This is a genomic window from Paenibacillus phytohabitans (assembly GCF_013141775.1).
In the GTDB taxonomy this organism is placed as follows: Bacteria; Bacillota; Bacilli; order Paenibacillales; family Paenibacillaceae; genus Paenibacillus_AQ; species Paenibacillus_AQ phytohabitans.
In genome coordinates this window covers 1-230686 of sequence record NZ_WHOB01000018.1, presented here as the reverse complement: position 1 = coordinate 230686, position 230686 = coordinate 1, and the positions used below count along the sequence as shown (strand labels likewise).

Here is a 230686-nt window from a genome sequence, read left to right as displayed (position 1 = left end):
ATTTCTATGATGCCCGGCAGGAGAGTGTGGAGGGCGGAACTGCGCACCGGCGCGGAGTAACCTGGCTGAAGAGTCTGCCCCGTACAGCTGTGAATTCTGCAGTACAAGCACTGCTTGCTTCGGATCAGGAAGTAACCCGCTATTCAGGGGTGCTGCCTGCAGCAAGAATGGATTTGTGGCTTGCAGATTCTTCGGATGTGGATGTGGAGACTGCTCACTCCCCGGCCCGTGTGGATGAAGCCACAATAGCTGAGGCGCTGGCTGTTCTGAAGGCTGCCCTGCACAGTCCCGATGCGGAGCGGCGGGAACGCGCGGCAGCGGCTATATTGCATTATGCCAAATGAACGAACATCAGACTGAAGCTTTATCTTATAAAATCACAGCAAAAAGGTCTTCCAGTTAAGCTAGCTGCCGGAAGACCTTTTTGCTGTCAACTATTAAATAGGGACTTCTCTGGACCCGGTGTAGTCTCAGATAAATTCTACGAACTCATTAACCGGCTTGCGGTAGCCGCGCGGTCTAATTTTGTGCTTGTTGTCTTTGCCGATCGTAATCAGCATTACCGGAACGAAGTTGTCGCTGAGCCCGAGAGTAGCTTTCACCGCTTCCGGATCAAAACCGATCATCGGGCAGGTATCCCAGCCCTTATCCTTGGCAATCAGCATGAACTGCATAGCTGACAAGGACGCATTGCGGATTGCTTCATCCCGCTGGAAAGCGTCTTTTCCGGTATAAGAATCATTAATAGACTGAATGGTGCGGTCGTAATCCTCTTCGCTCATGGCTCCCAGCATTTTAAGTCCGCTATAGATTTCTGGAGCCTGCTGGTAGGCATTTTTGTCACCCAGTACAACGATGACAGCCGAGGCGGTGTGGATTTTGTATTGGCCGTACGCACCTTTACGGATTTCTTCCTTCACAGTGTCATCGCTGATGACTTTGTAGTGGGCGTGCTGCAGGTTGAAGGCCGATGGAGCCAGGCGGGCCAGTGAGAACATCTCCTCCAGCTCATTCTGTGGGATTTTTACCCCTTCAACGAAATTCATAGCCGATCTGCGGGACTGAACCAATTCTGAAAAAGTACTCATAAATAATGACCTCCATTGTGATATGTATGTTGGTTAGTAATAATCAATAGCTGATATTAATTAATAAACTTACAATAAGTTACTTGCATAAAATATCACGACCACAAGCATACGTCAATGATTAAACAACATTAAATTGTGAATTTTAGTTCAAATAGTCGATAAATTTTGAAAAAGCGAGAAAAGAAGTGATTATAATCACAAAATAAGGCTATAAAGCCAAAAACATTGTGACATTTATTACAACCGGAATGTTATAATAGTCACATAGTTTCAGTGGATGAATACTTTTAAGCAGCAATGCCATTGTAAAGGAGACTTCGATATGTCAGAAACCATTACCCAAACCCCTTTGGAACAAGAAATACCCGCAGCAGGCCTTCCCCAAGAGGATTTGCTGAATCAGCTTCTGAAGCCGGAAGTTCAGGAATCCCTGATTCTTCTGGTGGAGCAGCTGCCGCAGATTACCCAACTGGTGAATGTATTAACCAAATCGGTCGATTTTGTACAATCGGTTGCAACGGATGAAGTTTTGAAAAATGATACGGTAGGCGCAATCAAGGAGATGGCGGGTCCTGTGGTAGGCTCTGTCAAGAATCTGGCGGCTACGGTTATTGAAGCGAAAGACCGCGCGGATGCAAGCAGTGAAACCATCAGCCTGTTTGGCATGATGAAAATGATCAAGGACCCGCAGGTACAGAACGTGCTCCGTTTCATGAATGCATACCTGCAGGTCAGCGGCGAACGCCAATCCGGTAAATAATTATTGTTCAATTCTTAATCGTAAGGACGGAGGAAATATGATGTCAAAACACATAGTTATTCTAGGTGCAGGTTACGGCGGCTTATTGAGTGCGCTAACCGTGCGCAAATATATGAGCAAAGCTGAAGCCAGAGTTACAGTGGTTAATCAGTATCCAACACACCAGATCATTACCGAACTACACCGCCTTGCAGCAGGAAGTGCTTCGGAACAGGCGGTTGCCATGCCGCTAGCGAAGCTGTTCGCCGGTAAGGATATCGATCTCAAGATTGCCAAGGTTAATTCGTTCTCGGTGGAGAATAAGCAGATCATCCTCTCGGATGGAGTAATGCTGACTTATGATGCTCTCGTTGTCGGTCTGGGCAGCACGACGGCTTATTTCGGCATTCCGGGACTTGAACAGTACAGCATGGTGCTGAAATCAGCGGCGGATGCACTGCGGATTCACGGACACATTGAAGACCGGATTCGTGAATATGCCAAAAGCGGCAACGCGGCCGATGCAACCATCCTGATCGGCGGGGGCGGCTTGACAGGTGTTGAGCTTATAGGTGAAATTGCCGATGTACTACCCAAGCTGACTAAGAAATATGGAGTGAATCCGGCTGAGATTCAGCTGCTGCTCGTAGAAGCCGGACCGAAGATTCTTCCGGTTCTGCCGGATCATCTGATTGAGCGCGCTACAACCAGCCTCGAGAAACGGGGAGTTCAGTTCCTGACAGGTCTTCCTGTTACTAATGTAGCAGGCAATACCATTGATCTGAAGGACGGCCGCCAGATTGTGGCGAATACCTTCGTCTGGACCGGCGGCGTACAGGGTAACCCGCTGATAGGCGAGTCCGGGCTTGAAGTGAACCGCGGCCGCGCAACCGTGAATGAGTTCCTGCAATCCACTTCACACCAGAATGTATTTGTAGCCGGTGACAGTGCGGTTGTGTTCGCACCGGACGGCCGTCCGTATCCGCCAACGGCACAAATTGCCTGGCAGATGGGTGAACTGATCGGCTATAACCTTTACGCTTACCTGAATGATAAAGCCTCCGAGACCTTCAGTCCGGTGAATTCCGGGACACTTGCCAGTCTTGGACGCAGAGACGGAGTAGCGATTGTCGGCGGCAATTCCACACCGCTGAAGGGTCTGCCGGCAACGCTGATGAAGGAAGCAAGCAATGTCCGGTATTTGACCCATATTCACGGGTTGTTCAGTCTGGCCTATTAATTCTCTCCTAACCATCTATACCTAATGCAGGCCGCTTCCATGCGGCAGATCATCCCCTTAAACCGCCAGCAGGCAGTTGAAGGGGATTTTTCATGAATACAGACTGTGAAAGGAGAGCTGTGTGAAATTACATAGTAAATTACTGGAAGGCCCTTTATCCTGAATGAGGCATACATCCTTTATATGAACTTTTTGCGCAGCACTAGGAGGAGAAGATGATTCAGAACGGGTTTATCTGCAATTGGATGGAGGTTCAAACGGACGGGCAGGGCCGCGGATTGTATTATAAATATTCTGCATACCGTGCGCCTGCTGTCATCTTTATTTCCGGATTAGGGGATGGTTGCGATTCCTGGAGCGGTGTCCAGGAGAATATTGCGCAGCATGCCTCAACCCTCGCTTATGACAGAGCCGGTACCGGGAACAGCCCGCGAGTGCCGGGACCGCGCTCCTGCCAGGATCTGGTGGAGGAGCTGTACCGGCTGCTGGCACTGCTGGATATTAAAGCCCCTTATATTCTGGTCGGTCATTCCTTTGGCGGTCTGGTAGCCAGACTGTTCGCCTGCTGTTATCCTGAGCGGACTGCGGGAATTGTACTGATAGATGCTGCAGGCGAATATAAGGAGCTTACTTATGAGCGGGTGCTGCCCCGTCAGTATATCGCTGCGAACCGGGCGTACCTGCTGAACCCTTCGCTCAATAGGGAGCAGATCGATAAGATGCACAGCTATAAACAGATCTCTGCTGCCCGGGGTTCCATGCCAAGCCAGGTTCCGCTGTCGGTGATAACCAGAGGGCTTGCGGATGAGGATGGATCAGACTGGCCGGCACACGCGATACTGGAGGTTGAGCAGAAGAGCCAGGCGGAGTTCCTGGAATTATCCGCGGCCAGCAGGCAGGTGATCGCCGGAAGCAGCGGTCATTATGTCCATCATGACCAGCCCGGACTCGTCATTAATGAAATTATAGGGATGATACAAGCTCAATCCAACGAGCTTAATCACTGATATCAGCGTCTTCACAAGAACCTTCACAGTACTGGTGATTTAGATTGATTACACAGCGGCACAAGGAGCAGCAGAAGGCAACCTGAATACTGCCCTGCATGAAGCGCTTAGAGCCGTGAACAGATTTACTCCGTAAATATGTAATGAAAACGTATTCGCAGGAAAATCTATTTGTTATAATGTTGATGTTTATACCATTACAGATGTTTTCATAGGAGGATTTCAGGCATGCCATTTCAAAAGAACGATATCATCCTGTTCCAGGGTGATAGTATCACGGATTGCGGCCGCAATTACGCAGACGCTTCATCGCTGGGTGTAGGTTACGCGCTGATGGCGGGCGCTCGTCTTGGGCTGCAGTATCCGGAGAAGAACCTTACCTTCATCAACCGCGGCATCAGCGGCAACCGCGCCGTGGATTTGCAGGAGCGCTGGGACCGGGATTGTCTGGAGCTGAAGCCGACCTGGGTGTCGATTTATATCGGTGTTAATGATACCTGGCGCTGGTTCGATTCCGGGCAGGAGACGACAGCGGCTGAGTTCGAGGCTTCCTACCGTGATCTGATTGAACGCACCAAGCAGAGCCTGGATGCCAAGCTGGTACTGGTTGAGCCGTTCGTACTGCCGGTGCCGGAAGACCGCAAGGGCTGGCGTAAGGATCTGGACCCGAAAATTCATGTGGTCCGTGAGCTGGCCCGTGAATATGGCGCTGCATTGGTCCCGCTGGATGGACTGTTCGCCGCCGCATCGGTTAAGGCCGAGCCTGCCTTCTGGGCCGGGGATGGCGTACATCCTTCACCTGCCGGCCATGCGCTGATTGCAGAGGCCTGGATGAAGGCTGTAGGGGCTATAAGCTAAAACAGAGTATAGCGGGAAATTCCCTACATATTGAATTTGCTGCACAGACCGGTTCCTGCGTATGCAGCGGACCGGTTTTTGGCATATACCTGAGCAGACCGTTGCCTTCAGGGTGACACGCGGCAGATACGTGAATTTCACTCTGCTTAAGAAGGCTGTTATACTTGTATCATACATAAGGATGTGGAGGTGGAACCCATAAGGCGGTTACTGCTGATTCTGCCTGTTCTTCTGGTTGTTCTATTAAGCGGATGCCAGAATGCTTTCGGCTACATTAATTCAAGATGGATTTCTGAAATTGATTTGACCTATAACTCTATAGAGAGCCAAGCGGAGACGGCTCCCTTTGAGTCCAGGATTTTCAAAGACGGCGAGTTCATTAAGACGATGGCTTCTGCCATGAATACAAGCAAGCGTATTGCGGGAGAGCTGGATTACGATGCGGATTTCAGCATGAAGCTGGTCTACGGAGATGGTTATACAGAAGACTTTATTCTGGGCTTGGGCCAGGAAGAAGGGAGTAGCGGACTGCTGCTATCTGCTGAGCGGAACGGGACGGGCTATAAAGTCTCTGCCAAGAATGCCGATAAGCTGCGCAAGCTGATCTTCAGCGGCGGAAGTCCAGCAGCGGCGAAGTCCGAAGCGGAGGAGGCATCGGTGGTAACTCAAGGTCCGGTAACGGTCTCACGCAATGATTTATACCCGGTCACAGGAAACAAGGAATTCCTGAATCTCCAGCTGCTGAAGGGCAGCTACAGCGAGGATTGGTCCATCGCTTCCCCGCTGGCTGGACGGAGCTGGAGCGGTCAATTCCGGCTGGCCATTACGGATGAACAGGGCGCAGCACTGGGCACGTTCGCGCTGAGCCGGCATTTCACCGAAGAATTGAGCTTCGGCGATTTGTTCCAGATTCAGTTCGCTGATTATAACGGGGACGGTAATCCCGATTTTACGGTTGGCCAATATGGTTCTTCGAACGGATCATTGTTCAAGCTGTTTACAGTGAAGCCGGATCATTCGATCCAGGAACTGCAGATTAAAGGAGCGGCTTCCGGGCTGTTCATCAGCAGTCCTGACCGGTATTCGGTTAAGCTGGACGTGATCGAAGGCGGTTTCCGGGCGGATCATTATGACAACGCTCTTGGCAGGCAGGTTGAGACTTCATACCGCTGGGACGGAGCCGCTTTTCAGGAGGTAGCCGGAGAATCAACAGATAAGAGAGGAATGTGAACAGGATGACGAGCGAGACACTGCAGGATTTGCAAGGACTGAAGGCAGCCGGTAAAGTGGTGGGCCACACCATCGCCGAGATGAAGAAAAGTGTAGTTCCCGGAATGACGACTGCAGAGCTGGATGAAGTGGGCGCGAGGATTCTGAACCATTTTGGCGCGAAATCTGCCCCTAAGGTAACCTATAACTTTCCCGGAACCACCTGCATCAGCGTCAATGAAGAGGTGGCACACGGAATCCCGGGTCAACGGGTAATCCAGGCCGGTGATTTAATCAATATTGATGTTTCGGCCGAGTTGAACGGGTACTACGGGGACGCCGGGGTATCTTTTCAACTGCCTCCTTATAATGAGAAGCTGGTCCATCTCTGCCGGAGTACGGAGGAAACCATGATGAGCGTGATTAATCACCTCAGAGCGGGAATGAAGGTGAATGAGATTGGCCGGGTCATGGAGTCGGAGGCACACAAGCGCGGCTACAAGGTTGTGCGCAATCTGTGCAGCCACGGCATCGGCAAATCGTTGCATGAGAAGCCCTACGAGATCCTGCCGTTCTATAATCCGCGGGTAACGACTGTGCTGAAGGAAGGTCAGGTCATCACGATAGAGCCATTCCTGTCTACGGGTGCGGATTTTGTAGAGCAGCAGTCGGATGGATGGACGCTCAGTGTGGCGGACAACAGCCGTGTTGCCCAGTATGAACATACGATTGTGGTCACCAAAGGCAAACCGATTATTCTGACAAGCGCCTAAGAGCTTAGCACCTAAGAACGAACAGATACGGTCTGCCCTCATAAGGGTGGACTTTCTTTGTTATTCCGAACCTAGAAATAGAGGGACAATGAAAATGGATAATGTATCGCAAGTCAGCAACGCTTTTATGACATTTATGAAGGAAGCACCAGAGCAGCATCGAGCCTGGGTGGAAGCGGTGCAGAAGCTGGATGCAGCAAGTGCGCTTGATGCCCTAACAGAAGAAATTGCCTATATCTCTGTACTCGCGGCGGTCAGGCTGGAAAGCGGGCTGGCCTTTCATGTCAAGCATGCCAAATCACTCGGCGCTACCCGTGAGGAGATTATCAGCGCAGTCCTGCTGCCTCTTCCGGCTGTAGGCAATGTGGTCATTCAGGCCTTGCCCGTTGCTTTGCAGGCTTACGACAGCGAGTAATACTTGCAGAACGACGGATATTGAAGGAGCGGGTAGCGTGAAAATTGCTTTTATTCTGTTTGACGGCATTACGTTTCTGGATTTCGCGGGTTTTTATGATGTAATCTACAGGCTGCGCCAGTTCCCTGCAGGGGAAGGGCTGGAATGGGATATCTGCGGTCCGGCCGGGGAAATCACAGATGAAATGGGGCTTACGGTCAAAACCGGTAAAGTGCTGCCGGATTTATCAGTATATGATCTGGTATTTGTACCCGGCGGGTTCGGGACGAGGGCATTACGTCATGACGGGAGCTTTATCTCCTGGCTTCAGGGAGCAAGCGGGGTTCCATATCTGGTTTCGGTATGCACCGGTGCCCTGCTGCTGGGTGCTGCCGGATTGCTGGAGGGACGCAGGGCCACAACACATGCATCGGCTTATGAGCTGCTTGAGCCGTATTGCCGGGAAGTGGTTCATGCCCGGATTGTGCAGGACGGGAATGTTATTACCGGAGGCGGGGTCTCAACCTCAATTGATCTGGGATTATATCTGGTATCCTTGTTTGCCGGCCGGGAGGCTATGGCTGCCGTGAAGCAGCAGATTGACTATCCGTATGATGCACAAGGCATTGTAATGTATTCCAATGAGTAAAACATCGAAACCGGAGGGATGAAGGTGAATAGTTAGCCGGGAGCGGCGATAAGCAGATGATCCGGATTGTGAAGAGTAATCTGGGGAAGAAACGGCTGAGTCAGAAGTACCCCAAGGAGGTGAGGAAACTCCTTGCAGGATTGACAATTGTCTAGAATGTAACTATTATTGTTACATCTGCCGGGAGACATTCTGGTCAGTATGAAGGAGAGATTCCCATGAACATCAGCACCCGGTTTGCGGTCGCTATTCATATTCTAACTTTAATAGACAGCAACAAAGACGGTAAAAGCACCTCGGAGTGGATCGCCGGCAGCGTCAATACGAATCCGGTTGTCATCCGCCGCCTTACAGGCATGCTGAACAAGGCCGGTCTGGTGGAGGTCCGCCCCGGGGTAGCCGGTGCGAAGCTTACCCGAAGTAGCGCGGATATCACGCTTCTGCAGATTTACAAGGCGGTCAATGCAGTGGAAGAGGATTCACTCTTCTCTGTCCACGAGCATCCGAACCCGGAGTGCCCGGTCGGCAAGAACATTGCCGGGGCAATTATTCCCGTGTTCTCACTTGCGCAGAAAGCGATGGAGAATGTGCTGCAGGAGGTTACACTGGATCAGATCGTACATCAAATTCCTGTTACGTGAGGCAGAGGAGGAAGGTGCTATGCGAAACTCTATGCCAAAGCGAAAAGGCGCTGCTTTATATATAACGGTGTTGCTCGGGCTTGGATTATTGTATCTGCTCATTTTTCCTTCTCCTACCCCTGAGCTCGCTGTACGCAAGAGCCTGCTGATCCGTGATCCGGTGGCTGCATTGGCGGGCAGGGTTACAGAAGGACGGATTAAGGATGATCCAAGGTACGGTAATCTGTACTACGCTGAACAAACAGAGCGAAGCTACATCTATGTGAAGAAAAGCAGGCTGGGCTGGCATGTAACCTCAAGCGGCACCGGCCCGTGATGTAAGATTTTGTAGACTGCCACAGAAACTTAAGGAAACTTTCAGCAGAGATTTATGTACTTTTAAGGTTCGGGGAGTATATTAAAGATCTCCACCCCCCAGTGGATACATTTATGCTAGACCCCGCCGTGCCTCGGCAGGGTCTATCTCTTTGTTTAGGACTTATAAATTCATCAAACCTTTATGTGATTTTCATCAGGCGTTAAGCTTCAGCCTGTATATTAATCACATGACCCCCTTATAATAGACTTTGGCCCTGCCGGTTCCCGGCAGGGCCCCTTTTTTGCGGCTACACAAATCGCTGCTGCTGTCTTTACACATTATTCCAGATGGTTTAGACTGACACCATGTGTGGCTTACTGGAATAAGGGGGAAGAGCATTGATATGATGGTATTTTTGGCACTGATTATATGGTTCCTGTCGTTGCTGGTCTTTATGCTGATTATCCGCAAGGCCATTGATGGATCTAGGGCTACCTACAAACTGGACGAATTGATTCAGGAAATCCGGCTGCTCCGCAAGGAGATCAAGGAGAACAAGCATATTATAGACAAGCGGCTGTAGCGGACGGTGCTGCCGGCAACTCATCTCTAAGGAGTGATTACCTAATGATTCTGTTCTACAGCGGGGACCTGAGCGTCCGTAGGCTTGAAAGGGAAGATGCGCCCCTGCTGGTACGGTGGCTCTCCGATCCCGCAGTGCTGGAGTATTACGAAGGCCGGGACCGTCCGCATGATCAGACGCTGGTGCAGGCGCATTTCTATGAGGATGAAGAGGATGGGGTAAACCGCGGGATTGTGCAGTTCAAAGACCGGCCCATAGGTTATATCCAGTACTATCCTGTCGGCAGGGAAGAGAAAGAAGAGTATGGTTACGCGGATTATACAGGCAGGATCTACGGGATGGATCAGTTCATCGGCGAGCCGCAGATGTGGAATCGGGGCATCGGATCGACGTTGGTAGGAGGAATGGTGAAGTATCTGCTTGAAGCGGAGCAGGCCGACCTCATTGTTATGGACCCGCAATGCCGGAACCACAGAGCGCTTAGAGTGTACGAGAAGAATGGTTTTGTACGCGGCAAGCTTTTGCCGGAGCACGAGTGGCATGAAGGTGAATGGAGGGACTGCTGGCTCATATCCTATAATTCTAAATCTTAATTGTACATATAAATAAGGGGATGTTGTATATGAAGAACCGATTCACAATTCTGGGAGCCGCACTGATTCTGGGCCTTTCGTTTGTGGCGGGTTGCCTGCTTATCAGCAAAGAACGGACAACCGGCTTGGAGCAGGCAGCTGTGAGCCAGACCACAGTCCACCCGCTTCTGACGCTTGCCGAGACGGCGGAGCTTCTGCGGATCAGTGAAGATCAGGTGATCAATATAATCAAGGCGGAGAATGCGATTTTGAGCAATAACGGGCCTTTCGAGGGAATGATGCTGCCTTATATCAAGGTGGATGATAAGTTCCTGTTCAACGTTTTGGAAATACAGAACTGGGTTCAGCAGGCGACACTTGAAAAAAGGGTATATATGGGCACGAAGATTACCAATAGATGAGACTTGGGGAGTAAAGGAGCCAAATGAAATTTTATACATATTCATGGTATGAAGAAATGCAGGTGCGCGGCTTCATGGTGTTCCCTGAGACGGAGCAGGATTGGCTGGAGGATGTTGCGTGGCATGCTGCGGAGGGGCTCAGCTATAAGGAGAGGACGAGGGATTTCCTGGAATACCTCAAAACGGATTTGCTAAAGTACCTTCCGGAGTACTTCCATCCCTCCATTCATGACGGAACGATTAATTCTACTTATCCTGAACCTGAGTTCAAAGAACAGGCGCAGCAGTGGCGTAGTGAATACGAAGCCAGGATGAAGGTGCTGGATGATGAATACTATAGAAGGTATCTGTCTATTAAGGACAGCTTACCTGTACATGCTGTTCAGCTAGTTGAGAAGTCCCTTCATGATTCAAGGGTGATTTCATATGCTGTGCCGGCGGAGGAGGTTGTGGAGATCATTCTGGACTGCAGCGGAGCCATGCATTATCAGTGTGATATCAGACTAACCTTTACCGGGGTGACCGGGTTGGAGCTGCCTGAACGCCTGAACAGAATGGTCTGGTTGTATACCGAGATCTATGCGGTGGAACAAGGGTTTGAGTTACGGGTTCTGCTGGATTCGCCGCTGAGTGAGCTTAGAATTACTGCACAGGATGTATCATTTGAAATGCTTAGTGAACCCAAATACAACGAATGACTGCTTCGGAGCCTGGCCAATTGGCCGGGCTTTTTTATAGGAAGTTATGATATTCGTCAGTTGTAGATATGAAGTCCTCTGATTACGCCGGAAGTCGGCTGCATGGGGAATTTAAGGGATATATCCCTTTGATCTCACCGTATAGTAATTTAACTATTGGATTACCGCCTGATTCGCCACTCCGGACGATTTTGAAAAGTAATTGACAAACATATAGAGTGCTACTATACTAAAGTTAGTTAATGTGTAACGGAAACAGTTACAAGCTTGAATGATGCTTCTATAAACAGTCAAGACTAAGCAGCACTGAGCACTAACGTACCGGAGGGGTTAGCTTTTTATATGATCCATATGCTTTTATTCAGGAGGGGTTTATATGACGACAACAGCAGCACTGCCGCAAGAACTGGAAATTGGACTTGTACAGATTAGAGTAAGCAATTTGGAACGTTCGCTCACCTTTTATCAGAATGTAATCGGACTGAAGATCCTGCGCCAGCAGGGGCGTGAGGTTGAACTGACGGCGGACGGCGTGCATGTGCTGCTGGTGCTGCGGGAGATTGAACAGGCTCAGATTCTGCGCCGTAATTCGGCAGCCGGGCTGTATCACTTCGCGATTCTGCTGCCAGACCGTCCGAGTCTCGGGCTGGTGCTGCGTAATCTGATTGATGCGGGCATTGAGATCGGCCAGGGCGATCATCTGGTCAGTGAAGCACTGTATCTTCAGGACCCGGACAATAACGGCATTGAGATATACCGCGACCGGCCGCGCGACACCTGGAAGTATGAGCCTACTGGCAATGTGGTGATGACTACAGACCCGGTTGATGTGGACGGCTTGCTGGCGGCTTCCGAAGGGCTGAACTGGACCGGACTGCCTGCGGGTACGGTGATCGGGCATGTGCACTTTCATGTAGGCGATTTGGCGGAGGCCAAGAAATTTTATGTGGATGCGCTTGGTTTTGCAATCACGGCTCATTACGGGGACGCTGCACTATTCATCTCGGCGGGCGGATATCATCACCATATGGGGCTTAATGTCTGGGGGGGACAAGGAGCTAAAGCGGCTCCGGCCAATGCGGCGGGCATCGATTATTTCACTCTGCTGCTTCCGGGCAGCGGGGATGTATCTGAAGTGGCGGAACGTGTGAAGCAAGCGGGGTACCGTGTAGAAGTAGAAGGCGGCATCACTACCTTGAGAGACCCGTGGAATATTGGAATCCGGCTGCTTGTCAAAGGCTGAGAGGAATGAAAACTTGTCCATCTTCGCTCATTCCCCTATAATATGTGGAAATAAATGAGCGAAAGGATGAATCTTTTGCACAATTTCAAAATGGCTTATGTTGTCCTCTGTCACAAGAGCCCTCAGCAGATTAATTTGCTGATCGATCGTTTAACGGATGAGCATGTGGAGTTTTTCCTGCATGTGGATAAGAAAAGCGGCATCGAAGAGCAAATTATCCATCGCGAAGATATTCATTTCGTAGAGCAGCCGGTAGACGTACAGTGGGGCCATTACGGCCAGATTGAATGCATCCTGAAGTGCTTCGAACTGATCCGGGCAAGCGGGAATTATAACTATGTTCATATCATCAGCGGACAGGATTTGCCTCTTGCCTCCAATAAGGTGATTGCTGATTTCTTCAAAGAGCATGAGGGGCAGGAGTTCGTCAAGCATCTGCAGCTTCCGAATGAGGCGGAAATGTGGGGCTGCCTGTACCGGGTGTCTGTGTATTATCCGCGGTTCCTGGTCTCCCGGGCCAAAGCTGTCTCAGAGATCCGCAACCGTTATATCAATCTGGTGATGTCGGTACCCTGGCTTAAGCGCAGCCTGAAGGATCTGCCGGAGGCGCTGTATAAGGGCTCGAACTGGATGTCACTTACCGGGGGATGCATGCAGTATATCCTCGAATTCATCGCGGAGCATCCCGGATACGTCCGGTTGTTCCGGAATTCGTTCTGCGGCGATGAGATCTTCTTCCATTCAATTATTTTGAACAGTAAATATAAGGATAATGTAATCAATGAGATCAAACGCTATACCGATTGGGACACCGGACCGGAATTCCCCAGAACGCTGCGGGCCGGGGATTACGAACGGATTCGCGAGCAAGGTGCAGGCTGCTTCTGGGGCCGGAAGTTCGATCTGGATGTCGACAAGGAGATCATCAGCGATATTCTGCGGCTGGCTTGAGGCTCTAACTATCTTAGGAGGCATATATCATGAAAATAGCAGTCATTGGAGCAGGCGGCAAAGCAGGCAGTGAGATTGTGAAGGAAGCGCTGGACAGGGGACATGAGGTTACCGCTATAGTGCGGAACCCTGCGAAGGTAACGGACAGCAGAGCATCGGTGCTGGAAAAGGATATCCTATCCTTGACGGCTGAAGATTTGCGGAGTTATGATGCCGTCATAAATGCGTTCGGAGCGCCGTTTGGACAGGAGCATCTGCATGTGGAGGCCGGAAATGTTCTGATTGAGGCTCTTAAGAATGTGCGGGATACCCGGTTGATTGTCGTCGGCGGTGCAGGAAGCTTGTACGTGGATGAAGCCCGCACGGTGAAGGTTGTGGATACACCGGGGTTCCCGGATTTTGTGAAGCCGACAGCCCTGAACCAGGGTAAGAATCTGGAGATTCTTCAAACCACGGAGGGACTCCGCTGGACGTTCGTCAGTCCGTCAGCTAATTTTGCCGTCGGGGAGAGAACAGGTGCATATGTGAAGGGCAAGGATCATCTGCTCGTTAATTCCAAAGGCGAGAGCTACGTAAGTTATGCCGACTATGCGATTGCGATTGTAGATGAGCTTGAACAGCCGCAGCATATCGGCGAACGGTTCACGGTGGTGTCAGAATCCTGATCCCGGAGCAGCTGCTTTTGCAGTGAGGAAGCCGGATGGATGCTGGAAAGAGAATATAGCGGGAGGCACAAGCGGAAATTCCGGTGTGTCTTCCGTTTATTGGCGTTTATGCAGTTGCTGCAAATATAGGATATAATATTTTGAAAAAAGATATTCGGGAGATGATGGGGCTTGGAGACTTTTCTTGCTGTGCTGCTGATGCTCGGGCTAATCGCGGTATCGAATATCGTGAACCGTTTCATTCCGTTTGTGCCGGTTCCTCTGATTCAGATCGGACTCGGGATCATTGCCGCACTTGTGCCGACTGGAATACATATGTCTTTTGAGCCAGAACTGTTTTTTGTGTTGTTCATTGCCCCTCTGCTGTTCAATGACGGGAGACGGACACCGCGTGATGAGCTGTGGAACCTTAGAGCACCGATCTTGCTGCTGGCGCTGGGGCTTGTATTTGTAACGGTTTTTGTCGCAGGGTATGCCATTAACTGGATGATTCCTTCAATTCCGCTGGCGGCTTCCTTCGCGCTGGCGGCGATTCTGTCCCCTACGGATGCTGTAGCGGTCGGTGCGCTGGCCGGTAGAGTACATCTGCCGAAGAGTATACACCGTATCCTTGAAGGTGAATCGCTGATGAATGATGCCTCCGGTCTGGTTGCCTTCAAATTTGCGATCGCGGCCATGGTTACGGGAGTCTTCTCGCTTCCTAAGGCATCGCTCAGCTTTGTAATGATTGCCGCAGGCGGTTTGCTGCTGGGTGCGGCGCTCTCCTTTCTGCTGATCCGCCTAAGTGTATTCATCCGCAGATTCGGTATGGAGGATGTGACGATCCATGTGCTGCTGCAGATTCTTACGCCGTTTATCATTTATCTGATCAGTGAAGAGATTGGCGTATCCGGCATCCTCGCTGTTGTGGCCGGTGGTGTAATGTACGCCATTGAGAAGGACCGGGCCGTATCGCCGCAGTATAAGCTGCAGCTTGTATCAGCCAGTACCTGGTCGGTGCTGCTGCTGGTGTTGAACGGACTGGTATTCCTGATCCTCGGAGTGTCCGTACCGGATGTAGTGGAGGTCATCTACCGTGATCAGACGCTGAACAACTTCATGGTTGCAGGTTATGTGATGGCGATTACCGCGCTGCTCATTGTGCTGCGGTTCCTATGGGTCTATGCCTATTCCCTATGGGAGAGCCGGTTCCGCCGGGTAGAGAAGGCGCCGCTTAAGTCACAGGTCATTACTTCAATCTCCGGCGTGCGCGGAGCGGTTACGCTTGCCGGTGCCTTCTCCATTCCACTCGTGCTCGGGGACGGTATCACGCCGTTCCCTGAACGGGATCTGATTATTGCGCTGGCCGCAGGTGTCATTCTGATGTCGCTGGTTATTGCCAGTATCTTCCTGCCGCTGCTGGCCGACAAAGAGGAGACCGTGGTGCAGACGATTGGCTACGGAAATACGGAACTGGCAGCCAGGAATGTAGTGATCGACGCCGGGATGTCGATGCTGCGCAGCCTGGTTACGGAGAGCCCGGAGCGGGCGACGCAGCCTGTCTTACTGGAGTTCACAGACAAGATCGACCGGCTGTGCACGGCCAAGCCGGACAGTGACCCGGCCACGGAGCAGTTCCGGCGTCTGGGCGTTGAAGCCAGGCTGAGCGGCCTGGAGGCAGAGCGCACAGCACTGCGGCGGATGCTGGAGAACGGGGCGGTGCCCGCCCCTGTCGCCGTGAAGATGGAGGAGCTGCTGGATCATACGGAATCACTGCTCTGCAGACGGCTGGATACGCAAATTAAGTTCACGGTAACTGAAATTCAGCGCCTGTTCTCCGGCCTGTTCTCGGGCCGCTTCAACGGGGAAGAGGGCCGGCGGGCGGTGCAGAATGCCGAAAGTGCCCGGACAGCGAAAATTGCGATGTGCCAGGCGGCCGTGTCGGCCGTTAGCGCCGGCATAAGCGACGAGAACCGGCTTGCCTCGCAGAAGGTCATCGACAAGTATGAGCGGCTGGAATCCCGGCTGGTGCAGGGCGAAGGCTGGAGCAAAGACGGTGTCGTCGATGACGAGAAGCTGGAGCTGAAGCTGCAGGCCATTCAGGAGCAGCGGAATACCGTGCAGGAGATGTATCAGAACGGGGCTATTAATCTCAAGATCGCGGGTAAGCTGCGGCGGTTCGTAGATCAGCTGGAAACATCCATTTGGGAGGATTAATGATTATGGGGGAATTGCTTGCTAGCGGGTTGCACTTTGCAGAAATTACTGAGGAACATCTGGCCGGTGTGCTGGATATCTATAACTATTATGTACTTAACACTACCGTATCGTTTCATACCGAGCCGCAGACCTTGACGCAAATGCGCCAGTCTGTGCTGAACGGGGACCCGCGGTTTAAGTCATACGTCCTTCTGCAGGACGGCGATCTGCAGGGCTACGTACTGATTACCCGGCACAAGAACAAAGAAGCCTACGATACCTCCGGTGAAGTCAGCATTTACCTGAAGCCCGGCAGCGGAGGACAAGGGCTGGGCGGGCAATCGCTGCGGTTCATTGAAGAGCGGGCTAATGAGCTTGGGTTCCATGTACTGGTAGCTACCGTATGTGCAGACAATGAGCCCAGCCGCCGCCTGTTCGCGAAGCACGGCTACGAGCAGAGCGCCTTATTCAAGGAGATCGGCCGCAAGTTCGGCCGGTGGCTGGATATTGTCAGCTATCAGAAAATTATCGGCTAATCGTTGGCCGTTGCTTGAAGCCGCTAACTAAATTCCTGCACGAAAACCAACAATCTCTTCGTGATATCGGGAGTAATCAAGAATTGTTGCAGGAAATGCAGCATTTCCCCCTTATCCGGGCGGTTACGCGGGGCAATTATTGTATTTCATACAACAATCCTTAAGAATCATCCAGTTTCTATCGACCTAAGTTGGCAATACGTACAACAATTAGGCTTGTGTATGTAACCTAATTGGGAAGCAGACATCGGTGTGCCCCCCGTACAACGCAATAAGCCCGCTTGCCTTGCAGAGGACCAGGTCCCTGCAGGCAAGCGGGCTTTATGTACGTTAGGGCGCTTAGGGCGCACCGGTGGGCGGAGCCCCGGGGGAACAACTATCCGGATACGTGCTTCCTCCGGAACATCTGTCCCAGTACCTCGCTCAGCACAAGGCCGGCGGCGATGGCCCCGGACAGCAGCAGCGCCTGTACCGCAAACTGAATCCCCTGGTTGTTGTCATTCTCCACGAACTGGCGCATGGCATCATAAGCCAGACCGCCCGGAACCAGCGGGATAATTCCGCCGACGCTGAATATAATCACCGGCATTTTGAAGGAACGCGCAAAAAATTGGCTGATCACTCCGACAACCACGGTGGCTCCAAAGGTGGCAACAACGGTATCCCATCTGTCATCCAGCTGCAGATACAGCATCCAGCCGATCATTCCGGCAAATCCGCACTGAAGCAGTGCGCGCACCGGCGCATTAAACAGAACGCAGAAGGCTGAGGCAGCGATGAAACTGGTTATGAGTTGCAAAATCATGTAGGACTACCTCTTTCAAGTGGTAATTAGAAAAGGGACAACACGAGTCCGATGCCGGTTCCAATGGCAAAGGCGGTCAGGAAGGCGTCGGCTCCCTTAGACAGGCCGGAGACCAGATGGCCGGCCATAAGGTCACGGACGGCATTCGTGATGAGCAGCCCCGGTACAAGCGGCATTACGCAGCCGATGATGATCTTGTCCATCTCTTGTCCGATGCCAAGCCTGACGGAGAAGAAAGCCAACAGGCCGATGATAAAGGAGGCGATGAACTCCGCGAAGAAACGGATCTGGACCAGGCGGTGCAGATAGGTGACGGCGGCGAAGCCGACCCCGGAGATCAGCAGGGACGGCAGGGCATCCCACAGGCTGCCCTTGAACATTACGGTGAAGCAGGCACCGGTCAGGGCGGCAGCTACAGTCTGCAGCCAGACCGGATAAGCATGCGCCGCGTCATCGACAATACCCAGGCGCTCACGGGCTTCGGCGGCGGTAAGCTGGCGTTCGCTCAGCCGCCGCGAGATGTCATTGACCTCTGACACTTTTTGCAGATCGGTCGTCCGTTCAGCTATCCGGAACAGCTTCACCGGTTCGGTTCGGCTGGTGGTGAACATAATGACTGTCGGCGTAACGTAGCTATGCGCTCCAGGGAAGCCGAGCGATGCGGCCATCCGGCTCATGGTATCCTCCACGCGGTAGGTTTCGGCGCCGCTTTGCAGCATGATTTTGCCGGCCAGCAGGCACAGGTCTATAATATCATGCGCGGTAGTATTGCTATTGTTGCTTGTGCTATCCAACTTCGTCGATCCTCCCCGGGAATGTTATCTATTCGATTGTCGCCGCAATGTGTGAAAATTTCAACCTTTATTCCATATATTCTGACGAATAATAAAATTTTATCAAGAAGATAAAAGGAATATACATTTTTTAACACAGAAGCATAGAAGCACTGGCAACCGGACAGCCTAAGGACGCGTTCTTTGCAGGCCAGTCTAGTCTTCCAGCGTACATAGACCGGTGGCAACACCGCCGGAGACAATAGTCAGTATGGAATGAAAAAAAGTCTCTTTGGAGATCAGTACACCGCCGGCGCCAATAATTACGAAATCCGTCAGGAAAATAATCACTCCGACATTGAGCGGAATGTAACGTTTCATGAACTTGGCCAGCAAATCTGTTCCGCCCGTACTGGCTTTGAACCGCAGCATCAGGCCGAGCCCGCTGCCCATCAGGAAGCCGCCGATAATAGCGCTGGAGATGGAACCGAGTTCGATATAATACAGAAAGTAATATTGCAGCGGCCCGAGCAGTTCGATCAGGAAGGATGAGGTCAGCAGCCCCAGAATACTGTTATAGAAGATATCCCGCTCCCGGAACCAGGCCAGCAGGAAGATCGGAAGACTGCAGACAATGATGGCCAGTCCGATTTTGATGCCGGAGATGTAATTAATGATGAGGGCAATGCCGATAATTCCCCCATCGAGTATTTTATAGGGCACCAGAAAAAAGTTGGTTCCCGCTGCAATCAGCAGGCTGGCCAGCAGAATAATGACATACTTGGGATATGAACGCATCTTCAGCATCTCCAGACTTAAGGCATGTCTTAATAAATATGCACCGGTCTGGAAAAAAATAGCTATAAAGCAAAAAATCCTGCTTGCGCAGGATTAGAGGTGAATTGCTCAGGCGTGAACCGGCTCTGGTTTCTTTAGCTGCAGCGGTGGCGGGATCAGCCAGCCTTTCTGCTTGTTCATTTTGAGCAGTGCCATGCCGAAGACGGCCATTTGCGCGTGAATCTTCATGAACATTGCGCCGATATCCTCGCGGATCGACATGCCCATGACCTGGCTGCAGACCACTAGACTTAGCGATACTGCCCCGGAGAGGGCCGCAGCAATCTCCTGGTCGGAGAACCTTGCGCCTGCCGGGATATCCTCGAGCTTGACGGAGGGACGGTCCGGCAGTGCAGGCGGAGGCACGAAGCCGTTCACTTTGAGGATTTTGTCACAGTCCTTAATTTCCTGCTGTGCCTGATCCATAAGATCATCGATAATCTTCTTCAGATCCTGGTCCCCTGCATGAAAGTGAAATGCCTGATAGGTAGACAAGGACAATTTGGCTGTTGCCGAGACCTGCCACAGGTTGAAGATCTCACCATAGTGAAGCGGTTCATCTTTGGGGTTGCCGTTTAGAACTCCCATAATTTACAGAACTCCTCTACAAATAGGTTATGAACGTAATTTAGGTTGTCCAGTGCAATCGGTGTTATTCAAGATTCAAGTGTACTAATTAAAGTTACAGTAAAGCAGGTGTAGTACGGTGGAATATATCTATAAGGTGCTGGAAAGTGATATGGAGCTGCTGGCTGCGGCACTATCGGAGGTTCAGGTGTCGGTGGTGCTGAAGGATGGTACAGAGGAACTGCTGGAACCGGGTGGACAGATCAGAGCTTACACAGCGAAATCTGTCCGGATCCGGGGATTGTCCTATTGCCGGGATCTACATGAATTCCGGATTCTTACGTCAGAGCCTATCTAAACTCCCTGATTCCTGCGACGGAAGCGCTTCTGCTGCAGGTTCAGCGGGAGTACCGTTTGCGGAAGCGCAGCGGAGAGATGCCAACCTTCCGGCTGAAGCGCCGGGAGAAGTAGGCGGTGCTCTCGAAGCCAGTGCGTTCTGCAATCCCGGAAATAGGGATTTCTGTCTTGAGCAGCAGCAGCTTGGCCTGCTCCAGGCGGTAATCCGTCAGATACTCCATGGGGGTTAGCCCATAGACACGCTTCATACAGCGGGCCAGATAATTGTAGTGAAAATGCAGCGCATCCGCCAGGGATGCATTCGTGAGATCCTCTGTGAAGTGATTACGCAGGTAAGCTTCCGTCTGCTCGGCGATCTCTGCCGCCTGGCTGCCGGCAGTATCCTGCTGGGCCAGATCCATCATCCGCAGCATCTCCTCAAAGATGCGCTGCTGCTGCCATACGGAGCTGGAGCGCCGTCCCTGACTAAGCTGCAGCAATTGCTCTGCCTGCCCGCTCCGTGCGAAGGGGTCCGGGAGAGGTCCGAACTGGGGTATGCGGATCGTATAAGGATGAATCAGGAATTGCCGGAAATGCTTCTCCCGCTCTGCATATACAGGATCACCTTCCGCTTCGATCCACTCACCGACCGTGTGAAAATGAACCCACGTGAAGGAGGTGATCTCCTCGCAGGGTTTAACTGAATAATGATAACGGTCCGGCAGCAGAAGGAGGGTGTGCCCGGAGGTTACCGCCCACTCCTTATCATCCTCACCGATGAACAGGCAGCCTTGTTCTACAATAATAAGATCGAATTTCCCCATGCGGCTGCGGTTTGGATGCTGCTCGCCGGGCAAATATACGGTATGGCCGCATTCCAGGAAATAGGGGAACGGCGGCGCTGACAGATGAATATAGGCAGGACTGGGTGGCATATCTGCTCCTTTCGCAAGCTCTTTTCTATTAGCTGGACCTCCATGGAAGGTTAATAATCCAAGTGTGAAATAGTACAAAAACAGGGTTGCTTATGATTCTGTTTTTTATTCATTTTACCGTCTATAATTGCAAATAGCGAGGATGAAATGAAAAGGGGAGAAAACACATTGAGTAAATTTGCAGATATTCAGCAAGCCGCTGAGACAAGCCGGCAGGTAGATATTCAGGATGAATTCTGGGGGCGTTATATCCGGCTGGTTCAGGATACCGTTATTCCGTACCAGTATGAGGCGCTGCATGACCGGGTGGCCGGAGCAGAACCCAGCCATGCCATTGCCAATTTTGAAATTGCTGCCGGCAGGAGGGAAGGCGAGTTCAATGGCTGGGTCTTTCAGGACAGTGATGTAGCTAAATGGCTGGAGGCAGTAGGGTATTCGCTTAGCATCAAGCGTGATCCTGAGCTGGAGCGTCAGGCGGATGAGATGATAGAGCTGGTCGGCGAAGCGCAGCATGAAGACGGATACCTGAATACCTATTTTACACTCAAAGAGCCGGGCAAACGGTGGACGAATCTGCTGGACTGCCATGAGCTGTATTGTGCGGGACATTTCATTGAAGCGGCAGTGGCCTATTATGAAGCGACCGGCAAAGACAAGCTGCTGGTCATTGTGCGGCGGTTCGTTGACCACATTGAAACCGTCTTCGGACCGGAAGAGGGGAAGCTGAAGGGCTACGACGGTCACCAGGAAATTGAGCTGGCCCTTGTGAAGCTGTACCGGCTGACCGGTGAAGAGAAATATCTGAAGCTCAGCAGCTTTTTCATCGATCAGCGTGGACAGGAACCGAATTTCCTGCATCAGGAGTGGGAACAAAGAGGACGGGTTACGCACTGGACAGGTACGGCTACAAGCAGTGTGGATGTCAGTTATAATCAGGCCCATATCCCGGTCCGTGAGCAGAGCGTGGCCCTGGGACATTCCGTCCGTGCAGTCTATATGTATACAGCCATGGCCGATCTGGCCCGGCTTACCGGAGATGAAGCGCTGCGCGAAGCCTGCGTGCGCCTGTGGAACAATATGACGGAGAAACAGATGTATATCACTGGCGGAATCGGGTCAACACATCATGGTGAAGCGTTCACCTTTGATTATGATCTGCCGAATGATACGGTCTATGCGGAGACCTGCGCTTCGATCGGGCTGATCTTTTTTGCCAAGCGGATGCTGGAATTGACCCCGGACGCCCGGTATGCCGACGTGATGGAGCGGGCGCTCTATAATAATGTGCTCGGCTCCATGGCACAGGACGGCAAACACTATTTCTACGTAAATCCGCTTGAAGTATGGCCGCAAGCCTGCAGCTGCAACCCCGGCAAACATCATGTCAAAGCAGAGCGCCAGGGCTGGTTCGGCTGCGCCTGCTGTCCGCCGAACGTGGCACGCCTGCTGACCTCACTGAATCAGTATATCTACACTGAGCATGGCGACACACTTTACACTAACCTGTATATCGGCAGTGAGCTGAAGACCACACTGGGCGGCACAGAGGTAGCAATCCGCCAGCAGAGCCGTTTCCCTTGGGATGGAACCGTGACCCTGAAGGTTGATCCTGCGGAAGCCGGAGAGTTCGGTATGGCGCTGCGTATTCCTTCCTGGAGCGAGAACGTGGAGATCAGAGTGAACGGAGAGGCGTTAGGCGATGCTGCTGCAAGCCTGCAGCAGGGCTATGCTGTGATCCGCAGGGAATGGAAGGCTGGCGACGTGATTGAGCTGAAGCTTCCAATGGAAGCGCACCGCGTATACGCCCACCCGAATCTGCGTGCCGATGCCGGGAAGACTGCCATTCAGCGCGGACCGCTGGTCTATTGCCTGGAAGCAGTCGATAACAGTGAGCCGCTAAGCTCGATTTCCTTGAGTGAAGCAGCGGCATTCACCGAGTCGTATGATGAATTGCTGCTTGGCGGTGCTGTAGTGGTAGAAAGCGACGGCTTCCGCGTAGCACAGGCGGCCTGGACCGGAGGGCTGTACAGCAGAGAGAAGGCAACGCTGGAAGCGGTGAAGGTAACTGCAGTCCCTTACTATCTGTGGGGCAACCGCGGCAGCGGCGAGATGAAGGTGTGGATTCCGTAGTAAACTCTTAAGGATCGGTGGCTACTGTATATAATGCTGAAGCCAACCCCCTCTCTGGGGCAGTAAGTGGACAAATGTATCTTAATTTCGCTATTTTAATTTCTCTGCGGCATTTAGTTGGATAAACGTCATTTAATTCCAGGCATTTTCCGCATTTTGAGCTGTGTTCCTGATATTAAGTGCTCTTTTTCCAATTGCTGTTTGACACGCCCTCTTTCGTTCTTTAGCAAGTGGAGAAAATCCATCTATTTACGGCTGCCGCGGCAGCCCGGCTCTCGCGAGTATTACATCAAGCCGCTTTAGCCATCGCTTTAGCCGCTTCTTCACCGTTATCGACTCTTTCCCGGTTTATAATTTCCTAAACAATAAGAAAGCCCCCGGCTGCACCGCTTAGGCGGAACAACCGGGGGCTATTTTCAGTAATGCTAACTAACCCAATACAACTACAACCTGGTGAACCGCACCGTCGCCCACTGGAGCGATGATGTTGCCTTCAACAGCAGCGCCGTCGAGAGTCAGGCTGGCCACGCCTTTGGAGACATGGTTCGGGTTCTGGATCGAGATGACATAAGTGTCGCCGCGGAAGACGCGGGTAATCTCGAAGCTGTCCCACTCCGTAGGAATACAAGGATCAACCTTCAGACCGGCAAAGTCAGCCTGGATACCGAGGATGGACTGTGTAATCGCTACATAGTTCCATGCCGCTGTACCTGTCAGCCAGGAGTTTTTCGCTTCACCGTGACGTACAGCATCTTTACCGGCGATCATCTGCGAGTACACGTAAGGTTCCATACGGTGAACTTCGCTGATGTCCTCCAGGTAAGCCGGAGCGATTTTTTTGTAGATATCAAAGGCTCTGTCGCCGTGTCCAAGCACCGTTTCAGCGATCATGATCCATGGGTTGTTGTGGCAGAAAATACCGGCATTTTCTTTGTAGCCCGGAGGATACGTAGAAATTTCACCCAGGTTCACATAGTACTTGGAGTAAGGAGGCTGCTGCAATACGATACCATAGTCCGTATCCAGACGTTCCTGAACGGAAGTCAGCGCACGGGCTGCTTCGCCGTTCTCCACACCGATACCCGCCATTACACACATCCCCTGCGGCTCGATGAAGATCTGGCCTTCTTCGTTCTCCTTGCTGCCGATCTTGTCGCCGTAGTGGTCATAAGCGCGCAGGAACCAGTCGCCGTCGAAGCCGTGGGACAGGGTAATGGCACTCATGTTCTCGATCTTCGCAACCGCATCAGCAGCTACATCATCCAGTCCGCGCATGCGGCAGATTTCAGCATAGTCCGGTCCAACGAAGACGAACAGACCTGCGATGAACACGGATTCTGCTACGCCGCCTGCGATATTCTCAGTTGTCTGGAACGATTCGCCCGGCTCGGTGGAGAAGCAGTTCAGGTTCAGACAGTCATTCCAGTCCGCGCGTCCGATCAGCGGCAGGCCGTGAGGTCCGAGGTTGTTCGTTACATGCTCGAAGCTCAGCTTCAAGTGCTCGAACAGGGTAGCCGTGTGATCCGGATTGCTGTCAAAAGGAACCTGCTCATCAAGGATCGAGTAGTCGCCGGTTTCCTTAATATAAGCAGCCGTACCGGAGATCAGCCAAAGCGGATCATCGTTGAAGCCCGAGCCGACTTCGTTGTTGCCCTTCTTGGTAAGCGGCTGGTACTGGTGATATGCGCTTCCGTCAGGGAACTGGGTAGCCGCGATATCGAGAATACGCTCTCTGGCGCGTTCTGGAATCTGGTGGACGAAGCCGAGCAAGTCCTGGTTGGAGTCGCGGAAGCCCATACCGCGGCCGATTCCGGATTCGAAGTACGAAGCGGAACGGGACATGTTGAAAGTAACCATACACTGGTACGGATTCCAGATGTTAACCATCCGGTTCAGCTTGTCGTCACCGCTCTGGATCTGATATTTGGACAGCAGGTTATCCCAGTGTGCAGCCAGGGTAGCCAATGCAGCATCTACCTGGGCATCTGTAGCGAATTGATCGATTACAGCCTGTGCAGGTTTTTTGTTGATAACGTTCAGGGATTCCCATTTCTCATCTTCAGGGTTCTCGATATAGCCGAGTACGAAGATGAAGCTTTGCTCTTCACCTGGTTCCAGTGTGATTTCCAGTGCGTGGGAGCCGATTGGCGACCAGCCGCTGGCCACCGAGTTGGTAGCTTCACCGGCAGCAACTGCCTGCGGAGCGTCCAGACCATTGTACATACCCACGAAGGATTCGCGGTCGGTATCGAAGCCGGCGATTTCCTTGTTTACTGAATAGAAAGCGTAGTGGTTTCTGCGCTCACGGTATTCGGTTTTGTGATAGATGACGGAATCCTTCACTTCAACTTCACCGGTGCTGAGGTTACGCTGGAAGTTTGTCATATCATCGTTGGCATTCCACAGACAGAATTCGGCAAAAGAGAACAGCTTAACAGTTTTCTTCGCGTCGCCTGTGTTCTTAACGACAAGGCGGTGTACTTCAGCATTGTGGCCCATCGGTACAAAAGCGAGCTGATTAACGGAAATACCGTTACGTTCACCGGTGATGGAAGTGTAGCCAAGACCATGGCGGCATTCGTAGAAGTCCAGATCGCGTTTTACCGGCATCCAGCCCGGGGTCCAGAAATCACCGTCATCATACAGATAGTAGTAGCGGCCGCCTGTATCCAGCGGAATATTGTTATACCGGTAACGGGTAAGTCTTCTCATGCGCGCATCGCGGTAGAAGGTGTAACCACCGGCAGTATTAGAGATGAGGCCGAAAAATTGCTCGTTGCCGAGGTAGTTGATCCATGGATAAGGTGTTTTTGGGGTGTTGATTACATACTCTTTGCGAGTGTCGTCAAAAGTTCCGAATTTCATTAGAGACAAGTCTCCTTTCAATTGTGAACGCGCGTTTACAAAGCTGAGAAAAAATTCCCTCGGGGTAAGGGATTTTTCTGTACTAGAACATTACTGCTTCGGCGGCTGGCAGGAATCTCTTGCCACCAGACGCGCCGGGAAACTGATCGTGCTGAAGGTCGGCTGCTGTGAATCGCACAGCTCGATGACCTTCTCGACAGCAGCCTTGGACATTTCGTAAATCGGCAGACGGACGGAGGTCAGCTTGGGATGAATCCGGGAAGCGAGCTGCACATCATCAAACCCCGCGATTGACATATCCTCCGGCACGGAAATGCCATGCTCGGAGAACGCTTCCATGGCCGAAATAGCCATATCATCATTGGAAGAGAAGAATGCAGTCGGCAGCGGGCCGCCGGAATTCAGCAGCTTCTTCACCTCTTCATAGGCGGTTTCCTTGAGGAAATCACCCTGTAGGATGAAATTCTCATTCAGCGCAAGCCCATGACGCTTCAGCGTATCCTCGTATGCCATATAGCGTTCCCGTCCGGAGTACGTGTTCATCCGTCCGCAGATCATGCCAATTTCTTCATGGCCGAGACCGATCAGGTACTCGATGGCTTCAACCGTACCCTCATAGTCCTTGGAATTCACTATAGCCAGATGATTGCGGTCCAGATGCTCCGACATAATCTCCGAAATGTCATAATCAATCAGCACAAGCGGTGAGTCGAGACCGACCATTTCCCGGACAATCTCGATATCCTTCTGGGTGCCGACTATAATGCCGCCGTCAATCCGTTTCTGCAGGAAAGCCTGCTTCACCTTCAGGAAGTCGTCGGGAGAATATACGGTATGAATCAGAACATAACAGCCGCGGGCATTCGCTGTGTCGACAACGGCATCAACGAACGGTGCGAAGTAGTTATTCTGATAGATCCGTGTCGCGTTCTCTTTCTCGTTCATGCTGATTGCAAAAAGCCCGATCGTATCGGTCTTCTTGCCGGCCAGAGCCCGGGCGAAGCTGTTAGGCTCGTACTGATGCTGTTCAATGATCTTCAGCACCTTGGCCCGGGTCTCCTCAGGGACATTGGAATAATTGTTGATCACACGGGATACTGTGCTTCGCGAAACCCCGGCTAGCTTGGCAATATCTTCGCTTCGCATGGTGTACCCCCTCTATTGTAAACGCGCGTTTATGAACTCATTGTAAAATAAACCGGCGCGAAAATCAATCGTCCGCCCAAATAATTTTGCCTTGAAATATAAGAAAGGTTAGTTATACGCCAAACTTTATCCTTCAATTGCTCGCTGAAAGTAATCCCATCCCTTATGGACGGAATAACCGTTTCCACTTGCCGGATTCTCCGATCTGCGTTACAAATAAATGCATCAGGAAAAAAGAGATGCTGGAGAGGACGAAACAGATGATTATGCAGGAAATAGATTCGCAGACACGCAGGGAGAAGGAGGGATTACTATCTTTTACTCGTTAAAAAACCGCCTGATCGCGTTCTTCGTTGTGCTGCTGGTACTATCCTTCGGCACGATGTCGCTGCTGCTGTTCAACCAGTCACGCTCCATCATCCGCTCATATATCGAATCCTCTGCACTGGAGAAAATGGACGAGTACGGCTCATTTATTAACATGGCCCTGCAGCAGAGCTATGACTTGTCCTCTCTGGTCTACAACAGCGATATCACCCAGAGGTGGGATGCGCAGCTGTCCAATCCGGCTTCAACCGAAGGGCAGAAGATGCTCTCCAATATCACCATGAGCAAGTTCCTGACCCAGACTACCAACAATTACTCGATTGTCTCCTCAGTGACTATCTACCGTCAGGAAGGGATGCGGATCGGTGCCGATAACCAAGTGGTTACGGATGCTTCGTTCAAGCAGGAGACGTGGTACCGCAATTTCATTGAGCACAGCAATCACTGGGTTCCGGCTCATACGGATCAGGTGGAGATTAAAGGAGCCAAGCCGTATGAGGTGGTGAGCCTGCTGCTGCCGATCGGGATTTTTGAACCGTCACTGGCCAAAAATGTGATGAAGGTCAACATCAAGGCGGACTTCCTGCTGGAGCCGCTGAATCGTATACATCTTGGTGAAAGCGGTACCATATTTTTGCTCAACCAGCAGGGCAATCCGATTTTGTCACAGCAGGAGTACAGCACTTATCCTGAAGCAGCGGCGGAGGTCCGGCGGGTCCGCGCAGGCAAAGCCGCGCAAGGCGTTGTCTACCTGAAGGATCAGAAGGGAGCCTCACATATTCTGGTCTACAAAAAGCTGGCAATCACCAACTGGCTGCTGGTCGGCTTTGTCTCTGAACAGGATCTGTATGCCAAGCTGTTCAAGCTCCGCAACAGCATTATTGTATTCGCTTCCCTGATGCTGATTGCCGCCTTTGTGCTGGCGTACTGGATTTCTTATGGTATTACCAAGCCCCTGTCCCGTCTGGTGTCGGCCATGCGGCATGTCCAGAAAGGGGATTTCGCCCAGGCCGAGAGGCTCACTCCGCCGGAACGCAGGATACGGAACGAGGTTGACTACGCTACCGACACCTTCCGGAGTATGGTCAAGCAGCTGAGGTATCTGATACGAACCGAGTTTGAACAGAAGCTGCTGCGACAGCAGGCAGAATATAAAGCGCTGCTGATGCAGATCAATCCCCACTTCCTGTTCAATACCCTGGAGCTGATGAGCAGTCTGGCTATCCAGCAGCGGACGAAGGAGACGGTTACGGTCATTGAGTCACTCGGAAAAATGCTCAGGTTCTCGCTGCGCATTAGCGAGGATCTAATCCCGCTGCGCGAGGAGCTGAAGTATGTCCGCTATTATATGTCCATTCTGGACATCCGCTTCGGCCCGGGTCTCGATCTGCGGATCGAAGAGGCGGGGGAGCTTGACGATCTGGAAATCGTCAAGTTCCTGCTCCAGCCGCTGATCGAGAATGCGGTGAAATACAGCTTCATTCACCAGGCGAATGCCAGGGTACGGATCACGGTAAGACAAGATAAGGAGCGGCTGTATCTTGCTGTTGCCGATAACGGCATCGGAATGGCTCCGGAGCTGCTCCGCGAGCTGAATGATCAGGCCATGCGCCAGCAGCTGGAGCAGCTTCTGCAGAGCAAGACCCATCAGATTGGACTGCGCAATGTGCTGGCCAGATGCTGGCTGTATTATGGCGATTTATTCAGCTTCAGGATAGATTCAAGCGAACAGCAGGGCACCAGCATCGAGCTGAGTCTGCCCATTCAGAGGAGGAATGAAGATGTATCGCGTATTGATCGTGGATGATGAGCCGGAAATCCGCCAAGGCTTACGGCTGAAGGCAGATTGGGCAGACCTGAATCTGTCAGTGATCGGTGAGGCAGGGAATGGAATGGAGGCAATGGAGCGGCTGGCCTGTGAGGCGGTAGACATTGTAATTACAGATATGAACATGCCTGTGATGAACGGTGTGTCTTTTCTTGAGGATTGCCGCAGACTCTATCCGGAGCTGAGGCTGATCGTAATTACCGGCTATGAGGATTTTCATTACGCCAGAGCGGCTGTCCGTAATCAGGCGCGTGATTATCTGCTGAAGCCGGTAGCTGCCGATGAGCTGATGGCCGTATTGCAGAAGGTGAAGGAAGAGCTTGACCGGGAGCGTAATGACCGTGATCAGCAGGCCGTAATCCAGTGGCGGCTATCCCAGTATTACATGGAGATGAAAGAGCATTTCCTTGTTCAGCTTGTCAAGGAGGACGTAGAGCAGGTGGATGCGCTGAAAGAGCGTGCCGCACTCTTTGAGCTGGGTGAGTGGGATTTGACGGGAATTCATGTTGCGACAGCCGGACTCAGAGAACGGACGGGGGAGGCTCCGCAGCTGCCTGAGCGTACGCCCGGCAAGCTGCGCCTGCCATTTGAACTGCTGGGCAGGGAATTCGCGGGCAGGTACGGCAGCGGCTGTCTGGTGTTCCGCGATCCGAATTACCCCGGACTGGTTCACTATATTCTGCAGGAGGGTCTGACGGATATGCCACAGTTCCGCGCGGATCTGGCTGCTTGTATCTCTGCACATCTGGGCTTTGAGCCGGTCATCGGCTACGGCGGCGTCAAGCACGGATTCCGGCAGTGGAAGGAAGGTTATATGGAGTCTCTGCTGGCCTGGAATCTCTCAGAGAATGCAGCTTACCCGCCGGCTGAAGGAAAGTCTGAGCCGGGAGCAGTGCTTACAGAGGAGCTGACTCGGACTCTGCGCCGCCTGCTGATTCAGGGGGAGTGGAGCTGCTTCGGCCAGACGGTCCGGCAGGAGCTTCAGCAGGCCTTCTCCCAGTCACGTTCCCGTTTCGTGAAGCTGATCTTCCAGCTCTATCTGCTTGTGGACGGAGCGGATGGGGCGCCTGCACATGGGAACGGTCATGCCCAGCAGCTGTGGCTCCATCCGGAGATGGTCCATAAGCTTGACTCAGTAGACAAGGCGGAGCATTTCCTGCTGGAGCTGGCCGGACGCGCACACCGTCAACTGCAGGAAGCAGGCGACCCCGATGATTCGGTGATCCGCACAGCGACGCAGTATATCGATGGCAATTACATGTATGATCTGAATTTGACCCAGCTGGCCAAACGGTTCAATTACAATTCGTCCTATTTCTCGGAGCTGTTCAAAGCCAAGGTAGGCCGAAGCTTCATAGCCTATCTGACCGACATCCGGATGGCCCAGGCCACCCATCTGCTGGTGAGCACAACCCTTGGTCTATGGGATATTGCCGAGCTTACCGGATTCTCGAATGCCAGCTATTTCAGCTCCAAATTCAAAAAAATGTACGGGATCGCCCCTTCAGACTTCCGCCTGAACCCACCTGAAAAATTCAATAGTGAGCAGCCGAAGAAATAGCATTCAAGCGGGCTGCGCTACTTTCTATAATGAGCCTATATCCATTAAGAAGGAGAAGGCGCATATGAAGACAGCACACAAATCGGCTTTATGGAGAAGGAGCGGCACCGCTTACCTGTTCCTGCTTCCCTGGCTGATCGGCTTTTTCGGACTGACACTTGGCCCCATGCTGGGATCCTTTTATCTGTCCCTGACCAAGTACAACCTGCTCAATGCCCCGGTATGGCTGGGCTTTGACAATTACAGGCACATCTTCACGGCAGACGAATACTTCTACAAATCTCTTACGGTGACTTTCAAATACGTGCTTTTTTCAGTTCCGCTCAAAATGGCCTTTGCCCTTCTGGTCGCCGTCGTCTTGAACAAAGGCATCCGGGCGCTGGGCATCTACAGAACGGTATACTACATTCCTTCCCTGCTGGGAGGAAGTGTGGCGATCGCCATCGTATGGCGGCAGATTTTTGACGGGGAAGGCCTGATCAACCACTTCTTAAGCTGGTTCGGGATTGAAGGTCCGGCCTGGATCGCCCATCCGAGCTACATTCTCTCCACCATCGTTACCTTGTCCGTCTGGCAATTTGGTTCCGCGATGGTCATATTCCTGGCCGGAATCAAGCAGATTCCTGCGGACCTGTACGAAGCGGCACAGGTGGACGGGGCCGGTAAGCTGCGGCAGTTCGGCAAGATAACGCTGCCCATGCTGTCACCGGTAATCTTTTTCAACCTGGTCATGGGGATTATCAACTCCTTCCAGGTGTTTACCCCGGGGTATGTCATTGGGGACGGACGCGGCGGTCCGGTAAATTCAACGCTGTTCTATACGCTCTATCTGTATCTAAAAGGCTTCTCATTCTTCGATATGGGCTATGCCGCCGCTCTGGCGTGGATCATGCTGATCATCATCGGCCTGTTTACCTCGATTGTGTTCGTGACCTCCAGGTTCTGGGTGTTCTACGGCGACGGAAAGGACGGGCGATAAATCATGGCTGATCAAAAGACGATTTTTAAGCTCGGCAAGCATGGTCTCATCATTCTGTTTGGGCTGCTGATGCTCTATCCGGTGCTGTGGCTGCTGTCGAGTTCCTTTAAACCGAATGAGCTGATCTTCTCTGATCCCGGTCTGTGGCCGGCGAGGTTTACACTGGAGAACTATGTGAATGGCTGGAAGGGGCTTCAGGGCATCTCGTTCAGCCGCTTTTTCCTCAACTCTGCTACCATCTCCGTGCTGTCGGTGATCGGCAATATTCTCACCTGCTCTTTGGCGGCATACGCGTTCGCCCGGCTGGAGTTCCGTCTCAAGAGTGTGCTGTTTGCCTGCATGCTGGTGACGATTATGCTTCCTTACCATGTGCTGCTGATTCCGCAATATATTATTTTCAGCAAGCTGGACTGGGTGAATACCTACTTACCTCTGATTGTACCGAAATGGCTGGCGCATGACTCGTTCTTCGTGCTGCTGATGATCCAGTTTATCCGCGGCATTCCGAAGGAGCTGGATGAAAGTGCAACGATTGACGGCTGCGGACAAGGCCAGCTGTACTTCCGGATCATTATCCCGCTGCTGGTTCCGGCGCTGATCACAACGGCAATCTTTACTTTTATCTGGACGTGGGATGATTTCTTCAGCCAGATGATCTATTTGAGCCGCATCAATCTGTTCACCGTTCAACTGGGCATACGTTCACTCTATGATCCCTCCGGATCATCCGACTGGGGCGCGCTCCTGGCGATGTCAGTGCTCTCGCTTGTGCCGATCATGACCATCTTCCTTCTCTTTCAAAAGCATTTCCTGGAGGGTATCGCTACGACCGGTTTGAAATAACAGGGCTCTACTGAAATGCAGACCCGAAAAAACCACTAGCGGAGACCCGAAGAAATGAAATTCAACTCCGGTCAAGAAATGATTAGGATGGGAATGCAAGCGATTACAACTATTCTTGGGGGGACATTTCGATGAGAAAAATCTTAGGTCTTACACTGGCCGCAATGCTGCTGGCCGCAACGACCGCCTGTTCGGGCGGCAATAACGGCAAACCTGCAACCGGCAGTTCAGACACTGCAGAGCCGTCTGTGGATCAGGTTGAGCTGCGGATTATGTGGTGGGGCGATCAGAAGCGGGCAGACAAGACGAACGAGGCGCTGCGCAAATTCGAGGAGAAATATCCGAATATCAAAGTGGTCGGGGAGTTCGCTCCAAACTCCGGGTACTTTGACAAGCTGAACACCCAGCTGGCTTCGGGGACAGCACCGGATGTATTTTTCCTTGGAGGCAACGTAACGGATTACGCGGATAAAGGGGTACTGCTGGATCTTCAGCCTTATGTCGGCAAAGAGCTCGATCTGACGGATATGGATCAGACGATGGTGGAATACGGAACGCTGGGAGGCAAGCTGGTTCATATCTCTGCCGGAGCAAATGCCAGAGGGATGGTCATCAACACCGAGCTGTTCAAAAAAGCGGGAATGGACATTCCGGCGGATGGCTGGAGCTGGGAAGATTACGCCAGGATCAGCAAAGAGATCTCTGAGAAGCTGGGCAAGGGCTATTACGGCACCTACAACTTTACAGTTGAGGGCATGGACATCTATATGAAGCAGCGCGGCAAGCAGGTCTATGATATGGAGAAAGACGCACTTGGCTTCGAACAGCAGGATGCCGAGGATTGGTTCAACTACTGGAACGACATGTCTAAAAACGGCGGGATGGTTACACCGTCCCTCCAGGTGTCTAATCCTCCGGGAGATACGAGTAAATCACTGGTGGTCACCGGTAAAGTGGCGATGAGCCTGATTCCGTCCAACCAGTTCGCGGCCCATCAGAATCTGATTCAGGATACACTGACGATGGTTCAGGTCCCGCGGGGTCCTAAGGGAACAGGTGTCGTATTTGAATCCAGCCAAGGCTTGTCCGGATATGCGAAGACGGAGCATCCGAAGGAAGTGGCCACACTGATGAACTACTGGATCAATGACCCCGATGCCGCGCAGATTCTCGGCAGTGACCGCGGAGTCCCTGTTACCTCCAAGATGCGTGACCTGCTGATGAAGGATGCCACTCCGCTGGAGCAGACCGTATACGACTTCACGAGCCGGGTATCTGAGGCGACGAAGAAAGAGCCTTTTTCCATCAGCTACAATCCGCCAAGCTTCACCGAGTTCACCAAGCTGGCTGAAACCGCGGTGCAGGAGATCGGTTTCGAGCAGAAGGATGTGAAACAGGGAGTGGAGGATTTCTATAAAGGCGCAACGCAAATTTTTGGCAGCAAATAAGGTGTTTACCGGAAGCAGACTGCCCGGGCAGTCTGCTTCGCTGTCTGGGAAGAGAAGCGAAGATACAGGAGAGGATCATATGACAAGGGATATATTACAGCAGCTCCGGGAAGTAACGGCTGATGACCGGATTGGAGTGCTCAAGAAGGCGGCGGACCGTGGCGCTATGGAGCAATGGAGGCAGTCGGGAGTTGCTTTTGCCGCCTCATCGGAAGCGATGGAGAATGTCTATTACTCCGGATTGCATAAGCTTATGGATTGTATCGTGCCGATGGACGGCAACGGCCATGTTCTGCATGAAGGAGGTGTCTACCTCGGCAGCTGGCTGGAGAGCACGGGAACCATCAGCGCTGAGCTGCTGTCACGATTCATGCCGGAGGTGGCGGAAGCGACCTTTCGCCTGTTCGCCGATTATCAACGTGAAGATGGGCTGATTCCTTACAAAGTAACCCCTGCGGGGCCGGCCTACCGGCAGATCCAAATGGTGACCCCGCTGGCCCGGAGTGTCTGGAATCATTACGTGCAGAACGGACGCAACAGGATGTTCCTCAGCTCGATGTACCAGGCGATGAGCCGGTTCGACGAGTGGCTGGCCAGCCGGCGCGATACACGAGGAACAGGCTGCGTGGAGGCCTTCTGCACCTTTGATACCGGGCATGATCTGTCCCCGCGATTCTGGCATATTCCCGATACACCACATCTGGACGATGCGGCGCAATGTAACCCGGATTCACCGCTGCTGCCGTTTCTGGCCCCTGATTTAACGGCCAATGTCTACTGCCAGCGGCTGTATCTGTCCCGAATAGCAGAGGAACTTGGAGAGGATGGAGCTGAGTGGGAGGCCAAAGCTGCGGCCAGCAGACAGAGCCTCTTCGGCCATTGCTATGACGAGGAGGATGAGTTCTTCTATGACCGTGACCGCGGAGGCCGGTTTGTGCGTGTACAGTCGGATGTGCTGCTGCGTGTGCTGGCCTGCGAAGTGGGAGACCGCGATTTCTTTGATGCTGCACTCCGGCGTTATTTGCTGAATACCAGCAAGTTCTTCGCCAAATATCCGTTCACCTCCATAGCGATGGACGACCCCCGGTTTGATCCGTTCTCCAGCTACAACACCTGGGGCGGCTCATCCAACTTCCTCAGTATCATCCGCGCGCCGCATTCCTTTGAACATCACGGGCGTTATGTTGAACTGACCTGGGTGATGCTGCCTATTCTCGCTGCGTTGTCGCGGATGACACGATTTGCCCAGACATTAAGCCCTTGGACAGGAGAAGAGGGCTATACGGAAACGTATTCTCCGGCCATTCTGTGCCTGCTGGATTATGTGGAGCGGCTATGCGGGATTATGCCGGTTGCCGGGGAAGAGCTGTGGTTCACCGGACTGCTTCCTTATGATATGGATCATGGCCAGGAGGTGGCCCATGAGACAGGATACCGCCGGGCGGTAGATGGAGCAGTCTATGAGCTGATCACTACCCGCCAGGGGGCAGTGATCTACCGGGACATGGAGGAGTACATGGCTTTTCCGTTTGGAGTCCGCGTAATCACGGACCGGAACGGGCAGCTGCTGAAGCTGATCGGGATGAGTATCCGCGAAGTCGGGGGCAGCATCTGTTATCAGGGCCAGAGCCTCCCGTTCACGATTAAGGGTAATGAACAGCTGGAGTATGCGGACGGCGGCTTCAGCAGCATCAGCGATATTGGAGTGGTGCTGCCGGAATACCGGTAATTAAGTTGAACTTTACGCATTCGCTCCTCCAGTTCCAATATTCACCTTTGTTCCTTATGACCTAGAGTACTTTCTTAAGTAAACCTTATTTAAATATTGGCTTGCAGCGTGTGTGGTAGAAAGGGGAGTTAGAAATGATAGATAATAACAGTTTGCAGATCAGAGATCCGTTTGTGCTGCCGCTTGCCGGACAAGTACAAGTACAAGGACAAGGACAAGGACAATACTATTTGTACGGCAGTACCGACAGTAATATCTGGGGCAAGGGCACCGGGTTCGACGCTTACACAAGCAAGGATCTGGAGCATTGGGAAGGACCGTTTTCGGTATTCCGTCCAGAGGCGGATTTCTACGCCGAGCGTAATTTCTGGGCTCCGGAAGTCTATGCTTACGGCCAGAGCTACATCATGTTCGCCACCTTCCGGCGCAAAGACAATGATCTGCTGGGGACGGCAGTGCTTGCTTCGACACATCCGCTTGGCCCGTTTACTCCGCATAGCGAAGGGCCGGTGACCCCGAAGGACTGGAGCTCCCTGGACGGAACGCTCTATATAGATAAGCAGGACCAGCCATGGATGGTCTTCTGTCATGAGTGGCAGCAGACTGGAGACGGGGAGGTCTGCGCCATGCGGTTAACGGAGGACCTGCGGAGTGCGGAAGGAGAGCCGGTTATTCTATTCCGGGCATCGGAGGCGCCATGGACAACCCCGTTTGTATCCAAGCGGTATGCGGATCAGCTTAATTACGTAACAGATGGGCCATTTCTGTTCAGGTCAAGTGACGGCGATACGTTGTATCTGCTATGGGCCAGCTTCATTAATAACACCTATGCGCTGGGTATTGCCCGTTCCGGGAGCGGCGAGATAACCGGACCGTGGATTCATCAGGAGGAGGCACTCTATCAGAAGGACGGCGGACACGCGATGGTATTCCGGACCTTCGGCGATAAGCTGATGCTGGCGATCCATACACCGAATCAGACTCCCGACGAGCGGCCGGTTTTTCTGGAGCTGGAAGAGAGCGGCGGGGTGATGAGAATGAAGGGATAGGTGTTGGAACGCTTTTAAGCAATCTGATTGCACCGGCTCTACGCCGGACACCGTGCACGAATGGCAGGTTTTTCTGCTAAGAGACGCTCGCTTCATGTTTAACTGTATTTTGTACAACTAAAACGGGCAATTTTTGCCCCGTGGGAGTTTTAGCTGCACTTCATACAACTAAAATTAACAGCTACGCCCCAAACGAACACTTTTCTCAATCTTAGTTGTACAGAATACACTTATCCTAGCTCATCTGGCTTTTCGCCGTCTTTTAACTGCACGAAATGCAACTATTCCTTATGTAGTAAGTATAAAACCTCGTTGCGAAGGGAACGTACGTTTTGCTATAGTGGCCTCATGATTAATGATTTTACTATAGAGGAGATGTATTCCAATGCAGCTGGGTTGTACGTATCTAATCGTCCGTGATATGAAGGGTTCCATTGCATTTTATGAAGCGTTGCTGAATATGAAAGCAGATTCCCGCAAGCTGGAGCGTTGGGCACAATTCCACTGCGGGAACACATTCGCGTTATGGAATCCGGAATTCGATAAGGAATTGATCCGCACGAACAGCGATGTGTCGGAGCATTTTAATGAGGCGTATTTGAATTATAAGCAAGATAGTGAGGTTCGATACGGGAATAATGTGATCCTTAACTTCAATGTTACTGATTTGAATGCAGAGTATGAGCGGGTGAAGTCACTGGATATCGGAGCAGTATCTGAGATTTTCTATATCAATGTTGTGCGGCCTTATCATTGCTTCATGATTGAAGACCCGGATGGGAATCTAATCGAAATCACAGGAGATTATAATGCAGAATCTATTAAATTCTAAATATTTACAAGGGAAAATATACCTGATATATTAAAAATGCTCATATAGACCGTTTTGAGAGGGAAGGAGACTTGCTTATAGACTCCAATCTGCCGGGTAGTGTGAAGTGCAAATAGTCTGCTGCTCTGTTGAGCCGGACTTCGCCAAGCGAGTGCTGTGCGTTTCGTTCAGACCGATTCCCCTATACCCAAAGAATTAAGGAGGATATTAATAAATGCGAAAATTAAAAACGTTGATCGTGTTTCTCTTCGCAGCAAGTTTCTTGTGGGTCTCCGCTCCTTCTGCGCATGCCCTTTCTCTGGCGCCGGGATTTAATTCGCCAGTAACTCTTACTCTGCAGCCGGGACAAACCACATATTTGCTCTGTACAGCCTCCGCCAAAACGATTAAAGCCGTTGTAGAGAAGCAATCGGATACGGGTAAAGTGACGGGTCCCTATTACTTTAATATTACCAACCGCGGCCAAATCCAAATGGGTACAATGAGCGGTGCCAGTGCTGTACAGGATCTGTATTTCAGCTATTGGGACGGCAGTGCCGGAAATGCGCTGCTCTATCTGAATGCGACGGATACTACGGTTCCTATTCAGGTGAAAGTGACCTTTTATAATTTAAGTAACTAATATAAGAACAGGCGATAAGCCGTCAAAAGAAAAAAGATTGCTATTCCATTGCGGAGTAGCAATCTTTTTAGGTTATAAGAGATTATTCAATGTTAATGCTCCATTGTCCGTCTGCTTCAACGGCAAAGACATAAATCCCGTCTGATTCAATGCTTTCGGCCGTAGAGCCCGAATAGTTGCCAACTTCATTGACCAGCAGGAGACTGTCATTCACCTTGACAACAAAATTGGATTCTCCTACATGCTTGGATGTGAACCGGGTCAGCTTGCTTTGCAGCCTCGCAAAAACAACATCATTCCCCTTGCCGGTTAATTTGACCGGAGCGCTCTTAATGTTATCAGGTATGCTCTGAGTAATATCAGCCTTCCATGAGCCATCTGATTCTACATTCAGCATGTATTTCCCGTCTTCCGGAATCACCACTAAGGATTTTCCCTTGTAAGGTCCAATTTCATTCACCAGCATCTCCTTGGAATTTCCTGTTTCATCGTATAGATAAATAACGAAATTCGAATCGCCAGCATCTGTTGCTTCCACAATTGCAATACCGCTCATTAAATTGAAGAAGTCAGTAGCCTGATCGCTTTTTCCTTTGAGATGAATGATATCGTCAGGTGCTGCCACAGGCTCAGGTGCAGCTGATGCAGCCGCAGCTGATGCAGGTATACCTTGGTATAAAGGCAACAACTCAGTATATAGTTTCTCAACAGTTGCCTTGTCATCCTTTTGTATGGCAATGGCCATTTCCTTAAATTTGCTTTGATTTTCTTTAGTTAGAAACTCAAGGCTTTTGAGAATAACTTCTTGAGCTTCGTCTCTAATTTCTTGGGACAGGTCTTTTTCCAGAAAATTCTTGGCCAAATTTAGTGCTCTAGCTCCAAATTCCTGATCTAAATCGGAATACGTTACAATTTCCCCGCCTTCTGCCGGTTCTACGGTCGGGACTGGTGTTGGCGTGGGATCTGGGTATCTGCTGGTCACTGACGCCGGGATAACTCCCCCTATTTTCGTGAAAAGCTTCTTCACATTTTGTATATCATCTTTCTCGATAGAGTCAGCGATTTCCAGGTAAGTATATTTATCCTCTTCACTTTCTCTGGCCTTCACCCGGATCTTCTCGGCGATATCCTTGGATGCTTCAGTATTCCAGGAACTGGTGCCAAAGCTCTCTAGGTATTCCAGCGTCTTATCCTCCACTGAATAATTTGCAAGCGGCGGCGTAGGAGTAGTAGTAGCAGTTGCAGTTGCAGATTGGGTAACCTCGGCAGGAGAACCGCCACATCCAGTTATTGCAACCGGTAAGCACAGCAGAGCAAAAGCCATAGTGATCTTAACTAAATTTGTTTTCATAAGTAATTTCCCCCAGATTCGTAATAAAGCAAAATCATTATAGCGAAAATGGATTATTATTACTATTAATTTTAATAGAACTCTAAATAGAACTCTCAATAGAACTTTAAATCACCCCATCTCCCCCGGCAGCATTGTCACAGGACTCATTTACAAATAGTTCCACAAGAAATATGCTATTCTTATTTAATACTGAGTAATCACAAGGAGGGCAACTGATGAAAGGGGCTTATCTGAAGTATTTTGGCGTGGCGATCATCGTGCTGGGGGTATTTGCTTGTATTCCAGTGGGATTCCATTTTGGTGGTGTGCTTGGTGTTGCTATCTTCCTCGCCGCTTCTTGCATAGCCGGTATGTTTTTTATTGGCTTTGGTGAACTTGTCTATTCCCTGCAGCGCATTGAGCTGGAGATTGCCGGGGAACGTCCGCAGTATGATCCTTTGACCGGACAATATCAGGTACCGCCCAAAGATAACGGCCGCTGATCAGCCGCTGATCATGCATGCACAGTTTGAAATTTAATCTGATTTGTCCAACCTCATAAACTCCTCTAGCATATTCTATGAGTAGAAGATTAGAGAGGAGGAATCACCATGGCAACGATTATCGACACAGGGGCCAGTACTGCAACAACGGGCAGTCAGACTGTATCTATTCCAATTCTTTCACCTGCGGGCAATTTGATCTTGGCTGAGTTTGGCCTTGCTACTGTAACTTCGGGGGTTGTATTACTGAGTGCCTCCATCGGATTTCAAACTACGCTCGGCGTACCCAATGTGGTCTTCACATTGTACCGGGACGGGCAGCCCATCTTCAATATGGGCTCCAGCGGCCTTGCGCTTTTAGCCATTCAGCCTATTACTATTGCTTATATGGATAGAAGTGTACCCGCTGGTTATCATGCATACAGTTTGGGTGTCGCCAATAACAGCTTGAATATTCTGCTCAATGCAGCCAGTGTTACGGGACCCGTGACATTCTCAGGCACATCGATCGGATAAAAGAAATGCATAGAACAAACCCGCTGAACTCCGGTCCGGCGGTTTTTTTGAGTGTATATACAAAATGTTCCACAGCTATTATGATTTACTTAAAGATTCAGAACTCTATACGAGGAGAGGGGCTGTGAGAAATGATGGCAACAGGTTTTGGGTCATTGCTTGCCGGCAGTTTTAGTATATTTTTCTTTTTAGTCTGGCTGGCATGTCTGGGGCTCGGTATTTATTTATTTGTTCTGGTAGTGAAGCTTGCGCGCAGAGGAATTGTTGCATTGGATCTGTACAATCATGCCAAGAATCTGGAAATCCGCAACCATTACGAATCCGTTCACAAAAAAGATGAGTTCTAAATGATACATAGCCAATTGGAATTGGCATTGGAATTGGAAGTATGGATGCCCTGCCGGAAGGCGGGGTGTTTTTTTGTATTTCGGCGGATTCTCAGCCATTTGCATATTATGGTAAGATTTATTATACTCCCAGTATGTAAGTTTTAAATTTGAAATACATGGAGAGGAGTTTGATCGGGTGAAAAAGAAATTAACCGCTGCGCTGACTGTTTTTGCTGTACTTGGAGGAATGGGAACGGGGGTATACGCAGGAGCCAATCTGCAGGAGATCAAAGCTTTTCTGAACCCGGGAATTAAATTCAAGGTAGATGGCCAGCCTGTGCAGCTGAAGAATAGCAGCGGTGCAGTGATCGCTCCGATTTCTTATAAGGATACTACGTATCTGCCAGTCCGTTCTGTGTCGGATCTGCTCGGAGTTACCGTTAAATTCGATGCCGCCTCCAATACCATTTCATTAGGGGAGCAGACGGAAGGAGTCTCCATTGCAGCCGGTTTTGACTCCTCATACCATACCAAAGATCCTGACAAAACCGTCTATAAAGATAAGGACTATAAAGATGTCCATTTCGATAATGGCAGCGGCACTCGCGGCAGCTCGTTCATGCTCTACCCGAACAAGAAATATCAGAAGCTGTACATTCAGGTAGCGGCGATCGGCACTGATATTAAAGACTTTACCGTGCAAGACAGCGATACGGATACGGTGCTTAAGAAGCTGAACATTACCCCTGAAGAAGGGCTCGTAACCGTAGAGGTGGACATTGCCGGAGTAAGCTCTATCTATGTAACCGGAGACGTACAAGACGGCTCATCCATGTTCGTTCCATTGACTACTTCCTATTATAAATAACTATAGAACAACCCGGGAGACTTTTGTCTCTCGGGTCTATTTTTTGTTGGCGTGGGTAGCTGCGACAGAAGTGTCGTATCCCCGGTCGGTCACATAATTCTCTATGCTCCAAATCCCCAGCTTCGCAGACTTAGCCTTTTTCTCAGTGGCTCTGAGCTGATCCACATATTTCACATCCGGTGGATACACGGCAACCCTGGCCAGACCCTCAGCGACCAGCATTTCATTCACCATCTCATCACCGAGATAGACATAAGCCAGAACCCGGCCGTATTGATCACGTTCAGACACATCCATTTCGACCCTAACCGTTTGCCCGTTCAGAAGCTCCGTTAAGTACTCGCTGGCCTCAGGGCCAAAGGGCTGAACCGGTGTATTGGCGCGCTTAGTTTCAGGAGTATCAATGAGCAGGAGCCGGATTTTGTCTACCGAACCATCTTCGAACTTAACTTTGAAAGTATCTCCGTCGGTTACCGATAGAACTTCTGCCTGAGAAGGATATGTAAGAACAATTGTGTCCAGTGTTTCAAAGGTATTGTCCGGTTCATCTTTCGACAGGACAGCTGTCACCAACGAAATCGTAAGAGCTAATACAATCAAGCCGTACCTGGTAAGCTTCTTACCGTTATTAGATTGGAACATGTGTTAATGACTCCTTTGCCGTGAATATATCATTCCGGTTCACTCAGCCGGAGGATCTTTTGGATCATTCTTAGATTTGCCGGGTCTAGAGAAAACAACTCCAAAGGCAATACCCAAGGCTATGCCCAAAGGCAAATTATCAAAAGCCATCCAAAACACTATACCAAAGCATAAGCCCAGGGCGATGCCTTGGGAGGAGTCTTTTTTCTTATCCATATCCATGTCTCCTTGAATAGATGTAATTAAATCAATCAGCTGATTGGCGGAATAGCATAAAGGGTATTATCCGGTAAGCCTGCATATCTTACTGGCAATGTTAGGCCTAGAACGCTTAAGGAGTGAAGCTGTGTATACCAAAAAACTAATTTTGACCTTATCGATGATGTTATCCATGTTGGCAGTGAATGCCTGCAGTAATCAGCCGGATGTGCCTGCAACTGATTCTATGCAGACCTCTGCACCGTCCGCCGGGAACAATGGAGTTACGGCTCAGCCGGATGCTTCTGCCGCTTCCCAAGAGCTGCCGGAGAATCTGCCGGAGGATTTCCCGCTGCCGGAGGATGTTCAAATCAAGCTTTCCCATTCTGAAGAGAACGAAGGCAAAAAGACAGCTCTTCTGATCTTCACCACAACGCAAAGCATGGATACAGTATCGAAGCTCTATCAGGATTATTTCTCTTCAAGACTCGGAAGCGATTCTGCGCAGACCCTTGATGACAAGAACCTGATTATCCAGGGTACCACCAAAGACAATAAGCAGAGCTGGTCGATCATCGGCGGTTCTTTGGCTTCCCAGGAAGGTACTGTAGAGCTAAATGTAACATGGGCGGAATTATAAATTAACAATCCTGTTTAGCGATGAACATCCGTTGGTGTATGGTCAGGAGAGACCGGCGGATGTTCTGTTTGTATTAGTGTATTTTACCATACAATCCCCCGATATTAATCCCGCGTGGACCAGAGAATGGCAGCAATAAGCCTGAATTCCCTTCACTTGTTACGCTTGTCCCCTAAGAGAAGCTGCAAAACAAAAGAGCCTGGCAATTAGCCAGACCCCTGAAATCCTATCAATTACGCTGGAGTAACAAATATCCGCTGATGCTTGAGGTTTTTTTGCGGAATACGATTCTGAAACCGATGTCGTTGTCCTGCAGACAGGCTAAGGCCGTGCTAAGCAATCCATTGGTTCTTAAGCTGGGCAAGCAGGGTTCGGCATTTCCGATAACCCGGCTGGCGGTAATTCTGCGTGCAGATCCGGGCACTAACGGGTTCCGGCTCCAATTGATCAACACCAAATCCGGCTGACGAGTCGCCATGCTAATCTACCCCTTTCTATTAAGGTTCTTTATATAGAATGCAGGGGAGAGAGTTTTGTGCTGGACAAAGGCGGAGAGAAACAGGGGAGAGCCATAGAGTACGAACGCAATTTTGTGCAATGGACTTGGTTAACAGCTAATTGTTGAAAAAAATACGCAGAATGGGGGAGAAAGTGTCGAATAATGTAAATAAGTAGTATACGCTGTGGCATGAGCAGTTATATAATTAATTCAATGAACGAAAATCAGTCAGGCGGTGTTATGGTTTGTCATGGGAACCTGTTGGCTTTATGTTTTTCTCAACAATAGAAACTCTTGCTCTATATTATCTCATTATGTCGCTCTTTAGATTTAAATGGAAATGGTACTTATGGCAAGTATTATTCGTTATCCTACTAAATAATCTTCAAAGCTATTTGTTAAGAAATGAGCTCGGGATGGCGAATATCTCGCCGCTCATTCTAATATTGATTTTCATCCTGTTCTTCTCCGCTGTGGTCAGGATGCCGCTAATACTATCAATCATTGCTACAATATCAGGTTATGTTATTTTTGCTGTGATTCAAACCATCATAGTCCTTCTAGTATTTGGATCTATATCCGATATTTATGCTAGCGTAGGGAATGGATATTTTCTGCAACTTCTGACTTCTGCCGTGGTGTTCTTTATCTTCAGTTATGCTTACCGCAAAGGGAAAGGATTCACTTTTGATTTGGATAAACTAAGACTGAAATTAGAAGATATTCTTCTGTCTGTATTGATACTAGGTTTTGTGATAGGTATATCAGTACTGCTCTACTACAATGATATCCTGTTAAATGCTGTGATCTTTGTGATCATGTCTGTATTCCTTCTATATTATTCAACCAGAAAGGAGAAGGAAGATGCTTGATATCATGTCCGCGAAGCTCGCTACCGGGATAAAAAATATTGTTCCGGAGCACCCGGCATCCTATGCCGTTTTGAAGTTTGCTATTGAGGTAGTCCTTAATGTGGTATTTATTATGGGTCTCACGTTGGCTGTATCCCTTCTGACCGGTAGGACAGGTGAAGCCATCCAGATACTGATCTCCTTTGCATTATTACGTCAAGTATCTGGAGGAGCACATCTCAAATCCGGAACAGCATGCGTCTTGTTTACGACAACGTTGTTTACACTTTTGTCCTTTATTGAAGTTAGCCCCTTATTTATTCTGCTTATGAACGGTATCAGTCTTATAGTGGTTCTATGGCTGGCCCCGATTGGAATCGAACGTCAGACCCGGATTCCTAGAACGCATTGGCCCAAGTTGAGAATTATAGCTGCACTACTTGTGACCGCTAATATATTTATAGCTTCACCAGCCATTGCTGCCAGTTTTATGGCACAATCCATTAGTCTGATAGTCGCTAGAAAGGAGGTGAAAACCTTACGATGAAATCACTGCAACGTAAAGCTGTTTACAAACTTGCTTCTGGTTTGTCCGCAATGGCCGCTCTTCTAGTTTTGGTTACCGCTAGCGTATTATATGTAAATCAACCGGAAGTCCCTGAAGAGTTACTCAATTAATATTGGAGCTGATCCCTTTGAGTAGTATATCTGTCACAAGAGACACAGAGGGAAACACTGGTGTATTCTCACTCGATATTGCAAAAATAACTTATATGGAATTTGAACGAACTATCTACAGGATAATCGTCCATACGTACGATCAAACCTTTTATACAGTAGGTACGTTGAAATATTGGCTTAACACCCTAGCCAGTTCAGGATATAATTTCGTTCTTGCGGATAGAAACACGTTAATACAAGTCACTAATATTATCCAGATGGATAAAACATTTCATATCGCTTATTTCGGGGAAGACCACAAAGGGGTCGAACAAAAGTGTTTTCTTTCAGAAAAGGGTTACAAAGAAGTTCTCAAAAATGTTAAAACGTCCGAAACGAATATTAAATTTGTCGAGCTACCGGAGTGGTAGCTCATTTTTTTATTATTGGGTGAAGGTAAAGGGGGCCCCTAATCACTCAATCCCTTACCGTTCAAAATATGCGGCGTATACTTCTCAACCCGTGCTGTACGGGTTTTGGATTGTTTGGGGTCTGTGAAATAAGTGATATATTGTCTTTTTCTTCCGGGGGTTAGGGCTTCAAAGGCTGCTTGCAAATCCAGATTCTCATCAAGCTTTGTTTGAAACTCTTCAGGAATCTCATACTCCGTATCCTTCTTATAATCCACTTCCAGACCAGCGGTTTCAACCTCTATGGCATTATAGATATAGTCTTTAATAGTAGCTTCCCTATCGGCTATTTCTTGAACCGTATTGAACCGGATCTGGCGCCCGGCCTGCACATTCTTGGTTTGCTGAATCAGAATGCCCTGGGGATCAGGCAGCAAGGAGCCTTTGACGAACATAATCGCACAATATTCTTTGAATCCGTGGATTAGAGCGATATTCCCGCCTTGAAACGTATAACAAGGAACCCCCCACTTCAATTCCTCTGTGAGCTGACATCCAAGCAGGATCGTCCGGAGTTTCCCGTATTCTTCCTTCCATTGACTTGCTTTATTAAAGAAAAAATCCACTTTAGGATTCAATTCACTACCTGTCATTCAGGAACACCTCTCCTTATGATTTATATATTGTGATGGCTATCCTCACTGGCAACCTTACGCTCGAAGTCTGTGATGAAGTAACGGCCGGATTGAGTTAGCCTGCTGCCGGTAACAACGGCCAACTTTATGCGATTTAGTAAACCGCCTCGTTTAAAAGTAATATTAGTAGCCCAGTCTGCTTTATGTATCTCTTCCAGGGCAGCGTAGAAAGCTTTCTTACTAGTGCCTATTTCCCGGAATTCAGGCTCTTCTTCCTGCTCGATGTATTTTAAAATGAGATAGATGATGGCTTCATTTCTTTTGATGTTCATTAGATAGGTCCTCTCGGAGTAACTGCTGTATTTTGCTGAATATTGAGTTTGTAGCATGGCGGCTGGTATAATATAACAAATATGAAAAAATGCTATTCATACTAATGGCGGCGATTGGTATAACAATATCATTTTCGACTAGGAGGGTACAAGGATGGCAATTATTTTCAATGACAAGAACGTTTCGTTTGAGCAAAGACAATCCCCGGTTCCTGAGTTTGCCTGGCATACAAGCAGGAAGCTGGCGGAGATGGCAGGGGCGAAGCAATTGCTTTTTGAGATCAGGTCGCTTGATCCAGGGAAGTATTCGTATCCATATCATTTCCATAGAAGTGTTGAAGAGGTATTTGTAATTATTTCAGGCCGGGCTACGCTCAGAACGCCAGCAGGTTTTCAGGAAGTGCAGGAAGGTGATACGGTGTTTTTTGAAACGGGGCCGGAAGGGGCGCATCAATTATTTAATCATACCGCCGAGCCTTGCAGGTACTTGGATTTACGTACGAACCTGGGGATCGATATTTGCGAATATCCGGATTCCGGAAAGATTAACATTCTGCCGTACGAGGAAATCTATATGGCGGAAGAGCGGGTGGACTACTATGAAGGTGAGGACAATGTTGCGGAGAAATGGAAGTGAGCTGGCGTGCGGTCCGGGAGCATTGTTAAAAGCCCTGCCGCCAGTAATGGTCCGCAGGGCTTTTTTCAATTTTTTAAATTACGCCTTCTCCTCCAATAGCTGTTGCTGTGAATGCTATAGGCCCAAATAGATTTATAGGCGAGATGCTATCATTTTGAATGATTAATTCATAGTTATGGATTCCAAGATATGGACCATCCACCCACAGAACATTTAATTGGATATCAGTAATTGTAGTGAAACGATAAAAGGATCTATAAATATCTACTCCGGCACGCCGGATGATAACAAAAAATGGGCTATTAGCAAGTGCAGTAAGACTAAAACTGCCATTTAACTCGACTCTACTGGAGAAAGAGGCAGGATTAGCAGGACTAATATTTACTTGCGCTGTGGCTAGAGCCGCGCCTGCTCCAGGAATCCCCGCAACCGTTACAGCAGAATTGAACGGGTCTAACGGGATTTTTGCCTCTGAACCATAACTAATAATTGTCGCCATTTATCATCACTCCATTTCATCGGTATACGTTAATATATTGTAAATCCGCAAGTATATATTGGACGTAGTTCCTGATGATTATATACATTTAACTTAAAAAGAGAGAAATGAAATAACAGCAAGTAAAATCAAGTAAGGATCTTCCATTATCTTTAAAATAAATGTAGGGTGATTGAAACGGGGTGAAATGACGAATGTACGAGTGGCAGAAACAAATTCAAATCATCGTTGATGAAATTGACATATGTATTAAAAATTATAATGATGAAGCCTTGACACTACGCAATCTTTCCCGCAGGCTGGGTTATTCCGAATTTCATACTACGAGAAAATTCAAGGAAATATCGGGTATGCAATTTAGGGATTATCTGCGGCATAGAAAACTAGCCTTTGCGCTTAAAGAAGTTCGGGATAGTGAAAAAAGCCTTTTAGATATTGCCTTTAATTATGGCTTTTCATCACATGAAGCGTTTACCAGAGCCTTTAAGGGAACCTATGCTGTAACCCCAAGTGATTTCCGGAAAAATCCTAAGCCAGTCGTTCTTCGTACAAAATTAAACCCGTTTGACCGCTACTTTTTTGGATTGGGAGAGATTGGGATGATGAAATCTACAGATGATGTAAAAATTTATTTTGTGACCATTCCCGCTCACAAATTTTTGCACATTAAAAACTATGAGAGTAATGGGTATTGGGATTTTTGGCAAAAGCAAAATCTTATCCAGGGACAGGATTACGAAACCATCTGCGGCTTACTCGATAGTATCAAGGGCAAATTGGATGACGAAGGCGGGAGTGAACCTAATGGGGGCAGCGGTCAGATTATGGCGTATATGAATGACCCGGACGGCAGACTGTGCGATTGGGGGATTCCGCGTACAGAGTGTTATGGTGCACGGCTTCCTTTGGATTATAAAGGCGAAGTACCACCACAAATGCTTATGGCTGATGTTCCGGAAGATAAATATATTGTATTTGAACATGGGCCATTCGATTATGAGCAGGAGAATCGTAGTGTGGAGGAAAAGATTGAACGGGTAATGGCAACTTTTGATTTTGCAGGCACGGGTTACTCATTTGATACTTCCCCCGGTAGAATGATTTACTTTTATTTTAATCCGGAACGGCATTTTAAGTACATCAGACCTGTGCGGAGCCACCTTTAAAGAACACGCTCCCGCGGCTGGCAATATGCGCGTTTTGAATTATATGAAATAAAATAATTTCAGAAATCTAAAGGTCACTGCTTTTAAAAGGGTGGCCTTTTTCTATGTCCTGGGAGGTGGTTACGATAGGCGATCAGAGCGATTTACCCTCAGTGTGGATGGAACTTAAAGGGCATGAAGAATGACCGTTTCTGCACTTTGAACGGTGTTATCAACGTCTGCTGTTACGTAACAACCTCCAATAGTTTTGAGATAAGTTATGCAATTGCTCAAATCAATTCATCCGCGTGGTAGCATTCATTATATAGATCAATAGGGGCTGTTATAGCCCCTATTGATTACTTCCGTTTCTTACGGCCAATTAAGCCGCCAACTATCCCAAAGATCAAAATACCAACAAAGGCAAATACAATCCAAAAGGCTATACGCACAACAATCACTCCTTTAAATAAACAATACGATAATAGGTGGATTTTCGCAATGAAAGGAGGCAGGAGCTATTGCCTTTTCTAGTCCATTTAAATCTACAGCATCGGAAAAAAGAATATGAAAAAGAGAAGAAGCATAATAATACTGCTTACTCTACTGATTACGAGATAAGCCTTACTTGGTTCGGAGTCGCCCTTTACCATCCAACCATAACGCGTGTACCAGCCCAATGACGGAAAGAAAATATTGATCAGTGAAAGGGCTATGAAAAGAATAGCGAAGCCCACCATGTTCACCAACTCCTTTATCAAATTTACGCAAAAATAATTCCTAATCCCCCACCAATGGCGATGTTGTCAAAAACAATGGAGAATGCAATACCAAAACTGATGCCTATAAAAAGCGCAGAGAGCAATCTTCTATTATATTTCAAAACGCAGCATCCTTTTCAATTATTTAACATTTGTACGCCGATCAGAGATTTTAGTTTCGAGGGGGCATAGCCCCAGGGAGGGAACAGACATGTTGCGCATAGTCTGCTACAGCGGAGTGGAGATATTAATCATGATATGAACCCTTGGGTCGGGCATTGGGATATCAAGCGATTCATGGCCGAGGTTGCAGATTATCCGGGCATCCCAATCACATATGCCAACATGCAGGGATGGAAAGAGAAAGACCAATTCGATGATTGTATGGAGGCTTTTGGGATGCAGCAAGAAAGCTTCTCGGGGTTCAGGTGTAAAAGGCATAAAAAAAGAGCTGCTTTCGCAACTCTCTCATGAACTGCCATTTACTCTGGCATGATCCAAACGATCTCACAGATGCGTACAAAGAATTTTCTGCCTCTGGTATCCAATACAACGTGGTCTGGCTTTACATCCATCAAACAGCCGCTAATCCCGCCGCGAGTGGTTTCAAGTACCACCTGCTTACCTTTTACAGACATTAAGGTTTCAACGACATAGGGATCAATTGGATAGACCATGATGGCTTGCGGCATCTGTTGATGCATTGGATACATTTGATTATTCAGCACTTTGTTACCTCCCAAATGGTTATACCTCATGCTATGCAAACGCCTAATTAAAGAACTAGGCGAGAGCCCATTTAAGATAGGTACTAAGCTTTATGACACAAATACGTTAAAATAATAATTCAACGGAGGGAATGGTTTCGGACAATGTAGATTCTAATTGTATCGTAATCAGATGTCCCGATGAACTTGCTGAAATGGCAAGAGAGTTTACCAATGGAATTATTAGTTTATAGTGAAAAGTGAACTGAACTGGGTGAAGGAGTTTATTTCAGGAGAAGTTGTTGGTCAGGCCGAAGGCCATCGACACGCGACCAAATAATCTCAGCGCAGGGGGGCCGGTTAGTGTTAGCTATTAATTACTAATGATATACCATAATAATATATAAGTTATTCCGAAGAAAAGGATTACACCCAGTATTGAGATGGCAAGAAGAATAAGGATGACTTTATTTCCGTTCATAAATGCACCTCTTAAATAAAATACCTCTCGCAATTTTTAGTGTAGGGGAGAGGTCGAAGAGAAAGATTGGGCAAGCCCTCACAACTCGATTGTAAAGGATTGGCAGAGAACTATCAAATACCCATGTGAATGGAAGCTTCCTAATGCAGACAAAACCCATACCAAACTATCCAGGATACAGCGTAAGCCGGGGTATGGTGTCCACCGCCTCCCAATCCACAAGCAAACGGCGGGCAGAAGACACCTGAGCAACTGCAGGAAGCAGCTAGAGAAGCAGCGCTTGTTTCATTAAAAAGAGTTGGTAGCGGTGATCATCAAGGAGGTGAACTAAACATGGACTGATATCCCTATGGCGGTTTCCCAGGTCCTGGGCCGGAATTCACACAGATGTTTACGGAAGTTTTGTTGTCCACTTACAATCAAGCGAAACTTCCCGGTGGCATCCTTTTGAAAAAAGGTCAGGGAGTTGTGAAGAATGGGACAGTCATTGGCAAAATTACGGCTGGAGCTGATAAAGGCAAGAGGATAGCCGTTTTTGATGGAAAAAAAACCGTCCCCAATCTCAAAAAGTTGAAGAGATGCTATAACCAAAAAAAAGACAAAACCCTTATAAAATAAAGGTTTTGTCAGGTGATGCAGAATAGGACGGATGGGGTTCGAACCCATGACCCCTACCCTGTCAATGGAGTACCGTGGTTTCCTTTACTGTCCAGTAAAATCCTAAAAGCTGATACTACTTGAAATTAGGAGGTAATACTGAAAGGATCGTTCCTTCTATATCCGCATGTTATTTTGGGTATGCTACCACCTTGCTACCAGTAATTTAACGATAGCTTGTGAAAAACATTGACTCATCAACAATTATTTTAGGGGGAAGGAATTGTGATGGTAACCCCTTAATCTCTTTCCATTTATTAATATGATCATTTAATATATCTGATTCATACCCATCTAAGGTAACTGGCGTTTTAAGTAATTCTAATATTTTATTATAAGCATTGGTTATTAAGAAATCAGAGCGTTCTTCTAAAGCAGAGTTAACTTTAATTAACCATTTTACAAGAATATTATTTAAGTTTAGAACTAATACTTCTCTGTTTTTACTACTACTTCTGGAATCAAATAGTCTCAAACCAATAATGTTTTTGTTATCATATTTAGCTAAAGAATAAGTAAATCTATGATAGTCATAGTCGTTCGAATTGATAAATTTTCTGAGGTATGTTGCTTTAGCAGTTGTCCACAAAGTTAAGTAAAAATAATTTTCGTTTATTGGTGTAATTTTTGAGATAGCTCTTTCATAGTAAGGAATAATATTATCAGCAATACGGAAAAGGTCCATATCAAGAAGTACTGGCTCTTTTATTGAATTTAGTATTTCTTGAATCTCATGGATAGAGTATTTTTTATGATAGCTATTAATAGAAAAAGTGTAAAATTTATTAATTTTAGAAATCTCATTTGGAGATAGCAATTTTGGAATCCCTGAAATAAACACTCTAATAATCGGAGTGTCTTGAAAGCTTTTTATGATTCTTGGCTCGGAATTAATTATCTTATTGATGTATATCCATTTATTATTCATAGTATCTATATGAGGTAAGGATAGATGCTCATTAAGGATTTCTATAAACCTATTATAAATTACTGGATTATCTAGGTGATTTTCTCTATCCATGTGTTGGCGAGATAAGTTAGGCTTCAAGTATTCACCTCGATAATCTATTCGAAAACTAAAGGGCCTAGAGGATTCAAACTCACTATAAGCAATACCATTTATACATGTCAGATTTTGAGGAGATTTGGGTTTTATAGCTATTGGATGAGAATTTTCATATTGGTAATTTATCCAATTCCACTGGCTCCAATCATCTTTATTGTTATCATTGACATGGGTTACATATATTTCTCCAAATACATCTTTCTCATCTATAGAATAAACAGACGTAACAAATTTTTTATTCTCTTCAAGGCTCTCTATTTCATATGTGAATTGATGAACTTCTTCACTATTGATGACACTTTGAGTACCTAATTCATTCAAGAAAATTGGAAACTCTATTTTTTTACACCACTTATTCAATAAACTGTATAGTTCATTCTTACTAAACTCTTTTTTTAGTATAAGCGAGATTTTAGTTCCACTTTTTTTTCGCGATCCTTTGTCGGTTAATAAATAACTTCTTGGACTTGTTAGACACAAGGATATTGGACCTTCTCCACGGAATGAGGAGGGTTTATAAGTCTCCACAGTTATATGTTCACTGACTGCGAATACCGATAAAAAACCCACTCCGAATTGACTGTTTGGCTTAAAATTGAACTTCCTTTGAAATTCTTCAGATGTATAGTAGGAACGCCCAACCTGCAAAAAATACTTCTTTATTATCTCTGTATCCATGCCGAGTCCATTATCTTCAATAACTAAAAGTTGTTTGAGATGTTCTTCTTGAGAAAGGGGGCTTTGAATAGCTATTTCTTCTAATGTAATATTAATCGGATATTTCTCTCTAATATGCTCACTTATTTGATTAGTGAAGGTTGGAACATCCTCTCCTTTATTTTTCAAGTCTTCAATTACTTTACATCTGGTTGCATCAAGTGCATTCTGCAATAATTCTCTGAGGAAATCTTTTTCGGACTGATAAACGTCTGAGATCAATCTTTGAAATACCATGTCTTGATCAAGTTCAAGCTTCCACTCAGAGGGGATATATGTGGCCGATATGCTTGGTTCTATTTTAATAGAAGAATTTAAAGTACCCATACTTACACTTGGGACAATCCAATTGGAATGTCTTGTGGCTTTTGACATAATTATAGACGCATTTTTCATTTCATCAACTAACCATTGACACCAATCTTGTAGAAACCTATGTTCATCTTGAGTATTACATTTTGCAGTAATTTCAATAGAATCAGTTGCTGTTAGTCGATGGGTAATTCTTTGATATTGAGTCCAATGTGCCAAGCTATCTGCTGGTAAAGGACAAGCAGCGTTCATTAACAAGGGACAGGCTCTGTCATAAGACATGTCTAGCAAATCACCAATTCTAAGCAACAGAGCAAGAAACTTTACATTTACTTCTTCTCCTCTGATGTCGCGACGTTCAGGATACTTTTCACTGTCATCAAGTTCATAGCTACTTAAGCCATGGGCCACGCAAATATCTGTTATTGTTCGAAAAAGTGAAGGATCATCAAATGAAAATTTCCCTAAAAAAGTATGGTTTTGAGTCATAACATCGACTGCCTTAAGATGATGTGTCTTCCTTATGTATTCCGCTATTAAATATCTTGTTTGTAGATCAGCTATAAAATTACGAGTACTGATTTCAATACTGTTATCCTCCCTAATTCCCATTATTTCATTCCAGCGCTTTGCCCCGCTTCTTGAAACCCATAAGTTCCATTCCTCAGATTGTAATATCTTTATTTTTTCTTGATCTGAAACGACCATGCCAGTATCGTGTAGTAAAGCTGACGCCATTATAATAAATGCTTCTGCACTCGACAAACGTAGAATAGCCTGTTCCTGATCGTTATCCTTAAAGAGCATCTTCGATATCTGCAAAATGATTTCTTCGCTGTGTTCAACTGTGTGTCTTGTATAATGGGGAAAGGTGTGGGGGATATATGAGAGCCAATTGGCTACGGATTCTCTTAATTCCAGAATTTTCCCATGATATAATGAATTTTTCCTATTTAAATATTTCATAAGAGCCATGTCCGATAAATACATTCTCCGACCTCCAAAAATCAATATCAATATCAATAAACTTAAAAGTGTATACAATGCAGGAGTTTGCATTCCGTTATCTTTTACACAATGTTCTAATGTTTTAAAGAAGCAAGGACTAGTGCTGTCAAATTTCAACTCATCATAACAGATATTGGATGTCGCTGTAATTTATCTAGCCTCTTGAGTTGACTCTCATCCACTTCACCAGCATCTTTAATAAAATGGTATACGTTATCTACTATTTCTCTATTGTTATCACGATGAGTATCAACATTTATCGGATTTGCAAAAGTTGCCACAAAGAGGAAATCTCGTTCAAGCTCTCTAATGCGAATTTCAGCCCTATTGCTTAATTTTTCAATTCCGCCATTTATTTCTGCATAACCATCATCATACTCCTGTCTAGTTATATAGTTCTCCATAAACCAAGCTGCTTCTTCAGTCTTCTGACCATAATTTTCATAAATTCCAAAAGGAGGCATTGCCGCGCATTGTAGAAGAATGTATTGGTGATCATAAGAGTGATCCCTTTTTACCCAAATCGCTTCGATCAGACATTCGCTACTGTCAAACAACCAAATATTTTCATCTATTAGACGAATATTATCAATAGGACAATCTGATGAACCTTGGGTCCACCATAACTTTAGTTTATTATATTGGTCAGCCAATCTACTCATTATTAAGTCGATTTTTTGTTTCTCTGTAATTTTAATAAGCCCTTTTTTTCCAGGACATGTTGATCTTAATATCTCGTCAAATCCTCTCAAAGCGTTTAAAACCCTATCTTCTTCACTTTCTCGGACTTCAGTGGGCTTAAGGGCCGAATCAAGAAGGTGGCTTACCTCAGTTGCATTTTGAGGTCTGTTTATAGGATCATACTGTAAAAGTAAATCAACTAAAGGATCTAAGGGTGCAAACGATTCATGTACACTTTTTAATTTTGTACGACCTACACCTCTTACAGTATCATCCGTAATTAACCATTGTATCAACTGCCCTAAAGCAAATAAATCCATTGTAGGTTTTGTTTCTGGTTTTACTTGAAACTGCTCAGGAGCTGAAAACGCAAAGTTAGCTAATCTATCTTTTTTTTCTGTCTTCACAAGACGTTCATAATGCTCAGGATCGAACCATGAAATTCCGAAATCAGCAAGTACTAAATCGTTGTCGTCATCTACTAGAAGGTTTTGCGGTTTTAAATCGCGATGGACTATATTCATGCTATGAATCTTATCTAGACAGTATAGGAGGTTCTTCACTATTGGTAATACGTCATCAATCTGGTTAATCTCATTCTTCCTTTTCCACGCATTTAGAGTGTATGGGTACTTTTTCATAATCATATAAGGGAATATGCTACTTTCAACGTTCAAGAGATCATAAAAGTAGATTGGGACAACAGCTTGAGAATCGGATAACTTAATTACTTCACGAACTTCAGTTACAAATCTCTTGTGCCTGGATGTAGCTTCAATAGCACAATCTTCTGCAAGGAACTTGATTGCGACTTGCGTTCGACCCCATATTGCGGAAAAAACAAGCGCATTACCGCCTTGACCAATTTCTTCTTCAATTTCTACTTTCCCTAGAACGGTATCAATAAACTTCCTTTCCTTAAAAAATAACCTTAATTTATTTTTATCCTCATCCACTTTGCTTACCATGTAAATTCAACAACCTTTCAATCATAAAAATTTGATGGTTTCTAGAAAAATATTTAGGTAAGGCGCTCATACCAAATCTGCTATACGTTTTTGGATTTTCATTAAAAATTTTTGAACCGTAAGATAAAGTCATATCATTTTATATCTAGTTTCATGAAGGATTTAAACAAAGCATCCGTATCATTTTTTAGAAAGTAATCTTTTGCTCCTAGATTCCAAGTATCAACAAAAGTGTTAACAAATTGTTTATAGTATTCCTCAGTAGATACTGTTTCAAAGAGTGGCACCAGATCAGAATTACTTAAAACATGAGTCATATGTTCACTATATCCAATAATTTTTTTCAAGCAATTTCCAGGGAGCCATTCTTCTTTTATAAAGGTTGATTGTTCTTTTATTAGAAACTTTATTTTATAAGTTTTATAACCATATTTACTAGTAAAGGTATCTGTAACAACAGCCAAATCGGAGTAAGATGTCAAGATAATATCATTTATTTGAAATCTATCCACAGTTAATAGGTTTATAAGTTCTTGTTCATTTGTAGGCAGATTGAGAATGGTATTGATTTCATCATTGAAGCCCTTTGGACAGTCCCCAAGAATTATTTGGACTCTGCCAATCAGGCATACTATGGTTAACCAGATTTTCATCATTGTTTTCTCAATAGTAATAGTTGACGGCAGATCAATTTTTTTATCTGGAATAAAATGAATTGATTCGCTTGTATCGGAATATCTTTTATAGGATAAGCCCAGAACTAACTTTTCTCTTGCATTCGTGGTGAGTAAAGCCTCTTTAAGCTTTTGTCTAAAGCCCTTAAAGGGACTATATGGGTACTTAGGAGAATTTATAGATTTTTTCTCTTGGAGGTACCAGCACTTATTGAAATCAATTTCAGGTTCTAAGAGTTGAATTGTCTTTTTTGTCTCCGCAAGTTGCAACAGGTGATTTTCAAAAGGGTGACCGTAAAATTCCTTCCAGTCATTGATCTCCATTTGAATATCATTGTATTCTCTCATAAGCAAATAATGTTTAAAGTAATTTTCGTCATTTGTTTTATCAAATAAAATAAGATCAACAAGAGCTTCTAGCAACTTACGATTCCACATAGACTGTTCATCACTTACTGCTTGAATAATAACTCGCGTAGGGAATGTTTTAAGATCAACTGGATCGTCTCCAGATAAAAAGTCAATCCAGCGGAACATAGAAGAGCCTACCATCGCAATTTCCTCTAATACAGTATATAAATAGTAACCTTTAGAATTATTTCTAATATGAAAATGATTTGGATATGCTATGTATTGCTGGTCATCTAAATTTATATAAGGTGTATATTCTTGGAGGATTTTAATTGAGCATTGTGCCCAATACTGCATTTGTTGTAATTTCTCGTTTTGCATATATCCTCCTTGGACTATTCTTCATGGCAATTCGCCAATGTACACTCAATAGTTCGAATGAAATATCCATACATCACCTGCTTTGGTAGTTTAGAGATATTTCTATTGTATATCAAGTCTGGATGCACCGTATAGACAAAATGCAACTACAAATTACAAACTACAAACTAAAACAAAAAGCACCTTTTTATAGGTGCTTGTTATGTGCGTTTGATCAGTTGAGGTCAAGTTATTCAATATTTCTTTAATGTGAGCTGATACCCATCAGTAGTAGTGAGTTTAATCGTTTTAGAATCCACTAGCTTTAAAGTTGTTTTCTGGTCGCTATCTTCATACTTAAAAGTGAGCTTATCACCGTTGTGAACGAAAGTGATATTATTAGGGAATTCCTCACCTTCGCTGAAGAAGGTAATTACGCCCTTAGTGTCACTCTTAATGGTCAGCTTAAAGGCTAACTCATCTGAACCTGGAGTGCTCCATTGTCCTTCAAAGGCTTTTACATCCACGTTCGAACCGCTGTTAGATTTATATAATGTGACGCTGAATGATCCGAGATTCCACATTGCGCTGCTGTCTGATTTGGTCTCTTTGAAGCCGAACAAAAGATTGTCCCCTTTGATTTCTACAGTTCCTTTTCCACTGTTTCCCCAACCATCATCTGTGTAGGAGAAAATCCCTTTACCATTTTTAATTTCTGTTCTGATCTCAACATCAGCTATCCGATTGGATGGAGGGGAACTAATAGAGAAAAAATGTCCAGTCAGCACATTATTTTTGAAGCTTTTCAGTTCGAAATAAATAGCACCATCAGTTAACAGTTGTTCTTCTGAATTTTTAATGTCCTTCTTTTCCACCCACAGCCCTGTACTGAGACTTACTGTACTAGAAGCTACATTGATTACTACATATGTGCTTTTGCCGCCTGAGCTTGTATATATGATTGCTTTTCCTGGATTGACAGCCGTTACTAAACCACTCACATTTACCGTTGCTACCTTAGTATTGGTTGAAGAGTATGTAATCTTTACATTTGTGCCTTTGGGTGAGGTAACTACGTTTGGCTTTAATTGAAATGTCTGTTTTGGTTTTAATGCATTTGACGGACTTGCGACCGATATTGAAATCACTTTTGCTGCTTGATCTGCATAAACTACGAGAGTTGGAATAGTAACCAAGGTCACAGAAGACAGGGTTAGAACAGAGACTAATAGAATATTTTTAATTAGTTTCATTGTGAAGCTCCTCTCAATTTCTTCTATAATTGAACTAATTATTTTAACAGAGACTCCTTTCAGAGAGTGTTCTTCCAGAATCTTATAACCATCTCTATACCCAACCCTACTTGGAAAAGTGGAACACCTTCTCAGAGAATAATTATTTAGAACTTGAGTTAACAGCGGTAACTGAGGATATATAGAAATGAACTCAATTACAATGATGACGCTACCATTTTGTCGAAGATGAGGTTATGTGAGAAGGTTTTAGTCCGTAAAAAGCAAAAAAAGCCTTATAGAATAAGGCTTTCTCTGTATAGGACGGATGGGGTTCGAACCCATGACCCCTACCCTGTCAAGATAGTGCTCTCCCGCTGAGCTACCGTCCTGCAACGAAATTTATAATACCATATGATGTGAGGGAATGGCAAGAATTTTTTATAACGAAGAAATAGGTTGGCTGATATATGGAATTTATTAGAGAATAAATAGGAGGCAGTACTATGCTACTCTGAGGAAGCGGATCACGGCGGAAGAGAAGAAGGTGGGCTGTGATTTGACAGGTTAGATTAACCCCTTTACTGGTGGTAGATGATAAGATAAGGTGCAGGTCCCTCTGAATGTGAGCGGGGCTTTTTTGCAGCGAAAAAGTTGAGCGACACAGAAAAGATTTTATAATATAATGATGGCGGTTGTCTGGAAAAATCTCTCAACCATTCCATTATACATAATGAAGCCGAAGGAGTTCTTCTAATGATCGTAACTTTGCATGAATCTGAAATGCCTGAGGTTAGTCTTAAGTATGTTGTGATTGTCATGAAGCAGGGTGAAGACTGGGTTCTGGTGCGGCACCGCGAGCGGTCCACATGGGAATTTGCCGGCGGACATATTGAAGCAGGAGAGAGTCCTGATGAAGCTGCCGCCAGGGAGCTGTATGAGGAAACAGGCGCTAAGGCGTACAAGTTATACCCTATATGTGTATATTCGGTGAGAAGTGAAGAAGTACCCGCGAGCTACGGGATGCTGTACTTTGCAGCTGTTGATAAGTTTGGCCCCCTGCCCCCATATGAAATGGAGGAGATTCGCAGATTCAGAGAAATTCCGGAAACGGTTACGTATCCGGGGATTTATCCAACGTTAATCGCGAGAGTAACAGAATATATCAAGCAACTGAGCGGAAATGCCAATGAAAGCAGATCTATTGAACAAGTGGAATTTGGTGCACAATAATTCTACCATTGAGCGGAGTGATTGCCATGTCTATGCCTACTCATATTGTCGCGGTCGGCGGGATTGTAGAGAATGAACTGGGAGATATTTTACTGGTAAAAACGTTTAAGGGCGGCTGGGTGTTCCCCGGAGGTCAAGTGGAGTCAGGAGAGAATCTGATGGATGCGCTAACCCGTGAAATACAGGAGGAAAGTGGCATCCTCACTGTGGTTGACCAGCTGATCGGCGTGTATTCCAATACGGGGATGTACAAAGGGCATGACGGTGTAACCGATATCCCGACCAAAGTGATGCTGGACTATGTGTGCCGGCCAATCGGCGGGACATTAGCGACATCGGATGAAACATCGGAGAGCTGTTGGGTCAACCGGGATAAAGTGCTTGAGATGATTACCAGCCCCGCTATCCGCACCCGTTATGAAGCTTATCTGGCATTTGACGGTACTGTCGCTTATATGGCCTACCAGACCAAGCCCGAATTTACAGTAAGTCTGAGCAGGAAGATATGATGCAGTACCATATAAGGAGATTATAGATGAACGTAGAATATGGGAAATTAACTTTTCTGGAGATTAAGCAAAAAGCAGCCGAAGGCTATATGGCTATTATTCCAACTGGCTGCACGGAGCAGCAGGGGCCACATGCGACGGTGGATTTTGATATCTGGCTGGCTACCGAGCTGTCCATTGAGGCGGCAACAATGGCTAATCTGAATTACGGTGTGAAGGTACTGGTAATTCCGACGATTCCATTTGGTCCTACTCCCGAGCACCGTAATTACGGCTATGGCTACATCGACATCCCGCAGAAGGTGTATGAGAATGTGATCTATGCGGTTCTGGTTTCACTGGCTGACCAGGGCTTCAAGCAGCTGGTGATTATGCGCGGCTGCGGCGGACATATGCTGAACCAGGTGGCTGTGAAATTTAATCAGGATTATGCAGGAAAAGCCAGGGTTCATCTTCCGCATCATCCGTTCCATGAGGTCTGGTGTACACATGCCGATCCGCATATTCCGGGTGGTCATGCCGACAGCTTCACCACATCACTGGGACTCTACAAACATCCAGAGTGCATCCGTGAGGAGCTGATTGAGAATCCCGGCAGTACTGAACCGGATTGGGACGATCCCGGACTCGACTTCACCAGGTACTCGGCAACGGGTGTCATTGGCGATCCGACTCATGCCAGCGAAGAATTAGGACGCAAGCTGTGGAAGGGCTCTGTGGAGGCTATCGCAGCCGAGCTGCAGAAGATTGCTGCACAGGCTGTTGAGATTAGTCAGGCTGAAGCTTCCAGGCAGTAATGGAAACATAGGCAAGCAGCAGAAAGAAAGACACATGCAAGTTAGTTAAGCCCCATAGGCTTCGTCCAATTAACCGCGACAGCGGCTTGGAGAAGCAAGTGGGGTTATTTCTATTGATCGCGGTGCGACGCGAAGGGTGTTCTGCAGCTTTTTTTGCGAGAGATTATGTTATAGCTTCTCAAGTCCGAGTTCCGTGTAAGTTTGTGAACGGCAGAGAATAAGGTAGAATAGGGACACCAATTGCTGTGAGAAGAGGTTAGTTTATGAGCGATGAGAATTTGAAGTTCAAGCGGCTTGGAGAGTATCTGAAATCGCGCCGGGACCGGCTGCAGCCTGAAGCTGCCGGGCTTAAGGAAACGAACAGCCAGCGCAGAACACCCGGACTACGGCGGGAGGAAGTGGCGATTCTGGCGGGTGTCAGCAGCACCTATTATACGTGGCTGGAGCAAGGCAGAGAAGTTACCGCTTCCAGAGAGATTATGGAGAGTCTCAGTCTGGCCCTGCGCTTGACCCCTGATGAGCGGACGCATCTGTTCGAGCTGTGGAATCCAGGGAATCCGGATCCAGTTCCTTCTATTAATACGGTGAGCCCCGGGCTGAATCCGCAATGGCGGGATATTATCAGCCAGCTGTCTTATCCGTCTTTTATTACGAATGAGCGGTCCGAGGTTCTGGCCTGGAATGATAAGGCGGGTGAAGTTCTTAGCAATTTCGGGAAGCTGCCTGCTTCCGAGCGCATTATGCTCCGTCTATTGTTTCTCGATCAGGGGCTGCGCCGCCGGATGTTGAATTGGGAGGAGTTCGCGCTCTATTCAGTAGCTGTGTTCAGAACCTATTATGACATGCATCTGCACGATCCCTGGTACAAAGACATGGTAGTGAAGCTCTGTGAGGACAGTATGGATTTCGCTGAGATGTGGAAGCTGCACAACATTCAAGGCAAAAAAGTAAATCGCGTAGTCATACAAAGTCTAAGCACGAATCAGTCTGTGACCTATGACATCAACTCCGTTGCAAGTCTGGCCGATCATCCGGGTCTGCATATCTGTATTTATACACCTGTGGTGGCAGAGAGCTGAGAATCGAATGGAGTCACTTGGACGGCCGGTCTGTTTCTATTTCTATTTCTATTTCTGTTCTGTGCTGTTCTGTTCCCTGGTAATGATCTTACTAGCATAAACGTACTGTGGCTGCTCCATGGCAGGAAGGTTAGAATAGGGACATATCCGAAGAATCTTTCACCGGGAAAAGAGGGAGACAACCAAATGCAGACAAGAACACTCGGAAACGAAGGGCTGACAGTATCGGCTCTGGGACTAGGGACGATGATGATGCCGGAGAACGAAGAGTCGGTAAAAGTGATCCATGGGGCACTCGACCTGGGAGTAACCCTGCTGGATACAGCAGATATCTATGGAGATTTCGCGCAGCAGCGTTTTGGCAGCAATGAGAGGCTCGTGGGCCGCGCGCTTAAGGGCAGACGGGATAAAGCGGTTATTGCGACCAAATTTGGCATTACGCATACTCAGGGCCCCAAGGGTGATCCGGCTTATATCAAAAAATCCGTAGATTCCAGCCTATACCATCTCGGTATGGATTATATTGATCTGTATTATCAGCACCGTCCTGATCCGAACACACCAATCGAGGAGACTATAGGCACGCTGGCTGAACTGGTCAAGGAAGGGAAAATCCGCTACATTGGCTTATCGGAAGCTTCGCCTGAGCTGATACGCCGTGCACATACGGTACATCCCCTTACGGCACTGCAGACAGAATATTCGCTCTGGAGCCGGGAGGTAGAGGATGAAATACTGCCGCTGGTCAAAGAACTGGGCATCGGATTCGTTCCTTATAGTCCGCTGGGCCGCGGATTTCTGACCGGTCAGATTAAAAGCTTCAACGACCTGCCGCCGGACGATTACCGCCGTAGCTACCCGCGGTTCCAGGGAGCGAATTTCGCCAGGAATCTCGAAGTGGTCTCGCTGATCGGGCAGATGGCAGCCGAGAAGGACTGTGCTCCTTCGCAGCTTGCGCTGGCCTGGCTGCTTGCGCAGGGTGAGCAAATTGTGCCGATCCCGGGAACAAAGCGGCTGGATCGGGTGCAAGAGAATCTCGGTGCGTTGCAGGTAGTATTGTCAGCGGATGATCTGGCCCGGATCGAGCGGATCTCCCCGCAGGGTGTTGCAGCAGGAGGGCGCTTTCCCGGCCATTAAGGGCGGAATAGTTGAGAGTTGCAGCAGCATCAGCTACGCATTGAAATGCAAAAACGTTCTTATCTGCACCGCTTGTTTTGTAAGCGGTCTGCGGATAAGGACGCTTTTTTGAGTTGCACCGACATACGGCGGGGCCGAATTCTTGCGAAAACGGAAACAAGTAACAGGTAGCAGGTGTACTGGAGCAAGTGTTCATCGCAAAAGTGAAGCGGACTGAGAGGACCCTATTTCCCGAAAAAGCCGCTTTTTGAGACTGAATCGGACTGAGATTCCGTTATTTTGTTCATCCGGCCCCAAAATGAGGGGCGGCGGGGCATATAAGAGATTCTCAGTCCGCTTGACCGGCGAATTTGCCTGATTTGCAGGAATAGAGGAATCTCAGTCCGCCTCATCAGCCAGCTGACGAGGAGATGATGAAGTTTTCCGCCTCAGCGCTGCAAGCTCTTGAGGCGCTCGGTCTCCTCCTCAATCCGCGCCACATCAATCCGTTCGAACAATAATTCCAGCCCCTGTACCCGCTGATGTGCCGGAACGGCTACCGGCTGCCAGACAGGCTGTTCAAGGGCCAGAAACTCCCTGATCTTGCCACAGGAGAATGGAATGAACGGGTTCAGCAGGTTGGACAGATTAGCAATGATCTGTACACAGGTATACAGCGTACTGGCACAGGCGGCGGGGTCATTCTTAATCTGCAGCCACGGCTGCTGCTGATCGAAATATTTGTTAGCCTGGCGGATATGGGTGAAGACATGCTCGAGCGCTTCTTTGAAGCTGCCCCCCTCAATAAGTCTCCCGGTCTCGCTGTACAGAGTATTAATGCTGCTGGCCCATTCGGCATCCAGTGTACCCTCAGGCACCTCGCCATTCCAGAACTTATTCACGAATACCAGACTGCGGTTGACGAAATTACCGAAGGCACCCAGCAGCTCGCTGTTATGGCTGTAGATGAATTCTCTCCAGGAGAAGTCGGCATCCCGTTTCTCGGGGCCGTTCGCTGTCAGGAAATACCGGATGGAATCCGGATTGTAGCGGCTGAGAATATCCGGCACCCAGACGGCCCAGTTACGGCTTGTGGAGAATTTCTCCCCTTCGAGAGTCATGTATTCACAGGAGAAGATGCGGTCCGGCAGATGAAGGTCTCCAGCACCCAGCAGCAGAGCCGGCCAGATCAGGCTGTGAAAAGGTACATTATCCTTGCCGTGCACATAATAGGCGGTAATGGGAGGGCTCCCGGCGTCCTTGTCCTCAGTGGATTCCAGCCAGAAATCCTCCCAGCGGTTGCCGGTCTCCGCTGCCCATTGCTTGCTGGCGGACAGATAGCCGCTCACGGCTTCAATCCACACATAGATTTTTTTGTCCGTGAAGCCATCTACGGGAACATCCACCCCCCAGTCCAGATCCCGCGTTGCAGCGCGGTCCTGCAGTCCTTCCTGCAGATATCTGCGGGTTAAACGCACAGCATTGTCTCTCCAGCCTTGCGCAGAATCTACGTATTCCGAGAGTGCGCTTTGGAAGCTGGATAGTGACAAATAATAATGCAGGGTGGAACGCAGCACCGGCGGGGTTCCGCAGATTTTGCAGGTACGCTCCAGCAGGTCAACCGGGTCGAGTATCGTAGAACAGTAATCACATTGGTCACCCCGGGCCTGCTGTCCGCAGACCGGGCAGATTCCCTCTACATAGCGGTCCGGCAAGTAGCGCTGATCCTGCTCACAGTAGCATTGGAGCGTTGACTTCTGGTACAGATGCCCGTTATCCAGAAGCTTAACGAATAGCTCCTGCACCACGCTGTGATGATGCTCCTGATCGGTCCGGGTGTATAAGTCGTAGGTGAATCCCAGCGTGCGGAAGCAATCTGCGAACTCCTGATGATATCTGCTGGCGAATTCACCAGGGGATACACCTTCCTGCGCCGCCTGCACAGCGACGGGAGTGCCATGGCAGTCACTGCCGGAGACATACAGCACAGCGTCGCCTTTGGCACGGTGATAGCGGGCCAGGATATCTCCCGGCAGAAGACTTGCAAGCCTGCCCAGATGCAGGGAGCCATTGGCATACGGCCAAGCCCCTCCGATAAAAATGTTTGTCATGTCATTGTCCTCCTATAAGTTTTGTTGACAGATGTTTCCTTGAAACGGCTTCGGACAAAACCCGTTTCTGAGAACATGTTTAGGATTCTAAGCGCACAAAAAAGACCCTCATCCCCAAAGGGACGAGAGCCTGTGCTCACGTGTTACCACCCAAATTCATCAATGCCTTGCGGCATCCACCTCTTCAGGTACGTCCGCATAAGCTTGCGGGTATACCCTAGCATGGTAACGGATGCGGGTTCCGGCGCAGCCTACTTCCCGTTATGCGGGCTTCGATGCGCAGCTCTGAGACCATATTCCCGTGGGTTTTCTTTGCTCCTTTTCAGCGGCCGGAGCTCTCTGTGAAAGAATTGCCAAGGTACTCTTTCTCTTCATAGCTATTGTGGTTATGCTAATTACTGGATATCATATATGCAGGTGATGGCTTATGTCAACACCGGATATAGAGATAAAGGAGAATGAGAATTTTGCCGGAAAAAAAGCAGGAAAAGAAAAGCTCAGGCATAATGGGATGGCTTGGTAGCGTAGGGGTCCTGCTGCTGCTGAAGGGCAAAACTATTCTGTCTCTGCTTAAGCTGGGAAAGATAGCGGGTCCGCTGATATCTATGGCGGTATCCATCTGGGCGTATGCATTGATTTATCCATGGGGATTTGCAGCAGGCTTTGTTGCTTTATTATTCGTTCATGAAATCGGCCATGTTATAGCAGCCAAACGGATCGGACTGCCGGTGAGCGCACCGCTGTTTATTCCTTTTATGGGAGCACTCATTACGATGAAAAAACAACCGCTGGATGCCAGAGAGGAAGCCTACGTTGCTTTTGGAGGCCCCATTCTGGGGAGCATTGGCGCTGCCGCCGTCTTCGGAGCAGCTTATTATTATCACAGCCCGCTGCTGTATTCACTGGCTTATGTCGGATTTTTTATTAACCTGATCAACCTGCTGCCGATTCATCCGCTGGATGGGGGAAGAATTGCCACTGCGGTTACCCGGTGGTTATGGCTGGTGGGTCTGGTTGGAGGTCTGGCAGTGATCATCTATCTGAAATCTATTCTGTTCGGTATTATCTGGCTGTTATTTGCCTATGACATGTACAAGAAATATATCAGCCGGCGCACGAAGAATCAGATGCATGCCGTATTGAAGAGCTTCCTGATACCGATTGAAGATTTGCAGGATCAAGGGTATCTGATTCCCGGACCTGAGCACAAAAGGGAACTGCCTTTTACCACCTACAGTGATTTGAACCGCCAGCAATATCTTGGTGTCCGCTGGGACAATCTGGACTACTACGGTACAACGACTATGCCAGTACAGTCGATTGTCAGCAAAGTCCGGATCGTGCAGCTCGACCAGCTGTATGTAGATACTAAGCTGCAGCTGAAGATGCAGTGTGAGGTCAGTTTTACAGTGTTTGATAATGATAAATATTATGATGTGCCGGCCGCGTCACGCTGGAGATATGGTATTGCTTATTTTGTACTCGCAGGCTTTCTCGGCGTCATGATGTACCTTGTGCATATCGTTGGCAATGTAAATCTGTAAGGATTCGTTTATGAAGCCCCTGATTCGTCAAAGCTGTATAGAATCAAGAAGAACAGGGGGACAACTATGCGCAAGTCATTGGTGTGGAGCGGGGTCATTGGAGTGTGTGTGATGCTGGGGACGGCCGGATGTGCGGCTGGCGGTGAGGCTCCCGGATATACGGGGGTTCATAAGATGAGCGGGCTGGATGGCAGACTGGATACACCCGATGGTCTAATATCACCGGTTATGCAGGATGTGTACGACCGTTCGATTCCGGAAGAGGTGTATTCCATTCAATAGTCCGGCGGACGCGGCTTATCCGTCTTCCCTATCCCTGAAGACCTGAGGCTCTATACAGGATATTAAAAATTCTGTATAATGGCTCAATGTTGATTGGACCTACAGAGAGGGGCTAGAGGAGAATGGCAGTGGAAATCGTACATGTCAATACAGAGGAGCAGCTCCAGATGGCGCTTGCGATCCGCAATAAGGTATTTGTGGAGGAACAGAAGGTACCGGCCGAAGAGGAGATTGATGAATATGATGTGATCGGTGACAATGCGCATCATTTCCTGCTTAAGGAGAACGGGGAGCCGGCAGCTACCGGAAGACTGATTTATTACAAGGCACAGACCGCTAAAATGCAGCGGATTGCTGTTCACGAGCATTACCGGTCCAAGGGTTTCGGACGGATTTTGCTGCTCGCTATGGAGGGGCATGCCCGTGAACTCGGCCTGGTAGCCTCCATTCTCGACGCCCAGTGTCATGCAGAAGCCTTTTACAGCAAACTGGGCTATGAAGTAATTTCCCCGGAGCCCTTCTATGATGCCGGTATTCTTCACGTGAGAATGCAGAAAACGCTGTAATCAGCCCGGGTATATACTCTTTCGATTCTATGGACAAGCTATCTGTGAGCCAGATTGATGGCTAATCCCAGGCGCGAAGGAGAAGATCCTAAGTGATGAACAACGAACGTGAACGCTTTATTGCAGCCCAAAGAAACGGTGATGGTGATCTGACCAAGTTCCAGACCTCTTCCGGCCGTGTGCTGGATTATCAGCAGGCACTTCAGGAGGTTCAGTCCGGGAGTATTGCCGGAGTCAACGCATTCAAAGGGAAAGACGGCGAAATGTATATTCGCGGCGATGCAGATGGGGATCCTACCAACAATCTGGATCAGCTTCCGCAATTTTAACCAGGCATAGATAACAGGATGAAACGATGAAACGGCCGGACAAGCGTCTATTTTGATGCTAATGTCCGGCTTTTTTGTGTTGCGGAGTGGGCATATCTCCCCGGTATTTCTTAGATTGCACGCCGAAACCGGTTGCATAATGGTGTGTTTTTCTTTTCTACTGCAAAAAGAAATAATTCCCTGAATTCTGCGCAACTTGTAGAAGGGTTGGTAGTATACATTAACAGCATGAATTATTTGGAGGGGCTCTACAATGAGATGGAGAAAAATTGCTCTATGCGTGGTTGTGTTTTCCATGATGGGAAGCTCATATTTGTTCGCTGACGCTGTAAACCAGAAAATCAAAGTGTGGAGCAATGGAAAGGAAATAGCCGATGGAGGCTATTTGATTGACGGCAAGGCCTATATCCCTGCGAGAGAAGCGGGAGGTGTCGTCAGCTGGGACGGTTCAGGCAAAGTGACGATCCTCAAGCCTAATGTGCATATTGTGCTGTTCAAGGGCGATACGGTATTCGGCAATGTAAACACAGGCAAGCTGAAGATGAAGATCCTTACCCAGGTTGACAGCCTGAAGGACAGCGTCTCAGCTGTGAAGGTGGCAATCACCGATCCGTCAGGGAATGTGAAGGATATTCTGGAGGATGCCGGCGGCTCGAAGAATGAGGACTTCTGGTTCTCCACCCCGGAATTCACCTATGATTTCAAAGAATCCGGCAAATACAGTGTTGGGTTCTTCATCAAGTCATCCAAGAGCGGAGATTACGTTCTTGTGTCAGAAAAGGTAGTTACGGCTTCGGCCAAGAATTAACCGGGGTCTGCAAATTGACCTGAACTTATCTTACGTGTTACGATACCAAATGTAGGATAATTCAATTTAAAGTGAGGTATTTCAATGAGCGATCACAAACATGAGCATGGCCATGAACATGGTGAAGCATGCGGTTGCGGACATGATCACGACCATGAGCACGAGGAGTTTGTGCTGACCTTGACGAACGAGCAGGGCGAAGATGTAGAGATGGTGCTGGTAGAAACGTTTGACGTAGGCGAGAAGTTATACGCACTGCTGCTCGAGCGCGAAAACCCTGAAGCAGACGGCATCATTCTGCGTATGGAAGAAGAAGACGAAGAAATGGTACTCTACAACATTGAAGATGAAGCTGAATGGAAAGCTGTTGAAGAAGCTTACAACGAGCTGCTGGCCCAGCAAGAATAGATTTCAGTGAATCAAGTACTTAGGCTTGCTGTCTTGGACAAGACAGCATCGCCTAATACAAAACCCCGATACTGTAACAGTATCGGGGTTTTGTATTGCTGCAGGGCCTGAGCCGATTAAGAAATCGGCTCAGCCTCTACAATTACTTTGATGTTGGTGATGCTGCGGTCCTCAGGGCCTTTGACCGGCAGGCCGATTTCCACATGGTCGATGATATAGTCAATGTTATCTTGGGTAATAACTTCACCAGGGAGAAGAATCGGGATGCCCGGCGGATAAACATAGATGAATTCTGCAATAATGTAGCCTGCAGACTCCCGGAAGGGAACCAGCTGTGTATCGGCGTAGAAGGCATCTCTCGGAATCAGGGCCAGCTGCGGAATATTCGGCACCTGCACCTTCATCTCATAGATCTCACCTTTGCTGTAATGGATCGCTGAGAGCACGCGCAGAGCGGCTAACAACTTATCTACCGATTCCTGGGTATCTCCAGGGGTAATCAGGCAAAGAATATTATACATGTCGCTGAGTTCTACTTCGATGTTATACTTCTGACGCAGCCAGTTCTCGGTTTCGTATCCGGTAATGCCCAGATGGCGGACGTGAATGTTAAGCTTAGTCGGGTCGAGATTAAAGGTTGCCTCTGTACCGAGAATTTCTTTACCGAAGCTGTACAAGCCTTCAATGCTGTTAATAGTGTCCCGGGCATAGTTGGATAAGGCGATGGTTCTTGAGGCCATCTCATGCCCGTTTAGCGCCAGATTGCGTCTGGAGGTATCCAGAGAAGCAAGCAGAATATATGAAGTTGAAGTTGTGGTCAGCATGCTGAGAATGGTTTGTACCCGCTGAGGGTTAACAAGACCTGTCTTGGCATTGAGATTCAGTACCGAGCTCTGCGTCATGGAGCCGCCCAGTTTATGCACGCTGGTTGCTGCCATATCCGCACCGGCCTGCATGGCCGATACCGGTAACTCCTCATGAAAATGAATCAATACTCCATGTGCCTCGTCCACAAGTACGGGAACCCCGTAACTGTGGGCCAGGTCGACAATCGAACGCAGGTCGGCGCACACGCCAAAATACGTCGGATTGATAACGAGGACACCTTTGGCATCCGGATGGCGCCTCAAAGCCCGTTCGAGCGAGCTTGTGGTTATGCCGTGGTCTATCCCAAGATTCTCATCCTGTACAGGAGAGACAAAAATAGGCTTGGCTCCGGAGAAAATAATGGCCGACATCACGGATTTGTGAATATTGCGCGGCACAATAATTTTATCTCCTTCTGAGCAGACAGAGAGGATCATAGTCATGATGGCATTGCTCGTGCCTTGTACACTGAAATACGTGTAATCGGCGCCGAAGGCCTCTGCAGCCAGCTTTTGAGCTTCAAGAATAACCCCGGTGGGCTGATGAAGATCATCAAGCGGTGCAATATTGATCAAATCTATGGATAGAGCGTTATCGCCGATAAACTCACGGAATTCGGCATCGGTCCCTAGCCCCTTCTTATGTCCCGGAATATGAAATTGAACTGGGTTTCCGGCGGCATGCTTTTTGAGAGCTGTGAAGAGGGGAGTTACATGTTGATCCATTTAATGCTGTCACAACCTTTCGCGAAGATTAGTTTTTTTCAAGCAAGCATCAGTATAACAAATCAATCAACATAATACTAGGATGTGATGAAATGTCTGGCAAAGTAGCGCAGCGTATGCATATCAATTTGGCCTCACCGTTCATTGTGGAGATGTGGGTCATTATTTTTCTGGTCGAATTCGTAAAAGGATCGCTGCTGGTAGCCCTGCTGCCAGTCTATATGGAGAATATTCTGGGCCTGTCGGTGACGGTGGTCGGCTTCGCCTTTGCCCTGCAGTATCTGGGAGATAATCTGTTCCGCAGCCCGTTCGGCTGGGTGATGGAGCGGATAGGCTACCGCTGGACGATGACAGGTGCACTGCTGCTGATTCTGGTGGCTGTCGGGCTGATCATCTATGCCAAAGATGCAACCACATTGTCTATTGCCTGTCTAGTCCTGGGCATAGGGACTTCGCCGCTATGGCCTTGTACAATGACAGGGATTACTGAACTTGCCGGTTCTACGGAAAGCGGCAGCAGCGGGGCGGCGATGGGCGCTGTGGAGATGGCGTCGCTAGCCGGCACCGGGATCGGCCCGATCATCGTCAATTTCATGATGGACCATGGCGGACAGAGCTACCGTACAGTCTTTCTGGTGCTGATGGGCTTCGCCGCTGCTGTTGTGGCTGTAGCGCTGCTGCTGCCGTCCCGGATTGGCGGTCATGCGCCTCATGTAGTCCGTGAGATGAATGCTGATGGAGCGGGTGCGCCACGTACGCCGCTGCGGCCGCTGCAGAGCCTGAAGCGGACCTGGCATCAGGTCAGAACTTCCCTGAAGGTAAGCCGGCTGCTCTTCCCGGCGCTGTTCCTGCAGGCTTTTGCCATCGGGCTCATGACCCCTGTGGTCACTTTGTTCGCCCGCTCCGAGCTGCATGTGACGCCTAACCAGTTCAGCCTGCTGCTGATTGCCGGTGGAGGCATCACCGTGCTGGCGCTGATTCCGGCGGGCAAGCTGGTTGATAAGATCGGGACATCGGTCTTCCTCAACATTGGCTTCCTGCTGGCAGCCTGTTCCCTGGCATTCTTCTCGCAGGTCCGCTGGCTGCCGCTGGCCTTCGTTGCCGTGGCGATGGTCGGAATAAGCTATGCGCTTATTCTGCCGGCATGGAATGCCTTCCTGGCCAAGCAGGTTCCCAAGGGTGAGCGTGGGACGGTCTGGGGCCTGTTCCTGACGCTGCAGGGCTCAGGAATGGTCGCAGGTCCCGTGTTGTCCGGCAAGCTATGGGATTCCGTCAGCCATAGTGCGCCTTTTCTGGCCAGTGCAGGTGTAATGGTCCTGCTCTTCGGCCTGCATCTGCTGATTGTCCACCGGACGAAGCTGAAGCAAGGCAGAGCGCATTAAGTGCTGTTTTTATTAAAGTATTAGGAAACACTAAAGCCGCAGACAGACCGGTAAACCCGGCTGCCTGCGGCTTTTATAGAGTTTGTTTTGCCAATTGATCAGGGAATGACGTCAAAAGTAGGGTCTGGCGTTTGGAAAAGGCGCAAAGCGGGTAAAAATAGTCAATAAACCAAGTTACCGCTACATAAAATGAAGTATAAAATAAGTGTAAGACGAATGCAAAATGATGGTGCGTATGTGGAGGTCCGGCAGTCAGTTCTACTTCTTAAGTTAGGCCATGAAACTGGCTATGCTGTAACCAAGCAGTTAGGGGGGAGTGCCGTGAACAAAAATGACGAAGTGGAGTACTGCAATCTGGAGCTCCGGTTTGACAGACAACATATCCAGGACTTGATTAAGGATCTGATAAAGGAAGGCTATTCCCTTTACTGGAGTGAGAATGAGAATGTTTTTCTTATTTCGGTGCGCACCGGACGCAAGCTTGTGAAGCTGCGCTTCCAGCGGATTAAGGATGGCTTCAAGCTGGTGGGAGATTATATGATCCGTGATGCGCGCCTGGCTGAATGGATGGAGAAGCTGATTGGTGATATGCGCGGCCATGCCGTAGTCAAACGTTTCCGCGACCGCCAGATTATTATTGAGAATATTCTATTCGGCGAAGTGATCCGCCTGGTGGAGATTTCCGGATATCAGCAACGAGTCCTGTACCAGAAGGGTCCGCTGCTATCCGACCAGGAACTGACGAAGCTGTTCTACTCTATTGAAGGCGAGGAGCGGATCCGTGACCGCCGGCTGGAGGTTGATGAGCAGCTGGACCGGCTGAGTGAAGCCATGCGCAATAAGGATTCTGCCGGAGTGGAGGCTTGCACCGCCAGGCTGAACATTCTGACCAGGGAGCTTGCCGCGCTTGAATGGTGAAATTGAATTGATTATCTTCTGTTCAAGGCATCCCGCTATGGGGTGCCTTGAACTTTGTAATGCAAGTTGCGTGCAGGGGTTCACTTCTGCGCTCAAAACCGTTAAAATAGTCATTGTGAGCAATTTCCCTGATTCTTAGGACTTTGTCAATGAAATTGATCTCTCTTTCGCAGGCGGAACTTTGCTGTCTCTGACAAAGGGTGGTATTCTTATACTGCGAGAAATGGATTTCACAAAAAATACAGGGTGCAAAGGGTGGAGAACCAGATGTCAAAACAACAAATCGGCGTCATTGGCTTGGCGGTAATGGGCAAAAATTTGGCTCTTAACATCGAGAGCAAAGGCTTTAGCGTATCCGTGTTTAACCGTTCCCCGGAGAAGACACATGATCTGGTCGCAGAAGCAGCAGGCAAGAACCTGGTAGGTACTTTCTCAGTTGAGGAGTTTGTACAATCCCTGGAAGTGCCGCGCAAAATCCTGATTATGGTTCAGGCGGGCAAAGCAACCGATGCTACCATTGAGCAGCTGCTGCCGTTCTTGGATCAAGGCGATATTATTATTGATGGCGGTAACGCTTATTTCCCTGACACCGTTCGCCGCAGCAAATATCTTGAGGACAAAGGCTTCCGTTTCGTAGGTACTGGCGTATCCGGCGGCGAAGAAGGCGCACTGAAAGGTCCTTCCATTATGCCTGGAGGTCAGGAAAGCGCGTATAAGCTGGTTGAACCTATTCTTACGGCTATTTCTGCCAAAGTGGACGGAGAGCCTTGCTGTACATATATCGGACCGGACGGTGCCGGGCACTATGTAAAAATGGTGCATAACGGCATTGAGTACGGCGACATGCAGCTGATCGGCGAAGCGTACCATTTGCTGAAAGATGTGCTGGGCCTGGATGCCAAGGAACTGCACAACACCTTCGCAGAGTGGAACAGCGGCGAGCTGGACAGCTACCTGATCGAAATTACTAAGGATATCTTCGCGCAGTATGATGAAGAAACCGGCAAACCCATGGTAGACGTCATTCTTGATGCTGCCGGACAAAAGGGTACCGGCAAATGGACAAGCCAAAGCTCGCTGGATCTCGGCGTGCCACTGTCCATGATCACCGAATCCGTATTCTCCCGCTTCTTGTCTGCAATGAAGGAAGAACGCGTTGAAGCCAGCAAAGTGCTGAGCGGTCCTGCTGCTGTAGCCTTCGATGGTGACAAGGCTGAATTTATCGAGAACGTGCGTAAAGCATTGTTCGCCAGCAAAATCGTATCGTATGCACAAGGCTTCGCACAGCTGCGTGTAGCTTCTGATGAATACGGCTGGGATCTGAAATATGGTGAACTGGCCAAGATCTGGCGCGGCGGCTGCATTATCCGCTCCCGGTTCCTGCAGAACATCACGGATGCCTATGCCAATAATGCAGACCTGAAGAACCTGCTGCTTGATCCGTTCTTCAAGGATGTTATGGATAACTACCAATCCGCATGGCGCAAAGTTATTGCCTCGGCCGTAACTCTGGGTATTCCGGTTCCCGGCTTCTCCAGTGCGCTTGCTTACTATGACAGCTACCGTACAGAACGTCTTCCAGCGAACCTGCTGCAGGCACAACGCGATTATTTCGGCGCCCACACCTTCAAACGCGTGGACAAAGAAGGCGTGTTCCACCACAACTGGCTGGCTGAGTAACAGTAACCGCCCAGCTTAAGCTATAGAGAGCCCGAAATGCTTTTCGCTTCCTGCGGAGAGCTTTCGGGCTTTTTTGCACCTCTGCTGCATTGTGCAAACTTTTCACCCTGTGTTATGATATGACAAATGTCGCGGTTGGAGGTAGTTATGGCTGGGGATCAGGAAGAGCAGCAGAATATACGGGATATCACAGAGAACAGAAATATTATACTCGTCGGAATGATGGCTACGGGGAAGTCAACGGTAGGCGCTATGCTGGCTGAGGAGCTTGGATATGAACTGGTTGATCTGGATGCAGTAATTACGGAGAGTGAAGGCCGGAGTATTGCGGAGATTTTTGCCGCAGGCGGCGAAGAGGCCTTCCGGAAGATAGAATCGGCCGTACTGAAGCGGATGCTGCAGGGTGAACGCAGAATTATCTCTACAGGCGGAGGCGCAGTGCTTGCACCCGGTAATGCTGAGGTTATGCTTGAGCAGGGGCTTGTTGTGGCACTTACAGCCACTGAGGAAGCGATTATCGCCCGTGTCAGCGGGGATGAGAACCGGCCGCTGCTCGCCGGCAATGCCGCAGAACGGGTCCGCGCTATTATGGAGCAGCGCAGGGAAGCTTACCGTTTCGCGCACTGCACGGTCGATACAACGGAGCTGAATGTGGCCGAAGTCTCACAATATATTTTAATGCATTACCGCGCTTGAGCTTTTAAGTATGTTTGCGTTCGTGATTTAGACTAGGCTTGTTCGGTTTCATTCCATTCAATCATGCCGCCGCTCAGATTCGAGCCCTTAATGCCGAATTGCTGCAGATATTCGCAGACACGCTGGCTGCGGTTACCGGAACGGCAAATGAAGATGATCTCGGTATCAGCCGGAAGCTCTTCAGTCTGCTGCGGGATGAGGCCCATCGGGATATGCTGCGCACCGGGAATCATGCCGAAGGCAACCTCATCATCTTCGCGGACGTCGATCAGAACAAGCTCTTCGCCTGAAGCAATTCGCTCACGCAGTTCCTGCGGTGTAATCTGTGGGATTTCATTCATGGTTGTACCCTCTTTTCTGTCCTAATAGAATGTATCAATGATAACACAACTGCGGATTACCCTGTCAAACGGGGCCGTACATACAGAAACTATATTACTTTAAGGAGCGCTTAGATTATGGACGTTATTGTTAGGCCAACGCCGACGCTGCAAGGAGAATTCGGAGCTCTGTCATCCAAAAATTACACAACACGCTACCTGCTGGTAGCTGCCCTCTCGGAAGGTGTCAGCACGATTTATCATCCCGCGCACAGCGAGGACAGCGATGCCATCCGCAGATGTATCGCCGATCTCGGGGCTGTACTGACCGAAGATGAGGAGAAGATTGTAGTGCAGGGGTTCGGGCGTCACCCGCGTGATGTCAAAGAGCTGAATGTCGGGAATGCCGGTGCCGTGCTGCGCTTCCTGATGGCGGTTGCCGCGCTCAGCCCGGAGGTCACTTTCGTGAACACGTATCCGGATTCGCTCGGTAAACGGCCGCATGATGACCTGATTCAGGCGTTGGGCCAGCTAGGTGTAGAGGTGGAACATAATAACGGAAGGCTGCCGATCACTATTCGCGGCGGTAAACCGCAGGGCGGACGGATTACCGTATCCGGTGCTGTAAGCTCACAGTATCTTAGTGCGCTGTTGTTCCTCACGCCGCTGTTAGATGAAGACAGTGAAATTATCGTACTGGATGATCTGAAATCCAAAGTGGTCATCGGACAGACACTTGAAGTCATGGAGCAGGCAGGCATTACTGTGCATGCTGCTGACGATTACATGTCCTTCAAGGTGCCGGGTAGGCAGGCTTATGCGGCCAAGTCTTATACGGTTCAGGGTGATTACCCGGGATCAGCAGCTGTACTTGCTGCCGCAGCAGTGACGAAGTCGGATGTGACGATTCACCGTCTGGCCGAGCATAGCAAGCAGGGGGAACGGGCGATTGTTGATGTGCTGCGGATGATGGAGGTACCGCTCACGCATGAGAATGGTACCGTACATGTGCAGGGCAACGGCATTCTGAAGGCGGTGGAATTCGATGGTGATGCTGCTACGGATGCTGTACTGGCCATGGTGGCGGCAGCCGTATTTGCCGAAGGGACATCACGCTTCTATAACGTGGAGAATCTGCGCTATAAGGAATGCGACCGGATTACCGACTATCTGGCGGAGTTGACCCGTGCCGGAGCGAAGGTGGAAGAGCGCCGTGATGAGATCATTGTACATGGCACGCCTGAAGGTGTTGAAGGCGGCGTAACCATTAACGCGCATTATGATCACCGTGTAATTATGGCGCTTACTGTAGTGGGCCTCAGAGCCCGTCAGCCGCTGCGGATCAAGGATGCCCATCATGTCGCGAAATCGTACCCGCAATACTTCGATCACCTGCGTTCGCTGGGCGCGAATGTGGAATGGGTAGAATAACAAAGGTGGGTCCGTTAAATATCAATCCGCTCACGGAGGATGATATTTCTCCGGTATCGGATCTTTATAAGATTGCGATTATGGATGCGTTTGAAAGCGAAGGACTGGGTCACCTGCAGGGGGACATCCAGCAGGAGATCGAATCCAAGATACGAATGGCAGCAGCGTCTCTTAATCCGCTGAATTCAGACATCTGGTTCTGGGTCGCGAGAATTGACGGTAGGGTTGTCGGCACCATTTCTTATGCTCCATGCGGAGAGGACATCAGGGTCTGTATCGGAAATCAGCTGGATGCTGTAGGCGAGCTGGGCAGTCTGTATGTTTTGCCTGGATATCAGAGGCAAGGGATTGGGTCGGCTTTGATTGCAATGCTCATGGTATTTCTTCGGGAGCAGGGTATTGATCGGTTCTGCCTAGACAGCGGCTACAGACGTGCACAAACCAGGTGGCTGCGGAAATTCGGAGAACCCTATGTGATAGTTAAGGATTATTGGGGTCCGGATTCTGTCCACATGGTCTGGCTGTGTCCGGTGAGCTGAGGGTTCTGCCGCACTAACGGAACCGCATCTCCAGCCGCCCGGCTTCTAACCGGCCTGTCTAAGAATGGATTCGGCCGTTGCGGGTGTCATGTGAATTTGGAACTTGTTACGCTCCGCTGTATGATGTATTTATAACGAACATCTAACCACAGGAAGGGGAAATACACATGAGCTTTGAGAATCCAAGCAGGGATGAAATTGGAGATATTCTGGCTGGTGCAGGCAATATTGCCGTAGTCGGCTTATCCGACAAAACCGACCGCACCTCTTATATGGTCGCAGGTGCAATGCAGAGCCGGGGGTACCGGATTATTCCGGTCAATCCGTCGGTAGACGGAGAGATCCTGGGTGAGAAATGCTATCATACGCTGGCGGAAATTCCTGAGCCGGTGGATATTGTGAATGTATTCCGCCGCAGTGAATACTGCGCGGCTGTAGCGCAGGAAGCCGCGGATATCGGCGCGCGCGTGCTCTGGCTGCAGCAGGGTATCATCAGCCAGGAGGCGGCTGACATCGCCGCTGCCCACGATATGATCGCCATCATGGACCGCTGCATCAAGGTGGAAGAAGCGATTACGGTGAAGGGCCGGAGCCGGGGATAAGTACTTGACTGCAGCCGGATGAAGGAGCTCATAGGGGAGCCGGAGTAAGCTCCGGCTTCTGGTTTTCATAATCCGGAATGCTGGAACGGTGCGAAGCCTTGGAATCCGAATGTTGCTCATGCAGAATATAGATTTTATTGATTGCGATTGCTATACTTGAAGCAGACGAAGAACGTCCTTTACTCCATTTCATTGGAGAGAAGGGCGTTTTTTTTTATTTTACAGGAGGTCATTCATATGGACTTTGAACAGGCACATTGCACGTTTATTGAGATGCATACTAATGAAAGAGCTGGTGAACGGCGGGGAGGCTGGTGCGTGGACACAATTATGCGGAGAAACTGTTTTTACAGAATGTATGGTGGCCGCTGTTTGAGTCGCTGGAGCATCTGCATCCCGAATACGAAGTTTATGACTGGAACCGCAAGTCGCAATTTTTGGATTTTGCTTTTCTGCCTGCAAGCGGCAGCCGTTTCGGAATTGAATGCGATGGTTTTCAGAGTCATGTTAAAGACATGGACCGTGAAAAATTCAGCTATGCACTTAACAGGGATACCTTTTTAACTGGAATGGGCTGGAAAATGCTGCATTTCTCATTCGACGATATCCAGCAGCATCCGGAGGTATGCCGGATGCTGCTGCAGCTGGCGTTGGCACCTTATTTAGCCCGGAGTACTGCCGCTCAGCATTTGATTTCTGAAGAGATGGATGTGTTAAGACTGGCATGGCGGATTGCACGGCCGCTTCGTCCCAAGGATGTGACTGAATATTTACACATCAATTTCCGGACGGCGCGCAAGCTGCTGATTGCCTTGAGTGATAAAGGACTGCTTAAACCTGTATTTTCAAAGGAACGGGTGCGGTACTACGAGGTTAGCACAATGCGGTCCGATATCTTATGGTGACTTCAGAACAGCGAGAACAGCGAGAACAGCGAGAACACTCAGAACACTCAGAACACTCAGAACACTCAGAACATCCAGAACACCCTTCCTTTGCGTGACAACTAGTAATGTTAAAGATTAAGGTTACGCCAATGACAGCTGATCAATGCTGAAGTTCCTACTTTTACTGCTAAAGTTTTTAGGCCATCCGGTGTAATAGGAGATAAGTGTATTTAGTACAACTAAAATGCGCTCTACAGGGGGTTTTTCAGGAATAACTGCACTTCGTACAATTAAAAAGCCGATTTTTGCGATTTTAGCGGAATTAGACCTGAATAGTTGTACAGAATGCAATTAAAATAAAATATAAGTTCTCCTAGTCAAATATAGTTGTACAAACTACACTTATTCAGTCGCAGGAGTCGCAGGAGTCGCAGGAGTCCTGTGACTGACCTCTATTGCAGAGGATAGTTTGTGTCAGATAAAAATATCCGGGTAATCGCCCCCGGGCCAGGCTATCCTTGCTGTGTTTGTTTACACGTATTCTTTTGACAAAAACTGCTGCAGCGCTTACCATTCAATATAGAAAGAAAGGAGAGGGTCACCTTGAATTGGCTCGGATCTTTGCAGCAGTTAGGCAGAGCCATTATGCTTCCTACCATGGTGCTTCCGGCGGCGGCCATCTTGCTGAGTCTGGGCAGCTTACCGTGGTCTGCATGGGGACTTTCTTCGGTATCCGAAGTGACGACATACGCGGGGCAAGGAATATTCTATTTCATGCCTTATTTGTTTGCTGTCGGTGTGGCGTGGGGATTGTCCAATCAGGCCGGACCGGCCGGACTGGCGGCGCTCGCAGGGATGTTCACTTATGACCGGATTGTTTCCAACATGGGAGACGGGGCTGTACAGCCTGCAACATTAATTGGTATTATCCTCGGGATTGTAGCCGGCGTAGCGCATAACCGGTTTAAGAATATCAAACTGCCGGAGGCGATCCAGTTTTTTGGAGGGTCGCGTTTTGTACTGCTCTTTATGGGTTTGTTCTCCGCACTGTTCGCCTGGGTGATGCTTGGCGTATCCCCGCTGCTCCAGGAGCTGCTGAATGATCTCTTCAGGGGCGTGCAGGTTACCGGCGGATATGGAGTATTTGTCTACGGGGTATTATACAGGGTGCTGACGGCCTTTGGCCTGCATCATATTCTCAATAATGTATTCTGGTTTCAGCTGGGCTCCTTCACGACGCCTGATGGAAGTGCAGTCGTGCAAGGGGATTTGCCGCGTTTTTTTGCGGGAGACCCTACAGCGGGAATCTTCATGGCCGGGCTGTTCCCGATCATGATGTTTGCCCTGCCGGCGATCGCCTTTGCTATTATTCAGGAAGCGCGCGAGGACCTCAAGCCGAAGATTAAGAAGACTTTTTTGCGTGCCGCTTTGGTCTGCTTTCTGACCGGGGTGTCGGAGCAGATTGAGTTCGCGTTTCTGTTCGCTTCACCCTATTTGTTCGCGCTGCATGTAGTCATGTCCGGCCTTGCCATGGTACTGACCTACTCACTTGGTATTCATCACGGGTTCTCGTATTCAGCAGGTGCGATCGATTTCTTCCTCAATCTGCATCTGTCCCAGCGGGCCTGGCTGCTGATTCCGATAGGGATCGGCTATGGCATCGTCTACTATAATGTGTTCCGCTGGGCGATACGCCGCTTCCAGATTCCTACACCGGGCCGCGAAGAAGGGTCCGAGCTGGGAGACTGGGCGGGGAATATACCGTATCAGGCTCCGCTGATTCTGGAGGCGCTGGGCGGCAAAGAGAATATCGTACAGGTACAGGCCTGCATCACCCGGCTAAGATTAACTGTGCATAACGACCGTTTGATAGATACAGGAGCACTCAAGGGGCTTGGCTCCGCAGGCATTATCAAGCTGGGCGGCGGCAATGTGCAGGTCGTCTTCGGTACATACTCGGAGCTGATCCGCGAAGAGATTGACAAGCTGATGCTGCGCGATTTGCCGCAGGTGCTGTTCAGCTCGCCCATCCAGGGCCGGATGATGCCGATCGAAGAGGTGCCGGATCATATTTTCGCCGCGAAGCTGGTTGGGGACGGAGTAGCCTTTTTCCCGGAAAAAGGAGAGCTGGTCTCGCCCGTATTCGGCAAAGTGATGCATGTATACCCTACAATGCACGCAGTGGGCATTTCTACACCCGAAGGGCTTGAGGTGCTTATGCATATAGGGATTGATACTTCGCAGCTTAAAGGGCCGTTTGAGGCGCTTGTACAGGAGGGTGACAGCGTGGAGCCCGGGCAGCTGCTGGTCAGATTTGATCTGGCTTTCTTGAAGGAGCATGCCGCTTCACTCGCTACTCCTATGGTCATTACCAATCCGGACCGCGTAAAATCCTGGAGCTACGCTCCATTTAAAAATGTTAAAAAGGGGCAGTCGTCAGTCATGTCCGTTGTTCTACACGAAAGTAATGTTGGAGGGATCGAAGCATGATACAAGGCATAGGCGCCGCAGCAGGTGTTGCCATCGGGAAGGCCTTTGTCTTGCCGAACTGGGAATGGAGTCTGCCGGACACTCAGGTGAATCCGGTGGATCTGGCTAAGGAGTTTGAACGTTTATACGAAGGGATCCGCACCTCCAAGGATGAGATCGAATTTATCAAAAGAGAATTCCGGGAGGTCGTCGGGCCGGAGGAATCGAGTATTTTTGATGCCCATCTGGCGATCCTGGACGACCCTGTATTCATGAGCGAAATCCGCGGTATTATCGAACGCCAGTATAAAGCGGCTGAGGTGGCGGTTAAGGAAGCCATTGACCATTTTGTAGCTATGTTCGATCTGCTGGACGATGAGTATATGAAGGAGCGGGCGGTGGATATCAAGGATGTCGGCAACCGTCTGCTGAAGCATCTGCTGGGTGCGCCGGAAGTTACCCTTCCGTCGGATACACAGCCTTATATTCTTGTGGCGAAGGAGCTCTCTCCGTCCCAGCTGGCGCATTTGAACCCGGCCTATGTGCTGGGCATTGTCACGATGATGGGCGGCAAGACTTCGCATTCCTCCATCATGGCCCGGGCGCTCGGCATTCCGCTGGTCGCGGGCCTGGAGAACAAAATCATTACCCCCATTCAGACCGGGGACATGCTGGTGCTCGACGGGGAGACCGGAGCTGTGATGCTCCATCCGGATGAGTCCACCGTGCGGGATTTCACCTCCAGACGTGCCAAGCAGCTCAAAAAGCGGGAACAGCTGGAGCTGCTCGCTACCGTTGAAGCTTTCACCAAGGACGGCGTATCCCTGCGTCTGGCCGGCAATATCAGCTCTGTGAAGGAGCTTAATATGGCGCTGAAATATGGAGCCGAAGGTGTGGGGCTGTTCCGTACGGAGTTTCTGTATATGGACCGTAATACGTTCCCGACGGAAGATGAACAGTTTGAAGTCTATAAGCTTGTAGCTGAAAAAGTCGGCAAGGAATCTGTCGTCATCCGCACCCTTGATATCGGAGGAGACAAGCATCTGGATTACTTCCAGCTGCCGGAGGAGCAGAATCCGTTCCTCGGTTACCGCGCCATCCGCATCAGTCTGGACCGCAAGGACATGTTCAAGACTCAGATGACGGCCATTCTGCGGGCCAGCCATTACGGTAATGTCCGGATGATGTTCCCGATGATCTCCTCCGTAGAAGAGGTTCAGGCTGCCAAAGCCGTGCTGGAGGAAGTGAAAAGCGAGCTTGACAGCCGGGGGATTCCATATGACCGCAAGCTGCCTGTAGGCATTATGATTGAGGTGCCAGCCGCTGTTATGATTGCCGATCTGCTGGCGGAGGAAGTGGATTTCTTCAGTATCGGCACGAATGATCTGGTGCAGTACGTACTCGCTGTGGACCGGATGAATGAGCAGATTGCCCATATGTATCATCCCTACCATCCGGCAGTGCTGCGCATGATCAAGATGACCGTAGATGCGGCCCGCAGCGTAGGGATCGATGTCAGTGTGTGCGGTGAGATGGCCGCAGATGAACGGTCATTACCGCTCTGGCTGGAGCTCGGAATCAGTGTGCTGAGCATGTCGCCTCAGGCGCTGCTTAAGGTGAAGCACCGTACCCTGAACACGCTGGCTTCCGAAGCCAGAGAAGTTGCCAAGCTCTGCTTCCGTAACCGGACCAGCTCGGAGACAGAGGAGCAGCTGAGTGCCTTTGCCGGGCGCAGCGGAATTACGCTGGGTGCAGGCGGGGACTCCAAAGAAAAAACGTCATAACCATTAACGGGCACACATAATGAGCTTATCTAATATAAAGTCCGGCGTGGTGGTCAACCCATACACGCCGGGCTTTTTGCTGTGAATCACAGCTGTTACAGACTCCTCAAAGAGAGAATTTCTAACCCGTTTATCTTATTTGTTCCAAAAAAGTAAAACCGTTTGCGGCGCTGCGCAGTCAGTATATACAGAAATCAAAAAAAACAGAGGGAGGATGCGGGATGGAGAATGTTTGGGAAGGCGAGCGGATGCGGGTCTTAAATGAGCAGGAACAGCTGTTCATCAGCCGGGTGCTAGAGCAGAAGAAAATACTGTACAGCATAGCCTATAGCTACTTGCGGAGCGAGGCGGAGGCGCTTGAAGTGGTGCAGGAAACTACATACAGAGCCTGGGTCAAGCGTGGGAGTCTGAAGGATACGGACCGGTTTGCGCCCTGGCTGACAAGAATTCTGATCAACTGCTGTAAGGATGAATTGAAGCGGAGGAAACGTCTGGCGTCTCCTGGTCCGGTTCCGGTTAGCGGCGGCCTGCAGGAGATGACCAGTGACCGTAAGCTGGATATGGAGCAGGCGCTGAATGGGGTCAAGCCGAAATACCGCCAGGTGCTTGTACTGAAGTATTACCGGGATATGACACTGACCGAAATCGCCGAGGTGCTGGGCAAGCCTGAAGGGACGGTCAAAACTTGGCTGAACAAGGGACTGAAGCAGCTGCGCGACAAAATGAGAATTAGAGGGGGACTATAGGATGGCTACGAGTGAAGAAACACTGCTGAAGGAGTATTATCTCAGTCTGTCAGCCGAAGCGGATGAAATTGCTGAGCTGAAGCTGAATGCTGCAATTCGCAAGGGGATAACCCGGTCGAAGAGATTCAATATGTCTCTAAAAGCGCGTTATGTTTTAGGTTCGGTGGCTATGCTGGCGATTCTGCTGCTGTTCGTTTTTCCTTGGGGGAGCGAGGCTTTGAAGCCGCGAAGTGGTGCTTTGAGCCCGCAGGTAACGGTGCAGGATATGAAGTGGTTCGAAGCTTACAGCAAAGTTGCCGGAAGTGATTCTACAGTTAATTCAGCATTGGCAGCAGGTCTCATTAAGCCGATAAGCGGCGCAACAGCAGAGACGGATGGGTATGTTCTGACAGTGGAAGCCGTTGCAGCAGACCGGATGGGAATCCTCTTTTTCTATAAGCTGGAGAATAAGAACTTAAGTGCATCTGCTTATTCGCTCTCAGTGACTACGGTTGCAGATATAGAACTAGGACAAGGGGCTTACTTCAGCAGTAATCCGAAAGCTGTATCTGGAGTAACACGAGGATACCAAAAAGCACTTTGGAACCGCAATTATACGAAGCTGCCGGAGCGGATGGCGGTAAAGCTGAGTGTGGTGGGGCCGGTAGGCGGGGTGGTCGATGGCATACAGAACTTTGCGACAACCAATGAGGTGTATGTCCCGATCACCATTGAGCAGAATGCTGTTGCACAGTCCGGAGAGACCGTATCCATTAACCGGACTATGGAAATCGCTGGCCAGGATGTTGAGATCGGAGACGTATATATAGCTGCAACTGGCATCTATGTGGAAACTGCATACAGCCCGCAGAATTCCGTGGAAATATTCGGTCTGAACAGCCCGCATATTCTGCTTGGAGGCGGTAATGATTTCACTGCATTGTATTCAAAAGCATCGATTAATGTTGAGGGCAAACAGTATCTCGTATTCCCTGGCAGTGAATTGTCACCTGGAACCATGAAGCTGCAAATAGACGGTATCAATGGACTAGAGGAATCTGCCCAGGAGCTGATAGTAGATACGGATAAGAAGCAAATTATCAAAGGACCTGACGACCGCCTGCGGATAACCGCTGCGTCTAATACTCATAGCTTGATTATGGAATACCAAAGACCCAGCAATAAAAGCGCTGGCTATATTGCAAATGTAATTCTGGATCGGACATTTAAGGACGGAGCAGGCAAATTGCATACGGCTACGTATAATTCCGCGGTGCCTACTATTGATCCTGCTCATGCTGATGAGAAGGTTCCTCCGATTCAGTATGGATACAAGCTGGGAACGGCTGAGCTGCCGCAGCCTTTGACTTTCAAGATCATCAGTTACCCGAATCTGATAAAAGGGTCAGCAGAGCTTACTCTTCGCAAATAACACAATGAATTTAAAAAGCCCTGCTCGCCGCTACAGCGGAGAACAGGGCTCTTCATGTATCTTCACGTATTAGTATCACTTAATTTCAATAGGTTACGGCTTATTCCCCAGCCAGCGCATCGCAGAAAGCCTTGCCGTAAGGCGGCAGATCCGGCGGACGGCGGGCGGAAATGATATGTCCGTCGGTTACCACAGGCTCGTCCTTCCAGATGGCTCCGGCATTCTCCATATCATCACGGATGCCTGGAGTGGAGGTGACGGTTACACCTTCCAGTATTTTGGCAGAGATCAAGACCCAGCCGGCATGGCAGATCTGCCCGATCGGCTTCTTGGCTTCGTTGAAATCCTGCACCAGCTTCAGCACTGCACTGTAGCGGCGGATTTTGTCGGGAGCCCAGCCTCCGGGTACCAGGATGCCGTCATAATCAGCTGCGTTCAGTTCATCCCATGAATATTCAGCGGTGGCGGGTACGCCGTATTTGCCCACATAGGTCTTGTTTTTCTCCAGTCCGGCCAAATGAACCTCGGCGCCTTCTTCCCGCACGCGGTACACAGGATACCAGAGCTCCAAATCTTCAAACTCATCATCTACAAGCGCTATAACCTTTTTGCCAGCCAGTCTCATTCCATGCAGCTCCTTCCGGTTAATAACATCTCGGTTCTAAGCCATTCTATCAAAAGAAAAAGTTGAAGTCACTTTTCATATGGTAAAGTCTAAGTATTTTGCCAATTAAATCATTATATGCAAAACGGCAGGGATTCGCAGGAGTAAGGTCGAATATAGCATCTGAACAGGTAACCTTACGTGTTTTTTGAAAGATAATGGATAGGCTTCACGCAATAATTGTTCCAGGACGGCGTAGCTGTTTCTGCTTGGATTATTAAAAGATCATTCTGAGGTGTGGGAGATGTATAAAGATAATTTAATGAAGAAGTCATGCGGCTGCGGCGGGATCATGACCATACATATGCATACGCTGATTTATAGTGCAAAGATCAAAATTACTCATGTACCGGTATATACCTGCAGGCAGTGTGCCCGCTATGAACCTTTGCCCGTGATCAAACGGGATCTGGGGAAGCTCATCGGTGAGCTTGCTGCTAATCCGCCTGTCCGGAAGCAGCTCTCGTTTGCAGAGCGCAATGAGTGGGCCAGTGTGCTGAAGGAAACGTTTGCTTCCGGTTTATTTGCCGGCGGGTTGCCTGAACTGGAGGAGTCCATCCGGAGTGCGATTCAGGGGCGGATTGATCTGCTATTGGACATTTACCGCTTAGCTGTGGATATGTCCGACAGGTCATGGATGGGTGAAACTGGACTTAGACTGTCCCAATTAACGGCTCAATCGGCAGAAAGTGCCAAATAAATGGCGTTTTTTGGCGTTTTGAAAAATTTTTCTGCAAAATCAATGAAAATCTTTCAACGAATGTTGGATTTTTCACGCGCTTTTTGATACGATAGAAAGAGATTACAGGATTGCTGCAGCTGTCCGGTGGTTGGAGCGCAATATCGGCTTTGATCCGCCGCTGCATTTCTGAAATTTAAAGCGGTTTACGGCTGGGAGTTATTGGAGTATCAGGAATTGGCGGAAGGCATTAAAGCCGCGCCAGGACTGGCGTTTCATCCTTTGAAAGAAATTTTGAAAGGAAAATGAAGCGTTATCATTGCACAATTGTACAAAGTGTCGTATCATAATTTTAATTAGTCGAACGATAAAATTTATCGCAATGGAGAGAGTAATTTGACGGTAACCATTTACGATGTAGCTCGAGAAGCAGGCGTATCTATGGCTACGGTATCACGGGTTGTGAATAATAACCCGAACGTGAAACCGCAGACCCGGAAGAAGGTTTTTGAAGCGATTGAGCGTTTGGGCTATCGTCCAAATGCCGTGGCGAGAGGTCTCGCCAGCAAGAAAACGACAACCGTTGGGGTTGTTATCCCTGATATCTCCAACTCGATTTTTGCGGAAATTGCACGCGGGATTGAAGATATTGCCAATATGTATCACTACAATATCATTTTGTGTAATGCGGACAAGCGCAAGGAGAAGGAAATTCGTGTTATTAACACGCTGCTTGAGAAACAAGTGGACGGGCTGCTCTTCATGGGCGGAACCGTTACGGAGGAGCATATTCAGGCCTTCCAGACCTCAGCAGTTCCAATTGTGCTCTGCGCCACTCGTGATGAGAAGGGCACCTACCCTTCCGTCGATATCGATCATGAGACGGCTGCGTTTGATGCAGTGAACACGCTCATCCGTCACGGCCACCGTGAGATTGCAATGATCAGCGGAACACTGCAGGATCCCGCGAACGGCTATGCCCGGTTCCACGGCTACAAGAAAGCGCTGGAAGCGGCAGGCATTGAGTACCAGGAGGATCTGGTCCGCATCGGTAACTATCGTTACGAATCCGGTGTCGAAGCCATGAAGTATTTCCTCGGTCTCAAGAAGAAACCAACCGCTATTTTTGCAGCAACCGATGAGATGGCCATTGGGGCAATTCACAGTATTCAGGATGAAGGATTGAAGGTTCCAGACGATTTCTCGATCATCAGTGTCGATAATATCCGGATGGCATCTATGGTTCGTCCTTTGCTCACTACTGTGGCACAGCCAATGTACGATCTGGGAGCCGTAGCGATGAGACTGCTGACAAAACTGATGAAGAAGGAAACGGTGGAGAACCCGCGGGTTATTCTGCCGCATGAAACCATTCTTCGACTGTCCGTCAACCATGTGAACAAATAAGATTTGTCCGTTCAACAAGTGAATATAAGGTACGTAGAAAGCTCCTTCGGGAGCTTTTTATGTTTCAGGGAAGTTATAAATGGGAGGGTTAAGGATGAGTGAAGTTCTGGGTCTGATTGGCGCAATGGATGAAGAGATTTTGCTGCTGCTTGAGGAAATGGAGAATAGAGAGACAACCGTGAAGGCGGGGATTACCTTCCATTCGGGAACTGTATTCGGCAAAACAGCGGTGCTCTGCAAATCGGGGGTCGGCAAGGTGAATGCTGCAGTAACAACGCAGATTCTGCTGGACAGCTTCGGCGTCTCGCGGGTACTATTCACTGGTGTGGCAGGAGCAGTGCACCCCGATTTGAATATCGGGGACATTGTCATTTCATCGCAGTGCATCCAGCACGATATGGATGTGACAGCGCTTGGTTACGCCAGAGGGGTGATTCCCTACCAGGAGACCTCTTCATTTCCGGCAGATCCGCAGCTGGTGAAGCTGGCGGAGCAGGCGTGCCGGGAGCTGAAGCAGAAGTCTGTGACAGGGATAGTTCTGTCCGGAGATCAGTTTATTGCAAGTAAGGATACCGTTACCGTGCTGCGTGAGCAGCTGGACGGAGCGTGTGCCGAGATGGAGGGGGCAGCTGTCGCCCAGGTCTGCAATATGAACGGGACGCCGTTTGTGATCATCCGTTCCATGTCTGACAAAGCGGATGGTTCGGCCCATGTCAATTACCGTGAGTTCACGGTGACTGCTTCGGAACGTTCACACGCCATACTGGAGTATATGCTAAAGGCAATGTAAGCTCTACGTAATGCAATCCCGGCCCTATCAATACATGAACCGCTGTCTGAAGCGGACCCGGTCGAAGGTCTCGCGGGAGGACAGCGGAACAGCCTGGCCCATGCGGACCATCAGGCAATTGGCCGGATGGGAGCAGATTTCCGGGTCATCCGTGGCATACCACACCATATCTACGGTCTTCATCAGCTTCTCCATCATCTGCCTGTATTCCCAGACCGTGAGGCCGCTGCCCTTCAGATCCCAATGCCAATAATATTCCGTAGTGAATACGATGCAGTTCTCCAATTGCCCTTTTTCAAAAGCGCTGGAGACCAGCAGCTTCGCAAGCCCGCATCCCCGGTATTCATCCGCGACTTCGATGGCCCCCAGCTCTATGAGATCTTCCATCCCTCCCTGGGACCACAGCTCCAGCTCATCCGGATAATGAAAGGTGACATACCCTACTATAACGTCTGAGACCACTGCAGCGACGACCCGGCCCTCCGGCAGTCCTGATATCTCGATCAATGCTTCGAGCTGCTCCTGCGGCTTCCGGAAGGCATCCAGATCGCGGTGCATAGCCAGGAGCTTGAGAGTATCCGGAGATAAAGGTCCTTCAACGGATATAAGCCTGTCTTTATGCTCTAAGGTATGGGACACGGGGATTTTGCAGTGCTCCATGATTGGGCTCCCTCCGGTTCACTATATTATGGAATGTAACCGCTTCCTGTGATATACTGGTTCCGACACGAAAAATTCACATTTGGCTCGTTGACATCATTGCAGTTAAGAGATTCTTACCCTTAAAGCTTAAATCAAACCAGTAGGGGAGGCAAGAGTAATGGGGCAAGTCCACAGCGAAATTTTGCCGGGCCGTGTGCAGCACTCGAATATGAAGGATTATTCAAGGGCTGTTGACGAATTCCGGTGGGAGGATGTCGAGAGAAGCTTCTCCTGGCATGGGACAGGTAAGGTGAATATGGCTCATGAAGCCGTAGACCGTCATGTGCAGGAAGGGCGGGGAGCATCTACTGCTTTGATCTATAGTGATACTGTGCGCGAGGAGAGGTACACCTTTGCCGACTTGCGTGAGCGGTCGAACAAGTTCGGTAATGTGCTCCATAAATATGGGATTGGCAAAGGGGACCGGGTATTCATCTTCATGCCGCGCACGCCGGAGCTGTACTTCAGCCTGCTGGGCATTCTGAAGGTGGGAGCCGTAGCAGGACCGCTGTTCGAGGCGTTCATGGAAACGGCAGTGAAGGACCGCCTGGAGGATAGCGGAGCGGTGGCGCTGGTGACTACGCCGGAGCTGCTGCAGCGGGTGAAGCGCGACCAGCTTCCGGGGCTGCGCCACATTATTCTGGTCGGAGGTTCCGCATCTGAAGATCCGGGGCTCCTGAGTTATGAAGAGGAAATGGCTGCAGCTTCAGCAGAGCTGGAACCGGAATGGCTGAGTCTTGAGGATGGCTTGATCATGCATTATACCTCCGGGTCCACAGGCAAGCCTAAGGGCATCTATCATGTGCAGCGGGCAATGATTCAGCATTATTATACAGGCAAGGTTGTACTGGATTTGCGTCCGGATGATGTGTACTGGTGTACGGCAGATCCCGGCTGGGTGACCGGAACCTCTTACGGGATCTTCGCTCCCTGGCTAAACGGAGTAGCCAACGTGATCCGGGGAGGCCGCTTCAGTCCGCAGGACTGGTATAAGACCATTGAACGCTATGGGGTAACGGTGTGGTACAGCGCGCCTACGGCTTTCCGTATGCTGATGGGCGCAGGGGAAGGAAGCCTTCAGGATATTGATCTGAGCAGTCTGCGCCATGTTCTGTCTGTAGGGGAACCGCTCAACCCGGAAGTCGTGCGCTGGGGTGATAAATTCTACCAACAGCGGATTCATGACACCTGGTGGATGACGGAGACAGGTGCGCAGCTGATCTGCAATTATCCGGGGATGGATATCAAGCCCGGCTCCATGGGGCGGCCGCTGCCCGGAATTGAAGCCGCGATCCTGGATGATCACGGCAATATTCTGCCGCCGTATTCGATGGGCAACCTGGCGATCCGCACACCCTGGCCGTCGATGATGGGCAAGGTATGGAACAATCAGGCCAAATATGATGAATACTTCCGGATTGCCGGATGGTATATTTCCGGGGATTCTGCTTATATGGACGAAGACGGTTACTTCTGGTTCCAGGGCAGGATTGATGATGTAATCAATTCTTCCGGAGAGCGGATCGGTCCGTTCGAGGTGGAAAGCAAACTGGTTGAACACCCGGCGGTGGCTGAGGCTGGAGTGATCGGCAAGCCGGATGTGATGCGCGGAGAGATTATCAAAGCGTTCATTTCACTGCGGGATGGCTACTCCCCGACTGCAGAGCTGAAGGACGAGATTGCTGCTTTTGTCAAAGCGGGCCTGTCTGCCCATGCTGCGCCGCGCGAGATTGAATTCAAGGAGAAGCTTCCGAAGACCCGCTCCGGCAAAATTATGCGCCGTGTCCTGAAGGCCTGGGAGCTGCATCTTCCGGCAGGCGATTTATCTACGATTGAGGATTGAAGCCTAAATCAGCCAGCTTATAGAAAAGACCGTTCCCTCAGATACAGGGAACGGTCTTTTGCAGTTCATTCAATGGGTGCCATCCATAGACTATAACTTATGGCGTGGTTGCACCGGTATTGCCGCCAGCTCCGTTACTGCTGCCAGACGGCGTTGCTTCATTGCCGCCCGGCGGCTGGACAATGATCATTCCCGGATCATCGCTGCTTTCCGGGATAATACCCGGATCCGGCGTTGGCTCCGTGCCGTCAGAGCCCGGTACTTCCTCCGGAGGCAGCGTCGGCTCTGGTGTAGGCTGAGTCCCGGCTACACTGCCGGAGGCTGTCTCATGCCCTGCAACGTCTACAGCAGCCACATAGAAGGTGGCATTGGCGCTGGCAGGCGTGCCGGGCTTGAAGACGGTACTCTCACCGGCTGATAGCACGGCCTGCTTTTGGAAGGAGCCGCCGTTCAGTGAACGGTATAACCGGTAACCCGCAACATCGGATGATCCGCTTGGAGTGAAGGTAACTACAGCTTTGCCTGTACTGTAGGAGACCATCACTTCACCCGGAGCACTAGGCGCGTTGCCGTCATCCACCCGGGGGTCCACCTCAGTCGGGAAGTCAGTCTTGGCATCTTCCGGCATGTAGTACGACAGAGATTCATGATCTTTCATGGCCGGGAAGGCCGCAAGCAGTTCTTTGACCAAGCTCTGAATCGGCTTCTCGCGCTTGACGACAATCTTCTCTTTCAGGAAATCCTCCGGCGTTCCTTCCAGCGGAAGGTAATTCACCCCGTTGTAGGTGATATATTTGGCCTTGGAGATTCCGTCATCACTTTCTGTGGGTACGAACTTGGCGTTGAACAGGTCCGTGGTGAATTTATCCGTCAGCTCCGACGGCTTCTTGCCGCTGTAAGCGGAGACCGTCGCTTTGACGATGCCCTCCGGCTTCGGGAATTCCTTCGTCACGAACAGCTCCGGACGTTTGTCGATCACGGTATTCATAACCTTGGTCCACAAAGTCTGCGCCTGCCGTTTCTGCGTATCTCCCTGCAGGGTGTTAATCTGTTCTTTGTATCCAACCCACATGCCCAGGGTAACATCCGGGGTATAGCCCATGAACCAGACATCCCCGTAGTTCTGCGTAGAACCGGTTTTGCCGACAATCGGAACTTCTTTGAAGTGCTCATATTTGCTTTTGACTGTACTTGCCGTACCGTCTGTTATTACTGTGCGCAGCATATCCGTCATCAGATAAGCGGTCTGCTCGGAGAAGACCTGCTCCGGATTCACTTTGTGCTGATAGATGATCTTGCCTTGGGAGTCTACAATCTTCTCAATCATATAAGCATCATTGAATGCGCCCTGATTGCCGATTGAGGAATAGGCATTCGTTAATTCTTCAACGGAAACCCCGTAACGCAGCCCCCCGATTACTCCGGTCTGTGCGTTATAATCATCGTCCTGAATCGTGGTAATCCCGAGCTTTTTGGAAAAAGTCCAGGCATTCTCAATGCCAACCTTGTCATTGAACAGCTTCAAGGCCGGCAGGTTGAGGGATTTATTCAGGGCATAACGGGCGGTAACCAGCCCCTGATAGCGGTTATTGGCATTCTTCGGAATGTGGAAGCCCTTGCCGCCGTCCTTCATTACAATCGGGGCATCATCCAGGATGCCGGCAGGCTGGATTAATCCGGCATCCAGCGCAGGCAGATACGCGGCAATCGGCTTCATGGTGGAACCGGGCTGGCGGACCATCTGGGTAGCATAATTCATCTGCTCGATGTTGAAGTCACGTCCTTCAATCATCCCGAGAATCGCTCCGGTCTTGTTGTTAATCATGATGCCGGCCGTCTGTTCCTTGCCTCTGGCCTTGCTGTCCTTCGTGAAGTTATCACTGTCTTCCGAGATGCTGTGCATCGCGCTGTACACTTTCTTATCAATGGTAGTGTATACCCGGTAGCCACCGGTCATCAGCTGCTGGCGGGCTTCCTCGAGAAGCAGCGTGTTGTCGGTGGTGGCAGCAGAATCCGAAGCAGCACCTGTGTTGTCTTCGTTCAGCGTCAGCATGATTTCAGCCGCTTTGCGCTCTGTCTCCAGCATCAGATAAGGGAAGGTAGCATAAGCCTTCTTCGTATGCGGAGCAAGCGAGCCCTTGATATCAAAGAGTAGGGCTTCATCATATTGCGATGTAGTAATCTTGTTCTCTTCCAGCATCCGCCGCAGCACCAGGCGCTGGCGGTCCATGGCCCGGCCAAAGGCAGTCTCATTGAATTCGCCTACGCCGTTGAAGGCGGAGTATTTGGAGGGGAGCTGGGGCAGGCCGGCCAGATAAGCCGCTTGTGCCACATTCAGCTTTTCCAGATCATCAAGACCGAAGATGCCTTTGGCGGCAGCCTTGATGCCGAATACATTATAACCGTTCGAGCCGTTCCCGAAAGGAACCTTATTTAAGTATGCCGTTAAAATTTCCTGCTTGGACAGAAAACGTTCCAGCCGCAGCGACAGCAGGATCTCCTTCACCTTGCGGTCTTCTGTGCGGTCCAGATTCAGGAACACGCGGCGTGCCAGCTGCTGGGTCAGCGTACTGCCCCCGGTCTGAACGGATTCGTTCAGCAGCCTCTGCTTGACTGCACGCAGGGTGCCGTTGAAATCCACCCCTTTATGATTGTAGAAATTATTGTCCTCTATAGCGAGAACGGCATCAATCACAAGCTGTGGAATATCGTTGAATTCAATAAGTCTGCGGTCTTCTTCCGTCCGGAGCTGGCCGATCGGCTGCCCGTCACTGAAATAGGCAAAGCCGGTAATGGCATTCTGGCTGACTTCCTGTTGAATTAATTCTTCGGTGCGGACAGGGTCATCTTTCACTATCGAAGTCACGTAGCCTGCCACAGCGCCACCGGCAAACAGAATGCCGAGTATACCGAGTATAAACATCCACTTCACGACTGAACCGAACCTGCGGAGCCAGGATCTGCGCGGTGGACGCTGTTTTGCGGTCTTCTTCTTATTCTCCTCAACCATCGACGATTATCCTCCTTTTAACGGAACTATTATAGCACAATTTGGCGATTTTGAATGCGCTTCTGCCGCAGGCGATTTACTCTGACGCTGCTTTTGCCAAAGATTCTGAGAACGGAGTAGTCCCGGGTGTTGTTTTCAGGAGCAAACTATAGGAGTGCTGGCATGCGGAAAGGGGGTATAGAACAAAAAAAAGCTCCCGGATAAAGTATCCGGGAGCTTTGATCAGATTCGCTGGAAGCAGAATCTTAACGGTTGTAGAATTCGACGATTTGTTTCTCATCGATATCTTGGGACAGCTCGGCACGTTCCGGCAAACGAATGTATTTGCCTTCGAATGAACCATCAGCATATTCCAAGTAGCCTGGAAGGTGGGAGCGGTTGTCAAGAGCTTCTTTGATAGAACCCATAGCGCGGCTTCTTTCGCGAAGTCCGATAACGTCGCCCACGCTTACGCGGTAAGAAGCGATGTCGACTTTTTTGCCGTTAACGGTTACGTGGCCGTGGGATACCAGCTGACGTGCGCCTGCACGGGAGTTAGCAAATCCAAGACGGTAAACCAGGTTGTCCAAGCGGCTTTCGAGCAGGAACATGAAGTTTTCGCCCGCGATACCCTGGAGCTTTTGTGCTTTGGTGAAAAGAGTTTTAAACTGCTTTTCGCCCAAGCCGTACATGTGACGCAGTTTTTGTTTTTCCAAAAGCTGCATTCCGTAGTTACTTACTTTTCTGCGTTGGTTAGCGCCGTGCTGTCCTGGTGGGAAAGGGCGTTTCAGGTCTTTGCCTGTACCGCTTAGGGAAATGCCCAGACGGCGGCTGAGTTTGAATTTAGGTCCGGTGTAACGTGCCATTATAGTAGACTCCTTTTAATTTGCAAATGTATTGTAGGGCCTATTTGCGCCGCAAATCGTATCCGTGAAAGCGTTAGATGGTTTCACACTGCCGAGGGAAGTTCAGCCGCTGCCCTGGCAGTAACGAAATGCGTAGAGGGTGACACAACGTTACGCCCAATTAAGACTTGTTACAGTCTTGTTCAACAATAAATATTATATGAAAATGACAGTCAAAGTCAAGCGCAACTTAAAAGAGTTTTTGTCTATCTTTGTCGTTAGTTCTTTGGTCCTAAAAAAAATCCCGGTTTTGAGGAAAATATAATGCAATACCTAAGAAAAGGGAGTAAAATATAGCTAATTAGATGTTATCGGGAAAATTTGATATCAAATAGCAAAGGGGATCCTCTTTATGTCGGAGCAGGAAGCATACGACCGCAAGGGCAGTCGTATGCTGTTACAGGACACCAAGCAATCAGGCGGAGATTATGAAGATCCCGCTGCTTGGCTGAGGGAGACGGACATAGTGTCCCATGATTTTCCTTATGCAGCCAACCTGATTGCCGAGAGTTTCAATGAATGGCTGGGACAGGCCGTACCGTCCTTCGCCAAGTCATGGAACTGGTGTGTACTGAACTATGAAGCGGAATGGATTGATCCCATATACGAATTCCGGCAGGGGCGCTGGAAGTCAGAATGGGAAGAGGCGGCGGGAGCCTGTCTGCGCTCTGGCGGGATGCATGCCATTGAGGTTCAGGAGGATGGACAGGCGCGGACATTATTAGCTATGCCGATTTTTACACGCGGGCACGGGGAAATATTCGCGGTCCTCGGCTGTGAGATGCCGTCAGAGCAGTATGCCGAGGGCGGAAGACATACGGCAGAAGCGATGTCGATGCACTTCCAGACCTGCTTTTATCATAAATTTGAGCATGTATTTGTTTCGGATCTTGCAGGTGTGCACCTGCATGCTGAGCGGGAGAGCAGCCGCCGTTCACTGCTCTTTCAGATTGTCCAGCGGATGCATGACAACATAGATGTGGATGCTGTGCTTACCGAGGTGATCGACAGTATTGCGGCGATGTATCCCGGAGCGCGGCTGGACCTGTTCATGTCGCAGGACCACCGCAGTACGCATCCCCAGGTCAAACCGCTGCCGCTCCACTGGGCGATTAATGACGTCTGTGCCAGAGCCTTCAAGGATGGCCGGGTTGCGCTTCATGCCGGACGTGAGGACAGCTGTACGGTTGAGGTAGGTCTTCCGCTCGGAGGCAAGCAGGGTGTCTATGGCGTCTTTCATATGGTAATGGACAAGCCCTCCTTCCGTGAAGTAGATCTGCGTTTTCTGACTATGGTTGCGGATACGGCCGGCACAGCATTCGAGAACGCCAAGCTGTATGAACGCTCCAATCAGCTTATCCGGGAGCTGCGCATGAGTAATGAGCTTACGCAGCGCCTCAATCAGAGCCTGCGTCTTGGGGATATTTTTCAATTTGCCTTTGAGGAGCTTCTGGGGATGTTCGAGGCCGATTATTGCTGTATCCTCCATATGAATGAAGAAAGAGGCGGACTCGAAGTCATTGCCTGTAATCATATCCCGCTGCTGGGGGAATTGGTGGAAGCCGGGCAAGGACTGGGCGGGAAGGTCTATACTTCAGGCGAGCCGCTGCTTCTATCCGACTATAAGTACGCCGCAGGAGTGACCTCTAAGCTTTTGGATGCGACCGGCTCGCAATCGCTGATCGCCACTCCGCTAAATGTAGGTGGAGAAGTCCGGGGGGCTATTATGCTTGCCCATAAGGACGCCCACTTCTTCTCCTATGACAGCTACAGGCTGCTGCAGGCTATGGCCGGGCATATCGGGCTTGCGGTCGGCAACGCGCGGCTGCATGCTGAAGTGCGGCGCCTGGCGAACCGCGACAGCCTGACCGGACTCTTCGCCCGGCATTATCTGGATGAGGAGATCAAACAGCGGCAGTCTACGGATTTCTGCGGAACGCTGATTGTTGTTGACATCGATCAGTTCAAGGCGGTCAATGACACTTACGGCCACCAGAAGGGTGACAAGATACTGAAGCAGGTAAGTGAAATTGTGAAGTCCTCGATCCGCCAGGGGGATATCGCGGCCAGGTGGGGCGGTGAAGAGCTTGCCGTGTATCTGCCCCAGCTTGGGGTGCAGCAGGCAGTATTTGTGGCCGAGCGCATCCGCAAGCGGGTGATGGGGGAGACGGAGCCGCGTGTAACCGTGTCCTGCGGTATTGCAGAGTGGAGCTGGACAGATGAGCGGGTGAGTGTAGAATCGCTCTTCTACCGGGCGGACATGGCGCTGTATGAAGCCAAGAACAACGGCCGGAACCAGGTAGTGATTGATAACAAAATCGTTGAGAATACCGCTAAGAATCCTTGGGCCTAAGCCTCAAGGGTTCTTTTATTTATTTTGGGGTCCCCGCAAAGTACTTGAGTTATCATCGAAGCCTAAGCTCCACTTTGTGGAGTTGTTTTTGGGGTCCCCGCAAAGTACTTGGGTCATCATCGAAGCCTAAGCTCCACTTTGTGGGGTTGTTTGTGGGGTTGATTTGCGTATAAGCCTTGCAATCAGGGAGACCCTAGGAAGAATGAATGATAATCCGACCGGAGGTCTTGAATGCCATGGTGAAATTATTGCTGTCCCGCGCAGGAATCCTCTCCCTTGTCCTGCTGATCTGCTTGATTCCTGTAAGCGGCTGCGGCGTCATGAATGACAGGCCGGCTGACGAGGATCTGAGTCTCGTGCTGGCCGGAATGGACGGCAGCGACGGCGTTTCCTTCGAAGGGGCGGCAGCGCTGCTGGTCGGCGGCAAGGCGGTTCCGGAATCCTCACTCTATTATGGAGGAAAGGTGGCGGACCATAACAAGGTCAGCTTATATTCCCTGCTGCCGGACGGGAGCCAGCCGGGTACCGCCGCCGGATCAGCTCCGCATCCTCTTGAGCAGGGCTCAGGGGATGTTCCGGTCTACTACACCAGACTGGTGAAGGAAGACGGTGAATGGAAGGCGCAGCAGGCAGCGCAGCCTCTGCAGGAGAGCAATCCGCTGGAGGCGCTGAACCCGCTCCGGCAGCTGGAAGAGCTGGAGGGGCTGGAGAAGACGGTAACCGAGGAGGCGGGGAGTGCCAGGGGAACCCGCGTGCTGCGCATTGAACTGACGCCGGAGGAAGCGCGCAGCCAGCTGTCGGCGGAGCTGGAACGGGAGATGCAGGCGATACGGCCGGCTAGCCAGGTTGCCGCTGGAACGGCTGCTGGGAAGCCCGCTAAGGAGCTGGAGGCACGCGCAGCATTATGGGAGCAGAAGCAGGCTGAACTGCAGCAGAGACTGAAGCAAGCCAGTATCAGGACGGTTTATTATCTCAAGGTAGATGCGAAGCGCAATCTGCCCGCGCGGCTGACCTGTAACCGGACGACAACCTCCCCCGGCCGTGCGGGAGTGGTTACTGAAGAAACCTACATTACACAGGTTGATTTCTATGGCTATCAATGAAAGCTCACATGCCGTAAGAGCTTGCGCTCTTTAGCGGGCGTGCTACAATATAACGGTATATTTATTTTCAGCATGAGGAAGGAAGAGAGAGAAACATGAATGATCCACGAATTCAGAAGCTTGCGGCGAACCTGGTAGGGTATTCCGTAAACGTACAACCCGGCGAGAATGTGCTCGTCGAAATGATCGGCAGTGAAAGAGATTTAATTAAAGCAGTAGTGGAAGAAGTGGGCAAAGCCGGAGGCCGTGCATTTGTACAGCTGACGGATCGTACCGTTCTGCGCAGCATGCTTAAATATGCAACACCTGAAGGCATCCAGACCTGGGCAGAGATCGATTTGAACCGGATGAAGCAGATGGACTGCTATATCGGCATCCGTGCCGGTGAGAATGTCAATGATCTGGCTGATGTGCCCGAAGAGAACATGAAGCTCTATAATTCACTCTATTCCCACCCGGTACATAGCGAACAACGCGTCAAGCATACCAAATGGGTAGTATTGCGTTACCCTAATGCCAGTATGGCGCAGCTTGCCAATACGACAACCGAGGCTTTTGAAGACTTTTACTTTGCGGTCTGCAATCTGGATTATGCCAAAATGGACAAAGCCCAGGATTCGCTGGCTGAGCTTATGCGCAGAACAGACAAGGTGCGGATTGCCGGTCCCGGAACGGAGCTTACCTTCTCCATCAAAGGCATCGGCGCAGAGAAATGCTCCGGCCAGAAGAACATTCCCGACGGTGAAGTCTACAGCGCACCGGTGCGTGACTCTGTGAACGGGACGATCAGCTACAATGCTGCGACGCTCTATAACGGCGTGACTTTTGAGAATGTGAAGTTTACGTTTGAGAACGGCAGAATCATCGAAGCCTCCAGTAATGACACGGTGCGGTTGAACGAGATACTCGATTCCGATGACGGCGCGCGCCATATCGGCGAATTCGCCATTGGCTTCAACCCGTATATTCTGCATCCGATGAAGGACATTCTGTTCGATGAGAAGATCGCAGGCAGCCTGCATTTTACACCGGGCCAGGCTTATGATGTGACTGACAACGGCAACCGTTCGTCCATTCACTGGGATCTCGTGCTCATTCAGCGTCCGGAGTACGGCGGCGGAGAGATTTACTTTGACGATGTGCTGATCCGCAAGGACGGGATTTTTTTGCTGCCGGAGCTTGAAGGTCTGAATCCCGAGAATCTGAAATAAAATGTAATACAAAGCTCTGAAATGCAAGCCTGCAAGCTTGTTTTCAAGAAACACCTTGCGTGAGTAAGCGGATTCAATGTATCATGGAATTGGTTACAAATGAACTTAAGTTTATTATCAAGTTGCGGAGGGATTCCTATGTCCAGTAACAATGCGGCAATCGTGGATATTGCACAAACAGCCAGCCAGTTTAATTCATCTATCGTTCTACAAGCGGACAACAAGTACATTGATGTTAAGAGTATCCTTGGTCTGTTCACTACTCTGGTATCCAGCCAAAGCTACGAGCTTCATGTACATGGCACAGATGCCGAGGAAGCCAAGAAAGCAATGAGCGAAGTATTTGCTAAGCACAATTTGAACTTTACAGTTGTAGCGGAGTAATCCATTATTACCGAAGACGTCCGGCCTTGCGGCAGGGCGTTTTTGCTGTGTGACCCGTAATATTTGTCCGTTCTTCACGAATCGTAAACTGAATTCTTGTATTAGGTCCTGATTTCGACTAATATTAAGTATAATAAGCAGTAGAAGCTGTAACTTTTGGACATAGGGGGGATAATGCATGACTTCATCGGATTTGCAGGAACAGCTTAATATCAAAGCAATCAATCTTCTACAAGAAGATGCCAATAAAATTGAGAAGCTTATTGAAGTGCAGATGGAGAATTTGGCGACTCGTTACTGCCCTCTCTATGAGGAAGTGCTGGATACCCAGATGTATGGTTTCTCCAGAGAGGTTGATTTTGCGGTCAGAGCCGGGCTGGTGCCTGAATTCACAGGCAAGCAGGTCCTGAGCAAGCTGGAACGCAACTTGGCTGTACTGTACGAAGCACTCAATAAGAAGGCTGAGGAGCGGGAGATGTAATTCCGGTCATTCATAAAAACGCACACGGGGACCCGGGAGGCCGCTCATGTGCGTTTTTTTTGTGCAGAGTTGTTATACCAGATAGAACGATACACCGAGAATCAGATATACCGCGAGCAGCAGCAGACCTTCGTACCAGTTGGTTGAGCCGTCCTGAATAATCGACTTGGCGATAAATACCGATACAGCAATAGCTACAATCTCGATGGTGGTGAATACGATGGACATGGTGTTGCCCATGAAGTAGCTGGCAAAGATCAGCACCGGTGCAACGAACAGGGCAATCTGCAGACTGCTTCCTACGGCAATCTCTACCGCAGCGCCGATTTTGTTCTTCATGGCCAACATAATGGCTGCACTGTGCTCGGCGGCATTACCGATGATTGCCACCAGGAATGCACCGACGAACAGCTCACTGAAGCCGAAGCGTTCTGTCAGGGTCTCCAGGGTGCCGACCAGCCATTCGCTGACGAAAGCGACCATAACCGTAGCGATCACCAGGTAGAGGATCGAACGGTTTCTGGACCAGACTGGAGCATGCTCATTAGGCAGCTCTTCTGCACTGTCATCCGTTACATCAGCGAGATATTTCTTGTGCGTAATCATAGAGAAGACGAGCCAGGCCATGTAAGCGGCAATCAGGAGGCCGGCGACGACAAGGCTGAGTACATCTGTATCCTTCTCTGTGATAGAGTGGGTGTTGAAGAACATGGCGGGCACGAACAGGGCGATAACGGCAACAATCATCAGCGATCCGTTCAGCCCGGCGAGCGTGACATTGAAGTTCTGAACCTTGAACTTCATACCGCCGGCAAAAATACTGAGTCCCAGCACCAGCAGAAGGTTACCGATGATCGAGCCGGTGAGACTGGCTTTGACCATGTCGAAAAGTCCTTCTTTGACCAGGAAGAAGGCGATGATCAGTTCGGCAGCGTTGCCGAATGTGGCGTTAAGGAACCCTCCAAGCCGCTGACCGGCATAGTGGGCTACGCTTTCTGTCGCCCGGCCGAGGAAACCGGCCACGAAGATAACCGAGATAGCGGACAATACGAACTGCAGGGTATGGTCCCAGTCCGCATAATGTCCGATGGCACTGAGGAGGAAGGTGATGACCAGCAGCGCCGGCGAGATCCATTTTTTCAAGGTAAAGCACACTCCAGTCTCTGTATGTAGGTTGAATTCATAATCAATATACCCAAATTGTTCCTGACTGTAAACGGGAATGCGAGAAAGTCATTTGCTTTTTAGCCTGTTTTCGAATTACAATAATTGATAATGAGTGTAGGGGGGATATGGCATGGCAGAACAACTTCAACTTGAAATGGGAAATATACGGATATCGAATGATGTTGTCTCGAAAATTGCAGGATTGGCAGCTTTGGAGACTCCCGGAATTGCAGCCATGTCTGGCGGTTTGTCTGAGGGCTGGGCGAAACGCCTGAGCGGTAAGAATGTGCAGAAGGGCGTTACTGTTGAAGTGGGCCAGCTGGAAGCGGCAGTGGATTTGCGCATTATTGTTCTCTATGAAACGCCGATTCACGAAGTGTGCCGGATGCTGCAGCAGAATGTCCGCGAGGCTGTGGAGAGCATGACAGGGCTTCATATCGTAGAGGTGAATGTTAAGGTAGAAGGCGTGGCCTTCAAGAACGATGAGATCTCGTAAGCGCTAACTGCTTAAGGAGCATGGCGGGTACACAAAAGGCAGTCCGGGGAGTTCATCCGGACTGCCTTTTGTTATACCCTATTCAACCGGTCAGGATGCAGCCTCTTAACGGGCACGCGTGCTGGCACGGCTATTCGCACGTACCTGTCTGACGGTAGTGACGGACTTGACGACTTCCTCTTTGGAGGGACGGTTGGTTTCCCTGGAGATGCTGAGCATAATCCCCATGCAGAGCATGGTGACCAGCAAAGAAGAGCCGCCGTAGCTGATGAAGGGTAACGTAACTCCCGTAAGCGGAATGGTGTTGGTCACACCGCCGATATTGATAAAGGCCTGAATCGCAATCAGCCCCATCACACCTATGCCGACCAGTGTGCCGAAGGGGTCTGTACACCGCAGCGCGATCAGAATGCCTCTCCAGATGAAATACAGATAGAGCAACAGGAAGACGGAGGTTCCTACAAATCCGAGCTCTTCACCGATAATGGCAAAAATAAAATCCGTATAAGGGTACGGCAGATAGTGCAGCTTCTGGATGCTTTGGCCGAAACCGGAGCCTTGTGTCCCGCCTTCGCCTAAAGCGATCAGTGACTGCATAATGTTATAGCCGCTGCCTTCCGAGTTATTCTCGGGGTCCAGGAAGGCCTCAATCCGGCCTTGTCTGTAATCCTGATTGGCCGCTGCCTTCTCGGTCGGCGGCGACAGGGAGTCGATGGCAGTCTTGGCTCCCATGACAAGTGCGACACCCAGGACCAGCAAGCCGATTGAGCCGAGAATATGCTTCATGCTCGCACCGCCGGCATAGATAACAAGACCGCTGGTAGCCACGAGAATCATACAAGAGCCCAGATCCGGCTGCATCATGATCAGTCCGGCCACAATACCGACGATGATCATCACAGGAATGTATCCGGTGCGAAGATCTCGCAAACGTTCACCTTTTTTGGTGATGAGTGCTGACAGGTACAGAATGATAGAGATCTTGGCCAGCTCGGTAGGCTGGATGCCAAGGCCGCCGATGTTCATCCAGCTCTTGGCTCCGTTAATTCTCTCGGTGGTAGCCACGAAGAGCAGGAGCACCAGCGTGATGACGAAGATCGGAGCGTACCATTTCTTGAACTTGCTGTAATGGATATTCATCACAGTGAACATGACGAAGCTTCCCAGCACGGCCCAGACTAACTGGCGTTTCACGAAATAAAAAGCGTCATAGCTGAATTTCTCACTGGCCAGGGTTAAGCTGGAGCTCGCGCTGAAGACCATGACCAGACCGAAGCCGACGAGCAGCAGGGTAAGAATAAGCAACTGGAAATCGGGCGTTCCTCTTTTGGGCAGGCTGGCTTTGGAGGCTGTTTTTCCCTTCGCGGTACTCAAGCTTCCAGCAGCTCCTTCAATTGATGAATATGCTCTGTTGCAGTATCCAGTACCGCCTGAGGCACCTTAGATTCATACTCCAGACCGTGGGGGAAAGTGGCTTTGCCCAAGTAGACGGCTTCAATGGCCAGTATGGCATCCGCCTTTTCCAGCTTCCCTTCCACAGCGCGGGTGTTGATCCGCAGGAAGTACTCGCCGCCGTTCTGGCGGTCTTCTATCTTGCAGTCGTATGTAGCGCGGTAGTATTCCCACTGCCAGCGGATAAACCCGGCCTTGGTTGCGCTCTCGTCCAGATAAAGAAGGTCACTCTTCAATCCTTCGAGGCCCGTGTTCTCAAATATCATAGCGCACAACTCCCCTGTATGAAGTATAATGATACATTTGTAATTAAAATTTGCGATGTTCCTCCTCATGATAGTATGTTTCACGGGGTTGTGCAAGGTAGAGCGGGCCTATTGATACCCACTTTTTTGTGTTTCTGCTACAATAAAAGATATATGGCATGCTGCGGCCGGTCTTTACATAGAAGAGTCAGACTGCAGGCTTGTCCGAAGTATGCTGCCGGAGAAGGGAATGGAGAATTATGGAGAGGTTAGCGGTAGAGGAGCTGCTGCCGGAGATGGTGAAATGGCGCCGCCATTTACACCGCCATCCGGAGCTGTCTTATCAGGAGAAGGAGACATCCGCCTATGTCGGGGCAAGACTGTCCGAGCTGGGGATTGAAGTTAGAAGAAGCGGGTCCGGCTACGGACTGACAGGTATACTTACAGGGGCACTGCCCGGCAGAACAGTCGTTCTGCGCGCAGATATGGATGCCCTGGCGATTACTGAAGAAAATGGACGGGAATATGCTTCGCAGAATCCCGGGGTTATGCATGCCTGCGGACATGACGGGCATACGGCTATGCTGTTGGCTGCGGCTGCCTATTACAGCTCACGCCGTGAAGATATCCGCGGCGAGATCCGCTTCCTGTTCCAGCCGGCGGAAGAGGTCTGTCCGGGCGGTGCAATGGGGATGATCGCAGAAGGAGTGCTGGAAGGTGCAGATGCCGTCTATGGACTGCATCTGTGGACGCCGTTTCCGCTAGGAACCGTGGGCAGCGCGCCAGGCCCGCTGATGGCCTCCGCCGATGAATTTTTCATCGATATTATCGGCAAGGGCGGCCACGGCGGCATGCCGCACCGTACGGTGGACAGCATTGTGGCAGGGGCGGCTCTTGTCACCCAGCTGCAGAGCATAGTCAGCCGTACCGTAGATCCGCTGCGTCCTGCAGTGGTCAGCGTAGGGACGATACAAGGCGGATCTGCCCAGAACATTATTGCCGAGCGCTGCCGGATTACCGGGACTGTGCGCGCGTTCGATGAAGAGACGCGTTATCTGATCCGCCGCAGAATCGAGGAGATGACGGCTTCCATCGCAGCAGCGTATGGTGCAGAAGCGACTGTCGATTATCTGATGGGGTACCCGCCGCTGGTGAATGATGAAGCGGAATTTAACCGCTTTTACCGTGTCGCCCCGGAAGCGCTGGGAGAAGGCGCTACTGTCATGCTGATGGAGAAAATTATGCCTGCGGAGGACTTCTCCTATTATGTTAAGGAAATCCCCGGCTGCTTCATCTTTGTGGGCGCTGGCAATCCTGCCAAGGATGCCGTCTATCCGCATCATCACAGCAAATTTGACTTTGACGAGGATGCCATGCTCTATGGGGCGAAGCTTCTGGTAGCCATGGCCGATTCCTGTCTGAATGAACAATAATGTATTTGTATAATATTTGACGCTTGAGGAAAAACTACTCTCAAATGGCATGGTGACATGGCAGACAGGAGGGTTCATTCTTGAAGACAGTCAAGGAAGTAATGACCGCCGATCCGGCTTCGGTCACGCTGCTCGATAATATCTATGAGGTTGCCGTCAAAATGAGAGATTACGGGACGGGCTTCATTCCTGTAGTAGATTCGGCCGACGGGGCAACGCTGCTGGGTGTAATCACGGACCGTGATCTTGTACTCCGGGGCTATGCGGACAAGCATCCCGGCTCCACAGCCGTTGAAACCGTCATGAGCCGGAAGGTTATCTCCATTTCGGAGACGGCTTCTGTTGATGAGGCTGCGGAACTGATGGCTTCAAGGCAAATCCGCCGTATTCCGGTGACCCGTGACAAGAAGCTGATCGGAATTGTGTCGCTTGGCGACTTGGCGGTGAAAAGGGTTTATGCGGATGAGGCAGCAGAGGCGTTAAGCGGTATTTCCCAGCGGCAGCTGCATTAAATAGTGTTATGGAAAGCTCATGTCCGTTTCGCGGAGGTGGGCTTTTTCAAAATTGAAATTAATATGCAGAAAGCCCCACGCTGTGGGGTTATTTTGTGCTACCTGTTTAAGGGGATAATCCATTTCCTGCTGCATTAAAGCTTAAACACTGTAGATCACAAGGAGGGAATACTATGAATGCTGATGGAAAGGGTGCGTGCATTACCAGAAACGACCGGACCATTCTGCTGGAATGCGGCCATCCCGGATATGAGGAAGCCCGGGCAGTCCTGGCTGATTTTGCCGAGCTTGTCAAAAGCCCTCCGGTCTATCACACCTACCGGATAACGCCGTTGTCCCTGTGGAATGCAGCGGCTGGAGGCCAGGAAGCAGAGGCGGTTATTGCTAAGCTCCGCAGGCTGTCACGCTGGGGAATTCCCTCCGGCCTTGAGAGTGAAATCAGGCAGCTGATGTCCCGGTACGGAAGATTGCAGCTGCGCACGCATGAAACTGATCCGCTGCTCATTACGCTCTCGGCTGATCAGGCCGGACTGTTGGATGAACTGGAGGGCAGCCTGATTCTGAAAGAGCTGGGCTGGTACAGGGCAGGCTCTTTGCAGAGCCATTGTCCGAAGAGCAACAGGGGGCTGCTCAAGCAGGAATTAACAGGACTTGGTTATCCGGTACTCGATTATGCCGGTTTCCGGGACGGGCAGGAGCTGAAGCTTGCCTGGACGGAGGAAGCGGGGAAGGGGGCCGGAATTAGCGGCGAGGCTTTCGGGCTCCGGGATTACCAGAGAGATGCTATACAGCAGTTCCAGGGGATTGGGGGCATCGGCGGCAGCGGTGTTGTTGTTCTGCCTTGCGGTGCGGGCAAAACGGTAGTAGGGATTGCAGTACTGGAGCATCTGCAGTGTGAAACGCTGATTCTTACCTCCAGCACCACCTCGGTCGAGCAGTGGCGGGGTGAGCTGCTGCAGCGGACGACCTTGAACGCGGGTGAAGTCGGGGAATATTCCGGTGAGAAGCGGGAGGTACGGCCTGTCACGGTCGCCACCTATCAGATTCTGACCCACCGTACAGCCAAGGGAGGACCGTTTGTCCACATGAATCTGTTCAATGAGCGCAACTGGGGACTCATAATTTATGACGAGGTCCATCTGCTCCCGGCTCCTGTCTTCCGGGCAACGGCAGACATTCAGGCTACGCGCCGGCTGGGTCTTACAGCAACGCTGGTCCGGGAGGACGGCCGGGAAGGTGATGTGTTCTCCCTGATCGGACCCAAATGTTACGATCTGCCCTGGAAGGTGCTGGAGAGGCAGGGATGGATTGCGGCAGTGGACTGTACGGAAGTGATAGTCCCGATGGATGAGCGGCTGCGGCAGCAATATATCTATGCCGGGGCGAAAGAACAGTTCCGCCTGGCGGCCGGCAATCAGGCTAAGGCTGCGGCCGCGGCATCGATTGCTGCGGCACATGCCGGGGCGGCGATTTTGGTGATCGGCCAGTACCTGGACCAGCTGGAGCAGCTGGCGGAGACTCTGGGCGCGCCACTTATTACCGGCAAAACTACACAGAAGGAACGGAGCGCATTGTATGCCGCCTTCAACGAAGGGCGGCTGCCCCTGCTGGTCGTCTCGAAGGTGGCTAATTTTGCCGTCAATCTGCCGGATGCCTCGGTGGCGATTGAGGTATCCGGAGCCTTCGGCTCGCGGCAGGAGGAGGCTCAGCGGCTGGGGCGTATTTTGCGGCCTAAGCCGGGCGACAACAAGGCGTATTTCTATACGCTGGTCTCGGGGGACAGCAGGGAGCAGGAATTTGCCTTGCGGCGCAGGATGTTCTTAACCGAGCAAGGCTATGATTACGCAGTCAGAATGCTGGAATCCGCGGAGGAGGCTATTCTATGATGAGGCAGGAGCCTGATCCAGATGTGCAGAAGCTGACGCCGGAAGCGCAGGCAGTACTCCAGGCGATTTGTGCGGAACATGCAGCCAGCCCTTGTGCGGCGGATAGCATTGAACGGCTGCGGCCGGCATTCCTGTGCCGCGCTGAGCAGGAGCTGGCGCTGAACGAGCTGCTCATGGCAGGAATGCTGGAGCTGCGCCAGACAATGTGGGGAGAGAAGCTGTATCAGATCCCGCAGCAGAGGTTCCCCCGGATCGGGCGTAGCTTCTGGCCTGCCTGTCCGCAGAGTCTCGGAGAAACAGATGTACAGGCCCAGCTTGCTGCCTGCACGGGTCTGGCTGCCGAGCTGTTCCGGGGGCTGTTATTTACAGCGCGGGAGGGCTTGCCGCTGACGGCCAAGGGACTCATACACAAGAAGCAGCTCGGTCTGCTGGCAGGCCAGCTGTCGGTGCAGGAGGAGCATCTTGCTGGACTTAAGCTCAACCAGGCCAGTTCTGAGCCATACCCGCTTCCGGTAACAGTTATCGTAGATTTAATGGCTGTTCTGGGTCTGATCAGCCGCAGCAGCAGCGGATATTTAATAGACATAACGAAGCTGCAGTGCTGGCTGGAGCTGACCGAGCAGGAGATGACCGATACGCTATACCGGATTGTAATCAGCCGATACGGCTCACCGGAGCCTGCCGGACAGCATTTCAGACATCTGATCTCCACGGCGGAATTCCCCCCGGGAGAATGGTTTGCCGTGCCGCCTCTTCTGGATTGGATGATACAGAGAGGCCTTGCCAAAGAGCAGTCCGTTGCTGGGCCGGACGGTCCGGAGCTGCAAGCGTCCGCCATTGCCTGGCTCCGCTGCCTGGCAGGCTTCGGCTGGTGTGACCTGGGTTATTCAGCCAAGGGAGAGCCCTGCTTCCGGTGGAAGGCAGTGAAGCCGCAATTGGACAGAGCTTCGGCAGGTACAATAGAACCGGAGATAAGCGGAGAAGATACAGGTATTGTGAAAGCGGAGGAATCGCAACCAGATAAAGTCTTCGGCGGAACTGCTGTACCAGAAGGCTGGCCAGAACATGAGCATGATTATGAGCAGGAGCAGGAGCAGGAGCAGGAGCAGGAGGAGGAGCAGGAGCAGGTGGAGCAGGAGGAGCAGGAGGAGCAGGAGGAGGTGCAGAAGGAGGAGATACTCTCCGGCAGCTCATTGAAGTCAGGGCAGACTGGCGCGGACTGGGGTTTGCCTGCAGAATCTGCTGTACCTGCGGCCGGCAGGTTCGTTGTCCAGCCGGATTTCGAGGTGCTGGTCCCGCCTGAAGTTCCGTATACCATCCGCTGGACCCTGGCAGGATACGCCGAGCTACTGCATAATCAGGACCTCTGGAGCTTCCGGCTGACCCGGGAAATGCTGGAGTCCGCAGCGGAGCTGGGCTGTCCTCCCGGGAATGCCATTGCTTGGCTTACCGCGCATGCTCAGGGAGGGCTGCCGGAGCAGGTGGAGCTGTCGCTTCGGCAGTGGGCTAAGGGAATCGGGCGGACATCATTGTCCGAGGTTATTCTGCTGTCCTGTGCAGGTGAACAGGAGAGCGGAGATATTGCTGCGCATCCCCGGCTGCAGGATATTCTGACCCGGATTGGCCCGCTCCACTTCATCGTTCGCCCGGAATCTGTCGGCCAGCTGCGCAAGGAGCTGGCTGCAGCCGGGCTGGCTCCGCCAAGAATCATCGGTGGCCGGGAGGAGGCCTTGCAGCCGCACAACCCGTTCGGACCTTTTGAACGGTCCGCAGCATCACTCCGTTATGAGCTTCCTTCTCCTGCCGGGGAACGGGGACTGCTTGGTGCTGCAGCGTATCCGAAGCTCCTGCCATTGGCGGGGACAGCGCAGGATCAGGAGCTGCTTCCGGGTGAAGATGCCGTTCCGCAAATGTGGTTCAACCAGTGGAGGCAATACCATATGACAACGGCGCAGAAGGTGATGGAGCAGGCGCTGGGCTGGGGAATCAAGGTTAGAATTTCCGTGCAGGGCCAAACTGCAGACTTCATTCCGGAGCAAATAAGCGGGCGCCCGTGGAGAGTACGGGGGAATCTGCTGCGTTCAGGTTCAGGGACAGTAGAGCAGATTCAGCTTGCCGCCGAAGACTGGCAGGAAATGAAGCTGCTGCATCCGGTCAAACAGAGAAATTCCTCTTCTTCTGGAGCAGCCGGATATGTTATGATAAGGTAGTCTACCGTTTGCGGTAGAACATTAATGCAGAAAAGAGTTGAAGTTCATGAGCGTAGCGGAATTAAATACGGTCGATATGGCCGAAGTGCTGACATACGCCTATGAATTAGGCGATATGATTAATCAATCCGCCGAAGTGTCGGATTACTTATACTGGAAAGGGCGGGTCGATCAGAGCCCCGAAATCCAGGCCATGGTCAGACGGCTGCAGAGCAAGAAGGAGCTGTTTGAGGAGACACAGCGGTTTGGACATTTTCACCCGAACTATCATTCGGCCAAGGATGAGGTTGAGTTAGTAGAGCGGGAGCTGGAACAGTTCGAAGAGGTTGTCCGCTTCAAGAATGCGGAGAAGACGCTGGATGATATTCTTCACTCCATGTCTGAAGCAATCGCCTTCTCGGTATCGGACAGCATCAAGGTTCCGAGCAATGACCCGTCCCCCAAAGGCGGATGCGGCAGCGGAGGCAAATGCTCTTGCGGATAAGCTGGCCGTATAGAGAATAGAGAAAGAAAGGCGGATGAGCTTATGTTTGCGGAACGGACAGGTTACATCGTTTGGGTTAGCGACGTCAAGGCAGCGCGTAACCTGGAGAAATACGGAACACTGCACTATGTTTCCCGAAAGATGCACTATGCGGTAATGTATGTGAACGCGGAACGCGCCGAGGAAGTTATGAAGAATGTCCGCAGACTTTCCTACGTGCGTAAGATTGAGCGTTCCTACCGCAATGAACTCAAGACTGAATACACCAGCAATGGACCGGACAAGTCCCGTTATTACGGTTTGTAAATTCAAATATAGCCATATTGGACAGGCGCCGCTGGCGTCTGTTTTTTTGAATTTAATATATTTTTTGATCACATAACAATGTGCCAGCAGTAGGGAAGACGAGCCGGATGTATGCGAAAAACCGAATACAATGTGGGGTATGATTACCTTGGAATCTGCCGAAAGCGGGATGGATGACATTTTCCCGGGGGAATGTTAACTAAATTGACAGCTAATCGCCGGTGACTTACTATATCCTCAAGGAAAGCAAGCTGATCCTACTGGGATTATCTGCAATAGATCTATACAATAAATACAACACAATAAATACAACGCAACGAGTTCAACAGAGGGCGCAGACGTAATAGGCACGCATGGCAGAGCGATGCAAGGCTGATAAGGCGTCTTTTTTTATACTTTGGCATTTATTTTGGCACTGCAGCAGGCGGGAGGGAACGGCATAGAACCGAAGCGCGAGATCACCAGTGTCGGAATTGATATTGGAACTAGTACGACTAAAATAGTCTTCAGCAGACTTACGGTCGGACGGAGATATGGTCTGTCCATGCTGCCGCAATATCAAATCACGGAGCGGAATATTATCTATGAGAGCCCGATGCATCTAACACCGCTGATAGGCGAATCGCAAATCGATCTTCCGGCGCTACAGCAGATCCTGTCGGCAGAGTACCACAGCGCGGCACTGAAGCCTGAGGAGGTAGATACGGGGGCTGTCATTATTACTGGAGAAACGGCGGTAAGATCGAACGCGGATTCCATCCTCCATCAGCTGGCGGGGGAGTCGGGAGAGTTCGTGGTTGCCCAGGCAGGCGGGGATCTGGAGGCTGTCCTTGCAGGCAAAGGCGCTGGAGCGGAAGCTCATTCGCAAAGAGCGGCGGGGACGATAGTCAATGTGGATATCGGAGGCGGTACGGCAAACGCGGCATATTTCAATAGCGGAAGTTGCATAGGAACCTTGAACTTTCATATCGGCGGCCGGCTGATCATGCTGGATAAGGCTGGAACCGTAGCGAAAATATATCCCGCAGCCCGGCAATGGCTGAACCGGGAAGGGCTGTGGCTGCAAGAGGGGGAGCAGGCGGATTGGCCTGTGCTGCAGGAGGTCACCCGGAGATGGAGTGAACTGCTGCTGGAGGTCCTGCTTAAGGGCAGTGATCCGCAAGCCTGTCCATTAATCTATGGTCACCAGGACCTTCCGGCTGCATTTGCAAAAGAGACTACAGTTACGGAGCTTTGGATCTCCGGGGGTGTGGGTGCATTAATGGAGCAGGCCGCTCCCCGCAATATCGCGGAGACTGCAAGATATGGGGATATCGGGCCGCTGCTGGCTCATGCCATTAAAAAGACAGCCGGACACTACCCGGTGAAGCTGCAGGCCGCTCCGGGAGCGCAGCGGGCTACAGTAATTGGTGCCGGTGTTCATACCCTGCAGCTCAGCGGCTCAACGGTTTATGCAGACCCCAACCTGCTGCCGCTGCGGAATATTCCCGTTATAGAGCTGGTCTGGCCTGTACAGGCCCAGGACGTTGAACAGCCGGATGAGGTTTTAGCCTCTATACAAGCCGCTTTTGCTGCGGGAGCCATAAGGCACGGTTCAATTGAACCGGAAGCAATGCAGTTTGCAATCGCCATCCCGGAAATCACCCACTGTTCCTATGCTGTGTTACGCCGGATTGCTGAAGCAGTGACCGGGTGTTCCCGGAAGTATAAGCTGAAGCTTTGCATCCTGATCTGTGAGAATGACATTGCCAAAGCTTTGGGCAATTGTATCTATCTGCTATCCCAAGGCCGGCAAGCCTGCGTCTGTCTGGACCAGATTACTGTGGCGCATGGCGATTATATTGACATTGGAATCCCGGCGGACGGGAATTATATACCGGTTGCCGTCAAGACCCTGGTTTTCAATTCAACAAATTAGGCGCAAAGGAAGTGATAACCGATGAAGCTGACAGTCTCCCTGCTTGGCGAGAGCTATCTGTTTCATGATCTGAAGGAGCTGTTCGCCAAAGCGAATGAAGAAAAGTCCGGGGACCAGCTTGCCGGAATCGCTGCAGCGGACGACCGCGAACGGATGGCAGCCAAGCTTGTACTGGCCGATTTGACGCTGGCGGATATCCGCAGCCACCCGCTGCTGCCGCCCGAGACGGACGAGGTGTCCAGAGTGATCGAAGAGGGAGTCGATGAAACGGTCTACGAAACGATCCGCAGCTGGACGGTTGGAGAGCTGAGAGAACAGCTGCTTGCTGCCTCTGAGAGTGAGTTGCGCCGGATCGGCAGTGGCCTGAATAGTGAGATGGCTGCTGCGGCTGCCAAGCTGATGTCCAATCTGGATCTGATCCAGGCCGCGGCCAAGTGTGAAGTGATTACCCGCTGCAATACTACGCTGGGAGAACGCGGCCGGCTCGGGAGCCGGGCCCAGCCCAATCATCCTACGGATGATCCGCTGGGGATGAAGGCCTCAATCTATGAAGCGTTGAGCTACGGAATCGGGGATGCGGTAATCGGTATCAATCCTGTCATTGATACAACAGACAATATTATCCGCCTCCTCCACGAAACCAAAGAGGTCATTCACAGATGGGGCATACCGACGCAGAACAGTGTGCTTGCCCATGTGACCACCCAGATGAGAGCGATATCCAAGGGGGCTCCGGCGGATCTGATCTTCCAGAGTCTTGCCGGTACACAGAGCGGCAACCAATCCTTCGGGATTGATCTGCGGCTGCTGCAGGAGGCGGATCAGCTGATCCGGGAGTCCGGCACGGCCAGCGGGGAGAACCGCTGGTATTTCGAGACGGGGCAAGGGTCTGAGCTGTCAGCGGGCGGTCATCACGGTGTGGACCAGCTGACACTGGAATCCCGCTGCTATGGACTGGCCAAAGCGTTCAAGCCGTTTCTGGTGAACACCGTCGTCGGTTTTATCGGACCCGAGTACCTGTATGACAGCAAGCAGGTAATCCGGGCCGGGCTTGAGGACCATTTCATGGGCAAGATCCAGGGACTCCCGATGGGTGTGGATGTCTGTTATACGAACCACATGAAGGCAGACCAGAATGACATGGATAACTTAGCTGTCCTCCTGGCGGCCGCCGGAGTAAACTTCTTCATCGGGGTTCCGATGGCGGATGACTGCATGCTGAATTACCAGTCGACCAGCTTTCATGATATTGCTACTGTACGGGAGCTGCTGCGTCTGCAGCCGGGGGCAGAGTTCTCAGCTTGGGCGGAAAAAATGGGTATCCTGAAGAATGGCCGACTGACTGCACTTGCCGGTGATCCGACGCGGTTCATCTAAACAATGAAGGAGGAGCAAGCATGGTATTCCACGATCCGGAGGGAATGGAAAGATTGCGTAAGGCTACACCGGCGCGGATCGGCACAGGCCGGGCAGGAACACGGCCGACGACCCGTGAGCAGCTGCAGCTGCGCCTGGATCATGCGGCTGCAGTCGATTCAGTATACGGCAGCGTCAGCAGCACCTTGCTGGATGAGCTGGAGCTGTTTGCAGTTGACTCAGAGGTGACGGACAAGGAGCTGTACCTGAAACGGCCGGATCTGGGCCGGCAGCTGCCGGAGAGCAGTATCCGGCTTCTGCGGGAGCGCTGTATCCAGGCTCCGCAGGTGCAGATTGTGGTGTCAGACGGACTAAGTGCCGATGCCATTGAGAGCAACCTGCGGGATATTTATCCGGCGCTGCTGGACTCTCTGGCAGTTCAAGGGCTTACTGCGGGGACACCGTTTTTTGTGCGGAAGGCCAGGGTCGGCTGTATGAATGCTATTGGCGATATTCTGGAGCCCGAAGTGATTGTAATGCTGATCGGAGAACGTCCGGGACTGATCACCTCCCGGTCCATGAGTGCTTATCTTGGCTACAGGCCGCGTTCAGGAATGACAGATTCCCAGCGGATGGTTCTATCCAACATTCATCAGGGAGGCACTCCTCCGGTTGAGGCCGGAGCTCATCTGGGCAGCCTAATCGCCAGGATGCTGGAGCTCAGAATGAGCGGAGTCAGCCTGGAGCTGTAACTGAGGCTTTAATTCTAACGCATCCTATAAGTCTCATACTCTTTGTGTTTCTAACCTAACCTCCTTCCGCCAATGCGGGCCTGAGGTTATTTGCTGTACCCGGAAATACCTTGAATATGTTCCGGTTAATACAACAGCTCATTTAATGGAGTAATTTGTGTATCCAGTTTCAATTGGATAATCAGTGATAGTTGTATTTTGTACAGTTAAAAACCGCGAATAGATATGTTTGCTCCGTATAACTGTATTCTGTACAACTAAATCTGCCAGAATCGGTGGAAACCTTCTGCTATAGCCACTTTAATTGCACGAAATACAACTAAACAGAGAGCGGGTTGAGAATCAGAGGATTTAGTTGTACAAAGTACAATTAAGCATACCGGATACTCTAGGCATATACCATAACCGGATCACTGCAGAACCTCAGCAGGCGTTTTGCCTAAGTGATTTTTACTAGTGTGAATCTGACGCTATACCAATCCGGGCCTGTCCTAAATTAGTGCCGGAAACCGTTGACTGCCGCCCATAGTTTATACCTGCTTAATACTTCCGGACTATGCTGGAGAGAGGGTGACAAAATTCACGAAGAAAACATACAGGTGATAAAATGAATAAATCAGGGACACTGTCCCGCAAGCTGGCGGCGCTGCCGCAATACTTTCAGCATCTGAGCGGAAGATTCAGGGAAGAAGCCAGGGAGCTGGGCAGATTATCGATGCTGCTTGATATTATGGATAAGGAGATGCTGGATACATACTTTCAGCCGATTCTGCATCTGCGGAGCGGGACAACGATCGGACATGAAGTGCTGAACCGTCCGCCCAGTTCCCCGCAGTTCCCGAGCACCGAGCATTTCTATGATTTTGCCGGAAGGACAGAGCAGATGTTCAGATTCGAGCAGTATTGCCGGAGAATGTCCTTGTCCCGTTATATGGAAAGGCTGCCCGGGGCGGATGCTGCGGGTGATAAGCTGGTTTTTGTTAATGTGCATCCGGGGGTGCTGAATGATTCCCGCCACAAAAGCGGTGAAACCCTTACCCTCCTGAAGGAGCTGGGGCTTGCGCCAGAGCGTGTAGTGTTTGAGCTGACGGAACGTCAGGCCGTGCAGGATTATATCGGATTCGAGAAAGTGTTGTCCCATTATCGCGAACAGGGCTTCAGAATTGCGGTGGACGATGCCGGCTCCGGCTACAATAGTCTCAAGACGCTAGTCTACCTGAAGCCGGAGTTCATTAAGCTGGACAAGTCGCTGATCCGCGGGATTCACAGCAGCAGGGAACAGCAGGAGCTGCTGGAGCTGGTCCGGGAATACGCGGAGCGCTCGTCTACCCGGGTGATTGCCGAAGGCATCGAGACGGCGCAGGAGCTGCTTTTTTTGCAGATGGCGGGAGTGGAGTTTGGTCAAGGTTATGCGCTTGGAAGACCGGCCCATCTGCCTGAGCATGGAGGATTCCCGTCTTCGGCACTGCCGTTTCCAGTAAGAGGAGGGTATAGGCATGTTTCTTCAAATTGGTGAAATCGCCGAACAGATTCCGGAAATTACGATCCACCACAAATGTGAGTATGTAGATCAGATTTTCAAAAAGAATCCACAGCTCCAGGGCGTAGCAGTAACTGAGAATGGCTGTACGGTAGCGCTCATCATGAGAATCCGTTTTTATCAGCAGATCGGTACGCTGTATGGTTATACTCTGTATATGGGCAGATCCGTGGAGCTGGTGATGGATAAAAATCCGCTTGTGGTGGATTATAAGACGCCGATCATTGAGGTGAGCAGGCTGGCTATGGCCAGGAACGAAGAGAATCTGTATGACTATGTGATCGTCACCCACGGAAACGCATTGTTCGGAGCGGTGAGCGTGCGGGATCTGCTGCTTAATTTTGCGGAAATTCAGGCGGTGGCAGCCAGCTTTCTGAACCCGTTAACGGGACTGCCGGGCAATGTCAGTATTACAGAGTGGATGGTTAAATCGCTGCTGCAGGAGCAGTTCAGTGTTCTTTACATTGATCTGGATCACTTTAAGGCCTACAACGATACATACGGGTTCAAAGAAGGCGACCGGATGATTCAGGCTACGGCTGAGCTTCTGAAGCATGAGGCGCTGCGTCTGGACGGTTTTTTGGGACATATCGGCGGGGATGACTTTATTATCTTCATCAGCCATTATCAATATGAGGAGTGCTGCAGGAGCATCATCAGGGCGTTCGATATGGTGGTACAAGATTTCTATCATGCCGGGCATCTGGCCCAGCAGTTTGTGCTGACCGAGAGCCGTTCAGGACGGATGGAGGAGATTCCGCTGGTCTCGATCTCCATCGCCGTTGTAACCAACCGCAGCCGCAGATTCGCTTCGGTTGAGGATCTGTCCGAAGAAGCGGCCCGCTTCAAAAAAAGCTGCAAAATGATCAAAGGCAGCAGCTATGTCGATGACAGCGATATCAGCCTGCACAAGATCGGACACTAAGACTCACGCCTGTACACTTCACAGGGAGGGCGGAATGCTTGAACAACAGACATCAATGCGGTAAGATTGACAACAATAAGAGCATGCCAAGACCCTTTTACGTGGAGTGTGATGACAATGCATGGCAAGGGGATGGAATGGTGGGGGGCGTATGAGCCCTTCCATATCGTGCTGAATAACTACGGGATTGCCGATATCGTGCTTACCCAGCATGCGAAGAGCCGCTATGCAGACCGGGTCGCTGAGGAGAATAACGGGAACGGCGAAGTGACGGCATGGATCTGGCAATGCTTGAAGCAGAACAGGGTTAGACCCTATTCGCACAGTGAGTATAATGCCTATCTGATCGACGATGATACGGTGATTGTGGTCGATTTCAGGCAGCTTGAGGGCGTAACCACGCTCTCCGGTGAGCCGCTGTACGTCATGGTGGTGGTGTCGTTTCTCGGCCGGATTTCGGCGACTCCCCAGCTGCGGGATCTCAAGAAATACTATTCGTGGCTGCGCCACTCCCGCCGCATGAAGCTGATGAAGAAGCGCCGCAGACGCAAGTAGAAGAGAGTATGGCAACGAAGGCATGCGGCTTATGGCTGCGTGCCCTTTTTTGAAGAATTGCCATTCATTCGAAGCAAATCGCCACTTTGAGTGGTTATTTTGAAAAGGAGTCAGAAAAGCATGAACTTTCACCAGCTACATATTTTTTATACCGTATCCGAACGGGGCAGCTTCTCGGCGGCGGCACTGACGCTGCATATGACACAGCCCGCAGTGACGATGCAGATTCAGGCGCTGGAGGATTATTTCGGAGCCAAGCTGTTTGACCGGTCGACTAAAAAAATAATGCTCTCCGAAGCCGGCCGCACGCTGATGCCATTCGCGCTGCGCAGTATGCAGCTGATGCGGGAGACGGATCAGGCGATGTCAGCCTTCACCCATATGCTGGAGGGCCGGCTGCAGCTGGGCGCAAGCCTGACGATCGGCGAATATGTGCTTCCGCGCCTCCTCGGCCCCTTCGGCAGGGAATACCCGAACATCTCAATCATGATGAAGGTGATGAACACCACGCAGATTATGGAGGAGATTAACAAACACCAGCTGAACTTCGGGCTGATCGAAGCGCCGGTGTCCCATCCGGATATGGTCATCGAGCCCGTTATGGGCGATGAGCTCAAGCTGATCGTTCCGCAGGGTCATCCGCTGGCGGACCAGGCTGAAGTTAGCCTAAGTGATGCGCTCGGCTATCCGTTCGTGCTGCGTGAGCAGGGCTCAGGGACCCGGCGGGTGATGGAAGAGCAGCTGGTAGCGAAGGGACTTGATCCCGGTGCCATGCGGATTGTGATGGAGCTGGGCAGTACAGGCGCAGTGAAGTCGGCTGTGGAGGCCGGGCTTGGGATTACGATTATTTCAACATCATCGGTTAAGCATGAGGTGGCGCTCGGACTGCTGAAGATTGTCAATCTCACAGATGCCTCATTCAAACGGCAGTTCTACGCGATTCATCTGAAGTCGACGCTGCTGCCGATATCGGCTGTAACGTTCCTGACCTTCCTGCGCCAGCATGCGGACGGGCAATAGCTGAATAAGAACGCCGCAGACAAGATACACTTGCAGAAATGGAGGGGGATTCATATGGAAGATAAGAATAATGACAGTGAACATACGCAGGGAATCGGAGAGGGGCCCGCGCCGGGAAGATGTGATCTGCATAGCCACACACAGGCTTCTGACGGTATGCAGCCTCCGGCTGAGAATGTGCGTCTGGCTTATGAGAAAGGGCTGGCAGCGGTAGCCATTACCGACCATGATACCGTAAGCGGTATTGCAGAAGCGCTGGAAGCCGGTAGGCGGCTGGGAATTACGGTGGTTCCGGGTGTAGAGATCAGTACGCGGGCCGGAGGGAAAGAGATTCACGTGCTCGGCTATTATATCGATACAGAGCAGGAGCTGTTCCTGTCCCGGCTGGAACAGCAGCGGAATACCCGCCTGGGGCGAAATGAGGCAATAATAGACAAGCTTCGCGGGCTGGGGATTGAGATCAGCATGGAGCAGGTGTTATCGGGCATGGGCCGGGAGCTGAAGCCGGATGAGAGTGTCGGCCGGCCGCATATTGCCGATGAGCTGGTGCGCCTGGGAGCAGCAGCGGACATGCGGGATGCGTTCGATAAATATCTGGCTGAAGGTGCAGCGGCATATGTATCGCCTCCGCGCATCACGCCGGAAACCGCCTGCCGCTGGATACTGGAAGCGGGCGGCGCGGCGGTGCTGGCCCATCCCGGCATTTACGGGGATGATGAACTGGTGCGGAAGATCCTGGAGACCGGTGCTCTGCGCGGAATCGAGGTCTACCATTCCGATCATGGTCCGGCGGAGCATGATCGTTATCTTGCGCTGGCTGAGGAATTCGGCCTGCTGGTCACCGGCGGCTCGGATTTCCATGGGGCGCGGCAAGGCGTGATTTTCCACGGGGATATCGGCAGTGTCCATGTATCCACAGCTGTGCTGGAGCAGTTGAAGGCAGCCCGAAGCTGAGCCTGAACCTGAATGGTAAGCGATTCGCTTAAGGATGGGCCAGCAGCCTGTGAAAATACCTGCCCTATGAAATTAGAGGGCGGCAATACCAAAAACAACCTCCATTCCATTGGCGATGACGCCAGTGGATGGAGGTTGTTTGGTTAGCCGGGACTAGCTTCGCAGAACACTTGCCAGACCTTTGATACGCTCTTCATCCGGTGTGACGAATAGCGTCCGCTGATGATCGTAGATGACGAAGCCCGGTTTAGCCCCGCTTGGTTTGCGGACGTACCGGATCAGGGTGCTGTCTACCGGAACGCTGCTCGACTGCTTCGCCTGGCTGAAGTAAGCGGCGAGCTGGGCAGCTTCTTCTAAGGTGGCATCGCCGAATTCCTCGCTGCGGATGACTACATGCGAACCCGGAATGTCCTTCGTGTGCAGCCAGGTATCGTTCGCCGAAGCCAGACGGTTGGTGACATATTCGTTCTGCAGGTTGTTTTTGCCTACATAGATGTCGATGCCTTCAGAAGAGGTGAACACCTGCAGGGTAGGGCGGGTGGCCTTTTTCTTCTTTTTGCCCTTTTTGCTGCGGTCACGCAGGTAGCCCTGACTTACCAGCTCCTCACGGATTTCCTCGATGTCATTCAGTGAGGCGTGGGCGAGCTGCTGCTGCAGCGTCTCCATGTAGGCAATCTCCTCATGGGTCTTGAGCAGCTGTTCGCCGATGACCCGCAGGCTGTTCTTATATTTGTTGTATTTCTTGAAATAGCGCTGCGCATTGTCCGTAGGGCTTAAGAGCGGATCTAGCGGAACAGTGATTTCTGCCTGATTCTCATCGTAATAGTTTACTAGCTTTGCCGTCTTATCCCCTTTGTTCAAAGTGTGCAGGGAAGCGAACAGCAGCTCGCCCCAGATCCGGAACTGGTCGGCGTCCTGGGCCTCGTCCAGATCCTTCTGCAGATTGGCAAGCTTCTTAATGTTTTTGCCGCGTTCATTGCCGAGGAAACGGATCAGGTCGCTTACCCGCTGCTTCACGGTATCCTTCTCCGCTTTATCCCCGTAATAATCCTCCAGGCATGTGCTGATGGAGCTGTACTGCTTCACTTTCCCGCCCATCAGCTTCAGCGGTATGGCGGAGAAGATGGGCTTGCCTTTGGCATTCAAGCCGGAGACCGGCGAGAACCGGAGCTCCCTAACCGGCTCCATTACAGAATTGAAGGCTTCCCACAGCTGGTCCGGGTGGTTTACCCCGCTGCTGAACTCCTGGGCATCGCCCCCGAGTGCCGTGTAGCGGTGGACGATCTCACCGGCAATGAGCGGACTCAGGCCGTTAAAAGCATGCACAAGCCAGCCCGTAGGGTCGGCTGATGGGGAAGGGCCGCCGGAGCCGTCGGCTTTTGGTTCTTCCAGTGAGGCCAGAAGCCCCGCAATCTCGCCCTCGATCATATCCTCTTCAGGCTCCTCCGGATGCTCCGCAGCATATAGGGCGGCTTCTTCTGCCGAAGCCATCAACGAGATGAAAGCGGCCTGGCTTATGCCGAGCGGATTCAGCTTATGCTGCTGCGGCGGCTCGGTATAGGCTGCTCCAGGCATAACGACCCGGTAGCTGCTGATTGACGGGGTGACGTGATGAATCCCGTCGATAATCGTGCCGGTGGACAGCTCGGTCAGAATGATGTTGCTATGCCGTCCCATCAGCTCAATGATGATCTTTTTGGCGGAGACATCTCCCAGCTCATCCCGGGTCCTGATAGTGATATGAATGATCCGCTCCATGCCCACCTGCGTGATGCTCTCGATGGTGCCGCCTTCACAATGCTTGCGCATCAGCATGCAGAACATGGGCGCTTCTGCCGGATTGATAGTGCTTCTCTCGGTCAGATGCAGCCGGGGGTAGGTCGGATTCGCTGACAGCAGCAGCTTGCCGCCGCCGCCCGCACCGCGCAGGGTGAAGATCAGGTCATGTGTGCTGGGTTGATATATTTTGCTGACGCGTGCACCAATGAAGGATTGAAGCTCATGCACGATCGCTTTGGTAACGATGCCGTCTAATGCCATGATAAAGTTCTCCTGTCGCCTAAAAATAATGTACTCCCTCTATGATGCCATACTTTCACTCGTTCGCGCAAAAGGAGAAAACGGATGCGGTGATAATTTGGGACGACCATGAATACACTTGGACATGAACAGGTGGAAAAGCTGTGCGCCGCCGGAAGTCAAGAAACGACCGGGAGGGGAAAGATAAGTCATGGAACAAAAAAGTTGGCACCGCCTCGGTGCAGAGGAGCTGCAGGAGATGTTCAGCGTTCATCCGGGAGCGGGTCTGAGCGCGGAGGCTGCTGCAGAGAGACGTAAAGAGAGCGGGTACAATGAGCTGTCGGAGGGCAAAAAGGTATCGCCTGTTACGCTCATGCTCAATCAGTTCAAGGATTTCATGGTGCTGGTGCTGATGGGTGCGACACTGGTATCCGGCCTGCTCGGCGAATATCTCGATGCAATTACGATTATTGCCATTATTCTGCTTAACGGGGTGCTCGGTTTCGTACAGGAGTTCCGCGCCGAGCGTTCGCTCCGGGCACTGAAACAGCTGTCTGCCCCGTCTGCCAAGGTATTGCGCGGAGGGAAGCAGGAATTGATTGCAGCCAAAATGCTGGTCCCCGGTGATATCGTCCTGCTGGAGAGCGGTGACCGTATCCCTGCGGATGTCCGCTGGCTGCAGTGCAGCGCCCTCTACGCCGAAGAATCGGCACTGACGGGGGAATCCTTACCGGTCTCCAAGCATGCGGAGGCGATTCATGCCGAAGAGATTCCGCTTGGCGACCAGAAGAATATCGGCTTCATGGGCACGATGGTGACCCGGGGAACAGGCCGGGCAGTCGTCATCCGCACCGGCATGAATACCGAGATGGGCAAGATTGCCGACCTGATCCAGAATACCGAAACCCAGGAAACGCCGCTGCAGCACCGTCTGGAGCAGCTTGGCAAGATTCTGATCTATGTCTCCCTGGGCCTCACGATTGTCGTTGTTCTTGCAGGGATTCTGCATGGACAGCCTGCACCGGCGATGTTCCTGGCAGGTGTCAGTCTGGCCGTAGCAGCCATTCCGGAAGGTCTTCCGGCGATTGTAACCATTGCTCTTGCCCTGGGTGTCCAGCGGATGATCAAGCGCAAGGCCATCGTCCGGAAGCTGCCGTCCGTAGAGACCCTGGGCTGTGCCTCGGTCATCTGCTCGGATAAGACGGGGACGCTCACTCAGAATAAAATGACGGTAACGCGGGTGTGGAACGGCGGACGGAGTCTGGAAGTGACCGGAGAGGGTTATTCGCCTGCGGGACATGTACTCCACAAAGGCAAGCCTGTAGATCTGAAGAATGACCAGAGTCTGCGGCGGATGCTGCAGGTGGGTGCTTTATGCAGCAATGCGGAGATTTTTGAGACTATCGCTGATACACGCGGCAAGAAGAAGGGCAAAGGCGCGGAAGCCGAAAAGGTTGCGGACACCCAGTCTGTGTGGGAGCTTAAGGGGGATCCCACAGAGGGTGCGCTGGTAACCCTGTCTGCCAAAATGGGGTTAACTGCACAAACGCTTGCTGTTACCTATACCCGGGAAACGGAGTTTCCGTTTGATTCTGAACGCAAGCTGATGTCTGTGATCGTCAGCCATCCCGGCGGACGGATGATCTGCACCAAGGGCGCGCCTGATGTGCTGCTGAATTGCTGCTCCTATATGCTGTGGGAAGGCGGAGTAGTTCCTTGTACGCCAACCTTGCGCCAGAAGGTGCTGGAGGCCAATGAGGAAATGGCCGGAGGTGCGCTGCGCGTACTGGGGATGGCATACCGCGAGATGCGTACCGGAGAAGTGGCCGGCAGCGAGAAAGAAGCGGAATGCCAGCTTGTCTTCGTAGGGCTTGCCGGAATGATTGACCCGCCGCGCCGTGAAGTGCGCGATGCTATTCAAGTTACCCGCCGGGCCGGAATCAAAACCGTGATGATTACCGGAGACCATGGAACGACTGCGGAAGCAATCGCCCATCAGCTCGGCATTCTGCAGCGTGGGGGAACTGTCCTGACCGGCAGCCAGCTTACCCGGATGGACGATGATGCACTCGACAAAGTGTCCGATAACGTCTATGTATATGCCCGGGTATCTCCCGAGCATAAGCTGCGGATTATCAAGTCGCTGCAGCGCCAGGGCCATGTGGTGGCGATGACCGGGGATGGTGTGAACGATGCTCCGGCAATCAAGGCGGCCGATATCGGAATCTCCATGGGTATCACCGGCACGGATGTTACCAAAGAAGCATCATCACTTATCTTAGGGGATGACAATTTCTCGACGATAGTTGCAGCCATTGAAGAAGGCCGGAATATCTATGAGAACATCCGCAAGTTTATCCGGTATCTCCTGGCTTCGAATGTCGGCGAGATTCTGACGATGTTCTTCGCCATGATGCTGGGGCTGCCGCTGCCGCTGGTGCCGATCCAGATTCTCTGGGTCAACCTGGTCACGGATGGACTGCCGGCGATGGCGCTGGGGGTAGACCAGCCGGAGAAGGATTTAATGGAGCACAAGCCCCGCGGAGCCAAGGAAAATATCTTCGCCCGCCGTCTGGGCTGGAAGATCGTCAGCCGCGGTCTGCTGATCGGCCTCTGCACCCTGGCCGCATTCTGGCTGACGCTGCGTATTGCTCCGGATAATGCACAGCAGCTGGTGCGGGCGCAGTCGGTTGCTTTTGCCACACTGGTTATGGCCCAGCTCATCCATGTCTTCGACTGCCGCAGCTCCCGGTCGGTATTCCACCGGAATCCGTTCCAGAACAAAGCACTGGTGCTCGCCGTTCTGTCATCCGTGATCCTGATGCTGGCCGTTATGTACCTGCCGTTCCTGCAGCCGGTATTCAAAACCGTTCCGCTCAGCTTCCGCGAATGGTGCCTGGTGCTGGTGATGGCCGGCGTTCCGACTTTCCTGATGGGTGCGGGCAGCGTCTGGGGCGGCAAGAAGAACCGCAGCCGCAGCGGCGGACGGCAGATGATAAAAAGTACAAAGTTTTCGGCATAAAATCAATAGCATCACTCCACTCCTTTAAGGTATGCTGGTTACACTGGGAAGCTTGGTTTACGATGAACCGGCTGGCATATTTCAAACAAAACTTTTAGGAGTGGACGATACAATGGAATTTACTAAGATGCACGGACTAGGCAATGACTTTATAGTTGTATTCGGCGAGGAGGAGCTGCCGGGCAATGCTTCGGAGCTGGCAGTTACGCTGTGCAACCGGTTCTTCGGCATAGGCGCTGACGGGCTGGTGTACATTCTGCCTTCAGAGCGCGGTGATTATATGATGCGTATCATGAACTCTGACGGCTCGGAAGCCGAGCAATGCGGCAATGCCATCCGCTGTGTCTCCAAATATGTGTATGAGCACGGACTGGTGGAATCGGAGCAGATTGTGATCGAAACGATTGGTGCCGGTGAACAGAAAGTGTCCCTGAAGGTAAAAGATGGTGTGGTGGAGACTGTTACCGTGGATATGGGCGAGCCGGTTCTGTCCGGGCTTCAGATTCCTGTAGCGATCGACGCGGAGCCTGTGCTGGATCAGCCGATTGAGGCGGACGGAACGGAATTCAAATTCACCGCCGTGTCCATGGGCAATCCACACGCGGTTATTTATGTAGACGATGCTGTATCCTTCGACCTCGGCACGTGGGGACCGAAGCTGGAAGTTCATCCGCTCTTCCCGCGCAAAGTAAATGTGGAGTTCGCTACCGTTGTGGACCGCGGACATGTGGATATGCGCGTCTGGGAGCGCGGTGCCGGACCTACACTGGCCTGCGGAACCGGAGCCTGTGCCACTCTGGTCTCCTCCGTACTGAACGGGGTAACAGACCGTTCGGCCTGGATCAGTCTGAAGGGCGGCGACCTGTTCATCGAGTGGAATGAGGAAGATAACCATGTGTATATGACGGGTCCTGCTCAGGTTGTGTATACGGGCTCGGTGGATATTTAAGCCGGATTAAACCCCATAGCAATAGATATGGAATCCCCCGCGAGCTGCGAGCTTGCGGGGGATTTCTGCATCCGCCGGGCCTTCACCCGGTGGAATTTGAACTTTTTAGCTGCTGCTGGAGCACGAGTTCCCTGATGAACTCCGCCAATTGCACCATAGCCCTCCACTTTTTAAAAATCCTGCCCAAAATACAACATTTCCTACTTTAATCAGCTCCAAATCCGGAATTGTTGTTCGAAATACAGAATTTCTCCTCCTCTAAGCCACTTAGCGAGATAATTCCTGTATTTCATACAACAATCCTCTAGAATGCCCGGTTATCTATGAGCCAAAGCTGTAATACGTACAGTATTTTACCGGTTTGGCGTGAATTCAAGTGACGTGAACTTAAGTGGCGTGAACTTAAAAATCTCCATTCTACCCATGGATACCCCCGACCTCCACCCGGAGGGAAGCCAGCCGAATAATGGCAAGGATATCCGCGAATAATAGAACTCTGCATGAGCATGGGAGGGATGAGGCGGATATGAAGTCATGGTCCAATAAACATAAACAGGCAACAGCTGCAGCTCCGGCGAACCAGCCAGCTGAAGGCGGAGCTCCTTATCTGTCCGATAACTTTGCCCGGAATCTGGATAGTATGCAGTCTGAGCTTGGCGGCAGTCCGGATCTCAAAGTCCGCAGAATCCAGATCGGGGGAGAACGCCGGATTGAAGCGGCGGCAATTCATCTCAGCGGATTGGCTGATACGGTGGCCGTTAACGAATTTGTAATTGGCTCGCTGCTGGGCAATACGGAGGACCTGTTCCCGGACGATACGGACGACATGGTAACAGCCAGAGCCAGCGATCAAGCCGCACAGGAGACCAGCCATGGGGATGGAGCAGCTTCCGGCACCGCCGCTCCGGCAGAAGCTTCAATTAACGCCACAGCTGAGTCTGCCGCTAACTCCGCTGCTAAGTCTGCCCCCATGTTCACCGCAGAGCCCGGCACCGGACGCTCCCCCCTCCCGCAGCTGATTCTAAACCGCGCCCTGGAAATCGGCGACGCGGTATTGCAGGAGGAATGGAAGGATATCATGTTGGCCGTTCTCTCAGGCGACACCGTTATATTGCTGGAGGGATACCGGACAGCTATTATCTGCGAGACCCGGGGCGGAGAGCAGCGATCGGTCAGCGAGCCTTCCTCGCAGCTTGTGGTCCGGGGGCCGAAGGATGGTTTTGTAGAGTCGGTGGCCACGAACATCTCACTGATCCGCCGCCGGATCAAATCGCCCAAGCTGCGTCTGGAATACATGAAGATAGGTACAGAAACACAGACTCATGTGGCTCTGATGTATATGAAGGGGATAGCCGGGGAAGATCTGATCCGGGAAGTCAGGGAACGTCTGCGTAAGATAACCCTAGATGAAGTGCTGGAGTCGGGTTTCATTGAAGAATTAATTCAGGATAAGACGTTCACACCGTTTCCTACCATATACAATTCGGAACGGCCGGATGTGGCGGCAGGCAATCTGCTGGAAGGCAGAGTGGTCATTATTGTCGACGGCACCCCGTTTGTCCTGATCCTTCCGGCGGTGTTCACGCAATTTTTTCAGTCTGCAGAGGATTATTCCCAGCGTTTTGATATCGCCATTATGATGCGGGTCATCCGTTATGTCAGCTTTCTGGTCCTGATTCTCGGCCCTTCCGTTTATCTTGCACTGACTACCTATCATTATGAGATGATACCGACAACACTGCTGATCAATCTGCTCTCCCAGCGGGAGAATGTGCCTTTCCCGGCTTTTGTGGAGGTGCTGTTGATGGAAACGGCTTTTGAGATTCTCCGGGAAGCCGGTGTGCGGATGCCCCGTGTCATCGGGCAAACGGTATCCGTTGTCGGTGCGCTTATCCTGGGAACCGCTGTGGTGGAAGCGGGGATCATTACACCGATCATGGTTATCGTGGTAGCGTTGACCGGGATTGCCAGCTTTGCCATTCCGGCTTATAACATGGCGATTGCCGGTAGACTTATCCGGTTTGCTTTTCTGATCATGGCAAGCATGTTCGGCTTCTACGGGATTACGCTGGGACTGATTGTACTAGTGGCACATATGAACAGCCTGCGTACCTTCGGCATTCCCTATCTGTCCCCGTTCGTGCCTCTTTCGGTCAAAGGGCAGAAGGATACGATTCTCAGGCTGCCGCTCTGGCTGATGGGCCCCCGCAAATCACCGCAGCAGATGCGCGCAGAGCTGCCTGAATACATGCAGCTAACGACGGGCTATGACGAGCAGCTGTCTCCGCTCATTCTCAAGAATAATACCGCTGCCAGGCAGCAGGCCGAAGGTGAACAACATGAAACTGATGAATAAGATATCCGTCTTCCCTGCACTGCTGCTGGCTCTTCTGCCGCTGCTCCTGCTTACCGGCTGCTGGGACAATGTGGAGCTTAACCGCCGGGCCATTGTCTCAGGGGTAGCCATCGACCGGGGGCCGACCGAGGCCGAGAAATACCGGCTGTCTTTTCAGGTCATCGTTGCTGAGGAAATATCCGGGGAGAATGCCCGGGGGATTTCCCCGGTTGCCATGTACACAGGTACCGGCCGGACGATGTTCGAGGCACTGGCCGATGCTTCCCGGCAAACAGCGCGTTTCTTATCACTTGGACATGTACGGGTGCTGGTGGTTTCCGAGGAGCTTGCCCGTGAAGGGATCAAGGATATCCTGGATGTGCTGGAGCGGGAGAGTGATACCAGGCTCACCAGTCTGATCTTTATTGCCAAAGGTCAGCCGGCGCATGAATTGATGTCAACGATGACCGTGTTCAGCAAAATCCCTGTGAATGATCTGGTTGAGAAGCTGGAGACGACTTCGAAGCAGTTCGGCTACAACTTCCGGATGGAGGTGGATGATGTGATCCGCGGGGTTCAGCTCACAGGAGGCGGACCTATTATCAATGGGGTGTTTACGAGCGGAAGCAGGGAGGGCGCAGACACTAACGATAACCTGAAAAGCATTTCACCCAAGAACATTCTGAGAATTTCAGGACTGGCAGCGTTTAAGGACGATAAGATGAAAGGCTGGCTGGACGGCGACGCCGCGCTGGGCACCGTTCTTTTGCATAACAAAATCAAAGAGTTTCCCGTTGTAATCAAGGACAAAGAAGGCGGCTATCTGTCTTTCAATGTCTATCAGTCCCAGGTAACCTTGAAGGCGGCTGTTACAGATCCGGAGCATCCGGTCATTATCGTGAAAATCAGACAACAGGCTGCGATTAAGGAATCTGCCAATTCCCTGGACCTTACTTCACCGGAGGTACTGGAGGGATTGTCTGAACAGCTGACCGGGGAAACGATCAAGCAGATTAAGGCAGCAATTGCTTCAGCCCGGGAGTTCAAAAGCGATTATCTCGGCTTCGGCCAGGTGCTGCAGCGAACCCATCCGCGCGGCTGGAAGCAGGTCAAGGATCATTGGGAGGATATTTTTGCAGCCTGCGAAGTCCAATTTGACGCAGATGCCGTCATCCGGCATACGGATATGCGCAGCAACTCTTTTCAGATCAACAAATAGAACCGGGGAGGTCTACATATGGGGACGATCAAAATCGGACTGGGCCAGTTCTTCTGCTTGACCGTTTTGTTTGAGCTGGGAACGGCACTGGTTGTCAATCTGGGTATGGAGTCCGGCAGGGATGCCTGGCTCTCGATTCTGGTCGGCTGTGTGGCCGGTCTGATCGTGTTCACGGGTTATGCCTATCTGTACCGCAAGCACCCCGACATGCCTTTTACCGCCTATACGCGGCAATTGCTCGGCAAATATATCGGAACTCCGGTGGCCATACTGTACATCATTCTCTACATTAATCTTGCCGCCCGGGATTTGCGCGATGGCAGCACTATGCTCGCTATGGCAACCATGCACAACACTCCGCTGTTTATTCTCAGTACGCTGATGCTGCTCTCGGGGGCGTATGTGCTGCATAAAGGCGTGGAGGTGCTGAGCAGGACTTCGGTGGTTTTTGCGCTTGTCGTGATGCTGATCGGCTTGTTCGGCACAATTATGCTGGTGCTCTCGGGGTCTATCAATTTGCACAGACTGCTGCCCGTGCTCGAGAATGGCCTCCAGCCTGTGCTGGTCTCGGTGGCGCATCAGAATTACATGTTTCCGTTCGGGGAGATGGTTTGCTTCACCATGCTGATGCCCTATTTGTCCAGTGTCAAAAAAGGACCATGGGTCATCGCCGCCGGTATCCTTTTCTCCGCCATTCTGCTCAGCTTCACTATGGCCTTGAATATTTCAGTCCTGGGTGAGGATATTGTGGAGCGCTCGCCGCTGCCGCTGATGCCGACGATCAGCAAGATTTCGATCTCGGATTTCATCCAGCGTGTGGATATATTTGTAGTGATGGTGCTGATTATCGGGGTGTTTTTCAAAATGGCTGTATTCTTTGCCGCTGCACTGGTCGGTATTTCGGAGCTGTTCCATATGCCTTTCCGCCGGATGCTGTATCCTTGTGCGCTGATTATTCTGTTCACCTCCATGCTGGATGCCCGCAGCTTTACAGAGCATCTGGATGAGGGCGGAGGTCTTTTATATTTGGTGTATCCTTTTTTCATGCTGGTTGTTCCGGCGGTGCTGGTGGTGATGGCGGCAGTCCGGGCTCATTTCTCTGCACCGCGTCCGGGCTGAGTTCCGCGTATCCAGTAGACGGCATCCGGCACGATCATGCAGAGGATCAGCACTGTTGCAGTCAGCTTCTCGGAAGCAGTATAGAGCAGGTAATCGAAAATGTAGCCGATATTATCCAGCCCGTACCCGAAAAGCCAATCCCCCAGATACAAATACAGCAGCGAGAGGGCGGACAGCAGCAGGATGACGGCATATTTGCGCAGCAGCAGCTTACGGGTGTTTTTTTTCATTGGACAGGCTCCTCTGTAAAAGAATAGGAGTAGTATGAATCATTTGCCGGTATGCCATGCAAAGGGCGTCTGTTTCCGCTGATCAAAGCTTATCATCCATCCCGTTTTATGTTACATTAGTATGAAACTAATGACAAAAAAGGGGAGGTTCTTACGGTGAAGCCGGATTTGCGCTCTGCATGGGAGAATAACGTATTGGTCGGAGACGGGGCGATGGGAACCTTTTTATATCAAAAGGGTTTTCCTGTAGGCATCTCCTATGAGGAATTGAATCTGACCTCTCCGGAGGTGATTGAGGATGTCCACCGGAGCTACATGGAAGCCGGTTCAGTCCTGCTGGAGAGTAACACGTATTCGGCGAACTATGATAAGCTCTCCAAATTCGGGCTGGAATCGAAGGTTGCCGAGATCAACCGCGCCGGGGTGAGCATTGCCCGCCGTGCAGCCGGAGAGACCGGCTATGTAGTCGGGGCTGTGGGATCTATACGCGCCGGCAAACGGGCTAATTTGTCCTCGGCTGAGCTTAAGCGGTTTTTCTCGCAGCAGATTGCTGCGCTGCTGGAAGAGCAGCCGGACGGTATCATGCTGGAGACCTTTTATGATGTGGAAGAGCTCCACCTGGCACTCAGAACCGTCCGCAAGCTCAGCGGGCTTCCTGTAATCTGCCAGCTGGCTGTAGATGACTCGGCGCGAACACTGGACGGGCTTACTCTGCCTGAGGCGTTCCGCATTCTGGAACAGGACGGTGCGGATGTCATCGGCTTCAACTGCAACACCGGGCCGAACGGCATCAAGCGTGCGCTGGGCACTCTTCAGGGGCGGCTTGTGCTTCCTGTATCGATCTATCCCAATGCGGGGGTAGCAGATTATGTGGACGGCCAGTACCGCTATGGGGCATCACCGGAATATTTCGGCCAGATGGCTCCGGTCTTCGCGGATATGGGCAGCCGGATCATTGGAGGATGCTGCGGCACCACTCCCCGGCATATTGCGGAAATTTCCGCTGCACTCAAGGAGTATGCGGTTACGCCGCTTCCGGAGCCTGATGAACATAGAATGGCAGAACGGATTTCTGTGCATGAGCATTTGAGCGAGGATGAAGGACAGGGCGGAGCAGAACCGACGCTTGTGGATCTGGTGAAGGAACGGCATACAGTGATCGTAGAGCTTGATCCGCCGCGTGATCTTGACATCGCGAAGTTCATGCGAGGAGCGGAAGCGCTGCGCAGAGCCGGCGCAGATGCGCTGACGCTGGCAGACAACTCGCTTGCGGTTACCCGGATGAGCAATATGGCACTGGGGCATCTGGTTCAGGCCCGTACAGGGCTGCGGCCGCTGGTGCATATTGCCTGCCGGGACCGCAATCTGATCGGTACCCAGTCGCATTTAATGGGCTTTGACGCTCTTGGCATTGACCATGTACTGGCTGTAACCGGTGATCCGGCACGTTTCGGTGATCTGCCCGGGTCCAGCTCTATTTATGATCTGACCTCTTTTGAAATTATACGTATGATCAGACAGCTGAATGACGGTGTGGCCTTCTCGGGCAAGCCGCTCAAACAGAAGGCGAAGTTCGTGATCGGTGCTGCGTTTAATCCCAACGTCAAGCACTTGGACAAGGCGGTGGAGCGGCTGGAGAAGAAGATCGCATCCGGTGCGGATTACATTATGACCCAGCCTGTCTATGATCCTGAATTAATTGCCCGGATTGCCAAAGCCACAGAGCATCTGGATATTCCGATCTTTATCGGAATCATGCCGCTGGCCAGCGGCCGGAACGCTGAATATCTCCATAATGAGGTTCCGGGAATTCAGCTCTCCCCCGAGGTCCGCAGCCGCATGCAGGGACTGGAAGGCGAAGCGGGGCGCGCGGAAGGCGTTCTCATCGCCAAGGAGCTGCTGGATGCGGCGACTGCGCATTTTAACGGCATCTATCTGATTACACCCTTTATGTTCTATGATATGAGTGTACAGCTGCTGGAGTATGTCTGGGCGAAGCAGGGACGCAGATTGTCCCCCTTGTTTCGCTAGTAAGAATCAATTACAATAGTGTAATGGATGTGATTCCGTTGTCATTTAGTATGACCGGATACGGTCAGTCATCCCTGCAATTCGGTGGACACAAGATTAGTTTCGAAGTCAAATCGGTGAATAACCGTTACTGCGAAGTTGTGCTGCGGATGCCCCGGGATTGGACGGGTTATGAGGATATGGTGCGGCGGCTCGTTCAAGCCCATATCAAACGGGGACGGGTAGATGTCATCATTAATAGGGAACTCACCGAGGGTGCGGCTGACGCGCATGCGCTGAACCGTACGCTGGTGAAGTGCTATCTGGACGCAGCAGAGGCCTTAAGACGGGAGTATGGATTCCAGGGAGAGTTGACTCTCCGTGATATACTTTCTATGCCCGGTGTTATGGAATTCAAGGAAGAGATTCCGACTGCTGCTGCGTCTCCCTCTGAAGAAGTTGCAGAGCTCCTCGAGAAGGGGCTCCGCCTTAGTCTGGAGGCCCTGCTGGAGATGCGTGCCCGCGAGGGCGGTTATCTGGCTGCTGATCTGTCACGCCGGGTTGACCGGCTGGAGGAGCTGCATGCCGGGATAACCGGGCTTGCGCCTCTGGTTGTGCATGAATACCGCGAGAAGCTGCGGCAGCGGCTCAGCGGACTGAATGACGGGAACTTCCCGTGGGATGAGCATAAATTCGGCATGGACATTGCTATTTTCGCCGACCGCTGCAGTATAGATGAGGAGCTTACCCGGCTGTACAGTCATTTCGGGCAATGCAGGGCTTTGCTGCTTGGCAGTGAACCTGCAGGACGCAAACTTGATTTTCTCATTCAGGAGATGAACAGGGAGACCAACACCATCGGGTCCAAGTGCAATCATCTGGACATCGTGAATCTCACGCTTGACATGAAGGCGGAGCTTGAGAAGATACGCGAGCAAGCGGCGAATTTAGAATAACAGGGACCTGAAACAAGCAAAGATGTAACTTATGGGGGGAACAACCGGAACATGGCAATCAAATTAATCAACATCGGCTTTGGGAATATCGTGTCGGCCAACCGCATTATTTCCATTGTCAGCCCGGAATCTGCACCGATCAAACGAATTATTCAGGAGGCCAGAGACCGGCATATGCTGATCGACGCCACCTACGGAAGACGGACGCGGGCCGTCATTATTACAGACAGCGACCACGTCATTCTCTCGGCCGTTCAGCCGGAGACCGTTGCTCACCGCCTATCCAGCAAAGATGACGATAACGACGAATAACAACAAATGGAGTGTACTATGTCAAAAGGATTGCTGATCATACTATCCGGCCCATCCGGCGTCGGCAAAGGTACGGTATGCACTGCGCTGCGGCCGAAGATGCCTGAACTCGTCTATTCCGTTTCCGCCACCACGCGTTCACCGCGTGCAGGTGAAGAGAACGGCGTCAATTATTTTTTCAAATCCAGAGAGCAGTTCGCTGACATGATTGAAGGTGACCAGCTGCTCGAATATGCGGAGTACGTAGGCAATTATTACGGTACTCCGCGTGACTTTGTGGAGAGAACACTCGAGAGCGGAAGAGATATTATTCTGGAAATCGAGGTTCAGGGAGCTCTCAAAGTCAAAGACAAATTCCCAGAAGGCATCTTTGTCTTCCTTCTTCCTCCGTCGATGGACGAGTTGAAGGACCGTATCCGCGGACGCGGTACGGAGCATCCTGATGTGATTAATCACCGCATGTCTGTTGCAGAGGATGAAATCGGCCTGATCCGGCATTATGATTACGCAGTAGTGAATGACGAGATCGATCTGGCCTGCAAGCGAATAGAAAGCATTATTATCGCCGAACATTGTAAGGTGAGATGATAGGTTCTACAGGATTGGTTCATATTTATAGTAAAAGATGAAGAGGTGTTCTACATGCTATATCCATCCATTGACGAACTGGTGACCAAGGTCGACAGCAAGTATTCCCTGGTTGTCGCTTCAGCCCGCCGGGCTAGAGCGCTCCGTGAAGGCGGAAAGACTGATATCAAGAACCCGAGATCGCACAAGTTTGTTGGTGTTGCGCTTGAAGAGATCTATGAAGACCGCATTATCGTAACACGCGGCGACGAAGAATAGTCTCAAGGTTCCGGCTCAAGGCTCACAGCAGAAACGGAAACCATCCCGCTTAGGGATGGCGCAGCCGTTTCTTCTTGAGTTAAGCCAGTTAAGCTGCACAATGAAATAGATAATAGCCCGCACCGGGCTGTTCCTGACAACCGGAAGGTTGTTATTTTTTTCTCTATTTATAAGGAAATAATGAAGCGGGATAGATTAAACTTGAAATTTTGAGTGAAGTGAACGGAGCAGCGGAGGGGATTTTGGAACTGTAGGAGCGACAGCGACCGCCTGAAAGCTTTCCGCAGGAAAGCTAGCCTCGGAAGCATAATCAGTCACCGGATTTCCACCGCGATATGCGGTATAAATCAAGAAATCTGGGGATGGGCAGCGGCCGGAAGTCCAAATATCACCGCAGTGGCGATAGTTCCTTTATTCAAAAAAATAAATGAAATCTATACATCTTCCTTTTGACGTAAATATGAAGATTTTCATTTCTTCTTTTCATAGCGGCATATACAATGGGCACAGATTGAGGAACAGGGGGGAGATCAGTTTGAAGAGTTTACAAGGAAAGTCGATTATACTCGGAATCACAGGAGGCATTGCTGCTTATAAGGCGGCGGCCCTGACCAGCAAGCTTACCCAGCAAGGCGCCGAGGTTCATGTCATCATGACAGCGTCGGCCAAACAGTTCATTACGGAGCTGACACTGCAGTCATTGTCGAAGCAACGGGTATACAGCGATACTTTTCAGGAACGCGACCCGTCCTCCATCTCACATATTGATCTGGCGGATTCGGCCGATCTGGTCCTGATCGCACCGGCTACCGCGAATATTATTGCCAAAATGGCGCACGGGCTGGCAGATGATATGCTGTCTACTACACTGCTTGCCGCTACAGCTCCTGTAATGGTGGCTCCTGCAATGAATGTTCATATGTATCAGCATCCGGCGGTATTGAGCAATATCGATACACTCTACAACCGGGGGGTACACTTTATTGAACCGGGCGAAGGACTGCTGGCCTGCGGTTACGTGGGCAAAGGGCGGCTGGAAGAGCCGGAAGCGATCGTGAAGGTTGTGGAGAACTTCTTTGCGCTGCAGAACGACAAGAAATCCGGGCCGCTCGCTGGTAAAAAGGTAGTTGTTACCGCTGGCGGTACGGTTGAACGTATCGATCCTGTCCGTTACATTTCCAATGATTCCTCCGGAAAAATGGGCTTCGCGCTGGCACGGGCAGCACGCGCCATGGGGGCAGAGGTTACCTTGATCGCCGCGCGTACGGATGAAGCGCCGCCGCGCGATGCCGATATCCGGCTGGTCCGCGTGGAATCGGCGCAGGATATGTATGAAGCGGTCACGGAGCGCTGGGCCGATTGCGACATTCTCATTAAAGCGGCAGCTGTCGCAGATTACCGTCCGAGACACAGCGCGGAGTCCAAGATCAAAAAGAGCGGTGACACCATGACCCTTGAACTGGTGAAGACTACCGATATTCTGGAGAGTCTCGGCAAAATGAAGGATAAGCAGTTCCTGATCGGGTTTGCCGCCGAAACCGAAAATGCGGAATACTACGCCAAAGACAAGCTGGTGCGCAAGAATCTTGATCTAATCGTAGCCAACGATGTTGCAGTGGAAGGTGCCGGATTCGGCACAGATACCAACATTGTGTCAGTCTATGATGCAGACGGCCTGGTACTGGATCTTCCTTTAGCTTCCAAGGATGAGGTAGCGCGCCGGGTGCTGCAGCTCGCCGCTGAGCGTGTTGCCGGAGCCTTGTTATAATGGATATTGCCAAGGTCATTGTCGATGTTCCTGTGCGCAGCACCGACCGGCCGTTTGATTATTTGATTCCCGATTCATTGAAGCTTTGGATTGAAGTAGGCAGCAGAGTGGCGGTTCCGTTTGGACCCCGGACCGTTCAGGGCTTTGTTGTATCCCTGGAGTCGGGAGAGACCGGCAGTGTATCGAGAATGAAGCCGATTGTGGAAGTGCTCGATCTGCTGCCTCCGCTGTCGCCGGAGCTGGTAGAGCTGGGCGACTGGATGAGCCAAAGATATGCCTGCAGACGGATCTCCGCACTGCAGGCTATGCTTCCGACTGCCCTGAAGGGCAAAGCCGAGCGGCTGATCTCGCTAGGTGATGCAGAGGCAGCAGCCCATACTCCCGGAGATGAGCTGTTTCCGCTTTTCCTGGAGGCTGACAACGAAGAGCAGGAGATTACTGACTTCGTCAGACGCCACGGGGAAGTATCGATGAAGCTGCTGACCCGCACCTTCCCGGAGGCTGCTGAGACTGTAAAGTTCATGGTGCGGCGCGGTGTGCTGGCGGAGAGCCAGTCGATCAAGGACAAGATGGGCAAGAAGAAGCTGAAGGCCGTTGATTTGGCCATAGGCCTCTCCGCAGCACGCGAATCCCTGTCCGGCTTCCCGGCGCGTTCGGCGCGCCAGAAGGAAGTGCTGTCCTTCCTGATCGATATGGAGGCAACACTTCCCATGCCGCTCAAGGATGTGCTGTCGGTTCTTCAGGTTACGGCCGGCACGGTGAAGGCGCTGGAGGACAAAGGGTATATTGAGATTAGTGAAATTGAAGTATACCGCGACCCCTATCAGGGACGCGATTTCAAGCCGAGTACACCCTTGCCGCTGACAGCGGAGCAAGAGGTTGTGTATAAGCGGATTGTGGGAACTGTAGAGCAGCAAACGCATGAAGTCTTCTTATTGCACGGGGTAACGGGCAGCGGGAAGACGGAGATTTATCTGCAGTGCATTCAGCGCTGTGTGGAGCAAGGGCGTCAGGCCGTAGTGCTGGTGCCGGAAATTGCCCTGACTCCACAGATGGTTGAACGGTTCAAAGGCCGGTTCGGCAGCGGGGTGGCAGTAATGCACAGCCGGCTGTCTGTCGGCGAACGCTACGACGAATGGCGCAAGATCCGTGAGGGCAAAGCGATGGTTGCTGTCGGCGCACGCTCGGCAGTGTTTGCTCCATTCGCCAATCTGGGCCTCATTATTATGGATGAAGAGCATGAGGGCTCCTATAAGCAGGAAGAAAATCCGAAATACCATGCCCGTGATGTCGCGGTCCGCCGGGCTGAACAGGGCGGGGCAGTAGTGATTCTTGGCTCGGCTACGCCTTCGCTGGAGAGCTATCACGCAGCCAGATCACAGAGCGATATTCATTTCTCGCCGATTCTGCTGGAGATGCCTAGCCGCGCACTCGGCAACGAGCTGCCCAAGGTGGCAGTGGTCGATATGCGCGACGAGCTGAAGGAAGGCAACCGCTCGATGTTCAGCCGCAGGCTGCATGCTGCGCTGGTGAGCAGGCTGGAACGCGGAGAGCAGACGGTACTCCTCTTGAACCGCAGAGGGTTCTCTACCTTCGTCATGTGCCGGAGCTGCGGATATGTTGCCGGTTGTCCCGAATGCGATATCTCGCTGACATACCATAGCCGCAGCGACAATCTGCGCTGCCATTACTGCGGCCATGCCGAGCCTGCACCTAAGCTGTGCCCCGAATGCGGCAGCGAGCATATCCGCTTCTTCGGGACAGGGACCCAGCGAGTCGAAGAGGAGCTGGGCAAGCTATTTCCCGGTATCCGCGTCATCCGTATGGATGTTGATACAACCACGGAGAAGGGTTCACATGAGAAGCTGCTGAACCAGTTCAGGGATAAGAAGGCCGATGTACTGCTGGGAACGCAGATGGTGGCTAAGGGACTGGATTTCCCCGATGTTACACTGGTCGGTGTCATCACTGCGGACTCGGCGCTGAACCTGCCGGATTTCCGGGCGGCGGAGAAGACGTTCCAGCTGCTCACACAGGTAGCCGGAAGAGCGGGCAGACATCAGCTGCCCGGCGAAGTGGTTGTGCAGTCTTATACACCGGAGCATTATTCGATCATCCATGCCAGCGGACATGATTACAGATCGTTCGTACGGGATGAACTGAAGCACCGCAAGGAGCTGCATTATCCGCCGTATTGCCGGCTGATTCTGGTTACGCTGTCGCATGAGCAGCTTCCGCTGCTGCTGAAGCTGGCGGAGAATTATGCCCTGAATATCCAGGGCAAAGCAAGGCAGCTGCGCTGGTATGGCAGTCTGGACAAGCTCTCCTCGGATGCACTGGATCTGCTGGGTCCGGTAGCGTCACCCTTGCCTCGGCTCAAAGGCCGTTACAGATTCCAGTGTATTATCAAATGGCGCGGTGCGATTGATGCGATCGGACTGGCCCGTCAGGTGGCCGAGGAGCTGGAGGACTCTGTCCGTGACAAAGGACTGCAGATCAGCATTGATGTGGACCCGCAGATGTTGATGTAATCTCCCGGCGTGTTACAATGGGTAAGGTGTTTTACTATGAAATGAAAGAATGATTTCATTTTATATACTATAGACATGTTCAGAACAAGGATGGTGTTTTTGTAATGGCAATCAGGCTGATCGTGAAAGAACCGGATGAAGTATTACACAAGAAAGCTAAGACCGTAACAACCGTAACCCCGAATGTGCAAAAACTGCTCGACGATATGGCGGATACGATGTATGACGCGGAAGGCGTTGGTCTCGCAGCTCCGCAGGTTGGAATTCTAAAGCGTCTGATCGTAGTCGATGCCGATGAAGAGCATGGATTGATCAAGCTGATTAACCCTGAGATTATCAGCATGGACGGGGAGCAGTTCGGACCTGAAGGCTGCCTGAGTATCCCCGGTCTGAACGGCGATGTACGCCGTGCAGAGACAGTAACCGTACGCGGTCTGGACCGTGAAGGCAACGAAGTTACAATTACCGGAAGCGGATTGCTTGCACGGGCTTTTCAGCATGAAATCGATCACCTGAACGGTGTGCTGTTCACGGATATCGCCGAGAAGGTATATGAGTATACAGCAGAACGCAGTGAAACTGAGGAGTGAATGAAATGAAGATAGTGTTCATGGGAACGCCGGCTTTTGCGGTACCCTCCCTGCGGATGCTGCTGGAGGAGGGCTATGAGGTAGTCGCTGTGGTTACCCAGCCGGACCGTCCGCAAGGACGCAAGAAGACGCTTGCCCCTTCACCTGTGAAGGAGGCTGCACTTGAACTGGGCTTGCCGGTTCTTCAGCCGGAACGGATGCGGCGCCCGGAGGCGGTAGCTGAACTGGCTGCCTATGAGCCGGATCTGATTGTTACAGCGGCTTACGGGCAGATTCTGCCGAAGAGTGTGCTGGAGCTGCCGAAGAACGGATGTGTGAATGTCCATGGCTCACTGCTGCCGAAATACCGCGGCGGCGCCCCGATCCAGCGCTGCATCATTAACGGTGAGAAGGTAACGGGTGTGACGCTGATGTATATGGCGGAAGGACTGGATACCGGAGATATGATCTCGCGGGTAGAGGTGCCGATTGAGGACGAGGATACCTCAGGCACCATGTTCGGGAAGCTGAGCATTGCCGGACGTGATTTGCTGAAGGCGGAAATGCCGCGACTTGCGGCTGGACGTGTAGAGGCGACGGTGCAGGATGACAGCGAAGCAACTTATGCGCCGAATCTCAGCCGCGAGGATGAACGGATCGACTGGACGGCCGGGTCACTGGCAACCTATAACCGTATCCGCGGGCTGGTACCATTCTCGGGTGCCTTCACCCTATGGAATGACGAGACCTTCAAGGTATGGGCGGCGGCGAAGCCGGATAACGGCAGTTCCGCCGGCGGTAATGCTGCTCCGGGTACAGTGCTGTCTGTAAGCGAACGTGGAGTTGAAGTGAAGACCGGCGACGGGATTCTCCTGCTGACAACCGTACAGCCTGCCGGCAAAAAAGCGATGAGTGCGGCAGATTTCAGCCGCGGCGCAAGTCTTAAGCCCGGCACGGTGCTGGGTTGAGCGCGGGCGGCAAAGGCGGCGGACCGCGTAATCCCTCTGGAGGCAACACGTCAGCGGCTTCCGGGAGCTCAGCTCCGGGTGGTCAAGCCAGAGGAGCAGGCAAGAAGAAGCCGGGCGGCAAACCGCCGGCGGCAGCTTCTGCACGCGAGGTTGCGCTTGATGTTCTTGTCCGCGTAGAGCAGCAGGGGGCCTATAGCAATCTGCTGCTCGGCAGCAGCCTGCAGAAAGGCGCTCTCAGCCGTGAAGATACCGGACTGGCTACGGAGCTGGTGTACGGCACGATCTCACGGATGATTACTCTGGATTATGTTCTGGAGGGTTTTGTGAGCAAGGGAGTAGCTAAGCTTCAGCCCTGGGTGCGTAATCTGCTGCGTCTGAGCTTGTACCAGATTATGTATCTGGACCGGGTTCCTTCGCATGCAGCCGTTAATGAGGCTGTGAATATAGCCAAGAAACGCGGCCATCAGGGGATTTCCGGCATGGTTAACGGCGTGCTTCGCAGCGTGCTGCGGGCTGGGGAACTGCCGGTGTTGCCGGATGGACTCAGCAGGGAAGAGCGGATATCTATTGTTCATTCCCATCCGCTCTGGATGGTGCACCGCTGGTCTGCGGAATATGGTACAGACACGGCGGAGGCCATATGTGCTGCGAATAACGAAGCGCCTGCGGTCAGTGTCCGCGTCAATACAACTATGATCAGCCGTGAGGCGCTGCTGGCCGAGATGCTCGAAGCGGGTCTTGAGGCCTCTGAATCGAAGGTTAGCCCCTTCGGGGTGATTGTTAAGGGCGGCGGCAATATGGCTCTGACTTCCTGGTACAGGGACGGATATCTCTCAGTGCAGGATGAAAGCTCCATGCTGGTGGCTGAAGTTGTAGCTCCTGAAGCAGGAATGAAGGTGCTGGACTGCTGTGCCGCTCCCGGAGGCAAAAGCGCGCATATGGGCGAGTTGATGAAGGACGAAGGATCTATACTGGCTAATGATCTGCATGAGCATAAGGCGAAGCTTATCGCAGATCAGGCAGCTCGTCTGGGTCTGGAATGCATCGCTACCTTAAGCGGCGACGCACTGCAGCTGGGTGCCGCTCTTCAGCCGGAATCTTTCGACCGGATTCTGCTGGATGCCCCTTGCTCGGGGCTTGGGGTGATCCGGCGCAAGCCGGATCTGAAGTGGCGGAAGCAGCCCGGAGATGTGGACAGCGTAGCTGCGCTGCAGCATGAACTGCTGCAGTCGGTCGCCGGGCTCCTTAAGCCTGGCGGTGTGCTGGTCTACAGCACCTGCACTACCGAGCAGGCAGAGAACGGCCGGATTATCGGGGATTTCCTGGAGCGTAATCCCGGGTTCGCTCCGGTCAGCTTCAAGACCGCCGTCTGGGAACGGCTTGAGGGAACCGCAATTGCCGCAGGCGATGGAATACAGCTGCTTCCCCATCATTTCGGAAGCGACGGATTCTATATTGCCCGGCTGGAGCGACTCTCGTAATATAGTGATTTCTGCATGGAATTACAGCTTCCCGCCCCGCAGAGGTTTTGCGCGGCGGGCTTTTCTTTTACCGGCTCTGGAATTTGTGTTAAAATAGGAAGAATGAGAAATAATACGCATATAATTTACGAAAGAACAGGTGCTAATAACAATGAAACCTTTAATATATGATTTTTCTTTAGAAGAGTTGCAGCAGTGGGCCAAGGATAACGGAGAGCCGGCTTTTCGCGGCGGACAGATTTTTGACTGGCTGTATGTGAAGCGGGTCAATGATTTTGAATCCATGAGCAATCTCTCCAAGGCACTGCGCGGCAAGCTGGTGGAACAATTCAGTATTTCGGCTCTGACTGAAATTACGAAGCTGGAATCCAAAGACGGTACTGTGAAATTCCTGTTCGGTCTGCATGATGATCATGCGATTGAGACAGTTATTATGAAGCACAATTACGGCAATAGCGTATGTGTAACTACCCAGGTGGGCTGCCGGATCGGCTGTACCTTCTGCGCGTCTACGCTTGGAGGTCTGAAGCGCGATTTGACCGCAGGGGAGATTGTGGCCCAGGTAGTGCGTTCCCAGCAGATTCTTGATGCCCGCGGCGAACGCGTCAGCAGCATCGTTATCATGGGCACCGGCGAACCTTTCGAGAACTACGACGCAACCATGAGATTCCTGCGCCTCATGATCCACGAGAAGGGTCTGAATATTGGCCAGCGCCATATTACAGTATCGACCAGCGGGATTGTGCCGAATATTTACAAGTTTGCTGACGAGGATACACAGATCAATCTGGCGATCTCGATTCATGCGCCTAATGATACGCTCCGTTCCAAGCTGATGCCGGTTAACCGCCGCTATCCGTTTGATGATGTAATCGAGTCATTGCGCTATTATCAGGCCAAGACAGGCCGCCGGATCAGCTTCGAATATGCCTTGATCGGCGGCGTGAACGATCAGCCTGAGCATGCCGAGGAATTAGCGGGTGTGCTTAAGACCATGCTCTGCCATGTGAACCTGATTCCGGTTAACCATGTGCCTGAGCGCAAGTATGTACGGACTTCCCGCAATGATATCTTTGAATTTCAGCGTATACTGGCCGATCATGGCGTGAACGTTACGATCCGCCGTGAGCAAGGCCATGATATTGCGGCCGCATGCGGTCAGCTGCGTGCCAAACATATGGAGTTGGGGTGAGGATATTTGATCAGAACAGTTCAAGCCAGCGACATTGGCCGGGTACGTACCGTCAATGAGGATTCGGTCTGGATCGGCGCTACGCGCCACGGTTATACCCTCGGCATTATAGCCGACGGGATGGGGGGACATTTGGCTGGCGATACCGCGAGCAGGATTGCGCTGGAGACGGTCAGGAACATTCTGGACCAGCTGCAGCCTGATCTTCCGGAGGCAGAGCTGAAGGAGGCACTGTCAGCCGCCATATTGGAAGCCAATCACACGGTCCACAAAGAGGCTCAAAGCGATGAGAAATACCACAACATGGGGACTACCATCGTAGCTGCTCTACTGAAAGGGTCAGCGGGATACATCGGCCATATCGGAGACAGCAGGGCATATCTTATTCAGGACGGTGCTGCAATACAACTAACCGAGGATCATACGCTGGTCAATGAGCTGTTCAAGAACGGCCAGATCAGCCTGGAGGAGCTGGGCAGCCATCCGCGCCGTAATGTGCTGACCCGGGCCCTGGGGACGGATGCCGTGGTGTCTGCGGATCTGGCTTCTGTTACGCTTGCACTTGGGGAGCTTCTGCTGCTGTGCAGCGACGGACTCAGCAATTTCGTCAGCCCCGAGCATATGGCCAAGGTAGCCGGAATTCATGAGATTTCTCTGGAAGAAAGAGCGGATCGATTACTTCAGCTGGCATTGCTTGCCGGCGGCAACGATAATATCAGCGTTGCTATGTTAGAACACCAAGGAGAGGCCGCAGTGCCCGAGACAAAGGAGTGGGATAGATGATCGGTCACGAATTGGGCGGCCGCTACCAAGTCATCGAACGGATCGGTGGAGGTGGCATGGCGCTCGTCTACAGAGCCCATGACATTCTGCTCAACCGGAATGTTGCTATCAAAGTATTGCGCAACCAGTTTGTGCATGATGAGGAATTCATCCGCCGGTTCCGGCGGGAGGCGCAATCAGCGGCATCGTTATCTCATCCAAATGTAGTCAGCATTTACGATGTCGGCCAGGAAGATGAAGTCCATTATATTGTTATGGAATATATTGAAGGCAAGAATCTTAACGAAATCATTAAAGAGCGGGCTCCGCTGCAGGTTGACGAGTCCGTGCGGATTGCATCACAAATTTGTGATGCACTTGATCATGCGCATTTGAATCAGATTATTCACCGCGATATTAAACCTCATAATATTCTGATCGGCCGTAATGGCCGGGTTAAAGTAACGGATTTCGGAATTGCCCGGGCGGTTACGTCCACTACCATAACCCAGACGGGTTCCGTGGTCGGTTCCGTGCATTATTTCTCGCCTGAGCATGCCAAAGGCGTGACCACAGGAGAGAAGTCCGACCTCTATTCTCTGGGGATCGTGCTCTATCAGATGCTTACCGGGGTGCTGCCTTTTCTGGGGGAAAGTCCTATTAGTGTAGCGCTGAAGCATCTTCAGGAGGAATTTGAGGAGCCGCGCCTGCTGAATCCGCTGATTCCGCAAAGCGTGGAGAATGTAATCCTGAGATCAATGCGCAAGAATCCGGAAGAACGGTATCAGTCCGCTAAGCAAATGCTGCAGGATCTGGAGACCTGTCTGCTGCCAGAACGGCGGAGCGAGTCCAAGGTCTTATTCGATGACGAAGAGGACGAGGACAGAACGCGGGTGATTCCTGCAATCAAACCGCTCCAGCGGGGTCTGGGCAGCCGTGGCGGCGGCGGAGAGGAACGTGTCCGCAGTATGGAGGATGCTCCGCCTCCTCCACCCGGCAAGCGCAAATCGGGCCGCGCGGCGCTGTGGATCAGTCTTACCCTGATACTGCTGATCGCCATGGGCGGGGTCGTCTGGTATGTCAACTCCAAATTGTCCGTGGATGAAGTGGCGGTTCCGGTTGTTACCGGTATTTCTTTTGAGCAAGCCAAAGCTGCCCTTGAAGAGGTGGGCTTGTTCGCAGAAGAGCCGCCGGTGCAGGCATACAACCCGAATTTCGAAGAAAATATCGTCTGGAAACAGAGTAAGACTGACACGATGGTCAAGGAAGGAACGCATATTATCCTTACGGTAAGTACCGCCAAGGTTCTGCCTAAGCTTAAGGATGTTTCTAATATGAGCTATGATGATGCAGTCAAGGAGCTAATTGCACTGGGAATTGCACAGGATAGAATCAGCAGTCCGGACGAACGTTTCAGTGAAGAATTTGACAAGGGCAAAGTAATCAGCTCCGAGCCTGCGGCAAATAGTGAGTATGATCCTGAGACTGTAACGGTTAAGCTGATCGTGAGTAAGGGGAAAGAGAGCACGAATATGCCGGGCCTCCTTGGAATGACAGAGAAGGAAGCGAAGGCAGCGCTTGAGAAAGCCGGCCTTGTGCTGGATGAAATTAAGGAAGAGCCAAGCTTCACGTATGAGAAGGGCGAAGTCACGAAGCAGTGGGCGTATGAGGAAGGGGATCAGGTTCCCCCCGGAGAGAAAATAACCATTTACCTCAGTTCAGGTTATCCTCCGGAAGCACTGGAATATACCTTTAACGTACCGGTTGCACCAGCAGTGGACGGACAGAAGAGCAAAATCCGCATTGTCTTTGCAGATGCGCGTAATAATGGCGAGAACCAGGAGTGGGGCACACGCACGATTGGCAAAAGTCAGACCTTATCCGTGAACATGTTGCTTGCTCCCAACAAGGATGGGATGGTATCCGTATACCGGGACGGAGAATTCCTCGAGACCTATCCTATAACTTATGTGGATGTCAAGAATAACAATGTACAGACCCCTGAACCTCCTCCGGTTCAGACTCAGACGCCTGAACCGACCGTTGCACCGACCGAGGCTCCGGCTGAGCCTACGATCGAACCTGAGATTCTGCCGCCGGGCACCGGGGAGGGCGAAGAGACAGGTACAGGTGATCAGACGGGCTTCATACCAGGTAAAGACAACAATAATAAACTGCTTGCCGCTTCCCGCGGAAATGGCAAGGGCAAAAGCAAAAATAAATAAAAAGAGATAAGCTTCAGCGGGGCGGTGGCAACACCATTACAGCTGGAGAGGCTAAATGACCCGGGGATATAATCTTGGGTCATTTGCGCAAAATCAGGAGAGGAAGGCTTAATATGTATGCCTGAAGGAATCATTATCAAAGCGCTGAGCGGATATTATTATGTGAAGCCGCTTAAGGATGGACTCATCGCAACGGAGGAACAGGCTGTACAATGCCGGGGACGCGGAATACTGAAGAAAAGAGGAATAGCTCCTCTGGTAGGTGACCGGATTATCTACATGCTGACCGAGAACGGGGAGGGGATGGTGGATGAACTGCTCCCCCGTGATTCTGAACTGATCCGTCCGCAGGTAGCGAACGTGAAGCTGGCCGTACTGCTGTTCTCTGTGCGGGAACCGGATATGAACCTCAACCTGCTGGACAAATTTCTCGTTCACATCGAGCATTCCGGACTGGACACGCTGATTGTATTGACCAAGCAGGATCTGGCGGATGATGAGGGCCAGGCTACAGAAGCAGTCAAAGCTCTCTATGAACAAATTGGCTATGAAGTAATGGTTACGAGCTCACTAAACGGATCAGGCGCCGATGAGCTGCGGAAGCGATTGGGCGGAATCATCAGTGTATTCTCAGGCCAGTCCGGCGTAGGGAAGTCAACCCTGCTGAACCGCCTCGTACCGGGCCTTGAGCTGGAGACAGGCGAAATCAGCCTGCGGCTTGGCCGCGGGCGTCATACGACGCGTCACGTTGAATTAATGGATATCGGGAATGGCGGTTTCGTAGCCGATACACCGGGGTTCAGCCAGCTGGACTTTCTGGAGCTGGGAGTGGATGAATTGTCCGAATGCTTCCGTGAGTTCGCTTCCTATGCGGAGAATTGCAAATTCCGCGGCTGCAGCCATCTTCACGAACCGGGCTGCAAGGTGCTAGAAGCATTGCAGGCTGGAGAGATTGCGGACAGCCGCTATGAGCATTACAAGCTGTTCTACAACGAAATGAAAGATAAAAAGCGGAGGTACTAAACACATGGTTATTATTGCTCCTTCCATATTGTCAGCAGATTTTGCCGCACTTGGTGCAGAAGTCGCGGAAGCCGAAGCCAGCGGTGCGGACTGGATTCATGTAGATGTGATGGACGGTCATTTTGTGCCGAATATTACCCTGGGTCCTGCCATTGTAGCAGCGGTCAAAGCCCATACTTCCCTGCCGCTGGATGTTCATCTGATGATCGAGAATCCGGAACGGTATATCGCTGATTTTGCCGCCGCAGGGGCGGCTGTAATTACCGTCCATGCAGAAGCTTGTGTACACCTGCACCGGGTGGTTCATCAGATCAAGGAGCTCGGCCTGATGGCCGGTGTGGCGATTAATCCGGGTACTCCGGCAGCTGCTGTGCGTGAGGTTCTCGAGGATGTTGATCTGGTGCTGGTTATGACAGTGAATCCGGGATTTGGCGGACAAGCCTTCATTCCGCGTACGCTGCATAAGATTACACAGCTTAGAGAATGGGCCGGTGAGATCAATCACAAGGGGCTGCGCATTGAGGTGGACGGAGGAATTGCCGAAGCTACAGCGCCTCTCGTGGCGCAAGCTGGGGCTGATGTATTGGTAGCGGGCAATGCGGTCTTCGGACGCAGTGACCGCGCAGGTGCAATCCGGGCGATCCGTGAGGCGGCGGATGGTGCTGTCCTTTAATCCGGAGTGCTTAGGTATAGGCCAAGTTATACCCGCATAAATATGGTTACATGAGCAGAAATCTCATGTAGCCTTTTTTTGTACAATAAGGGAGGTCTGCAGTTCGTTGGCATACACATCATGACAGGATAGTCTCCTACTGCATGGCATGAATTGATGGGAGGGTTAATCATGAAATTTTACACGTTCAAGCTGCCAAGATTTTTGGGAGGTTTTGTTAAAGCGATTTTGAACACTTTTCAGAAGAGCTGAGCGAGGCAGAACAGAAAACATGAAAAAAAGCACCTTACGAATGTAAAGGGTGCTTTTTGCTTCATATGAGATATCGCTAGGTCTAGGATAATCCAAGACTAAACGCGTTCAACTTTACCGGCTTTCAAAGCACGGGTGCTGACGTACACGCGTTTCGGTTTGCCGTTCACTAGGATACGGACCTTCTGAACGTTAACTCCCCAAGAGCGACGGTTGCGGTTGTTTGCGTGAGACACGTGGTTGCCGCTGCCCGGTTTCTTGCCTGTTACTGTACATTTGCGGGACATAGATTACACCTCCTTGTTACTTACACCTGCGTAAAACAATACTTAAATATAATATCACAGCAAAATTTGCTACGTCAACCGATTCAAAAACATTTATTTCTTTAGACTCTTATAGTACAATATAAATTAGTGCATTATGTCCAGTTAATCATAGAATTGATTAGGCATGAAGTTAGGAAGGGGAATTCTCATTGAGTAAGCGTTCTATAAACGGGACAGATTTTACCGCAATGGTACTCGCCGGTGCGGAAAAGCTGCAGCAGCATGCGGAGCATGTCAATTCTTTAAATGTTTTTCCGGTTCCGGATGGAGACACGGGAACAAACATGAATTTGACGATGACCGCTGGCGCGAATGAATTGAAGAAAAATAATACTGCCTCTGTAGGCCAATGTGCAGGAGTACTCTCCAAAGGACTCTTGATGGGCGCGCGGGGGAACTCCGGCGTTATTTTGTCGCAGTTATTCAGAGGTCTTGGACGTTATGCAGCCCAATATGAAGAATTGAACACGCAGCAGTTCGCTGCAGCACTGCAGACTGGCGTTGATACAGCCTACAAAGCAGTGGTTAAACCGGTTGAAGGCACGATTCTTACCGTCGCCAAGGAAGCTGCGAGACATGCAGTGTATTATGCGCGCCGTACAACGGATGTTACTGAGCTGATGACCGAGGTTTTGGCCAAAGCCAAGGAAGCGCTAGCCAATACACCTGAACTTCTGCCTGTGCTCAAGCAGGTCGGTGTTGTGGATTCCGGCGGTCAGGGTCTGGTCTACATCTATGAAGGTTTCCACCAGTATCTGACCAGCGGATCAGCCGCTGTACAGACACCTGTACAAGGACAAGCCTCAGTTCCTGCACCAATTCCTGCAGCAGTACTGACTAAACCTGAGAACGTATTGTCCTCCGTACAGTCTTCCGCCCAATCCCAGCTTTCTACGGAAGACATCGAATTTTTATATGATATGGAATTTTTCATCAACCGCCAGCTTGGCGCATCTGTGAAATCAGATTTTGATGAGGAAGTTTTTCGGAAAGCGTTGTCAGTTAACGGAGACTCCATCATCGTAATTTCGGATGATGAGACCATCAAGGTGCATGTGCACTCGAAGACTCCCGGCGAGGTGCTTAACCTGGCGCTGCTGCATGGTGAGATCACACAGATTCACATTCTTAACATGCGTGAGCAGCACCGCGATCTGTTGACAGCCGGAATGGATATTGCTCCAATGCCGGATGTATTCGCCGATATTCCGGAAGAGAAGGCCAGCATACAGTCGCCGGCAGTTCCTCCTGCGGATGATCTGGCGCCATACGGCTTCATCGCAGTCTCTTCGGGAGATGGAATCTCTGATATCTTCCGCAGTCTTGGCGTGGATGCCATCCTGGCCGGCGGCCAGACGATGAATCCTAGCACGGAGGATTTCGTTAATGCGATATCTTCTATTTCAGCGAAGCATATCTACATTTTGCCGAATAACTCCAATATAGTACTGGCTGCGCAGCAGGCCAAGGAGCTGCTGGAAGGCGAACGTGACATCACGGTTATCCCTAGCAAGAGTATTCCCCAGGGAATCTCGGCCGCCTTTGCTTTCCAGGAAGAGGAAGCGGTAGATGCCAACACGAGCAATATGCTGGAGGCAATCGCACAGGTCAAATCGGGACAGGTTACCAATGCTGTGCGCGATACAGTCATTGAAGAGCTGGAGATCAAAGCCGGGCAGTATATCGGAATCTCGAACTCCAAGATCGTTGCTGCCGCCGATGAATTGCTTGCTGTAAGCAAGCAGCTGCTGGCTAGCATGCTGGTGAATGGTGACGAGATTGTAACGGTGCTGACAGGTGCAGATGCCGAAGCAGACGTTACGGATTCCCTCAGCACATGGCTGGAAGAAACCTACCCGCAGGTTGAAGTAGAAGTTCATGATGGAGGCCAGCCGCTGTATTACTATCTTTTCTCAGTGGAGCCATAGACATCTTAGACCTAAGCAAGCAGAGTGGATCAGCTAAATCATAGTAAGGGGAGGAAATCCATGAATCGTACCGTAATCGTTACCGACAGCACTTCCGATATCCCGCCTGCCTTGGCGGATCAGTACGGCATTGAAGTCGTTCCGCTGACACTGATGTTCGGCGAAGAGGCTTTCCGGGATAATCTGGATATGACTCCGGAGCAGTTCTATGAGCGTCTTCCCCGCTCGCCGCAGTTGCCGACCACCTCACAGCCGTCGCCGGTCGAATATATGAACGTGTACCGCAGTATTCTGGAACGTTATCCGGGCAGCAAGGTCCTGTCCTTCCATATCTCCTCCGGACTTAGCGGAACCTATCAATCTGCTGTCCTGGCCAAATCCATGCTGGAAGAGGAAGGGGAGTCGGTCACCGTGGTTGACTCCTTGTCCGCTTCCTACGGATTCGGGTTCATGGTAGTGGAAGCCGCTAGATTGGCCGGGCAGGGCAAGACGCCGGAGGAAATTCTGGAGCAGGTAGAGAGTCTGCGCAAATCGCGCAAGCTGTACTTCCTGGTGGATACGCTGGAATATCTCCAGAAGGGCGGCAGAATCGGCAAAGCGTCCGCCATCCTGGGTACGCTGCTCAATATCAAGCCGATCCTGTCAATTGATGCAGAAGGAATCATCTATGCGGTAGAGAAGGTTAGAGGCCGCAAGAAGGCAGTTGCCCGCATGATCGAGCTGTTCAAGGCAGATCTGCCGGGTGTGAACAAAATCAATGTGGCCGTGGGTCATACGGCTGAACCGGCTTCCGGCGAAGAATTCCTCAAGGAATTGTCCGGGCATTTCACCTTGGAAGAGAAGGTACTGACCAACATTGGACCTGTCGTAGGCAGCCATGTCGGCAACGGGACCTTAGCCGTATTCATCTGGCCCGCCTAGTATAGGGGATGAACATGGTGCTGGCTTTGGAATCAATTGAAGTGAAACAAATAACTGGCGTGAGCGCTCAAAAGCAAGGCGAGCTTCACGCCTTTGGCGTCTTTACAGTGAAGGATTTGCTGGAATACTACCCGTTCCGTTATGAGGATTTCCGGCCAAAGATTCTTAGTGAAGTTAAGCATGGCGATAAAGCAACCGTCGTTGCTAAGGTAATCGGCATTCCGGTGCTGCAGCGCTTCGGGGGCAAATCACGTATGAGCTGCAAGATGGTGGCCGAGCCGTGGATGTTCACGGCAACGTGGTTCAACCAGCATTATGCACGTGAGCAGCTGACGGTGGGCCGTGAAGTAGTCCTTACCGGGAAATGGGATCAGAAACGCAATCAGATTACCGTAACCAATTATGAATTTCCGGACCGGGGAGAAGGCAAGACGGGAACCTTGCAGCCGGTGTACTCTGTAGGCGGCAAGATCACACAATCCTGGATCCGCAAAATCATAGGCCAGGCCCTGCAGCAGTATGGAGAGCTGATTCCGGAAATCCTCCCGCACAGTATTATGCGCAAGTATGATTTCATGTCGCGTAAAAAGGCAATTGCCACGATCCACCAGCCGGAGGATACACGCGAAGGACAGCAGGGAAGGCGCAGGATGGTCTATGAGGAGCTTTTCTTGTTCCAGCTCAAGGTACAGGCCTTCCGTGTACTGAACCGCGGCAGAATGGACGGTGTGGTCCATACAGTGGATAACGCCACAGTCCGCCAGTTTGTGCGGAGTCTGCCGTTTGAACTGACGGACGCCCAGAAGCATGTGGAGCTGGAGATTCTGCATGACATGCGCTCAGGGTACTGTATGAACCGGCTGCTGCAAGGGGATGTAGGCTCCGGCAAAACCGTACTGGCGGCTATTGCACTGTATGCGACCGTACGATCGGGATTTCAGGGGGCACTGATGGTGCCGACTGAGATTCTGGCCGAACAGCATATACGCTCGCTCACCAGAATGTTTGAACCGTTCGGCATTACAGTCGGTCTGCTGACCGGCAGTGTGAACGGACGCAAACGTAAGGATCTGCTGGCTTCTCTGCAGCTGGGAATGCTGGATGTGGTCGTCGGAACCCATGCCTTAATTCAGGATGATGTCTTCTTCCGCAGTCTGGGACTTGTAGTCACAGATGAGCAGCACCGGTTCGGGGTGAACCAGCGCAGTGTCCTGCGGCGCAAGGGCTACAACCCGGATGTGCTGACGATGACGGCCACCCCGATTCCGCGTACGCTGGCTATCACTGTTTTTGGCGATATGGATGTGTCTACGCTGTCCGAACGGCCCAAAGGGCGTGTACCGATTACGACCTACTGGGTGAAGCCTGATCTGATGGAGCGGGTATTGAATCTGATCAGCCGTGAGATTGACCAGGGGCGGCAGGCCTATCTGATCTGCCCGCTTATTGAGGAGTCGGAGAAGCTGGACGTGCAGAATGCGATTGATCTGCATGTTCAGATGTCGCAGGCTTTCCCGAACTATAAGGTAGGGCTGCTTCACGGGCGGATGACGCCTGCAGAGAAGGATGAAGTGATGCGTGCCTTCTACAGCAATGAGCTGCAGCTGTTAGTCTCTACTACAGTCGTAGAGGTGGGTGTGGATGTACCGAATGCCACATTGATGATCATTATGGATGCCGACCGCTTCGGCCTGTCACAGCTGCATCAGCTGCGCGGACGGGTCGGCAGAGGGGAACATGCGTCCTACTGCGTGCTGATGGCAGATCCCAAATCGGAAATTGGCAGAGAGCGGATGACGGCGATGACGGATACGGATGACGGCTTCGAGGTGTCCCGGCGTGATCTGGAGCTGCGGGGACCGGGGGATTTCTTCGGGACGAAGCAGAGCGGGCTGCCGGAATTCCGGCTGGCGGATATGACGGCTGATTTCGAGACGCTGGAGCTGGCGCGTGATGACGCTGCAGAGCTGCTGCGGGATGCCGCGTTCTGGACATCGGCGGATTATGCTCCGCTGCGCGGGTATTTGCAGCAGGAGCAAATATTCCAGGGAGATTTAATTGACTGATTAGGCACATGCGGAGACCGGCCCTCATATACTGTGAATGATTGGATATGACGGGAGGTGCTATGCTTGGGTTATCAGCAATTCGGAATCAGTCCTGCGCTGGTGGATCGCATTAAGCTGAAGATGAAGAATCCGGCGGTTAAGGAACGCATCAAGAATATGATCAACGGAATTTCCAAGCAAGAGCTGCAGGACACTGCCGTTGTGCGCAGGCTGGTGCGCAACGCTTCTGCAGTGATGAATGAGAAGCTGACGTCCTCGCAGGAAGAGCAAATTGTTAAATTTGTGATTGCCCAGAAGATTGATCCGGGCAATACCTTTCACCTGATCCGCTTATGGGGGATGTTCCGCTGAAAGAGCGGAGCCTGCCCTTGCCTGATCTAACCAAAAAGCGTTCCCGCAACTAAATGCGGGAACGCTTTTTGGTTGATCAGGGGCTGTAAGCTGTCCGCTGAATACCATCGGTCAACCTGGCGGGTGATTACGGAAGAGCGCGGAAATCCGGCTGTTCCGGGCCGCATTGATGACGATCTTACTGTCCTGGTCGCATCCGTGGACGATGGAAGCCAGCTCCTCTTCCTCCAGCCTGCTTGCCAGGCAGAAGACGGTGCCGGGCTGTCCCTCAGGACCGGTGGACCTGACGAGTTTAACTTCGCGGTCAAGTGACTGCTGGAGCCTGCGGCGGATCTCTTCACAGTTGCTGCTCGTAATCCAGACAGCCTGGGAGAGGGATAGGTCTCTTAACGAGAAGCGCAGGGCTTCAAAGGCAAGCAGGTAAGCAATGATGCTGTACATAGCCTGATCCCAGCCGAACAATGAACCGCCGAAGAGCAGAATGGCACAGTTGAACAGCATAATGCCCATTTCAGCAGATTTGGGCGGACCGCCGTTCAGCAGCCGGACTCCCTGCTTCTCACTTCCGCTGGTGATGCCTCCGAAGCGGACAGAGATGCCAAGCCCAAAGCCCAGACACAGTCCGCCGGCAATAGCGGCGGGCAAGGGTTCGCTGGTGGCTGCAGGGAAGTGATGCAGGGCCAGCGAGCCCGCCGTCAGACAGATTAATCCAAGCATCGTATACAGGGCAAACCGGAGATTAATCTGCCTGCGCGACATTAGGATGAACGGAAGGTTGAGCAGGAACAGAAATAAGCCCAGACGCATTTCGGTTAAATGTGACAGCAGAGCAGACAATCCGGCGATTCCGCCAGGCAGCAGCTTATGCGGCATCAGGAACAGTTCCAGTCCTACAGCAGCGAGCAAGCCCCCGCCTATAACGGAGAGCAGGCGCAGGATTTTGGAATGGCGCAGGGGGGCAGCCCCTCTATATCTGATTTTCAATGGATTTCCTCCTTTCAGCAGGAAACCTGAATTTGTAGGTTCGTTTGCTATAGATAATGCGTTGTGCGCTCAAAGGATTTATTGGAAAGCCTTTACCTTATAAAGTGTGATGTGCATTTCAGCGGATACAGCAGCAGCCGCTTCAGAATGATGTAAATGATGGGGAAGAACGACACACAGAGCAGAGGCAGGGACGCATCCGGATGAAGCGCCAGCAGGTTCTCAGGATGGGCCAGCCGCGCGGAAGGAATGTAATGGAACGTTGTGCTGTGCACCCGTACCGGCTGAGCCATTTTATGCTCATAACGCTCCAGTCTGGTATGCTGCACTTCGGAAGCCTCCTGTTCGTTCAGCAGCTGGGAAGAAGCAGCCAGAAATGTCAGGAGAAGCACCGGTATGAAGGCCGCCTTCAGCAGCTTAGAAATGGACAAGCGCGCTAGATATGTCATCAAGAGAACACCTCCTTACTGTATATTGTAGTTAAAGCATAACATATGATTCTGGGCAGGACCAAACTTCCGGCGCTGTTTTTTTGGGGTGAATGTCATGAAAATACGAAACCGGAGCCGGTACACCGCGTATTCTCTAGTAAAATGAACATTTTATAATTATTTTTACCAAAGGAGCGTTTAATTTGCATAAAGAGAGCATTTTTAACGGATTTCTGAATTCGGCTGTAGCCAGTTCCTCCCGCGGCTTCTTCTCCGAAGGGCCTTATTTATTACAGCTTGTGCTGCTGCTGATCGCAGTTTTTGTTGCTTACACTATTGCCAGAGCCCTGAAGATCTGGATGACCAATAATGCCAGTCCGCTCGAGTCGAGGGTGGCGACAGCTGTTACGAAACGCACAGAGGTCTGGGGCGGCAGAGGGCATGCGGGTACACATACCAGCTACTATGTAACCTTTGAATTCCAGAACGGGAGCCGGAGGGAGCTGGAGGTGAAGGCCAAAGCGTATGGTCTGATCGTTGAGGGAGACAGGGGGGAGCTGTCCACCAAGGGGACCCGGTTCAAAGGATTTGCCCGTTCGGGCAGGCGTAACCTTTGATAAATCTACATATGTTTTTAGAATTCTCCTGCTATTTTTGGGTAAAACTCCATATAAGGGTTTGAACTAAATAAATTATAGAAGGAGCGGATGACTTGAACTCAGATTCTGCTAAAAGCAAAAGTAAAGAAGGTGTATTGTTCCATACTCTGGATACGGCCGAGGTGCTGAAGCAGCTGGAGAGCAGGGAAGCCGGACTGACTGCAGAAGAAGCGGCAAGGCAACTGGAACGTTACGGCAAAAACATGCTGCAGGAAGCCAAGTCCAAATCGCTGCTGGCTAAATTCATTGAGCAGTTCAAGAATGTAATGATCTTCATCCTGCTGGCAGCTGCCGTACTCTCGGGAATCCTCGGAGAGTGGACGGATACCGTTATTATTTTGCTGGTGGTGATCCTGAACGCGGTGCTGGGTGTCATCCAGGAGAACAAAGCGGAGCAGGCGCTGGAAGCGCTCAAAAGCATGTCCTCTCCGCAGGCGAGAGTCCGCCGGGGCGGACAGGTCACAGAGATCAAAAGTGAGGAGCTGGTGCCAGGCGATATTGTGCTGCTGGAAGCCGGCAACGTGGTGCCTGCTGATCTGCGTCTGCTCGAAGCGGCGTCACTGAAGACCGAGGAGGCGGCGTTGACGGGTGAATCCCTGCCCTCGGATAAGCAGTCGGGAGTGCTTGCGGGCAATGATCTTGTTATCGGTGACCGGACGAATATGGCTTATATGAGCAGCAGCGTAACCTATGGCCGGGGTGTGGGTGTGGTAACGGCTACGGGGATGCATACCGAAGTGGGCCGGATCGCCGGATACATCTCGGAGGCGGAGAATGAAGTTACCCCATTGCAGAAAAAGCTGGATGAGCTTGGCAAATATTTCACCTTCATTATTCTGGGTGTCTGTGTCGTTATCTTCGTGGTCGGCTGGCTGGAGGGCAGAGAGCTGCTTGATATGCTGCTGACCTCCATCTCACTTGCGGTAGCGGCGATTCCGGAGGGTCTTCCGGCCATCGTAACCATCATTCTGGCGCTAGGCGTGCAGCGGATGGCTAAGCGCAAGGCAATTATCCGCAAGCTGCCTGCGGTGGAGACACTGGGCAGTACAGAGATTATCTGTTCTGACAAGACGGGCACATTAACACTTAACAAGATGACCGTGGAAAAGCTGTATGTGGGCGGAGAGACTATCGAGGCCGATGCGAAGCTTAACGAAACGCCGGGCGGTGATTTGCTTCTGCAGGCGATGACCCTGTGCAATGATTCCAGCATAGACGAAGGCAAAAGTGCTGGAGGGAAAGCTACGGATGGAGCCGGGGCAGAGGCGAAGCCTGGTTCAGCAGGCGGGACCCGGAGCGGTAAAGCCCTTATCGGCGACCCTACCGAAACGGCGCTGGTTGACTTCGCACTCAGCATCGGGACTGACAAACGGGAGCTTGAGCAGCGTTATCCGCGGGTGAATGAGCTGCCTTTTGATTCGGACCGCAAGCTGATGACGACGATCCATAAGCTGGATAACGGCGGGTTCCGGGTGCTGACCAAGGGAGCGCCGGATGTACTGGTGTCCAAATGCAGCCATATTCAAGAGAATGGCACTGTGGTGCCCTTGACGGAGGCACATATCAGCCGGATCACAGCCAGCAACAAAAGTCTGGCAGACGAGGCGCTGCGGGTGTTGGCTTTTGCTTACCGCGACGATGCAGAGCAGCCCTCCGATCCTTCGCCGGAGGGGACGGAGAAGGATCTGGTGTTCATCGGCCTGACCGGGATGATCGATCCGCCGCGCGAGGAGGTCCGGGATGCGGTTGCCGTATGCCGACGGGCGGGCATCCGGCCGGTGATGATCACCGGGGACCACCGGGACACGGCTGCAGCGATTGCTAAGCGGCTTGGAATCATCGACGACGACAAGGCAGTGCTGACCGGCCGCGAGCTGGATCAGATCAGCGAGGCGGATTTTGCCACAAGAGTGGCCGATTATTCCGTGTACGCCCGTGTATCGCCTGAGCATAAGGTGCGGATCGTCAAGGCCTGGAGACAAATGGGCAAAATCGTTGCTATGACCGGTGACGGAGTCAATGATGCGCCTGCGCTGAAATCAGCGGATATCGGTGTTGGTATGGGCATCACAGGAACAGATGTGGCCAAAGGCGTATCCGACATGGTATTGGCCGATGATAATTTCACCACGATTGTCGTTGCTGTCGAAGAAGGCCGCAAGGTATACAGCAACATCCGCAAAGCGATCCAGTTCCTGCTGTCGGCCAATTTAGGGGAAGTGGTGACCCTGTTCATTGCGACACTGATCGGCTGGCGGATTCTTGAACCGATTCATATCCTGTGGATTAATCTGGTCACAGATACCCTGCCGGCGCTCGCGCTCGGACTGGAAAAAGCGGATAATGATGTGATGTCGAAGAAACCGCGTAAATCAAGCAGCAGTATTTTTGCCGGAGGCGTGGGGATCGGAATCATCTATCAAGGGCTGCTTGAGGCGGCACTGACCCTGCTGGTGTATTACTGGGCACATACCCATTACGATGAAGGTGTTGCAGTCACGATGGCTTTTGCTACGCTGGGACTGCTGCAGCTTACCCATGCTTTCAATGTCAGATCCAATACCAAGTCATTGTTTCAGATCGGCTTGTTCAGCAACCGCTACATGCTGGGGGCTTCGGTCATCTCGGGACTTCTGCTGGTGCTGGTTATTATCATTCCCGGGCTGAATGAATGGTTCGGAGTGGAGCATCTGAGCGGTCTGCAGTGGGGAATTGTCTGCGGGGCTGCAGTGGCGATAGTGGTGATTGTGGAGCTGGTGAAGCTGGTTCTCCGCTTAAGCGGGCGCAGTAAGAACTGGGAATAGTATACTGCTGCCGGACAATGGCGGTGGCATAAAAAAATGCAAGGAGGTCCGGCGCTTCGGCAGAAGCCCGTAACCTTCCTTGCATTTGTTATATTTAGGGGATTATAACACCCGCTGCATGTGCAGAATAACATTACTCCAGTACCCGCTGTCCAGGTCACTGATCTGTACTCCGGGATCTCCCCAAGTATGAATGAAACTGCCGCCCCCCATGTAGATGCCTACATGACCGGGAATGGCGTCGCTCTCGAACCGGCCGGGTACCGTGAAGAAAATTAAATCCCCGGGCTCCAGCTCGCTTCTTGATATGCGTCTGCCGATATTATCCTGATCTTTGGCCAGCCGCGGTAGATCTACGCCAAATTTCTTGAATACATGACGGGTGAAGGATGAGCAGTCAAACCGTTTGGTCTCCTCATAAGGTCCGGCACCGAAATCGTAGGGTACGCCGAGATACTTCTTGGCATAGGCGATCAGTTCACCGGTATCCACATTGGAGACGCTCTGGATCCGCAGCGGCTTGGCTGCTTCACCTGCACCTGTATTGGCGGTAGTATCCCTGTCAGAAGGGGCAGCAATATTGATCTCTCCGGTGCTCGGGTTCCAGCCAACCTCGGTCTGCAGCAGCTTGGATAATGAATTAGGCGTGATGTAGATCTGACCTTCGCGGCGGATGGGAACGTCCGGCAGGGTGATCTTCTCCCCCAGGGAGAAAACCTGGCTGGAATCCGGACGGAGCATGTACATTACATCGCTGTAGCCCAGCTTGGTATATCCTCCGCTTGAGGTATCGTCTTTCATTCTGTATCCTATGGAGGCTGCGGCTGGCTTCAGCGGAATCCAATACTTGCCTTCTTTGTCCGTGATGGAATTCTTCTCATAGTAGCTTCCGGCAAATGTTCCGGTTGGCGTAACCGAATTCACCTTCGGGGTAGTGTCCTTACTGGAATAGCTGCAGGCGGTTGAGCCAAGAATGACGGCAGTAAGCACTGCGGCTGTGGCCGCAGTTTTGGATGAATTGATTATTGGCATTTGGCACGCTCCATCTTCAAACTTTAAGTAAAGTTTGTGCAGGGCGGCTTTTTTTATGTGGAAAAGGCTTTAGCAATCAATGTCAAGAGCAACAGGCTTGTTCTTGTCGAAACATCAGCCCATTGTGCGTTTTTTGTAAAATATGGAGCCATGATAAATGATTGACGGAAAATCAACCTACATATAATATATGTTTAATAGATTGCGGCAGTGGATGCGGAAATGGTGCGGGCTTTTGCTTTAATGCTTTCAAAGATGAAAGCGATAATGCTGAACCGCTAACCCAGGTTCGCGCGCTGAATCCGTAAAAGAAGAGGGGTTATCTGATGAAGAGAAAGAACATTTGGCTTGGCCTGAGTATGTCCTTGATGCTGGTAGCAGCAGGTTGTGGTAACAATAATGCAGCCGTAAATAATGGGGCTAACGCAGGAAATACTCCGGCAAACGCAACCAGCGCTCCGGCAGACACCGGCTCTGCGGACACGAAATCCTATACGATTGCCATCTCACAGTATGTAGAACATCCGTCGCTGGATGCTACACGGGAAGGCTTCCTGGCGGCACTGAAGGATGCCGGAATCGTAGAAGGTGAGAACTTGAAGGTGGATCTGGAGAATGCCCAGGCGGATCAGGCGAACAACCTGTCCATTGCCCAGAAGATTGCGGGTGACAAGAATGATCTGGTGCTGGCGATCGCCACTCCGTCCGCACAATCCATTGTCCAGAAAGTGAAGGATACGCCGATTCTGTTCGCGGCAGTCACTGATCCGCTGGATGCCAAGCTCGTAAGCGACCTGGAACATCCCGGCGGCAATGTCTCCGGCGCATCCGATACGAACCCTGAGTCAATTACACGATTGATGAATTTCATCGCAACGCAGTTCCCAGATGTGAAGAAGCTGGGGCTTGTCATTAATGAGGGTGAACCTAACGCAGTAGTTATGGCGGATATCGCCAAGGAAGAATTGGACAAGCATGGAATTGAGCTGGTGAAGGCAGCCATCACGAATACGTCGGAAGTGAAGCAGGCGGCTGAATCCCTTGTAGGACGTGTGGATGCCCTTTACATTACACTTGATAACTCCGTCGTAAGCGGTGTGGATACGATTATTCAGACAGCTAATGACAACAAGCTGCCGTTCTTCTCGGCAGACCGTGATACGGTTGAGAAGGGTGCTTTTGCCACTGTGGGCTTCAAATACTATGACCATGGCTACCAGGTTGGCGAAATGGCAGTGGAAGTACTTAAGAACGGCACAAGTCCAGGCGACATGAAAATAACGATGCAAGAGAAGCTGGATCTCATTCTTAACCTCAAAGCGGCAGCAGCACAAGGCATTGAAGTAACGGATGCTATGAAGGCTGAAGTTGCAGATCCTGACAATAACATTATTCAATAACATACAGTTATCATAACGGGGCGTTTCCAATGCTGGCGCCCTTTGCCGCTTGAGGGAGGAAGTCATCTATGTATAGTTCATTAATCGGCGCCCTGGAAATGGGCCTGCTGTACGCTTTTATGGCACTCGGGGTGTATATTACCTTTCGTATTCTTGATTTTCCGGATCTAACTGTAGACGGGAGCTTCACCACCGGCGGCGCGATTGCCGCGGTCATGATCACCCACGGATATTCTCCCCTGCTGGCAACAGTATGTGCCCTGCTCGGAGGGATGGCTGCAGGCATGTGTACAGGTCTGCTGCACACTAAAGGGAAGATCAACGGCCTGCTATCCGGGATACTGATGATGATTGCGCTATATTCCATCAATCTGCGGATTCTCGTGCGGCCGAATGTTTCCTTAATGGGTGAGGTATCCCTCTTCAGCTCTATTAATCCTTTGCTGGTTATGCCTTTTGTGGTTCTGCTGGTCAAGATTCTGATGGATCTGTTCCTGCGTACAGACCTTGGACTTGCCCTGCGTGCTACAGGAGATAATTCCCGGATGATCCGCAGCTTCGGGGTCAATACGGATACTACTACGATTCTCGGCATCAGTCTTGCGAACGGAATGGTGGCCCTCTCGGGTGCGCTGATCGCCCAATATTCTACGTTTGCCGATTCATCCATGGGTATAGGCATGATTGTTATCGGGCTGGCTTCGGTAATTATCGGGGAAGCGATATTCGGCGCGGGCAACGTCTTCCGCGCTACATTGGCCGTAGTGCTCGGCTCCATCGTCTACCGGATCGTTGTGGCGCTGGCTCTGCGGGTGCCATGGCTCAAGGCTTCGGATCTCAAGCTGATTACGGCTATTATCGTTATCATCGCCCTCGTCTTCCCATCCGTTCAGCGGTTCCTGAAGCAGAAGACGATGGCCCGCAGACGGACTGAAGAGCTTGCGGAGCTGACGCGCAGCAGCAAGAAAGGAGGGGCAGCCGATGCTAAAGCTTGATAATGTATCCAAGCTGTTCAACCCGGGTTCACCTGACGAGAAGATCGCCCTGCTGGGCATAGATCTTGAGCTGAGTGCCGGAGATTTCGTGACGATTATCGGCAGCAACGGGGCCGGTAAATCGACACTGATGAATATTATTTCCGGTGTTATGAAGCCGGATCTCGGTGAAGCGCGCATTGAAGGCAGCTCGATCAGCAATCTGGCCGAATACCAGCGCGCACGCTGGATCGGCCGGGTCTTCCAGGACCCGATGGCCGGTACGGCGCCTCATATGACCATTGAGGAGAATCTGGCCATGGCTTATAAGCGGGGCCAGAGCCGCGGGCTGTCCTTCGGGGTGAATGCGGCCAGACGCACGCTGTTCCGGGAGCAGCTCAGCAAGCTGGGCATTGGCCTGGAGAACCGGCTGCGCGCCAAGGTAGGGCTGCTCTCCGGAGGCGAGCGGCAGGCGCTTAGCCTGCTGATGGCGACCTTCACCCAGCCGCAGATTCTGCTGCTGGATGAGCATACAGCTGCGCTGGACCCTTCGCGCGCTGAGCTGATCACGAAGCTTACGGAATCCATTGTCCGTGAGATGAAGCTGACTACACTGATGGTCACCCACAACATGGATCAGGCCATCCGTTTAGGCAACCGGCTGATTATGATGGACAAGGGGTCGATCATTCTCGATTTTGATGAATCCCGCAAGAAGGATCTGACGGTAGAACGGCTGCTTGGTGAGTTCGAAGCCATCAGCGGCCATAAGCTGGCGGATGACCGGATGATGCTGGGATAAGCAGGGATTGAACTGAAGAAGGCTTGAGTGCTGTCTGTTAGCTGGACAGCTGCTCAAGCCTTTATTCTTGTGTCTTTGTCTTTACATTTTCAATGGTGCAGAGAATGGGGTCAAATTCCATCCAGGGCTTCCTTCAGCTGAGCCAGATGACGTTCTTCATGAATGCCGATGAAATCCACCCACTGGGCGACATCCATCGTGCCGAACACCGGGTGGGGATACAGCTTGCGGTTCCAAAGGCTCTCTTCACTCTGGGCCAGCACCGTCTTCAGGTCAGAACGGGACTGGTCCAGCCGGGCCCGTACATCGCCAAGCGGGATGACTTCCTCGGACGGCACAAGATGGGGCGGGGCATCAATGAACCGGTTGCGGTCCAGCGTCAGCTGATAGGGCTTCGGCTCTGTGACAGCTTCTTCCGTAGCAGCAAGCGCCTGCATGATCCCGGCGGTGATCGCTTTTTCCATCAGATACAGATGCTCCAGCACTTGCACAGGTGACCATTTGCCTTCGGCTGGCTTCCGGTTCAGGGTTTCGGACGAGAAGCCGGAGACTGCAGCGCAGATCTGATCACGAATCTCTTCATTATGGTTCATCATGAGTAATAATCTCCTCTGTGTAGAAAATAAAGGCATGTCTAAAGTCAATTTCATTAATGCCTCTTAAATTATATCCCCAAATGAGGATTGGCAAAACAGCAGGGCAGCCGATTCACAACGCGGTATGAGAGGTAAAGTTTAAGGAGAGAACTTGACTTGAACAACAACAACGACCTTGGGAGGAGACTACACTTATGACCACTAAGAAACTGGAAGGCAAAGTAGCAATCGTAACCGGAGGCGGATCGGGCATCGGCCGGGCGTCGGTGCTGGAGTTCGCCAGAAACGGAGCCAAGGTGGCACTTCTGGACCGCACTGTGGAGAACGCAGAGAAGGTCGTACGTCAGGTGGTGCAGGAAGGCGGAGAAGCCGCTGTGTTCGAATGCGACATCGCCGAGCCGCAGCAGGTGGAGGAAGCCGTGAAGCAGGTTGTGGCCAAGTGGGGGCAGCTGGACATCGTGTTCGCGAATGCCGGAATTAACGGTGCGATGACACCGATTGAGACGATGGATATCGAGTCCTGGGACCAGACCATTCAGATCAATCTGCGCGGTACGTTCGCTACGGTTAAATATGCCATCCCCCATTTGAAGGAGCAGGGCGGCAGTATCCTGATCAACAGCTCCATCAACGGGAACCGGGTATTCTCCAACATCGGGTTCTCGGCATACAGCACCACGAAGGCCGGGCAGGTCGCTTTTATGAAAATGGCGGCGCTGGAGCTGGCCCAGTACAAAATCCGCGTAAACGCCATCTGTCCTGGTGCGATCACCACCAACATTGATGACAATACGTACCCTTCGGATGATCTTAAGGAAGTGCAAATCGAGGTTGAATTCCCGGATGGCGGACAGCCGCTGGAGAAGGGGCCCGGGCGACCTGATCAGGTCGCCAAGCTGGCGCTGTTCCTGGCTTCTGCGGATTCGGATCATATTACCGGAACTGAAATCTATTGTGACGGAGCAGAGTCGCTGCTGCATGGCTGATTCTTCTAATCGTACTTTAACACTCATATAATGGGTGAAGTACAGCCTTTAACTGAAGCGGACGTTGTCCCTTTGCCGGAGCTCATCAGAAACCGTTTGATGACCGGCTGCAGAGGTGCAGGCGTCCGTTTATTCTTTTGAAATCAGCTTGCGAAAAATTACAGTAAAGATTGCAGTGATTTTCAGGTATACTGTTTCTATCTGTCACGGAGAGGAGGACAACAATGAACATTGATTTACACACAGAATCGATTGTGAAGCTGCTTGTGGCCATGCTGTTCGGGCTGTTCATCGGGATTGACCGGCAATTGAAACAGAAACCGCTGGGAATCCGGACCAGTATGGTCATTAGTATCGCCAGCTGTCTGGTAACGCTGGTCTCGATTCATGCTTATGATAAATTCGGCGGGCCGGAGCATCCCAATATGGACCCGATGCGTCTGGCGGCGCAGATTGTCAGCGGGATCGGTTTTCTCGGGGCAGGCGTCATTCTGCGCAGAGGCGGAGATGCGATATCGGGACTGACATCAGCGGCGCTCATCTGGACGGCTTCCGGTATCGGAATTGCGGTCGGCGCGGGATTCTATGTAGAAGCGGGTTATGCAGTGGTGCTGCTTATGTTCGCGGTAAATGCGGTGCCCCTGCTAATTAAGGCCATCGGCCCGGAAGTGCTGAACAAACATGAGATATCGATTAAAATCATCATGGAACCGAACTATATTCTAACCGATGTGATCCAGAAAATTGAGCAGCGCCATATCATCGCCGAGCAGCGTAAAACACGTAAAACCGGCCGGACGATCCGGCGTATGAAGATCAAGGATCTCGAAGACGGGAGACAAATGATTGATATGGTGATCTCCGCACCGGACCGTGATTATGCTACGGAAATCTATTACGATGTGAAGAAAATTGAGCATGTGATGAGCGTCGAAGTGGAACAGCTGTAAAATTGACATGTTGCCGATCCGGCAGATGTGGTACTCTATCTATGAGAGAGTCATTATGAGCTTATGGAAGGGAGATTATAATTATTATGTCGATTACTGCATTTGAAGGACAATATGAAGGAGAAGCCGCAGTCTGGCTCAAGGCCGGACGTTATGAGGCAGCCGTTCTGCCGGGCATCGGAGGCAACCTGATCTGCTTCCGTGATACTGAGAGCGGTTACCGTTTCCTGCATGAGCCAGGCGCAGAGGAAATGGAAGCCTTCAAGGCAAGCCCCGGGATTCACGGTATCCCTGTACTGTTCCCGCCGAACCGTTATGAGGATGGAGAGTTCCCATGGAATGGACAAACCTACCGTTTCCCTGTTAATGAAGCCAAGACTGGCAACCATTTGCACGGATTCCTACATACAGCGGCCTGGGAGGTCGAAGAATTCGGCAGCGGCAAAAGCGAAAGCTTCGTCACTGTAGCGATTAAGGTGGATGAGAATCATCCTTCTTATCAATATCTGCCGTTCAAATACACCGTCAAGCTGCGCTATACTCTGGGAGAAGGCGGCTTGTCCCAGCAGTTGCTGGTCCATAATGACGGTGCAGAGCTGATGCCTTGTCTGCTGGCGTTCCATACTGCCATTAATGCACCGTTCGCACCCGGCAGTACGCCGCAGGATTACCGCGTGAAGCTGACTATCGGCGAGCGCTGGGAGCTTAGCGACCGGATGCTGCCGACCGGCAAATTCCAGGAGCTGACTGCGGATGAAGTGGCACTGCGTGATGAGGGCTTGTATCCGTTCTATGCGCCAATGGACAACCACTATACCGCTGTAGCCCAGAACGGCCGCAACCGCATGGAGCTTACCGACAGCAAAGCTGGCGTTACGCTGGTGTATGATGTGGGAACCTCTTATAAGCAGTGGATGATCTGGAACAATGGAGCTACTGAAGGATTCTTCTGTCCGGAGCCGCAGATCAACCTGGTTAATGCACCGAAGGTAGATCTTCCTGCCGATGACATCGGATTGTTTGGTCTGGAGCCGGGAGAGTATTGGGAGGAGACTAGCCGCCTGTATGTGAAGTAGGGGGGATAAACTGAATTTCAGAGGTTAACATAAAGCTTCGGCGTCACTGCGGTGAAGATTTGGACTTCCGGCCGCTGTTGTCCCCAAATTTCTTGATATATACCGCTGCCCGCGGTTGAATTCCGGTGACAAAGGCGGACGCTACCGCTCCTACAGTTCCAAATTTCCCCTCCGGTCCTTTTGCTTATTGTTTATTCTTTTTTTCAGTTTATATAGTTGTAGAGATAGCAGAATGAAGAGCAGCGAAGTCCGCTGCTCTTTTTTGCGTGAAATACCATGCTGATAAACTCGTATCAGGGGATTATGGAAGAGGCTGTAAGGTGCATAATACGAAGATGTACTTCTTTTGGATACTGAATTTTAAGGCGGCTTTAAGCTTAAAGGCGTATACTACTCCTTTAATCCAGTTAGGAGTGAATCCATTTGTCGCGGTTATTGCCATTCAAACGTTTGTCTTATTTGCTGTTAGTCCTGCTGGCCGGGGGATTTGTGCTGAATTATTTCCTGCAGGCGGCTTCCTTTAGTATGAATTTGACGGGTGCTCTGCAGTGGATCGGCAGGTACCCATGGCTGTATGGTGCAGGAAGCCTATTCATTTTCTTCATCCTGCTCTTAAGTTCAGTGATATTGCCTAATACATATGCGGGGCCAGCGGTTGTCAGTGTACTATGTCTGCTGCTGGGTGTGGCTGATTATCAGAAGCTTGTCACGAGAGGAGAGCCGCTTTTTCCATGGGATCTCATGCTGGTCAAGAATGCCGGTGAAATGAGCAAGATTACCAAAGGTATGATCTCACCACAGGCGGTAATAGCCGCAATATTAGTGGCTGTTGGTCTGGCGTACATGATCCGCAAGCTGCCCAGGAACAGAATCAGGCTGCCTTTACGCTTAAGTCTGGGCGGGATCTCTGTCGCGCTGAGCGCAGGTTTTCTTGTGCTTGTCTCGGGCCATTCGTCTGTTGTTACGGCTATGAACTACCAGAACATCTTCTGGAACCAGAAGGTGAACTACACACAAAACGGATTCATATTTGCTTTTGCCGGGAATTTGCGCCAGAGCCTGCTGGAGAAGCCCGAAGGGTACAGCCGTGAAGCGGTTGAAGCGGTGGCAGCCAAGTATTCGGCATTGCCGGATGAACCGGCGGCAGCGAGTCCTGAGGAACAGCCGAATATTCTGTTTATGATGGACGAAGCTTTCTTTGATCCTACGCGTCTGCCTGGGTATACCTTAAGCGAAGATCCGCTGAAATTCATTCATGCGGCGGCGGGGGAGACTCCGTCTGGTTATTTGCTGTCACCGGAATTCGGCGGCAATACGGCCAATGTTGAATTCGAGGCCCTGACCGGGCTGTCGATGTATTTCCTTGGAGACGGAACCATTCCCTATCAACAGCGCATTGTCAAAATGTCCTCACTGCCGTCGATCGTCAGTATTCTGAAATCGCGGGGCTATCAGGCACTGGCGCTGCATCCGTTCGATGAGACCTTCTATAACCGCAACCGTGTCTATCCGGTACTGGGTTTTGACAGCTTCATCAGTGAAAAGGATATGCCGGATGCTAACCGCCTCACCCCGGATGGATTTATCTCCGACAAGGCTGCTGTACAGGAGGCTGTCCGCGAGCTTAAGTCGGCGCCCGGGCCGGCCTTCCTACATCTGGTGACGATGCAGAATCATTTCCCCTTTACCAAAGGGGTGAACGGACCGAACACGATTACCGTAGAAGGCGGACAGCCGGCGCAGAAGGACGAGCTGGAAACCTATGTGCAGGATACTAAGCTGACTGATGAGGCACTGGCTTATCTGCAGCAGGAGCTGCTGACGATTGAACGTCCGACCATTGCTGTATTCTGGGGTGACCATCTGCCGGCGCTGACCGCCGGGATCTATACAGAGGCTGGCTGGGATCAGGAGCCTAGGCTGAAGCACGAGACACAGCTGCTGATTCTGGCTAACTATGAGATCGGGAATGAGACGCTGGGGACACTTAGCCCGGCTTTCCTTGGCCCGACCGTCTTTAGACTATCCGGCCAGCCGCTGCCTGCTTATTACAAGCTGCTGAAGCAGGTGCAGGAAGAAATCCCCGGTCTTAGCAAGAATGTGCTGGTCGGGTCCGGCAGCAGCGGAATCCTGAGTGAATTGACACCCGGGCAGCAGGAGCTGCTCAATGACTATCGCCTGATCGAGTATGATCTGCTGGAAGGGGAGAAGTACGCGGAAGGCTTAATGTTCTAACCGGAATGGCTAGAATCAGCGCAGCCCCACATCATGGAAGCGGTTCTCGATCGGCTCGCGCAGCAGCAGGCGGATGGACTGGATCGCTTCGGTCTCGGTATGCTTAGCCTCGCGGATGAGAGGAAGCAGCCTTTGTTGCCGTAGAGCTGGAGTGTGTGACGCGTCCGGGCTTAATAGAGCCGCAATTTCATGATAGACAGCAGAGAGACGCTCATAATGGCTGGCGGTAGACTCGAGCTCAGGCCAATATTCGCAGGCTGCTCTGGTGTAGCTGGACGCGTCCTTCTTACTGGCAGCATAGAACACCAAGGTTTCATAAGCACCGGCAGCATCATATGTGCTGCGCGACAAGGCGTCCAGCATGGCATCATAAGCCTGCAGACCGCAGGCATACTGCGATTCCGGCAGCATCGGATCATGTACCTCTGCCTTGTATACAGCCTGGATGAAGGATTCTCTAATCACCTGCCGTATGTCCTTCTGGATCTGTCCTTCGAAGATCTGACAGTGCCAATAAGGGCCTACATTTCTTCCCAGCTGATCATAAGGCAGCTCCAGTTCTGCTCTTGAAGATATTTCGTTGTAGCAGAATACCTGCTTCTGATCATCGGAGCGGGTTATCACCACAAACTGATCTTTCCAGCAGATGACGCCTGTGCCTTGCTTAAGCGATTTGCGGATTGCCAGGATAGCCTGCTTCTGATAGAGCGGAAACGTAGGGGTGAAATGAAACCCTGCCGCTTGTGCAGAGACAATGCCGATTAAATCTGCTGCCACCGTGTGCTCAGCCATCCAGTTATAAGCCATTGGTGAGTCACGGTGAAGCTGTCTATGCAAGGACAGACGGAAGCAGGAGGCAGTCATTCCGGATAACATATATTTGGGCATTGTGAACCAGCCGTTAGCCGACAGAACCTGGTACATGGCATCTACATAAGAATGAGACAATTGCGGAGGATGCACGGCCGCCGGTACTGAATCCAATTCTGTTCTGTTCATCATCTGGCCGTATGCGCCCCCCATCTTGGAATAATTGAACGTTTCCGGTCCGGATACCGCCCGGAGATAATTCTAAGCTGCTGCATAGCGCGTTCCTCCAGCTCAAGCGCCTGCTGCAGGGTGGTACAGAGTGAGGGAAGCTGCTGGTGTACCAGCGCCCGGCTGCTGTTAGTCAACGGAAGTGCAACCTTCAACTGCCCGCGCACCATCTCTTCCAGCTCAGCATAAATACTGTGTACCTCATTCAGGCCCGGCAATACGGACTCAACCTCCTGCAGATAACTCGTGATCTCTGAGCGCGCCGTCAGGTAAGATTCGAGAATATAGACGGCCCCGCTGCTGTCGAACTCTCCCTGCTGAAGAGCCCGGATCAGGAAGCTGTAAGCCAGTCTGCCTGATGCAATACTCTGATCGGGCAGTGTTTTGTACGGAGTCTCCCAATCCTCAAGGGCGAGCCTCAGTGATTCCAGTACTGCGTCACGCAGCGGAATATCCACCTTATCTCCGATATACTGGCAATACCAGAACGGGGTAATGTTGAGGCCGAAATTATCATAGAGCACATAACGGGTCCCGGTGGACGATCCATCCTGCACATAGAACACCCGGTCGTCCTCATCATAGCCGTGAATAACGCCGAACTCCGGTATCCAATAGACACAGGCGAGTCCGCGGTCCAGACTATGCTTCACATCTTCAATGGCGGCCTGCTGATATACGGCGAACGAATCATGTCTTGTTCTGCCTCCGCTATGTCCGGTAAGGATGCCGAGATTATCGATGGCCGGTCCATGCTCTTTGCCCCACTGTCCATAAGCAGTAACGGAGAAGGGGAAGAGCTTCTCATGCACAGAGAATTTGAAGGCCATACCGCTGAGCCCGGAGAGCATGAATGTGGGTCCATGGAATAACCCGGCGGCAGTGAGGACGGCATAGAGGGCATCGGTAAAAGATTTGGATTCGCGCTTCATTTGTATTCCGTTAATGATCACTCCGGCTCTCCTGTTCATTCAGCAGATTCAGTACGTTCTGGCATCTGATCCTTACTTTCTCTTTCAGCCATTTGGGGGACAGAATTTCAGTCCATTCCGAGCTGAACAGCTGCCCCACAAAGGCCTCCGTATCAAAAAATTCAATTTCATAGACTTCTCCATCAGCGGACCGGATCGTATACCCTCCCCATGAGGAATCTGCAGGCATCCCGCTTAGCCGGATTCTGGCTGTGAACGGCTTCAGCTGTCTATTCTGTTCCGGCGGAGCGGCTGAGAATTCATCGTCCGCTGCGAAATATCTGTCCGTCAGCTTCAGCTGCAGGATCTCGGTCAAGTTAAAAAACTCTGTCCGGGAATTCCCTTCTATGGCAGCAAGCACATAATCTTCCTCCAGACGGCGGCTCAGCTTCATTGGACAGAGATATAATTCCCGGGGGTGATCCGGCTGCTTCCGGCAGAGGATGTGTACTACCCTGCGGGCTTGAATAGCTTGCTCTAAGAGTCCGATAACCTGCAGACGCCGGGCATTTACTTCAAATACAGGCAGCTTGAATTCCCCTGCCTGCAAGGGCTGGTCTGTGAACCGTTCCAGCAGGCCACCGACTCTCCGGATAGTCTGGCCGTTCTCATAATCATAATGGCTGTACCGGTAAGCCAGATATTTCAGTACCTGCTGCTCTTCGTCGGTGATGTACAGATGAGGCAGGACAAAGCTGTTATCCTCGTACATATACCCGCGCTGGCTGGCCACGTAGCGGAGCGGAGCCCGCAGAGATTCCGCCATATATTCAATATCCCGCTGCGCCTGGCGCCTGGAGATTTCGAATTGCTCCGCAAGAATATTGCTGTTCGGATAACAGGCATTTCTGATTTGCTGGTCAAACCACTGAATACGGTGAATATGGCTCATGCGGCTCCGCTCCTTTCTGTCAGATTTCAGTATAGCGTCTGATGAACTTCCACCGCAACAAGGCAAAGATGCCGCCCTGGCATCCATGCATGAAGCATGAAGCCGGGCGGACATCCGGGTTGTGTTTACTTGGCTACGGCATCTACTTTGGCTTGAGGCGCCTTGTCACAGCGCTTGCAGACCTTCAGGGTTCCCCCATCAGACTTTACTTTTGTGTAGAGCAGCTTAATTCTGGTTGTTCCGCAGACCGGGCAGGTGCCGCGGCCATGGGAGGGCAGGGTCCAGAGTACCCGTCCGCGCTTTGTTTTTACCATTTGTGTAGTCCTCATTTCAGCAATTTGAATGTTACTGTTCCAGTATAAAACAGCTGGTACGACATAAAATGTCGTATCATATTCATAAATCTAAGAGCAAGGCATCCGGGTTGTCCAACCCGTGCTCCAACTGATGCTCCGGCCGTAGCAGATCAATCCAGCGGATCGTAATTGACGGGAAGCCTGCCGAGCCCTTAGACTAGACTGGACATCGGTCAGGGCAAGTGGACCGTGTCATTTACTTCTTGTTTTGAAAGGGGTTACATACGTGAAAAAACTCTGGCTAGTCTATGTGCTGCTAATCGGTATCTTCCTGATCTATGTGCTGAATTACAAGCAGCAGGGGGATTCGGCGGACCCGTGGGAGACAGCCGGACTGCGCGGGAATATTGAAGATAAATATGTGATGGTCACATTCCAGATCGGCATCGACTACTGGAAAAGCGTGCTGAAGGGCTTCGAGGATGCGGCAGAGGAGCTTAATGTGTCCGTGGAATACCACGGCTCGACCCAGCATAATGCCAATGAACAGATGACCGTGCTGGAGCAGACCATCGCCAAGAAGCCGGCGGGGATTGCGATTTCGGCGGTGAATTCCAAGCTGCTCACGGCGACGATCAACAAGGCGGTGGAGGCCGGCATTCCGGTGGTATTATTTGATTCGGGAGCGCCGGACAGCAAGGCTTATTCCTTCCTGGGAACGGATAATTACAATGCCGGGACCCAGGCCGCACACAAGATGGCTGAGCTGACCGGCAACAAAGGCGAAGTGGCCATCATCACCACACCGGATCAGCATAATCATCAAGAGCGGACCGATGGCTTCCGGGATACTATCCGAAACGAGTATCCGCAAATGAAGCTTGTAGCCGTCAAGGATGGCCGGGGAGACCAGGTGGCCTCGCGGGAAGCTGCCGAGCAGCTGCTGGCCGGGTATCCGCAGCTAGCCGGGATTTTTGCCACGGAATCCAATGGCGGGATCGGTGTGGCAGAGGCGGTGGATGCTGCTCAAGGCAGCGGCCTTGCACCGCAGATTATCAGCTTCGATACCGATAAGGGCACGCTCGATCTGGTGAAGGAAGGCAAGATTGCGGCAACCATGGCACAGGGGACCTGGAATATGGGCTATTGGTCGCTGACAGAGCTGTTTCATCTGCATCGTGATCTGGAATCGGACTCTGAAGCGTATGCGAACAATAAGCCCGTACCCGTACCGGATACGGTCGATACAGGGATAGATGTGGTCACACGGGTGAACGTGGATAACTATTATGCCAAGTAGGCTGCTGCGGCAGAGGGGGAGCATGTCATGCGCAAGGGCAGCCTGAACATGGAGAAGCTGAAGCTGAATAATATGCCGATCCGCTACAAGCTGATTATTCATTTTTTGCTGATCAGCATTCTGCCCTCCATCGGGCTGGGGCTGCTGATTGGCTGGACGGTTGACCGGATCGTGGAGGAACAGAGCAACGAGAACACGGTGCAGCTGATCGGCAAGGTGAATACGGCCATAGAGAGCGATGTAGAGAATCTGCAGAAGATCACCTATCTGATTTCGTTTGACCCCGGTGTGCAGAAATTTCTGAAGGGGAATGTGACGGGTAACGGGCAGCGAGGCAGTACTGAGGACAACGGGGAGTCGGCGGAATATAACATCCGCAAGTTTCTGCAGGGCTTCACTACACTCAGCTCCGAGATTGCCGGGATTATGCTGGTCAATAGTGAAGGCGATTTCATCAGCAATGAGATGTATACCCGTTCCGGTACCCGGCTGACGGAGGAGGCCTGGTACAAGCAGGCAGCGGAGAATAAGGGGATCTTCAAGATTGTCGGGCATCCTTACGGCCGCGCTGTAAGGTCCCATGTGGATTATAAGGAGAGCGAGGTGGTCTCCGCTGTAAGGGCAATTGTTGATCCTGAAACGCAGGTTGTGCAGGGAGTGGTGCTGGTCGACCTGAAGCTGCGGGTCATTGCCGAGACAGCCAGAGATGTCACACTGGGCAAGACAGGCTACCTGACGGTGGTGGACGACAACGGGGAGATGATCTACGCGCCGCAGCACCCTTTTATGCAAAAGATTCCGGCAGGCCTGTTCACCGAGTCTTCGGGTATCACCACGGAAATCGTGGACGGCCGCCATTTGCAGCTGATCTACCGGACCTCTCCCTTTACAGGCTGGACAACGATGGGCGTGTTTCCGATGGATGAGTCAGCCTTTGGGGTGCGCGAGATTACCTTCAATGTCGTAACCTTCGTGTTTGTAGTCTGTATGCTGGGGATGACGGCTTCCTTCTATCTCGCATATTCCATTTCACGTCCGATCGGACAACTGGCTTCCTTCATGAGCAAGGCGCAGTCGGGCGATCTGACGATCCGCTACTGGGGGAACCGTTCTGATGAGATCGGGCTGCTCGGGCGCAGCTTCAATACCATGCTGGCCCAGATTGGCCGGCTCTTGTCCCTGACAGAATTGCAGGCGCGGCAAAAGAGGGAAGCGGAGCTGCGCAGTCTGCAGGCGCATATCAAACCGCATTTTCTCTACAATACGCTGGATACAATCCACTGGATGGCCCGCAGCAAGGGGGCAGAGGATATTGCTGAGGTGGTACAGTCCCTGTCCAAGCTGTTCCGGCTGGGCTTAAGCAAAGGGAGCGATATGATCCCGCTCTCCGATGAGCTGGAGCATATCGTCAGCTATCTGAAAATCCAGCATGTCCGCTACAGCAGCAAGCTGACATATTCCATCGAAGTGGAGCCGCAGCTTCAGGAGCTGTATGTGCTTAAGCTGCTGCTGCAGCCGATGGTGGAGAATGCGATTTATCACGGCATTAAGGAACGCCGCGGTCCCGGACATCTCTCTATAGAAGTCGTGGAAAGAGAGAATGAGCTATACCTTACAGTTCGTGATGACGGTGCAGGGATCACTCCGCAGCGGCTGAGTCTGCTGAAGCAGCGGCTTGAGGCTGTAGGAACACAGGACAGCGGGCATATGGAGACAGAAGCGCCGCTGCCGGACAGCGCGGGAAGCGGCTACGGAATTCTGAACGTGCAGGCACGGCTTAGACTGACCTATGGGAAGCCGTATGGAATTACACTTGAGAGTGAACCCGGAAGCGGAACGGTCGTAACCGTCCGGCATCCGGTGGTCCGTGACAGTTATCCTGCGAAGGATTAAGGAAGAGGAGGATATCCGAACATGCTGGACAAATGGAAAGTAATGATTGCCGATGATGAGGGGATCATCCGCGAAGGCATCCGGCAATGTGTGGACTGGGACGGTCTGGGGATGACTGTGGTTGCCGAGGCAGAAGACGGGGAAGAGGCGCTGGAGCTGGCGGTACAGCATTCCATTCATATTGCGCTGGTGGATCTTAATATGCCGATTATGCATGGCATGGAGCTGATGAAGCGGCTGAGGGAACAGCTGCCCGGCTGCAAAATCATTGTCATCACAGGCCATGATGAATTCTCATATGCCCAGGAGTCGATCCGTCTGCAGGTGAATGACTACATTCTGAAGCCAGCCGAGCCGAAGCAGCTGATGCAGGTGCTCCGGGGTGTCAGGGATGAGCTGGAATCGGAGAAGCAGCAGAGCCAGCATCTGCAGCAGGCCTCCCGGCAGCTGCAGAAGAATTTCCCGCTGCTGCGCGAGCGCTTCTGCCAGGAATGGCTGGACGGGAATCTGAGCCAGGCGGAGATCAGGGAGCAGCTGCAATTCCTGCAGCTGCCGCCGGATCGGCCGGAGCGGATCGGCATTATCCGCTGGAGATGGGAGGGCCAGCATCCGGGGATGAAGGAGAACGAACGCCAGCTGTTCCTGTTCGCGATCGAGAATATCATCACGGAGCTGCTGGAGCCGTATACCAAGGTGATCTTCCGGGACACTGCCGGACTGGTCGTTGCACTGCTGTGGGATGACGCAGGCGAGCAGGTGTTTGCCGGAGTAGAAGGTGCTGTGCGCAGCAATCTCAAAATTGCTGTTGAAGTCGGCACCCGGCTTGTACAGGGGGAGATTACCGAGCTGGCTTCCGCCTACCGGAGCTGCCGGGTGGCACTGGCCAAAGAGCAGCCGCTGTCACCGCTTGTCCGCCGGGCGAAGCAGTATATACAGGAGCATTACAGCGAATACGGGCTTACCCTGGAGGGGATGGCCGGCCAGCTTCTGGCCTCACCAGTATATCTCAGCCGCCTGTTCAAGCAGGAGCTGGGTGAATCCTTCGGCATGTATTTGACGCAAATACGAATCCGCCGGGCCGCCCAGCTGCTGCATTCAACAGAGCTGAGCATCCATGAGGTGGCTGAGCAGTCGGGGTATGAGACGCAGCATTATTTCAGCACTGCGTTCAAGAAGCAGACCGGCGTGTCGCCCCTGCAGTTCCGCAAAGGGGTACAGCCTGAGAATGGAAGTGACGGCAGGCGCAGAAAAGAGTAGGATGTTCATATATACATACCGCAAGGGGTGCGCAATTTGGAAGAAGTCAATGCTGTGAGCAATACCGGAACGGCCGGAGAATATAGGCAAGCTGCACTGGGCAGCATCGTAGTTCTGGAGTCGTGTCTGGAGAAATTTGCGTTCACCGAGCTGACCAGACAGCAGATGAATCAATTTTTCAGGCTGTCCTCAGGGCCTGCGGAAGCGGAGAATATCACCAGAAGAATATCGGGTGTTTATATGGCTTTCTTAAGCAAGACCAATTTCAAACACAAGACTGCAGAGAGTAATAGTCTCCTGTTCACCCAATTGAAGCAGGAGCTGGAAGAGATCAAGCAGGCGTTAAGCGATTTGAATCAGCCCGTATAACTCCATTGCTTCACCCTTAACCGTGTGCGCCTCCGGGCTGCATGCGGTTTTTTGTTGTACCCTCCGATTACAAAAGTTGGAATTTTATAAAAACAGTAGTCTGAGTGTAAATACGCCCCATGGCCTCCGTTGCTATACTCAACATGTCACACGGGAGCACCCGTGGAAGACAACAGAATAGTCCAGGGGGTAGTGCAGGAATGAAAAAATATTCAGTGATCACATTGCTACTAACACTCGTACTCATCTTATCCGCATGCGGCAACAGCGGGAATTCCGCAAGCGGCGGAGACTCTTCCAAAGGCAAGGTCGGTATCGCCATGCCGACAAAATCCTCCGAACGCTGGGTGAATGACGGCAACAACATGGTGAAGGAGTTCGAGAAGCTGGGTTACGGCACTGATCTGCAGTATGCAGAGGATGTCGTGGAGAACCAGGTATCCCAGATCGAGAATATGATCACCAAAGGCGTGAATGCAATTGTAATCGCTTCAATTGACGGAGAGGCCCTGACGGATGTGCTGCAGAAGGCGCATGATGCAGATGTCAAAGTCATCGCTTATGACCGTCTGATCAAAAAAAGTGAATATGTAGACTACTATGCAACCTTCGATAATTTCAAGGTGGGCGTGCTGCAAGGCTCTTACATTGAAGAGAAGCTGGGCCTGAAAGACGGCAAAGGCCCATTCAATATTGAGCTGTTCGGCGGATCGCCGGATGACAACAATGCCTACTTCTTCTTCGATGGGGCGATGTCCATCCTGAAGCCGTATATCGATTCCGGCAAGCTGGTCGTCCGCAGCAAGCAGCTTACGATGGATCAGGTCGCCACGCTGCGCTGGGACGGTGCTGCTGCCCAGGCGCGGATGGATAACCTGCTGAGCGCCAACTATGCCAGCGATAATCTCGACGCTGTACTCTCTCCTTATGATGGCATTAGCATCGGCATTCTCTCCTCCCTGAAGGGCGTGGGCTACGGCTCGGGCGACAAGAAGCTTCCGGTAGTTACCGGACAGGATGCCGAGCTGGCTTCCGTGAAATCCATTCTGGCCGGAGAGCAGACGCAGACGGTATTCAAGGATACCCGTGAGCTGGCCAAGAAGGCGGTGGAGATGACTGAAAGCGTGCTGAAGGGTACGGAAGCCGAAGTCAACGATACCACAACCTACGACAATGGTGTCAAAATCGTTCCGTCCTACCTGCTGGAGCCAGTGTCTGTGGATGCAAGCAACGTAGACAAGGTGCTGGTTGACGGCGGCTACTATACCAAAGATCAGCTGGGAGAGTAACCTGCTGCACAGAGTGAACTTATGAAGCAGGCAGAGATCCTTCATAAGTTCAGCTTATATGGCAGTTATTAGCGGCAAACCGGCGGCAGCCAGGATTCAGGACAGCCGCCGGCAGCCGCTGCACAGTCACAAGGAAAGCTGGGTGAGAGACACTTGAGTGAATATATCTTGGAGATGAAAGGCATTACGAAGACATTCCCCGGCGTCAAAGCGCTCGCGAATGTCAATCTGCAGGTTAAGGCAGGCGAGATACACGCCCTCTGCGGGGAGAACGGGGCCGGTAAGTCCACGCTGATGAAGGTGTTAAGCGGAGTGTATCCGCATGGCACCTACGAAGGGGATATTTTGTATCAGGGGCAGGTATGCCAGTTCAAGGATATTAAGGACAGTGAGGGCCTGGGTATCGTCATTATCCATCAGGAGCTGGCGCTGATTCCGTATTTGTCGATTTCGGAGAACATCTTCCTCGGCAATGAGCAAGCGCGGCGCGGGGTGATCAACTGGAACGAAACGACGGTGAAGACCAAGGAGCTGCTTACAACCGTCGGCCTCAAGGAATCGCCGTTTACCGGAGTATCAACGATCGGCGTCGGCAAGCAGCAGCTCGTAGAGATCGCCAAGGCGCTCTCCAAGGAAGTGAAGCTGCTCATTCTCGATGAACCGACGGCGGCGCTGAACGAGGATGATAGCGAGAACCTGCTGCTGCTCATTCTGGAGCTGAAGAAGCGGGGGATTTCCTCGATTATCATTTCCCACAAATTGAACGAAATCGAGAAGATAGCGGATTCTGTAACGATTCTGCGGGATGGGCAGACCATTAAGACGCTGGATATGAAGCGCGATGCAGTCACTGAAGATGTGATTATTAAGGGCATGGTCGGGCGCGATCTGACGAACCGTTATCCGGAGCGGACGCCGGAGCTGGGGGAAACCATCTTCGAGATCCGTAACTGGGAAGTATATCATCCCACCCAGCAGGACCGCAAAATGCTGGATCAGATCAATCTGCACATCCGGCGCGGCGAGGTTGTCGGCATTGCCGGGCTGATGGGCGCTGGACGCACGGAGCTGGCCATGAGCGTGTTCGGGAAGTCTTACGGCAAGCGGATCAGCGGACAGACCTTTATGCACGGCAGAGAGGTACACCTTAACAATATTACCCAGGCAATAGAAAGCGGGCTAGCCTACGTCACTGAAGACCGCAAGCAATACGGCCTCATTCTGATTGACGATATCAAACGTAACATATCACTCAGCAATCTGAAGAAGCTCTCCCGCCGCGGGGTGATCAATGAGAATGAGGAAGTGCTGGTCGCCGAGGAATACCGGAAGAAGCTGAACATCAAGACGCCGAGCATTCTGCAAAAGACCGTCAATCTCAGCGGCGGCAACCAGCAGAAGGTGGTGCTCAGTAAATGGATCTATGCCCAGCCTGATATTCTGATCCTGGATGAGCCTACACGCGGGATTGATGTGGGCGCCAAATACGAAATCTACTCGATTATTAACGGTCTGGCGGCAGAAGGTAAAGGCGTGCTGGTTATCTCGTCCGAGCTGCCGGAAATTATCGGGATGTGTGACCGGATCTACACGATGTGCGAAGGGCGCATCAGCGGGGAAGTGGAGCGGAAGGATGCATCGCAGGAGCTGTTGATGAAATTTATGACACGAAGCAGGGGGTAACACCGCATGGGAGCCATTACTGAACTTTTCAAAAAGAATATCCGCCAATACGGCATGATTATTGCGTTGATCTTTATTTCTATTTTCTTTCAAATTATGACGGACGGCATTCTGCTGAAGCCGCTGAACGTAACCAATCTGATTCTGCAGAACAGCTACATTCTGGTGCTCGCCATCGGGATGGTACTCGTCATTATCACCGGGCACATTGATCTGTCAGTAGGTTCGGTGGCCGCCTTCATCGGCGCACTCTCGGCCATTATGATGGTCGATATGAAGATGAATCCTGTGCTAGCTGTGATTCTTTCGCTCTTGATGGGCGCACTGGTCGGTGCCTGGCAGGGCTTCTGGGTCGCTTATATCAAAATTCCGGCGTTTATCGTCACCCTGGCAGGGATGCTGCTGTTCCGGGGCCTAACGATGATCGTGCTTAATGGACAATCCATTGCACCGTTTCCCAAGGCTTTTCAGAAGATCAGCTCGGGGTTCCTCCCCGATATCGCCGGCGGCAGTTCGCTGAATGTGCTGACCCTGGTCATCGGAGTCCTCCTGTCGGTTCTGGTTGTCTATCAGGAATACCGCAGCCGCAAAATCACCCTTAAATACGGCTTCGAACAATCCCCGGTGTGGATTTCGGTTGGCAAGGCGGCGGCACTGGTCATTGTAATCAACCTGTTCACTTATGTCATTGCCCAATATAACGGGATTCCGAACATCCTCGTCATTCTGCTGGTGCTGATCGCGATTTATTCATTCGTCATGAATCACATGACGATGGGCCGGCATATCTACGCACTTGGCGGCAACGAGAAGGCGGCAAGCCTCTCCGGGGTCAAAACCAAACGTGTCACCTTCTGGGTATTCGTCAACATGGGTGTACTGGCCGCATTGTCCGGGCTGGTGTTCGCTGCACGGCTCAACTCGGCTACACCCAAAGCAGGCACCAACTTCGAGCTGGATGCCATTGCCGCCTGCTTCATCGGCGGAGCTTCCGCTTCCGGCGGGATCGGGACCGTGGTCGGCGCAATCATCGGCGGTCTGGTCATGGGGGTTATGAATAACGGGATGTCGCTCGTCGGCCTCGGCGTAGACTGGCAGCAGGGCATTAAAGGTCTGGTGCTGCTGCTGGCAGTTGGCTTTGATATTTATAATAAGTCGAAGACGGCTTAGGCTTGAAATGCCGCCAGAATTGCTCCCAGGCAGGGGGCAATTCTGGTTTTTTGACATAAAGATCCCATGCAACACTTGCAGCAACCCGTCCGGCCATGGATAATAGCATCTAAGGCGTAAACTAATACATAACTGTGACAGGAGGCCACAGATGCAGATTATTGCCATGCTGACCATGCTGATCGACCACATCGGCTATATTTTTTTCCCGGGCGAGCTTGCCTGGAGGTTTGTGGGGAGAATTGCTTTTCCGATTTACTGCTACGCGCTGGTGCAAGGGCATATACATACTTCATCGAGACCCCGCTATCTGCGGCGGCTGCTGGTGATCGCCCTGCTTGCCCAGATTCCGTACAATTTGGCGCTGGACCCCGGCGGATGGAATGTGGTGTTCACCCTCCTGCTGTCTGCTGCCGTGCTGACGCTGCTCGATAAGCTGCCGAAGCTGTGGTACGGGATTCCGGTAGTTATCCTTGCGGTGCTGCTCATGGATCTTCTGCCGCTGGACTATAATGCGTACGGGCTGCTTCTGGTCCTGATTTTCCGTTATACCCGCTCGTATTGGCTTGTGCTGGCACATTTTGCACTGAATGTATTCTATTTGTTCTATTATAACTGGCTGGTGCAGATGGCTAGTATTGTGCCTACCCTTCTCATTGCGCTGACTCCGGGCTTCTGGATATTACTGGAGCGGAAACGGCTGCCGCGCTGGGTCTGGTGGTCATTTTATCCCGCACATTTAGCGGTACTTGCGTTGGTAAAGATTCTCTTTTTCCAAGATTGGGTATCTATAGAGTGGCGGAGTTTATTTACCCTATGAAGGGATAATAGAATCTGACCTCTACATTTACAAATCCTTCCTCCTTTGAGATGATGGATACGTTACCACATTATGAGCTAGAGGAGACATGCTATGAAGAAAATGAAAGCAAGAACTAAATGGCTGGTGCCGTTTCTTGCACTGCTGCTGATCCTGGCAGGCTGCCAAACCGTCGGCGGATTTGATGTCAACAAGGCATTGCTTGGGGATTTAGATGTGAAATCCTCAGAATCAAGCACAACGCTTAGCTTAAGCGCTGTTCCGGCAGTAGGCATCCGTGCGGAGGATCAGGAGATTGTTGACCTTATTAATTCATTATCCCTTACGCTTGGAAGTGTGAAGCTGCAGGACAACGGCAATGTCTCGGCATCGGGAATTGTCGGGTATAAGCAATCCAAAATTCCGTTCTCCTTCTTCATGGATCAGGCGAATATTGTATTTACCGCTGAAGGAGCTAAGCAGCCGTTCTATTTCCCGATTCAGGGATATGAAGACACCCTCGGCATAGAAGGTCTGGATCAGACGAAGACACTGGAGCTTTCCAAGCTGATCTCCCAGTTTGTGGTGAAGAACCTGCCGAATCCTGGAGCAATTACGGTTGCCTCAGTATCGGAATCTGTATATGGCCAGCAGACCAGCTTGACGAAGCTACATACCGAAATTACGGGTGAAGAGCTTCCAGTCCTGCTGAAGAGCTTCCTGAGATCGATCTCCAAAGACACTGAAGGCTTCACTGCCCTGATCAGCGGCCTCTATGATTATCTGTATCCGCTGCTGGAGGCTTCAGGTGAAGATCTGAATAGTCTCGGCTTCGGAGAGATTCCGCTGGATGACAAAGAAGGCGTAGTTACTGTAGCTCATGATGCTGCCAAGCTGGCAGTGGATGCTCTCCTGTTGGTCTACGACAAGCAGCTCGAGAGTCTCTACGAGAGTACTCCTGAACTGAAGACTGTTCTCGGCAAAGACACGAAGCTGACCGTGGACCTGTTCGTGGACAGCGGCTTCCATGTCCGTAAGCAGAATATTGATCTCAAGGTTGCTCTTCCGGCCAGTGAAGATCTGCCGCTGCAGAGTATCAATGTGAAGCTGGTTTCAGAGACCTGGAACGTGAATGGTCCTGTAACTGCTGATCCGATCAGCACAACCGGCGGCATTGATTACTCGTCAGCGCAGCTTACACCGGGTGAGACGCTGAGAAGCTTTGAACAGGGTTCTGCGGTCTATAACCTGCTCAAGGATGATATGGGAATTACGTATAAGAGCCTGATGATCGCACCGGATGATGATTACTATTATCCTATCGTGGACAATGGCACCACTTATGTTCCGCTGCGCTATATTGCAGAGGACCTGGATGCTTCTGTTGAGTGGGATGCGGCTAATCGTGCGATTAATGTAACCGATGATGTCTACGGCGATCTGCTGGTATTCAAAATCGGCTCCGCACAGGCACAGATTGCCGGCGCTACCGTTAAGCTTCCACAGCCTGTATTCGTGGATGAATACGGAGATGCTTACGTGCCGCTGCGTGTTCTGGCACAAGGTCTCCATGCTACCGTTGAAGTGGATGAAGACGGATATATCTGGATTGACCGTCCGTAAGGTTTAAAGAGGTAAGCATGAAGCCGGAACCCCTAAGAAATTAGGTGGTTCCGGTTTTTTTTATATTCAGGTATAGTGAAATTAAAGAAAAGGATAAAATTTCAGATAAATGAAAGGGCGGCTAGGATGCAGCGGATCATTCTAATCTACAAACAATTCTTAACAGAACCTATGTGGTTTAAGATTCTTATTATTACCACATTGCTTGCGGCCGTTATATTTAGCAGCTCCTCGTTTCCGCAAAACGGTTATTATCAGCTAACTTCTAAATTAGCAGCAGCAATCTTTTTTACAGCCTATGGCGTTAATTTCCGTTCAAACACCCGGGTTTCTGCTGTTTTTTTTGTAATGGCGGCGGTATGCATTTTTCTGTCCTGGAATATCTGGACGGGCCAACTGTAAGCTGAGTAGAATTTGAAATCCAACAGCCGAAACCCCTGAGCGATTGATTGGTTTCGGCTTTTTGGCCTGTCTAATAACCCGAAATACACTGAAATGAATGAACAGACATTATCTTGACAGGGCAGGTTTATTGCAATAGACTTACCGGTAAGAGGTCTATTGCAGTAAACTTATGAGGAGTGAGCCAGATGGAGCCCTACAAATTATTCGACGCCGAATATAAATTCGCTTGCCTGGTTTGGGACAATGAGCCCGTTAATTCAACAGAGCTGGTGAAATTAAGCCTGACTAAGTTGGGCTGGAAGAAGTCCACGACCTATACCGTACTAAGAAAGCTGTGCGAGCGGGGAATCCTCAGGAATGAAGGGGCAACCGTTACTGCCATCATCCCCAAATCAGAGGCACAGCGATACGAGAGCCAGACGGTAGTAGATAAAGCTTTTGACGGGTCGTTGCCGCAGTTTCTGACCGCCTTTCTGGGAGACAAGAAGTTGTCTGCGAAGGAGGCGGCGGAGCTGAAGAAGATTATAGAGGAGGCGACCCAGTGACGAATCTGTTTGTCAGTATCCTGAACATGAGTATTACGGCAAGTTACGTGGCAGTTGCGGTGATCCTGGCGAGAGTTCTTCTGCGGCGCGCTCCCAGAATCTTCTCCTATCTCTTGTGGTCGGCTGTAGTGATCAGACTGGTCATCCCCGTCAGCTTCACTTCAAGCTTCAGTATATTGCGGCTCGTTCAGCCTGAGGGCCAAGGCGGCACAGGTGCAATGAAATTCGTACCGCACAATATTGGAACGCAGCTGCAGCCTGCTGTAGACTCTGGAATAAGCAGCACAGTAAGCTTTATAAATAGCTTTCTTCCATCCGCTGATCCGGCAGCCAGTGCTAATCCTATGCAATTCATTCTGTGGGCAGGAAGCATAATCTGGCTGGCAGGTGCTGCTGTACTCCTTCTGTACAGTGTTATCTCTTATTTGAGAATACTTCGCAGAGTCCGTACGGCAACCCTCGTTATGGATAATATCTTTGAAACGGATCAGATCACTACACCCTTCGTTTGCGGGTTCGTGAAGCCGAGGATCTATCTTCCGGTTGGAATAGGGGCCCATGAGCTGTTCTATATCGTACTGCATGAGCAGACTCATATCAGCAGACGGGATTATCTGATTAAGCCGCTAATGTACCTGCTCGTGATTATCCATTGGTTTAATCCGCTGATGTGGCTGTCTTATGCACTTATGAGTAAAGATATGGAGATGTCCTGTGATGAAACGGTCGTCAAGAAGCTGGGCCCGCAAATTAAAGGAAGCTACTCGAGCACCCTGCTTGCTCTTTCCATCCGCCGGAGCGGGGGATTCCCCGGCAGTCCGCTTGCTTTTGGCGAGAGTAGTGTGAAGGCCAGAATTAAGAATATTCTCGCATATCGTCAGCCTGCTTCCGGTGTGGTTGCAGGATCTATACTTGTGATTGTTGCGTTGATAGTAGGATGTATAGCGAATCCTAAGCCGGTGCTGAATTCACCGCAATCGCTTTATTCCGGTTATGCGGTGGATCAGCTTATGGAGAGCAAGACAAACTTTGTGGGGGATAATAGCAAGGTGGTTGCGCTGATTGGTGAAATGCCGTTGCCGGCAGGTCTGGAAGGCGCAGGAATCGAGCTGAAAACAGGCTCCCGCCCTTATGAATTAACGATCAACTACTCCATGAAGGACGCTGCCGGAGTGATGAAGGATGGGGCAATAAGCGGGGAGGCGTTCTACCGAAATTCGATTCTGCTCTTCAGTCTGATTGATAACGTCGAAAGTATAATCCATGTGATCGCTGATCACACGGGAGAATATGATGGCGTCACTTATACTTATACCTTTCTGAGAGAGCAGATCGACAAGCAGCTCGGAGAGGATGTCCGGCAGTATGCCGCAGATGAAACGGGCCTGCGTCAGCTGATTGACCGGTTGGACAGCGTGGATGCTTCAGAACCGTCCAACCGCGACAATTAGAGCCAACACGATAAAGACGATGTTCACGCCGATCTCCCGGTATTCCTTGCGTTTGATATGGAAAAGGGCGCCGCCTAGGACAGTCACTGCAAGGGCAGCTGCGGCAACCGGCGTTAACACAGGTACAATATTCAGCGAATAAGGAAGTATCAATCCGCCTGCGCCTAATAGTTCGGCTACCCCTATAAAGACCACTAATGCCTTGGGAACATCCGATACCCATCCCCAGGATTTTTTCGCCTGCCCGTACCGGAATGCCTTAAGCCAGCCCGAATATACAAAACCTGCTGCTGCAATTCCCTGTACAATCCACAATGCAATATTCATGAATGACTCCTCCAGATTACTTATTTGCCGTTCGTTACTGGTATAATAGCCCCAATGAAGCAGTACGCGAAAGTAGGCACTTTTAATAAACATAGTTAAGAAAAAGTAACCATACGCAGGATAAGGAGCTGGAGGCTATGGAATCGTATTGTAAGTTTGAATCGGCACTGGACATTCTGATCGGCAAATGGAAGCCTGTTATTCTGCTGCAGCTAATGAACAAAGGCACCATGCGATTCGGAGAACTGCAGAAATCCATTCCGGATATTAACAAGAAGATGCTCACCCAGCAATTAAGAGAACTTGAGTATAACGATATCGTGCACCGTGAAGTGTACAATCAAATCCCGCCTAAGGTTGAATATTCAATCTCGGAATATGGGAAAGGATTAAGTTCTGTGCTGCAGGTATTGAATGATTGGGGAGTTTCTCATATGGAGCATATGACGAAGCTGTATGAAGCGGACCGTGCGGGGAGTTAACCGGGATTTTATCGGTGACCAACCGGTGCAGCCGCTAAAAGATATTTTTTAGTAGATATTTTCGCTTGCATCTTACGTTACGTCATCTTTTATACTAAAAACACCGGTAAACCGTTAACGTTAACGAAGGAGTAACTATGGAACGACACTGGAAAGTGGGGGAATTGGCCAAGCTGACTGGCTTGACTGTCCGGACGCTGCGGTTCTACGATCAGACCGGCTTGTTCTCGCCATCCGGCCGGACCGATTCCGGTCACAGGCTGTACAATGAAGCCGACCTGTCACAGCTGCAGCAGATTGTTTCACTTAAGGAATTGGGTTTATCCCTTGAGGAGATTAAGTCCATACTGGGCGGTGAACAAATCAGCGCACTAGAGATCGTAAACCTGCAGACGGGCCGGGTGAAAGAGCAGATCAGGCAGCAGCAGATTCTATTGGAGCAGTTGCAGCATGTATCTAAGCTAATGCAGGGCAAGACAGCGCTAGCGGTCGAAGATTTCACCCGGCTACTGCAGGCGATGAAAATAAGCCATGAGAAGCTGGTTGTTGAACGGCATACAAGCTGGGTGTACCGGCTGGATTCACTCGGGGATTTTCTTGCCGGAGCAAATAATGGATTGGAGTCAGAGGAGGACTAACCGTGACAGAACGTTTTGTTAAACATGCTACTTTTGTAGTCGAGCGGACATACGCCGCATCACCAGAGAGGGTCTACCAGGCTTGGGCTGACCCGGCTGCCAAGTCAAAATGGTTCTCCAAACCAGAAATTTTTGATTTTCGCGTCGGAGGTCGCGAATTCAGCAGAGGAGGTCCGCCGGACGGGCCGGTCTTTACCTTCGATGTATGCTACCAGGAGATAGTCCCACAGCAGCGGATTGTCTATACGTATACTCTGGATTCGGATGGGACTCGAATTTCCGTTTCAATTACAACGGTTGAGCTCATCCCGGTTGATGGCGGCACTACGCTGATATTCACAGAGCAGGGAGCGTTCTTCGACGGCTACGATACTCCAGAAGTGCGCGAGCATGGAACGAAGGAAATGCTTGATACTTTAGGCACTATACTCTAGGAGGCCGTGTTATGACAGGTGATATAGAGGAGAACGAAGTTATCAATTCACGCCGGTTCAATTATCCGCGGGAGGCCGTCTTCGGGGCTTGGACAAACCCTGAGCAGCTGGCCCGCTGGTGGGGGCCGGAGGGTTTCAGCAATACGTTTCATGAATTTGACTTGAGACCTGGAGGCGAGTGGCGGTTTGTTATGCATGGACCGGATGGGAAGAATTATCCCAATCACAGTGCTTTTGAAGAGATCGAACCTTTTGAGCGCATCGTAATCCATCATCTAAATGAACCTGAATTTCAGGTTACAGCAATATTTCAAGACAGTAACGGCGGGACAACTGTGACATTCCGTCAAGTATTTGTGAACCCGAGATTCCTCGCAGGGGCCAGGCCGTTCCTGATGGAAGCTAATGAACAGAATTTCGACCGGCTGAATGAACTGTTGATAGAATTACATGGCTAATGAGGGCAAATAAGCTACCGCTGGCTATAACAAATAATTATAACCAATCATAACGGATGAGTAGAACGGTATAGCTGACCTTCTATGCTATATTGATTGTATAATTATTCAGCGAGGAGATTACCTAATGAGAACTCAAACCGAACCTTTGAAACGTACCACTACCCCTTTCCGATATGATATCGTTGGCAGCTTCCTGCGCCCTGCCGCGCTTAAGGATGCCAGATTACAATACAAGAACGGTGAAATCACCGCCAGCCAGCTTACAGAAGTTGAGAATGCTGAGATTGTTAAGCTCGTGCAGAAACAAAAGGAGGTAGGGCTTCAAGCGGTTACCGATGGTGAATTCCGCCGCTCCTGGTGGCATCTGGACTTTTTCTGGGGCTTCGATGGTGTAGCACGTACAATCATTGATCAAGGCTATAATTTTAATGGTGCCGAATCGAGACCTGAAACAGCCCGCCTAACCGGTAAAATAGGCTATAGCGGCCATCCTTTTGTCGCGCATTATGCTTTTCTGAAAGGAATTGCGGGTGATGACGTGGTTGCACGCCAATCCATTCCTGCAGCTGCGCAGTTCCTGTTCGAGCTGGACCGGGCGGAGAACAAGGAAAGTACAAGCGCCCTATATCCTGACCGCAGAGAGCTTGTTGCCGATATTGCCAAGGCGTACCGTGCAGCGATTCTGGATATCTATGCAGCGGGTTGCCGCAGTATTCAAATTGACGATTGCACATGGGGAGCCCTGTGTGACGAGCAATTTGTGGCTGTCATGGAGCAGATCGGTGTGAATGTTGCTGAGTATGCGAATGAATTTGCTGAATTGAACAAAGCGGTTGCAGCCGGTCTGCCGGAGGATCTGATTGTGACTACACATGTATGCCGCGGCAATTATGTATCCACCTATGCAGGTGTAGGCGGAGGTTATGAGCCGATCGTACAAACATTGCTCGGCATCGATAACTACTCGGGATACTATCTGGAGTTTGATACCGAACGTGCTGGGGACTTCAAGCCGCTCCGCTTCCTGAAGGATAACCAGCAGGTTGTGCTTGGCGTATTCTCTTCCAAATTCGGTGAGCTTGAGAGCAAGGAAGATATTCTGAAGCGGATTGAGGAAGCGAAGCAATACGTTGATCTGAACCGGATATGCCTGAGCCCGCAATGCGGATTCGCCTCGACCGAAGAAGGCAACCACCTGACAGAGGAGCAGCAATGGCGCAAGCTTGCTTTCATCAAAGAGATTGCCGATGAGATCTGGAAGTAAGCGTTAGGCATCTAGTATAATAAAATTGACTAATAACCGTACGGATGGCCATCCGTACGGTTATTAGCGTCTGATGGGGCGGAGGGGAGACGGGTAATGAAATTACATATTATAGGCGGCAGTGGAAGCGGAAAATCCTACATATCCGCATTAGTAAGCCGGAAACTGAATATCCCGCATTACGAGTTAGATGATATTTTCTGGGATAACGAAGCGGATGTATATGGAGTGAAAGCGCCGGAGGAAGAGCGGGACCGCAAGCTGAAAGAAATCGTCAGCCGTGAATCATGGATCATCGAAGGTGTATACCGCGCGTGGGTAGGGCCAAGTTTACTGGCTGCGGACAAGGTCATCGTGCTTATGCCACCGTTATCTGTACAAGAAGAGCGAATATGTAAAAGGCATGAAGAACGCGTATCCGGAGCGGCCGTATCTAACAAGCGTGAGACTATTGAAAGTGTCCGGGAGCTGATAGAGTGGAACAGAGATTATAATCTCGTGAAGCTTCCCCGGTTTATTGAGAGCAGTGAGTATAAGGATAAGCTGATTATCGTAAACAATAACCTGGATATTCTGGAGCTGCTCGCAGTCCAAACGGAGTAAGAGAACAGGGGCTATATCCGGGGAAATACAGCAAATACAAAACAGTCTTTGGAAGGATTCCAAGGACTGTTTTGTATGCCGATTTTATTCAAGACCTAATTCAACATAATAACAGAACGGAAAGAAACAGTCTATATTTTTTCCGGTAAATATAATACAGTGGGGTAGCCGGCAATAAATGAAGAAGCGGAGTGTTGTTCCTTGGAAAATTATTGTCATCTCGATCCTGCTGCCTTACAGGCGTATGTAGAGAAGGTCTTTGGCACAAGTTATGCTGTTGCAATGGTTACAAAGATGCATGGAGGCGCACAAAAGGTGGTCTATAAGATAGATTGCACTAATGGATTTTCTTGCGTGCTGTATGTGTGGGATATAACCATGAATTATTTTCAGCAAGAAATTGCCGGTCAGAATACGAATGCACAATCCTACGGCAGCGAACAATTTGAGATAAACAACAGATACTTACTCGAACATTCTATCCGGACGCCTGCCCTCTATGATATGAATAAGGACAGGAATCCTTATGATTTTGATTATGCGCTTGTTGAGTATGTAGCCGGGCAAGCTGCCGAGGCCTATTTCAGTCATTCCGATTCCAGGGTTAAGGATACTATCTTTCAACGCCTGGGAGACATGATTACGGGCATGCATGCGGGGGAAAGCGAAATTTACGGAAAACCTGATCAGACCGAGCACGACACGGGACAATGTCATCTTATCCAATTGCAAAATGCTATAATTCAGTTGACATATGCCTCTGAATATATTGATGTTATCCGCAGGAATCAGGGTAAGCTGCTCGATATGCTGTACAAACTTGAATCAAGAGTAGAACCCAGAAGGCGTTATGGATATATCCATGGAGAGCTCGGTCCTAACCATGTGCTGGTTACGGATCAGCTTGAACCCTGTTTAATTGATATTGAAGGAGCCGGATTCTACGATATTGAGCACGAGCACAGTTTTATGGAATTCCGTTTTGGCGATTTCTACCGGTTTCTGAAGAATGATAATCTCGATGTAAACAGGAAGCTGTTCTATCAATATCATCATCATCTTTCCTTGATCTCGGCTGGATTGAAGTTGGCCCAGAGAGGTTATCCGGATCAGCAGACTGCAAAGGGAATCTCTGATTATCACACCAGACGTGCTTTGCAGTTTATAGAATCTTGAGGGGAATCAAAGATGTAACCGCGAAATAAATAATACTGCGGACTTCAGAAAGAAAGTCTCTCTCCACGATGTGGATGAGAGACTTCTGTTAGGAGTTTAGAACATGGACAAAGCAAAAAGAGAACTTTTAATGAATATCTGCCTCATCTCGCCAGTGTTAAGTGTGTTATACGGCATAATGGTCACGGGCATCGATAATTCATTAGTGTCTGAGACCTCATATATCAGTGGCCCCGGCGGATTCGTCGTGTTTGTGCTGTTCTTATTAATCTGTACCCTCTGCATATCCTGCTTAGTATTCTTCAATTTGCTGTCATCAGATTTGCCGGGGAATCGCTGGTAAAGCGGCTTGTTATCTGTAATGCAACAGGGCTTGTGGTTGTCGGAGCCATTTATTATATTACACAAGAAATTGAAGCGCTCTGCCTGATTTTCTCTCTGACGGTTTTCTCTATGGTAACGAATACATCTACTAATTTCTAAATTACTATATCATCGAGGTGATATTTTGTTAAAGTTTATACTAAAAAATATTGAAGACATAGCCCCATGGAGTTACAATGGAAAATCAACGCTAAGCTGGTTCGCTTTAACCGATTCTTATTACTGGTTTGATTTCGCTAGAGTTCAGTTTCCCCAGTACAATGAAGAGTTATTGAAGAATCATAATAAGGATAAAATAGTACCTTTTATAGACTATCCGTTTGCCCGAATATTCAGTGACATTTGTGATATTCTTCCTTATATCGCATTTCCCGTACCTGATGAAGTTTTCGAATATGTGAATTCAATTGAAAAAATAGAAGATTACCGAAAATCGTTACAGCAGTGGTTAATGAATACTTGGGATGAGAGTGACGAGCAATATGATCTATTCATGGAATCTGCCCAAGGGTGGTTGTTCTCCAGAAGGCTGGATTTTGGATATCTAGTAGGCGGACCGGATCTTTTTATAATAAGAAATAAAAATGAAATCCATTTTTACTGGACAGCTGATTTTATAGATGAGAATGGAATAGATTTTTGGAATACTAAACGAGGTAAGTATAGCTGTGGGTATAATGAGTTTGTTGGGGAGCTGCTACAATGTTTCCGGTCATTCGGCTATGAAATGCAAAAGCAAATATTGCAGTGTGCTAAGAAACCTCTTGGTGTAGAGATCAACTTAGATCAATTACAACAAAATCAAATTCAATATGAAGATATAATCAGCTCAACTGAAAGTGGGACAATCCTGCTTGCAGATGAACCTGATTGGAAGAATATTTTGGAGAAGATTGAGAGTATAAAGAATTACATATAGATCAACTTGAGAATCGTGGTAATAACTGTAGATGCTTATATTACAAGGTCAGATCTGAAGTAGGAAATGAGGAGCGCATGGCAGATAACTGTATTCTGTACAATTAAAAGACGGCGAAAGCCCGTTTATGCAGGAATAGCTGTATTCTGTACAATTAAAATTGAACAAAGTATTCTTCTTCGGCAAAAAAGGATTATATAAGTGTACAGAGTGCAATTAAAACTCCTTCTGAGGCATATGGGCAAGCTTTAGTTGTACAAAATACAGTTAAAGCTTGATCATATCTCCGGCTAAGCCAGTACAAACATAACAGCGGCAGCTCAGGACTTCATCCCGTCCATGGCTGCCGCTGTTTGATGTATCACGTTGAGCGTCACACTAAACCAGCTTACTTGGCAAAATCAAGCCCTTTGTCTGCAAGCGCCTGCCGTAGGATCCGGATGCCCTTGGGACCCATACCGTGCAGCTTCAGCAGCTCTGCTTCGGTAATTGTGGTTAGCTGCTCGAGATTTACAATACCGGCTCCGGCTAGCGCCCGGTGCGCCGGCTTGGAGATGATCTCAGGCAGGCTGCTGCCTGGCGGGGATTCATGAGTATCTGTCACTAAGCATGCTCCTCTCAAAATAATGTCGGTTACTGTGTAGTCAGAACCATCTCCAGCGATACATTGCTCTGTTCTGAATGCTCGGCCATACTGCGGATATACCCGGACATGAATCCGCCCTCCATACTCTCCCACAGTTTATATCCCGGCATGGCTTGGATCTCGTCCAGTGAGTCAGCGGCGGTGCCGGCGAAATATTTCACGTTCAGCTTGGACATGACCTCGGCCATTGACTGCTTCTGAGCTTCTGTAAAGGTGCTATCCTTCAGTCTGGTCATTGCCTTCTCATAAGATTCACCTGCAAAGGTATCTTCAGCATACGATTTGAAGTTCAGCAGATGAGGATCGGTAATATCCTTCGCTTGAGCCCAGCCCTCCACGTCGACTGCGGCCGTATTATAGGTAAAAGCACGGGAGACCGGATCAAACGTCATCGCGCCGTACTGATGGGGATTAACCGCCATTGCGCTTGTAGCAATATCGTATACAGGCATGGCCGGATCAATAGAATCCTCGGCAGGGTCCCGGCGGATATCCTGCATATGGATATGCCCGGATAAGACCAGATTGAGGCCATCCTTGCGGAGCGTCTTCATGGTTTCCTGGCTGTTGTTAAGCTTGAAGCCGGATACCGCCATGGAGGTGTGGCTTAACAGGTTATGATGCATTACAGTAATGATCGAGGCATGCTCCTGTGCGGCCAGCTTCACGTTCTCATCCATCCAGGACAAGGTTGAAGGTAAGATCCGCCCGTCCGTCTGCGGGAAATTATATTCTTCATTATGCGCATACTGGGCGCTGTCAATCATCAGAAGCCAGAGGCCTGGGGCGGCCTTAACCACATAGCTTAGGCTGTCAGCATCCCGGGATAGCGCCTCATGGTAACCGAAATCCTCATAGGTCGCGAGGAAATCCTCCATATTAATATGATCTGCAACTACCTGCTTGTCACCGTCAAAGGATCTGGCCCAAGGGTTATTGATATCGTGGTTGCCGGGAATAACATATACGCTGGTGCCCATTGCCTCAATCCGGTGCAGCTTCGCGGCTAACTCTTTATGGCTGCTTGCTTCACCATTGTTGGTGAGATCGCCGCTGAGAATGAGGAATTCAGGTTTCTTCTGTTCCACATCATAGACAAGAGCCTCAGTTAATTCATCACTGTAGGGAAGCATCTTACCGTCTCCGCCTGTGACATAGGTCTGGAAGGCTTGGCCGCCATCCTCAAGCGCTTTATCCAGATAATGTGTATCGGTAGCGACCCAGAAGGACACAGGCGCAGTGGAATCTATAGATGTCTCAGGTTCTGTAACCGCGGCCGCTGCATTTAATGATGTCGAAGCTGTGTCTTTGCAGCCGCTTAGAATCAAGGCAGAACTTAGCAGCATTAATAATGTGAATTTCATTGTTCGTTTAGTTCCATCCTTAAGAGGGGAGCTCATAAATGACCTTCTTTCTGCACTTTTGCTGAATCATTGTAGCGTATTTATTGACAGGTTGTATATACGAAAAGTTAGTGCCATGTTTCTAAACGTGAAGATCAGCTTATAGAAAATAGTGGAAGGCGCATAATTACTGCGAATACTGCGACACTAAGAGCTGATATATAAGCATAAGCAAGCTGACAGGAAAAAGTTGTGAATAAGAGTTGTATTCCGGTAGGAAAAGTGTTAAGATTTATAAAAGTAAGTTACTTAATTAAATGGAGGTAGTTATTTTATGTCTAAGAACTTTTTCGAAGCGGTAAAAGGCAGACGTTCCGTATATGCAATCAGCAAAGAATCCCCAATCTCTGATGAACAGATCCAGAAGATCGTTGAAGAGGCAGTATTACATAGCCCGACTTCCTTCAACTCCCAGAGCTCCAGAGCCGTGGTTCTGCTGGGTGAACAACATGATAAACTGTGGGATATCACTGCAGAAACCTTGCGTAAAATCGTTCCGACTGAACAATTCGAAGGCACTGCCCAGAAATTAGCTTCTTTCAAAGCCGGTTACGGCTCCGTGCTCTTCTTCGAAGACCAGGCGGTAGTGAAGCATCTTCAGGAGAACTTCGCGCTGTATGCAGAGAATTTCCCGATCTGGGCCAACCAGTCCTCAGGGATTCTGCAGTTCGTAGTGTGGACAGCTTTCGCAGAACAGGGTCTGGGCGCTTCGCTTCAGCATTATAACCCGCTGATTGACGATGAAGTCAAAGAAACATTCGGTATTCCGGCAGAGTGGAAGCTGATTGCACAGCTGCCATTCGGTACAACTGTAACCCCTCCGGGAGAGAAAGAATTCCAGCCGATCGAAGAGCGTGTGAAGGTCATTAAATAAGGAAACATTACAATAAGTGGTTTAGAACCTCCCTGATCCGGCTAAGTATGAGTATAGTCAGATCAAGGAGGTTTTTGTTATGCCATGGAATAAGGGAGACTATCCGGATTCTCTGAAGAACTTCACTGCACCTGTGCGCAACAAGGCTGTGGAAATTGCCAATGCGCTGCTTGAGGATGGTTATGAGGAGGGGCGGGCGATTGCCATTGCCACCGCACAGGCCAAGGAGTGGGGCGAGAATCACGACAAACAGATCCGTAAAAAGAATCATTGACAGCTGCGTCCGGGCCTAAGGCCGGACAAGCAAAGAGGACAGGCGGGGGAATCCGCCTGTCCTCTTTAGGTATGTGTGTATTATGCAGGAATGAATAGATTACTTGGCTGGAGCTTCTGTTGCAGCAGCTGCAGCAGGGTCTGCACTGGCATCTGGTGCGGCAGATTCTGCAGGAGTAGCGGATGCATCAGGAGTATCGGTCAAAGTATTGGTGATGGTGGCATTCTTGGTCAAATCAGCCAGCCAGGTAGAAGACATTTCCGAGACTTTCTGCGCTTTCAGAGTCTTGGTGATTTCCTCTTTCTTCTCAGCAAGCGTGTATTCATGTGCTTCTTTACGGTCAGTAACCTTGATAATGTGGTAACCGTAATCGGTCTTCACAGCGCCGCTGGTTTCACCAACCTTCAGGTTGAAGGCCGCATCGGAGAATTCAGCAACCATATCGGCACGTTTGAAGAAGTCGAGGTCTCCGCCATTGTCTTTGGAACCGGTATCTGCAGATTTCTCTTTAGCCAGTGTGGCGAAGTCTGCTCCGTCTTTCAGCTGTTTGACGATGGCATCAGCTTCTTCTTTGGTTTCAACGAGGATGTGGGAAGCGCGAACTTCTTCTTCCTGATTGAAGGTAGCTTTGTTCTCGTCGTAATATTTGGAGATGTCCTCATCCGTAATGGTAACCTTCGGTTCAACCAGCTTGCGGATCTCAACCTGCAGAGGCATTTGCTTCTTCAGGTCATCCAGAGTCATGGAGCTCTGCTGCAGAGCAGAATTCAGAGCTTCCTCACCGCCGAACTGGGTGGTCAGATCTGCGATCTCCTGATTAATATCTTCATCGGTTACGGTAATGTTGGCTTTCTTCGCTTCCTGATCCACGAGAGTGGTAGTAATCAGGTTCTGCAGCGTGGATTCGCCGCCTGCTTCAACCAATTTATCGTAGAGCTGTGCTTTCGTGATATCCGTTCCGTTAACGGTAGCAACAGCGATCTTGCTGTCGTCTTTCTTGAAAGGCTGCACAATCAGGACTACGATTAATGCCGCTGCCAAAATGATGGAGGCAATCATCCAGCCTTTGCCGCCTGCAGGTGCTGCCGGCTTGGAAGGAGGAGTACCGTCGCCTACCTTGTTCATTACGGGAACGCTTTCTTCAATTTTCGGAGAGTGTACGCTGCCGGAGCTTTCTGTTGCAGCTTGTACAGGTTCTGCCGGAATAATTACTTCATCCTGAGGTTCAGATACAGCCTCCGCAGGTTCAATTCCATCTTCCGGGGTAACTACAGAAGTGTCGTTCTCTTCCGGCGTTCCGCCGTTTTCAAGCTGTCCATTTTCGTTGAAATCTTTTTTGTCCATTATAATTAATGACTCCCTTCAATATAGGTGGTGCCTGTCTTTCTACAACTTTACCAGAAAACAGAATTCCAAACCTTAAGAAAGTATAAAAAAGCATAATAACTTTTTAATATTCCATTAAGAAACAGGAAAAAGCCGGAGCAGCAACAGGTTTCCCCATGCGCGCTCCGGCCAGATGAGAGAGACATTGAATGCGTAAAAATGATTCCATGCTGTATTCTACGGATTAGCAGGCAGCGGATATGTATCCGCCTTAGGAGCTAAGTCCTCTCAGCAGATGGCGGATGCTTTCCTGTTTGCGTCTGGGAACGCGTACAGATTTCGCATACAAGCCCATTTCACCGAAATAGATACAGTCATCTTCGATGGAGCTGATCTTGTTCAGGTTAACGTAGCAGCCCCCGTACACATGATAATAGCTGTTGCTTGACAATAAGCGGTTCAGTTGCTCGGCAGTCATTCTCTTTTTAATGTTGTAGTTTCTGCCGTGAAAAATGACAAGGTCATGGTCCCCGACCTTAAAGAACAGAATGTCTGTCTCCACCTCGAAGTCCTCATATACATTTCTGGCTTCCAGCAGGCTGCTCATTCGTGTTCCCCCTTTATACATAATTAACATTGATGTTAGCGCTTTCATTATAGCATACTCTTTTTGCTTTGAGAAGTCTTATTTTTGAAATGTTTTTTGTCATTTTTTCCGTTGCATTTGTCATACCTCACGAAAAACTGTAAATTATATAGATGGCTGATATGCATCCATAACCACAAGTTGGAGGAGGATTACCCAGATGAATGAGAATACGAAGCTGCTGTTGTTTACCGGCTCTTATGCAACGGCTGAGGAGAGCGGAGTTCAGGTGTTTGCTTTTGACGGTGAAGCCGGAGGTACACTTGAGCGGCTGGATACAGCTGATGGCATAACGAACCCGACGTTCGTAAATGTGGACCCTTCCGGGCTGAAGCTGTATGCGATTGGCGAGAAGCCAAGTGGGGAGGGCGGCAAAGAGGGAGAGATTGTAACCTTCGCGATTGAGCCGAAGACCGGCAAGCTGACTGAATTGAAGCGGACTCCGACGATGCCTGCCGCAGGCACGGGTCAAACCACGACCTGTAATATCAATAGAGATGCTGAAAGCGAACATATTGTAGTATGCAGCTATCACGGGGGAACGGTAGGACTGCTCACCCTGGATGCAGACGGGATACCCGAAGCCCTGACGGATATTGCAGTACATACCGGACATAGTGATCTTCCGGGCCACGACCGGCCGCATCCGCATTCGGCCATCTTCAGTCCGGATGAGCGCTTCCTGTTTGTGTCTGATCTGGGGCTGGATCTGATCCGGACCTACCGGATTAACAAAGAAGCGAAGAAGCTTGAAGCGCTTGGAGATACTGCACTTCATGAAGGAGCGGGACCACGCCATTTCGTGTTCCATCCGGATGGCAAATCCGCTTATGTGATCAATGAGCTGGATTCCACCGTAACTTCCTTCCTATATGATGCTGCTGCAGGGACTCTACAGACGGCATTTACGGTATCGACACTTCCTGAAGGTTATCCGTCAGAGAATAACAGCTGTGCCGAAATTGCATTTTCCAAGGATGGCAGATATCTGTACGGCTCTAACCGCGGCCACGACAGTATTGTGGTCTACGCTGTAAATCCGGCATCGGCTGAGCTTACATGGGTGGAGCATGTATCCACAAGAGGGGGGCATCCGCGCCACTTCACGGTCACGCCGGACGGAGCCTATCTGATTGTAGCCAACCGGGACGGCAATAATCTGGTGGTCTTCTCACTGGATGCTGCCGGCGGGCGGTTAACCTTCACAGGAAATACGGCGGAATTGTCCAAGCCGGTCTGTGTAATGCCTGCAGTATTTGCCGGATAATTATTTCGGACCGGTTACTAACTGCAAAGTGTAATGCTTGTCCTGCCAGGCAACAATGGCAAAAGGAACACCGGAATGGCTTGCTCCGGTGTTCCTTTTGAATTCGGGACGGTTAATTTGTAGGTGTTAGGCCCAGAGATGCGCCGGGCGGGACTGCTTATTTGAGTGAGACGGGCTTCAGCGGCACTACCGTGGAGACTGCCGATTTGAAGAGTACGTTCTGTCTGCCGTCACCTTGACCCTGCAAGGTGATAGTATAAGCGTCATAAGAGGTTACGAGTCCCTGCATTTTGACTCCGTTAGTTGTAAAAATGGTCACGGGCACTTTTGTTGAGATACACTGGTTCAACAATCGTTCCTGTAATTTTAGACTTTCCACTTTGGCAGCACTCCATCTTTAGTATGAATTAACTTCTTAGGCAATTATAACACGGGAGAGACTCTTCCAGGAAATCTGTCATCAGGCGCGGAAATAGACAAGGGGGTAGTTATGCTTTATTATCATTACTGGTCCGGCGGATTTCGCCGTTTTATATGGTTTTTGCTGGGATTTATCCTGATCGCTGTATTGGTGAAGCAGGGCGGAGCTGCTGGCTTTGACCGTGCCGTTATACATATCGTGCAATCTATGGAGTCGCCGCCGCTCACTGCGCTGGCCAAAAGCTTATCGCTCGTCGGCTCCTCGAGGCTGGCTATCGGGATTTCGCTGCTCACGATGACTATATTATTCTTCGCCTTGAAGCACCGGATGGAGCTGGCATTGTTTCTGTGGGTGGGCTTAGGCTCGCAATTGCTGAATACACTGCTGAAGCTGTGGTTCCACCGCGAACGTCCCACTATACACAGACTTATTGAACAGGCCGGGTACAGCTTTCCGAGCGGACATTCTATGGCTGCCTTCTCTTTATACGGAGTGATTGCCTATCTTCTCTGGAGGCATATGCACAACAGACGTGAGCGATTCATCCTGATTCTGTTCACCGTACTGATGACCGGCGGGATCGGCTGGAGCCGGATATATCTGGGCGTGCATTATCCCAGTGATGTGATCGGCGGATACGCAGCCAGCGGCGCATGGCTGATGCTGTCTGCCGCCTGCTTCGAGGCTTACCGGAACTCCAGGGAGCGCAAAGGGGCAGGCCCGCACGGCAAAAAGGATGCCCGCAAATAATCTGCAGGGCATCCGCATCATTGACTGGTGCTTTAGCGTGTCTTCGGCGCAGCAGGCTGCTGTGAAGGCTTGGCCTGATGAAACTGAGCCGCACGGCTAAGGCTCAGCTTGATCATAACAGGCAGCCCGGCCTTCAGCTTGTCGGCGTCCTCTTTCGTAATCCGGCCGTCCTTGACCGACTCGTCGACCTTGAGGCTGGCGGCTTCACTCAGCTTCTGGATGTACTGATCTTCGCTCCAGCCCTTTTTCTCCTGGGCGAGGGCAGAGAGTGTCTTGCCTGCCTTCAGGCTGTCTATGAGCTCTGAGCGGTCCATCTCAAGCAGCTTAGCCGTTTCATTGATAATGAAATGGCCTCCGGCCCGGAAGTTCTTGTTCCCGCTGTGAGGATGCCCATGCTCCTTGCCGACGTGTATGGAATCCGGTGCGGAAGTGGGTGTGCCGGCAGACGGATTCTCTGCATAAGCGGCAACCGGTGCCATAGTGAGCATTACGGCTGCGGTGAATGCAGTAATTCTTTGGATAGGGTTGTTCATGATTCACCTCTTCTGAGTTGTGTGTTGGCTGACATGTATCCAGTATTCCCCGAAAGCTGAAAGAATCCTTAAACCCGGCTTAAGCCATACTAAAATTCGCCAGCGTGCTTCATGGGTAATAATGTGTGTGCAATTATTAGAGATTTACCGAATACCTTCAGGATATACATAAATTTTTAATCACAGCATCTATATTGAAATAGATCAAGCTCTTTAGGAGGGATGGATTTGGCTTTTGGTGCCCGCATACTCAAAACAGGAATGGCAGTCACGCTCGCACTTTATCTGTCCGTTCTATTTAATTTCGCCTCCCCTGTCGGTGCGGCTATAGCGGCAATTTTTGCAATGCAGCCATCCATATACAGATCATGGAGGTATTTCCTCGATCAGATTCAGACCAGCACCATGGGAGCTGTGATAGCACTGCTGGGCGGAATGCTGCTGTCCAATGAACCGATTGCGGTCGGGCTGGTATGTATTCTGGTGATTATGATCAGCATGAAAATGAACCGCGCCGATACAATCGGCCTGACGCTGGTTACCGTAATCTCCGTAATGGAGGCTTCCGGGCAGTGGCAATTTGCGCTCACCCGTTTTCTGCTGACGCTGACCGGTATTCTGTCGGCATTCATTATTAATATCGCTGTCTTTCCGCCGAAGCCGCGCAAGCAGTACATCCAGCAGATTGAGAATGTGTTCACCAGCCTGTCACTGCTGCTAAGGACTGCGGTATCGCATGAAATGAAGGAAAGTGTATTCCGGGATGAGAAGAACGCTCTGGAGGGTTCCATTAAGGCATTGGCTGACAAGTATGCATTGTTCGAAGAGGAGCAGAAGCAGCTAAGAAGGGCGAAATACAGTCAGACCAGGCAGATGGTGGTGTATAAGAATCTGCTCAATTCTCTGCAGAAGGGGTTTCAGGTGCTGGAGGCTATAGACCGGCATTACTTCCAGGCCGAGCGGACAGATCGTACCGATGAGCTGTTTGACCGGCATCTGGAGCAGCTGATTAAATATCATGAGTACATCCTGCTGAAATTCGAGGATAAGCTTAAGCCGGGTGCGAATGATTCTGAACTTCTGGCAGAGGATAACGACCGTTTTCTGGAGGCGGCCATCCACGGATATGATCCTGAGAAATCCGGGCAGCTGCGGTTGTCCGTGGTGGCAGCGGCAATATATGATTACGGCTATCAGCTGGATCGTCTGGATAGGGTGGCTGATCAGATTAACCGGATGAACACGGACGAGAAGGACACTGCCGATATGACGGGGAAAATATAAAGAACAAAAAATCCGGTCCCAGAGGGGCCGGATGAATATATACATCATAAGGTTATGTATTGCGTGAAGCAATTCTTATCTTATAAATAAATTGTGCCGGAAACTTGTAAAAGCGCTAAAGAGTTGGTAATATAAAAAGATATCAAATAAAGTTCAATTCAAAAAAACATAGTTATTCAATTTAATTATAACATGTAGAATTATGAATGTCAACCTTCTGAAGGGGATGAAATGCATTGGATAAACATGATCACGAGTGGCAAGAGGAGCAGGAGCGGGTAACCGGAATTACCAGGCAGTTATCTACCCACATCCGGCTGCTGTCGGAGGAGCTTGGACTCCACCGTACGGATGTCGTGGATATGCGCAAGGACTTCTGGGAAGAAGTTACCGTGAACTTCAGCAGTCCTGACGATCTGGGCGAGACCTCAACAAGCCTGCGGCAGCAGGCGCAGATCCTGAACGAACGCGAACGCCATCATCTGCAGTCCAGTAAAGCACTCAAAAAATATAAAAAGCTGGTCGTATCCCCCTACTTTGGCCGGATTGATTTCTCGGAATCTGCTGATGCTGCGGCAGATAAAATCTATCTGGGCATCGGTTCACTGATGGAGGATAACGGAACCTTCCTGATCTACGACTGGCGGGCCCCGATATCGAGCCTGTATTATGACGGTGCGCCGGGTCCGGCGTCCTATGACACGCCGGGCGGACTAATTACGGGAAACATGGAGCTCAAACGCCAGTTTGTAATCGATAATGGAGAGATCGAAGTGATGTTCGATACCGGCGTAACGATCGGCGATGAGCTGCTTCAGCAGGTGCTGAGCCACAGCGCCGATGACCGGATGAAGAGCATTGTTGCGACCATCCAGAAGGAGCAGAATGCGGTGATCCGCAACGACAGAAGCCGGATGCTGGTTGTGCAGGGTGCGGCCGGAAGCGGCAAGACCTCAGCGGCGCTGCAGCGGGTAGCTTACCTGCTCTACAAATACCGTGAGGTGCTGCAGGCAGACCAGATGCTGCTCTTTTCACCGAACCCGCTGTTTAACAGCTATGTATCAACCGTTCTGCCTGAACTCGGTGAAGAGAATATGCAGCAGACTACCTTCCAGATGTATCTGGAGCACCGGCTAGGACAGGAGTTTCAGCTGGAGGATGTGTTCAATCAGACGGAGAGCCTGCTGAACGCGCCGGATGGGCCGGAAGCTTCCATACGCAGAGCAGGGATCACCTATAAATCCTCCGTATCGTTCCTGGATGTCATAAGGCGCTATGTAAACCTGCTGGAGCACGAAGGCATGATGTTCAAGCCGCTGATGTTCCAGGGGCGTGCGGTTGTCGGCAAGGAAGAGATGGAGCGCCAGTTCTATAGCTATGACCCGGGTATCAAGCTGGCTAACCGGATCGAACTGATGACCGGCTGGCTGCTCAAAAGAATAGCAGCATTTAGCATTGAGGAACGCAGTGCATCATGGGTCGATGACCAGATTGAGCTTATGGACAACAGCGACTATCAGCGTGCTTATAATATGATGCGCCGCAAGGGCGGAGGGCATAATGATAGCTTTGATGATTTTGAAACGGAGAAAATCATGCTCGCCCGTTATATCGTCAGCCAGCGCCTCAAGCCGCTGCGCGGCTGGACCAAGCGCGGACGGTTCGTTGATGTGAAGGGGCTGTACAGCCGGCTGTTTGCCGACCGGGAGTTAATGGACAGCCTGAACAGCAGCCAGGTTCTGCCTGATGTATGGGATGACATCTGCAGCTTCACGCTGGCTACCATTGCCGGGAACGAACTGGCCTACGAAGACGCGACGCCATTTCTGTATTTGAAGGAGCTCAGTCAGGGCTTCCGCACCAATACACTGATCCGTCATGTGATCGTCGATGAAGTGCAGGATTATTCGCCGTTCCAGCTGGAATTCATGCGCCGGCTCTTTCCGCGGGCCAAAATGACTGTACTGGGTGATCTCAACCAGGCAATCTATGCGCAAGGTGAGGTGCTGGGGGATTTGGCCGGGCTGGTCAGCATCTATGGCGAAGAGAACACGGAAGTGATCTCATTGACCCGCAGCTACCGCTCTACCTATGAGATTGTCGAGTTTACACGGGCGATGATTCCCGGAGGGGAGAAAATCGTACCGTTTAACCGGCGCGGCGAGGAGCCTTTGCTGACGGTCGTGGACAGTGAAGAAGACCTGCTGGCCTCGGTGGAGCAGGATGTGCTGAGTCTGCATGCACAGGGCTATCATTATGTAGCTGTTATCTGCAAAACAGCGGAAGAAAGTGCACGGGTGCATAATGAACTGCAGAGCAGGCTGCCGGTAAGGCTGGTTACCAAGGAAACGCCTAATTTCCAAAAGGGCACTCTGGTGCTGCCCGCCTATCTGGCTAAAGGCGTGGAGTTTGATGCGGTAATTATCTACGATGGCTCGGCAGAGAAATATGGCCGTGAGCATGAACGCAAGCTTTTCTATACAGCCTGTACCCGGGCGATGCATCTGCTTCATATCTACAGCCTGGGTCAGCCTAATCCGTTCCTTCCGGCTGCGGTGCGTGAGACTGTATCAGCAGGAGCTTTACAGGACTGAGAGCAATGGATTGTCTGCAGAACCGTCTACGCGTGTAAACGCCGGGCGGTTTTTTTTGACGCTTGCGAATATCAGACTTCAGAAATAACCACAATAAAAGGTGTTGTGAACGATGAGTGCCGCCCTGTACAGCAGCATTCGATTCACCGGAGTGGCACTTGGACCGCCGATGGTTCGCTGCTGCTGATATCATGGGGGCATTGGAAGGTATTTGGACTATAGCGGGGTTTACGTGTGGCTGATCACTTCCTGTGCAGGGGAGTGGCGTCTTCTGCTGCGCTGTGATGCATAGACGAAGAGGTAGATTACGAGCAGCAGGACAGGTGCGATTATGGAATATCTGTACATAACGGCATAGCTTGTATACAAGGCGATTGCACCAAGCAGCAAGGTGCCGATGGCGACTCCGAGATCAAGGGAGTTAAAGAACATGCCGTTAGCCAGTCCGCGCTGGCGCGGTTCTACGGATTGGATCATCCAGGTCTGAAGTGCAGGCTGCATCGACCCGAAGCCGAAGCCGTAACATAGGGCGGCTGGAAACAGTGCAGCTGTCGTTGTTGCAAAAGAGAGCAGCAGCAAACCGCCGGCGATAAACAGGCTTCCCGGGATGAGCAGTGCCGCCGGGCCAAAGCGGTCATAAATCTTGCCGGACAGCGGACGGATAATCACAATTGACACGGCATTGAACAGGAAGAAGTAGGCTACGTGGGACAGGTTCTTCTCAGCTCCGAAGAGCGCCAGGAAGCCAATCAGTCCGCCATAGGAGATGGATAACAGGAAGTTAAGCAGGCAGGGAAGAAACAGCCTGCGGTATGCCCCGCCCCCGGAGGCTGAAGCGGGTACTCCTGCGGGTTCTTTGTGCTGCGGGGGCAAGGTCTTGGCCAGGCGGTAGCCCAGCGGGAAGATAATAGCCAGCGCAGCTCCTGCGCCGAGGAGCAGGGAGCCAAAGCCGGGTCCCTGCAGCAGGCTGAGCCCGATCAGCGGACCGGCTGACATCGCCAGACTGGTGGACAGCCCGAAATAGCCCATGCCTTCACCCATCCGGCGGACAGGAATTACATCGGAGGCCATAGTCGGAAAGGCCGTACTGGCCATTCCGAAGCCAACGCCGAATAACATCCGGAGCAGCAGCAGGGCAGCGATACTGCCTGCGAAGTAATAGCCGGCTACGGCCGCGAGTGAAACGGACAGTCCGAGGAAGATCAGCAGATTACGGCCGCCCTTCTCCATGGCTTTGGCCGAGAATAGACGGGAAGCGATAGCGCTGAGTGCGAACAGGCTGGTTACGAGGCTGACCTGCACGGAAGTTGCATGAAGTGTGCCTTCCGCATACGCCGGAAGGGTGGATAAGGTCATCTGCAGGCCGGTGAACAGCAGCAGATTGCATAGGGTGAGAGTAATGAAGGACTTGGTCCATAGACGTTCTGTTGAATTGCTCAAAGGTGTGTGCTCCTATTCTTGATGGTTAGTGTTGTGGTAGATCAGCTCCAGCATGCTGCGGAGCTCTTCAAGCTGCTGCGGATTCAGCCCGGCCACGGCAGTATTAATGGTCTGCTGCTCCAGTTCGAGCGTATTTCCGATAAGCGACTGCCCTTCTTCTGTGGCGTAGAGCTGAAAAGCCCTGCGGTCACCGGGATTCATTGACTTGCTGATGAACCCTTTCTTGAGCAGGAGCTCAACGATCCGTGCAGTGGTCGGCTGGTCCTTGGCGGCAGCAGCGGCTACCTCCTTTTGGCTGATCCCGCTGCGGTCACAGATCATGAGCAGGACCGACCATTGCTCGGGTGTAATATCATAAGGCTTCAGAGCCCTGGCAAAGCCGGTGGTAATCCTGCGGTGGGTGGAGCCCAGCAGGAAACCGAGAAATTGCTGCGGAGAAGAATGCGGCATAAAAAATGCTCCTTCAGAAAATTAGTTGTTATGACAATTATAATCACAACAAGCAAATTGGTCAAGGCATTTGCGGGACAGCAAACAACAAAAAGCCCCGCTCCGCGTTCGCGGAAGGGGGCTTAAACTAATAAACCGTTATAATTTTAAACTTGCGGCACTTTCTCCCAATCCTTCAGGAAACGCTCAATACCGTTGTCTGTCAGCGGGTGCTTCCAGAGGGAAGGCAAGAGTGAACCAGGGATGGTAGCAATATGAGCGCCGGCAATAGCTGCTTGCTCTACGTGGGCGATATTGCGGATGCTGGCTGCAATGATTTCGGATTTCAGGCCATAGTTAGTGAGAATGGTCTTCAGATCCTTGATCAGCTTCATGCCGTCAACGCCGATATCATCCAGACGTCCGACGAACGGGCTAATATAAGTAGCTCCCGCTTTGGCTGCCATGAGGCCTTGAGCAGCGGAGAATACGAGCGTAACGTTAGTTTTGATGCCTTTCTTAGTCAGTTCATAACAAGCTTCAAGGCCATCTTCAGTCATTGGCAGCTTGATTACGACGTTCGGAGCCCATTCAGCGATTTCGTAAGCTTCCTTAAGCATTTCTTCCGCTGTGAGACCGATAACTTCGGCGCTGACCGGACCGGGAACAATCGCCACGATCTCTTGGATAACATCTTTAAACAATCTGCCTTCCTTGGCGATCAGCGACGGGTTCGTCGTTACGCCATCCACTAATCCGAGGCGGGTAATACGTTTGATTTCCTCAATATTTCCGGTATCCAAGAAAAATTTCATTTCCAGGTATCCTCCCTTGATTTCGTATGGATTGACAAATCAGTTTGCTCCACTTCATTATGAGACATGCCACGGGAAGTTTCAACTGTTAATTTGAATATCTCAAAATAACTTTATAGATGAAACGCTTAAATAAACATTTCTTGCCTCTGGGCCATTCCCGGCAGACTTCTCTACATGATAATATAGAAACGGTATTGTCCATTTCATGCGATTGGCGGTGAAGGGAATATTTACTTTGATTGGAAGTGTGGTGCTGTTTCTGCTGTTCGCCGCCGGAATTATTGCCTTTCAGAACAGCAGAATGCTTGCTGAACGGGAGAATGATTCATCCAGAGCCTATACCGGCCATTTGATGTATTCTGTATATCATCAGACTTTCTCTCCGAATGAGGAGTTGCCGGAAGCAGTCCCTTTATTTCAATTCACGCTGTTTGACGGGGCGGACGGAGAGTCCTTCATCACGCATGCGCTGTGCAGGGTTGCTGCCGGACGGGGCGAGATGGTGTTGTCCGACGCGCAGAATTATATGCTCAGCAATCTCCGCCAGGCCGCGATGCAGGGAGTCCGGTTTGAACATTTATCTTTTCCGGGCAAGGCTGTCCGCAGGGGGGAGAAGGAATTGATTAAAGCGCTGGAGACTGCGGCGAAACAGGAGGCCGAACATGCAAATCACAGTTAATAATGTAGTGATTTCAGTAAGTGAAGGCGATATTACTGCCTGGCAGGGTGAGATGATTGTGAACGCATCCAACTCAGGCCTCTACGGCGGCGGGGGAGTGGACGGGGCGATTCACCGGGCGGGCGGACCCCGGATTGCAGAAGAATGCGCTGTAATCCGGCAGAAGCAAGGCGGGATACTCCCCGGACAAGCCGCGGTAACGACAGCAGGGCTTCTCCCGTTCCGGGGAGTCATTCATACCGTAGGACCGATTTGGAAAGGGGGCACTGCAGGCGAGACGGCTATTTTATCCCAATGTTACCGCAGCAGCCTCAGTCTGGCATGCTCTAACGGAGCACGGAGTGTCGCCTTTCCGAACATCAGTACCGGAATCTATAACTTCCCCAAAGAGCTGGCCTGCAAGACGGCGCTGGGTTCAGTCGTGACTTATGTGCGTGAACGGACATCAGCGGAGCTCCCGCTGCAGCGGATTGAATTTATCTGCTTTGAACATGACAATGCCATATTATATGAGGCCATGCTCAAAGAATATAGCTGAGCTGACAGTGTAGGCCTGCCTGCTGATCTGTTCGGGCTTACATATTGTCCTTAACTATCCGTTAGGCGTGATATTTACCCGTGGGTGCGTTCAGTACCCATTCGAGCATCATCATCATATCTTCCAGCCGGGTCAGCTGGACATTCAGCGCTGCCCGCTGCGGATCTTCGGCAGACAAGGGTGCCAGCCGCGACTCCAGAGATCTGCGCTGAAGCGTCAATTCGTTGATTTTGGATTGAATCTGATTTTCGGTTCTCATCCGGAATCCTCCTGGTGTGCATTATTGTACTTGGTTCATTATAACGGATAACATGGGGGTAATAAAATGAGTATCAATGTTAAGCAGCTGGCAGCAGAGAAAGCCGTCGAGTACGTACAGGACGGAATGAAGGTAGGGCTGGGTACCGGTTCTACGGCTTACTGGGCCATCCGCAAGCTGGGTGAACGTGTTAGTGAAGGGCTGAAGATCACGGCAGTGGCTACCTCGCAGGCTTCGGAGGATCAGGCCCGTGAGCTGGGAATTCCGCTGGTTGCTTTTGGCGACGTGGATTCTCTGGATCTGACCATTGACGGTGCGGATGAGCTTGATGGTGCACTGCAGCTGATAAAAGGGGGCGGCGGCGCGCTTCTCCGCGAGAAGATTGTTGCGATGGGCAGCACCCGTATGATTGTGGTCGCAGATGAGAGCAAGGCCGTGACCACACTTGGCAAATTCCCTCTGCCAGTTGAGATCGTGCCGTTTGCCTGGGAGTGGACTGTCGCTGACCTGGCCAAGCTTGGCTGTAAGCCGGAGCTGCGCCGCAGCGCCGGTGAGCTGTATAAGACGGATAACGGCAACTATATTGCCGACTGCCGCTTCGAGGCTATTGACTCGGCTGCTGATCTGGCGCTTGCCCTCCAGCGTATTCCGGGAGTCGTGGAGCACGGGCTGTTCATCGGCATTGCCGATATGGCAGTGATCGGCAAGAATGACGGCACCATTGAAATCATTGAAGGTGAGAGCAATCTCTAACACGCGTAAACACCGCCGGAAAAGAAAACCGGCGGCAAATAGACAGAAGCTGCCCCCGGGGCGGCGGATACTGGCCTGGCTGCTGCTACTCATATACAGTGCAGTGCTGATCTACTGGATGTTTCTCGGCTTTGGACGGACGCTTCAGACAGAGGGGCCGCTGCGCTACAATCTGGAGCCGCTGCGCACCATGCGTCTGTATTTTGATATGAGTAACGGAGTGTCTTACTCGGGGCGGCTGGTTAACCTGCTGGGTAATGTGGCCGTGTTTGTGCCTTTTGGCATCCTGCTGCCTCTGGTTAGCACCGCTTACCGCTCAGTTCTGCGGTTAACGCTAGTATCAGTTCTATGTATAATAGTCCTTGAGCTAATGCAAATGCTGCTGCGGGCGGGCAGCCTGGATATTGATGATCTGCTGCTTAACCTGCTGGGGGTATGGGCGGGATATGCACTGCTGCGGCTGGTGCGGGGATAGGCGGAGGCTGCTCTGAACCTTTGATCTCACCGGCAACAGGAGAACCTTCTCCACTTAAGCATGTGCTTTCGAAGCAGGCTTGCAGGAAGCCGCTTAATGGTGGGAAGTGCTAAACAAACTTTTAGGAGGTCATATAATGTTGATTGATTTGAAGCCGCTTGTCGGAACCCCTGAGGTGAACGAACTGCTGGCTTATGCGGTTATAGATGATCCGGATGCGCTGGAGCGCACGTCGGCAGAATACCGGGAGCAAACGGCACTGCAGCTATGCGGCTGGGAGGAGGAAGGGCTGCTGCTCGGCCTCACCGGCTTTGAAGAGACTGAGGACGGATCGCTGGATATCCGCCATATTGCAGTGCTGCCGGAGAACCGGGGCAAGGGCTATGCGCGGGGGATGATTCTGGAGCTGGTGACGACCCGTCAGCCGCGTTATCTGGTGGCGGAGACCGAAGATGAGATTGCCGCGGATTTCTACCGCAGCCTTGGATTTATGGTATACAGCCTGGGCGAGAACGCAGCCGGAATCGAAATGTTCCGCTGTGTGTACGAGGTTGAAGAGACCGAGGACGAGGAGTAAAGCGGAAGGCTGGCCTCAACGTAACAGAACATTACTGACAGATTATAGGGGAAGAGAACAGCCATTCAGCACTTTACGGTGCAGGGTGGCTGTTTTTGCGCTGGAATGTAAAATTCATGATCAGCGGTTGACTTTTTAAGAATAGGACAATATAGTTTTACTGTGAAACTGTTCTACACGTGAACTATTATTTCGTAAAGGAGGAACCCGCATGAAAAAGGATGCAGAGGAATGGATCAACCGTTACGTGGACGCTTATATGGTTGTGACCAGGCAGATTAATGCCAGACTCAGGGATATTTTTGGCGAAGGGCTGACGAGTGACCAGTTCCTGATTCTCCGGCTGATTGCCGGACAGGAGAAGTGTACCTCCACCTATTTGGCTGAGGCAGTGGCGGTGGGCAAGAGCTCAATTACGGCTATCATCAACCGGCTGGACGAAGCGGGAATGATTGAGCGGACCCGTGATGAGAATGACCGCCGGCAGGTGTATCTGACGATGACGGAGCATGGCAAAAGTGTCTACAGCACTTCTGAGAAGCAGATGCAGGAGGTCATCTCCCCCTACTTGTTCCACTTCGAGGATCACGATATCGAGCGGTTCATTACGATGTTTGAGAAGCTGGCATTTCTGATGCAGGAACCAGGAGGTAGAAACAATTGAGAACCGTTTTAAAAGCAAGATGGGCAATTATCGCTATATGGCTTGCGGTGGCAGTAGTGTTATTCCTGACCGCCCCGGCTATGTCCGATCTGGTACGGGAGAAGGGGCAGATCTCGGTCCCGGCAGGATACACTTCGTCAAAGGCCGCCGAGATCATGAAGGAAGTGGCAGAAGCCAAAGGCGGGGAAACGGTACATCAGGTTGCGCTTGTGTTCAACAAGCCGGAGGGCCTGCAGGCTGCAGACACCGAGAGTATTAAGCAAGGCGTTGAGAAGCTGGCCGCGAATAAGGCTTCCCTGAATCTCAGTGCGATCACCGATCCTTTTACACAGCCTGAACTTAAGGATACCCTTATTGCTAAAGACGGCAATACGATCATGGTTGCTTTGTCGGTGCAGGGCGGAGAGGAAGAGGTTAAAGAGCTGCCGGCCAAGGCCGGGACATTGCTGGGTGATGTCACCGCTGATCACTATATGACCAGTGAAGGGCTGATTACAGAAGATACGATTGCCAGCTCGGAAGCCGGGCTGAAGAAGTCGGAATACATTACTGTTGTCTTTATTCTGCTCATTCTGTTCGTTGTGTTCCGCTCGTTCGTAGCGCCGTTTGTGCCGCTGCTTACCGTGGGGCTGAGTTATATTGTGTCACAGTCGGTTGTGGCTTTTCTGGTGGACCGGTTTGATTTCCCCCTGTCCACGTTCACACAGATATTCATGGTCGCTGTTATGTTCGGGATCGGGACGGATTACTGCATCCTGCTGATCAGCCGGTTCAAGGAAGAGCTTGCCCATTCCGAGGATACACAAAGTGCTATTATCTCTACTTACCGTAAAGCGGGCGGTACCGTATTCTATTCAGGGCTGGCGGTGTTCGTCGGATTCCTGGCGATCGGCCTGTCCAAATTCATGCTGTACCGTTCAGCGGTCGCGGTGGCTGTCGGGATTGCCGTGATGCTGCTGGCGCTCGTGACGATTGTACCGTTCTTCATGGCGGTGCTGGGTCAAAAGCTGTTCTGGCCGTCACGCGGCAAGCTGGAGCACAGCGAGAGCCGGATTTGGGGGGCGGCAGGCTCCTTCTCCCTGAAGAGACCCTGGGCTGCGCTGCTGATTGTGGCAGTCATCGTTGTGCCGTTCCTGCTTACATACAGCGGGAAGCTGAGCTTCAACAGCATGGATGAAATCGGCTCGGATTACGCGTCGGTCAAAGGCTTCAATATTATCTCGGAGAGCTTCGGTCCGGGTGAGTCGATGCCGGGCAAGATTGTCATTAAGAATGATGACCGGATGGATACGGCTGAATATATGGGCCTGGCCGAGAAAATCAGCCGTGAGCTGGAAAAGGTGGACGGAGTCAAGGCTGTACGCAGCATGTCCCGTCCGACCGGGGAGCAAATTAATGACTTCCTGATCCCTACCCAGGTCGCTACGCTCGCCGACGGGCTGGATCAGAGCAATGAAGGCTTAACCAAAATTCAGAGCGGGCTTGCAGAAGCAAGCGAGCAGCTGAAAGAGAATGGGCCTAAACTTACAGAGGCCGCATCCGGGAGCGCCAAGCTGACGGAAGGTACAGCTGAGCTCAAGGAAGGCATCGTTGCGCTGGGTGACGGCCTGTCGCGTATTGAGAACGGCATCCGCAGCGGATCAGCCGGTGCCGGAGAGATTAAGGCCGGCCTCGCGCAGGCGGCGGCAAGCGCGAAACAGCTGGCAGCGGCCAATACCGCGCTGCTCGAAGGCTACAAGAAGATCGGCAGCGGCCTGACGGCGCTGGATGGAGGGCTTGCCGGCCTGCAGACACAGCTTCAGGGTGTTGCAGATGCACTGACAGGTCTGGAAGGCTCCTTCGCAGGACTTGAGACTGCATATCCGGAGCTGCTGCAGGATATCAATTACCAGACGATCAAAGGTACAGTGACGCAGAGCGGCGCTGGAGCTGCAGGGCTGGCCGGAGGGCTGGGCCAGATTTCAGCCCAGCTCAAAGGTGCGGCAGCGGGCCTGAGCGAAGCCAATGCCGGTTATGCCAAAGCGGCAGCAGGCCAATCCGCGCTGGCGAAGGGGCTGGATCAGCTGGTGGCCGGTATCGGGCAGCTGCAATCCGGCTTGAATCAGGCAGCAGACGGACAGGGGCAGATTGTCGGCAAGCTTCCGTCCATCACCAGCGGGCTGGATCAGCTGCAGGGCGGACAGCAGCAGCTCGCGGACGGTTTCGGTGAGCTTACAGGCCAGCTCGGCCAGCTGACAGATGGTCTTACCCAAAGTGCGGATGGCCTGGGACAAATTACTGGCGGCCTGAGTTCCGCACAGGATTACCTTAAGCAGATTCAGGATGCCAAGGATGACGAGCTGAGCGGGTTCTTCGTACCGGCAGAGGCGCTTGAAGCTGACGGCATTCAGCAGGTATTTGATACTTATCTGTCGGGAGACCGCAAGGTCATGACACTGGATGTTGTATTCGCTGAGAATCCATACAGTGCTGAAGCCATTGACAGTGTCGGGGATATCCAGGCGGCAGTGGACCGCGCCGTGGCCGGAACGAAGCTGGAGAACGCGGAGACAGCCATGAGCGGCGTGACCAGCACCTACAGCGATTTGCAGAAAATCTCTAATGAGGATTACACGCGGACGGTAATTCTGATGCTGGGCGGTATTTTCATCATATTGGTGCTGCTGCTCCGGTCAATCATTATGCCGCTGTATCTGATTATCTCCCTGCTGATTACCTACTTTACGGCACTTGGCGTAACGGAGGCGATCTTCGTCCATCTGCTGAACTATTCCGGGATCACCTGGACGACTCCGTTCTTCAGCTTCGTCATGCTGATTGCCCTCGGGGTAGATTATAGTATCTTCCTGATGGCCCGGTTCAATGAGAATAAAACATGGGATGTGCGTGAAGCCATTCTGCATGCCATGCGGAATATGGGAACGGTAATTCTGTCAGCCGTTGTTATCCTGGGCGGTACCTTCGCCTCGATGTATCCTTCAGGGGTGCTGTCGATGATGCAGATTGCCACCGTGGTGCTCTCGGGTCTGGCCCTGTACGCATTGCTGTTCCTTCCGTTCTTCGTGCCGGTAATGGTGCGGCTGTTCGGGCGGGCCAACTGGTGGCCGTTCAGTACGGCAGCTGCAGAGGAAAAGCCGAAATCCCTGAATCTCTAAGGTTCAGTATTATCTGATAGGATACAATAAAGAGCAGGCTTCCGGTTTAATGGAGCCTGTTCTTTGCTGTTTACATAAGAAGAGAAAATAATTGTTCGTACTGAGGTAACCTTATGCGCCTGTGCTTCATCTAAACAGATATATACAACTAACAAGCGGGAAGCAGCAGCATCCCGAAGGAAGGGAGGAGATCTACCCTGGATACCGTACAAGAGGATCTGGTCCAGCGTGCACAGGCAGGCGACAGTGAGGTCTTCATCCAACTGGTGAAGAGTCTGGATAGGCGGATGTACAGTATGGCGAAGTCCATGGTCAGGAATGACGAGGATTGTGCGGACGCCATGCAGGAGACTGTACTGAAGGCATTTAGAGCAATCTCCGGATTGAAAGAGGCGGCATATTTCAACACTTGGCTGTTTCGTATTCTGATCAATGAATGCAACATGATTCTGCGCAGAAGGGACAGGGTTGTAGTCATGTCCGATCCGCCGGAGAGTATAGAGACCTCTTCTTCATCCGCAGAAGATATGGATCTGCGTCAGGCCATCAGCGGGCTGGAAGAGGTATCGCGTACGATTGTTAAGCTGCATTATTATCAGGGATTGAGGCTTCAGGAGATTGCAGAGCTGTTTGAGCTGTCAGAGAGCGCAATCAAAACCAGACTGCACCGGGCCAGAAAAACCTTATATCAATCTCTCGCGCAACCCGTAGAAAGGAAGGTGAACGAATGAGTCAGCAGCCATTGGAGAGCAGGCTGGCAGGTCTCAAGGAAGAGAGTCTTCCTGAACTGCCGGAAGTTGTGCACACACGTATGGAGGAAACTTACCGGATGATCGTTGAACGGGATGAGGCAAGCTTGGAGGAGGCTCCAGACAAGGACATCTCCAAACACAGGAGTAAACGTAGCTGGCTGTTCCGGCTGATGATTAGTGCCGCATCTGTGGCCGCCGGGCTGGTGATCATTGTTAGTCTGGGGTTCATCTCTCCGGCAATGGCAGAGACCCTGAAACAGTTGCCGTTCATGGAAAGTGTATTCAGACTTGTAGGGGATGCCGGGCTTCAAAAAGCAAATAAAGCAGGTCTAACCACAAATATTCAGCAGAGCGTTACTCAGGACGGGACGACGATCAGTGTTTCGGAACAAATGTATGACGGAAGCCGCTTGTCATTGGTGCTTACCCGTATTCAGGCAGACGGCGGTGACAAGGGGAAATGGTTAGATTTGACCCGTATGGGTGAGGAAGCGGGAGGAATCAACAATATTGAGTTTCGGGTGAACGGAAAATCGGTGAATACGGGAAACGCCATGGCTTCGGGAGGTACGGGAGCACCTGACTCTGTCATCGTTACAGCACTGAGTGGGGTTAATCTGCAACTCCCTGAGCAATTTGATCTCACCATGTTGGTCTCTATTAATGGAATTGATCAGCCATTCCGCTTTGAGTTTCCGGTGAGCAAGAATACTTTGGGCGATCTTGTGCTTGTTCCCGGAGAGGTCAAGGTACATGACCATATTCATTTGCGGGTCACGCGGCTGGAACTAAGCCAAACATCGACCCGGCTGCTAACTGAAGTTACGGGAGACCCCGGAGCGGATATCAAGGCTATAGAGGAAGCTATTCCAGATAAATACAGGCAACAGGGGAGTTTCATTTTTTGGTTCGAGCTGTGGGATGGGCAAGGGCAAGAGGCTGTTATGGTAGATGGCAGCAGTAGCGGTAACCGGCATACGATATCACAGAGCAGTGTCTTTGAACCTTTTGAGAAGAGGCCGGAGAGTATCATAATCAAACCTTACGTCTGGAAAGACGGGCATAAGCTTTATATTCCTGAACTTGAGATAACGGTTCCTGTAAAATAACACAAACAACCTCCGGGGCACGGTAACGTGCAGCAGCCGGAGGTTGTTTGCGGTAAAGGTCCTGTATTATTATAGTCTGCCGCTCAGCGCAGCTTGGCGAAATAACTGCGCAGCGCCCAGCCGCGTTCCTGCCGTTTCTTGTATTTGGGTAATGAACGGTAAATGGCAAGCGATTCGGCAAAAGCACGCTTGGCATCTTCCCCGCGCCCCAACGCCTTGTACATGGAACCTGCCAGATAATAAGCTTCGCTGGAGGAGGTCTGAATCTCCTGGAATTGGCTCACATAGTAGAGGGCCTTGTCGTGGTCCGTATGCCGGAAGGTTTCGGCGAGCCGAAGGTAGGGCTGCCCGTATTGCGCCCTGCGGTTGATCTCCAGTCCCTTGAGCATCTGGGACTCTCCTTCGGAGAGCAGTCCGAGCTTCAGGTTCGCGTATCCCAGCTCCACCCAATACTCAGCCGATGTTTCGTAACGGTCAACAATTGCTGTCAGAAGCTCCTTGGACTCGCTGTAGCGTTTGCGCTCTGTCAGCAGCCGGGCCAGATCGAATTTGGCGGTTACATCATTCGGGTTCTGCATAATGGTCGTCCGCAGTTTGGAGATCTGACGTCTGCGGCGAAGGGGCTTCGTAACGCTGGGAAAAATCCCGACATAACGGCGGTCCAGGAAATACAGTACGACAAGCAGGATAATCAGGGCCAGAAATGGATTGCCTACCAGCTGGGACAGCAGCAGATAACCGAAAAAAAGTTTAAACATGAATTCCCTCCGTTATGGTTGTGTTTATGTAAGCTTCCTGCAAGAATTAGAGCAGTATGGCAGGGCAATTATACCATATCCTCCTTTTTTAAGGCCATGGCCTTATTATGCAGTGTTAATGGCACGATAATTGACAGCCTGTAGGGTAAGACTTAAGCTTTGTGTACAGTTATATTGTCTCATAGCTATATAAGCTCTTACATATTGTATTCAATTAATTCTCTGAGAGAAGGATGAAATATGGAGACACTCGCAAGCAAGGTCAATTTACGCCCGCTGGGGCAGTCAGATTTATCCGTATCGCCGCTTGGACTCGGCTGCTGGCAGTTCAGCCGGGGACGCGGCATTGTAGGACGCTATTGGAGTAATCTTACCGATACGGATATTCTGGAGATCGTGAAGATCAGCCTGGAAGGCGGCATGAACTGGGTTGATACGGCAGAAATCTACGGAGGGGGCAAATCGGAAGAGGCGCTGGCTCATGTGCTGGATCAGCTCCGGAAGGAGGGCAGTCCGCATGCCGCACCGCTGATCGCTACCAAGTGGTGGCCGCTGCTGCGGACAGCCGGCTCGATTACCGCAACGATTGACCAGCGTATCGCCTGTCTGGGAGGAAGAGGAATTGATCTGTATCAGATACACCAGCCGTTCTCCTTATCCTCCATTGCCAGCGAGATGAAGGCCATGGCAGGACTTGTGCGGGCAGGCAAAATCCGTTATGTAGGCGTAAGCAACTATTCGGCCAAGCAGATGGTTGAGGCACACCGGCTGTTGAAAACCTACGGGCTCCCGCTGGTATCCAATCAGGTCAAATACAATCTGCTGCACCGCAATATCGATCAGAACGGGACTCTGGCCGCTGCCAAGGAGCTGGGAATTTCCATTATCGCCTACTCTCCATTGCAGCAGGGCATCCTGACCGGACGCTTCCACAAGGATCCGTCGCAGATTGCTGCAGTCTCCCGGATCCGGCGGATGCAATCGGGTCTGGACGATGCCAGTCTGACCCGCAGCAAGCCGCTGATTGATTCTCTGGGTAAGCTGGCAGAGAAATATGAGGTGACACCGGGCCAGGTAGCCCTTAACTGGCTGATTCACTATCATGGCGACACCGTAGTCGCCATCCCGGGAGCATCCAAAGCCCGCCATGCCCGGGAGAATATCGGAGCGATGGCCTTCCGGCTAAATCCGGAGGAGCTGGAACTGCTGGATGAAGCGTCCTGGGCAGCAGTGAAGAAATAACGCGGAATTAGGGGCGTTTTAGCTGCATTTCGTACAATTAAATCAACTGATTATCGATTGACTGGGGGGTTAACTGTATTTCGTACAGCTAAAACCCCTTCTTTCGTTAAATATGGACTTTCGGCCATTTTTAATTGTACAGAATACAGCTAATCCGGCACATTCCGTTTTTTGCTACCTTTTAATTGTATGAAATACAATTATCCGCTGTTTGGGACTTCTGAGAGTTCACATACATAATCAGGCAGGTGCGGGTGCTGGCTCTTTCTGCGTAGGACATGTTGAGGGCTAATCAGACCGAGGGAGTGAACTAGAATGAATGAGAAATGCTGGGTAGTCGTACAATATCCCTTGAAAAGCATTAAAGGGAGCCAGCGCGATGAATGGTTGAGGGATAAAGTAACGGAATATCTGAATAAATACTTGGCTGATGCTGAACTGGGCTATGTGGATGGTTATGAGTTGGGCAAAACGGTGTCAGACCCGCATCAATTTGTGCTTAACATCTTTTGTGTCGTTACAAATGAACAACGGGGTATGGCTCTGATCAAAAAGGTATTAAGAGAGCATAGGCTTGATTATACCCGGATAAAAATGGCCACGATGCCCTTTGAGGGCGGAGGAACCTATACGCTGAAATATGCCTCTAAGAAAGGCGTGACTGATTTTTCGTTATAATGTCTTCATCCTATCATGAATAATGTTATTAGGTGACGGATTGCATGCGCGGGTGTTTGGAGCACATCATTACAGGTTGTTCGCTGCTCTCCTCCATTAATGATGTTAATACAAAGATAAGTCTCAGCGGCGGACCCGGACTTTATTTTTCAAGTCTGGGTCCGCTATTTCCATTTTTCTGAGATAAAACTGTTTAGGAACTGAAAGAGCGGGTTATATAAGGGATAAGATATTTCGCACTCACGCAAACTAAGGTGAAGATTACAGAAGGAGGTTGAACTTCAATGAGTATGAGCGTACATAATCTTATGGCTTTTAATCATCAGTTTTTTAGACCTCAGCCCGTTCTCAATCCTAAGCCGCAGAGATCAGAAGACAAAGTCCAGAGCTTCCAGGAAGTTCTCAATGAGAAGCTCAGTGCCTATGGCGATATGAAGAAATGAATCTTTACTAGGAACCACCAGATGCAGAATATATCGCAGCAAACTATAGAACCAGCAGAAGCAGGTGCCTTCCATCATAGGAAGGCACCTGCTTTTTTTGCAATATTTATCTGTTTAACTCTTCTTGCTTATGATGGTTAAACCTTCAATTCCTATTCTCTAATGTTGGCTGCTGACTGCAGACGTGCTGCAATAGCCAGAAATTCCTCTTCGGAGAATCCCGGTGCGAATTCTTCAGGTACTTCAGGTGCATCGGGAACCGGGGATCCCTTAGGCGAGCCTTCGATGACTTCAAGCGGCTGGCCATCCTCGGGATGCGGTCCCTTCCAGATCTGCTTAATCGCCGTGAAATCACCCTCGCTGTTCGTGTACAGCTTCGTGTGCAGTCCGCGTGATTCGTATTTGCGTGTCTCGTTGAAGGCTTTGTTGCTGAGGGAAGGGATGGGGACGAGTTTGCTTACATCAACTCCCGTAGCCATCTCCAGCGCTTTGGCATAAGCCACGACATGGACTCCGCCGCGGACGAGCAGATAGCCTACTACTTCACGTGCTGCCGGATGATCCGTTAATTCGTACACCTTCATTTTGTGCGCACGGGCTCCGCATTCCAGGAAGAAGTTGTGCAGCAGATCGAGAATCAGGTTCCCGCTGTTGAACACATATTCCCCGCTCCAGGGACGGCCCATCGAGTCAAAAGGCATAGACGACTGCGCACCGCTGAGCGCAAAATAAGTGTTTCGCGCATCTTTGAAAGGTTCAAGCGGAGTCTGATCCGGGTCCTTGTACGATGTCGATCCGAACAGGCATTTATTGACCGCATGTGACACCAGCTCTACATGCCCCAGCTCTTCGGCAGTGATGCTCGTAACGAGGTCATAGAAGGGCTTGAGCTTTTTTTTGCCGCGGAAATTGAAGGACTGGAACAGATAGTTGTTCAGAGTCGACATCTCGCCGAATTTACCGCCCATCAGCTCTTGAACTGCAGCCGCGGCATTCGGGTCTGGACGCTCTACTTCGGGAATCTCAATGGCAATTTCGTCAAAGCGCTTGAACATAAATGCACCTGCCTCACTATAGATTGTGGTTAGCCTGTCGGCCATTCTCCGCTCTATAGTGTCTCTATAACAGGCAATCTATTCATGCCTAATGCGAGGCGGTCTAACGTCCGCCCCGCACATGCTTGGATTTGCGGAGCCTGGGCTCGGAACCTGGCGGCTGCCTGGTAATCCATTTGAGATAAGCGGCAATCTGTGAATCACGCCTCAGGTTGTCCAGCGTGGTCAGGTTGAGAACAACCAGATCGCTGTTGGTATACAGGGCATGAATCTGCCGGTGGCAAGCCTTGCAGAGAAGTGCGGTAGGCAGCAGCGCTCCGCCTTTCTCCCGGGGAGTCAGATGATGGACGGTGGTTGCGAGAGGGGAACGGCCGCATAGCTCACACTTGCCCAAGGCTTGTTCTTTCATGGGCTACGGCCGGACTTCGAAGAATTCGCAGCGGCTGCGCGAATAATAGGTTAAATCGCTGACCCGGGACTGGATTACAACATCCGAGTCTGTGAAACGGACCACCGTCGCACCTGAATTCACCAGATGGTCATCCTGGAATACACGGACGGGCAGCTTGCGGTCAATCGCTTCCTGCAGATCGCTGTCGGTCAGCAAAGGACGGTTGATGGGCATGGGATAATTCTCCTTTATATCGGGATAACTGCTGTACAGCAAATATAATTAGTATACCTGGGTCCACGCTTCAAATCCACTTCGGCAGCTTCAGTCACCGGACTTCCACCGAGAACAGCGGATGAGATGAAGAAATCTGGGACAACAGCGGCCGGAAGTCCAAATGTCACCGCAGTGACGATGAAGCTTCAAGTTCAAACTTAAGTGCGTCTTATATAAATCATAAATATTTCCACCATAAACCGGGAGTTTGCCTCCTCAAAAAAAACATCTGCCTACTGTACACTAAATCTTGTAAGAGAAACCTTTGAGAGGGGTACAGAGGAATGAAAAAAGTAAAAAACCTGGCGCTGACGCTGGTTTCCATCATGCTCATGAGTTCGCTCGCGGCATGCGGAGGAAACAACAACGGCGGCAACAAGGCTGCAGAAGGTAATACAGGCGGCAACGCAGCAAGCACTAATGCACCGGCAACTGAAGGGGCTAATACAGAGCCAGCAGAGAAGGTGGAGCTATCCTTCTGGACACTGGGCAACGTGAACTATGAAGAGCTGGCTACTGAATACACTAAGGAACATCCGAATGTAACCATCAAGGTACAGAACACCGGTGACCAGACGGCCCACCACAACAACCTGACCACAGCGTTGTCGGCCGGTTCGGGCGCACCTGATATTTTCCAGCTTGAAATCGGTTTCATGGAACGCTTCCTGGGCGCACAGGACAAATTCTACAACCTGAACGATCTGGGTGCCAAAGACATCCAAGCCAACTATCTGGACTGGAAATGGAAACAGGCTTCTTCTATTGACGGCAGCTTCCAGCTTGGACTTCCGACAGATATCGGACCTACTGTAGTCTATTACCGTACCGATCTGGCTGAAGCAGCCGGCCTGCCAAGCGATCCTGAAGGGTTCAGCGCTGCGATCGATACCTGGGATAAATTCGCTACTGTAGCCAAAGTCTTCAAAGATAAAACCGGCAAATACTTCTCCGATCTGACGGATCTTACGTACAATGCGCTGCGTGACCAGTCTGCTGACGAAATCTACTTCAGCAAAGCTGACGGAACCTTCATCGGCGACACCAATCCGCAAGTGAAGAAAGCGTATGACTTTACTGTAAAAGGCATTCAAGAAGGCTGGATCAGCAATGTTATGCTCTGGTCGCCTGAATGGGGCCAAGGCATGAACGACGGTTCGTTCGCAGTGGTTATGGGCCCGGCATGGATGGCTGGTAACATCAAGAGCAACGCACCTGATTCCTCCGGTAAATGGAAAATTGCCCAGCTTCCTGAAGGAGCCGGCAACTGGGGCGGTTCATTCATCACCCTTCCTAAGGAAGGCAAGCATTCGAAAGAGGCTTATGATTTCATCCAATGGCTTGTTAACAAAGACAACCAGCTGGAATCCTTCAAGACCAAAGGTCTGATGCCTTCTATCCCTGCACTGTATGAAGATCCTGCATTCGTAGACTTCAAGGATGAGTTCTTCGGCGGTCAGCAGACAGCTGTTGAATTCGGTAAAGCGGCTAACCGCGTTAAACCGGTATACTACGGACCGCTGCATGACCAGACGGATACCTTCTTCAAGAATGCGCTCAAGAACGTACTTGAGAAGAAAGCTGATCCGGCAAAAGAGTGGGAAGATGCTGTAAAGCAGTCGAAAACTCTTGCAGAGCGCGGCTAAATTCCTGGTGACGCTAATCTTAGTCTATTGAGGAAGACGATTCCTCAAATGTCCGGATTCACGGAGAGCTTCATCCTCTGTGAGTCCGGATTTATATTTACGAATTCACTGGAGGTGTGACATGGCTGAGCCCGTATTAGCGAGTCCGCATGCCGAGAGCAAACGTCCTTTTTTGACCGAACAAAGACGGAGCCGCTTCACTGCGTATACATTTATTTCACCGTTCTTTATTCTGTTCTCGATATTCGGACTGTATCCGATCTTCTTCACATTCTATTTATCGTTCTTCAAGTGGGATGCACTGGGTCCCATGAAATACGTGGGCTTCAAAAACTACGATCTGATCACCAGCGATCCGACCTTCTGGATCTCATTCAGCAACACGCTGATCATGGGCCTGATGGGTACTGTGCCGCAGGTGTTCCTGGCGCTGCTTCTGGCTGTGCTGCTCCACTCGGGCATGACCCGGTTCAAAAAGACTTTCCGCATTCTCTATTTCATGCCGAATATCACTTCCATCGTTGCCGTTACGCTCGTATTCAGCACCTTGTTCGGTAACAACGGAATGATCAACTGGCTGCTGGGCGGAATCGGTGTAGAGAGCATGGCGTTCAACTCCGGCTGGTGGGGAGTCAAAATCGCCATTTCAACGATGGTGATGTGGCGCTGGACGGGCTATAACGCGATTCTGTTCCTCTCCGGACTGCAGAGTATTCCGATGGATCTGTATGAATCTGCCCGGATCGACGGGGCTAACCGCAGACAGCAGCTGTTCTCCATCACCTTGCCGCTGCTTAAGCCGTTTATTATTTTCGTAACCCTGCAATCGACAATTGGTGCCCTGCAGCTCTTCACAGAGCCGTATGTCTTCCTCGGCCAATCCGGAACCGGATCTACCCGGCAGGAAGGTATCACGATGGTTACCTATTTGTATAGCGAAGCATTCCGCAACGGATTCTTCGGTACTGCGGCGGCTACAGCAGTTCTGCTGTTCCTCGTTACGATACTGTTCTCTGTCCTGAATATGCTGATTTCCAGAAGCGGCAGCAGAGAGACTGGAGGGAAAAAAGCGTGAGCACACTTCGTATGTTCAGAAAAAAACCGGATGATCTCGGCTTTTTCGGCAAGCTGGGCTTCTATTGTCTGCTGATCCTCGGGGCACTGGTCTCTATCTTCCCGTTCTATTGGATGTTCGTCGTCGGTACGAATGACAAGGGAGCTGTGTTCCATGTACCGCCGCTATTGACGGTTGGAGACCAGTTCTTCGACAACTTCAAGCGTGTGCTGGAAAAATCGGACTTCTTCCAGGCGCTCGGCAACTCGCTGTTCGTATCGTCTATGGTGACGATCTCGGTCGTGTTCTTCTGTACATTGGCCGGTTATGCGTTCGCCAAATATGAATTCCCGGGTAAAAATATGCTGTTTGTATTCGTAATCGCTACACTGATTGTTCCGCAGCAGCTCGGGGTATTGCCGACCTATGTTATTATGGCTAAGCTGCATTGGATTGACAGCTTCAAGGCGCTGATTGTGCCGGCGATGGTTAATGCCTTCGGGATTTTCTGGATGCGCCAGTACATATCCGCTGCGGTTCCAACCGAGCTGATTGAAGCCGGACGGATCGACGGAGGCGGGCACTTCAGAATTTTCTGGAAGATTGCGGTGCCGGTAATTACACCTGCAATGGCTACACTGGGTATTCTCAACTTCATGACCGTATGGAATGATTTCTTCTGGCCGCTGGTGGTGCTGAAGAACAAGGAGCATTATACAATACAGATTGCTCTGCAGCAGCTGTTCACTACCCGTGACGGTCTGGATTATGGAATGATTATGTCCGCAACCTTCACGGCAACCTTGCCGCTGCTCGTCGTATTCCTGCTGTTCAGCCGCTGGGTTATTGCCGGTCTGACCTCAGGCGCTATCAAGAGCTGATGAACTGTTATTGGCTGTAACAGGAAATATAGAATGCTGTGAAGAATAATAATGGACAGAGTCAGCAGGAGGAAGGGACCATACATGAAGCTCCGCCGCAAGATCTTGTTCGCTATTATTCTTCTCGTATTCATTCCCGTGATCGTTATGGGGATTGTTACGTATGTCAATTTCTCCAATGCCATGGAGAAGAAATCAAGCAATTTCTACTGGATTTCACTGCTGGAGACGGACCGCAAGCTCAAGTTCGCGCTCAGCGAGATTTCATCGATTACCAATTCTGCGATCACGCAGCCGGCGATTCAGCAATCGCTCAAGCAGCAGAACTTTGTGCTTACCTATGACCGCAAGCAGGAGATTAACAATCTGCTGATCAATCATCCGATGGTCACATCCTTCAGTCTGTACGGTAAAGACCGGCTGCTGTATCAATATAATGCGCCGATGTCTTTTGCCGATATGCACAAACAGGTCTGGTTCGGAGCGATGGAGAGCGCTGAAGGGCGTCCCGTCTGGTCCGGTCCCGGAGAGAACGGCTCGGCAAGCGCGGGCAAACCGGTGCTGGTACAGGCCAGAGTCATTAAAGATTATTATTCACTGGAGGATATCGGCTATCTGGTTGTGTATGTCAAGCCGGATTTGCTCGATCAGATCTTCTGGGAAGCGGCGACCCTGAAAAAAGGGGATATTCTGCTGGTGAACAAGCAGGGCAATATCGTCTTCAACAAGTCCGGAGAGTATATTGGACAAAGGACGGATTTTCCTTTTTTGCAGGAGAATTATACCCAGGAGCAGGACTATTACATTGACAATTATCAAGGGGAGCGGTCTCTGATCACTTTCCTGCCTTCACATAATACAGACTGGTATCTGGCCGCAATTACCCCGATGAATCTGATTTCATCGGAATCGGTGTCCATCCGCAATATCGCCATTATTCTTGGGATGGTATCGCTGCTGTCTGCTTTTCTGTTCGACCATTATTTCATCCGCAGGCTCGTCCGCAGCATTAACAGTGCGGTGAACGGGATGAAGCGGGTCAAGCAGGGGATATTCATGCCGATCACGGTGCCGCTCCGTGCCAATGATGAGAGCGATTCGCTGATCGACGGCTTCAACCGGATGAGCTCGCAGATCAATGAGCTGATCGAGCAGGTGCAGACCGAGCAGGGGCGCAAGAAGGAAGCGGAGATGCAGGCGCTGATGGCGCAGATTAACCCGCATTTCATCTATAATTCACTGGAATCCATTAATTCGATGGCGGTGCTGGCCGGCAACAAGGATATCAGCAAAATGGTCATCTCGCTCGGCAGGCTGCTGCGCATCAGCATCAGCCAGAATCAGGAGCTGATTCCGCTGCAAATGGAGTTCGAGCATGTCCGCCACTATCTTGATATTCAGAAGTTCCGTTTCGAAGAGAAATTCTCTTATGAGCTGGACCTGCCCGATTCCCTGAAGATGGTGATGACCCAGAAGCTGATTGTCCAGCCAATCGTAGAAAACGCTTTATATCATGCCATTGAGCAGATGGAGGAGCATGGAACCATTACGGTCAAAGCCCAGGAGAACGGCAAGGATATCATTATAATCGTCAAGGATAACGGGCCGGGCTTTGACCTTGCGGTGCTGATGAGCCAGTGGAACAAGGAACGGGCCAATCTGAGGAAATACAGCGACAGCGGGGTGGGGCTGAAGAATGTACATGAGCGCCTGAACATCCGGTTCGGCAATCCTTATGGCATTCTGGTCTGCTCATCCCCCGGCTTCGGATCAGCGGTTTGTATCCGCATTCCGAAGATTCAGCCATCATGAGAAGGAGAAACGGAATGAAGGACCAGCGGAACGTTGCGAGATGGTTGACCAATTGGGGGTGGATTCTGCTCTACATCGTGCTGATGTCCGGTGCGGTCTGGTTCATTATGCAGGAAGACCGGGAGCCGATTGAAGATAACTCTCCCGAGAAAATCACCTTGACCTTCCGGCACTTCTGGAACAAAGAGCATGACCGGCCGCTGCTGGCCATCTTCGAGGAGGTTGTGCGGAGCTACCAGGAGAGCCATCCGAACGTGAAGGTGAACTTCGAAGGACTGGATCAGAACATTCACCGGGAGCAGAAGCTGAAGAGCGAGATGGTGACGGGTACGCCGCCGGATATGTTCGTTTTGTTCGGCGGGGCGGAGATTGAGCCTTATGTCCGTTCGAACCGGCTGATGGATCTGACCGAGTTCACGGACATGAACGGATTAAGCAATCAGTTCAAGGACCTGCATCTGTGGACCTTTAACAAACATATTTATGGCCTGCCCATTGAAGGCAATGCAGAGCCGCTCTATTACAACAAAACCATTTTTCATAAGCTTGGACTGGAAATTCCGGAAACAGTGGCGGAACTGGACGAGACGATTGTGAAGCTGAAGCAGGCAGGCTATATCCCGTTCGCCCTGGGGAATGAGGACCGCTGGCCTGCCGGGATCTTCGCCCATTACTTAATGGACCGCTATGCCGGGCCGGAGCTGATTCAGGAGCTGGTGACAGGCGAGAGTGAAGCCGGATTTCAGAACAGCGGCTATATGAAGGCCTTCCAGCATCTGAACCGGTGGATCGGCGAGGGCGCTTTTAGCAGCGAATCCAACGATACGTCAACCGAGAATGCAGTGCGTCTGTTCACTGACGGGAAGGCGGCGATGTATCTTAACGGTAACTGGGACATCAATCTTTTCTCAGGCCAGACAGCTCCGGCGGAATTCCAGAATCAGGTGGGTGTGATTCCGTTTCCGGCGCTGGTCAAAGGGGCGGAGCCGTCGATTGCCGGCGGCTACACCATGGGAATCGGGCTGTCATCGAGCCTCACCGGTGCGAAACGGGAAGCTGCGCTGGAGCTGATGAAAGGCTTTTATACCAAGGAAATCCAGACGCGTATTGTGTACGAAGGCCTGAGAATACCCTCGATGCGGATTGCCTTCGATCCGGATAAGACCGGACCGGTATTCGCTCAGGTGATGGAGCTGATGGAAGAGAGCCACCAGAGCTTCGTACCCTACGATAATCTGTTGTCTCCTGAAGTGAAGAAGACATTCTTAAGTGTGATTGAAGAGATGATCGGCGGAGGAATGCAGGCCGATCAGGCTCTACAGGAGCTGCAAGACGCGTCCAAGCAATACTGGAATCTGATCCGGAGCTCGGACGTTCAATAAAGCCTGGGGGGGTGCAATAAAATGAGTGAGCATCAGGAGAAATATAAAGTATTGCTCGTGGATGATGAGCCGATTATTCTGCGCAGCCTGAAGGTTGCGATTCCTTGGGAAGAGCTGGGTTTGACTATTGTTGGTGAAGCGAAGAACGGGGAGGCCGCTCTGCAGCTGATTCAGGAGACTTCACCGCAGATCATCATCAGTGATATCCGCATGCCGGTCATAGACGGGATTGCGCTGATGAAAGAGGTGCTCCCGCGCAGCTCCAAGCTGATCTTCATCTTCATCAGCGGGTACGGCGAGTTCGAGTATGCCAGGGAAGCTTTGCGGCTCGGCGCGTTTGATTATCTGCTGAAGCCGATCGATCATGAGGAACTGGCGGTCATGCTTGCCCGGGCCAGAGAACGGCTCGACCGCCAGAAGGAGAATGAGCAGCTGATGCTCTCCGTCCAGACCTTGTCGCTGCTTGCCCGTGAGCGGATGCTGGCCGAGTTCACGCTCGGCAATCCGCGCCCGCTGCAGCATCTGAAGTGGCTGGAGAACAGTGAGCTTGAGGAAGAATATTTCATGGCCGTTGTCCGTCTGGACGACTATGCCGGCCTCACGGCCAAGTGGAGTGCAGAAGAGAAGCATCTCTGGCTGTTCGCGGTCCGCAACATTCTGGAGGAATGGTCGCTGGAGAACGGGGCGCTGTCGATCTTCCCGTTCTATAACGGGGAATGGATCCTGCTTTTCCCGGCCGCCATCAGCACCGGCAAAAGAGCGCTAGGTGAACAGCTGATCAACGGCATCAAGAGATACTCTAAGCTGAACTGCTCTGTGGGCATCAGCCGCACCACCCGGGGGATAGATCAGTTAAGCACGGTGTATCCCTTGGCCGCGCAAGCCTTGTATCAGCGTTTCTATTCCGGTCAGGCGGGCGTGTTCATCGAAGAGGAGACTGCGGCAGCCGGCAGCCGTGAGGTGAAATATCCCAAGGAACTGGAGCTCTCGCTGATTGAGAGTATCCGCACATTGAACCTGGAGCGTATGCTTGCCCTGTTTGATGAAATGTCTGTCTTCATAGAATCCCAGGCCCTGCCGCAGCAGCTGGCGGAACGCCTGATTATTGAGATGAGTGTGGTGCTGTACCGGCAGTTCGAGCATCTGAACACCCATGGTGAATGGTCGGTTGAAAGTCTGTTAAGCAAGCTGCATGGCCTTGGAACACTGTCGGATATGATTGAAGTGCTCAAGGCGGAATTCCGCGAATGGCTGCAGCAGAGTCACAGTACGGCCGTCCGCGAAGACGGACGCAGCATCATTGAGAAAGTCAAACGGTACATTGAATCCAATTACCATAAGGATCTCAGCATCGAAGAGGTGTCCGAGGTGGCCGATCTCAGCATCAGCCATTTCTGCACCCTGTTCAAACAAATCTCGGGCTATACCTTCCTGGAATTCGTCACTCACTGCCGGATGGAGAACGCCAAGTACATTCTGCAGAACAGTGCGGTGAAGGTCTATCAGGTAGCTCCAATGGTCGGTTATCAGGACCCGCGATATTTCACGCAAGTGTTCAAGAAGGCCACGGGCAAGACGCCAACGGAGTATCGTGAGGAGCATGTGAAGCAGGCTTGATGCAGCGGGGCGGCTCTAACTGTAAAGAGTAGATAAGGAAAGATAGGAAGTTGGAACGTAGGAACATAGGCATATAAGAATATAAGCATAAGGACGAGCACAAGCACTTTGGGCACCTTCGGGTGCTTTTTTTTAT

Annotated in this window: 224 protein-coding genes, 1 tRNA gene, 1 pseudogene and 1 other annotated feature (1 of these 227 cut by a window edge); of the genes and pseudogenes, 169 read left to right on the top strand and 57 right to left on the bottom strand. The window is 51.0% G+C overall.

The genetic code is table 11. The features are described from left to right. Positions 1-344: the 3' portion of a hypothetical protein gene (locus GC101_RS06125; protein WP_171716523.1), read on the top strand. The gene continues 280 nt to the left of window position 1, outside the view; the window shows 344 of its 624 coding nt (coding positions 281-624); its start codon lies beyond the left edge, outside the window; its stop codon occupies positions 342-344. 126 nt (positions 345-470) lie between these two features. Here the strand turns inward: GC101_RS06125 and GC101_RS06120 are convergent, their stop codons facing one another. Beyond that, positions 471-1088, bottom strand: a complete 618-nt coding sequence (locus GC101_RS06120) for a nitroreductase family protein (protein ID WP_171716522.1) — start codon at positions 1086-1088, stop codon at positions 471-473. 325 nt (positions 1089-1413) lie between these two features. Between GC101_RS06120 and GC101_RS06115 the strand changes: the two genes are divergently transcribed. From GC101_RS06115 to GC101_RS06025, 19 genes are all read left to right on the top strand, one after another. Beyond that, the gene (locus tag GC101_RS06115) at positions 1414-1851 is read left to right on the top strand and encodes a DUF1641 domain-containing protein (protein ID WP_042136226.1); all 438 of its coding nucleotides are present in this window, start codon (positions 1414-1416) and stop codon (positions 1849-1851) included. 40 nt (positions 1852-1891) lie between these two features. Further along, the gene (locus GC101_RS06110) at positions 1892-3070 is read left to right on the top strand and encodes an NAD(P)/FAD-dependent oxidoreductase (RefSeq protein ID WP_171716551.1); all 1179 of its coding nucleotides are present in this window, start codon (positions 1892-1894) and stop codon (positions 3068-3070) included. A gap of 215 nt (positions 3071-3285) precedes the next feature. Further along, positions 3286-4077, top strand: a complete 792-nt coding sequence (locus tag GC101_RS06105) for an alpha/beta fold hydrolase (RefSeq protein ID WP_246354186.1) — start codon at positions 3286-3288, stop codon at positions 4075-4077. Between the two features lie 228 nt (positions 4078-4305). Beyond that, positions 4306-4935 (top strand): SGNH/GDSL hydrolase family protein, encoded by a 630-nt coding sequence (locus tag GC101_RS06100; RefSeq protein WP_171716521.1) that lies wholly within the window; start codon positions 4306-4308, stop codon positions 4933-4935. Between the two features lie 189 nt (positions 4936-5124). Then, the gene (locus GC101_RS06095; protein WP_171716520.1) at positions 5125-6165 is read left to right on the top strand and encodes a YhfM domain-containing protein; all 1041 of its coding nucleotides are present in this window, start codon (positions 5125-5127) and stop codon (positions 6163-6165) included. Between the two features lie 5 nt (positions 6166-6170). Further along, complete coding sequence (gene map, locus GC101_RS06090; protein ID WP_039297084.1) at positions 6171-6917, top strand: type I methionyl aminopeptidase; 747 nt, start codon at positions 6171-6173, stop codon at positions 6915-6917. A gap of 94 nt (positions 6918-7011) precedes the next feature. After that, the gene (locus tag GC101_RS06085) at positions 7012-7332 is read left to right on the top strand and encodes a carboxymuconolactone decarboxylase family protein (protein ID WP_171716519.1); all 321 of its coding nucleotides are present in this window, start codon (positions 7012-7014) and stop codon (positions 7330-7332) included. A gap of 37 nt (positions 7333-7369) precedes the next feature. Then, positions 7370-7960, top strand: a complete 591-nt coding sequence (locus tag GC101_RS06080) for a DJ-1/PfpI family protein (protein WP_171716518.1) — start codon at positions 7370-7372, stop codon at positions 7958-7960. Positions 7961-8178: 218 nt separating this feature from the next. Then, positions 8179-8601, top strand: coding sequence for an Rrf2 family transcriptional regulator (locus tag GC101_RS06075; RefSeq protein WP_171716517.1), 423 nt, complete (start codon positions 8179-8181; stop codon positions 8599-8601). Between the two features lie 19 nt (positions 8602-8620). Next, the gene (locus tag GC101_RS06070; protein WP_171716516.1) at positions 8621-8917 is read left to right on the top strand and encodes a hypothetical protein; all 297 of its coding nucleotides are present in this window, start codon (positions 8621-8623) and stop codon (positions 8915-8917) included. Between the two features lie 385 nt (positions 8918-9302). Then, on the top strand, positions 9303-9482 hold the full coding sequence (locus GC101_RS06065; protein ID WP_042136244.1) for a hypothetical protein: 180 nt from the start codon (positions 9303-9305) through the stop codon (positions 9480-9482). Positions 9483-9526: 44 nt separating this feature from the next. Further along, on the top strand, positions 9527-10075 hold the full coding sequence (locus GC101_RS06060) for a GNAT family N-acetyltransferase (protein ID WP_171716515.1): 549 nt from the start codon (positions 9527-9529) through the stop codon (positions 10073-10075). A gap of 29 nt (positions 10076-10104) precedes the next feature. Then, positions 10105-10476, top strand: coding sequence for a hypothetical protein (locus tag GC101_RS06055; RefSeq protein WP_171716514.1), 372 nt, complete (start codon positions 10105-10107; stop codon positions 10474-10476). Positions 10477-10499: 23 nt separating this feature from the next. Beyond that, on the top strand, positions 10500-11174 hold the full coding sequence (locus GC101_RS06050; protein ID WP_171716513.1) for a DUF4085 family protein: 675 nt from the start codon (positions 10500-10502) through the stop codon (positions 11172-11174). A 376-nt stretch (positions 11175-11550) separates the two neighbouring features. Beyond that, positions 11551-12417 carry a VOC family protein gene (locus GC101_RS06045; protein WP_171716512.1) on the top strand — a complete coding sequence of 289 codons (867 nt, stop codon included), beginning with the start codon at positions 11551-11553 and terminating at the stop codon, positions 12415-12417. A 75-nt stretch (positions 12418-12492) separates the two neighbouring features. Then, complete coding sequence (locus tag GC101_RS06040; protein WP_171716511.1) at positions 12493-13368, top strand: beta-1,6-N-acetylglucosaminyltransferase; 876 nt, start codon at positions 12493-12495, stop codon at positions 13366-13368. A 29-nt stretch (positions 13369-13397) separates the two neighbouring features. Continuing rightward, complete coding sequence (locus tag GC101_RS06035; protein WP_171716510.1) at positions 13398-14033, top strand: NAD(P)-dependent oxidoreductase; 636 nt, start codon at positions 13398-13400, stop codon at positions 14031-14033. 171 nt (positions 14034-14204) lie between these two features. After that, a complete protein-coding gene (locus tag GC101_RS06030) occupies positions 14205-16229 on the top strand; it encodes a Na+/H+ antiporter (protein WP_171716509.1) in 2025 nt (674 codons plus the stop codon). A 5-nt stretch (positions 16230-16234) separates the two neighbouring features. Next, positions 16235-16747 carry a GNAT family N-acetyltransferase gene (locus GC101_RS06025; protein WP_171716508.1) on the top strand — a complete coding sequence of 171 codons (513 nt, stop codon included), beginning with the start codon at positions 16235-16237 and terminating at the stop codon, positions 16745-16747. Positions 16748-17123: 376 nt separating this feature from the next. Here GC101_RS06025 and GC101_RS06020 read toward each other — a convergent pair whose 3' ends face one another. The 4 genes from GC101_RS06020 to GC101_RS06005 all read right to left on the bottom strand — a co-directional run bounded on the left by GC101_RS06020 (position 17124) and on the right by GC101_RS06005 (position 19750). Then, the gene (locus tag GC101_RS06020) at positions 17124-17552 is read right to left on the bottom strand and encodes a threonine/serine exporter family protein (protein ID WP_171716507.1); all 429 of its coding nucleotides are present in this window, start codon (positions 17550-17552) and stop codon (positions 17124-17126) included. A gap of 26 nt (positions 17553-17578) precedes the next feature. Beyond that, positions 17579-18346, bottom strand: a complete 768-nt coding sequence (locus GC101_RS06015) for a threonine/serine exporter family protein (protein WP_042235553.1) — start codon at positions 18344-18346, stop codon at positions 17579-17581. A 195-nt stretch (positions 18347-18541) separates the two neighbouring features. Beyond that, on the bottom strand, positions 18542-19123 hold the full coding sequence (locus GC101_RS06010; protein WP_171716506.1) for a YitT family protein: 582 nt from the start codon (positions 19121-19123) through the stop codon (positions 18542-18544). Between the two features lie 108 nt (positions 19124-19231). Continuing rightward, positions 19232-19750, bottom strand: a complete 519-nt coding sequence (locus tag GC101_RS06005; protein ID WP_171716505.1) for a DUF3231 family protein — start codon at positions 19748-19750, stop codon at positions 19232-19234. Positions 19751-19868: 118 nt separating this feature from the next. Here GC101_RS06005 and GC101_RS06000 point away from each other — a divergent pair, with 118 nt between their 5' ends. Then, positions 19869-20087, top strand: coding sequence for a hypothetical protein (locus tag GC101_RS06000; protein ID WP_171716504.1), 219 nt, complete (start codon positions 19869-19871; stop codon positions 20085-20087). Positions 20088-20127: 40 nt separating this feature from the next. Here the strand turns inward: GC101_RS06000 and GC101_RS05995 are convergent, their stop codons facing one another. Next, positions 20128-21000: a helix-turn-helix transcriptional regulator gene (locus GC101_RS05995; protein ID WP_171716503.1), complete on the bottom strand. Its 873-nt coding sequence runs from the start codon at positions 20998-21000 to the stop codon at positions 20128-20130. 147 nt (positions 21001-21147) lie between these two features. Here GC101_RS05995 and GC101_RS05990 point away from each other — a divergent pair, with 147 nt between their 5' ends. Further along, positions 21148-23130 (top strand): glycoside hydrolase family 127 protein, encoded by a 1983-nt coding sequence (locus tag GC101_RS05990; RefSeq protein WP_171716502.1) that lies wholly within the window; start codon positions 21148-21150, stop codon positions 23128-23130. Positions 23131-23559: 429 nt separating this feature from the next. Here GC101_RS05990 and GC101_RS05985 read toward each other — a convergent pair whose 3' ends face one another. Both GC101_RS05985 and GC101_RS05980 read right to left on the bottom strand, forming a co-directional pair. Next, a complete protein-coding gene (locus GC101_RS05985) occupies positions 23560-25995 on the bottom strand; it encodes a glycoside hydrolase family 94 protein (protein ID WP_171716501.1) in 2436 nt (811 codons plus the stop codon). A gap of 90 nt (positions 25996-26085) precedes the next feature. Then, entirely contained in the window at positions 26086-27141 is a 1056-nt protein-coding gene (locus tag GC101_RS05980) for a LacI family DNA-binding transcriptional regulator (protein ID WP_042136273.1), read from the bottom strand. Positions 27142-27454: 313 nt separating this feature from the next. Between GC101_RS05980 and GC101_RS05975 the strand changes: the two genes are divergently transcribed. The 9 genes from GC101_RS05975 to GC101_RS05935 all read left to right on the top strand — a co-directional run bounded on the left by GC101_RS05975 (position 27455) and on the right by GC101_RS05935 (position 38359). Beyond that, the gene (locus tag GC101_RS05975; RefSeq protein ID WP_171716549.1) at positions 27455-29275 is read left to right on the top strand and encodes a sensor histidine kinase; all 1821 of its coding nucleotides are present in this window, start codon (positions 27455-27457) and stop codon (positions 29273-29275) included. Beyond that, complete coding sequence (locus GC101_RS05970) at positions 29250-30857, top strand: response regulator transcription factor (protein WP_171716500.1); 1608 nt, start codon at positions 29250-29252, stop codon at positions 30855-30857. The genes GC101_RS05975 and GC101_RS05970 overlap by 26 nt, the downstream gene beginning before the upstream one ends. Positions 30858-30921: 64 nt before the next feature. Continuing rightward, on the top strand, positions 30922-31836 hold the full coding sequence (locus GC101_RS05965; RefSeq protein ID WP_076245335.1) for a carbohydrate ABC transporter permease: 915 nt from the start codon (positions 30922-30924) through the stop codon (positions 31834-31836). Positions 31837-31839: 3 nt separating this feature from the next. Beyond that, positions 31840-32679, top strand: a complete 840-nt coding sequence (locus tag GC101_RS05960; protein WP_076245337.1) for a carbohydrate ABC transporter permease — start codon at positions 31840-31842, stop codon at positions 32677-32679. A gap of 131 nt (positions 32680-32810) precedes the next feature. Beyond that, positions 32811-34127: an ABC transporter substrate-binding protein gene (locus GC101_RS05955; RefSeq protein WP_171716499.1), complete on the top strand. Its 1317-nt coding sequence runs from the start codon at positions 32811-32813 to the stop codon at positions 34125-34127. 79 nt (positions 34128-34206) lie between these two features. Then, positions 34207-35856, top strand: a complete 1650-nt coding sequence (locus GC101_RS05950; RefSeq protein WP_171716498.1) for an MGH1-like glycoside hydrolase domain-containing protein — start codon at positions 34207-34209, stop codon at positions 35854-35856. Between the two features lie 134 nt (positions 35857-35990). Continuing rightward, complete coding sequence (locus GC101_RS05945; protein ID WP_171716497.1) at positions 35991-36905, top strand: glycoside hydrolase family 43 protein; 915 nt, start codon at positions 35991-35993, stop codon at positions 36903-36905. 385 nt (positions 36906-37290) lie between these two features. After that, positions 37291-37737, top strand: coding sequence for a VOC family protein (locus GC101_RS05940; protein WP_171716496.1), 447 nt, complete (start codon positions 37291-37293; stop codon positions 37735-37737). 214 nt (positions 37738-37951) lie between these two features. Then, a complete protein-coding gene (locus tag GC101_RS05935; protein ID WP_171716495.1) occupies positions 37952-38359 on the top strand; it encodes a hypothetical protein in 408 nt (135 codons plus the stop codon). Between the two features lie 82 nt (positions 38360-38441). Here GC101_RS05935 and GC101_RS05930 read toward each other — a convergent pair whose 3' ends face one another. Beyond that, entirely contained in the window at positions 38442-39710 is a 1269-nt protein-coding gene (locus GC101_RS05930) for a hypothetical protein (RefSeq protein WP_171716494.1), read from the bottom strand. Positions 39711-39928: 218 nt separating this feature from the next. Between GC101_RS05930 and GC101_RS05925 the strand changes: the two genes are divergently transcribed. The 4 genes from GC101_RS05925 to GC101_RS05910 all read left to right on the top strand — a co-directional run bounded on the left by GC101_RS05925 (position 39929) and on the right by GC101_RS05910 (position 41908). Continuing rightward, positions 39929-40195, top strand: coding sequence for a hypothetical protein (locus GC101_RS05925; protein WP_171716493.1), 267 nt, complete (start codon positions 39929-39931; stop codon positions 40193-40195). Between the two features lie 108 nt (positions 40196-40303). Beyond that, complete coding sequence (locus tag GC101_RS05920) at positions 40304-40711, top strand: hypothetical protein (protein WP_076245352.1); 408 nt, start codon at positions 40304-40306, stop codon at positions 40709-40711. A gap of 131 nt (positions 40712-40842) precedes the next feature. After that, a complete protein-coding gene (locus tag GC101_RS05915; protein WP_039297855.1) occupies positions 40843-41058 on the top strand; it encodes a hypothetical protein in 216 nt (71 codons plus the stop codon). 178 nt (positions 41059-41236) lie between these two features. After that, on the top strand, positions 41237-41908 hold the full coding sequence (locus tag GC101_RS05910; RefSeq protein WP_042136296.1) for a stalk domain-containing protein: 672 nt from the start codon (positions 41237-41239) through the stop codon (positions 41906-41908). Between the two features lie 36 nt (positions 41909-41944). On the opposite strand, the gene GC101_RS05905 is transcribed toward GC101_RS05910, so the two are convergent. Continuing rightward, a complete protein-coding gene (locus GC101_RS05905; protein ID WP_171716492.1) occupies positions 41945-42550 on the bottom strand; it encodes a thermonuclease family protein in 606 nt (201 codons plus the stop codon). Between the two features lie 39 nt (positions 42551-42589). Continuing rightward, positions 42590-42766, bottom strand: a complete 177-nt coding sequence (locus GC101_RS05900) for a glycine zipper domain-containing protein (RefSeq protein WP_171716491.1) — start codon at positions 42764-42766, stop codon at positions 42590-42592. A 130-nt stretch (positions 42767-42896) separates the two neighbouring features. Between GC101_RS05900 and GC101_RS05895 the strand changes: the two genes are divergently transcribed. The 6 genes from GC101_RS05895 (at position 42897) to GC101_RS36895 (ending at position 45829) form a co-directional block, all read left to right on the top strand. Next, a complete protein-coding gene (locus tag GC101_RS05895) occupies positions 42897-43388 on the top strand; it encodes a hypothetical protein (protein ID WP_052769994.1) in 492 nt (163 codons plus the stop codon). Between the two features lie 275 nt (positions 43389-43663). Then, the gene (locus GC101_RS05890; protein ID WP_171716490.1) at positions 43664-43855 is read left to right on the top strand and encodes a hypothetical protein; all 192 of its coding nucleotides are present in this window, start codon (positions 43664-43666) and stop codon (positions 43853-43855) included. Between the two features lie 277 nt (positions 43856-44132). Next, positions 44133-44759 carry a hypothetical protein gene (locus GC101_RS05885; RefSeq protein ID WP_081969952.1) on the top strand — a complete coding sequence of 209 codons (627 nt, stop codon included), beginning with the start codon at positions 44133-44135 and terminating at the stop codon, positions 44757-44759. Next, positions 44752-45285, top strand: coding sequence for an accessory gene regulator B family protein (locus tag GC101_RS05880; RefSeq protein ID WP_171716489.1), 534 nt, complete (start codon positions 44752-44754; stop codon positions 45283-45285). The genes GC101_RS05885 and GC101_RS05880 overlap by 8 nt, the downstream gene beginning before the upstream one ends. Continuing rightward, on the top strand, positions 45282-45416 hold the full coding sequence (locus GC101_RS05875) for a cyclic lactone autoinducer peptide (protein ID WP_081969953.1): 135 nt from the start codon (positions 45282-45284) through the stop codon (positions 45414-45416). Before GC101_RS05880 ends, GC101_RS05875 begins: the two co-directional genes overlap by 4 nt. Positions 45417-45418: 2 nt before the next feature. Beyond that, positions 45419-45829 carry a LytTR family transcriptional regulator DNA-binding domain-containing protein gene (locus tag GC101_RS36895; protein ID WP_042136304.1) on the top strand — a complete coding sequence of 137 codons (411 nt, stop codon included), beginning with the start codon at positions 45419-45421 and terminating at the stop codon, positions 45827-45829. Positions 45830-45867: 38 nt separating this feature from the next. Here the strand turns inward: GC101_RS36895 and GC101_RS05865 are convergent, their stop codons facing one another. Together GC101_RS05865 and GC101_RS05860 are read right to left on the bottom strand one after the other, a co-directional pair. Continuing rightward, positions 45868-46461 carry a YdeI/OmpD-associated family protein gene (locus GC101_RS05865; protein ID WP_171716488.1) on the bottom strand — a complete coding sequence of 198 codons (594 nt, stop codon included), beginning with the start codon at positions 46459-46461 and terminating at the stop codon, positions 45868-45870. 23 nt (positions 46462-46484) lie between these two features. Then, positions 46485-46775, bottom strand: coding sequence for a hypothetical protein (locus GC101_RS05860; protein ID WP_171716487.1), 291 nt, complete (start codon positions 46773-46775; stop codon positions 46485-46487). A gap of 154 nt (positions 46776-46929) precedes the next feature. Here GC101_RS05860 and GC101_RS05855 point away from each other — a divergent pair, with 154 nt between their 5' ends. Beyond that, positions 46930-47412: a cupin domain-containing protein gene (locus GC101_RS05855; protein ID WP_171716486.1), complete on the top strand. Its 483-nt coding sequence runs from the start codon at positions 46930-46932 to the stop codon at positions 47410-47412. A gap of 73 nt (positions 47413-47485) precedes the next feature. Here the strand turns inward: GC101_RS05855 and GC101_RS05850 are convergent, their stop codons facing one another. Beyond that, positions 47486-47911, bottom strand: a complete 426-nt coding sequence (locus GC101_RS05850) for a hypothetical protein (protein WP_171716485.1) — start codon at positions 47909-47911, stop codon at positions 47486-47488. Positions 47912-48105: 194 nt separating this feature from the next. On the opposite strand from GC101_RS05850, the gene GC101_RS05845 reads away from it, so the two are divergent. Then, positions 48106-49077, top strand: a complete 972-nt coding sequence (locus GC101_RS05845; RefSeq protein WP_171716484.1) for a helix-turn-helix transcriptional regulator — start codon at positions 48106-48108, stop codon at positions 49075-49077. Positions 49078-49601: 524 nt separating this feature from the next. Here the strand turns inward: GC101_RS05845 and GC101_RS36710 are convergent. Both GC101_RS36710 and GC101_RS05840 read right to left on the bottom strand, forming a co-directional pair. Next, positions 49602-49796 (bottom strand): DUF6199 family natural product biosynthesis protein, encoded by a 195-nt coding sequence (locus GC101_RS36710; protein WP_076245371.1) that lies wholly within the window; start codon positions 49794-49796, stop codon positions 49602-49604. A gap of 503 nt (positions 49797-50299) precedes the next feature. Next, positions 50300-50530, bottom strand: a complete 231-nt coding sequence (locus GC101_RS05840; protein ID WP_231575419.1) for a YuzF family protein — start codon at positions 50528-50530, stop codon at positions 50300-50302. An 862-nt stretch (positions 50531-51392) separates the two neighbouring features. Here GC101_RS05840 and GC101_RS35985 point away from each other — a divergent pair. After that, positions 51393-51623, top strand: a complete 231-nt coding sequence (locus GC101_RS35985; RefSeq protein WP_246354185.1) for a hypothetical protein — start codon at positions 51393-51395, stop codon at positions 51621-51623. Between the two features lie 205 nt (positions 51624-51828). Here GC101_RS35985 and GC101_RS05830 read toward each other — a convergent pair whose 3' ends face one another. The 5 genes from GC101_RS05830 to GC101_RS05810 form a co-directional block, all read right to left on the bottom strand. Then, on the bottom strand, positions 51829-54747 hold the full coding sequence (locus GC101_RS05830) for an HD domain-containing protein (protein ID WP_171716483.1): 2919 nt from the start codon (positions 54745-54747) through the stop codon (positions 51829-51831). Positions 54748-54878: 131 nt separating this feature from the next. Next, positions 54879-56414: a protein kinase domain-containing protein gene (locus GC101_RS05825; RefSeq protein ID WP_171716482.1), complete on the bottom strand. Its 1536-nt coding sequence runs from the start codon at positions 56412-56414 to the stop codon at positions 54879-54881. 134 nt (positions 56415-56548) lie between these two features. After that, on the bottom strand, positions 56549-57820 hold the full coding sequence (locus tag GC101_RS05820; protein WP_171716481.1) for a hypothetical protein: 1272 nt from the start codon (positions 57818-57820) through the stop codon (positions 56549-56551). Between the two features lie 233 nt (positions 57821-58053). Beyond that, the gene (locus GC101_RS05815; protein ID WP_171716480.1) at positions 58054-59052 is read right to left on the bottom strand and encodes an Ig-like domain-containing protein; all 999 of its coding nucleotides are present in this window, start codon (positions 59050-59052) and stop codon (positions 58054-58056) included. A 299-nt stretch (positions 59053-59351) separates the two neighbouring features. Then, positions 59352-59423 (bottom strand) — tRNA-Val (locus tag GC101_RS05810). Between the two features lie 364 nt (positions 59424-59787). Here GC101_RS05810 and GC101_RS05805 point away from each other — a divergent pair. The 5 genes from GC101_RS05805 to GC101_RS05785 all read left to right on the top strand — a co-directional run bounded on the left by GC101_RS05805 (position 59788) and on the right by GC101_RS05785 (position 63786). Continuing rightward, the gene (locus GC101_RS05805) at positions 59788-60264 is read left to right on the top strand and encodes an NUDIX hydrolase (protein WP_171716479.1); all 477 of its coding nucleotides are present in this window, start codon (positions 59788-59790) and stop codon (positions 60262-60264) included. A gap of 26 nt (positions 60265-60290) precedes the next feature. After that, positions 60291-60773: an NUDIX hydrolase gene (locus tag GC101_RS05800; RefSeq protein WP_171716478.1), complete on the top strand. Its 483-nt coding sequence runs from the start codon at positions 60291-60293 to the stop codon at positions 60771-60773. A 26-nt stretch (positions 60774-60799) separates the two neighbouring features. Continuing rightward, a complete protein-coding gene (locus tag GC101_RS05795) occupies positions 60800-61570 on the top strand; it encodes a creatininase family protein (protein WP_171716477.1) in 771 nt (256 codons plus the stop codon). A 263-nt stretch (positions 61571-61833) separates the two neighbouring features. Then, on the top strand, positions 61834-62649 hold the full coding sequence (locus tag GC101_RS05790) for a helix-turn-helix transcriptional regulator (protein WP_171716476.1): 816 nt from the start codon (positions 61834-61836) through the stop codon (positions 62647-62649). A 186-nt stretch (positions 62650-62835) separates the two neighbouring features. After that, positions 62836-63786 (top strand): aldo/keto reductase, encoded by a 951-nt coding sequence (locus tag GC101_RS05785; RefSeq protein WP_171716475.1) that lies wholly within the window; start codon positions 62836-62838, stop codon positions 63784-63786. Positions 63787-64214: 428 nt separating this feature from the next. On the opposite strand, the gene metG is transcribed toward GC101_RS05785, so the two are convergent. After that, positions 64215-65876, bottom strand: coding sequence for a methionine--tRNA ligase (metG, locus tag GC101_RS05780; RefSeq protein ID WP_171716474.1), 1662 nt, complete (start codon positions 65874-65876; stop codon positions 64215-64217). 115 nt (positions 65877-65991) lie between these two features. Beyond that, positions 65992-66260 (bottom strand) — a binding site (T-box leader). A gap of 74 nt (positions 66261-66334) precedes the next feature. On the opposite strand from metG, the gene GC101_RS05775 reads away from it, so the two are divergent. From GC101_RS05775 to GC101_RS05750, 6 genes are all read left to right on the top strand, one after another. Further along, positions 66335-67420 carry a site-2 protease family protein gene (locus GC101_RS05775; protein ID WP_171716473.1) on the top strand — a complete coding sequence of 362 codons (1086 nt, stop codon included), beginning with the start codon at positions 66335-66337 and terminating at the stop codon, positions 67418-67420. Between the two features lie 66 nt (positions 67421-67486). Then, positions 67487-67702: a hypothetical protein gene (locus tag GC101_RS05770; RefSeq protein WP_171716472.1), complete on the top strand. Its 216-nt coding sequence runs from the start codon at positions 67487-67489 to the stop codon at positions 67700-67702. Between the two features lie 122 nt (positions 67703-67824). Next, entirely contained in the window at positions 67825-68268 is a 444-nt protein-coding gene (locus GC101_RS05765; protein WP_171716471.1) for a GNAT family N-acetyltransferase, read from the top strand. A 92-nt stretch (positions 68269-68360) separates the two neighbouring features. Continuing rightward, on the top strand, positions 68361-68597 hold the full coding sequence (locus tag GC101_RS05760; protein WP_039297904.1) for a DUF3892 domain-containing protein: 237 nt from the start codon (positions 68361-68363) through the stop codon (positions 68595-68597). A gap of 253 nt (positions 68598-68850) precedes the next feature. Beyond that, the gene (locus GC101_RS05755; protein WP_039297906.1) at positions 68851-69405 is read left to right on the top strand and encodes a hypothetical protein; all 555 of its coding nucleotides are present in this window, start codon (positions 68851-68853) and stop codon (positions 69403-69405) included. Between the two features lie 84 nt (positions 69406-69489). Further along, positions 69490-69813, top strand: a complete 324-nt coding sequence (locus GC101_RS05750; protein WP_019911532.1) for a DUF1292 domain-containing protein — start codon at positions 69490-69492, stop codon at positions 69811-69813. Positions 69814-69929: 116 nt separating this feature from the next. On the opposite strand, the gene GC101_RS05745 is transcribed toward GC101_RS05750, so the two are convergent. Then, positions 69930-71405, bottom strand: a complete 1476-nt coding sequence (locus GC101_RS05745; RefSeq protein ID WP_171716470.1) for an aminotransferase class I/II-fold pyridoxal phosphate-dependent enzyme — start codon at positions 71403-71405, stop codon at positions 69930-69932. Between the two features lie 92 nt (positions 71406-71497). Here GC101_RS05745 and GC101_RS05740 point away from each other — a divergent pair, with 92 nt between their 5' ends. From GC101_RS05740 to GC101_RS05725, 4 genes are all read left to right on the top strand, one after another. After that, positions 71498-72787, top strand: a complete 1290-nt coding sequence (locus tag GC101_RS05740; protein WP_171716469.1) for an MFS transporter — start codon at positions 71498-71500, stop codon at positions 72785-72787. Between the two features lie 321 nt (positions 72788-73108). Continuing rightward, positions 73109-73705, top strand: coding sequence for a hypothetical protein (locus GC101_RS05735; protein WP_171716468.1), 597 nt, complete (start codon positions 73109-73111; stop codon positions 73703-73705). 267 nt (positions 73706-73972) lie between these two features. Beyond that, positions 73973-75385 (top strand): NADP-dependent phosphogluconate dehydrogenase, encoded by a 1413-nt coding sequence (gndA, locus tag GC101_RS05730; RefSeq protein ID WP_039297916.1) that lies wholly within the window; start codon positions 73973-73975, stop codon positions 75383-75385. Between the two features lie 147 nt (positions 75386-75532). Beyond that, positions 75533-76081 (top strand): shikimate kinase, encoded by a 549-nt coding sequence (locus GC101_RS05725; RefSeq protein WP_171716467.1) that lies wholly within the window; start codon positions 75533-75535, stop codon positions 76079-76081. A 32-nt stretch (positions 76082-76113) separates the two neighbouring features. Here GC101_RS05725 and GC101_RS05720 read toward each other — a convergent pair whose 3' ends face one another. After that, complete coding sequence (locus GC101_RS05720; RefSeq protein ID WP_171716466.1) at positions 76114-76422, bottom strand: rhodanese-like domain-containing protein; 309 nt, start codon at positions 76420-76422, stop codon at positions 76114-76116. A 117-nt stretch (positions 76423-76539) separates the two neighbouring features. On the opposite strand from GC101_RS05720, the gene aroA reads away from it, so the two are divergent. The 8 genes and pseudogenes from aroA to GC101_RS05680 all read left to right on the top strand — a co-directional run bounded on the left by aroA (position 76540) and on the right by GC101_RS05680 (position 86270). Next, positions 76540-77832, top strand: coding sequence for a 3-phosphoshikimate 1-carboxyvinyltransferase (gene aroA, locus GC101_RS05715; RefSeq protein WP_171716465.1), 1293 nt, complete (start codon positions 76540-76542; stop codon positions 77830-77832). Beyond that, a complete protein-coding gene (locus tag GC101_RS05710) occupies positions 77820-78371 on the top strand; it encodes a GNAT family N-acetyltransferase (RefSeq protein ID WP_171716464.1) in 552 nt (183 codons plus the stop codon). Before aroA ends, GC101_RS05710 begins: the two co-directional genes overlap by 13 nt. Positions 78372-78538: 167 nt before the next feature. Further along, complete coding sequence (locus GC101_RS05705) at positions 78539-78973, top strand: CoA-binding protein (RefSeq protein ID WP_042212815.1); 435 nt, start codon at positions 78539-78541, stop codon at positions 78971-78973. Between the two features lie 237 nt (positions 78974-79210). Further along, a pseudogene (locus GC101_RS05700) lies at positions 79211-79878 on the top strand (hypothetical protein). Between the two features lie 585 nt (positions 79879-80463). Then, entirely contained in the window at positions 80464-82350 is a 1887-nt protein-coding gene (locus tag GC101_RS05695; protein WP_171716463.1) for a glucose PTS transporter subunit IIA, read from the top strand. After that, positions 82347-84113, top strand: a complete 1767-nt coding sequence (gene ptsP, locus GC101_RS05690) for a phosphoenolpyruvate--protein phosphotransferase (RefSeq protein ID WP_042136523.1) — start codon at positions 82347-82349, stop codon at positions 84111-84113. The genes GC101_RS05695 and ptsP overlap by 4 nt, the downstream gene beginning before the upstream one ends. Before the next feature lie 221 nt (positions 84114-84334). Next, the gene (locus GC101_RS05685; protein ID WP_171716462.1) at positions 84335-84859 is read left to right on the top strand and encodes a sigma-70 family RNA polymerase sigma factor; all 525 of its coding nucleotides are present in this window, start codon (positions 84335-84337) and stop codon (positions 84857-84859) included. A gap of 1 nt (position 84860) precedes the next feature. Continuing rightward, entirely contained in the window at positions 84861-86270 is a 1410-nt protein-coding gene (locus tag GC101_RS05680) for a hypothetical protein (protein WP_171716461.1), read from the top strand. Between the two features lie 100 nt (positions 86271-86370). On the opposite strand, the gene GC101_RS05675 is transcribed toward GC101_RS05680, so the two are convergent. Further along, positions 86371-86895 (bottom strand): type 1 glutamine amidotransferase domain-containing protein, encoded by a 525-nt coding sequence (locus tag GC101_RS05675; RefSeq protein ID WP_039297933.1) that lies wholly within the window; start codon positions 86893-86895, stop codon positions 86371-86373. 283 nt (positions 86896-87178) lie between these two features. Between GC101_RS05675 and GC101_RS05670 the strand changes: the two genes are divergently transcribed. The 3 genes from GC101_RS05670 to GC101_RS05660 all read left to right on the top strand — a co-directional run bounded on the left by GC101_RS05670 (position 87179) and on the right by GC101_RS05660 (position 89810). Further along, on the top strand, positions 87179-87634 hold the full coding sequence (locus GC101_RS05670) for a hypothetical protein (protein ID WP_171716460.1): 456 nt from the start codon (positions 87179-87181) through the stop codon (positions 87632-87634). 375 nt (positions 87635-88009) lie between these two features. Further along, positions 88010-89020: a catabolite control protein A gene (gene ccpA / locus GC101_RS05665; protein ID WP_036695017.1), complete on the top strand. Its 1011-nt coding sequence runs from the start codon at positions 88010-88012 to the stop codon at positions 89018-89020. Positions 89021-89114: 94 nt separating this feature from the next. Further along, the gene (locus tag GC101_RS05660) at positions 89115-89810 is read left to right on the top strand and encodes a 5'-methylthioadenosine/adenosylhomocysteine nucleosidase (RefSeq protein WP_171716459.1); all 696 of its coding nucleotides are present in this window, start codon (positions 89115-89117) and stop codon (positions 89808-89810) included. 27 nt (positions 89811-89837) lie between these two features. On the opposite strand, the gene GC101_RS05655 is transcribed toward GC101_RS05660, so the two are convergent. After that, positions 89838-90470: a GNAT family N-acetyltransferase gene (locus tag GC101_RS05655; RefSeq protein WP_171716458.1), complete on the bottom strand. Its 633-nt coding sequence runs from the start codon at positions 90468-90470 to the stop codon at positions 89838-89840. A 160-nt stretch (positions 90471-90630) separates the two neighbouring features. Here GC101_RS05655 and acsA point away from each other — a divergent pair, with 160 nt between their 5' ends. Further along, positions 90631-92355 (top strand): acetate--CoA ligase, encoded by a 1725-nt coding sequence (acsA, locus tag GC101_RS05650; RefSeq protein ID WP_171716457.1) that lies wholly within the window; start codon positions 90631-90633, stop codon positions 92353-92355. 97 nt (positions 92356-92452) lie between these two features. On the opposite strand, the gene GC101_RS05645 is transcribed toward acsA, so the two are convergent. Together GC101_RS05645 and rpsD are read right to left on the bottom strand one after the other, a co-directional pair. Next, positions 92453-95365 (bottom strand): transglycosylase domain-containing protein, encoded by a 2913-nt coding sequence (locus tag GC101_RS05645; RefSeq protein ID WP_171716456.1) that lies wholly within the window; start codon positions 95363-95365, stop codon positions 92453-92455. Positions 95366-95610: 245 nt separating this feature from the next. Next, a complete protein-coding gene (gene rpsD / locus GC101_RS05640) occupies positions 95611-96210 on the bottom strand; it encodes a 30S ribosomal protein S4 (RefSeq protein ID WP_039297946.1) in 600 nt (199 codons plus the stop codon). A gap of 391 nt (positions 96211-96601) precedes the next feature. Here rpsD and GC101_RS05635 point away from each other — a divergent pair, with 391 nt between their 5' ends. From GC101_RS05635 to GC101_RS05615, 5 genes are all read left to right on the top strand, one after another. Next, a complete protein-coding gene (locus GC101_RS05635) occupies positions 96602-98602 on the top strand; it encodes a sensor domain-containing diguanylate cyclase (RefSeq protein WP_171716455.1) in 2001 nt (666 codons plus the stop codon). A gap of 236 nt (positions 98603-98838) precedes the next feature. Beyond that, the gene (locus GC101_RS05630) at positions 98839-99705 is read left to right on the top strand and encodes a hypothetical protein (RefSeq protein ID WP_171716454.1); all 867 of its coding nucleotides are present in this window, start codon (positions 98839-98841) and stop codon (positions 99703-99705) included. 95 nt (positions 99706-99800) lie between these two features. After that, positions 99801-100916: an aminopeptidase gene (locus GC101_RS05625; protein WP_171716453.1), complete on the top strand. Its 1116-nt coding sequence runs from the start codon at positions 99801-99803 to the stop codon at positions 100914-100916. Between the two features lie 138 nt (positions 100917-101054). Continuing rightward, a complete protein-coding gene (locus tag GC101_RS05620) occupies positions 101055-101300 on the top strand; it encodes an HPr family phosphocarrier protein (protein WP_042136544.1) in 246 nt (81 codons plus the stop codon). A gap of 178 nt (positions 101301-101478) precedes the next feature. Continuing rightward, a complete protein-coding gene (locus GC101_RS05615; protein ID WP_039297956.1) occupies positions 101479-101781 on the top strand; it encodes an Fpa/YlaN family protein in 303 nt (100 codons plus the stop codon). Between the two features lie 72 nt (positions 101782-101853). On the opposite strand, the gene cax is transcribed toward GC101_RS05615, so the two are convergent. Beyond that, positions 101854-102924: a calcium/proton exchanger gene (gene cax / locus GC101_RS05610; protein ID WP_171716452.1), complete on the bottom strand. Its 1071-nt coding sequence runs from the start codon at positions 102922-102924 to the stop codon at positions 101854-101856. Between the two features lie 154 nt (positions 102925-103078). Here cax and GC101_RS05605 point away from each other — a divergent pair, with 154 nt between their 5' ends. Beyond that, positions 103079-103444, top strand: coding sequence for an Asp23/Gls24 family envelope stress response protein (locus GC101_RS05605; protein WP_019911482.1), 366 nt, complete (start codon positions 103079-103081; stop codon positions 103442-103444). Between the two features lie 105 nt (positions 103445-103549). Here GC101_RS05605 and ftsW read toward each other — a convergent pair whose 3' ends face one another. Together ftsW and GC101_RS05595 are read right to left on the bottom strand one after the other, a co-directional pair. Beyond that, a complete protein-coding gene (gene ftsW, locus GC101_RS05600) occupies positions 103550-104818 on the bottom strand; it encodes a putative lipid II flippase FtsW (RefSeq protein WP_171716451.1) in 1269 nt (422 codons plus the stop codon). Continuing rightward, positions 104815-105162, bottom strand: coding sequence for a YugN family protein (locus tag GC101_RS05595; RefSeq protein WP_042136549.1), 348 nt, complete (start codon positions 105160-105162; stop codon positions 104815-104817). The genes ftsW and GC101_RS05595 overlap by 4 nt, the downstream gene beginning before the upstream one ends. 239 nt (positions 105163-105401) lie before the next feature. Here GC101_RS05595 and GC101_RS05590 point away from each other — a divergent pair, with 239 nt between their 5' ends. The 14 genes from GC101_RS05590 (at position 105402) to GC101_RS05525 (ending at position 120992) form a co-directional block, all read left to right on the top strand. Then, on the top strand, positions 105402-106574 hold the full coding sequence (locus GC101_RS05590) for a M20 family metallopeptidase (protein WP_171716450.1): 1173 nt from the start codon (positions 105402-105404) through the stop codon (positions 106572-106574). A gap of 80 nt (positions 106575-106654) precedes the next feature. Beyond that, a complete protein-coding gene (locus GC101_RS05585) occupies positions 106655-107086 on the top strand; it encodes a CBS domain-containing protein (protein ID WP_171716449.1) in 432 nt (143 codons plus the stop codon). A 173-nt stretch (positions 107087-107259) separates the two neighbouring features. Further along, positions 107260-108972, top strand: coding sequence for a DNA repair helicase XPB (locus GC101_RS05580; protein WP_171716448.1), 1713 nt, complete (start codon positions 107260-107262; stop codon positions 108970-108972). Next, a complete protein-coding gene (locus GC101_RS05575; protein ID WP_171716447.1) occupies positions 108969-111182 on the top strand; it encodes a helicase-associated domain-containing protein in 2214 nt (737 codons plus the stop codon). Before GC101_RS05580 ends, GC101_RS05575 begins: the two co-directional genes overlap by 4 nt. 46 nt (positions 111183-111228) lie before the next feature. Further along, positions 111229-111666, top strand: coding sequence for a YlbF/YmcA family competence regulator (locus GC101_RS05570; RefSeq protein ID WP_042136559.1), 438 nt, complete (start codon positions 111229-111231; stop codon positions 111664-111666). A 42-nt stretch (positions 111667-111708) separates the two neighbouring features. Next, entirely contained in the window at positions 111709-111972 is a 264-nt protein-coding gene (locus GC101_RS05565) for a YlbG family protein (RefSeq protein ID WP_020432997.1), read from the top strand. 397 nt (positions 111973-112369) lie between these two features. Beyond that, positions 112370-113890: an ethanolamine ammonia-lyase reactivating factor EutA gene (locus tag GC101_RS05560; protein WP_171716446.1), complete on the top strand. Its 1521-nt coding sequence runs from the start codon at positions 112370-112372 to the stop codon at positions 113888-113890. Between the two features lie 21 nt (positions 113891-113911). Continuing rightward, positions 113912-115267, top strand: coding sequence for an ethanolamine ammonia-lyase subunit EutB (locus GC101_RS05555; RefSeq protein ID WP_171716445.1), 1356 nt, complete (start codon positions 113912-113914; stop codon positions 115265-115267). A gap of 20 nt (positions 115268-115287) precedes the next feature. After that, on the top strand, positions 115288-115998 hold the full coding sequence (eutC, locus tag GC101_RS05550) for an ethanolamine ammonia-lyase subunit EutC (protein WP_171716444.1): 711 nt from the start codon (positions 115288-115290) through the stop codon (positions 115996-115998). A gap of 607 nt (positions 115999-116605) precedes the next feature. Next, positions 116606-117514 (top strand): EAL domain-containing protein, encoded by a 909-nt coding sequence (locus GC101_RS05545; RefSeq protein WP_171716443.1) that lies wholly within the window; start codon positions 116606-116608, stop codon positions 117512-117514. Next, positions 117495-118463, top strand: coding sequence for a GGDEF domain-containing protein (locus GC101_RS05540; protein ID WP_171716442.1), 969 nt, complete (start codon positions 117495-117497; stop codon positions 118461-118463). Before GC101_RS05545 ends, GC101_RS05540 begins: the two co-directional genes overlap by 20 nt. Before the next feature lie 117 nt (positions 118464-118580). After that, on the top strand, positions 118581-119018 hold the full coding sequence (locus tag GC101_RS05535) for a hypothetical protein (protein ID WP_171716548.1): 438 nt from the start codon (positions 118581-118583) through the stop codon (positions 119016-119018). 120 nt (positions 119019-119138) lie between these two features. Continuing rightward, the gene (locus GC101_RS05530; protein WP_171716441.1) at positions 119139-120038 is read left to right on the top strand and encodes a selenium metabolism-associated LysR family transcriptional regulator; all 900 of its coding nucleotides are present in this window, start codon (positions 119139-119141) and stop codon (positions 120036-120038) included. 54 nt (positions 120039-120092) lie between these two features. Next, positions 120093-120992: a PHP domain-containing protein gene (locus GC101_RS05525; RefSeq protein ID WP_171716440.1), complete on the top strand. Its 900-nt coding sequence runs from the start codon at positions 120093-120095 to the stop codon at positions 120990-120992. Positions 120993-121145: 153 nt separating this feature from the next. On the opposite strand, the gene GC101_RS05520 is transcribed toward GC101_RS05525, so the two are convergent. After that, positions 121146-123032 carry an Rqc2 family fibronectin-binding protein gene (locus GC101_RS05520; protein WP_171716439.1) on the bottom strand — a complete coding sequence of 629 codons (1887 nt, stop codon included), beginning with the start codon at positions 123030-123032 and terminating at the stop codon, positions 121146-121148. 190 nt (positions 123033-123222) lie between these two features. Here GC101_RS05520 and GC101_RS05515 point away from each other — a divergent pair, with 190 nt between their 5' ends. The 5 genes from GC101_RS05515 to GC101_RS05495 all read left to right on the top strand — a co-directional run bounded on the left by GC101_RS05515 (position 123223) and on the right by GC101_RS05495 (position 131655). Beyond that, entirely contained in the window at positions 123223-126033 is a 2811-nt protein-coding gene (locus GC101_RS05515) for a calcium-translocating P-type ATPase, SERCA-type (protein ID WP_076245435.1), read from the top strand. 112 nt (positions 126034-126145) lie between these two features. Next, on the top strand, positions 126146-126982 hold the full coding sequence (gene dapF, locus GC101_RS05510; RefSeq protein WP_042136578.1) for a diaminopimelate epimerase: 837 nt from the start codon (positions 126146-126148) through the stop codon (positions 126980-126982). A 526-nt stretch (positions 126983-127508) separates the two neighbouring features. After that, on the top strand, positions 127509-129338 hold the full coding sequence (locus GC101_RS05505; RefSeq protein WP_246354184.1) for a spore germination protein: 1830 nt from the start codon (positions 127509-127511) through the stop codon (positions 129336-129338). Then, positions 129322-130536, top strand: a complete 1215-nt coding sequence (locus GC101_RS05500; RefSeq protein WP_246354193.1) for a Ger(x)C family spore germination protein — start codon at positions 129322-129324, stop codon at positions 130534-130536. Before GC101_RS05505 ends, GC101_RS05500 begins: the two co-directional genes overlap by 17 nt. A gap of 18 nt (positions 130537-130554) precedes the next feature. Further along, positions 130555-131655 carry a GerAB/ArcD/ProY family transporter gene (locus tag GC101_RS05495; protein ID WP_171716437.1) on the top strand — a complete coding sequence of 367 codons (1101 nt, stop codon included), beginning with the start codon at positions 130555-130557 and terminating at the stop codon, positions 131653-131655. Here GC101_RS05495 and GC101_RS05490 read toward each other — a convergent pair. Then, positions 131628-131885 (bottom strand): hypothetical protein, encoded by a 258-nt coding sequence (locus tag GC101_RS05490; RefSeq protein WP_042136582.1) that lies wholly within the window; start codon positions 131883-131885, stop codon positions 131628-131630. The genes GC101_RS05495 and GC101_RS05490 overlap by 28 nt on opposite strands. Before the next feature lie 156 nt (positions 131886-132041). Between GC101_RS05490 and GC101_RS05485 the strand changes: the two genes are divergently transcribed. The 16 genes from GC101_RS05485 (at position 132042) to spoVM (ending at position 149453) form a co-directional block, all read left to right on the top strand. Then, positions 132042-133916, top strand: a complete 1875-nt coding sequence (locus GC101_RS05485) for a bifunctional homocysteine S-methyltransferase/methylenetetrahydrofolate reductase (protein ID WP_171716436.1) — start codon at positions 132042-132044, stop codon at positions 133914-133916. Between the two features lie 38 nt (positions 133917-133954). Continuing rightward, a complete protein-coding gene (locus GC101_RS05480) occupies positions 133955-134851 on the top strand; it encodes a YicC/YloC family endoribonuclease (RefSeq protein WP_171716435.1) in 897 nt (298 codons plus the stop codon). 51 nt (positions 134852-134902) lie between these two features. Further along, positions 134903-135163 (top strand): extracellular matrix/biofilm regulator RemA, encoded by a 261-nt coding sequence (remA, locus tag GC101_RS05475; protein WP_006209218.1) that lies wholly within the window; start codon positions 134903-134905, stop codon positions 135161-135163. An 18-nt stretch (positions 135164-135181) separates the two neighbouring features. Further along, entirely contained in the window at positions 135182-135751 is a 570-nt protein-coding gene (gmk, locus tag GC101_RS05470; RefSeq protein ID WP_039298007.1) for a guanylate kinase, read from the top strand. A gap of 54 nt (positions 135752-135805) precedes the next feature. After that, positions 135806-136009 (top strand): DNA-directed RNA polymerase subunit omega, encoded by a 204-nt coding sequence (gene rpoZ / locus GC101_RS05465; RefSeq protein WP_042136588.1) that lies wholly within the window; start codon positions 135806-135808, stop codon positions 136007-136009. Between the two features lie 535 nt (positions 136010-136544). Beyond that, on the top strand, positions 136545-137777 hold the full coding sequence (gene coaBC / locus GC101_RS05460; protein ID WP_246354183.1) for a bifunctional phosphopantothenoylcysteine decarboxylase/phosphopantothenate--cysteine ligase CoaBC: 1233 nt from the start codon (positions 136545-136547) through the stop codon (positions 137775-137777). After that, positions 137777-140308, top strand: coding sequence for a primosomal protein N' (gene priA / locus GC101_RS05455; RefSeq protein WP_042136592.1), 2532 nt, complete (start codon positions 137777-137779; stop codon positions 140306-140308). Before coaBC ends, priA begins: the two co-directional genes overlap by 1 nt. Before the next feature lie 104 nt (positions 140309-140412). After that, entirely contained in the window at positions 140413-140898 is a 486-nt protein-coding gene (def, locus tag GC101_RS05450) for a peptide deformylase (RefSeq protein WP_042212916.1), read from the top strand. Between the two features lie 5 nt (positions 140899-140903). Beyond that, on the top strand, positions 140904-141845 hold the full coding sequence (gene fmt, locus GC101_RS05445; protein WP_042136595.1) for a methionyl-tRNA formyltransferase: 942 nt from the start codon (positions 140904-140906) through the stop codon (positions 141843-141845). Further along, positions 141842-143326 carry a 16S rRNA (cytosine(967)-C(5))-methyltransferase RsmB gene (rsmB, locus tag GC101_RS05440; RefSeq protein WP_171716433.1) on the top strand — a complete coding sequence of 495 codons (1485 nt, stop codon included), beginning with the start codon at positions 141842-141844 and terminating at the stop codon, positions 143324-143326. The genes fmt and rsmB overlap by 4 nt, the downstream gene beginning before the upstream one ends. A 151-nt stretch (positions 143327-143477) precedes the next feature. Then, complete coding sequence (gene rlmN, locus GC101_RS05435; RefSeq protein WP_042136599.1) at positions 143478-144518, top strand: dual-specificity RNA methyltransferase RlmN; 1041 nt, start codon at positions 143478-143480, stop codon at positions 144516-144518. A 6-nt stretch (positions 144519-144524) separates the two neighbouring features. Then, on the top strand, positions 144525-145301 hold the full coding sequence (locus GC101_RS05430) for a Stp1/IreP family PP2C-type Ser/Thr phosphatase (protein ID WP_039298018.1): 777 nt from the start codon (positions 144525-144527) through the stop codon (positions 145299-145301). Then, positions 145298-147505 (top strand): Stk1 family PASTA domain-containing Ser/Thr kinase, encoded by a 2208-nt coding sequence (pknB, locus tag GC101_RS05425; RefSeq protein ID WP_171716432.1) that lies wholly within the window; start codon positions 145298-145300, stop codon positions 147503-147505. Before GC101_RS05430 ends, pknB begins: the two co-directional genes overlap by 4 nt. A 117-nt stretch (positions 147506-147622) precedes the next feature. Then, positions 147623-148528: a ribosome small subunit-dependent GTPase A gene (gene rsgA, locus GC101_RS05420; protein ID WP_171716431.1), complete on the top strand. Its 906-nt coding sequence runs from the start codon at positions 147623-147625 to the stop codon at positions 148526-148528. 4 nt (positions 148529-148532) lie between these two features. Further along, complete coding sequence (gene rpe / locus GC101_RS05415) at positions 148533-149201, top strand: ribulose-phosphate 3-epimerase (RefSeq protein ID WP_039298023.1); 669 nt, start codon at positions 148533-148535, stop codon at positions 149199-149201. 171 nt (positions 149202-149372) lie between these two features. Next, a complete protein-coding gene (gene spoVM / locus GC101_RS05410) occupies positions 149373-149453 on the top strand; it encodes a stage V sporulation protein SpoVM (RefSeq protein WP_020431362.1) in 81 nt (26 codons plus the stop codon). Between the two features lie 98 nt (positions 149454-149551). Here the strand turns inward: spoVM and rpmB are convergent, their stop codons facing one another. Then, on the bottom strand, positions 149552-149740 hold the full coding sequence (gene rpmB, locus GC101_RS05405; protein ID WP_019911441.1) for a 50S ribosomal protein L28: 189 nt from the start codon (positions 149738-149740) through the stop codon (positions 149552-149554). 191 nt (positions 149741-149931) lie between these two features. On the opposite strand from rpmB, the gene GC101_RS05400 reads away from it, so the two are divergent. The 4 genes from GC101_RS05400 to GC101_RS05385 all read left to right on the top strand — a co-directional run bounded on the left by GC101_RS05400 (position 149932) and on the right by GC101_RS05385 (position 155051). After that, positions 149932-151710 carry a DAK2 domain-containing protein gene (locus GC101_RS05400; RefSeq protein WP_171716430.1) on the top strand — a complete coding sequence of 593 codons (1779 nt, stop codon included), beginning with the start codon at positions 149932-149934 and terminating at the stop codon, positions 151708-151710. A gap of 60 nt (positions 151711-151770) precedes the next feature. Further along, positions 151771-152631, top strand: a complete 861-nt coding sequence (locus GC101_RS05395; RefSeq protein ID WP_171716429.1) for a DegV family protein — start codon at positions 151771-151773, stop codon at positions 152629-152631. A gap of 14 nt (positions 152632-152645) precedes the next feature. After that, positions 152646-154697 carry an ATP-dependent DNA helicase RecG gene (recG, locus tag GC101_RS05390; protein WP_171716428.1) on the top strand — a complete coding sequence of 684 codons (2052 nt, stop codon included), beginning with the start codon at positions 152646-152648 and terminating at the stop codon, positions 154695-154697. A 66-nt stretch (positions 154698-154763) separates the two neighbouring features. Beyond that, the gene (locus tag GC101_RS05385) at positions 154764-155051 is read left to right on the top strand and encodes a stage VI sporulation protein F (RefSeq protein ID WP_039298036.1); all 288 of its coding nucleotides are present in this window, start codon (positions 154764-154766) and stop codon (positions 155049-155051) included. Positions 155052-155162: 111 nt separating this feature from the next. Here the strand turns inward: GC101_RS05385 and GC101_RS05380 are convergent, their stop codons facing one another. Both GC101_RS05380 and GC101_RS05375 read right to left on the bottom strand, forming a co-directional pair. Then, positions 155163-156035: a YitT family protein gene (locus tag GC101_RS05380; RefSeq protein WP_042136610.1), complete on the bottom strand. Its 873-nt coding sequence runs from the start codon at positions 156033-156035 to the stop codon at positions 155163-155165. A gap of 92 nt (positions 156036-156127) precedes the next feature. After that, positions 156128-156484: a hypothetical protein gene (locus GC101_RS05375; protein ID WP_171716427.1), complete on the bottom strand. Its 357-nt coding sequence runs from the start codon at positions 156482-156484 to the stop codon at positions 156128-156130. Positions 156485-156669: 185 nt separating this feature from the next. Here GC101_RS05375 and GC101_RS05370 point away from each other — a divergent pair, with 185 nt between their 5' ends. Beyond that, on the top strand, positions 156670-157083 hold the full coding sequence (locus GC101_RS05370) for a DUF2500 domain-containing protein (protein ID WP_246354182.1): 414 nt from the start codon (positions 156670-156672) through the stop codon (positions 157081-157083). Between the two features lie 137 nt (positions 157084-157220). Beyond that, positions 157221-159929 (top strand): calcium-translocating P-type ATPase, SERCA-type, encoded by a 2709-nt coding sequence (locus GC101_RS05365; protein WP_171716545.1) that lies wholly within the window; start codon positions 157221-157223, stop codon positions 159927-159929. A 102-nt stretch (positions 159930-160031) separates the two neighbouring features. Here the strand turns inward: GC101_RS05365 and GC101_RS05360 are convergent, their stop codons facing one another. Next, positions 160032-160961 (bottom strand): C40 family peptidase, encoded by a 930-nt coding sequence (locus GC101_RS05360; protein ID WP_171716426.1) that lies wholly within the window; start codon positions 160959-160961, stop codon positions 160032-160034. A 326-nt stretch (positions 160962-161287) separates the two neighbouring features. On the opposite strand from GC101_RS05360, the gene GC101_RS05355 reads away from it, so the two are divergent. The 3 genes from GC101_RS05355 (at position 161288) to GC101_RS05345 (ending at position 164137) form a co-directional block, all read left to right on the top strand. Further along, positions 161288-162361, top strand: coding sequence for an ABC transporter substrate-binding protein (locus tag GC101_RS05355; protein ID WP_171716425.1), 1074 nt, complete (start codon positions 161288-161290; stop codon positions 162359-162361). Positions 162362-162429: 68 nt separating this feature from the next. Beyond that, entirely contained in the window at positions 162430-163356 is a 927-nt protein-coding gene (locus GC101_RS05350; protein WP_042136618.1) for an ABC transporter permease, read from the top strand. After that, a complete protein-coding gene (locus GC101_RS05345) occupies positions 163343-164137 on the top strand; it encodes an ABC transporter ATP-binding protein (RefSeq protein WP_039298046.1) in 795 nt (264 codons plus the stop codon). The genes GC101_RS05350 and GC101_RS05345 overlap by 14 nt, the downstream gene beginning before the upstream one ends. 110 nt (positions 164138-164247) lie before the next feature. On the opposite strand, the gene GC101_RS05340 is transcribed toward GC101_RS05345, so the two are convergent. Continuing rightward, positions 164248-164733, bottom strand: a complete 486-nt coding sequence (locus tag GC101_RS05340) for a DinB family protein (protein WP_171716424.1) — start codon at positions 164731-164733, stop codon at positions 164248-164250. Between the two features lie 194 nt (positions 164734-164927). Here GC101_RS05340 and GC101_RS05335 point away from each other — a divergent pair, with 194 nt between their 5' ends. The 4 genes from GC101_RS05335 to GC101_RS05320 all read left to right on the top strand — a co-directional run bounded on the left by GC101_RS05335 (position 164928) and on the right by GC101_RS05320 (position 169980). Beyond that, on the top strand, positions 164928-165719 hold the full coding sequence (locus tag GC101_RS05335) for an SDR family oxidoreductase (RefSeq protein WP_171716423.1): 792 nt from the start codon (positions 164928-164930) through the stop codon (positions 165717-165719). 224 nt (positions 165720-165943) lie between these two features. Continuing rightward, positions 165944-166669 carry an MgtC/SapB family protein gene (locus tag GC101_RS05330; RefSeq protein WP_042136622.1) on the top strand — a complete coding sequence of 242 codons (726 nt, stop codon included), beginning with the start codon at positions 165944-165946 and terminating at the stop codon, positions 166667-166669. 86 nt (positions 166670-166755) lie between these two features. Next, positions 166756-167745 (top strand): aldose 1-epimerase, encoded by a 990-nt coding sequence (locus GC101_RS05325; protein WP_042136624.1) that lies wholly within the window; start codon positions 166756-166758, stop codon positions 167743-167745. 423 nt (positions 167746-168168) lie between these two features. Then, the gene (locus GC101_RS05320; protein ID WP_171716422.1) at positions 168169-169980 is read left to right on the top strand and encodes an LTA synthase family protein; all 1812 of its coding nucleotides are present in this window, start codon (positions 168169-168171) and stop codon (positions 169978-169980) included. Positions 169981-169995: 15 nt separating this feature from the next. Here GC101_RS05320 and GC101_RS05315 read toward each other — a convergent pair whose 3' ends face one another. The 4 genes from GC101_RS05315 to GC101_RS05300 all read right to left on the bottom strand — a co-directional run bounded on the left by GC101_RS05315 (position 169996) and on the right by GC101_RS05300 (position 173195). Further along, the gene (locus GC101_RS05315) at positions 169996-170982 is read right to left on the bottom strand and encodes a hypothetical protein (protein ID WP_171716421.1); all 987 of its coding nucleotides are present in this window, start codon (positions 170980-170982) and stop codon (positions 169996-169998) included. After that, a complete protein-coding gene (locus tag GC101_RS05310) occupies positions 170979-171971 on the bottom strand; it encodes a hypothetical protein (RefSeq protein ID WP_343049604.1) in 993 nt (330 codons plus the stop codon). Before GC101_RS05310 ends, GC101_RS05315 begins: the two co-directional genes overlap by 4 nt. Then, entirely contained in the window at positions 171961-172881 is a 921-nt protein-coding gene (locus GC101_RS05305) for a helix-turn-helix transcriptional regulator (RefSeq protein ID WP_171716419.1), read from the bottom strand. Before GC101_RS05305 ends, GC101_RS05310 begins: the two co-directional genes overlap by 11 nt. Positions 172882-173006: 125 nt before the next feature. Continuing rightward, a complete protein-coding gene (locus GC101_RS05300) occupies positions 173007-173195 on the bottom strand; it encodes a hypothetical protein (RefSeq protein ID WP_042136633.1) in 189 nt (62 codons plus the stop codon). Between the two features lie 268 nt (positions 173196-173463). Here GC101_RS05300 and GC101_RS05295 point away from each other — a divergent pair, with 268 nt between their 5' ends. The 11 genes from GC101_RS05295 to GC101_RS05245 all read left to right on the top strand — a co-directional run bounded on the left by GC101_RS05295 (position 173464) and on the right by GC101_RS05245 (position 186961). Beyond that, positions 173464-174477, top strand: coding sequence for a substrate-binding domain-containing protein (locus tag GC101_RS05295; RefSeq protein WP_171716418.1), 1014 nt, complete (start codon positions 173464-173466; stop codon positions 174475-174477). A gap of 27 nt (positions 174478-174504) precedes the next feature. After that, positions 174505-176370, top strand: a complete 1866-nt coding sequence (locus tag GC101_RS05290) for a cache domain-containing sensor histidine kinase (RefSeq protein WP_171716417.1) — start codon at positions 174505-174507, stop codon at positions 176368-176370. A 21-nt stretch (positions 176371-176391) separates the two neighbouring features. Beyond that, complete coding sequence (locus GC101_RS05285) at positions 176392-177627, top strand: response regulator (protein ID WP_171716416.1); 1236 nt, start codon at positions 176392-176394, stop codon at positions 177625-177627. Positions 177628-177663: 36 nt separating this feature from the next. Beyond that, positions 177664-177996, top strand: coding sequence for a hypothetical protein (locus tag GC101_RS05280; RefSeq protein ID WP_171716415.1), 333 nt, complete (start codon positions 177664-177666; stop codon positions 177994-177996). 200 nt (positions 177997-178196) lie between these two features. Then, entirely contained in the window at positions 178197-179285 is a 1089-nt protein-coding gene (chvE, locus tag GC101_RS05275) for a multiple monosaccharide ABC transporter substrate-binding protein (protein ID WP_171716414.1), read from the top strand. Between the two features lie 153 nt (positions 179286-179438). Beyond that, complete coding sequence (mmsA, locus tag GC101_RS05270) at positions 179439-180968, top strand: multiple monosaccharide ABC transporter ATP-binding protein (protein ID WP_042136642.1); 1530 nt, start codon at positions 179439-179441, stop codon at positions 180966-180968. Positions 180969-180974: 6 nt separating this feature from the next. After that, the gene (gene mmsB / locus GC101_RS05265) at positions 180975-182138 is read left to right on the top strand and encodes a multiple monosaccharide ABC transporter permease (RefSeq protein WP_171716413.1); all 1164 of its coding nucleotides are present in this window, start codon (positions 180975-180977) and stop codon (positions 182136-182138) included. A 151-nt stretch (positions 182139-182289) separates the two neighbouring features. After that, a complete protein-coding gene (locus GC101_RS05260) occupies positions 182290-182958 on the top strand; it encodes a TraX family protein (RefSeq protein ID WP_171716412.1) in 669 nt (222 codons plus the stop codon). A 93-nt stretch (positions 182959-183051) separates the two neighbouring features. Beyond that, positions 183052-184560 (top strand): copper amine oxidase N-terminal domain-containing protein, encoded by a 1509-nt coding sequence (locus GC101_RS05255; protein ID WP_171716411.1) that lies wholly within the window; start codon positions 183052-183054, stop codon positions 184558-184560. Between the two features lie 590 nt (positions 184561-185150). After that, positions 185151-185510 carry a BlaI/MecI/CopY family transcriptional regulator gene (locus tag GC101_RS05250; RefSeq protein ID WP_171716410.1) on the top strand — a complete coding sequence of 120 codons (360 nt, stop codon included), beginning with the start codon at positions 185151-185153 and terminating at the stop codon, positions 185508-185510. After that, entirely contained in the window at positions 185507-186961 is a 1455-nt protein-coding gene (locus GC101_RS05245) for a M56 family metallopeptidase (protein ID WP_171716409.1), read from the top strand. Before GC101_RS05250 ends, GC101_RS05245 begins: the two co-directional genes overlap by 4 nt. On the opposite strand, the gene GC101_RS05240 is transcribed toward GC101_RS05245, so the two are convergent. Then, positions 186935-187288, bottom strand: coding sequence for a DoxX family protein (locus tag GC101_RS05240; protein WP_171716408.1), 354 nt, complete (start codon positions 187286-187288; stop codon positions 186935-186937). The two genes, GC101_RS05245 and GC101_RS05240, sit on opposite strands and share 27 nt — an antisense overlap. A gap of 137 nt (positions 187289-187425) precedes the next feature. Between GC101_RS05240 and GC101_RS05235 the strand changes: the two genes are divergently transcribed. The 9 genes from GC101_RS05235 to GC101_RS05195 all read left to right on the top strand — a co-directional run bounded on the left by GC101_RS05235 (position 187426) and on the right by GC101_RS05195 (position 193649). Beyond that, complete coding sequence (locus tag GC101_RS05235) at positions 187426-187770, top strand: winged helix-turn-helix transcriptional regulator (protein ID WP_171716407.1); 345 nt, start codon at positions 187426-187428, stop codon at positions 187768-187770. Between the two features lie 137 nt (positions 187771-187907). Then, entirely contained in the window at positions 187908-188408 is a 501-nt protein-coding gene (locus tag GC101_RS05230) for a MerR family transcriptional regulator (RefSeq protein ID WP_171716406.1), read from the top strand. Positions 188409-188410: 2 nt separating this feature from the next. Continuing rightward, on the top strand, positions 188411-188842 hold the full coding sequence (locus GC101_RS05225; RefSeq protein ID WP_171716405.1) for an SRPBCC domain-containing protein: 432 nt from the start codon (positions 188411-188413) through the stop codon (positions 188840-188842). 11 nt (positions 188843-188853) lie between these two features. Then, positions 188854-189300: an SRPBCC family protein gene (locus GC101_RS05220; RefSeq protein WP_171716404.1), complete on the top strand. Its 447-nt coding sequence runs from the start codon at positions 188854-188856 to the stop codon at positions 189298-189300. A 127-nt stretch (positions 189301-189427) separates the two neighbouring features. Further along, positions 189428-190567 carry a 5-methyltetrahydropteroyltriglutamate--homocysteine S-methyltransferase gene (locus GC101_RS05215; RefSeq protein WP_171716403.1) on the top strand — a complete coding sequence of 380 codons (1140 nt, stop codon included), beginning with the start codon at positions 189428-189430 and terminating at the stop codon, positions 190565-190567. Between the two features lie 96 nt (positions 190568-190663). Beyond that, positions 190664-191170, top strand: a complete 507-nt coding sequence (locus GC101_RS05210; RefSeq protein WP_171716402.1) for a P-loop NTPase family protein — start codon at positions 190664-190666, stop codon at positions 191168-191170. A gap of 201 nt (positions 191171-191371) precedes the next feature. After that, positions 191372-192346: a phosphotransferase family protein gene (locus tag GC101_RS05205; protein ID WP_246354181.1), complete on the top strand. Its 975-nt coding sequence runs from the start codon at positions 191372-191374 to the stop codon at positions 192344-192346. Positions 192347-192449: 103 nt separating this feature from the next. Beyond that, a complete protein-coding gene (locus tag GC101_RS05200; protein ID WP_171716401.1) occupies positions 192450-192689 on the top strand; it encodes a hypothetical protein in 240 nt (79 codons plus the stop codon). Between the two features lie 165 nt (positions 192690-192854). Beyond that, entirely contained in the window at positions 192855-193649 is a 795-nt protein-coding gene (locus GC101_RS05195; RefSeq protein WP_171716400.1) for a DUF5984 family protein, read from the top strand. Positions 193650-194037: 388 nt separating this feature from the next. Here GC101_RS05195 and GC101_RS05190 read toward each other — a convergent pair whose 3' ends face one another. Both GC101_RS05190 and GC101_RS05185 read right to left on the bottom strand, forming a co-directional pair. Beyond that, complete coding sequence (locus GC101_RS05190) at positions 194038-194253, bottom strand: helix-hairpin-helix domain-containing protein (protein WP_076245482.1); 216 nt, start codon at positions 194251-194253, stop codon at positions 194038-194040. A gap of 29 nt (positions 194254-194282) precedes the next feature. Then, a complete protein-coding gene (locus GC101_RS05185; RefSeq protein WP_171716399.1) occupies positions 194283-195659 on the bottom strand; it encodes a metallophosphoesterase in 1377 nt (458 codons plus the stop codon). Between the two features lie 313 nt (positions 195660-195972). Here GC101_RS05185 and GC101_RS05180 point away from each other — a divergent pair, with 313 nt between their 5' ends. Together GC101_RS05180 and GC101_RS05175 are read left to right on the top strand one after the other, a co-directional pair. After that, on the top strand, positions 195973-196572 hold the full coding sequence (locus tag GC101_RS05180) for a nitroreductase family protein (RefSeq protein ID WP_039298087.1): 600 nt from the start codon (positions 195973-195975) through the stop codon (positions 196570-196572). Positions 196573-196651: 79 nt separating this feature from the next. Beyond that, on the top strand, positions 196652-196846 hold the full coding sequence (locus tag GC101_RS05175; protein WP_039298089.1) for a DUF2188 domain-containing protein: 195 nt from the start codon (positions 196652-196654) through the stop codon (positions 196844-196846). A 99-nt stretch (positions 196847-196945) separates the two neighbouring features. On the opposite strand, the gene GC101_RS05170 is transcribed toward GC101_RS05175, so the two are convergent. After that, on the bottom strand, positions 196946-198190 hold the full coding sequence (locus tag GC101_RS05170) for a peptidylprolyl isomerase (RefSeq protein WP_171716398.1): 1245 nt from the start codon (positions 198188-198190) through the stop codon (positions 196946-196948). A gap of 253 nt (positions 198191-198443) precedes the next feature. Next, complete coding sequence (locus tag GC101_RS05165) at positions 198444-198779, bottom strand: LytTR family transcriptional regulator DNA-binding domain-containing protein (RefSeq protein WP_039298093.1); 336 nt, start codon at positions 198777-198779, stop codon at positions 198444-198446. Between the two features lie 199 nt (positions 198780-198978). On the opposite strand from GC101_RS05165, the gene GC101_RS05160 reads away from it, so the two are divergent. Continuing rightward, positions 198979-200085, top strand: a complete 1107-nt coding sequence (locus GC101_RS05160) for a lactonase family protein (protein WP_171716397.1) — start codon at positions 198979-198981, stop codon at positions 200083-200085. A gap of 157 nt (positions 200086-200242) precedes the next feature. Here the strand turns inward: GC101_RS05160 and hfq are convergent, their stop codons facing one another. Next, complete coding sequence (gene hfq / locus GC101_RS05155; RefSeq protein WP_039298097.1) at positions 200243-200464, bottom strand: RNA chaperone Hfq; 222 nt, start codon at positions 200462-200464, stop codon at positions 200243-200245. A gap of 111 nt (positions 200465-200575) precedes the next feature. On the opposite strand from hfq, the gene GC101_RS05150 reads away from it, so the two are divergent. After that, a complete protein-coding gene (locus GC101_RS05150) occupies positions 200576-201256 on the top strand; it encodes a phosphatase PAP2 family protein (protein WP_171716396.1) in 681 nt (226 codons plus the stop codon). 32 nt (positions 201257-201288) lie between these two features. Here the strand turns inward: GC101_RS05150 and GC101_RS05145 are convergent, their stop codons facing one another. Continuing rightward, a complete protein-coding gene (locus GC101_RS05145; RefSeq protein ID WP_171716395.1) occupies positions 201289-201789 on the bottom strand; it encodes a hypothetical protein in 501 nt (166 codons plus the stop codon). 228 nt (positions 201790-202017) lie between these two features. On the opposite strand from GC101_RS05145, the gene GC101_RS05140 reads away from it, so the two are divergent. Next, a complete protein-coding gene (locus GC101_RS05140) occupies positions 202018-203073 on the top strand; it encodes an FUSC family protein (RefSeq protein ID WP_171716394.1) in 1056 nt (351 codons plus the stop codon). Positions 203074-203309: 236 nt separating this feature from the next. Beyond that, a complete protein-coding gene (gene helD, locus GC101_RS05135) occupies positions 203310-205667 on the top strand; it encodes an RNA polymerase recycling motor HelD (protein ID WP_171716393.1) in 2358 nt (785 codons plus the stop codon). A 228-nt stretch (positions 205668-205895) separates the two neighbouring features. Here helD and GC101_RS05130 read toward each other — a convergent pair whose 3' ends face one another. The 3 genes from GC101_RS05130 to fsa form a co-directional block, all read right to left on the bottom strand. Next, positions 205896-207107, bottom strand: a complete 1212-nt coding sequence (locus GC101_RS05130) for an MFS transporter (protein WP_246354180.1) — start codon at positions 207105-207107, stop codon at positions 205896-205898. Between the two features lie 12 nt (positions 207108-207119). Next, positions 207120-207557 carry a MarR family winged helix-turn-helix transcriptional regulator gene (locus GC101_RS05125; RefSeq protein WP_171716392.1) on the bottom strand — a complete coding sequence of 146 codons (438 nt, stop codon included), beginning with the start codon at positions 207555-207557 and terminating at the stop codon, positions 207120-207122. A 146-nt stretch (positions 207558-207703) separates the two neighbouring features. Next, positions 207704-208351, bottom strand: coding sequence for a fructose-6-phosphate aldolase (fsa, locus tag GC101_RS05120; RefSeq protein ID WP_039298111.1), 648 nt, complete (start codon positions 208349-208351; stop codon positions 207704-207706). 238 nt (positions 208352-208589) lie between these two features. Here fsa and GC101_RS05115 point away from each other — a divergent pair, with 238 nt between their 5' ends. Together GC101_RS05115 and GC101_RS05110 are read left to right on the top strand one after the other, a co-directional pair. Further along, positions 208590-209033, top strand: a complete 444-nt coding sequence (locus GC101_RS05115; RefSeq protein ID WP_171716391.1) for a hypothetical protein — start codon at positions 208590-208592, stop codon at positions 209031-209033. Next, positions 209017-209571, top strand: a complete 555-nt coding sequence (locus tag GC101_RS05110) for a macro domain-containing protein (RefSeq protein WP_171716390.1) — start codon at positions 209017-209019, stop codon at positions 209569-209571. Before GC101_RS05115 ends, GC101_RS05110 begins: the two co-directional genes overlap by 17 nt. 61 nt (positions 209572-209632) lie before the next feature. Here the strand turns inward: GC101_RS05110 and GC101_RS05105 are convergent, their stop codons facing one another. Then, positions 209633-209830 (bottom strand): periphilin-like transcriptional regulatory Lge1 domain-containing protein, encoded by a 198-nt coding sequence (locus GC101_RS05105; protein ID WP_171716389.1) that lies wholly within the window; start codon positions 209828-209830, stop codon positions 209633-209635. Between the two features lie 72 nt (positions 209831-209902). On the opposite strand from GC101_RS05105, the gene rpiA reads away from it, so the two are divergent. The 7 genes from rpiA to GC101_RS05070 all read left to right on the top strand — a co-directional run bounded on the left by rpiA (position 209903) and on the right by GC101_RS05070 (position 217315). Then, positions 209903-210583 (top strand): ribose-5-phosphate isomerase RpiA, encoded by a 681-nt coding sequence (rpiA, locus tag GC101_RS05100; protein WP_171716542.1) that lies wholly within the window; start codon positions 209903-209905, stop codon positions 210581-210583. Then, a complete protein-coding gene (locus tag GC101_RS05095; RefSeq protein ID WP_246354179.1) occupies positions 210552-211058 on the top strand; it encodes a VanZ family protein in 507 nt (168 codons plus the stop codon). The genes rpiA and GC101_RS05095 overlap by 32 nt, the downstream gene beginning before the upstream one ends. 136 nt (positions 211059-211194) lie before the next feature. Then, positions 211195-211635, top strand: a complete 441-nt coding sequence (locus tag GC101_RS05090) for a GNAT family N-acetyltransferase (protein WP_076245501.1) — start codon at positions 211195-211197, stop codon at positions 211633-211635. A gap of 211 nt (positions 211636-211846) precedes the next feature. Continuing rightward, on the top strand, positions 211847-212299 hold the full coding sequence (locus GC101_RS05085; protein WP_171716387.1) for a MarR family winged helix-turn-helix transcriptional regulator: 453 nt from the start codon (positions 211847-211849) through the stop codon (positions 212297-212299). Continuing rightward, a complete protein-coding gene (locus GC101_RS05080; RefSeq protein WP_171716386.1) occupies positions 212296-215454 on the top strand; it encodes an MMPL family transporter in 3159 nt (1052 codons plus the stop codon). The genes GC101_RS05085 and GC101_RS05080 overlap by 4 nt, the downstream gene beginning before the upstream one ends. Before the next feature lie 170 nt (positions 215455-215624). Next, the gene (locus GC101_RS05075) at positions 215625-216185 is read left to right on the top strand and encodes a sigma-70 family RNA polymerase sigma factor (protein ID WP_343049609.1); all 561 of its coding nucleotides are present in this window, start codon (positions 215625-215627) and stop codon (positions 216183-216185) included. Continuing rightward, positions 216182-217315 carry a DUF4179 domain-containing protein gene (locus GC101_RS05070; protein WP_171716385.1) on the top strand — a complete coding sequence of 378 codons (1134 nt, stop codon included), beginning with the start codon at positions 216182-216184 and terminating at the stop codon, positions 217313-217315. Before GC101_RS05075 ends, GC101_RS05070 begins: the two co-directional genes overlap by 4 nt. 83 nt (positions 217316-217398) lie before the next feature. Here the strand turns inward: GC101_RS05070 and GC101_RS05065 are convergent, their stop codons facing one another. Next, entirely contained in the window at positions 217399-218073 is a 675-nt protein-coding gene (locus tag GC101_RS05065) for a tetratricopeptide repeat protein (protein WP_171716384.1), read from the bottom strand. Between the two features lie 240 nt (positions 218074-218313). On the opposite strand from GC101_RS05065, the gene GC101_RS05060 reads away from it, so the two are divergent. The 3 genes from GC101_RS05060 to GC101_RS05050 all read left to right on the top strand — a co-directional run bounded on the left by GC101_RS05060 (position 218314) and on the right by GC101_RS05050 (position 220436). Further along, positions 218314-219315, top strand: coding sequence for an aldo/keto reductase (locus GC101_RS05060; RefSeq protein ID WP_171716383.1), 1002 nt, complete (start codon positions 218314-218316; stop codon positions 219313-219315). A 315-nt stretch (positions 219316-219630) separates the two neighbouring features. Then, positions 219631-219993 carry a hypothetical protein gene (locus GC101_RS05055; protein WP_039298134.1) on the top strand — a complete coding sequence of 121 codons (363 nt, stop codon included), beginning with the start codon at positions 219631-219633 and terminating at the stop codon, positions 219991-219993. A 284-nt stretch (positions 219994-220277) separates the two neighbouring features. Then, complete coding sequence (locus GC101_RS05050) at positions 220278-220436, top strand: hypothetical protein (protein ID WP_171716382.1); 159 nt, start codon at positions 220278-220280, stop codon at positions 220434-220436. Positions 220437-220588: 152 nt separating this feature from the next. Here GC101_RS05050 and GC101_RS05045 read toward each other — a convergent pair whose 3' ends face one another. From GC101_RS05045 to GC101_RS05035, 3 genes are all read right to left on the bottom strand, one after another. Further along, entirely contained in the window at positions 220589-221491 is a 903-nt protein-coding gene (locus GC101_RS05045) for a manganese catalase family protein (RefSeq protein ID WP_171716540.1), read from the bottom strand. 103 nt (positions 221492-221594) lie between these two features. Continuing rightward, a complete protein-coding gene (locus tag GC101_RS05040) occupies positions 221595-221900 on the bottom strand; it encodes an HNH endonuclease (protein ID WP_171716381.1) in 306 nt (101 codons plus the stop codon). 3 nt (positions 221901-221903) lie between these two features. Continuing rightward, a complete protein-coding gene (locus GC101_RS05035) occupies positions 221904-222116 on the bottom strand; it encodes a hypothetical protein (RefSeq protein WP_039298136.1) in 213 nt (70 codons plus the stop codon). Positions 222117-222442: 326 nt separating this feature from the next. On the opposite strand from GC101_RS05035, the gene GC101_RS05030 reads away from it, so the two are divergent. The 6 genes from GC101_RS05030 to GC101_RS05005 all read left to right on the top strand — a co-directional run bounded on the left by GC101_RS05030 (position 222443) and on the right by GC101_RS05005 (position 230550). Next, the gene (locus GC101_RS05030) at positions 222443-223804 is read left to right on the top strand and encodes an ABC transporter substrate-binding protein (RefSeq protein ID WP_171716380.1); all 1362 of its coding nucleotides are present in this window, start codon (positions 222443-222445) and stop codon (positions 223802-223804) included. Positions 223805-223925: 121 nt separating this feature from the next. Next, complete coding sequence (locus tag GC101_RS05025; protein ID WP_171716379.1) at positions 223926-224879, top strand: carbohydrate ABC transporter permease; 954 nt, start codon at positions 223926-223928, stop codon at positions 224877-224879. Continuing rightward, positions 224876-225739 (top strand): carbohydrate ABC transporter permease, encoded by an 864-nt coding sequence (locus GC101_RS05020; protein WP_039298142.1) that lies wholly within the window; start codon positions 224876-224878, stop codon positions 225737-225739. The genes GC101_RS05025 and GC101_RS05020 overlap by 4 nt, the downstream gene beginning before the upstream one ends. A gap of 84 nt (positions 225740-225823) precedes the next feature. After that, a complete protein-coding gene (locus tag GC101_RS05015; RefSeq protein WP_171716378.1) occupies positions 225824-227551 on the top strand; it encodes a cache domain-containing sensor histidine kinase in 1728 nt (575 codons plus the stop codon). A 14-nt stretch (positions 227552-227565) separates the two neighbouring features. Beyond that, entirely contained in the window at positions 227566-228933 is a 1368-nt protein-coding gene (locus GC101_RS05010; protein ID WP_171716377.1) for an ABC transporter substrate-binding protein, read from the top strand. A 21-nt stretch (positions 228934-228954) separates the two neighbouring features. Next, positions 228955-230550: a response regulator transcription factor gene (locus GC101_RS05005; RefSeq protein WP_171716376.1), complete on the top strand. Its 1596-nt coding sequence runs from the start codon at positions 228955-228957 to the stop codon at positions 230548-230550. The last annotated feature ends 136 nt before the right edge of the window (positions 230551-230686 follow it).

Bases quoted from the DNA above. Each gene is read 5' to 3' on its own strand.
- GC101_RS06120 (WP_171716522.1), bottom strand. From the start codon at position 1,088: ATGAGTACTTTTTCAGAATTGGTTCAGTCCCGCAGATCGGCTATGAAT.
- GC101_RS06115 (WP_042136226.1), top strand. From the start codon at position 1,414: ATGTCAGAAACCATTACCCAAACCCCTTTGGAACAAGAAATACCCGCA.
- GC101_RS06110 (WP_171716551.1), top strand. From the start codon at position 1,892: ATGTCAAAACACATAGTTATTCTAGGTGCAGGTTACGGCGGCTTATTG.
- GC101_RS06105 (WP_246354186.1), top strand. From the start codon at position 3,286: ATGATTCAGAACGGGTTTATCTGCAATTGGATGGAGGTTCAAACGGAC.
- GC101_RS06100 (WP_171716521.1), top strand. From the start codon at position 4,306: ATGCCATTTCAAAAGAACGATATCATCCTGTTCCAGGGTGATAGTATC.
- map (WP_039297084.1), top strand. From the start codon at position 6,171: ATGACGAGCGAGACACTGCAGGATTTGCAAGGACTGAAGGCAGCCGGT.
- GC101_RS06085 (WP_171716519.1), top strand. From the start codon at position 7,012: ATGGATAATGTATCGCAAGTCAGCAACGCTTTTATGACATTTATGAAG.
- GC101_RS06075 (WP_171716517.1), top strand. From the start codon at position 8,179: ATGAACATCAGCACCCGGTTTGCGGTCGCTATTCATATTCTAACTTTA.
- GC101_RS06070 (WP_171716516.1), top strand. From the start codon at position 8,621: ATGCGAAACTCTATGCCAAAGCGAAAAGGCGCTGCTTTATATATAACG.
- GC101_RS06065 (WP_042136244.1), top strand. From the start codon at position 9,303: ATGATGGTATTTTTGGCACTGATTATATGGTTCCTGTCGTTGCTGGTC.
- GC101_RS06060 (WP_171716515.1), top strand. From the start codon at position 9,527: ATGATTCTGTTCTACAGCGGGGACCTGAGCGTCCGTAGGCTTGAAAGG.
- GC101_RS06055 (WP_171716514.1), top strand. From the start codon at position 10,105: ATGAAGAACCGATTCACAATTCTGGGAGCCGCACTGATTCTGGGCCTT.
- GC101_RS06050 (WP_171716513.1), top strand. From the start codon at position 10,500: ATGAAATTTTATACATATTCATGGTATGAAGAAATGCAGGTGCGCGGC.
- GC101_RS06045 (WP_171716512.1), top strand. From the start codon at position 11,551: ATGACGACAACAGCAGCACTGCCGCAAGAACTGGAAATTGGACTTGTA.
- GC101_RS06035 (WP_171716510.1), top strand. From the start codon at position 13,398: ATGAAAATAGCAGTCATTGGAGCAGGCGGCAAAGCAGGCAGTGAGATT.
- GC101_RS06025 (WP_171716508.1), top strand. From the start codon at position 16,235: ATGGGGGAATTGCTTGCTAGCGGGTTGCACTTTGCAGAAATTACTGAG.
- GC101_RS06020 (WP_171716507.1), bottom strand. From the start codon at position 17,552: ATGATTTTGCAACTCATAACCAGTTTCATCGCTGCCTCAGCCTTCTGC.
- GC101_RS06010 (WP_171716506.1), bottom strand. From the start codon at position 19,123: ATGCGTTCATATCCCAAGTATGTCATTATTCTGCTGGCCAGCCTGCTG.
- GC101_RS06005 (WP_171716505.1), bottom strand. From the start codon at position 19,750: ATGGGAGTTCTAAACGGCAACCCCAAAGATGAACCGCTTCACTATGGT.
- GC101_RS05995 (WP_171716503.1), bottom strand. From the start codon at position 21,000: ATGCCACCCAGTCCTGCCTATATTCATCTGTCAGCGCCGCCGTTCCCC.
- GC101_RS05990 (WP_171716502.1), top strand. From the start codon at position 21,148: ATGAAAAGGGGAGAAAACACATTGAGTAAATTTGCAGATATTCAGCAA.
- GC101_RS05985 (WP_171716501.1), bottom strand. From the start codon at position 25,995: ATGAAATTCGGAACTTTTGACGACACTCGCAAAGAGTATGTAATCAAC.
- GC101_RS05980 (WP_042136273.1), bottom strand. From the start codon at position 27,141: ATGCGAAGCGAAGATATTGCCAAGCTAGCCGGGGTTTCGCGAAGCACA.
- GC101_RS05970 (WP_171716500.1), top strand. From the start codon at position 29,250: ATGTATCGCGTATTGATCGTGGATGATGAGCCGGAAATCCGCCAAGGC.
- GC101_RS05965 (WP_076245335.1), top strand. From the start codon at position 30,922: ATGAAGACAGCACACAAATCGGCTTTATGGAGAAGGAGCGGCACCGCT.
- GC101_RS05960 (WP_076245337.1), top strand. From the start codon at position 31,840: ATGGCTGATCAAAAGACGATTTTTAAGCTCGGCAAGCATGGTCTCATC.
- GC101_RS05955 (WP_171716499.1), top strand. From the start codon at position 32,811: ATGAGAAAAATCTTAGGTCTTACACTGGCCGCAATGCTGCTGGCCGCA.
- GC101_RS05950 (WP_171716498.1), top strand. From the start codon at position 34,207: ATGACAAGGGATATATTACAGCAGCTCCGGGAAGTAACGGCTGATGAC.
- GC101_RS05945 (WP_171716497.1), top strand. From the start codon at position 35,991: ATGATAGATAATAACAGTTTGCAGATCAGAGATCCGTTTGTGCTGCCG.
- GC101_RS05940 (WP_171716496.1), top strand. From the start codon at position 37,291: ATGCAGCTGGGTTGTACGTATCTAATCGTCCGTGATATGAAGGGTTCC.
- GC101_RS05935 (WP_171716495.1), top strand. From the start codon at position 37,952: ATGCGAAAATTAAAAACGTTGATCGTGTTTCTCTTCGCAGCAAGTTTC.
- GC101_RS05930 (WP_171716494.1), bottom strand. From the start codon at position 39,710: ATGAAAACAAATTTAGTTAAGATCACTATGGCTTTTGCTCTGCTGTGC.
- GC101_RS05925 (WP_171716493.1), top strand. From the start codon at position 39,929: ATGAAAGGGGCTTATCTGAAGTATTTTGGCGTGGCGATCATCGTGCTG.
- GC101_RS05920 (WP_076245352.1), top strand. From the start codon at position 40,304: ATGGCAACGATTATCGACACAGGGGCCAGTACTGCAACAACGGGCAGT.
- GC101_RS05915 (WP_039297855.1), top strand. From the start codon at position 40,843: ATGATGGCAACAGGTTTTGGGTCATTGCTTGCCGGCAGTTTTAGTATA.
- GC101_RS05905 (WP_171716492.1), bottom strand. From the start codon at position 42,550: ATGTTCCAATCTAATAACGGTAAGAAGCTTACCAGGTACGGCTTGATT.
- GC101_RS05900 (WP_171716491.1), bottom strand. From the start codon at position 42,766: ATGGATAAGAAAAAAGACTCCTCCCAAGGCATCGCCCTGGGCTTATGC.
- GC101_RS05880 (WP_171716489.1), top strand. From the start codon at position 44,752: ATGCTTGATATCATGTCCGCGAAGCTCGCTACCGGGATAAAAAATATT.
- GC101_RS05875 (WP_081969953.1), top strand. From the start codon at position 45,282: ATGAAATCACTGCAACGTAAAGCTGTTTACAAACTTGCTTCTGGTTTG.
- GC101_RS05865 (WP_171716488.1), bottom strand. From the start codon at position 46,461: ATGACAGGTAGTGAATTGAATCCTAAAGTGGATTTTTTCTTTAATAAA.
- GC101_RS05860 (WP_171716487.1), bottom strand. From the start codon at position 46,775: ATGAACATCAAAAGAAATGAAGCCATCATCTATCTCATTTTAAAATAC.
- GC101_RS05855 (WP_171716486.1), top strand. From the start codon at position 46,930: ATGGCAATTATTTTCAATGACAAGAACGTTTCGTTTGAGCAAAGACAA.
- GC101_RS05850 (WP_171716485.1), bottom strand. From the start codon at position 47,911: ATGGCGACAATTATTAGTTATGGTTCAGAGGCAAAAATCCCGTTAGAC.
- GC101_RS05845 (WP_171716484.1), top strand. From the start codon at position 48,106: ATGTACGAGTGGCAGAAACAAATTCAAATCATCGTTGATGAAATTGAC.
- GC101_RS36710 (WP_076245371.1), bottom strand. From the start codon at position 49,796: ATGGTGGGCTTCGCTATTCTTTTCATAGCCCTTTCACTGATCAATATT.
- GC101_RS05840 (WP_231575419.1), bottom strand. From the start codon at position 50,530: ATGTATCCAATGCATCAACAGATGCCGCAAGCCATCATGGTCTATCCA.
- GC101_RS35985 (WP_246354185.1), top strand. From the start codon at position 51,393: ATGTTTACGGAAGTTTTGTTGTCCACTTACAATCAAGCGAAACTTCCC.
- GC101_RS05830 (WP_171716483.1), bottom strand. From the start codon at position 54,747: ATGTATTTATCGGACATGGCTCTTATGAAATATTTAAATAGGAAAAAT.
- GC101_RS05825 (WP_171716482.1), bottom strand. From the start codon at position 56,414: ATGGTAAGCAAAGTGGATGAGGATAAAAATAAATTAAGGTTATTTTTT.
- GC101_RS05820 (WP_171716481.1), bottom strand. From the start codon at position 57,820: ATGCAAAACGAGAAATTACAACAAATGCAGTATTGGGCACAATGCTCA.
- GC101_RS05815 (WP_171716480.1), bottom strand. From the start codon at position 59,052: ATGAAACTAATTAAAAATATTCTATTAGTCTCTGTTCTAACCCTGTCT.
- GC101_RS05805 (WP_171716479.1), top strand. From the start codon at position 59,788: ATGATCGTAACTTTGCATGAATCTGAAATGCCTGAGGTTAGTCTTAAG.
- GC101_RS05800 (WP_171716478.1), top strand. From the start codon at position 60,291: ATGTCTATGCCTACTCATATTGTCGCGGTCGGCGGGATTGTAGAGAAT.
- GC101_RS05795 (WP_171716477.1), top strand. From the start codon at position 60,800: ATGAACGTAGAATATGGGAAATTAACTTTTCTGGAGATTAAGCAAAAA.
- GC101_RS05790 (WP_171716476.1), top strand. From the start codon at position 61,834: ATGAGCGATGAGAATTTGAAGTTCAAGCGGCTTGGAGAGTATCTGAAA.
- GC101_RS05785 (WP_171716475.1), top strand. From the start codon at position 62,836: ATGCAGACAAGAACACTCGGAAACGAAGGGCTGACAGTATCGGCTCTG.
- metG (WP_171716474.1), bottom strand. From the start codon at position 65,876: ATGACAAACATTTTTATCGGAGGGGCTTGGCCGTATGCCAATGGCTCC.
- GC101_RS05775 (WP_171716473.1), top strand. From the start codon at position 66,335: ATGAGAATTTTGCCGGAAAAAAAGCAGGAAAAGAAAAGCTCAGGCATA.
- GC101_RS05770 (WP_171716472.1), top strand. From the start codon at position 67,487: ATGCGCAAGTCATTGGTGTGGAGCGGGGTCATTGGAGTGTGTGTGATG.
- GC101_RS05765 (WP_171716471.1), top strand. From the start codon at position 67,825: ATGGCAGTGGAAATCGTACATGTCAATACAGAGGAGCAGCTCCAGATG.
- GC101_RS05755 (WP_039297906.1), top strand. From the start codon at position 68,851: ATGAGATGGAGAAAAATTGCTCTATGCGTGGTTGTGTTTTCCATGATG.
- GC101_RS05750 (WP_019911532.1), top strand. From the start codon at position 69,490: ATGAGCGATCACAAACATGAGCATGGCCATGAACATGGTGAAGCATGC.
- GC101_RS05745 (WP_171716470.1), bottom strand. From the start codon at position 71,405: ATGGATCAACATGTAACTCCCCTCTTCACAGCTCTCAAAAAGCATGCC.
- GC101_RS05740 (WP_171716469.1), top strand. From the start codon at position 71,498: ATGTCTGGCAAAGTAGCGCAGCGTATGCATATCAATTTGGCCTCACCG.
- gndA (WP_039297916.1), top strand. From the start codon at position 73,973: ATGTCAAAACAACAAATCGGCGTCATTGGCTTGGCGGTAATGGGCAAA.
- GC101_RS05725 (WP_171716467.1), top strand. From the start codon at position 75,533: ATGGCTGGGGATCAGGAAGAGCAGCAGAATATACGGGATATCACAGAG.
- GC101_RS05720 (WP_171716466.1), bottom strand. From the start codon at position 76,422: ATGAATGAAATCCCACAGATTACACCGCAGGAACTGCGTGAGCGAATT.
- aroA (WP_171716465.1), top strand. From the start codon at position 76,540: ATGGACGTTATTGTTAGGCCAACGCCGACGCTGCAAGGAGAATTCGGA.
- GC101_RS05710 (WP_171716464.1), top strand. From the start codon at position 77,820: ATGGGTAGAATAACAAAGGTGGGTCCGTTAAATATCAATCCGCTCACG.
- GC101_RS05705 (WP_042212815.1), top strand. From the start codon at position 78,539: ATGAGCTTTGAGAATCCAAGCAGGGATGAAATTGGAGATATTCTGGCT.
- ptsP (WP_042136523.1), top strand. From the start codon at position 82,347: ATGATACAAGGCATAGGCGCCGCAGCAGGTGTTGCCATCGGGAAGGCC.
- GC101_RS05685 (WP_171716462.1), top strand. From the start codon at position 84,335: ATGGAGAATGTTTGGGAAGGCGAGCGGATGCGGGTCTTAAATGAGCAG.
- GC101_RS05680 (WP_171716461.1), top strand. From the start codon at position 84,861: ATGGCTACGAGTGAAGAAACACTGCTGAAGGAGTATTATCTCAGTCTG.
- GC101_RS05675 (WP_039297933.1), bottom strand. From the start codon at position 86,895: ATGAGACTGGCTGGCAAAAAGGTTATAGCGCTTGTAGATGATGAGTTT.
- GC101_RS05670 (WP_171716460.1), top strand. From the start codon at position 87,179: ATGTATAAAGATAATTTAATGAAGAAGTCATGCGGCTGCGGCGGGATC.
- GC101_RS05660 (WP_171716459.1), top strand. From the start codon at position 89,115: ATGAGTGAAGTTCTGGGTCTGATTGGCGCAATGGATGAAGAGATTTTG.
- GC101_RS05655 (WP_171716458.1), bottom strand. From the start codon at position 90,470: ATGGAGCACTGCAAAATCCCCGTGTCCCATACCTTAGAGCATAAAGAC.
- acsA (WP_171716457.1), top strand. From the start codon at position 90,631: ATGGGGCAAGTCCACAGCGAAATTTTGCCGGGCCGTGTGCAGCACTCG.
- GC101_RS05645 (WP_171716456.1), bottom strand. From the start codon at position 95,365: ATGGTTGAGGAGAATAAGAAGAAGACCGCAAAACAGCGTCCACCGCGC.
- rpsD (WP_039297946.1), bottom strand. From the start codon at position 96,210: ATGGCACGTTACACCGGACCTAAATTCAAACTCAGCCGCCGTCTGGGC.
- GC101_RS05635 (WP_171716455.1), top strand. From the start codon at position 96,602: ATGTCGGAGCAGGAAGCATACGACCGCAAGGGCAGTCGTATGCTGTTA.
- GC101_RS05630 (WP_171716454.1), top strand. From the start codon at position 98,839: ATGGTGAAATTATTGCTGTCCCGCGCAGGAATCCTCTCCCTTGTCCTG.
- GC101_RS05625 (WP_171716453.1), top strand. From the start codon at position 99,801: ATGAATGATCCACGAATTCAGAAGCTTGCGGCGAACCTGGTAGGGTAT.
- GC101_RS05620 (WP_042136544.1), top strand. From the start codon at position 101,055: ATGTCCAGTAACAATGCGGCAATCGTGGATATTGCACAAACAGCCAGC.
- GC101_RS05615 (WP_039297956.1), top strand. From the start codon at position 101,479: ATGACTTCATCGGATTTGCAGGAACAGCTTAATATCAAAGCAATCAAT.
- GC101_RS05605 (WP_019911482.1), top strand. From the start codon at position 103,079: ATGGCAGAACAACTTCAACTTGAAATGGGAAATATACGGATATCGAAT.
- GC101_RS05595 (WP_042136549.1), bottom strand. From the start codon at position 105,162: ATGATATTTGAGAACACGGGCCTCGAAGGATTGAAGAGTGACCTTCTT.
- GC101_RS05590 (WP_171716450.1), top strand. From the start codon at position 105,402: ATGGAGAGGTTAGCGGTAGAGGAGCTGCTGCCGGAGATGGTGAAATGG.
- GC101_RS05580 (WP_171716448.1), top strand. From the start codon at position 107,260: ATGAATGCTGATGGAAAGGGTGCGTGCATTACCAGAAACGACCGGACC.
- GC101_RS05575 (WP_171716447.1), top strand. From the start codon at position 108,969: ATGATGAGGCAGGAGCCTGATCCAGATGTGCAGAAGCTGACGCCGGAA.
- GC101_RS05570 (WP_042136559.1), top strand. From the start codon at position 111,229: ATGAGCGTAGCGGAATTAAATACGGTCGATATGGCCGAAGTGCTGACA.
- GC101_RS05565 (WP_020432997.1), top strand. From the start codon at position 111,709: ATGTTTGCGGAACGGACAGGTTACATCGTTTGGGTTAGCGACGTCAAG.
- GC101_RS05555 (WP_171716445.1), top strand. From the start codon at position 113,912: ATGAAGCTGACAGTCTCCCTGCTTGGCGAGAGCTATCTGTTTCATGAT.
- eutC (WP_171716444.1), top strand. From the start codon at position 115,288: ATGGTATTCCACGATCCGGAGGGAATGGAAAGATTGCGTAAGGCTACA.
- GC101_RS05545 (WP_171716443.1), top strand. From the start codon at position 116,606: ATGAATAAATCAGGGACACTGTCCCGCAAGCTGGCGGCGCTGCCGCAA.
- GC101_RS05540 (WP_171716442.1), top strand. From the start codon at position 117,495: ATGTTTCTTCAAATTGGTGAAATCGCCGAACAGATTCCGGAAATTACG.
- GC101_RS05535 (WP_171716548.1), top strand. From the start codon at position 118,581: ATGCATGGCAAGGGGATGGAATGGTGGGGGGCGTATGAGCCCTTCCAT.
- GC101_RS05530 (WP_171716441.1), top strand. From the start codon at position 119,139: ATGAACTTTCACCAGCTACATATTTTTTATACCGTATCCGAACGGGGC.
- GC101_RS05525 (WP_171716440.1), top strand. From the start codon at position 120,093: ATGGAAGATAAGAATAATGACAGTGAACATACGCAGGGAATCGGAGAG.
- GC101_RS05520 (WP_171716439.1), bottom strand. From the start codon at position 123,032: ATGGCATTAGACGGCATCGTTACCAAAGCGATCGTGCATGAGCTTCAA.
- GC101_RS05515 (WP_076245435.1), top strand. From the start codon at position 123,223: ATGGAACAAAAAAGTTGGCACCGCCTCGGTGCAGAGGAGCTGCAGGAG.
- dapF (WP_042136578.1), top strand. From the start codon at position 126,146: ATGGAATTTACTAAGATGCACGGACTAGGCAATGACTTTATAGTTGTA.
- GC101_RS05505 (WP_246354184.1), top strand. From the start codon at position 127,509: ATGAAGTCATGGTCCAATAAACATAAACAGGCAACAGCTGCAGCTCCG.
- GC101_RS05500 (WP_246354193.1), top strand. From the start codon at position 129,322: ATGAAACTGATGAATAAGATATCCGTCTTCCCTGCACTGCTGCTGGCT.
- GC101_RS05495 (WP_171716437.1), top strand. From the start codon at position 130,555: ATGGGGACGATCAAAATCGGACTGGGCCAGTTCTTCTGCTTGACCGTT.
- GC101_RS05490 (WP_042136582.1), bottom strand. From the start codon at position 131,885: ATGAAAAAAAACACCCGTAAGCTGCTGCTGCGCAAATATGCCGTCATC.
- remA (WP_006209218.1), top strand. From the start codon at position 134,903: ATGGCAATCAAATTAATCAACATCGGCTTTGGGAATATCGTGTCGGCC.
- gmk (WP_039298007.1), top strand. From the start codon at position 135,182: ATGTCAAAAGGATTGCTGATCATACTATCCGGCCCATCCGGCGTCGGC.
- rpoZ (WP_042136588.1), top strand. From the start codon at position 135,806: ATGCTATATCCATCCATTGACGAACTGGTGACCAAGGTCGACAGCAAG.
- priA (WP_042136592.1), top strand. From the start codon at position 137,777: ATGGATATTGCCAAGGTCATTGTCGATGTTCCTGTGCGCAGCACCGAC.
- def (WP_042212916.1), top strand. From the start codon at position 140,413: ATGGCAATCAGGCTGATCGTGAAAGAACCGGATGAAGTATTACACAAG.
- fmt (WP_042136595.1), top strand. From the start codon at position 140,904: ATGAAGATAGTGTTCATGGGAACGCCGGCTTTTGCGGTACCCTCCCTG.
- rlmN (WP_042136599.1), top strand. From the start codon at position 143,478: ATGAAACCTTTAATATATGATTTTTCTTTAGAAGAGTTGCAGCAGTGG.
- pknB (WP_171716432.1), top strand. From the start codon at position 145,298: ATGATCGGTCACGAATTGGGCGGCCGCTACCAAGTCATCGAACGGATC.
- rsgA (WP_171716431.1), top strand. From the start codon at position 147,623: ATGCCTGAAGGAATCATTATCAAAGCGCTGAGCGGATATTATTATGTG.
- rpe (WP_039298023.1), top strand. From the start codon at position 148,533: ATGGTTATTATTGCTCCTTCCATATTGTCAGCAGATTTTGCCGCACTT.
- spoVM (WP_020431362.1), top strand. From the start codon at position 149,373: ATGAAATTTTACACGTTCAAGCTGCCAAGATTTTTGGGAGGTTTTGTT.
- rpmB (WP_019911441.1), bottom strand. From the start codon at position 149,740: ATGTCCCGCAAATGTACAGTAACAGGCAAGAAACCGGGCAGCGGCAAC.
- GC101_RS05395 (WP_171716429.1), top strand. From the start codon at position 151,771: ATGAATCGTACCGTAATCGTTACCGACAGCACTTCCGATATCCCGCCT.
- recG (WP_171716428.1), top strand. From the start codon at position 152,646: ATGGTGCTGGCTTTGGAATCAATTGAAGTGAAACAAATAACTGGCGTG.
- GC101_RS05375 (WP_171716427.1), bottom strand. From the start codon at position 156,484: ATGACATATCTAGCGCGCTTGTCCATTTCTAAGCTGCTGAAGGCGGCC.
- GC101_RS05360 (WP_171716426.1), bottom strand. From the start codon at position 160,961: ATGCCAATAATCAATTCATCCAAAACTGCGGCCACAGCCGCAGTGCTT.
- GC101_RS05355 (WP_171716425.1), top strand. From the start codon at position 161,288: ATGAAGAGAAAGAACATTTGGCTTGGCCTGAGTATGTCCTTGATGCTG.
- GC101_RS05350 (WP_042136618.1), top strand. From the start codon at position 162,430: ATGTATAGTTCATTAATCGGCGCCCTGGAAATGGGCCTGCTGTACGCT.
- GC101_RS05345 (WP_039298046.1), top strand. From the start codon at position 163,343: ATGCTAAAGCTTGATAATGTATCCAAGCTGTTCAACCCGGGTTCACCT.
- GC101_RS05340 (WP_171716424.1), bottom strand. From the start codon at position 164,733: ATGATGAACCATAATGAAGAGATTCGTGATCAGATCTGCGCTGCAGTC.
- GC101_RS05335 (WP_171716423.1), top strand. From the start codon at position 164,928: ATGACCACTAAGAAACTGGAAGGCAAAGTAGCAATCGTAACCGGAGGC.
- GC101_RS05330 (WP_042136622.1), top strand. From the start codon at position 165,944: ATGAACATTGATTTACACACAGAATCGATTGTGAAGCTGCTTGTGGCC.
- GC101_RS05325 (WP_042136624.1), top strand. From the start codon at position 166,756: ATGTCGATTACTGCATTTGAAGGACAATATGAAGGAGAAGCCGCAGTC.
- GC101_RS05315 (WP_171716421.1), bottom strand. From the start codon at position 170,982: ATGATGAACAGAACAGAATTGGATTCAGTACCGGCGGCCGTGCATCCT.
- GC101_RS05305 (WP_171716419.1), bottom strand. From the start codon at position 172,881: ATGAGCCATATTCACCGTATTCAGTGGTTTGACCAGCAAATCAGAAAT.
- GC101_RS05300 (WP_042136633.1), bottom strand. From the start codon at position 173,195: ATGGTAAAAACAAAGCGCGGACGGGTACTCTGGACCCTGCCCTCCCAT.
- GC101_RS05290 (WP_171716417.1), top strand. From the start codon at position 174,505: ATGCGCAAGGGCAGCCTGAACATGGAGAAGCTGAAGCTGAATAATATG.
- GC101_RS05285 (WP_171716416.1), top strand. From the start codon at position 176,392: ATGCTGGACAAATGGAAAGTAATGATTGCCGATGATGAGGGGATCATC.
- chvE (WP_171716414.1), top strand. From the start codon at position 178,197: ATGAAAAAATATTCAGTGATCACATTGCTACTAACACTCGTACTCATC.
- mmsB (WP_171716413.1), top strand. From the start codon at position 180,975: ATGGGAGCCATTACTGAACTTTTCAAAAAGAATATCCGCCAATACGGC.
- GC101_RS05260 (WP_171716412.1), top strand. From the start codon at position 182,290: ATGCAGATTATTGCCATGCTGACCATGCTGATCGACCACATCGGCTAT.
- GC101_RS05255 (WP_171716411.1), top strand. From the start codon at position 183,052: ATGAAGAAAATGAAAGCAAGAACTAAATGGCTGGTGCCGTTTCTTGCA.
- GC101_RS05250 (WP_171716410.1), top strand. From the start codon at position 185,151: ATGGAGCCCTACAAATTATTCGACGCCGAATATAAATTCGCTTGCCTG.
- GC101_RS05240 (WP_171716408.1), bottom strand. From the start codon at position 187,288: ATGAATATTGCATTGTGGATTGTACAGGGAATTGCAGCAGCAGGTTTT.
- GC101_RS05235 (WP_171716407.1), top strand. From the start codon at position 187,426: ATGGAATCGTATTGTAAGTTTGAATCGGCACTGGACATTCTGATCGGC.
- GC101_RS05230 (WP_171716406.1), top strand. From the start codon at position 187,908: ATGGAACGACACTGGAAAGTGGGGGAATTGGCCAAGCTGACTGGCTTG.
- GC101_RS05220 (WP_171716404.1), top strand. From the start codon at position 188,854: ATGACAGGTGATATAGAGGAGAACGAAGTTATCAATTCACGCCGGTTC.
- GC101_RS05215 (WP_171716403.1), top strand. From the start codon at position 189,428: ATGAGAACTCAAACCGAACCTTTGAAACGTACCACTACCCCTTTCCGA.
- GC101_RS05210 (WP_171716402.1), top strand. From the start codon at position 190,664: ATGAAATTACATATTATAGGCGGCAGTGGAAGCGGAAAATCCTACATA.
- GC101_RS05200 (WP_171716401.1), top strand. From the start codon at position 192,450: ATGGACAAAGCAAAAAGAGAACTTTTAATGAATATCTGCCTCATCTCG.
- GC101_RS05185 (WP_171716399.1), bottom strand. From the start codon at position 195,659: ATGAAATTCACATTATTAATGCTGCTAAGTTCTGCCTTGATTCTAAGC.
- GC101_RS05180 (WP_039298087.1), top strand. From the start codon at position 195,973: ATGTCTAAGAACTTTTTCGAAGCGGTAAAAGGCAGACGTTCCGTATAT.
- GC101_RS05175 (WP_039298089.1), top strand. From the start codon at position 196,652: ATGCCATGGAATAAGGGAGACTATCCGGATTCTCTGAAGAACTTCACT.
- GC101_RS05170 (WP_171716398.1), bottom strand. From the start codon at position 198,190: ATGGACAAAAAAGATTTCAACGAAAATGGACAGCTTGAAAACGGCGGA.
- GC101_RS05165 (WP_039298093.1), bottom strand. From the start codon at position 198,779: ATGAGCAGCCTGCTGGAAGCCAGAAATGTATATGAGGACTTCGAGGTG.
- GC101_RS05160 (WP_171716397.1), top strand. From the start codon at position 198,979: ATGAATGAGAATACGAAGCTGCTGTTGTTTACCGGCTCTTATGCAACG.
- GC101_RS05150 (WP_171716396.1), top strand. From the start codon at position 200,576: ATGCTTTATTATCATTACTGGTCCGGCGGATTTCGCCGTTTTATATGG.
- GC101_RS05145 (WP_171716395.1), bottom strand. From the start codon at position 201,789: ATGAACAACCCTATCCAAAGAATTACTGCATTCACCGCAGCCGTAATG.
- GC101_RS05125 (WP_171716392.1), bottom strand. From the start codon at position 207,557: ATGCCGCATTCTTCTCCGCAGCAATTTCTCGGTTTCCTGCTGGGCTCC.
- fsa (WP_039298111.1), bottom strand. From the start codon at position 208,351: ATGAAATTTTTCTTGGATACCGGAAATATTGAGGAAATCAAACGTATT.
- GC101_RS05110 (WP_171716390.1), top strand. From the start codon at position 209,017: ATGCAAATCACAGTTAATAATGTAGTGATTTCAGTAAGTGAAGGCGAT.
- GC101_RS05105 (WP_171716389.1), bottom strand. From the start codon at position 209,830: ATGAGAACCGAAAATCAGATTCAATCCAAAATCAACGAATTGACGCTT.
- GC101_RS05090 (WP_076245501.1), top strand. From the start codon at position 211,195: ATGTTGATTGATTTGAAGCCGCTTGTCGGAACCCCTGAGGTGAACGAA.
- GC101_RS05085 (WP_171716387.1), top strand. From the start codon at position 211,847: ATGAAAAAGGATGCAGAGGAATGGATCAACCGTTACGTGGACGCTTAT.
- GC101_RS05070 (WP_171716385.1), top strand. From the start codon at position 216,182: ATGAGTCAGCAGCCATTGGAGAGCAGGCTGGCAGGTCTCAAGGAAGAG.
- GC101_RS05065 (WP_171716384.1), bottom strand. From the start codon at position 218,073: ATGTTTAAACTTTTTTTCGGTTATCTGCTGCTGTCCCAGCTGGTAGGC.
- GC101_RS05060 (WP_171716383.1), top strand. From the start codon at position 218,314: ATGGAGACACTCGCAAGCAAGGTCAATTTACGCCCGCTGGGGCAGTCA.
- GC101_RS05055 (WP_039298134.1), top strand. From the start codon at position 219,631: ATGAATGAGAAATGCTGGGTAGTCGTACAATATCCCTTGAAAAGCATT.
- GC101_RS05050 (WP_171716382.1), top strand. From the start codon at position 220,278: ATGAGTATGAGCGTACATAATCTTATGGCTTTTAATCATCAGTTTTTT.
- GC101_RS05045 (WP_171716540.1), bottom strand. From the start codon at position 221,491: ATGTTCAAGCGCTTTGACGAAATTGCCATTGAGATTCCCGAAGTAGAG.
- GC101_RS05040 (WP_171716381.1), bottom strand. From the start codon at position 221,900: ATGAAAGAACAAGCCTTGGGCAAGTGTGAGCTATGCGGCCGTTCCCCT.
- GC101_RS05035 (WP_039298136.1), bottom strand. From the start codon at position 222,116: ATGCCCATCAACCGTCCTTTGCTGACCGACAGCGATCTGCAGGAAGCG.
- GC101_RS05030 (WP_171716380.1), top strand. From the start codon at position 222,443: ATGAAAAAAGTAAAAAACCTGGCGCTGACGCTGGTTTCCATCATGCTC.
- GC101_RS05025 (WP_171716379.1), top strand. From the start codon at position 223,926: ATGGCTGAGCCCGTATTAGCGAGTCCGCATGCCGAGAGCAAACGTCCT.
- GC101_RS05015 (WP_171716378.1), top strand. From the start codon at position 225,824: ATGAAGCTCCGCCGCAAGATCTTGTTCGCTATTATTCTTCTCGTATTC.
- GC101_RS05010 (WP_171716377.1), top strand. From the start codon at position 227,566: ATGAAGGACCAGCGGAACGTTGCGAGATGGTTGACCAATTGGGGGTGG.
- GC101_RS05005 (WP_171716376.1), top strand. From the start codon at position 228,955: ATGAGTGAGCATCAGGAGAAATATAAAGTATTGCTCGTGGATGATGAG.